The sequence below is a fragment of the Acidovorax sp. GW460-11-11-14-LB4 genome (assembly GCF_059423685.1).
The window spans coordinates 56830-283517 of record NZ_JBWKYJ010000001.1 but is presented as its reverse complement, the minus strand read 5'-3'; the positions used below and the strand labels follow the sequence as shown (position 1 = coordinate 283517).

Annotated in this window: 199 protein-coding genes, 5 tRNA genes and 1 pseudogene (2 of these 205 only partly in view); 117 read left to right on the top strand and 88 right to left on the bottom strand. The window is 64.8% G+C overall.

Annotated elements, in window-relative coordinates; translation table 11 throughout:
* The 5 genes from AC07X4_RS01270 to AC07X4_RS01250 form a co-directional block, all read right to left on the bottom strand.
* Positions 1-95: the start of an ABC transporter ATP-binding protein gene (locus AC07X4_RS01270; protein WP_494738991.1), read on the bottom strand. It extends 619 nt beyond the left edge of the window; only the first 95 of its 714 coding nucleotides appear in the window; it begins with the start codon at positions 93-95; its stop codon lies off the left edge, out of view.
* Between the two features lies 1 nt (position 96).
* Positions 97-870, bottom strand: a complete 774-nt coding sequence (locus tag AC07X4_RS01265) for an ABC transporter ATP-binding protein (RefSeq protein WP_494738990.1) — start codon at positions 868-870, stop codon at positions 97-99.
* On the bottom strand, positions 863-1861 hold the full coding sequence (locus AC07X4_RS01260) for a branched-chain amino acid ABC transporter permease (protein ID WP_494738989.1): 999 nt from the start codon (positions 1859-1861) through the stop codon (positions 863-865). Before AC07X4_RS01260 ends, AC07X4_RS01265 begins: the two co-directional genes overlap by 8 nt.
* A gap of 82 nt (positions 1862-1943) precedes the next feature.
* Positions 1944-2807: a branched-chain amino acid ABC transporter permease gene (locus AC07X4_RS01255; RefSeq protein ID WP_494738988.1), complete on the bottom strand. Its 864-nt coding sequence runs from the start codon at positions 2805-2807 to the stop codon at positions 1944-1946.
* Positions 2808-3020: 213 nt separating this feature from the next.
* Positions 3021-4208, bottom strand: coding sequence for an ABC transporter substrate-binding protein (locus AC07X4_RS01250; RefSeq protein ID WP_494738987.1), 1188 nt, complete (start codon positions 4206-4208; stop codon positions 3021-3023).
* Between the two features lie 543 nt (positions 4209-4751).
* Between AC07X4_RS01250 and AC07X4_RS01245 the strand changes: the two genes are divergently transcribed.
* The 4 genes from AC07X4_RS01245 to AC07X4_RS01230 all read left to right on the top strand — a co-directional run bounded on the left by AC07X4_RS01245 (position 4752) and on the right by AC07X4_RS01230 (position 7787).
* The gene (locus AC07X4_RS01245; RefSeq protein ID WP_494738986.1) at positions 4752-5924 is read left to right on the top strand and encodes an HPP family protein; all 1173 of its coding nucleotides are present in this window, start codon (positions 4752-4754) and stop codon (positions 5922-5924) included.
* A 302-nt stretch (positions 5925-6226) separates the two neighbouring features.
* Positions 6227-6478: a translation initiation factor IF-1 gene (gene infA, locus AC07X4_RS01240; RefSeq protein ID WP_015014402.1), complete on the top strand. Its 252-nt coding sequence runs from the start codon at positions 6227-6229 to the stop codon at positions 6476-6478.
* A 190-nt stretch (positions 6479-6668) separates the two neighbouring features.
* Positions 6669-6745 (top strand) — tRNA-Pro (locus tag AC07X4_RS01235).
* A 226-nt stretch (positions 6746-6971) separates the two neighbouring features.
* Positions 6972-7787, top strand: coding sequence for a heparan-alpha-glucosaminide N-acetyltransferase (locus tag AC07X4_RS01230; protein ID WP_494738985.1), 816 nt, complete (start codon positions 6972-6974; stop codon positions 7785-7787).
* A 101-nt stretch (positions 7788-7888) separates the two neighbouring features.
* On the opposite strand, the gene AC07X4_RS01225 is transcribed toward AC07X4_RS01230, so the two are convergent.
* The 6 genes from AC07X4_RS01225 to AC07X4_RS01200 form a co-directional block, all read right to left on the bottom strand.
* On the bottom strand, positions 7889-8674 hold the full coding sequence (locus AC07X4_RS01225; RefSeq protein ID WP_056063551.1) for a peptidylprolyl isomerase: 786 nt from the start codon (positions 8672-8674) through the stop codon (positions 7889-7891).
* A gap of 66 nt (positions 8675-8740) precedes the next feature.
* Positions 8741-9001: a BolA family protein gene (locus AC07X4_RS01220; protein ID WP_056746271.1), complete on the bottom strand. Its 261-nt coding sequence runs from the start codon at positions 8999-9001 to the stop codon at positions 8741-8743.
* A 15-nt stretch (positions 9002-9016) separates the two neighbouring features.
* Positions 9017-9556 (bottom strand): septation protein A, encoded by a 540-nt coding sequence (locus tag AC07X4_RS01215; protein WP_056063543.1) that lies wholly within the window; start codon positions 9554-9556, stop codon positions 9017-9019.
* 24 nt (positions 9557-9580) lie between these two features.
* Positions 9581-9994: a peptide-methionine (R)-S-oxide reductase MsrB gene (gene msrB / locus AC07X4_RS01210; protein ID WP_494738984.1), complete on the bottom strand. Its 414-nt coding sequence runs from the start codon at positions 9992-9994 to the stop codon at positions 9581-9583.
* Entirely contained in the window at positions 9991-11472 is a 1482-nt protein-coding gene (locus AC07X4_RS01205) for a protein adenylyltransferase SelO (protein WP_494738983.1), read from the bottom strand. Before AC07X4_RS01205 ends, msrB begins: the two co-directional genes overlap by 4 nt.
* A 79-nt stretch (positions 11473-11551) precedes the next feature.
* The gene (locus AC07X4_RS01200; protein WP_056746266.1) at positions 11552-12619 is read right to left on the bottom strand and encodes an AraC family transcriptional regulator; all 1068 of its coding nucleotides are present in this window, start codon (positions 12617-12619) and stop codon (positions 11552-11554) included.
* A gap of 185 nt (positions 12620-12804) precedes the next feature.
* Between AC07X4_RS01200 and AC07X4_RS01195 the strand changes: the two genes are divergently transcribed.
* Entirely contained in the window at positions 12805-14538 is a 1734-nt protein-coding gene (locus tag AC07X4_RS01195; protein ID WP_494738982.1) for a carboxylesterase/lipase family protein, read from the top strand.
* Between the two features lie 46 nt (positions 14539-14584).
* On the opposite strand, the gene AC07X4_RS01190 is transcribed toward AC07X4_RS01195, so the two are convergent.
* Positions 14585-15271: a Crp/Fnr family transcriptional regulator gene (locus tag AC07X4_RS01190; protein ID WP_494738981.1), complete on the bottom strand. Its 687-nt coding sequence runs from the start codon at positions 15269-15271 to the stop codon at positions 14585-14587.
* Positions 15272-15559: 288 nt separating this feature from the next.
* On the opposite strand from AC07X4_RS01190, the gene AC07X4_RS01185 reads away from it, so the two are divergent.
* From AC07X4_RS01185 to AC07X4_RS01095, 19 genes are all read left to right on the top strand, one after another.
* Entirely contained in the window at positions 15560-17203 is a 1644-nt protein-coding gene (locus AC07X4_RS01185) for a 3-(methylthio)propionyl-CoA ligase (RefSeq protein WP_288850563.1), read from the top strand.
* Between the two features lie 187 nt (positions 17204-17390).
* Positions 17391-18623, top strand: a complete 1233-nt coding sequence (locus AC07X4_RS01180; RefSeq protein WP_108499645.1) for a branched-chain amino acid ABC transporter substrate-binding protein — start codon at positions 17391-17393, stop codon at positions 18621-18623.
* 83 nt (positions 18624-18706) lie between these two features.
* Positions 18707-19660 (top strand): branched-chain amino acid ABC transporter permease, encoded by a 954-nt coding sequence (locus tag AC07X4_RS01175; protein ID WP_056063520.1) that lies wholly within the window; start codon positions 18707-18709, stop codon positions 19658-19660.
* A 4-nt stretch (positions 19661-19664) separates the two neighbouring features.
* Positions 19665-20987 carry a branched-chain amino acid ABC transporter permease gene (locus AC07X4_RS01170; RefSeq protein ID WP_056746259.1) on the top strand — a complete coding sequence of 441 codons (1323 nt, stop codon included), beginning with the start codon at positions 19665-19667 and terminating at the stop codon, positions 20985-20987.
* A 2-nt stretch (positions 20988-20989) separates the two neighbouring features.
* Positions 20990-21775, top strand: coding sequence for an ABC transporter ATP-binding protein (locus AC07X4_RS01165; protein WP_015014388.1), 786 nt, complete (start codon positions 20990-20992; stop codon positions 21773-21775).
* 1 nt (position 21776) lies between these two features.
* Entirely contained in the window at positions 21777-22472 is a 696-nt protein-coding gene (locus tag AC07X4_RS01160; RefSeq protein WP_494738980.1) for an ABC transporter ATP-binding protein, read from the top strand.
* 333 nt (positions 22473-22805) lie between these two features.
* Entirely contained in the window at positions 22806-24905 is a 2100-nt protein-coding gene (locus tag AC07X4_RS01155; RefSeq protein ID WP_121942754.1) for a 3-hydroxyacyl-CoA dehydrogenase NAD-binding domain-containing protein, read from the top strand.
* A 40-nt stretch (positions 24906-24945) separates the two neighbouring features.
* The gene (locus tag AC07X4_RS01150) at positions 24946-26121 is read left to right on the top strand and encodes an acetyl-CoA C-acyltransferase (RefSeq protein WP_056063507.1); all 1176 of its coding nucleotides are present in this window, start codon (positions 24946-24948) and stop codon (positions 26119-26121) included.
* A gap of 3 nt (positions 26122-26124) precedes the next feature.
* Entirely contained in the window at positions 26125-26625 is a 501-nt protein-coding gene (locus AC07X4_RS01145) for a PaaI family thioesterase (protein ID WP_494738979.1), read from the top strand.
* 115 nt (positions 26626-26740) lie between these two features.
* Positions 26741-28609 (top strand): acyl-CoA dehydrogenase, encoded by a 1869-nt coding sequence (locus AC07X4_RS01140; RefSeq protein WP_494738978.1) that lies wholly within the window; start codon positions 26741-26743, stop codon positions 28607-28609.
* On the top strand, positions 28609-28818 hold the full coding sequence (locus tag AC07X4_RS01135) for a hypothetical protein (protein WP_494738977.1): 210 nt from the start codon (positions 28609-28611) through the stop codon (positions 28816-28818). The genes AC07X4_RS01140 and AC07X4_RS01135 overlap by 1 nt, the downstream gene beginning before the upstream one ends.
* A 183-nt stretch (positions 28819-29001) precedes the next feature.
* Positions 29002-29793, top strand: a complete 792-nt coding sequence (locus AC07X4_RS01130) for an SDR family oxidoreductase (RefSeq protein WP_056063500.1) — start codon at positions 29002-29004, stop codon at positions 29791-29793.
* A 153-nt stretch (positions 29794-29946) separates the two neighbouring features.
* Positions 29947-30378 carry a PaaI family thioesterase gene (locus AC07X4_RS01125; RefSeq protein ID WP_056063497.1) on the top strand — a complete coding sequence of 144 codons (432 nt, stop codon included), beginning with the start codon at positions 29947-29949 and terminating at the stop codon, positions 30376-30378.
* Positions 30379-30492: 114 nt separating this feature from the next.
* Positions 30493-31509: an NADP-dependent oxidoreductase gene (locus tag AC07X4_RS01120; RefSeq protein WP_494738976.1), complete on the top strand. Its 1017-nt coding sequence runs from the start codon at positions 30493-30495 to the stop codon at positions 31507-31509.
* Positions 31509-31961 (top strand): GNAT family N-acetyltransferase, encoded by a 453-nt coding sequence (locus AC07X4_RS01115; protein WP_494738975.1) that lies wholly within the window; start codon positions 31509-31511, stop codon positions 31959-31961. The genes AC07X4_RS01120 and AC07X4_RS01115 overlap by 1 nt, the downstream gene beginning before the upstream one ends.
* A 53-nt stretch (positions 31962-32014) precedes the next feature.
* Complete coding sequence (locus AC07X4_RS01110) at positions 32015-33691, top strand: isovaleryl-CoA dehydrogenase (protein WP_494738974.1); 1677 nt, start codon at positions 32015-32017, stop codon at positions 33689-33691.
* 30 nt (positions 33692-33721) lie between these two features.
* Positions 33722-34663 carry a glutathione S-transferase family protein gene (locus AC07X4_RS01105; protein WP_494738973.1) on the top strand — a complete coding sequence of 314 codons (942 nt, stop codon included), beginning with the start codon at positions 33722-33724 and terminating at the stop codon, positions 34661-34663.
* Between the two features lie 147 nt (positions 34664-34810).
* Complete coding sequence (locus AC07X4_RS01100) at positions 34811-35716, top strand: SDR family oxidoreductase (protein WP_116750020.1); 906 nt, start codon at positions 34811-34813, stop codon at positions 35714-35716.
* Between the two features lie 50 nt (positions 35717-35766).
* Complete coding sequence (locus AC07X4_RS01095) at positions 35767-36357, top strand: methylated-DNA--[protein]-cysteine S-methyltransferase (protein ID WP_494738972.1); 591 nt, start codon at positions 35767-35769, stop codon at positions 36355-36357.
* 6 nt (positions 36358-36363) lie between these two features.
* On the opposite strand, the gene AC07X4_RS01090 is transcribed toward AC07X4_RS01095, so the two are convergent.
* The gene (locus AC07X4_RS01090) at positions 36364-37146 is read right to left on the bottom strand and encodes an IclR family transcriptional regulator (protein ID WP_056746246.1); all 783 of its coding nucleotides are present in this window, start codon (positions 37144-37146) and stop codon (positions 36364-36366) included.
* Between the two features lie 243 nt (positions 37147-37389).
* Between AC07X4_RS01090 and AC07X4_RS01085 the strand changes: the two genes are divergently transcribed.
* The 3 genes from AC07X4_RS01085 to AC07X4_RS01075 all read left to right on the top strand — a co-directional run bounded on the left by AC07X4_RS01085 (position 37390) and on the right by AC07X4_RS01075 (position 40489).
* Positions 37390-38343 (top strand): TRAP transporter substrate-binding protein, encoded by a 954-nt coding sequence (locus tag AC07X4_RS01085; RefSeq protein WP_494739023.1) that lies wholly within the window; start codon positions 37390-37392, stop codon positions 38341-38343.
* A gap of 129 nt (positions 38344-38472) precedes the next feature.
* Positions 38473-38922: a type II 3-dehydroquinate dehydratase gene (locus AC07X4_RS01080; RefSeq protein WP_494738971.1), complete on the top strand. Its 450-nt coding sequence runs from the start codon at positions 38473-38475 to the stop codon at positions 38920-38922.
* 541 nt (positions 38923-39463) lie between these two features.
* Entirely contained in the window at positions 39464-40489 is a 1026-nt protein-coding gene (locus AC07X4_RS01075; protein WP_494738970.1) for a diguanylate cyclase, read from the top strand.
* An 18-nt stretch (positions 40490-40507) separates the two neighbouring features.
* Here the strand turns inward: AC07X4_RS01075 and AC07X4_RS01070 are convergent, their stop codons facing one another.
* The 3 genes from AC07X4_RS01070 to AC07X4_RS01060 all read right to left on the bottom strand — a co-directional run bounded on the left by AC07X4_RS01070 (position 40508) and on the right by AC07X4_RS01060 (position 42579).
* Entirely contained in the window at positions 40508-41593 is a 1086-nt protein-coding gene (locus tag AC07X4_RS01070; RefSeq protein WP_494738969.1) for a DUF72 domain-containing protein, read from the bottom strand.
* A gap of 46 nt (positions 41594-41639) precedes the next feature.
* Positions 41640-42044, bottom strand: coding sequence for a hypothetical protein (locus AC07X4_RS01065; protein ID WP_494738968.1), 405 nt, complete (start codon positions 42042-42044; stop codon positions 41640-41642).
* 241 nt (positions 42045-42285) lie between these two features.
* Positions 42286-42579 (bottom strand): hypothetical protein, encoded by a 294-nt coding sequence (locus AC07X4_RS01060; protein ID WP_056639501.1) that lies wholly within the window; start codon positions 42577-42579, stop codon positions 42286-42288.
* Positions 42580-42854: 275 nt separating this feature from the next.
* Between AC07X4_RS01060 and AC07X4_RS01055 the strand changes: the two genes are divergently transcribed.
* The 3 genes from AC07X4_RS01055 to AC07X4_RS01045 all read left to right on the top strand — a co-directional run bounded on the left by AC07X4_RS01055 (position 42855) and on the right by AC07X4_RS01045 (position 47414).
* Entirely contained in the window at positions 42855-45224 is a 2370-nt protein-coding gene (locus AC07X4_RS01055; protein WP_436077176.1) for a Tex family protein, read from the top strand.
* A gap of 87 nt (positions 45225-45311) precedes the next feature.
* Complete coding sequence (locus AC07X4_RS01050) at positions 45312-46142, top strand: HDOD domain-containing protein (RefSeq protein WP_056063447.1); 831 nt, start codon at positions 45312-45314, stop codon at positions 46140-46142.
* 99 nt (positions 46143-46241) lie between these two features.
* On the top strand, positions 46242-47414 hold the full coding sequence (locus AC07X4_RS01045) for a patatin-like phospholipase family protein (protein WP_494738967.1): 1173 nt from the start codon (positions 46242-46244) through the stop codon (positions 47412-47414).
* A gap of 60 nt (positions 47415-47474) precedes the next feature.
* Here the strand turns inward: AC07X4_RS01045 and AC07X4_RS01040 are convergent, their stop codons facing one another.
* Entirely contained in the window at positions 47475-50297 is a 2823-nt protein-coding gene (locus AC07X4_RS01040) for an EAL domain-containing protein (protein WP_494738966.1), read from the bottom strand.
* Between the two features lie 267 nt (positions 50298-50564).
* On the bottom strand, positions 50565-51701 hold the full coding sequence (gbd, locus tag AC07X4_RS01035) for a 4-hydroxybutyrate dehydrogenase (RefSeq protein WP_056063438.1): 1137 nt from the start codon (positions 51699-51701) through the stop codon (positions 50565-50567).
* Between the two features lie 96 nt (positions 51702-51797).
* On the opposite strand from gbd, the gene AC07X4_RS01030 reads away from it, so the two are divergent.
* The 3 genes from AC07X4_RS01030 to AC07X4_RS01020 all read left to right on the top strand — a co-directional run bounded on the left by AC07X4_RS01030 (position 51798) and on the right by AC07X4_RS01020 (position 54557).
* Positions 51798-52667, top strand: coding sequence for a 2-keto-4-pentenoate hydratase (locus AC07X4_RS01030; protein WP_494738965.1), 870 nt, complete (start codon positions 51798-51800; stop codon positions 52665-52667).
* A 61-nt stretch (positions 52668-52728) separates the two neighbouring features.
* Entirely contained in the window at positions 52729-53691 is a 963-nt protein-coding gene (locus AC07X4_RS01025) for an alpha/beta hydrolase (RefSeq protein ID WP_494738964.1), read from the top strand.
* 8 nt (positions 53692-53699) lie between these two features.
* The gene (locus AC07X4_RS01020) at positions 53700-54557 is read left to right on the top strand and encodes a YbgC/FadM family acyl-CoA thioesterase (RefSeq protein ID WP_494738963.1); all 858 of its coding nucleotides are present in this window, start codon (positions 53700-53702) and stop codon (positions 54555-54557) included.
* Between the two features lie 63 nt (positions 54558-54620).
* Here the strand turns inward: AC07X4_RS01020 and ygfZ are convergent, their stop codons facing one another.
* Positions 54621-55538 (bottom strand): CAF17-like 4Fe-4S cluster assembly/insertion protein YgfZ, encoded by a 918-nt coding sequence (gene ygfZ, locus AC07X4_RS01015; RefSeq protein WP_494738962.1) that lies wholly within the window; start codon positions 55536-55538, stop codon positions 54621-54623.
* A gap of 45 nt (positions 55539-55583) precedes the next feature.
* Between ygfZ and mltG the strand changes: the two genes are divergently transcribed.
* The 6 genes from mltG to AC07X4_RS00985 all read left to right on the top strand — a co-directional run bounded on the left by mltG (position 55584) and on the right by AC07X4_RS00985 (position 60192).
* Positions 55584-56570 (top strand): endolytic transglycosylase MltG, encoded by a 987-nt coding sequence (mltG, locus tag AC07X4_RS01010; protein ID WP_494738961.1) that lies wholly within the window; start codon positions 55584-55586, stop codon positions 56568-56570.
* A 24-nt stretch (positions 56571-56594) separates the two neighbouring features.
* Entirely contained in the window at positions 56595-57272 is a 678-nt protein-coding gene (gene tmk / locus AC07X4_RS01005; RefSeq protein WP_494738960.1) for a dTMP kinase, read from the top strand.
* Positions 57269-58276: a DNA polymerase III delta subunit-related protein gene (locus AC07X4_RS01000; RefSeq protein ID WP_494738959.1), complete on the top strand. Its 1008-nt coding sequence runs from the start codon at positions 57269-57271 to the stop codon at positions 58274-58276. Before tmk ends, AC07X4_RS01000 begins: the two co-directional genes overlap by 4 nt.
* A 15-nt stretch (positions 58277-58291) precedes the next feature.
* The gene (locus AC07X4_RS00995; protein ID WP_015013859.1) at positions 58292-58651 is read left to right on the top strand and encodes a PilZ domain-containing protein; all 360 of its coding nucleotides are present in this window, start codon (positions 58292-58294) and stop codon (positions 58649-58651) included.
* A 63-nt stretch (positions 58652-58714) separates the two neighbouring features.
* Positions 58715-59521 (top strand): TatD family hydrolase, encoded by an 807-nt coding sequence (locus AC07X4_RS00990; protein WP_494738958.1) that lies wholly within the window; start codon positions 58715-58717, stop codon positions 59519-59521.
* Positions 59518-60192: an ankyrin repeat domain-containing protein gene (locus AC07X4_RS00985; RefSeq protein WP_494738957.1), complete on the top strand. Its 675-nt coding sequence runs from the start codon at positions 59518-59520 to the stop codon at positions 60190-60192. Before AC07X4_RS00990 ends, AC07X4_RS00985 begins: the two co-directional genes overlap by 4 nt.
* 103 nt (positions 60193-60295) lie before the next feature.
* Here the strand turns inward: AC07X4_RS00985 and msbA are convergent, their stop codons facing one another.
* On the bottom strand, positions 60296-62098 hold the full coding sequence (gene msbA, locus AC07X4_RS00980) for a lipid A export permease/ATP-binding protein MsbA (protein ID WP_494738956.1): 1803 nt from the start codon (positions 62096-62098) through the stop codon (positions 60296-60298).
* Positions 62099-62238: 140 nt separating this feature from the next.
* Between msbA and tolB the strand changes: the two genes are divergently transcribed.
* From tolB to AC07X4_RS00955, 5 genes are all read left to right on the top strand, one after another.
* Entirely contained in the window at positions 62239-63558 is a 1320-nt protein-coding gene (tolB, locus tag AC07X4_RS00975; protein WP_494738955.1) for a Tol-Pal system beta propeller repeat protein TolB, read from the top strand.
* A gap of 44 nt (positions 63559-63602) precedes the next feature.
* Positions 63603-64145 carry a peptidoglycan-associated lipoprotein Pal gene (pal, locus tag AC07X4_RS00970; protein WP_494738954.1) on the top strand — a complete coding sequence of 181 codons (543 nt, stop codon included), beginning with the start codon at positions 63603-63605 and terminating at the stop codon, positions 64143-64145.
* Complete coding sequence (ybgF, locus tag AC07X4_RS00965) at positions 64145-64936, top strand: tol-pal system protein YbgF (protein ID WP_494738953.1); 792 nt, start codon at positions 64145-64147, stop codon at positions 64934-64936. The genes pal and ybgF overlap by 1 nt, the downstream gene beginning before the upstream one ends.
* Entirely contained in the window at positions 64936-65763 is an 828-nt protein-coding gene (locus tag AC07X4_RS00960; RefSeq protein ID WP_494738952.1) for a tRNA threonylcarbamoyladenosine dehydratase, read from the top strand. The genes ybgF and AC07X4_RS00960 overlap by 1 nt, the downstream gene beginning before the upstream one ends.
* A gap of 42 nt (positions 65764-65805) precedes the next feature.
* Positions 65806-65881 (top strand) — tRNA-Lys (locus AC07X4_RS00955).
* Between the two features lie 140 nt (positions 65882-66021).
* On the opposite strand, the gene AC07X4_RS00950 is transcribed toward AC07X4_RS00955, so the two are convergent.
* Complete coding sequence (locus tag AC07X4_RS00950) at positions 66022-67086, bottom strand: AI-2E family transporter (protein WP_121942781.1); 1065 nt, start codon at positions 67084-67086, stop codon at positions 66022-66024.
* Between the two features lie 243 nt (positions 67087-67329).
* Here AC07X4_RS00950 and AC07X4_RS00945 point away from each other — a divergent pair, with 243 nt between their 5' ends.
* From AC07X4_RS00945 to AC07X4_RS00925, 5 genes are all read left to right on the top strand, one after another.
* Positions 67330-70209 (top strand): 2-oxoglutarate dehydrogenase E1 component, encoded by a 2880-nt coding sequence (locus AC07X4_RS00945; protein WP_056063390.1) that lies wholly within the window; start codon positions 67330-67332, stop codon positions 70207-70209.
* Positions 70210-70260: 51 nt separating this feature from the next.
* Complete coding sequence (gene odhB, locus AC07X4_RS00940; protein WP_494738951.1) at positions 70261-71526, top strand: 2-oxoglutarate dehydrogenase complex dihydrolipoyllysine-residue succinyltransferase; 1266 nt, start codon at positions 70261-70263, stop codon at positions 71524-71526.
* Positions 71527-71616: 90 nt separating this feature from the next.
* Positions 71617-73044 (top strand): dihydrolipoyl dehydrogenase, encoded by a 1428-nt coding sequence (gene lpdA / locus AC07X4_RS00935; protein ID WP_494738950.1) that lies wholly within the window; start codon positions 71617-71619, stop codon positions 73042-73044.
* An 80-nt stretch (positions 73045-73124) separates the two neighbouring features.
* Positions 73125-74222 carry a cell division protein ZapE gene (zapE, locus tag AC07X4_RS00930; RefSeq protein WP_056063379.1) on the top strand — a complete coding sequence of 366 codons (1098 nt, stop codon included), beginning with the start codon at positions 73125-73127 and terminating at the stop codon, positions 74220-74222.
* On the top strand, positions 74219-74914 hold the full coding sequence (locus AC07X4_RS00925; RefSeq protein WP_494738949.1) for a hypothetical protein: 696 nt from the start codon (positions 74219-74221) through the stop codon (positions 74912-74914). The genes zapE and AC07X4_RS00925 overlap by 4 nt, the downstream gene beginning before the upstream one ends.
* A gap of 134 nt (positions 74915-75048) precedes the next feature.
* Here the strand turns inward: AC07X4_RS00925 and AC07X4_RS00920 are convergent, their stop codons facing one another.
* On the bottom strand, positions 75049-75855 hold the full coding sequence (locus AC07X4_RS00920; RefSeq protein ID WP_056063373.1) for a PP2C family protein-serine/threonine phosphatase: 807 nt from the start codon (positions 75853-75855) through the stop codon (positions 75049-75051).
* Between the two features lie 107 nt (positions 75856-75962).
* On the opposite strand from AC07X4_RS00920, the gene AC07X4_RS00915 reads away from it, so the two are divergent.
* Both AC07X4_RS00915 and yoaA read left to right on the top strand, forming a co-directional pair.
* Positions 75963-76166 (top strand): YdcH family protein, encoded by a 204-nt coding sequence (locus AC07X4_RS00915; protein ID WP_146870768.1) that lies wholly within the window; start codon positions 75963-75965, stop codon positions 76164-76166.
* Entirely contained in the window at positions 76166-78238 is a 2073-nt protein-coding gene (gene yoaA / locus AC07X4_RS00910; protein ID WP_494738948.1) for a DNA repair helicase YoaA, read from the top strand. Before AC07X4_RS00915 ends, yoaA begins: the two co-directional genes overlap by 1 nt.
* On the opposite strand, the gene AC07X4_RS00905 is transcribed toward yoaA, so the two are convergent.
* A complete protein-coding gene (locus AC07X4_RS00905) occupies positions 78201-78998 on the bottom strand; it encodes an outer membrane protein assembly factor BamD (protein ID WP_056744462.1) in 798 nt (265 codons plus the stop codon). The two genes, yoaA and AC07X4_RS00905, sit on opposite strands and share 38 nt — an antisense overlap.
* A gap of 209 nt (positions 78999-79207) precedes the next feature.
* On the opposite strand from AC07X4_RS00905, the gene dnaE reads away from it, so the two are divergent.
* The 3 genes from dnaE to clpA all read left to right on the top strand — a co-directional run bounded on the left by dnaE (position 79208) and on the right by clpA (position 85613).
* A complete protein-coding gene (dnaE, locus tag AC07X4_RS00900) occupies positions 79208-82741 on the top strand; it encodes a DNA polymerase III subunit alpha (RefSeq protein ID WP_494738947.1) in 3534 nt (1177 codons plus the stop codon).
* Positions 82742-82838: 97 nt separating this feature from the next.
* Positions 82839-83207 (top strand): ATP-dependent Clp protease adapter ClpS, encoded by a 369-nt coding sequence (clpS, locus tag AC07X4_RS00895; protein ID WP_494738946.1) that lies wholly within the window; start codon positions 82839-82841, stop codon positions 83205-83207.
* 57 nt (positions 83208-83264) lie between these two features.
* Complete coding sequence (gene clpA / locus AC07X4_RS00890; RefSeq protein WP_108499250.1) at positions 83265-85613, top strand: ATP-dependent Clp protease ATP-binding subunit ClpA; 2349 nt, start codon at positions 83265-83267, stop codon at positions 85611-85613.
* A gap of 111 nt (positions 85614-85724) precedes the next feature.
* On the opposite strand, the gene AC07X4_RS00885 is transcribed toward clpA, so the two are convergent.
* The gene (locus AC07X4_RS00885; RefSeq protein ID WP_494738945.1) at positions 85725-87782 is read right to left on the bottom strand and encodes an AsmA family protein; all 2058 of its coding nucleotides are present in this window, start codon (positions 87780-87782) and stop codon (positions 85725-85727) included.
* 332 nt (positions 87783-88114) lie between these two features.
* Here AC07X4_RS00885 and AC07X4_RS00880 point away from each other — a divergent pair, with 332 nt between their 5' ends.
* Both AC07X4_RS00880 and AC07X4_RS00875 read left to right on the top strand, forming a co-directional pair.
* A complete protein-coding gene (locus AC07X4_RS00880) occupies positions 88115-89023 on the top strand; it encodes a pseudouridine synthase (protein WP_494738944.1) in 909 nt (302 codons plus the stop codon).
* Positions 89024-89309: 286 nt separating this feature from the next.
* Positions 89310-91250 carry a Cache 3/Cache 2 fusion domain-containing protein gene (locus AC07X4_RS00875; protein ID WP_494738943.1) on the top strand — a complete coding sequence of 647 codons (1941 nt, stop codon included), beginning with the start codon at positions 89310-89312 and terminating at the stop codon, positions 91248-91250.
* A 73-nt stretch (positions 91251-91323) separates the two neighbouring features.
* Here the strand turns inward: AC07X4_RS00875 and AC07X4_RS00870 are convergent.
* Positions 91324-91397, bottom strand: a tRNA-Gly gene (locus AC07X4_RS00870).
* Positions 91398-91617: 220 nt separating this feature from the next.
* Between AC07X4_RS00870 and AC07X4_RS00865 the strand changes: the two genes are divergently transcribed.
* Together AC07X4_RS00865 and AC07X4_RS00860 are read left to right on the top strand one after the other, a co-directional pair.
* Entirely contained in the window at positions 91618-92535 is a 918-nt protein-coding gene (locus tag AC07X4_RS00865) for a sulfurtransferase (protein ID WP_108499254.1), read from the top strand.
* A 125-nt stretch (positions 92536-92660) separates the two neighbouring features.
* Positions 92661-93866, top strand: a complete 1206-nt coding sequence (locus AC07X4_RS00860) for a YeeE/YedE family protein (protein ID WP_494738942.1) — start codon at positions 92661-92663, stop codon at positions 93864-93866.
* 100 nt (positions 93867-93966) lie between these two features.
* On the opposite strand, the gene AC07X4_RS00855 is transcribed toward AC07X4_RS00860, so the two are convergent.
* The 6 genes from AC07X4_RS00855 to gabT form a co-directional block, all read right to left on the bottom strand.
* Positions 93967-95457, bottom strand: a complete 1491-nt coding sequence (locus tag AC07X4_RS00855) for an NAD-dependent succinate-semialdehyde dehydrogenase (RefSeq protein WP_494738941.1) — start codon at positions 95455-95457, stop codon at positions 93967-93969.
* A 194-nt stretch (positions 95458-95651) separates the two neighbouring features.
* A complete protein-coding gene (locus AC07X4_RS00850; RefSeq protein WP_108499256.1) occupies positions 95652-96470 on the bottom strand; it encodes an ABC transporter permease in 819 nt (272 codons plus the stop codon).
* A 31-nt stretch (positions 96471-96501) separates the two neighbouring features.
* Entirely contained in the window at positions 96502-97746 is a 1245-nt protein-coding gene (locus tag AC07X4_RS00845; protein ID WP_494739022.1) for an ABC transporter permease, read from the bottom strand.
* A 101-nt stretch (positions 97747-97847) separates the two neighbouring features.
* Complete coding sequence (locus tag AC07X4_RS00840) at positions 97848-98882, bottom strand: ABC transporter substrate-binding protein (protein WP_056063211.1); 1035 nt, start codon at positions 98880-98882, stop codon at positions 97848-97850.
* Between the two features lie 52 nt (positions 98883-98934).
* Positions 98935-100044 carry an ABC transporter ATP-binding protein gene (locus tag AC07X4_RS00835; protein ID WP_260667137.1) on the bottom strand — a complete coding sequence of 370 codons (1110 nt, stop codon included), beginning with the start codon at positions 100042-100044 and terminating at the stop codon, positions 98935-98937.
* A gap of 29 nt (positions 100045-100073) precedes the next feature.
* Complete coding sequence (gene gabT, locus AC07X4_RS00830) at positions 100074-101366, bottom strand: 4-aminobutyrate--2-oxoglutarate transaminase (RefSeq protein WP_494738940.1); 1293 nt, start codon at positions 101364-101366, stop codon at positions 100074-100076.
* Between the two features lie 202 nt (positions 101367-101568).
* Between gabT and AC07X4_RS00825 the strand changes: the two genes are divergently transcribed.
* Positions 101569-103005, top strand: a complete 1437-nt coding sequence (locus tag AC07X4_RS00825; RefSeq protein ID WP_056065047.1) for an aminotransferase-like domain-containing protein — start codon at positions 101569-101571, stop codon at positions 103003-103005.
* 275 nt (positions 103006-103280) lie between these two features.
* On the opposite strand, the gene AC07X4_RS00820 is transcribed toward AC07X4_RS00825, so the two are convergent.
* The 9 genes from AC07X4_RS00820 to AC07X4_RS00780 form a co-directional block, all read right to left on the bottom strand.
* On the bottom strand, positions 103281-103955 hold the full coding sequence (locus AC07X4_RS00820; protein WP_056744569.1) for a GntR family transcriptional regulator: 675 nt from the start codon (positions 103953-103955) through the stop codon (positions 103281-103283).
* A 67-nt stretch (positions 103956-104022) separates the two neighbouring features.
* Entirely contained in the window at positions 104023-105045 is a 1023-nt protein-coding gene (locus AC07X4_RS00815; protein ID WP_494738939.1) for a TRAP transporter substrate-binding protein, read from the bottom strand.
* A 56-nt stretch (positions 105046-105101) separates the two neighbouring features.
* Complete coding sequence (locus AC07X4_RS00810; protein ID WP_121942798.1) at positions 105102-106367, bottom strand: TRAP transporter large permease; 1266 nt, start codon at positions 106365-106367, stop codon at positions 105102-105104.
* A gap of 37 nt (positions 106368-106404) precedes the next feature.
* Complete coding sequence (locus AC07X4_RS00805; RefSeq protein WP_494738938.1) at positions 106405-107040, bottom strand: TRAP transporter small permease; 636 nt, start codon at positions 107038-107040, stop codon at positions 106405-106407.
* Positions 107041-107187: 147 nt separating this feature from the next.
* A complete protein-coding gene (locus AC07X4_RS00800; protein WP_494738937.1) occupies positions 107188-108555 on the bottom strand; it encodes an FAD-dependent oxidoreductase in 1368 nt (455 codons plus the stop codon).
* Positions 108552-108812 (bottom strand): 2Fe-2S iron-sulfur cluster-binding protein, encoded by a 261-nt coding sequence (locus tag AC07X4_RS00795; RefSeq protein WP_207780658.1) that lies wholly within the window; start codon positions 108810-108812, stop codon positions 108552-108554. The genes AC07X4_RS00800 and AC07X4_RS00795 overlap by 4 nt, the downstream gene beginning before the upstream one ends.
* 23 nt (positions 108813-108835) lie before the next feature.
* Positions 108836-109951 (bottom strand): NAD(P)/FAD-dependent oxidoreductase, encoded by a 1116-nt coding sequence (locus tag AC07X4_RS00790; RefSeq protein WP_494738936.1) that lies wholly within the window; start codon positions 109949-109951, stop codon positions 108836-108838.
* 28 nt (positions 109952-109979) lie between these two features.
* Positions 109980-110915, bottom strand: coding sequence for a 4-hydroxyproline epimerase (locus AC07X4_RS00785; RefSeq protein ID WP_494738935.1), 936 nt, complete (start codon positions 110913-110915; stop codon positions 109980-109982).
* A gap of 34 nt (positions 110916-110949) precedes the next feature.
* Positions 110950-111867: a dihydrodipicolinate synthase family protein gene (locus AC07X4_RS00780; RefSeq protein ID WP_055398099.1), complete on the bottom strand. Its 918-nt coding sequence runs from the start codon at positions 111865-111867 to the stop codon at positions 110950-110952.
* A gap of 255 nt (positions 111868-112122) precedes the next feature.
* Between AC07X4_RS00780 and alaS the strand changes: the two genes are divergently transcribed.
* Both alaS and AC07X4_RS00770 read left to right on the top strand, forming a co-directional pair.
* Positions 112123-114750 (top strand): alanine--tRNA ligase, encoded by a 2628-nt coding sequence (alaS, locus tag AC07X4_RS00775; RefSeq protein WP_494738934.1) that lies wholly within the window; start codon positions 112123-112125, stop codon positions 114748-114750.
* A 100-nt stretch (positions 114751-114850) separates the two neighbouring features.
* On the top strand, positions 114851-117832 hold the full coding sequence (locus AC07X4_RS00770) for an HD domain-containing phosphohydrolase (protein WP_494738933.1): 2982 nt from the start codon (positions 114851-114853) through the stop codon (positions 117830-117832).
* A 104-nt stretch (positions 117833-117936) separates the two neighbouring features.
* Here AC07X4_RS00770 and AC07X4_RS00765 read toward each other — a convergent pair whose 3' ends face one another.
* The 5 genes from AC07X4_RS00765 to AC07X4_RS00745 all read right to left on the bottom strand — a co-directional run bounded on the left by AC07X4_RS00765 (position 117937) and on the right by AC07X4_RS00745 (position 123002).
* Positions 117937-118992, bottom strand: a complete 1056-nt coding sequence (locus tag AC07X4_RS00765; protein WP_494738932.1) for a GGDEF domain-containing protein — start codon at positions 118990-118992, stop codon at positions 117937-117939.
* 39 nt (positions 118993-119031) lie between these two features.
* Positions 119032-119805, bottom strand: coding sequence for a tRNA (guanosine(46)-N7)-methyltransferase TrmB (gene trmB, locus AC07X4_RS00760; RefSeq protein ID WP_296340004.1), 774 nt, complete (start codon positions 119803-119805; stop codon positions 119032-119034).
* On the bottom strand, positions 119802-120827 hold the full coding sequence (gluQRS, locus tag AC07X4_RS00755) for a tRNA glutamyl-Q(34) synthetase GluQRS (protein ID WP_494738931.1): 1026 nt from the start codon (positions 120825-120827) through the stop codon (positions 119802-119804). Before gluQRS ends, trmB begins: the two co-directional genes overlap by 4 nt.
* Positions 120824-121828: an NAD(P)/FAD-dependent oxidoreductase gene (locus AC07X4_RS00750; RefSeq protein ID WP_043566421.1), complete on the bottom strand. Its 1005-nt coding sequence runs from the start codon at positions 121826-121828 to the stop codon at positions 120824-120826. The genes gluQRS and AC07X4_RS00750 overlap by 4 nt, the downstream gene beginning before the upstream one ends.
* A gap of 235 nt (positions 121829-122063) precedes the next feature.
* A complete protein-coding gene (locus tag AC07X4_RS00745) occupies positions 122064-123002 on the bottom strand; it encodes a LysR family transcriptional regulator (protein ID WP_015013935.1) in 939 nt (312 codons plus the stop codon).
* Between the two features lie 104 nt (positions 123003-123106).
* Here AC07X4_RS00745 and AC07X4_RS00740 point away from each other — a divergent pair, with 104 nt between their 5' ends.
* The 5 genes from AC07X4_RS00740 to AC07X4_RS00720 all read left to right on the top strand — a co-directional run bounded on the left by AC07X4_RS00740 (position 123107) and on the right by AC07X4_RS00720 (position 126333).
* Positions 123107-123808: a pirin family protein gene (locus AC07X4_RS00740; protein ID WP_494738930.1), complete on the top strand. Its 702-nt coding sequence runs from the start codon at positions 123107-123109 to the stop codon at positions 123806-123808.
* Between the two features lie 40 nt (positions 123809-123848).
* On the top strand, positions 123849-124262 hold the full coding sequence (locus AC07X4_RS00735) for a DoxX family protein (protein WP_015013937.1): 414 nt from the start codon (positions 123849-123851) through the stop codon (positions 124260-124262).
* A 153-nt stretch (positions 124263-124415) separates the two neighbouring features.
* Positions 124416-124970, top strand: coding sequence for a flavodoxin family protein (locus tag AC07X4_RS00730; RefSeq protein ID WP_060987534.1), 555 nt, complete (start codon positions 124416-124418; stop codon positions 124968-124970).
* A 59-nt stretch (positions 124971-125029) separates the two neighbouring features.
* Positions 125030-125437, top strand: a complete 408-nt coding sequence (locus AC07X4_RS00725) for an OsmC family protein (RefSeq protein ID WP_494738929.1) — start codon at positions 125030-125032, stop codon at positions 125435-125437.
* On the top strand, positions 125434-126333 hold the full coding sequence (locus tag AC07X4_RS00720) for a pirin family protein (protein WP_494738928.1): 900 nt from the start codon (positions 125434-125436) through the stop codon (positions 126331-126333). Before AC07X4_RS00725 ends, AC07X4_RS00720 begins: the two co-directional genes overlap by 4 nt.
* 60 nt (positions 126334-126393) lie before the next feature.
* Here AC07X4_RS00720 and AC07X4_RS00715 read toward each other — a convergent pair whose 3' ends face one another.
* The 4 genes from AC07X4_RS00715 to AC07X4_RS00700 form a co-directional block, all read right to left on the bottom strand.
* Positions 126394-127170 carry a sulfurtransferase gene (locus AC07X4_RS00715; RefSeq protein ID WP_494738927.1) on the bottom strand — a complete coding sequence of 259 codons (777 nt, stop codon included), beginning with the start codon at positions 127168-127170 and terminating at the stop codon, positions 126394-126396.
* Positions 127171-127257: 87 nt separating this feature from the next.
* Positions 127258-128112: a MinD/ParA family protein gene (locus AC07X4_RS00710; protein ID WP_015013942.1), complete on the bottom strand. Its 855-nt coding sequence runs from the start codon at positions 128110-128112 to the stop codon at positions 127258-127260.
* 10 nt (positions 128113-128122) lie between these two features.
* Positions 128123-128896, bottom strand: a complete 774-nt coding sequence (locus AC07X4_RS00705) for a GGDEF domain-containing protein (protein ID WP_476016796.1) — start codon at positions 128894-128896, stop codon at positions 128123-128125.
* Between the two features lie 91 nt (positions 128897-128987).
* Positions 128988-130679, bottom strand: coding sequence for a SulP family inorganic anion transporter (locus AC07X4_RS00700; protein ID WP_494738926.1), 1692 nt, complete (start codon positions 130677-130679; stop codon positions 128988-128990).
* Positions 130680-130824: 145 nt separating this feature from the next.
* Here AC07X4_RS00700 and AC07X4_RS00695 point away from each other — a divergent pair, with 145 nt between their 5' ends.
* The 4 genes from AC07X4_RS00695 to AC07X4_RS00680 all read left to right on the top strand — a co-directional run bounded on the left by AC07X4_RS00695 (position 130825) and on the right by AC07X4_RS00680 (position 133856).
* Entirely contained in the window at positions 130825-131316 is a 492-nt protein-coding gene (locus AC07X4_RS00695; RefSeq protein WP_288850431.1) for a BON domain-containing protein, read from the top strand.
* A 100-nt stretch (positions 131317-131416) separates the two neighbouring features.
* Complete coding sequence (locus AC07X4_RS00690) at positions 131417-132655, top strand: PLP-dependent transferase (RefSeq protein WP_494738925.1); 1239 nt, start codon at positions 131417-131419, stop codon at positions 132653-132655.
* A 104-nt stretch (positions 132656-132759) separates the two neighbouring features.
* The gene (locus AC07X4_RS00685; protein WP_244303693.1) at positions 132760-133629 is read left to right on the top strand and encodes a DUF2189 domain-containing protein; all 870 of its coding nucleotides are present in this window, start codon (positions 132760-132762) and stop codon (positions 133627-133629) included.
* A gap of 47 nt (positions 133630-133676) precedes the next feature.
* On the top strand, positions 133677-133856 hold the full coding sequence (locus AC07X4_RS00680) for a hypothetical protein (protein WP_146870797.1): 180 nt from the start codon (positions 133677-133679) through the stop codon (positions 133854-133856).
* A gap of 181 nt (positions 133857-134037) precedes the next feature.
* On the opposite strand, the gene AC07X4_RS00675 is transcribed toward AC07X4_RS00680, so the two are convergent.
* Positions 134038-134718, bottom strand: coding sequence for an arylesterase (locus AC07X4_RS00675; RefSeq protein WP_494738924.1), 681 nt, complete (start codon positions 134716-134718; stop codon positions 134038-134040).
* Positions 134719-134733: 15 nt separating this feature from the next.
* Between AC07X4_RS00675 and AC07X4_RS00670 the strand changes: the two genes are divergently transcribed.
* The 4 genes from AC07X4_RS00670 to AC07X4_RS00655 all read left to right on the top strand — a co-directional run bounded on the left by AC07X4_RS00670 (position 134734) and on the right by AC07X4_RS00655 (position 138412).
* Complete coding sequence (locus AC07X4_RS00670) at positions 134734-135435, top strand: ABC transporter ATP-binding protein (RefSeq protein WP_056063137.1); 702 nt, start codon at positions 134734-134736, stop codon at positions 135433-135435.
* Between the two features lie 117 nt (positions 135436-135552).
* Positions 135553-136299: a 23S rRNA (guanosine(2251)-2'-O)-methyltransferase RlmB gene (rlmB, locus tag AC07X4_RS00665; protein ID WP_056063133.1), complete on the top strand. Its 747-nt coding sequence runs from the start codon at positions 135553-135555 to the stop codon at positions 136297-136299.
* A gap of 34 nt (positions 136300-136333) precedes the next feature.
* A complete protein-coding gene (locus AC07X4_RS00660) occupies positions 136334-137059 on the top strand; it encodes an SIR2 family NAD-dependent protein deacylase (protein ID WP_494738923.1) in 726 nt (241 codons plus the stop codon).
* 186 nt (positions 137060-137245) lie between these two features.
* Entirely contained in the window at positions 137246-138412 is a 1167-nt protein-coding gene (locus AC07X4_RS00655) for an ABC transporter substrate-binding protein (protein ID WP_260667162.1), read from the top strand.
* Between the two features lie 90 nt (positions 138413-138502).
* On the opposite strand, the gene AC07X4_RS00650 is transcribed toward AC07X4_RS00655, so the two are convergent.
* From AC07X4_RS00650 to AC07X4_RS00640, 3 genes are all read right to left on the bottom strand, one after another.
* On the bottom strand, positions 138503-139459 hold the full coding sequence (locus tag AC07X4_RS00650) for an aldo/keto reductase (protein WP_494738922.1): 957 nt from the start codon (positions 139457-139459) through the stop codon (positions 138503-138505).
* 77 nt (positions 139460-139536) lie between these two features.
* Positions 139537-140151, bottom strand: a complete 615-nt coding sequence (locus tag AC07X4_RS00645; RefSeq protein ID WP_199170816.1) for a chromate transporter — start codon at positions 140149-140151, stop codon at positions 139537-139539.
* Entirely contained in the window at positions 140148-140744 is a 597-nt protein-coding gene (locus tag AC07X4_RS00640; protein ID WP_494738921.1) for a chromate transporter, read from the bottom strand. The genes AC07X4_RS00645 and AC07X4_RS00640 overlap by 4 nt, the downstream gene beginning before the upstream one ends.
* 256 nt (positions 140745-141000) lie before the next feature.
* Here AC07X4_RS00640 and AC07X4_RS00635 point away from each other — a divergent pair, with 256 nt between their 5' ends.
* Positions 141001-141846: a fumarylacetoacetate hydrolase family protein gene (locus tag AC07X4_RS00635; protein ID WP_494738920.1), complete on the top strand. Its 846-nt coding sequence runs from the start codon at positions 141001-141003 to the stop codon at positions 141844-141846.
* A gap of 77 nt (positions 141847-141923) precedes the next feature.
* Here AC07X4_RS00635 and AC07X4_RS00630 read toward each other — a convergent pair whose 3' ends face one another.
* The gene (locus AC07X4_RS00630) at positions 141924-142208 is read right to left on the bottom strand and encodes a 7(1) septoil knot domain-containing protein (RefSeq protein ID WP_146870804.1); all 285 of its coding nucleotides are present in this window, start codon (positions 142206-142208) and stop codon (positions 141924-141926) included.
* A 237-nt stretch (positions 142209-142445) separates the two neighbouring features.
* On the opposite strand from AC07X4_RS00630, the gene AC07X4_RS00625 reads away from it, so the two are divergent.
* Positions 142446-143153 carry a VIT1/CCC1 transporter family protein gene (locus AC07X4_RS00625; RefSeq protein ID WP_494738919.1) on the top strand — a complete coding sequence of 236 codons (708 nt, stop codon included), beginning with the start codon at positions 142446-142448 and terminating at the stop codon, positions 143151-143153.
* Between the two features lie 137 nt (positions 143154-143290).
* Here AC07X4_RS00625 and AC07X4_RS00620 read toward each other — a convergent pair whose 3' ends face one another.
* From AC07X4_RS00620 to AC07X4_RS00610, 3 genes are all read right to left on the bottom strand, one after another.
* A complete protein-coding gene (locus AC07X4_RS00620) occupies positions 143291-144667 on the bottom strand; it encodes a type II toxin-antitoxin system HipA family toxin (protein ID WP_494738918.1) in 1377 nt (458 codons plus the stop codon).
* Positions 144668-144711: 44 nt separating this feature from the next.
* Positions 144712-145014 (bottom strand): helix-turn-helix transcriptional regulator, encoded by a 303-nt coding sequence (locus tag AC07X4_RS00615; protein WP_494738917.1) that lies wholly within the window; start codon positions 145012-145014, stop codon positions 144712-144714.
* 69 nt (positions 145015-145083) lie between these two features.
* On the bottom strand, positions 145084-146043 hold the full coding sequence (locus tag AC07X4_RS00610; RefSeq protein ID WP_494738916.1) for a LysR substrate-binding domain-containing protein: 960 nt from the start codon (positions 146041-146043) through the stop codon (positions 145084-145086).
* Positions 146044-146136: 93 nt separating this feature from the next.
* Between AC07X4_RS00610 and dsdA the strand changes: the two genes are divergently transcribed.
* Genes dsdA through AC07X4_RS00590 form a run of 4 tightly spaced genes read left to right on the top strand, consistent with a single transcriptional unit; the run spans position 146137 to position 151302 of the window.
* Positions 146137-147501, top strand: coding sequence for a D-serine ammonia-lyase (gene dsdA / locus AC07X4_RS00605; RefSeq protein WP_494738915.1), 1365 nt, complete (start codon positions 146137-146139; stop codon positions 147499-147501).
* Between the two features lie 58 nt (positions 147502-147559).
* The gene (locus tag AC07X4_RS00600) at positions 147560-148546 is read left to right on the top strand and encodes a Bug family tripartite tricarboxylate transporter substrate binding protein (protein WP_494738914.1); all 987 of its coding nucleotides are present in this window, start codon (positions 147560-147562) and stop codon (positions 148544-148546) included.
* A 34-nt stretch (positions 148547-148580) separates the two neighbouring features.
* Positions 148581-150143 carry an amidase gene (locus AC07X4_RS00595; RefSeq protein ID WP_494738913.1) on the top strand — a complete coding sequence of 521 codons (1563 nt, stop codon included), beginning with the start codon at positions 148581-148583 and terminating at the stop codon, positions 150141-150143.
* 13 nt (positions 150144-150156) lie between these two features.
* The gene (locus AC07X4_RS00590; RefSeq protein ID WP_494738912.1) at positions 150157-151302 is read left to right on the top strand and encodes an NAD(P)/FAD-dependent oxidoreductase; all 1146 of its coding nucleotides are present in this window, start codon (positions 150157-150159) and stop codon (positions 151300-151302) included.
* 28 nt (positions 151303-151330) lie between these two features.
* Here the strand turns inward: AC07X4_RS00590 and AC07X4_RS00585 are convergent, their stop codons facing one another.
* The 3 genes from AC07X4_RS00585 to AC07X4_RS00575 all read right to left on the bottom strand — a co-directional run bounded on the left by AC07X4_RS00585 (position 151331) and on the right by AC07X4_RS00575 (position 153810).
* Positions 151331-151546, bottom strand: coding sequence for a YjfB family protein (locus tag AC07X4_RS00585; protein WP_056744641.1), 216 nt, complete (start codon positions 151544-151546; stop codon positions 151331-151333).
* Positions 151547-151646: 100 nt separating this feature from the next.
* On the bottom strand, positions 151647-153062 hold the full coding sequence (locus AC07X4_RS00580; RefSeq protein WP_494738911.1) for a dihydrolipoyl dehydrogenase: 1416 nt from the start codon (positions 153060-153062) through the stop codon (positions 151647-151649).
* A gap of 154 nt (positions 153063-153216) precedes the next feature.
* Positions 153217-153810 carry an IMPACT family protein gene (locus tag AC07X4_RS00575; RefSeq protein ID WP_288850397.1) on the bottom strand — a complete coding sequence of 198 codons (594 nt, stop codon included), beginning with the start codon at positions 153808-153810 and terminating at the stop codon, positions 153217-153219.
* A gap of 226 nt (positions 153811-154036) precedes the next feature.
* Between AC07X4_RS00575 and AC07X4_RS00570 the strand changes: the two genes are divergently transcribed.
* The gene (locus tag AC07X4_RS00570) at positions 154037-154237 is read left to right on the top strand and encodes a hypothetical protein (protein WP_260667181.1); all 201 of its coding nucleotides are present in this window, start codon (positions 154037-154039) and stop codon (positions 154235-154237) included.
* 41 nt (positions 154238-154278) lie between these two features.
* On the opposite strand, the gene AC07X4_RS00565 is transcribed toward AC07X4_RS00570, so the two are convergent.
* Together AC07X4_RS00565 and AC07X4_RS00560 are read right to left on the bottom strand one after the other, a co-directional pair.
* Positions 154279-154824, bottom strand: coding sequence for a GNAT family N-acetyltransferase (locus AC07X4_RS00565; RefSeq protein ID WP_494738910.1), 546 nt, complete (start codon positions 154822-154824; stop codon positions 154279-154281).
* A 51-nt stretch (positions 154825-154875) separates the two neighbouring features.
* A complete protein-coding gene (locus tag AC07X4_RS00560) occupies positions 154876-155838 on the bottom strand; it encodes a bifunctional helix-turn-helix transcriptional regulator/GNAT family N-acetyltransferase (protein WP_494738909.1) in 963 nt (320 codons plus the stop codon).
* A gap of 191 nt (positions 155839-156029) precedes the next feature.
* Here AC07X4_RS00560 and AC07X4_RS00555 point away from each other — a divergent pair, with 191 nt between their 5' ends.
* Positions 156030-158444 (top strand): YgiQ family radical SAM protein, encoded by a 2415-nt coding sequence (locus tag AC07X4_RS00555; RefSeq protein ID WP_494738908.1) that lies wholly within the window; start codon positions 156030-156032, stop codon positions 158442-158444.
* Between the two features lie 148 nt (positions 158445-158592).
* Here AC07X4_RS00555 and AC07X4_RS00550 read toward each other — a convergent pair whose 3' ends face one another.
* From AC07X4_RS00550 to AC07X4_RS00535, 4 genes are all read right to left on the bottom strand, one after another.
* A complete protein-coding gene (locus AC07X4_RS00550; protein WP_494738907.1) occupies positions 158593-161025 on the bottom strand; it encodes an EAL domain-containing protein in 2433 nt (810 codons plus the stop codon).
* Between the two features lie 320 nt (positions 161026-161345).
* Positions 161346-161807: a hypothetical protein gene (locus tag AC07X4_RS00545; RefSeq protein WP_494738906.1), complete on the bottom strand. Its 462-nt coding sequence runs from the start codon at positions 161805-161807 to the stop codon at positions 161346-161348.
* 200 nt (positions 161808-162007) lie between these two features.
* Positions 162008-162712, bottom strand: coding sequence for a DUF1294 domain-containing protein (locus tag AC07X4_RS00540; RefSeq protein WP_099730356.1), 705 nt, complete (start codon positions 162710-162712; stop codon positions 162008-162010).
* Positions 162713-162728: 16 nt separating this feature from the next.
* Positions 162729-163619 (bottom strand): CoA transferase, encoded by an 891-nt coding sequence (locus AC07X4_RS00535; RefSeq protein ID WP_494738905.1) that lies wholly within the window; start codon positions 163617-163619, stop codon positions 162729-162731.
* A gap of 176 nt (positions 163620-163795) precedes the next feature.
* On the opposite strand from AC07X4_RS00535, the gene ygiD reads away from it, so the two are divergent.
* Complete coding sequence (gene ygiD, locus AC07X4_RS00530; protein WP_494739021.1) at positions 163796-164659, top strand: 4,5-DOPA-extradiol-dioxygenase; 864 nt, start codon at positions 163796-163798, stop codon at positions 164657-164659.
* A 116-nt stretch (positions 164660-164775) separates the two neighbouring features.
* Here the strand turns inward: ygiD and AC07X4_RS00525 are convergent, their stop codons facing one another.
* Together AC07X4_RS00525 and AC07X4_RS00520 are read right to left on the bottom strand one after the other, a co-directional pair.
* Positions 164776-165348 (bottom strand): nucleotidyltransferase family protein, encoded by a 573-nt coding sequence (locus tag AC07X4_RS00525; protein WP_494738904.1) that lies wholly within the window; start codon positions 165346-165348, stop codon positions 164776-164778.
* A 34-nt stretch (positions 165349-165382) separates the two neighbouring features.
* Positions 165383-166579 (bottom strand): amino acid aminotransferase, encoded by a 1197-nt coding sequence (locus AC07X4_RS00520; RefSeq protein WP_056063053.1) that lies wholly within the window; start codon positions 166577-166579, stop codon positions 165383-165385.
* A gap of 105 nt (positions 166580-166684) precedes the next feature.
* On the opposite strand from AC07X4_RS00520, the gene uvrB reads away from it, so the two are divergent.
* The 16 genes from uvrB to AC07X4_RS00440 all read left to right on the top strand — a co-directional run bounded on the left by uvrB (position 166685) and on the right by AC07X4_RS00440 (position 179128).
* Positions 166685-168775, top strand: coding sequence for an excinuclease ABC subunit UvrB (gene uvrB / locus AC07X4_RS00515; RefSeq protein ID WP_436077230.1), 2091 nt, complete (start codon positions 166685-166687; stop codon positions 168773-168775).
* A 251-nt stretch (positions 168776-169026) separates the two neighbouring features.
* Positions 169027-169563: a Fe-S cluster assembly transcriptional regulator IscR gene (gene iscR, locus AC07X4_RS00510; RefSeq protein WP_015013980.1), complete on the top strand. Its 537-nt coding sequence runs from the start codon at positions 169027-169029 to the stop codon at positions 169561-169563.
* 115 nt (positions 169564-169678) lie between these two features.
* A complete protein-coding gene (locus AC07X4_RS00505) occupies positions 169679-170899 on the top strand; it encodes an IscS subfamily cysteine desulfurase (RefSeq protein WP_056063047.1) in 1221 nt (406 codons plus the stop codon).
* 39 nt (positions 170900-170938) lie between these two features.
* Complete coding sequence (gene iscU, locus AC07X4_RS00500; protein WP_056063045.1) at positions 170939-171340, top strand: Fe-S cluster assembly scaffold IscU; 402 nt, start codon at positions 170939-170941, stop codon at positions 171338-171340.
* A gap of 25 nt (positions 171341-171365) precedes the next feature.
* Positions 171366-171689: an iron-sulfur cluster assembly protein IscA gene (gene iscA / locus AC07X4_RS00495; protein ID WP_056644311.1), complete on the top strand. Its 324-nt coding sequence runs from the start codon at positions 171366-171368 to the stop codon at positions 171687-171689.
* 85 nt (positions 171690-171774) lie between these two features.
* The gene (gene hscB, locus AC07X4_RS00490) at positions 171775-172293 is read left to right on the top strand and encodes a Fe-S protein assembly co-chaperone HscB (protein ID WP_494738903.1); all 519 of its coding nucleotides are present in this window, start codon (positions 171775-171777) and stop codon (positions 172291-172293) included.
* A gap of 80 nt (positions 172294-172373) precedes the next feature.
* Complete coding sequence (gene hscA, locus AC07X4_RS00485; protein WP_494738902.1) at positions 172374-174245, top strand: Fe-S protein assembly chaperone HscA; 1872 nt, start codon at positions 172374-172376, stop codon at positions 174243-174245.
* A 41-nt stretch (positions 174246-174286) separates the two neighbouring features.
* On the top strand, positions 174287-174625 hold the full coding sequence (gene fdx / locus AC07X4_RS00480; protein WP_494738901.1) for an ISC system 2Fe-2S type ferredoxin: 339 nt from the start codon (positions 174287-174289) through the stop codon (positions 174623-174625).
* Positions 174625-175338, top strand: coding sequence for a DNA polymerase III subunit epsilon (gene dnaQ, locus AC07X4_RS00475; RefSeq protein ID WP_056063030.1), 714 nt, complete (start codon positions 174625-174627; stop codon positions 175336-175338). The genes fdx and dnaQ overlap by 1 nt, the downstream gene beginning before the upstream one ends.
* A 37-nt stretch (positions 175339-175375) precedes the next feature.
* Positions 175376-175450: transfer RNA gene (locus tag AC07X4_RS00470), tRNA-Val, on the top strand.
* A 51-nt stretch (positions 175451-175501) separates the two neighbouring features.
* Positions 175502-175576, top strand: a tRNA-Val gene (locus tag AC07X4_RS00465).
* Positions 175577-175731: 155 nt separating this feature from the next.
* Positions 175732-176769: a histone deacetylase family protein gene (locus AC07X4_RS00460; protein ID WP_494738900.1), complete on the top strand. Its 1038-nt coding sequence runs from the start codon at positions 175732-175734 to the stop codon at positions 176767-176769.
* 35 nt (positions 176770-176804) lie between these two features.
* The gene (locus AC07X4_RS00455; protein WP_494738899.1) at positions 176805-177902 is read left to right on the top strand and encodes an NAD(P)/FAD-dependent oxidoreductase; all 1098 of its coding nucleotides are present in this window, start codon (positions 176805-176807) and stop codon (positions 177900-177902) included.
* Between the two features lie 144 nt (positions 177903-178046).
* Positions 178047-178349: a DUF883 family protein gene (locus AC07X4_RS00450; RefSeq protein WP_008904788.1), complete on the top strand. Its 303-nt coding sequence runs from the start codon at positions 178047-178049 to the stop codon at positions 178347-178349.
* A gap of 45 nt (positions 178350-178394) precedes the next feature.
* A complete protein-coding gene (locus tag AC07X4_RS00445) occupies positions 178395-178790 on the top strand; it encodes a phage holin family protein (protein ID WP_099730347.1) in 396 nt (131 codons plus the stop codon).
* Positions 178787-179128, top strand: coding sequence for a hypothetical protein (locus AC07X4_RS00440; RefSeq protein ID WP_369882137.1), 342 nt, complete (start codon positions 178787-178789; stop codon positions 179126-179128). Before AC07X4_RS00445 ends, AC07X4_RS00440 begins: the two co-directional genes overlap by 4 nt.
* Positions 179129-179257: 129 nt before the next feature.
* On the opposite strand, the gene AC07X4_RS00435 is transcribed toward AC07X4_RS00440, so the two are convergent.
* Positions 179258-180310 carry a quinone-dependent dihydroorotate dehydrogenase gene (locus AC07X4_RS00435; RefSeq protein ID WP_494738898.1) on the bottom strand — a complete coding sequence of 351 codons (1053 nt, stop codon included), beginning with the start codon at positions 180308-180310 and terminating at the stop codon, positions 179258-179260.
* Between the two features lie 36 nt (positions 180311-180346).
* On the opposite strand from AC07X4_RS00435, the gene rpiA reads away from it, so the two are divergent.
* Entirely contained in the window at positions 180347-181036 is a 690-nt protein-coding gene (rpiA, locus tag AC07X4_RS00430; RefSeq protein ID WP_494738897.1) for a ribose-5-phosphate isomerase RpiA, read from the top strand.
* Positions 181037-181170: 134 nt separating this feature from the next.
* On the opposite strand, the gene AC07X4_RS00425 is transcribed toward rpiA, so the two are convergent.
* The 5 genes from AC07X4_RS00425 to AC07X4_RS00405 form a co-directional block, all read right to left on the bottom strand.
* Positions 181171-181827, bottom strand: a complete 657-nt coding sequence (locus AC07X4_RS00425; RefSeq protein ID WP_494738896.1) for a glutaredoxin family protein — start codon at positions 181825-181827, stop codon at positions 181171-181173.
* A 59-nt stretch (positions 181828-181886) separates the two neighbouring features.
* A complete protein-coding gene (locus AC07X4_RS00420) occupies positions 181887-183932 on the bottom strand; it encodes a M3 family metallopeptidase (protein ID WP_494738895.1) in 2046 nt (681 codons plus the stop codon).
* A gap of 69 nt (positions 183933-184001) precedes the next feature.
* On the bottom strand, positions 184002-184856 hold the full coding sequence (folD, locus tag AC07X4_RS00415) for a bifunctional methylenetetrahydrofolate dehydrogenase/methenyltetrahydrofolate cyclohydrolase FolD (RefSeq protein ID WP_056062998.1): 855 nt from the start codon (positions 184854-184856) through the stop codon (positions 184002-184004).
* Between the two features lie 73 nt (positions 184857-184929).
* On the bottom strand, positions 184930-185556 hold the full coding sequence (locus AC07X4_RS00410) for a response regulator transcription factor (RefSeq protein WP_007848524.1): 627 nt from the start codon (positions 185554-185556) through the stop codon (positions 184930-184932).
* Positions 185553-188105: a PAS domain-containing sensor histidine kinase gene (locus tag AC07X4_RS00405; protein ID WP_369882136.1), complete on the bottom strand. Its 2553-nt coding sequence runs from the start codon at positions 188103-188105 to the stop codon at positions 185553-185555. Before AC07X4_RS00405 ends, AC07X4_RS00410 begins: the two co-directional genes overlap by 4 nt.
* Positions 188106-188281: 176 nt before the next feature.
* Here AC07X4_RS00405 and aceE point away from each other — a divergent pair, with 176 nt between their 5' ends.
* The 6 genes and pseudogenes from aceE to AC07X4_RS00375 all read left to right on the top strand — a co-directional run bounded on the left by aceE (position 188282) and on the right by AC07X4_RS00375 (position 198547).
* Entirely contained in the window at positions 188282-190990 is a 2709-nt protein-coding gene (gene aceE, locus AC07X4_RS00400; protein ID WP_146870831.1) for a pyruvate dehydrogenase (acetyl-transferring), homodimeric type, read from the top strand.
* A gap of 19 nt (positions 190991-191009) precedes the next feature.
* Positions 191010-192698 carry a dihydrolipoyllysine-residue acetyltransferase gene (gene aceF, locus AC07X4_RS00395; protein ID WP_494738894.1) on the top strand — a complete coding sequence of 563 codons (1689 nt, stop codon included), beginning with the start codon at positions 191010-191012 and terminating at the stop codon, positions 192696-192698.
* Positions 192699-192717: 19 nt separating this feature from the next.
* Positions 192718-194568 carry a dihydrolipoyl dehydrogenase gene (gene lpdA / locus AC07X4_RS00390; RefSeq protein WP_436077237.1) on the top strand — a complete coding sequence of 617 codons (1851 nt, stop codon included), beginning with the start codon at positions 192718-192720 and terminating at the stop codon, positions 194566-194568.
* Between the two features lie 251 nt (positions 194569-194819).
* Positions 194820-195779: pseudogene (locus tag AC07X4_RS00385) on the top strand (methyl-accepting chemotaxis protein); the annotation flags it as partial.
* Positions 195756-196814 (top strand): substrate-binding periplasmic protein, encoded by a 1059-nt coding sequence (locus tag AC07X4_RS00380; protein ID WP_494739020.1) that lies wholly within the window; start codon positions 195756-195758, stop codon positions 196812-196814. The pseudogene AC07X4_RS00385 and the gene AC07X4_RS00380, both read left to right, overlap by 24 nt.
* Before the next feature lie 311 nt (positions 196815-197125).
* A complete protein-coding gene (locus tag AC07X4_RS00375) occupies positions 197126-198547 on the top strand; it encodes an aspartate kinase (RefSeq protein ID WP_494738893.1) in 1422 nt (473 codons plus the stop codon).
* A gap of 93 nt (positions 198548-198640) precedes the next feature.
* Here the strand turns inward: AC07X4_RS00375 and AC07X4_RS00370 are convergent, their stop codons facing one another.
* Positions 198641-199606, bottom strand: a complete 966-nt coding sequence (locus AC07X4_RS00370; protein ID WP_494738892.1) for a DMT family transporter — start codon at positions 199604-199606, stop codon at positions 198641-198643.
* 148 nt (positions 199607-199754) lie between these two features.
* Here AC07X4_RS00370 and AC07X4_RS00365 point away from each other — a divergent pair, with 148 nt between their 5' ends.
* Positions 199755-200660: a LysR family transcriptional regulator gene (locus tag AC07X4_RS00365; RefSeq protein WP_436077239.1), complete on the top strand. Its 906-nt coding sequence runs from the start codon at positions 199755-199757 to the stop codon at positions 200658-200660.
* 8 nt (positions 200661-200668) lie between these two features.
* On the opposite strand, the gene AC07X4_RS00360 is transcribed toward AC07X4_RS00365, so the two are convergent.
* Positions 200669-201430: a DeoR/GlpR family DNA-binding transcription regulator gene (locus AC07X4_RS00360; RefSeq protein WP_494738891.1), complete on the bottom strand. Its 762-nt coding sequence runs from the start codon at positions 201428-201430 to the stop codon at positions 200669-200671.
* A 158-nt stretch (positions 201431-201588) separates the two neighbouring features.
* Between AC07X4_RS00360 and AC07X4_RS00355 the strand changes: the two genes are divergently transcribed.
* A complete protein-coding gene (locus AC07X4_RS00355; protein WP_494738890.1) occupies positions 201589-202221 on the top strand; it encodes an NUDIX domain-containing protein in 633 nt (210 codons plus the stop codon).
* Between the two features lie 24 nt (positions 202222-202245).
* Here the strand turns inward: AC07X4_RS00355 and AC07X4_RS00350 are convergent, their stop codons facing one another.
* Positions 202246-204618: a penicillin acylase family protein gene (locus AC07X4_RS00350; RefSeq protein ID WP_494738889.1), complete on the bottom strand. Its 2373-nt coding sequence runs from the start codon at positions 204616-204618 to the stop codon at positions 202246-202248.
* 138 nt (positions 204619-204756) lie between these two features.
* Between AC07X4_RS00350 and AC07X4_RS00345 the strand changes: the two genes are divergently transcribed.
* Together AC07X4_RS00345 and AC07X4_RS00340 are read left to right on the top strand one after the other, a co-directional pair.
* Entirely contained in the window at positions 204757-205854 is a 1098-nt protein-coding gene (locus tag AC07X4_RS00345; RefSeq protein ID WP_494738888.1) for a GlxA family transcriptional regulator, read from the top strand.
* Between the two features lie 158 nt (positions 205855-206012).
* Complete coding sequence (locus AC07X4_RS00340; RefSeq protein WP_494738887.1) at positions 206013-206978, top strand: class I SAM-dependent methyltransferase; 966 nt, start codon at positions 206013-206015, stop codon at positions 206976-206978.
* Positions 206979-206987: 9 nt separating this feature from the next.
* Here AC07X4_RS00340 and AC07X4_RS00335 read toward each other — a convergent pair whose 3' ends face one another.
* Positions 206988-207491 carry a flavodoxin family protein gene (locus tag AC07X4_RS00335; protein ID WP_440596013.1) on the bottom strand — a complete coding sequence of 168 codons (504 nt, stop codon included), beginning with the start codon at positions 207489-207491 and terminating at the stop codon, positions 206988-206990.
* 152 nt (positions 207492-207643) lie between these two features.
* On the opposite strand from AC07X4_RS00335, the gene AC07X4_RS00330 reads away from it, so the two are divergent.
* Positions 207644-210448 carry a PAS domain S-box protein gene (locus tag AC07X4_RS00330; RefSeq protein ID WP_494738886.1) on the top strand — a complete coding sequence of 935 codons (2805 nt, stop codon included), beginning with the start codon at positions 207644-207646 and terminating at the stop codon, positions 210446-210448.
* A 38-nt stretch (positions 210449-210486) separates the two neighbouring features.
* Here AC07X4_RS00330 and AC07X4_RS00325 read toward each other — a convergent pair whose 3' ends face one another.
* Positions 210487-211008 carry an EVE domain-containing protein gene (locus AC07X4_RS00325; RefSeq protein WP_494738885.1) on the bottom strand — a complete coding sequence of 174 codons (522 nt, stop codon included), beginning with the start codon at positions 211006-211008 and terminating at the stop codon, positions 210487-210489.
* A gap of 308 nt (positions 211009-211316) precedes the next feature.
* Between AC07X4_RS00325 and AC07X4_RS00320 the strand changes: the two genes are divergently transcribed.
* On the top strand, positions 211317-212429 hold the full coding sequence (locus tag AC07X4_RS00320) for a DUF3592 domain-containing protein (RefSeq protein ID WP_494738884.1): 1113 nt from the start codon (positions 211317-211319) through the stop codon (positions 212427-212429).
* Positions 212430-212454: 25 nt separating this feature from the next.
* Here the strand turns inward: AC07X4_RS00320 and alkB are convergent, their stop codons facing one another.
* The 5 genes from alkB to AC07X4_RS00295 all read right to left on the bottom strand — a co-directional run bounded on the left by alkB (position 212455) and on the right by AC07X4_RS00295 (position 219082).
* Positions 212455-213108, bottom strand: a complete 654-nt coding sequence (alkB, locus tag AC07X4_RS00315) for a DNA oxidative demethylase AlkB (protein WP_494738883.1) — start codon at positions 213106-213108, stop codon at positions 212455-212457.
* 55 nt (positions 213109-213163) lie between these two features.
* On the bottom strand, positions 213164-213919 hold the full coding sequence (locus AC07X4_RS00310) for a 2OG-Fe(II) oxygenase (RefSeq protein ID WP_494738882.1): 756 nt from the start codon (positions 213917-213919) through the stop codon (positions 213164-213166).
* The gene (gene ada, locus AC07X4_RS00305; RefSeq protein WP_494738881.1) at positions 213916-215049 is read right to left on the bottom strand and encodes a bifunctional DNA-binding transcriptional regulator/O6-methylguanine-DNA methyltransferase Ada; all 1134 of its coding nucleotides are present in this window, start codon (positions 215047-215049) and stop codon (positions 213916-213918) included. Before ada ends, AC07X4_RS00310 begins: the two co-directional genes overlap by 4 nt.
* Positions 215050-215276: 227 nt before the next feature.
* Positions 215277-218171 (bottom strand): DEAD/DEAH box helicase, encoded by a 2895-nt coding sequence (locus AC07X4_RS00300; protein ID WP_494738880.1) that lies wholly within the window; start codon positions 218169-218171, stop codon positions 215277-215279.
* Between the two features lie 38 nt (positions 218172-218209).
* Positions 218210-219082: a helix-turn-helix transcriptional regulator gene (locus AC07X4_RS00295; protein ID WP_494738879.1), complete on the bottom strand. Its 873-nt coding sequence runs from the start codon at positions 219080-219082 to the stop codon at positions 218210-218212.
* A 162-nt stretch (positions 219083-219244) separates the two neighbouring features.
* On the opposite strand from AC07X4_RS00295, the gene AC07X4_RS00290 reads away from it, so the two are divergent.
* The 3 genes from AC07X4_RS00290 to AC07X4_RS00280 all read left to right on the top strand — a co-directional run bounded on the left by AC07X4_RS00290 (position 219245) and on the right by AC07X4_RS00280 (position 222701).
* Positions 219245-219721, top strand: a complete 477-nt coding sequence (locus tag AC07X4_RS00290) for a DUF3237 domain-containing protein (protein WP_056062938.1) — start codon at positions 219245-219247, stop codon at positions 219719-219721.
* A 71-nt stretch (positions 219722-219792) separates the two neighbouring features.
* A complete protein-coding gene (locus AC07X4_RS00285) occupies positions 219793-220830 on the top strand; it encodes a Bug family tripartite tricarboxylate transporter substrate binding protein (RefSeq protein ID WP_494738878.1) in 1038 nt (345 codons plus the stop codon).
* Between the two features lie 191 nt (positions 220831-221021).
* The gene (locus AC07X4_RS00280) at positions 221022-222701 is read left to right on the top strand and encodes a DUF6351 family protein (RefSeq protein WP_494738877.1); all 1680 of its coding nucleotides are present in this window, start codon (positions 221022-221024) and stop codon (positions 222699-222701) included.
* An 81-nt stretch (positions 222702-222782) separates the two neighbouring features.
* Here the strand turns inward: AC07X4_RS00280 and AC07X4_RS00275 are convergent, their stop codons facing one another.
* The 3 genes from AC07X4_RS00275 to AC07X4_RS00265 form a co-directional block, all read right to left on the bottom strand.
* Entirely contained in the window at positions 222783-223298 is a 516-nt protein-coding gene (locus AC07X4_RS00275; RefSeq protein ID WP_056065019.1) for a hypothetical protein, read from the bottom strand.
* Between the two features lie 95 nt (positions 223299-223393).
* Positions 223394-223645: a GlsB/YeaQ/YmgE family stress response membrane protein gene (locus AC07X4_RS00270; protein ID WP_056062936.1), complete on the bottom strand. Its 252-nt coding sequence runs from the start codon at positions 223643-223645 to the stop codon at positions 223394-223396.
* Between the two features lie 83 nt (positions 223646-223728).
* On the bottom strand, positions 223729-224436 hold the full coding sequence (locus tag AC07X4_RS00265) for an adenylate/guanylate cyclase domain-containing protein (protein WP_494738876.1): 708 nt from the start codon (positions 224434-224436) through the stop codon (positions 223729-223731).
* Positions 224437-224605: 169 nt separating this feature from the next.
* Between AC07X4_RS00265 and AC07X4_RS00260 the strand changes: the two genes are divergently transcribed.
* On the top strand, positions 224606-225046 hold the full coding sequence (locus tag AC07X4_RS00260) for a hypothetical protein (protein ID WP_436077255.1): 441 nt from the start codon (positions 224606-224608) through the stop codon (positions 225044-225046).
* 44 nt (positions 225047-225090) lie between these two features.
* Here the strand turns inward: AC07X4_RS00260 and AC07X4_RS00255 are convergent, their stop codons facing one another.
* Positions 225091-225678, bottom strand: coding sequence for a C40 family peptidase (locus tag AC07X4_RS00255; protein ID WP_056062930.1), 588 nt, complete (start codon positions 225676-225678; stop codon positions 225091-225093).
* Positions 225679-225873: 195 nt separating this feature from the next.
* Here AC07X4_RS00255 and AC07X4_RS00250 point away from each other — a divergent pair, with 195 nt between their 5' ends.
* Positions 225874-226688: the 5' portion of a PQQ-dependent sugar dehydrogenase gene (locus tag AC07X4_RS00250; protein ID WP_494738875.1), read on the top strand. 358 nt of this gene lie beyond the right edge of the window; only the first 815 of its 1173 coding nucleotides appear in the window; the start codon lies at positions 225874-225876; its stop codon lies off the right edge, out of view.

Genomic DNA, 226688 nt, shown 5'->3' with positions numbered 1-226688 from the left:
TCGCCCCGGCCCACGGTGAAATCAATGCCGTGCAGGATGTGGCTGCTGCCGTAGAAGGTGTGGATGCCCTTGGCATCGATCCATGGAGTGGTCATCTCAGTGGTCCTCCCCCAGGTAGGCGGCCTGCACAGTGGCATCGGCGCGCACCTCGGGCGGTGTGCCATGCGCAATCACCTCGCCGTTGACCATCACCGTCAGGCGGTCGGCCAGCGCAAACACGGCATCCATGTCGTGCTCGACCAGCATCATGGCGTGGGCAGGCTTGAGTCGTTGCAGCAGCTCCACCATGCGTTCGGCCTCGGCCACGCCCATGCCGGCCAGGGGCTCGTCGAGCAGCAGCACCTGTGGCTCGGTGGCCAGGGTCATCGCAATTTCCAGCTGGCGCTGCTCGCCGTGGCTCATGGCTCCCGCGATGGCTGTGCGCCGGTCTTTGAGGCCTGACAGCTCGATAGCGCTTTCAAGACGTGCGCTGGTTGCTCTGTTTTTGATAGTGTCCGAGCGGGTGTCCTGGCACCAGCGCAACGGGTTCCAGGGCTGCTGCGCATCGCGCGATTGAGCCGCCAGGCGCACGTTTTCGTGCACGGTGAGAGGCAGGAAGATGTTGGTCTTCTGGTAGCTGCGGCCCAGGCCCTGGCGCGAAATGCGCTCGGGCGCCCAGCCGGTCACATTGGTGCCGCCCAGCAGCACCTGGCCTGAGGTGGGGGGCAGGTCGCCCGAGAGCAGGTTGGTCAGCGTGGACTTGCCCGCGCCGTTGGGGCCGATCACCGCGTGGATCTTGCCCCGCCACAGGTCCACCGAAACACCATTGACGGCGGCCAGGCCGCCAAAGCGTTTGGTGACCTTCTGTGCAGACAACAGGACTTCAGCCATGGTGCGATCCCTCCAAAGCCTTGGCTGCGCTCCGCTGCGCAAACATGCCCAGCAGCCCGCGCGGCGCGGCCACCACCACCAGCACGATGAAGCCTCCCATCAGAAGCTGCCAGTGTTTGCTGATGTCCTTGAAGACGTGCAGCAGGTACTCGAAGGCAAACGCACCCACGATGGCGCCTGCAAAGTTGCCCATGCCGCCCAGAATGACCATCATGATGGCGTGCGCGCTCATGTGAAAGCCCATGAGCTCAGGATTCACATAGCCGGTCTGCGCGCCCCACAGGTAACCCGCCAGGCCCGCCAGCGCCCCCGCGATGGTGAAGGCGGTGAGTTTGTAGCCCCGTGTGCCAAAGCCCGTGGCGCGCATGCGGTGCTCGTTGATTCGGATGCCCGCCAGCGCGCGGCCCAGCGGGCTCCACAGCAGGCGACGCAGCAGCACGTACACCAGCACTACCAGCGCCAGCGTGAAGTAGTAGAAGGTCTTGCGTCCCTCCAGATCGAACGGCAGCCAGCCGAAGAGCGACGCATCGGGCCGGAAGTTGATGTACAGCCCGTCCGATCCACCCAGCACCTTGTTGTCGAAGAACAGGTAGAAGACCATCTGCGCAAAAGCCATGGTGACCATGATGAAGTAGATGCCGTGGGTGCGCACCACAAAGAACCCGATCACCAGTGCCACCAGGCCGGACACAGCCACGGCCAGCGGCAGCGACCACCACAGGCTGACCGGCATGTCCGCCGGCGTGAGAAACGCGAGAGCGTAGCCCGCCACGCCAAAGTACGCCGCGTGGCCCAGTGATACCAGTCCGGTCACGCCCTGCAGCAGATCCAGGCTCATGGCAAAGATGGCCATGATCATCATGCGGGTGACCATCTGTACGTAAAAGTCGCTGCCCACCACAGGGAACAGCAGCAACGCAGCCAGCCCCAGTGCCAGGGCGAACTGCACGCTGCGCGGCAGCACTTCGATATTGGCGCGCGGGGTGCTCATGAGCGGCCGCCGGGCCGCCCCAAGGCAGCGAAGGCCCCCTTGGGGGGCAGCGAGATACACGAAGTGACGAGCGTGGGGGTAGTCATTGTTTAAACAGGCCTTCGGGTTTCCACAGCAGCACGGCCGCCATCAGCATATAGACCAGCATGCCCGCGGCCTGCGGCAGCAGCACCTTGCCAAACGTATCGACCAGGCCCACCAGCAGCGCCGCAATCAGCGCTCCCCGCACGGAGCCTATGCCACCAATCACCACCACCACAAAGCACATGATGAGGACCGACGAGCCCATGTTCGGGTACACGCTGGATACCGGTGCAGCCACCATGCCAGCAACCGCCGCCAGGCCTACACCCAGCGCGAAGACGATGGCATGGATGAGCTTGATGTTCACGCCCAGCGACTCGGCCATGTCGCGGTTGAAGGCGCCCGCGCGGATCTTCATGCCCAAACGCGTCTTGGAGATCAGCAGGTACAGCGCCACAGCCAGCGCGATGCACACGCCCGATATGAACAGCCGGTAGACCGGGTAGGAGAGGGTGTCGGTGAGCGGGATCGACCAGTCAAGCATTTGGGGGATGGGCACTCCGTGCACATCGTCGCCCCACAGGATGGAGCGCAGTTCTTCAAACATGTAGATCAGCCCGAAGGTCAGCAACACCTGGTCCAGGTGGTCGCGGTGGTAGAAGTGGCGAAAGAGCAGCCATTCAAGCGCCAGCCCAAAGACCACCGACAGCAGCGCGCCACCCACGATGGCCAACGCCAGGCTGCCGAAATGCCCTGAGAGTGAATACGCGAGGTAAGCACCCAGCATGTAAAAGCTGCCGTGCGCCAGGTTCACCACGCCCATGATTCCGAAGATCAGCGTGAGCCCGGCCGCCAACATGAACAGCAGCAGGCCGTATTGAACGCTGTTGAGCAGCTGGATCAGGAAGGTGGCGAAGTCCATGAATGTGGTGATGTTGGCGGCCTGCCGATGTGGCTGGCAGCCACTGGTGAAAGAGGCTTTGTGCGGGCGATGTACCCGTGGAGTTGGTAACTGGCGCGGCGCCATGGAGGGCAGCCGAGCAAGGGCCGCCTCGCAGCGAGGGCTGCGTCCCCCTGCCCGCTGCGCGCAACGCTGCGAGAACGGGGGGAAGGCGCGCAGCGCCTCAGGGGGGTGTTATCCCATCCTGCAACCGGCGCCGCTGTCGGCCAGCGCCTTGGCGGCTACGCCGATCACCTTGTTTTCCTTGTTCTCGACGCGGCGCAGGTAGATGTCCTGCACAGGGTTGTGCGACTTGCTCATCGTCCACTTGCCGCGTGGGCTGTCGATGACTGCGCTTTCCATCGCCTTGATGACGGCCGGTTTGGCAGAAAGGTCGCCCTTGACCGCGTTGGCGCCCTGCACCAGCAGCAGGCCGGTGTCGTAGCCTTGCACGGCATACACGTCGGGCTGACTGCGAAAGGCCTTGGCGTATTCCAAGCGGAACTGCTTGTTGCGCGGCGTGTCCAGCGAATCGCTGTAGTGCATGGTGGTGATGATGCCGTCGGCCGCGGGGCCGGCAGCGTCCAGCACGCCCTCGGTAAGGAAGCCCGAGCCGTACAGCGGAATCTTGTCCTTGAGGCCGGCCGCCGCATAGTCCTTGATGAACTTGGCCGCGCCGCCACCGGCGAAGAAGCAGGCCACGGCATCAGGCTTGAGGGCCGCGATCTCGGTCAGAAGCGCCTGGAATTCGACGTTGGGGAAGGGCAGGCCCAGCTCCTTGACGATGGTGCCGCCGGCCTTGGTGTAGCTTTCCTTGAAGCCCTCAAACGCCTCGTCACCAGCAGCGTACTTCCAGGTGATCCACACGGCCTTTTTGTGGCCCTTTTCGACCATGGCCTTGCCCAGTGCCAGCGTGGGCTGGGAGTTGCTGAACGAAGTGCGGAATACATTGGGCGCGCACAGCGCGCGGGTGGCGGCGTGCACGCCCGCGTTGGGGATGAGGTTGATCACACCGGTGTCGCGCGCCACCTTCTGGATGCCCATCTGCACGCCCGAGTGCACGGTGCCAATCAGCACATCGACCTTGTCGCGCTGGACCAGCTTGCTGGCGTTTTCCACGCCCTTGCTGGGCTCGGACTCGTCATCGACCTTGAACCACTCGATCTCGCGGCCGCCGAGCTTGCCTCCCTGCTGGTCGATGGCCAGGCGCACGCCGTTTTCGATGGCCACACCCAGTTGAGCAAAGGTGCCGGTGTAGGGCAACATGAACCCCACGCGCACCTTGCCGCTTTGAGCACGCACGATGGAGGGCAGCAGCAGGCCCGTGGATGCTGCGCCAACGAGGGCGGCACTGCGGCTGATGACGAGGCGGCGGGTGGTCATGGGGCTTGTCTCCTTTGTTTAGGCTTAAAGTAATTTACTGCAAGCGTTCGGTGGTGAATACCTATGGGTTACCCGTACCGGCGCTGGCGTGCGGTTCCGCGTGCATGGGTCGTTGCTTCCATGCCTTCTTTGTCTTCGCTGCTTGAAGCTCGCCGGATCCAGGCGACATGGCTGCGAACGTTGATGGCTACCGCAGCCAGGGGGTAAATTTGAAACATGAATTAAAATGCATGTATTGAATTTTTGTGCAGTATAGATCGTGTTTTTTGGATTCGGGTGGCCGATTTGAGCCTGCGTTGTAGGTAGTTTCCAGCAGGGAGGCGGCAGCGGCACCGACCGGTGCCAGGTGTTCCATCGAACCAATGACCTCCCGCGCTCCTGCAGCGTGGCTCTGCCTGCACAATCGCGGGCTGATCATCGGACCCGTCGCATATGGAAGGACGTCTTGCCGGGGTGATAGCGTGTTGACTGCACGGCGCCCGCCACCATCCAGTCTGCGCCGAGTTGATGCAGCTTGCGGTTGCATCCGCATTTTTATTCTGTATGCCTCCTTCTTCCCCCTCCGACCTTTCTCCTTCTGTACCGTCCCGGCCGCCATTGGCGGCGCGCCTGGCCGAATGGCTGCGGCATTTCTGGCCCGCCCCGCTGGGTATTGATGGCAAAGAGCGCCTGCGCTTTGTGGTGGGCGCGGTGATCGGTGTGCTGCTCACGGCATGGCTCAGCCGCTGGTGGGCCCAGGGGAATGGCACTGGACCGTGGATGGTGGCTTCTCTGGGTGCCAGTGCCGTACTGGTGTTTGGCATGCCCTCCAGCCCGCTGGCGCAGCCCTGGCCTGTGTTGGGTGGCAGCACCTTGTCAGCGCTGGTGGGGGCGGTCTGCTCTGCGTTGATTCCGGACAAGGCCCTGGCGGGGGCGGTGGCAGTGGGGCTGGCCATCGCGCTCATGGTGCCATTGCGTTGTCTGCATCCTCCGGGTGGGGCCATGGCGTTGTACGTGGTGTTGACCTCTGGCGATGGGTGGCACCTTGCGGCGTTCCCGGTGTTGTTCAACGTCGTCCTCCTGTTGATCGCCGCCGTGGTCTACAACGGTTTGACAGGCCGTCGCTACCCGCATCCTCAGCGTGTCACGCCGCGGGCGGCAACAAGCCAGGGCGCTTTCACTGCGTCGGATGTCGATGCGGCGCTGGCCCACTACAACCAGGTGCTCGATGTGAGCCGTGCGGATTTAGAGGGGTTGTTGCACCTGGCGGGCCGTGCAGCTTTTCAGAGAACCCTGGGAGAGTTGCGCTGCGCGGACATCATGTCCAGTCCGCCTCACGCTGTGGAGGCCGGCGTGTCGCTGAAGGAGGCGTGGGCTCTGATGCGTTTGCAGCAAATCAAGGCGCTGCCGGTGGTGGATGCGCAGCGCCAGGTGATCGGTATCGTGACGGTGGCCGACTTCATGCGGCTAGCCAACCTGGACACCCATGAAGGGCTTGGGCAGCGGTTGCGCACACTGGTCATGGGGCGTGGTGGGCAACCCCAGGCAGTGGGCGAGATCATGTCCCACCCGGTCCAGGTGGCGCGCTCGGCCCAGCATACGATGGACCTTGTGCCGCTCTTTTCGCAGGGCGGACACCATCACATTCCCATCGTGGATGATGTAGATCACCTCGTTGGCATCATCACCCAGACCGACCTCGTGCGCACCCTGGCCTCGGCAGTGCAAGGCCGATAGCGGATGGTTTTCGAGGTTCTGGCTGGGAGCGCTGCGCCCGCACCACAGGGCAGACCGGGTGTCCCATAGGCAAAACACGGCTTGTCGCGGTACAATTGACAGGCTTTGCACAGCGCTGACGCCTGTTCATTGAAGCCGTCTCCCGGCCCTCTGCCTGATCTGCGCCCTGGGTGCAGCGACTCCCACCGCCCGCCATGCACCGTGTGTCGAGTTTCGACAACGCTGCAGCTGCCGTGGTGAATGCAATAAAACCGCTCAGGCGCCGACCACAGAACATTTGCTTTGAAGAGATAGAGAAACACATGGCCAAAGAAGAACTCATTGAAATGCAGGGCTCCGTCACGGAAGTCTTGCCCGACTCGCGATTTCGCGTCACGCTGGACAACGGCCACCAACTGATTGCCTACACCGGCGGCAAGATGCGCAAGCACCACATCCGTATCCTGGCTGGTGACAAAGTGTCCCTGGAGATGTCGCCTTACGACCTGACCAAGGGCCGCATCACGTTCCGCCACCTCGCCGGTCGCGGTCCTGGCCCTTCCTCCAGCCGCTGATCTTTCCGTTTTCGGTCCGTGGCAGACCGAGGCGGTTTTGTAGTTTTTTTCTGGTTCGTCTCTTGCCACGTCGCGTTCGCGCGACCGCTCCCCCCTGCGATCTCTTCGCCCTGCTACTTTCTAAAAAAAAGTCAAAAAAGCAGGCGATGAGCCAAAAACAGGAGAATTGGCGGGTTAGAATACGAGCTGTCGGAGCGTAGCGCAGCCTGGTAGCGCATCTGCTTTGGGAGCAGAGGGTCGCGAGTTCGAATCCCGCCGCTCCGACCAATGTTTGAAGGCCTTGCAGCAAATGCTGCAAGGCCTTTTTTCTTGCCAGCCTGGTGCCTTTCAACGCAGAGGCGATCGGGGTCTCGGTGGCGAGCGGAAATGGGCTATTCACCGCCTTCGTTTCCAGCAGGCTCGCGGAATCTACGTACCATTGTGGCCATCGCCGGTTGGCTCCCATTCGCACCGCCCCTGCCGTTTACCGCGCACTGTGCTTGCTGGTATGTCCATGACCTTCTCTGTGCTCTCTAAAGCCGCTGCCGTACCGTTGCCCCAGTCCGAAGCGCTTGCCCTGCCTGCAGTGCAGCGATACGACGCGGTCGATGCTCTGAGGGGAGTCGCCATGGTGTGGATGACGGTGTTCCACTTCTGTTTTGATCTGAGCCACTTCGGCTTGTGGTCACAGAACTTTCGTGTGGATCCGTTCTGGACCACGCAGCGCACCTTCATCGTGAGTCTTTTCCTGTTTTGCGCGGGACTGGGCCAGGCCATTGCGTTGCATCAGGGGCAGGGCTGGCACCGGTTTGGGCGCCGCTGGGTGCAGATCGCCGGGTGTGCGCTGCTGGTGTCCGCGGGGTCGTTTGTGATGTTTCCGGCCAGCTTCATCTATTTCGGTGTGCTGCATGGCATGGCGGTGATGTTGCTCATTGCGCGCTGTACGGCAGGGTGGGGGCGCTGGCTGTGGCTGGCCGGACTGGTGGCGGTGGCCTTGCCGTGGGCTGCGCAGCAGCTTCTGGCGGGGCTATGGGCCGATGCCGCACCCTGGTTCAATGGGCGAGCCCTGAATTGGCTGGGGTTGGTGTCCCGCAAACCGTTCACGGAAGACTATGTGCCCGTGTTGCCATGGTTGGGTGTGCTCTGGTGGGGGCTCGCTGCAGGTCAATGGGCCATGCGCGCGCGCAGGGGCTGGTTGCAATGGCCGCTACCCGTGGTGGTGCGGCCTCTGGCGACACTGGGGCGATGGAGCCTGAGCTATTACATGCTCCACCAACCGGTGATGATCGGCCTGCTGATGGCTGTGGTGTGGCTGATGGGGCGGACCTGAGCCTCGTCGAACTGTCTGGCCTTGCCAAACAGGCCGAGCCATAAAAAAACGCGACCGAGGTCGCGTTTTTTGTGGCCATGACGGCTGGGGGGCCGAGTGGCTTATTCCACCTTGGCCTTGGCGCGCAGGTCTTCCTGGAACTTGGCCAGCTTTTGCTGCTGCAGTTGCTGCGCCACTTGGGGCTTGACTTCTTCGAGCTTGGGCAGCTCTGCCTGGCGCACATCGTCCAGGCGGATGATGTGCCAGCCAAACTGGCTCTTCACGGGCGTTTCGGTCATCTTGCCCTTTTCGAGCTTGACCAGCGCTTCGGTGAACTCGCTCACGTAGCTCGATGGGTTGGCCCAGTCGAGGTCGCCGCCCTTGGCGCCGGAGCCTGGGTCCTTGGATTGCTTCTTGGCGATGTCTTCAAACTTGGCGCCCTTCTTGATGGACGCGATGATGGCCTTGGCGTCGGCTTCCTTTTCCACCAGGATGTGGCGGGCCTTGTATTCCTTGCCGCTGTTGGCTGCCACGAACTTGTCGTATTCGGCCTGGATTTCAGCGTCGGTGACGGGGTTCGTCTTCTGGAAGTCGGCGAACAGTTCGCGGATCAGGATGGCCTGGCGTGCCAGGTCCAGCTGGGCCTTGTAGTCTGCCGAGGTTTCCAGGCCGCGCTTTTGAGCTTCCTGCATGAAGATTTCACGGGCAATGACTTCTTCCTTGATCTGGCCTTCGATGTCGGGCGTCACGGGGCGGCCCGAGCGTTCGACCTGCTGCTTGAGCGCTTCGACGCGCTCCTTGGGAACTGCCTTGCCGTTAACAATGGCGACATTCTGGGCGGAAACGGGCAGGGCCAACGTGCCCAGCACGGCAGCGGCAACGAGGCCGGACAGGAGCTGTTTCTTCATGCGGAATCCAAAAAATGAGGGGTTGTTTGCCGACTGAAATCCGGCAGATGTTGACTTGAGGCCGGCTCAGAGAACTTCAATGGCGAGGGCGTGAACGCCTTGGTCAATAAATTCTTGCAGCGCATCATACACAAGGCGGTGTTGGGCCACGCGGGAGCGTCCTGTAAAGAAAGGTGACGAAATTCGCACCCGAAAATGGGTGCCGAATCCCGTGCCGTTGGCACCCGCATGGCCTGCGTGGGCGGCACTTTCGTCCAGCACCTCCAGGTGGCTGGGGGTGAGGCGGTCGGCCAGTGTCTGGTGCATCTGGTCTGCGATGGAGTTCATGGGCTTCACACTCGTTCAGGTGGTGGGCTCGTCGCCCTTGAGGTGGGGCGCAATGTAGATACCCTGGGCCACCAGGAAGACCAGCGGAAACGCATAGCCCCACAACTTGAAGTCCACCCAGGCTTCGGTGCTGAAGTTCATCACCACGTACGCGTTGATGGCAGACATGAAGGCGCAGTAGATGATCCAGGCCACGTTCAGCCGCTGCCAGACGGCGTCGGGCAAGTCCAGCTGGCTGCCCAGCAGCATCTTGAGGAAATTCTTCTTGAGCGCCCAGAGCGCTACCGCCAGGGCCACCGACATAGCGCCATAGAGCACTGTGGGTTTCCATTTGATGAACCGGTCGTCCTGCAGCACCAGCGTGAGCGTGCCAAACAGCAGGATCAGCACCAGGGTGACCTTGTGCATGGTCTGCAGGCGCCGGTCGATGGCGTAGATGATGGCCATCTGCAAGGCCGTGGCCGCCATGAGCACGGCGGTGCCTACGTAGATGCCGTAGAACTTGTAGGCCCCGAAGAACAGCAGGATGGGAAAAAAGTCGATCAGAATTTTCATGGAGTCAGCAAGAAGTCCCGGGCTTCAGCGGTCGCCGGACTCGAAGTCCAGCGAAGCCGAGTTCATGCAATACCGCAACCCGGTGGGCGCTGGGCCATCTTCAAACACATGGCCCAGGTGCGCCCCGCATTGTGCACACACCGTTTCGGTGCGGACCATGCCATGGCTGCGGTCCACGATTTCGGTGATGGCCCCTGGAACTGCTTCCGAGAAGCTGGGCCAGCCGCAGCCCGCATCGAATTTGGTGACTGAGTCGAACAGCTTGGCGCCGCAGCAGACGCAGTGGTAGCTGCCGTCGGCCCAGTGGGCTTCGTACTTGCCAGTGAAAGGGCGCTCGGTGGCGGCATGGCGCGTGACCTGGAAGGCCACGGGTTCTGCGCCTTTTTCGCGCAGCACGGCTTGCCATTCGGCGTCAGTCTTCTGGATGGGATGGGTCATGATGAACAGCTGATCTCGATGGAAGACGCCCAGTCGGGCGGGAAGGCGGCGTAGGCGTCATGCCCCGGGTGCTCGTCAAACGGGCGCTCCAGCAGCCGCTGCAGGGTTTGGAGTTCACCGAAGTCGCCAAGTTTCGCCGCACGAATGGCCTGTTCGCCCAGGTGGTTGCGCAGCACGAACTTGGGATTGGTTTTGAGCATCAAATCGGCTTGATGCGCTACATCCATATGCCTTGAGTGCTCTGAATATAGTAGCATCCATTGGTCCAGGCCAGCACGGTCCGCAAACAGGTCGCGCACGGGCTCCATGTCTTGGGTGCCCACGGCCTGCGACAGGCGGCGCCAGAAGATGGGGTAGTCCACCCGGTTCTGGGCCAGCAGCAGCAAGATGCCGTCGATGAGAGCGCCATCGCCGTCGCTGGCCTCCCGCAGCCCCAGCTTGGCGCGCATGCGGGCCATGAAGGCCTCGGGGAAAACCGTCTTGTAAGACTCCAGGGCCTGCTTGGCCAGTTCCTGGTCGCCGATCAACGGCAGCAGCGCCTGTGCCAGGCAAAACAGGTTCCAGTACGCCACATTGGGCTGGCGGTTGTAGGCGTAACGGCCTTGCGAGTCGCTGTGGTTGCACACGTGGCCGGGCACAAACGCGTCGAGAAACTGGAACGGCCCGTAGTCAATCGTCAGGCCCAGGATGCTCATGTTGTCGGTGTTCATCACGCCATGGCAAAAGCCGACCGCCTGCCACTGCGCCATGAGGCGTGCGGTGCGCTCGCTCACGGCCTGCAGCAGGGCGGCGTACGGGTTGCCTGCCAGGTCGGTGCTGTCCCGGCATTCGGGGTAGTAGCGGTCAATGACGTAGTCGGCCAGCGTTTGCAGCGCGGCCTCCTGGCCGTTGGCAGCAAAGTGCTCGAAATGACCAAAACGCACAAAGCTGCGTGCCACGCGGGTGACGACGGCAGCGGTCTCGATTTCTTCGCGGCGGACGTGCGCGGGCGAGCCGGTGATGCACAGCGCGCGCGATGTCGGCACACCCAGTCCGTGCATGGCTTCGCTGCACAAAAACTCGCGGATGCTGGAGCGCAACACCGCACGGCCATCGCCCATGCGAGAGTAGGGCGTGCGGCCTGCACCCTTGAGCTGGACTTCCCACCCCGTAGCCGTCTCCCCGAGCATGATGGCGCGCCCATCGCCCAGCTGACCGGCCCAGACGCCAAACTGGTGTCCGCTGTACACGCTGGCCAGGGGGCGCGAGCCTGCCAGCAGGCGGTTGCCGGTGAAGGCCTGCAGGGCCTCATCGCTGCGCAAGGCGGCTTCATCCAGCCCTAGCAGTTGCGCTACGGCGGGGCTGGTGCCTACCCAATGGGGCGTGGGCAGAGGGGTGGGGCGCAGTTCGGTGAAAAAGTCGGTGCCCAGCGCGGCAAAGCGGTGGTCCCAGGCGAGGCCGAGGTCGGTGTGGGCGTCGCTGTCGGCAGTCAGGGTCATGGGCTGGATTGTCTCGCAGGCCGGATGCCCCGGCGCCCACAGGGCCATGGCAGGGCGGGGATAGCCTGCACCGCGACCGCTACAACAACGCTGCCGCCGTCAGGCAGGCCGGGCCTGACGCAGGCTGCAGCAGCTGCTGGCGGTATTGGCCTGGGGGCATGCCAAACCAGCGCTTGCAGGCCCGAAACAGGTTGCTCTGGTCGCTGAAGCCCAGCTGGTCCGCCACCTCGGCCAGGCTGCGGCGCGGGTCGGCCAGGTATTGGCGTGCCAGCTCGCTGCGGGTGTCGTCCAGCAGTTGCTGAAAACTCACCGACTCTGCCTGCAGCCGGCGCTGCAAAGTGCGATCGGTGAGGTGCAGGCGCGCAGCCACGTCCTCGCGGCGGGGTTCGCCGAGGTGCAGCATGCGCGATATTTCGGTGCGCACCTTGGCGCTGACCAGCGATTGGCCCAACGGGCCCAGTTGTCCCAGCTCGGCCTCCACCAGTTGTTCGTGCAGCGCCCACAGGCTGGGGTTGTGGGTGGGAATGGGTTGCAGCAGGTCGGCTTCGGCCATCAGAAAGCGGTTCACTGGCTGGCCAAAGCGCGGTGGCACGCCGAATGCCGCGCGATGCCGCGTGTCGTCGGCCGGCGCTGGGGTGACCAGCTCCACGGCCAGGGGCGTGAGGTCGCGCCGGGTGAGCCAATCGCACAGCGTCAGCAGGGTCAGCACCGCAAACTCCACCCGCTGTCGCGGTATGGGGCGCGAGGCGCCGATGTGGTTGAGCACCATCCAGTAACCGCGTGGGTCTCGCTCCATCGAGAACGTGGTGGCGTCCGAGATCAGCGCCATGTGCCGGTCCAGGTGCCTGAAGCCTTCGAGAAGGTTGGGCCCCGAGGCCAGTGCGTGGCCGACCAGATCCAGCTTGCCGTAGCGCGCGGCCAGCTGGCGGTCCAGGCCCAGCCCCGGGCGGTCGTAGTGCTGGGCTGCGGCCTCCCACAAGCGGCTGACGCGGTCCACATCCACGCGGGTGTGGGGGTGCTGCAGGCTCTCCAGGTCGATGTCGGCCTGCGCGCACAGGGCTTGCACCGGCAGTCCTTCGGCTGCAAACAGCTCCGCAATGCCGCGCACCCAGGCGGCAGAGCTGGTGCGCTGCGGCAGTGGGTTCATGGGCAGGCCCCTGTCTCAGGGTTTACGCGCGGGTGGTGTTCTGAAGTCACTGTTTTGGTGTGGTTGCGATAGTGGGTTGTGGGCCGGGCGTTTCCACAATCGGCGCCGAGGTCGGTTCCAGGCGCGAGTGTGATGCGTTCTGCAGGCCCGCCCCATTCCTGAAAACCCCGAAGGAGACAAACAACATGGCCTATTTTGCAAAGAGCCTGCGCTGGGGCGCAGCCTGTCTCGCCGCTGTGATGACCACGGCGTGTGGTGGTTCTGGCGGTACGCCGCCCGAACTGCGCGAAACCCGCTATGGCATGGTGCGCGGCACGGATGACAGCGCCACCAGCGGCACTTATGCCTGGAAGGGCGTTCCCTACGCACAACCCCCTGTAGGGGCCCTGCGCTGGCAGCCGCCCGCGGAGCCCACCGCCTGGACGGGCGAGCGCAGCGCCACCCGGTTTGGCAATGCGTGCCTGCAGATGGGCCGCATTTACGGCCCGGGCGCCAACAACCGCTTTGACGACACGATTGGCCAGACGCTCAACACCCCACTGGGCAGCGAAGACTGCCTGACCCTCAACATCTGGCGTCCGGCCACCGCGCAGGATAACCTGCCAGTGCTGGTCTTTATCCACGGTGGTAGTGCCATCTCGGGCTACACCGCCGACCCGGTGTACGACGGCGCCGCGCTGGCCAAGTCGGCCAATGCCATCGTGGTCACAGCCAACTACCGGCTGGATGTGCTGGGGTATCTGCAGTTGCCCGCCCTGCATGCCGGCAACAACGGCAATGGAAGCAGCGGAGGCAGCAGCACCTATACCGGCAACTACGCGCTGCTGGACGTCGTGCAGGCGCTGCGGTTTGTCCAGGGCAACATCGCCCGGTTTGGCGGCAATGCGGGCAACGTCACGTTGATGGGGCAGTCGGCGGGGGCCATCAATGCCTTGGCGCTGCTGGCCGCACCGCAGGCCGCCGGGCTCTTCCACAAATTGGTACCGATCAGCGGCGGGATCTCCTTGGCGTCGAACCTGCCCGCCGGGTCCATCCCCACACTCAACCCGGTCTCCCGCTACGCCACACAGGCCAGCCAGTTGCTGGCGCATCTGGCCGTGGCCGATGGCCTGGCACCTGGCCTGCCCGAAGCCCAGGCCCTGGTGGCCAGCTGGCCCCCGGCGCAGGTGGCCAGTTACCTGCGTGGCAAGGATGCGCGGGTCGTTTTGCAGACGGTGCTGGCAAAGGGGCTGACTGGTTCTGGCCCGATCCCGGACGGTGTGGTGGTTCCGGCCGATCCGATCACGGAGATTTCTGCGGGCCGCTATCAGAAGGTGCCTGTGTTGTCCGGCTACACGGCCGAGGAGGGCAAGCTGTTTGCCCCGTTCCTGGTGCTGCTGGGCGGCAAGCCCGGCATGAAGATCGGCGATGCCGAGCGCTTTGCGATGATGCAGCGCTTTGACCCTGATGTCCCCACCACCCTCACTGCGGCGGACATTCTGGATGCGTCCTACCTGCCGGTGACAGCCCCGGGCACGGGCTACAACGCACGCACCCAGCTGCTGGGCAATGTGTTCATTGGCGCCAGCCGCGACAACCTGCTGAACGCACTGCGCAGCCAGCAGAGCAATGTGTGGAACTACCAGTTCAACTGGGCTCAGCAGCCCGCACCGTGGAACGATGTGTATGGCGCGGCCCATGCGTTCGACCTGCCCTTTGTGTTTGGCAACTTCGGTCCCTCGGTGTTTGCGAAGGCGACCAACAGCGCTGCCAACCAGCCGGGGCGCGTGGCCCTGTCGCGGGCCATGATGGACAGCCTGCGCGCCTTTGTGCACACCGGCGATCCCAACAACGCCACGCTGGGCCAGACCTGGCAGCCGTGGCCCCGCAAGTTCATCTTTGATGCAGACCAGAAGGCGGTACGCCTGAGCGTGCAATGACCCTCGTGCTGCAGATGTCGAACAGACCTCGGCCGAATGCGGGGGGTCAGTGCGCGGCCGTGGCGGCGAGGTATGCGTTCAGCGCCTCGTCGTCCACGATGGCCACGCGCCCGAAGTCCAGCGACACAATGCCCATGCCCTCCAGCGACTGCAGCACCTTGTTCACGGTCTGCCGCGACAGGCCCACGAGCTGGCCCAGCTCTTCCTGCGTGAGGTTGAGCCGCCGGGTGCTGCGCCAGAACAGGCGGCTGAGGTACAGCGCCACGCGGTGCTCGGTGGACTGGGTGCGACCGGCTTCGATGATCGTCATGGCCTGGCCCAGGCGCATGTTCAGATGCAGCACCAGGAACTGGTTGAACGCCAGGCTGGTATCGCGCAGCGTGGCAAACAGCGGCAGGGGCAGGCACAGCAGGGTGGTGGGGCGCAGTGCCACCACGTGGTACCGGCGGGGCTCGGGCTTCATGGCCGAGCCCTCGCCAAACCATTCACCGTCAGGCACGCCGATGAAGGCTGACGACCGGCCCTTGCTGGTGGGGCTCTGCAGCATCACCAGGCCCGACAGCACGGCATGCCAGCCCCGCACGGCGCTGCCGGCGGGCATCATCACCGCGCCCTTGTCGGCCTGCTCGGCAAACACCTCTTCGCGCAGCCGCTCCTGCATGGCAGCAGGCAGGCCCGCGAACCAGGGCTGGGCGGCAATGAATCGTTGGGCAGAAGGGGTAGCGCAAAGCATGGGCCCGATTGTCGCTGCAGCGGTGCCGGCGGTTCAGGGTATTCCCTTGCCCTTTGTCAGTGGGACGACAAGTGTTGGCAGCCATGCCCGCCGGGCGCACACTCCGCTGCGGTTCACGGAGGCCAGCGATAGCGCAACCATGTCGCCGCCGATGCCATGCCAGTGTGGTGGTGCGGCGTGTGCGGGTTCATCCCAGCGGCGTGCGGGGGCACGACGCGGGCGACACCCGGACGCCGATACGCGCGCTACGATGACCGTTCCATTCACTACAACATCCAAGGAGTATTCATGCTGGGCTTGATGCAGAGTCAACCGTTGCTGATTTCGTCGCTGATCGAATTCGCAGAGCGCCACCACGGCGACGCCGAAATCGTGTCCCGACGGGTGGAGGGGGACATCCATCGCTACACGTACCGCGACCTCGCCGCACGTGCCCGCCGCCTGGCCAACGCGCTGGATGACCTGAAGCTCCAGTTCAGCGACCGGGTGGCCACGCTGGCCTGGAACGGCTATCGCCACATGGAGATGTATTTCGGTGTGAGCGGATCGGGCCGTGTGCTGCACACCGTCAATCCACGCCTGCACCCCGACCAGATCGCCTGGATCATCAACCACGCAGAAGACCAGGTGATGTGCTTTGACACCACCTTCCTGCCCCTGGTGCAGGCGGTGCACGCCAAATGCCCCACCGTCAAGAAATGGGTCGCCCTGTGCGATGCCGACAAGCTGCCGGCCGACACTGGCATCCCCGGCCTGACCAGCTACGAAGCCTGGATTGGTGCGCAGTCTTCGGACTACGCGTGGCCTGAGTTCGATGAGAACTCTGCATCGAGCATGTGCTACACCAGCGGCACCACGGGCAACCCCAAGGCCGCGCTGTACAGCCACCGTTCCACCACGCTGCACGCTTATGCTGCAGCGCTGCCCGATGTGATGTGCCTCTCGGCCCGCGACTCGGTGCTGCCGGTGGTGCCCATGTTCCACGTCAACGCCTGGGGCATTCCGTACTCGGCTGCACTCACAGGCTGCAAGCTGGTGTTCCCCGGCCCGGCGATGGACGGCAAGTCCATCTACGAACTCATCGAAGCGGAGAAGGTGAGCTATGCCGCAGGCGTGCCCACCGTGTGGCAGATGATGTTGGGCCACATGAAGCCTGCAGGCCTCAAGTTCTCCACCCTGCGCCGCACGGTCATCGGTGGCTCGGCCTGTCCGCCCGCCATGATCCACGCGTTCAAGGAGGACTACGGCGTGGAGGTGTTGCACGCCTGGGGCATGACCGAGATGAGCCCGCTGGGCACGCTGTGCACGCTCAAGAACAAACACCTCGCCATGTCCAAGGACGAGCAGATGAAGATCCTGCAAAAGCAGGGCCGTGCGATCTATGGTGTGGACATGAAGATCGTGGGTGGCGACGGCAACGAGCTGCCCTGGGACGGCAAGACCTATGGCGACCTGCTGGTCAAGGGCCCCTGGATCGTGGGCAGCTACTTCAAGGGCGAGGGCGGTGACCCGCTGGTGCGCGACGCGCAGGGCAGGGGCTGGTTCCCCACGGGTGACGTGGCCACCATCGACGCCGACGGCTTCATGCAGATCACCGACCGCAGCAAGGACGTGATCAAGTCCGGTGGCGAATGGATCAGCTCCATCGACATCGAGAACATTGCGATGGCCCATCCCGCCATTGCCATGGCAGCGTGTGTGGGTATGCCTCATCCCAAGTGGGACGAGCGCCCCATTGTGGCCGTGGTCAAGCGGCCTGGCGCAGAGGTGACGCGCGAAGCGCTGCTGGCCTTCTACGAAGGCAAGACGGCCAAGTGGCAGATCCCTGACGACGTGGTGTTTGTCGATGCCATTCCGCTCGGTGCCACCGGCAAGATGCTCAAGACCAAGCTGCGTGAGCAGCTCAAGGATTACAAGCTTCCCGGCCTGTGATCAGGGTGGGGCAATGCATGTGCGCGCATCGCTCGCGAGCGCCATTTTTTGCACTGCCCCAGGCTGGTGCGCGCTCGGGGGAGCGCAGCGCCAGTCACGTGTGCGACGCTGGTAGGGGCAATCCCTGAGCATCGCTTTGTTGCAACGCGGTACGCTGCGTTGTGTCGATTTACAAGGAGACAAAAGCATGAAGTTCGCTATTAAGGCTGTAGCAGCCTCGGTAATCTTGGCAAGCGCTGGCGGGGCCTTCGCTCAAAAGGGCGAGACGGTCAAAATCGCCTGGCTCGACCCCCTGTCTGGCCTGATGGCGGCCGTGGGAACGAACCAGCTCAAGAGCTTCCAGTTCATCGCTGAAGAGTTCAACAAGAAGAACCCTGCCGGCGTCAAATTTGAAATCATCGGCATCGACAACAAACTCAGCCCGCAGGAAACCACCAGCGCCCTGCGCTCGGCCATGGACCAGGGTGCGCGCTACGTGGTGCAGGGCAACGGCTCTGGCCCCGCACTGGCCATCATGGACGCGCTCGAAAAGCACAACGCACGCAATCCCGGCAAGGAAGTCCTGTTCCTGAACTACGCTGCCGTGGACCCAGACCTCACCAACAGCAAGTGCAGCTACTGGCACTTCCGTCTGGATGCAGACACCTCCATGAAGATGGAAGCGCTGACGACCTACATGAAGGACCTGCCAGAGGTCAAGAAGGTCTACCTGATCAACCAGAACTACTCCCACGGCCACCAGGTCTCCAAGTTTGCCAAGGAGATGATGCAGCGTAAGCGCCCCGACGTGCAGTTTGTGGGTGACGACCTGCACCCCCTGGCCCAGGTGCGCGACTTCTCGCCCTACATCGCCAAGATCAAGGCGTCGGGCGCTGACAGCGTGATCACCGGCAACTGGGGTTCTGACCTGGCACTGCTGATCAAGGCCGCCAACGACGCGGGCCTGAACAACGTCAACTTCTACACCTACTACGGCTCTGTCACCGGCAGCCCCACTGCCATGGGCTCTGCCGCTGCAGGCCGCGTGTACATGGTGGCTTACGCCCACATGAACCTGCCTGGCCCGCTGAACCAGATCGTTGTGGACTACAAGAAGAAGTTCAACGACGACATGTACACCGGTGCCGTGTACCACGCCTTCACCATGCTGTCCGAAGGTTTCGTGAAGGCCAAGTCCACCGACCCCGTCAAGGTGGCTGCAGCGTTTGAAGGCATGAAGTTCAAGAGCTTCAACGGTGAAGTCGAAATGCGCAAGACCGACCACCAGCTGCAACAGGGCCTGTTCATTTCCAAGTGGGAAAAGGCCGGCGGCAAGTACCCCATCGACTCGGAAAACACCGGCTACACCTTCGTGCCACTGAAGTACTACGAACCCTACGTGGCCAGCACGCCCACGTCGTGCCAGATGAAGCGCCCCTAAATCCGGCGCTGGCGTTTCGGCGCCAGAACTTCGAGGCCCGACGTACTCGGGCCTTTTTTTTCCCTCCGTGATGAAAAATTCCAATGAATCCTGAGTTTTTCGTGATCTCTTTGCTGAACGGCGTGAGCTACGGGCTCCTGCTGTTCATGCTGAGTTCCGGCCTCACGCTGATCTTCAGCATGATGGGCGTGCTCAACTTCGCACACACCAGCTTCTACATGCTGGGTGCCTATTTCGCGTTCACCATCTCCGGGGTGGTGGGCTTTTGGCCTGCGCTGGTGCTGGCACCGCTTGTGGTGTTTGTGCTGGGGGCTGCGTTCGAGCGCTACGCCCTGCGCCGGGTGCACAAGTTTGGCCATGTGCCCGAGCTGCTGGTCACGTTCGGGCTGTCGTACCTGATTCTGGAGGTCGTGCAGCTGGTCTGGGGTCGCTCCACGGTGCCTTACGGCCTGCCAGAGCAATTGCAGGGCCCGCTGTTCTCGCTGTACGGCACGCAGTTTCCCAAGTCGCGTTCGTTTGTGATGCTGGTGGCGCTGCTGATGCTGCTGTCGGTGTGGCTGCTGCTCACACGCACCCGCATCGGGCTGGTGATCCAGGCGGCTCTCAAGTACCCCGAAATGGTGGAAGCGCTGGGCCACAACGTGCCGCGTGTCTTCATGCTGGTGTTTGGTGGCGGTGCCGCGCTGGCGGGCCTGGCGGGCGTGATCGGTGGCAACACCTATGTGACCGAGCCTGCGATGGCGGCGTCTGTAGGCTCCATCATCTTCGTGGTGGTGGTGGTGGGCGGCATGGGCTCGCTCGCCGGTGCTTTCATCGCTTCGCTGTTGATTGGCGTGGTACAGACCTTTGCCGTGGCGCTGGACTACTCGCTGATCCACGTCTTCAAGGCCGTGGGTGTGGCGGTGACCGACCAGACCTTTGGCTATCCCTTGCTCAAGCTCACGATTTCCCAGGTGGCGCCCATCCTGCCGTACCTGTTCCTCGTGCTGATCCTGATCTTCCGCCCCAAGGGCCTTCTGGGCACGCGGGAGGACTGATGCCATGAATTCAACCACTCATCCTGTCTCCAGTGCCACGTCGCACTACCGGTTCAAGCCCTGGAACGTCGGGCGCTTTGTGATCTGGACGCTGTTTGCCGCAGCACTGATCGTGGCGCCCATGCTGTTTCGCAGCAGCCTGGCGCTGACCATGCTCTCGCAGATCGGCTACCTCATCATCATCTGCCTGTCCTACAACATGTTGTTGGGGCAGGGCGGCATGCTGAGCTTCGGCCATGCCGTGTACACCGGTTTGGGTTCGTTCATAGCCATCCACGCCATGAACATGGCAAGCAAAGGCAGCTTCAGCATTCCGCTAGTGCTGATCCCCATCGTGGGCGGGCTGGCCGGGGCCTTCTTTGCCATCTTGCTGGGCTTTGTCACGACCAAGAAGTCGGGCACCACGTTCGCCATGATCACGCTGGGCATTGGCGAGCTGGTGGCTTCGATGGCGCTGATGTTCCCCGAGTTCTTCGGGGGCGAAGGCGGCATCACCACCGACCGCGTGTATGGCCAGTCGTTCTTCGGCATCACCTTCGGTCCTGCCATTCAGGTGTACTACCTGATCGCCGTGTACTGCTTCGTGTGCACTGCGGCGATGTTTGCCTTCACCGGCACACCGCTGGGCCGCATCCTGAACGCAGTGCGCGACAACCCCGAGCGTGTGGAGTTCATTGGCTACAACACGCAGCGGGTGCGCTACTTCGCCTTCATCATTGCGGGCTTCTTTGCCGGCATTGGTGGTGGTCTGGCCACCATCAACTTCGAGATCGTGACGGGTGCTGACAGCCTGAACGTGGTGCGTTCGGGTGGCTACCTGCTGTTCACCTTCCTGGGCGGTGCCACCTTCTTCTTCGGCCCCATCATTGGTGCCGTGCTGCTGGTGCTGGCGTCGGTGCTGCTGTCCGAGCTGTCCAAGGCCTGGCTGCTGTATCTGGGCCTGGTGTTCCTGTTCATGGTGATGTATGCGCCCGGTGGCGTGGCCAGCCTGATCATGATGAACCTGCGCCTGGCCAAGTTCGGCAAGCTCCGCCAGCTGTGGACCTCTTACCTTGCGCTGGGCGGTACTGCCCTGGTGGGTGTGATGGGCGCGGCCTGCATGATCGAGATGACCTACCACCTGCAGCTCAATGCCGCACTGGGGCCAGAGTTGACCTTCCTCGGCGCCACGCTCAACGCCAAGGGCTTTACCAGCTGGTTTGGCGCGGTGTTTGTGATGGTGACGGGCTTTGCCCTGTTTGAACTCTGCCGCCGCCAATTTGTGCGCCAGTGGAGCAGGATCCAGGAAGAAATAGAACATGAAATCAAGCGCGGGGAGGCTTTGTAACCATGGCGGCTGACAACGCAACCTATGCGCTCGAACTGCGCGACCTGCGCAAGAGTTTTGGCAAGACCGAGATCATCCGCGGCGCCAACTTGGCCGTCGCGCCCGGTGAGCGCGTGGCCATCATCGGCCCCAACGGCGCGGGCAAGTCCACGCTGTTCAATCTGATCAGCGGGCGCTTTGCGCCCACCAGCGGCGATGTGATCCTGAATGGCCAGCGCATCAACGGCATGGCACCGTACGAGATCAACCGGCGCGGGCTCTCGCGCAGCTTCCAGATCACCAACATCTTTCCCAAGCTGTCGGTGTTCGAAAACCTGCGGTGCGGCGTGCTGTGGAGCATGGGCTACAAGTACACGTTCCTGCGCTTCCTGTCGAACCTGCACGATGCCAACGAGCGCGCCAAGCAGCTCATGGAGATGATCAAGCTCGACAAGAAGCGCGACACGCTGGCGATGAACCTGACCTACGCTGAGCAGCGCGCGCTGGAGATTGGCATCACCATCGCGGGCGGTGCCAATGTGATCCTGCTGGACGAACCGACGGCCGGCATGAGCAAGACCGAGACCTCACGCTTCATCCACCTCATCAAGGAAGTGACCGAAGGCCGCACGCTGTTGACGGTGGAGCACGACATGGGCGTGGTGTTCGGCCTGGCCGACAAGATCGCTGTGGTGGTGTATGGCGAGGTGATTGCCTTTGACACGCCTGACAAGGTGCGCGCCAACCAGCGCGTGCAAGAGGCCTATCTGGGCTCGGTCGTTGCGGACGAGCAAGGGGCGGGACACTGACATGCTGAAAATCGAAAATCTCCACGCCTATTACGGCAAGAGCCATGTGCTGCATGGCGTGACCTTTGATGTGCAACCCGGTGAAATCGTGGCCCTGCTGGGGCGCAACGGTTCGGGCCGCTCCACCACCGCCAAGGCCATCATGGGTCTGGTGGACTGGGAGGGCACACTCAACTGGAAGGGGCAGGACCTCAATGGCAGGAAGGCCTACGAGATCGCCCACCTGGGGGTGGGTTATGTGCCCGAAAGCCGCGATGTGTTCCCCAACCTCACCGTGCACCAGAACCTGATGCTCGGCCAAAAGGGCAGTGGCAAGAACAGCCGCTGGTCGTTTGACGATATGTACGAGATGTTCCCCCGACTCAAGGAGCGCCAGCACACCGAGGCGGGCGTGATGTCGGGCGGCGAGCAGCAGATGTTGACCCTGTGCCGCACGCTCATGGGTGACCCGGACCTCGTCATCATCGACGAGCCCACCGAGGGTCTGGCACCCAAGATCGTCGAGCTGGTGGGGCAGTACCTGCAGACCATCAAGTCGCGCGGCATCTCGGTGCTGTTGATCGAGCAGAAGCTGACCATTGCCATGAAGATCTCGGACCGCGCGCTGGTCATGGGGCATGGCTCGATCGTGTTCCAGGGCACACCGGACAGCCTGCGGGCCGACAACTACATCCGCAAGGAATGGCTTGAGGTGTGAAGCCCCCTGAGTCGCCTGGCGGCGCCTTCCCCCCATTGGGGGGACGCCCCCAGCGCGGCGGGGCGGCCCTTGCGCGGGGGCGCTGGCCTGCGACGCGCCAGTTTCACCGACTGAGGTCATGGTGAAGCCTGAGAAGCTGCTCCCATGTCGATCTGCAGAGGTGCCCTGTCTTCGGTGGTGCCTCTTTTTTTTGCCTGTCGGAGTGTGCTCTTCAGGGAATGTCTGAAACCCCCTTGTCCCGCCCGGGACAAATTGACACGCCAAATGGGTTTGAAGTCTCTACAATAAAAACGCACGATCGTTCTTTTTCACTTTCCAAGGAACAACAGCACCATGACCGCTGAATACAAAGTCCACGGCTCCGTTGCCGTGATCACCATGGCCAACCCTCCCGTCAACGGACTCGGTCTGGCGACCCGCCAGGGCATCGTGGACGGCCTTGGCCGTGCCAATGCCGATGCAGCGGTCACGTCCATCGTGATCACCGGTGCCGGTGGTGCGTTCTCTGGCGGCGCCGACATCAAGGAGTTCGGCACCGACAAGTCCCTGCAAGAACCCAACCTGCTGTCGGTGATTGCCGCCATTGAAAACTCGGCCAAGCCCGTCGTGGCTGCCATGCACAGCGTGGCCATGGGCGGCGGGCTGGAGCTGGCCCTGGGTTGCCACTACCGCATTGCGGCGCCTGGCTGCTCGATTGCACTGCCAGAAGTCAAGCTGGGCCTGATCCCCGGCGCAGGCGGTACGCAGCGCCTGCCACGCGTGATTGGTGTTGAAGCGGCGCTCAACCTCATCGTGAGCGGCGAGCCCGTCAAGAGTGAAATGATTGGCGCCGTGCCCGGCCAGAAGCTGTTTGACAAGATGGCCGCGTCGGCCGAGTCGCTGGCGGCAGAAGCCCTGGCATTCGCGCAAAGCGTGGCCGATGCCCGCCCGCTGCCCCTGGTGCGCAATTTCCCCTGCAAGCACCCCGAAGGCGATGCGTACTTCCAGTTCGCGCGCAACATGGTCAAGGGCATGGCCAAGAACTTCCCCGCACCCGCCAAGTGCGTGGACGCTGTTGAAGCCGCCACCAAGAAGAAGTTCGCCGAAGGCATGCTGGTCGAGCGCGAGATCTTCATCAACCTGATGTGGACGCCCGAGTCGCGTGCACTGCGCCATTTGTTCATGGCTGAGCGTGCGGCGAGCAAGATCCCTGATGTGGCCTCCGACACCCCCAAGCGCGACATCAAGCTGGTGGGCGTGATTGGCGCGGGCACCATGGGTGGCGGCATTTCCATGAACTTCCTGAACGCGGGCATCCCCGTCAAGATCCTGGAGATGAAGCAGGAAGCCCTGGACCGTGGCGTGGCCACGATCAAGAAGAACTACGAAGCCCAGGTCAAGAAGGGCAAGCTTAAGCAGGACAAGTACGAGCAGCGCATGGCCCTGCTGAGCACCACGCTGAGCTACGACGACTTCAAGGACTGCGACCTCATCATCGAAGCCGTGTTCGAGGAGATGGGCGTCAAGGAAGCTGTGTTCAAGCAACTCGACGCTGTGGCCAAGCCCGGCGCCATCCTGGCCTCCAACACCTCCACGCTTGACGTGGACAAGATCGCAGCGTTTACCAAGCGTCCGCAGGACGTGGTGGGCATGCACTTCTTCAGCCCTGCCAACGTGATGAAGCTGCTGGAAGTGGTGCGTGGCAAGGAGACCGCCAAGGATGTGCTGGCCACCGTGATGGCCATCGGCAAGAAGATCAAGAAGACTTCCGTGGTCTCGGGCGTGTGCGATGGTTTCATCGGCAACCGCATGATCGAGCAGTACAGCCGCCAGGCTGGCTTCCTGCTGGACGAAGGCTGCACTCCCCAGCAGGTGGACAAGGCCATCGAAAAGTTTGGCTTTGCCATGGGCCCGTTCCGCATGGGCGACTTGGCGGGTAACGACATTGGCTGGGCCATCCGCAAGCGCCGCTCCGTCGAGCGCGCCGACATGAAGTACAGCCGCACGGCCGACAAGCTGTGTGAACTGGGCCGCTTCGGCCAGAAGACCGGCGCAGGCTGGTACGACTACCAGGCCGGCAAGCGCGACGCGATCCCGAGCGACCTGGTCAACAAGATGATCGAAGACCACCGCAAGGAGCTGGGCATCACGCCGCGCAAGATTTCGGACGAAGAAATCGTGCAGCGCCTGGTGTTCGCACTGGTCAACGAAGGCGCGCACATCCTGGAAGACGGCATTGCCAGCAAGTCCGGCGACATCGACATGGTGTACCTGACCGGCTACGGCTTCCCCATCCACCGTGGCGGCCCCATGCACTACGCCAGCGAAGTGGGTCTGTTCAACGTGGTGCAGGCCATGGACCGTTTTGCCAAGAACCCGCTGGATGACGCAGCGTTCTGGAAGCCCGCTCCGCTGCTGGCCAAGCTGGCCGCCGAAGGCAAGGCCTTCCAGTAAATAGCCGCGTGCACCCATCTACAGAATCAAAGGAATTCACATGACCTCCGCAGTGATTGTTTCCACCGCCCGCACGCCGCTCGCCAAGAGCTGGAAGGGTTCGTTCAACATGACGCATGGCGCCACCCTGGGCGGCCATGCCGTGCAGCACGCCGTGTTGCGCGCCGGCATTGATGGCGCTGACGTGGACGACGTCATCATGGGTTGCGCCACGCCTGAAGGCGCCACCGGCAGCAACATCGCGCGCCAGATCGCCTTGAAGGCCGGTCTGCCCATCACCGCTTCCGGCGTCACGGTCAACCGCTTTTGCTCTTCGGGCCTGCAGACCATTGCCATGGCCGCCCAGCGCATCATCGCAGGCGAAGCCGATGTGTTCGTGGCCGGTGGTGTTGAAAGCATCTCCTGCGTGCAGCAGGAGATGAACCTGCACATGATCCAGGACCTGGCTCTGGCCAAGCAAAAGCCCGAGATCTACTGGAGCATGCTGCAGACCGCCGAGCAGGTGGCCAAGCGCTACAACATCGGCCGCGAAGCCATGGACGAGTACGGTGCAGGCAGCCAGCAAAAGGCCTGCGCCGCTCAGGCCAACGGCTTGTTTGATGCAGAAATCGCCCCCATCACCGTGACGGCCGGTGTGGCTGACAAGACGCTGGGCCTGATCACCAAGCAAGTGACGGTGAGCAAGGACGAAGGCACACGCGAAGGCACGACGGTGGAGGCCATCAGTGGCCTGCGGTCGGCACTGCCCGGTGGCCTGATCTCGGCCGGCAATGCCAGCCAATTCTCTGACGGCGCCGGTGCCTGCGTGATCACCAGCGAAGAGTACGCCAGCAAGAAGGGCCTCAAGCCCTTGGGCCGGTTCCTCGGCTTTGCGGTGGCCGGTTGCGAGCCTGACGAAATGGGCATCGGCCCTGTGTTTGCCGTGCCCAAGGTGCTGAAGAAGCTGGGCCTCACGGTGCAGGACATTGACCTGTGGGAGCTGAACGAAGCCTTCGCCGTGCAGGTGCTGTACTGCCGCGACAAGCTGGGCATCCCGGCGGACCGTCTGAACGTGAACGGCGGCGCCATCGCCCTGGGCCACCCCTACGGTGTGTCGGGCCAGCGCCTCACAGGCCACGCCCTCATCGAAGGCAAGCGCCGTGGCGCCAAGAAAGTGTGCGTGACGATGTGCATCGGCGGCGGCATGGGCGCTGCGGGCATTTTCGAGGTGCTGTAAACCATGTCCGGGCAGGCCTCCTCGCCACCGCGCACCGGCATCCCCGATGTCGTGGTGTCGCCCGAGGTCTTCCTGGCCATGGGGCGTGAGGTACTGGCATCGCAGCCGTTCAGCATCCTGGTGGGGGCGCGGCTGCATGCCTTGTCGCCCGGGCAGTGCGAGCTGCACCTGCCCGTCACGCCCCAGCTGCTGCAACAGCATGGTTTTGTGCACGGGGGCGTGCTGAGTTATGTGGCCGACAACGCCCTCACGTACGCCGGGGGCACCGCCATGCGGGTGCCCGTGGTGACGTCCGAGTTCAAGATCAACTACCTGCGGCCTGCGGTGGGCGAACTGCTCATCGCCCGTGCGCAGGCGGTGCACCATGGCCGCGCGCAGGCCGTGTGCCGCTGCGATGTGTTTGTGGTGCAGGCGGGCACCGAAAAGCTGTGCGCCGTGGCGCAAGGCACCATTGCCGCACTGCCACCGCGCGATGGCGCAGCGCCGGCCCCTGCGGGCGCCTGATGGTGGCAAGGGATGGGAGCATGTTTCTCCTCACTCCTGGGCCGTTTACTCCTTATTTGATAGCTGCGGGCGCATGATTTATCTGCGCCTGCGGCCGTTTTAATCCTGAAATGCCATGAGCCTACGTCCCACCGTCGATTTCCTGCTCTACCAGTGGCTGGACGCCGAGAAGCTGCAAGCCCGCGAGCGCTTTGCAGACCATTCCCGCGAAACCTTCGATGCCGTGCTCGACACCTCCGAGCGCATCGCACGCGAGAAGTACGCGCCCTTCAACCGCGTGGTGGACACTGAAGAGCCCCGCACCGAGACCGAGCCCGACGGCACGCTGCGTGTGGTGCTGCCGCAGGCCACCTACGAAGCACGGCGCGCCTATGCAGAATCGGGCCTGCTGAGCGCTGCGCAGGACTACGACATTGGCGGCATGCAGCTGCCCTACACGGTGGAGGCGGCGGCCAACAGCTTTTTTGCGGCCGCGTCGATCAGCATTGGCTCCAACCTGCTGACCTCGGGCAACGCCAACCTGCTCATGGTGCATGGCACCGACCTGCAAAAGCAGGTGTTTGCGCTCAACGAATTCAACGGCCGCTGGTCGGGCACCATGTGCCTGTCGGAGCCGCAGGCGGGCTCGTCCTTGTCGGATGTCGCCACGCGCGCCGTGCCGGATGGGGAGGGTTTTGAAAGCGACCCGCTGGGCCCGCGCTACCGCCTCAAGGGCAACAAGATGTGGATCAGCTCGGGCGACCATGAGCTGACCGAAAACATCGTGCACCTGGTGCTGGCCAAGATCCCGGGGCCAGACGGCAAGCTGGTGCCGGGCACCAAGGGCATCTCGCTGTTCATCGTGCCCAAGAAGCTCGTGGATACCAATGGCCAGTTGACCGGCGTGCGCAACGACGTGGCGCTGGCGGGCCTGAACCACAAGCTGGGCTGGCGCGGCACCACCAACACGCTGCTGAACTTTGGCGAGGGCAAGTACCCCGTGGATGGCCAGGCAGGCGCGGTGGGTTACCTGGTCGGCCAGCCCGGCAAGGGCCTGCACTGCATGTTCCACATGATGAACGAGGCGCGCATTGGCATCGGCATGGCCGCCACCATGCTGGGCCTGGCCGGCTACTACGCCAGCCTGGACTACGCCAAGAACCGACCCCAGGGCCGGCCCGTGCAGGGCCCCAAGGACGGCGCGGCTGCCGTGGTCAAGGACGCAGCCCAGCCCCAGGTGCGCATCGTGGAGCACGCGGACGTCAAACGCATGCTGCTGGCGCAAAAGTCGTATGGCGAGGGCGCGCTCGCGCTCAACCTGTTCTGCGCGCGGCTGGTGGACGAGCAACACACGGGCGATGCCGCTGCGGCCGACGAAGCCCGCCTGCTGCTGGAGGTGCTTACCCCCATCGCCAAGAGCTGGCCCAGCGAATGGTGCCTGGAGGCCAACAGCCTGGCCATCCAGATCCACGGCGGCTACGGCTACACGCGCGACTTTCCGGTGGAGCAGTACTGGCGCGACAACCGCCTGAACATGATCCACGAAGGCACCCACGGCATCCAGGCCATGGACCTGCTGGGCCGCAAGGTGCTGATGGAAGGCGGCCGGGGCCTGCAGCTGCTGGCCGGGCGCATCAACGCCACCATCGAGCGCGCCATCCAGGTGCCTGCACTCGCTGCCCACGCCAACGCGCTGGGCAAGGCGCTGCAGGACGTGGGCACCGCCACCAAAGCCGCCTGGGCCACGGGGCAACCGGCCGATGCGCTGGCCAACGCCGTACCGTACATGCAGGCCTTCGGCCACACGGTGCTGGCCTGGGTGTGGCTGGACGTGGCACTGGCCACGCTGGCGGCCGATGCCGCGCTGGCGCAGCCCGCCAGCGTGGGCCGCATGGGCGCCATGCGCTTCTTCTTCCATTACGAGCTGCCCAAGATCGGCGCCTGGCTGCAAGTGGTCAGCACACGCGACGCGAGCTGCGCCAGCTTTCCCGAAGAGGCGTTCTGATGGCGGCTCCGAGCACGTTGCAGCGCTTGCAAAAGCTCATCTGGGTGCTGATCTACGGCGGCCTGCTCACGCTGGTGCTGGGCATTGCCACTGCGCGCACCGACGCATCCACCGGCTGGGTACTGATGGTGGGTGGGGGCGTGGTGGCGGCAGTGGGCGTGGTGCTGATCGCCGTGCGTGCGCGGCTCAAGCCCGACCCCCAGGGCTGACGCTGCGGCACCGCGGCAGCCACCTGGCTGGCCCACTGCGGAGCGGACGCGGCGGCGACACAATGCAGCCTTCTGGCGCCGCACAATGGCTGCCTGTATTCCACCCCCTGGCTGGCGCATTCCAGCGCCGGGCTGTGGTCCGAGAACATCCATCGACTGGCAAAAATCCAAGGAGACATTCACATGACACGCACCATCCAACAACTGTTTGACCTGACGGGCAAGACCGCCCTGGTGACCGGCGGCTCGCGCGGCCTGGGCTTGCAACTGGCCCACGCGCTGGGCGAGGCGGGCGCCAAGATCGTGCTCAGCTCGCGCAAGGCATCTGACCTGGAAGAAGCCACGGCCGACCTGCAAGCCGCAGGCATCGACGCGCGCTGGATTGCCGCCGACTGCGCCAAGGAAGAGGACATCCGCCGCCTTGCCGACGAGACCTTGCAGCGCCTGGGCCATGTGGACATCCTGGTCAACAACGCAGGCGCGGCCTGGGGCTCTCCGGCTGAAGACCACCCTGTGGAGGCCTGGGACAAGGTGATGAACCTCAACGTGCGTGGGTACTTCATCCTGAGCCAGCACATCGCCAAGCACAGCATGATCGGCCGCCGCAGCGGCAGCATCATCAACGTCGCGTCCATCGCGGGCCTGGGCGGCAACCCCAAGGGCATGAACACCATCGCTTACAACACCTCCAAGGGCGCGGTGATCAACTTCACGCGGGCGCTGGCGGCCGAATGGGGCGCGTACAACATCCGCGTCAACGCGATCTGCCCGGGCTTCTTCCCGAGCAAGATGACGGTGGGCACGCTCAAGGCCATGGGCGAAGAGGCGCTGGCCGCGCACGCCCCGCTGGGCCGCCTGGGCGATGATGAAGACCTGAAGGGCCTGTGCGCGCTGTATGCGTCGGATGCGGGCAAGCACATCACCGGCCAGTGGCTGGCGGTGGATGGCGGGGTGAGTATCGTTACTGGAGGGTGAGCATCCCCCTGAGCGGTTGCGCCGCTTTCCCCTTCTCTCGAATCACTGCGCGGTCGGGAAAGGGGACGACGCAATCGCTGCGGGGCGGCCCTTGCTCTGCGTCCCTCGCCTGTGCCGCGCCAGTTGCGACCTACGTTTCCAAAGGAAAAAAACTTGATCAGTTTCGGTGTCGAAATCCCTTTTGTCAGCCACCTCGGCTTCACGCTGCACCGCATGGAGGACGGCGAGTCCGAGCTGCGTTACGAAGCCAAGCCTGAGCACCTGAACTCGTTTGCCGTCACCCACGGTGGCGCGTCGATGACGCTGCTGGACGTGACCATGGCCACGGCCGCGCGCAGCGTGACGCCGGACATGGGTGTGGTCACCATCGAAATGAAGACCAGCTTCATGCAGCCCGCACGCGGGCCGCTGGTGGCCAAGGGGCGGCTGATTCACCGCACGGCCACCATGGCGTTCACTGAGGGCACGGTGTACGACGCCCAGGGCAAGGTGTGCTGCCATGCCACCGGCACGTTCAAGTACGTCAAGCGCCTGCCGGTGGACGGGCGCAATGTGAATGACCTCAAGGTCATCTCCACCGACTGAGTGGGTGGGCGAGGTCGTCAGCAGGTTTTGAAGCCTTTTTGCCTGCAAGCGCAATGAATAAATGCGCTGGCAGCTATCAAAAACATAGTATTGAATTTTCTGAAGGAGCTTTCCATGCCACGCAACCAACAAATCGTTCTCGACAACCGCCCCCAGGGCGAAGCGGTGGCCAGCAACTTCAAGCTGGTCGCCACCGACACGCCCCCGCTGCAGGACGGCCAGGTGCTGGTGCGCCACCACTACCTGAGCCTGGACCCCTACATGCGCGGCCGTATGAACGAGAGCAAGAGCTACGCCGCATCGCAGGCGCTGGGCGAAGTGATGATCGGCGGCACCGTGGGCGAGGTGGCCGAGAGTAAGCACCCCAAGTACGCCGTGGGCGACAAGGTGGTGGGCATGGGCGGCTGGCAGGAATACAGCGTGGTCAATGCCGACCAGCCAGGCGCGCTGCGCAAGGTGGACACCACCCATGTGCCGCTGTCGCACTACCTGGGCGCGGTGGGCATGCCCGGCGTGACGGCCTGGTACGGCCTGGTCAAGATCATTGCGCCCAAGGAAGGCGACACCGTGGTGGTGAGTGCCGCTACGGGCGCCGTGGGCAGCGCCTTTGCCGCATTGGCCAAGGCCCGCGGCTGCCGCGCGGTGGGCATTGCAGGTGGTGCCGACAAGTGCAAGTACGCGGTGGAAGAGCTGGGCTTTGACGCCTGCATCGACTACAAGGAACACAGCGACGTGCGCGCCATGTCCAAGGCGCTGAAAGAAGCCTGCCCCAACGGTATCGACGGCTACTTCGAGAACGTGGGCGGCTGGATCATGGACGCCGTCATGCTGCGCATGAACGCCTTCAGCCGCATCGCCCTGTGCGGCATGATCGCCGGCTACGACGGCGCACCGCTGCCCATGGCCAACCCCGCGCTCATGCTCATCAACCGCATGAAGGTCGAAGGTTTCATCGTCAGCGAGCACATGGAAGTCTGGCCTGATGCCCTCAAGGAGCTGGGCACGCTGGTCGGCACCGGCAAGCTGCGCCCGCGCGAAACCATTGCCCAAGGCATTGCCGCCGCGCCCGAGGCCTTCCTGGGCCTGCTCAAGGGCAAGAACTTTGGCAAGCAACTGGTCAAGCTGATCTGATGATGCTGAAGTGGACCTGGGCCCGCTTCGATGGCCTGGGCGTGCATGCGCTGCATGACGCCCTGGCCCTGCGCTGCAAGGTGTTCATCCTGGAGCAGGGCCCCTACCAGGACCCGGACGAAGCGGACAAAAAGTCCTACCACCTGCTGGGCTACGACGAGGCGGGTGCGCTGCAAGCCTGTCTGCGCGTGGTGGACCCGGGCGTGAACTACCCCGAGCCCTCCATTGGCCGCGTGGTCATCGCCAAGGAGGCGCGCGGCAACGGCACAGGCCGGGCGCTGATGCAAGAGGGCATTGCCCGCTGCAGCCAGGCGTGGCCGGACCGGGGCATCCGCATCAGTGCGCAGGCGCACCTGCGGGGCTTCTACGGCAGCCTGGGTTTTGAGGCGGTCTCCGATGAATACCTGGAAGACGATATCCCGCACATTGAAATGCTGCGAAAGGCGGGCTGACACAGCCGCAGCCCCTTCGACCATTCACACAGCCCACCCGTGAAGGAGCCGACATGACCTTGCCCACCGCCACCCTGGCGCGTACCCATGACGTCTTCAACCAGAGCACGCCGTGGGCGGATGTGAACCTGTTCACCACCAACCAGCCGCTGCAGGACGCGCTGAGCTTGCATGCACCTGGCCTGGGTGTGGAGGGCCTCACCGCGCTGGGCGCCGAGATGGGCTCGGCCGAGATGCTGACCCACGCGCGCCTGGCCAACACCCACAAGCCCCAGCTGCGCACGCACGACCGCTTTGGCCACCGCACGGATGTGGTGGAGTTCCACCCCAGCTACCACGCGCTGATGGGCGCCGCGCTGCGCCACGGCCTGCATGCCACGCCCTGGTCGCGCCAGGACACGGGTCATGCGCATGTGGAGCGCGCGGCGGGCTTCATGCTGTTCACCGAGGCCGAGCCCTCGGTGCTGTGCCCCGTGTCGATGAGCTACGCCGTGACCCCGGCACTGCGAGGCAATTCAGCCGTATGGGCGGACTGGAGCAAGGGTTTGGCAAGCACGCAGTACGACCCGCGCCTGGCGCTGTTCTCGCAGAAATCCGCGCTCACCATGGGCATGGGCATGACCGAGAAGCAGGGCGGATCGGACGTGCGTGCCAACACCACACAGGCTGTCCACGACGGCGACGATGCCTGGGGCGCGCGCTACCGCATCACCGGCCACAAATGGTTTTTCTCGGCGCCCATGTGCGATGCCTTCCTGATCCTGGCGCAGGCGCCCGGCGGGCTCACCTGCTTCTTCCTGCCGCGTGTGTTGCCCGATGGCGGCGAAGGTGCGGTCAACACCATTCGCATCCAGCGCCTGAAAGACAAGCTGGGCAACCACGCCAATGCCAGCTCCGAGGTCGAGTTCATCGGCGCGATGGCCTGGCGCGTGGGCGAAGAGGGCCGGGGTGTGGCGCAGATCCTGGAGATGGGCACCATGACGCGGCTGGACTGCGCGCTGGGCACCAGCGGCCTCATGCGGCAGGCGCTCAGCATTGCGCTGCACCACACGCGCCAGCGCTCGGCCTTTGGCAAGAAGCTGATTGAACAGCCACTGATGCGCAATGTGCTGGCCGATTTGGCGCTGGAGAGCGAAGCCGCCACCGCACTGTCAATCCGCCTGGCCAGCGCCTTCGACAAGAAGGCCACCAGTGAGCACGAAGCCGTGATGGCCCGCCTGCTCACGCCCGTCGCCAAGTTCTGGGTGTGCAAGCGCGGCAGCGTGTTTGCGCAAGAGGCCATGGAATGCCTGGGCGGCAACGGCTATGTGGAGGAGGGCGGCGAGGGCGTGATGGCTCGTATCTACCGCGAGATGCCGCTCAACTCCATCTGGGAAGGCGCGGGCAACATCATGGCGCTGGATTTGATGCGCGCCGTGCGCCGCGCCGACACCGCTGCCGCGCTGGACGCCGAACTGGCACCCGCACGCGGCGCCCACCCGGCGCTGGACCGTCTGGCCGGTGCACTGCCCCTGCGTGTAGACGCCATGACCACCGAGGCCGAGGCCCGGCGACTCGCCCAGGATGTAGCGTTGGCAGTGCAGGCGGCCCTGTTGCTGCGCAGTGCGCCCGGCACAGTGTTCCGCGCGTTTTGCGACTCGCGCCTCTCCGGTGACTGGGGCTACAGCTTTGGCACGCTGGGCGCGGGTGTCAACCTTGACGCCATCTTGGACCGTGCACTTCCAGCCTGAGCCATCCCACAGAATTTTGCGGAGAAACCCATGTCCCACCTCATCCTGCACCACTACCCCTCGTCCCCGTTTTCCGAAAAGATCCGTGCGGTGCTCGGCTTCAAGCAGCTGGCCTGGAAGTCCGTCATCATCCCCAGCGTCATGCCCAAGCCCGATGTGGTGGCGCTGACCGGCGGGTATCGCAAGACGCCGTTCTTGCAGATCGGCGCCGATATCTATTGCGACTCGGCCCTGATCTGCGATGTGCTGGAGCATGAGCATCCCGAACCCGTGCTGTATCCGCCGCACCTCAAAGGCGTGTCGCGCGTGTTTGCGCAGTGGGCCGACACCACGCTGTTCTGGGCTGCCATGGCCTACAACCTGCAGCCCAAGGGCGCCGCCGTGTTGTTTGCCAACCTGCCGCCGGCGGCCGCGCAAGTGTTTGGCGAAGACCGCCGCGAGATGAGCGCGGGCATGCAGCGCCTGCGACCGGCCGATGCCACGGCCGCCTACCGCTCGTACCTGCGGCGCATTGCGCACATGGCCGAGGAACACGACTTCCTGTTCGGCGCCGAGCCTTGCCTGGCCGACTTTGCGGCCTACCACCCGCTGTGGTTCACGCGCCAGTGTGTGCCCGTGATGGCCGACATCTTTGCCGCCACACCCGCCGTGCTGGAGTGGATGGACCGCATCGCTGCGCTGGGCCACGGCCGCATGGAGAAGTTCAGTGCTGCCGACGCCATCACCGTGGCCGCGGGCATGGAGCCGCTGCCGCTGACCGACGATGTGTTCCAGGACGAGCACGGCATCCCGCTCGGCAGCCAGGTCACGATTGCCGCCGAGAGCTTTGGCACCGAGCCCACGGAAGGTGAGCTGATTGCCGCGACCCGCACCCGTTACACGCTGCGCCGTACCGATCCGCGCGCGGGCACGGTGCACGTTCACTTCCCCCGCATCGGCTACGTGCTGCGGCCGGTGACGTCGGCGTCCTGAAAAACGGCAGCCTTTTGATCGCATTGCGCCCGATGCGCTCTGCGCGTTCGGGCGGCGTTGGTCGAAGCTATGTGTCGGCATCAGAGCCGCCCCGTGTTTCACGACCGCACCCCATCATCCATCGATAACCCCTAGGAGACAAAAAACATGATCGACAACTTTGCTGGCAAAACCGCCGTCCTCACCGGCGCAGGCTCGGGCTTTGGCCTGGAATGCGCGCGCATTGGCGCCCGCCTGGGCATGAACCTGGTGCTGGTCGATGTGCAGCAGGACGCGCTCGACGCTGCAACGGCCGAGATGCAGGCCGCAGGCGCCCAGGTGCTGGCGCGCAAGGTGGACGTGTCGAACGCCGCCCAAATGGAGCAACTCGCCGCCGACGTGCAGCAACGCTTTGGCGCACCGCACCTGGTGTTCAACAACGCAGGCGTGGGCGCGGGCGGCCTGGTGTGGGAAAACTCGGTCAAGGACTGGGAGTGGGTGCTGGGCGTGAACCTGTGGGGTGTGGTGCACGGCGTGCGCCTGTTCACCCCCATGATGTTGGCAGCGGCCAAGGCCGACCCCACTTGGCGCGGGCACATCATCAACACCGCCAGCATGGCGGGCCTGCTGGCAGCGCCCAACATGGGCATCTACAACGTGAGCAAGCACGCAGTGGTCAGCCTGTCGGAGACGCTGTACCAGGATTTGTCGCTGGTCACTGACCAGATCGGCGCCAGCGTGTTGTGCCCGTTCTTCGTGCCCACCGGCATCAATCAAAGCCACCGCAACCGCCCCGGCGACCTGCCTGCCGAAAAGCCCACCAAGAGCCAGCTCATCGGCCAGGCCATGAGCGACAAGGCCGTGGGCAGTGGCAAGGTGACTGCTTCCGAGGTCGCGCAAAAGGTCTTCGACGCCGCCGCCCAGGGCCAGTTCTACATCTACAGCCACCCCAAGGCCCTGGCCTCGGTGCAGACGCGCATGGAAGACGTGATGATGGGCCGCAACCCCACCGACCCGTTTGCCGCCAAGCCCGAGTTGGGTGCACAGTTGCGGGCAGCGCTGAGGGCTGATTAAGCCAGAGGCGCTTGATTTACATGTCCTGAATGCTATTCAAAGAGTAGCAAATGGCCGCAGAGCTGCACGCCAACGACACGGCGCACCGCCCCACAGGCGGCTATGCGCTGTTCCCCACGGCCATTGGCCACTGCGGCATTGCATGGCGGGGGGCGCTGCTGGTGGGGGTGCAGTTGCCGGAAGACGCGGGCGAGGTGGCAACGCGTGCCCGCATGCAGCGCCGGTTTCCGCAGCTTGCCGAAGGTGCGATGCCACCCGATGTGGCAGCCTGGGCAGCACGCGTGGTGGCCCTGCTTGAAGGTGCGCAGGACGACCTGCGTGACGTGCCCCTGGCGCTCGACCCCGTGCCTCCCTTCCACGCCCGCGTGTACGAGCTGGCCCGCCACATTCCACCCGGCAAAACCATGACCTATGGCGAGATGGCTGCCGCATTGGGCGAGCCGGGTGCTGCGCGTGCCGTGGGTCAGGCGTTGGGCCACAACCCGTTTGCGCCTGTGGTGCCGTGCCACCGTATCCTGGCTGCAAACGGCAAGACAGGCGGTTTTTCGGCCGGTGGCGGCGCCACCACCAAGATGCGCATGCTGGAGATCGAGGGCGCGTTTGCGCACGAGACCCTGGCGCTGTTTGCACCCAGGGGCTGAAGGGGTTCAGCCGCGCTTTTTGAGCAGGGGCGACCCCGCGCTGGCCATGGCCAGCTCGTGCGTGGTGTTCAGCAGGGCAGGGCCCAGGGCCTGCATGCGCTCGGGCGTCAGGCGCACCAGTGGGCCCGCAATGGTCACCACCCCGATCACCGGGCCATTGCCTTGCCGGATGGGTGCGGCCATGGCCGTCATGGCCGGAGCAAACACCTCGACGATGGTGCTGAAGCCCTGCTGCCGTGCGGTGCGCAGGTAGGCCAGCAGGGCCTTCACGGTGGTGGGGGCGTTGGGGCCGTAGTCCTCGGGTTTGCCAAAGCCCTGGCGCGCTACCAGGGCCAGGGCCTCTTCATCGCTCATCGTGGACAGCCAGGCATGGCCGGCCGAGCTGCACGACAGGTTGACCGACAGGCCCATGTCCGGGTCGTAGCGCAGGCCGCGCACGGCCCCTTGCGCCTTGGCCACAAAGGTCAGCGCGTCGCCATCCACCACGGCCAGACGCACCAGCTCGCCAGATTCGGCGGCCAGCCGGTCCAGCAGGGGCTGGGCAATGTCCACCACGCCCGTGGCGCTCAGATAGCCCAGGCCCAGCGACACCAGCTTGATGGTGAGCATGTAGTTGCCCTGGCTCTGGTCCTGCCGCACGTAGCCGCAACGGATCAACTCGGCCAACAGGCGGTGCGTGGCGCTCAGTGGCATGTCCAGTTCGGAGGCCAGGCTCGACAGGGCCTTGCCTTCCGGGTGCGGTGCAAGATGCTCCAGGACTTTGAAACTGCGTTCAAGGATGCTGCTCATGGCGGGGGCTCTTCGTGATCGTGAACCGGTTTTTCCAGGATACCCAAGCGCTGGTTCTTCGGGCGCAATGTATCAAAAATTGTTAAAGGGTTTCTACTGTGGAAACAGTTTCCACTTTATTCATACGATGCAGTTCCCGATGCACTCCGGGCCTGGTGTGCCCATTGCTGGTCTCTTTTTGTTGGAGAAGTCCCTGTGAAAAAAACTGCTTGCCTTCTGGCGGCCGCTGGCCTGTCCTTCTTGATGGCGCTGCCCGCCGCCGCGCAGCAGGAGCGCGTGATCCGCTTCGGGCACCTGAACAATGCCGACCACCCCGTGAGCTTTGGCGTCAAGCGTTTTGGCGAACTGCTGGCGGCCAAGAGCGGCGGCAAGATGAAGGTGATGGAGTTCCCCGCCTCGCAGCTGGGCAACGAGATGCAGCAGCAGTCGGCGCTGCAGGGCGGTGTGCAGCAGATGTCGGCCCCGGCGACCACCTCGCTGGCCGGCATCGTCAAGGAATTCGGGTTGGTGGACTTTCCCTTTTCTGTGGCCAACTTTGCGCAGGCCGATGCGCTGCTCGATGGCCCCCTGGGCCAGGCGCTGATCGCCCGATTGCCCGAGAAGGGCCTGGTGGCCCTGGGCTACTGGGACCTCGGTTTTCGCAACGTGACCAACAGCAGGCGCCCCATCACCAAGGCCGATGATTTTGATGGACTCAAGCTGCGCGTGATCCCCAACCCGGTGTTCCTGGAGACCTTCAAGGCCTTCAAGGCCAACCCCGTGCCCATGCCGTTTGCCGAGCTGTACGGCGCGCTGGAAGCCAAGGCCGTGGACGGCCAGGAGAACCCCTATGCCGTGATCCTGTCGAACAAGATGTTCGAGGTGCAGAAGTACGTGAGCGCCACCAACCACGTGTACGCCGCCAACATCGTGCTGGTGAGCAAGAAGTTCTGGGACCAGCTCACGCCCGCTGAGCAGAAGATGATGCACGACGCCGCCAACGAGTCGCGTGGCTACCAGCGCCAGGTGAGCCGCGCTGCAGCGCAGCGTTCGGTGGGTGACCTGCAGGCCAAAGGCATGGCGTACAACGAGATCACGCCTTCCGAGCTGGCCCGCATGCAACAGATCGCCAAGCCCGTGATCGAGAAGTTCGCGGCCACCTATGACCCGGCGATCGTGAAGCTCTACAACGACGAACTCGCCCGCATCCGCAAGTAAGAGCGCCTGGCAAAACTCTTCTGGCGTCGTTGCTGCGTCTTGTCGTGCTATTCGCACTGCCTGCAACGCAGCGCCTAGCCAGAACCGCTTCGCTGAGCTTTGTCAGCCGCTCCCAACCCTCAACACCCCATGAAAATCCTCATCCTCCACGGCCCCAACCTCAACCTGTTCGGGCGCCGCGAACCCCATATCTACGGCACCACCACGCTGGCCCAGATCAACGATCGTTTGCTCAAGCTCGCTGCAGAGCTGGGTGTGGAGCTCGACATCGTGCAGTCCAACCATGAGGGCGCGCTCATCGACTTTCTGCACGCGAACATCGATGCAGCGCAGGGCGCACTCGTGAATCCTGCGGGCCTCACGCAGCACGGCGTGCCGCTGCACGACGCCATCAAGGCCATGCCTTTCCCGGTGATCGAAGTGCACATGTCCAACATCGCCGCGCGCGAGGCCTGGCGCGCGCATTCCATCATCTCGCCCGCCGTCAAGGCCACGGTGCAGGGCTTCGGTCCCCACTCCTACCTGGCCGGGCTGCGGGCGCTGGTGGACAGCCTGCGCGAGGCCGCCCAGGTTGCCTGAGCGGTGTGCGCGCATGGTGATGGGCGTTCAGCGTGTCCTCTGAAAAGTTGTAGTCCAGTGATGGACCGGCGCTGACTTTTGCCACGCTGGTACCGAGCGGCGGTTGCCCGGCGGTTTTTAGGCAAATCGGCCGCTGGCGATTGCTTGGATTGCTTTATTCAACTGCGCCCGTGGGCCCCGATGCTGCCCAGACCTTGCCCTGCGCGAACGGTCTTTGCTTGCGGCCCATATGCGCCGCCAGATGGCGACACCGCGCGGCGCGGGGCGAGCACCTCTCAGCACTGGCGCCGCGCCGGTGTGTCTGCCAAAGACCGCAAAAGCATGGCGCCAGCTTTTGCAGGGTGGACAGGACAGTGCCCCAGTCTGGACGCAGCACCTCTCCATCACCGTCTGGCAGCGCATAAAGACCTGTCAGGTGCAGCGCTAGCAGGCCTCAAGGTGGCGGTTGCGAGTGTTACATTTGTCCGTAGTATCCGCTGCAGTGAGCTCCATTTGCTGGACTGTTTTCCGAACGTCACTGTCTTCGCTGAGGAACCGTCGCATGTCACCAGAACGCCAACGGCTCATCCGCATGCTGTTCGACGAGTACATCGAGATGTATGCCGGGCGCGATGCCCGGCTTGTGGATCGCTTCAGCGAGAACTTCAGCGGCTTTGCGGGCAGCAGCGACAAGCTCATCAAAACCCGCAGCGAATGGGTGGACATCACGCAGACCGACTTTGCGCAGGTGCCCGGGCGCATCGGCATCGAGGTGCTGGACCTGTTCCCGCAGGAACTGGGCGCCGATGTGCTGGCCGTGACCGCGTTTTTCCACATCCACCTGCCCAACCCCGACCCGCTGTTTGCCAGCGAGACCGCCCGTTTGGTGCTCGTCTTCCGGCAAGAGGGCGATGACTGGAAGATTGCGCACAGCAGCATCTCCATCCCGTATGGACTGGCCCGAGACGGCGAGGTGTACCCCGTCAGCCGCCTGCAGCAGCGCAACCAGGAGCTGCAGACATTGGTGGATGAGCGCACCCAGGCACTGGCCCAGGCCAACAACCAGCTGCAGCTGCTCAGCAACACCGACGGCCTGACCGGTATCGCCAACCGCCGCCATTTTGACCAGGCCTTGGCCCATGAATGGGCTCGCGCACAACGGGCCCACGGACCGCTGTCGCTGATCATGCTGGACGTTGACGTGTTCAAGCACTTCAATGACCACTACGGCCATCTGGCGGGCGATGCCTGCCTGAAATCCCTGGCCCTGACGCTGGCACAGACCGGGGGACGGCGCGACGGTGACCTGGTGGCGCGCTTTGGCGGCGAGGAGTTTGTGGTGCTGCTGCCCGGCGCCGATGCCCGGGTCGCCCTGGAGATGGCCCAGCACATCCAGCAAGCCATCCAGGCGCTGGCCTTGCCGCACGAGGGTGCGCCGTGGGGCATCGTGACGGTGAGCTTCGGCGTGGCCACCATGGCGCCACAGCGCGAGCAGTTGGCCGAAGAGCTGGTACGCCGCGCGGACCGCGCGATGTACCGTGCCAAGCAAGGCGGCCGCAACCGCATCGAGCAGGCGCCGGAGCAATAAAGCGGGGTGGGTCGGGTTTTACCTGGCCGCCAGCCGAGCGAATTCTTCCGCCACGCCCCGCACCGTGAGCGGTGCACAGCCTTCGGCATGGTTGCTGATGGTCACGAAGGCGTTCTGTCCACGGCCGGTGATGCCTGCGATCACTGCGGCCAGTGCCGCCCGGGTGTCCAGGTCGGGGTGGTGCAGGCGGTCGTAGGGTTCGTACATCCGCTCGGCCTCTTCGTAGCCGTAGGGGCCGTGCACAGGGTTCAGGTTCCAGCGGCACACCAGCGGGCCAGGCCACAGAGCACGCAGCAGGGGCAGTTGGTCGTGGAGCTGCGGCATCTTGGCATGCAGCCCCAGGCAATAGGTGGCGCCCGCTTCACGCAGCACGGCCGCAAAGTCGGGCGTCAGCCACTCGGGGTCGCGCACCTCCACGGCAATCACCCCATCGGGCGCCAGTGGTGCCAGCGGGGGCAGGGCCAGCAGCATGGCACGCAGGCGATCCAGCAAGGCGGGCATGCGATCGAGCTGCGCCAGCGGCAGGGGGCTGAGCTGGAATACCAGCGCGCCCAGCTTGTGGCCCAGGCCCTGGAGCGCCGGCTCCACACATTCGCTGCGGGCCAGCTCGGGGCTGAGGAACGCCGGGTTGGGCTGGCGGCCGCTTCCGTCTTCGCTGCGTACCAGTGCATCCGTCACCACGCTGGGCGCCTTGACCACAAACCGGAAGTCGTCGGGCACTTGCGACGCATAGCGCTCGTATTGGCTCACCGTGAGTGGCCGGTAGAAGCTGCGGTCGATGCTCACCGTGCGCATTAGCGGGTGCTGGGCGTACACGGCCAGCCCCTGTTTGGACAGCTGCGTGTCGGAATGCTCGCCCTCCCACACCAGGCCTTTCCAGCCAGGGTAGGTCCATGACGAAGTGCCCAGGCGCAACTGGCGGGGCAGGGCGGCGGCGAGGGCCGTCAGCGCATCGTCGGGAACGATCGGAGCGACTGTGCTGGACCGGGTACGCCGTGCAGTGGACTCAGCGCCTTGCGTGGTGGATGGATTGGATGGCCCGTTGGCCGGCACGTCTGCCGACGGGGGCTTGGGCAGCGTGTCGCCAAAAAGATCGTCTTGCATGCGCTGCGGTGGTGCGGCTTGGTGCGGTACGGCGGGGTAGGTTGCGCTACGAGCTGCCAAACAGCCCGCTCTCGTCCAGCAGGTCAAACGTGATCTGGGGATGGGTGTCCATGCTTTTCTTGATGGCAGCCGGGATGGCCTGCCGTGTCTTGCGGCACAGGCCCGGCTGTTCGTGCACCAGGATCGCAATGCCCCGCAGGCTGCGCACCTCGTTCGGGCTTTGGGTGATGGACAGGCAGATGCCCAGTTGCTGCTCCATGCGCTCCTGCATCCTGCGCAGGTCGGCAAGACTGCCCAGGTTCTCCAGGCGCTCCAGCATCTTCTTTTCTTCGCTGCGCGTGAGCATCAGGATGCGCAGATCTCCCCCCGGTGCTTGCAGCAACGCCTCCCGGTCGCACACGCAGGTGCCAGGGGGGCATTCGGTACGGATGGGGAAAGGTGGGAGGGACATGAAGCGGCGTGCGAACAGTCCTTCATTCTATGAAGGGCTGACCGTGCCGAGCCTGTGGCCACCCGCAAGTCCATGCGGCCCAACAACAAAAAGGGCTCCCAAAAGGAGCCCTTTTTGCCTGCCCGCCCCTGCGGTTCAGTTAACACTCCCCATGGCAGCAGCACCCGCACCGCGCGAAGTGCCACCACCCTGGGAAGTCCCGCAACTGCTTCAAACCAATCTCAGCAGTTGGTCTGCCAAATTACATGGCGCTGAATTCGCCCGAAGGGATCTGGCCGGTGCGCACGGCTTCGGCAGCCTGTGCACGCACGGCAGCGCGGTCAGCGGTGGACTTGTAGGTCACCACACGCGAGCCTGCGGGTTCCATGTTGTGGGTGCGGGCTTCGACAACAGCTTCTGCAGCCACTTCAGCGCGGGTGCGGTTCGTGTCGAACTTCAGGGCAAATTGCGAGCCATCGGCTTCGTCGGCATGGGCGCCAAAAGCGGCGAAAGCGGCAACAGCGGCGACGGAGAGGAAACGGGCAGTCTTGTTCATGATGAAAATCCTTCAAAGCTAAAAAAAGCGTCTCAAAAAAGCCGGGTCAAAAACCATTTCTGAACCGGGTTCGGTGAGTCGCCTTGCGGGTTCGGCTCATCGATGGGATGAACTGTACGCCGATGGTGTTCAGGGAAAAACCACCCAGTCGCAAACTAACTGTTCCAGTATTGAGAACAATCCGCCCACCCGTCGCCGGGCTGCCAAACCGCCTGTGGCAAACTCGCGCGCTTCGCTTTTTTGTTTGACCGAGTCTCAGAGAGTCCGCCCCACCCATGCAGCAGATCGTTCGGCAGTTGGCCGCAGAAATCAAAGTCAGTGAACAACAGGTGCGCGCAGCGGTGGAGCTGCTGGATGGCGGTGCCACGGTGCCCTTCATTGCGCGCTATCGCAAGGAAGTGACGGGCGGGCTGGACGACATTCAGCTGCGCGAACTGGAGGCGCGCCTGTCCTATCTGCGCGAGCTGGAAGACCGCCGTGTGGCCGTGCTCAAGGCGATTGACGAGCAGGGCAAACTCACCGATGCACTGCGTGCCGCCATTGCGGCCGCCCCGACCAAGCAGGAGCTGGAAGACATCTACCTGCCGTTCAAGCAAAAGCGCCGCACCAAGGGCCAGATCGCCCGCGAGTTCGGCATCGAACCGCTGGCCGACAAGCTGTTTGCTGACCCCACACTGGACCCCGCCGTCGAAGCTGCGGCGTTCACCAAGCCACCCGAAGTGCTGGATGACGGCAAGCCCGGTGCCGATTTCTCTACCGTGCCCGCTGTGCTCGATGGTGTGCGCGACATCCTCAGCGAGCGCTGGGCCGAAGACCCGGCGCTGGTGCAGAACCTGCGTGAGTGGCTGTGGGCCGAAGGCCTGCTGCGCAGCAAGAAGGTGGACAGCAAGAACGAGAACGACCCCGAGGTCTCCAAGTTCCGCGACTACTTCGACTACGACGAACCCATCGGCCGCGTGCCCTCGCACCGCGCGCTGGCTGTGTTTCGCGGGCGCGGACTCGAAATTCTGGAAGCCAAGCTGGTATTGCCGGTGGAGCCCGAACCCGGCAAGCCCAGCATCGCCGAAGGCAAGATCGCCCTGCACCTGGGCTGGAGCCACCAGGGCCGCAAGGCCGATGACTTGATCCGCAAGTGCGTGGCTTGGACCTGGCGCGTGAAGCTCAGCCTCTCGACCGAACGCGACCTGTTCGCCCGCCTGCGCGATGAGGCCGAGAAGGTCGCCATCAAGGTGTTTGCCGACAACCTGCGTGACCTGCTGCTGGCCGCACCGGCCGGCCCGCGCGTGGTGATGGGGCTGGACCCAGGCATCCGTACAGGCGTGAAGGTGGCCGTGGTGGATGCCACGGGCAAGCTGGTGGAGACGGCCACCGTGTACCCGCATGAGCCCAAGCGCGACTGGGATGGCTCGCTGTTCACCCTGGCCAAGCTAGTGGAAAAACACGGCGTGAACCTGATCGCCATTGGCAACGGCACAGCCAGCCGCGAGACCGACAAGCTGGCCGCTGACCTCATCAAGATGGCCGCCAAGGCCGACCGCGCCATCGAGAAGGTGGTGGTGAGCGAGGCGGGGGCTTCGGTGTATTCCGCCAGCGAATATGCGTCGCAAGAAATGCCCGATGTGGACGTGAGCCTGCGCGGTGCGGCCTCCATCGCCCGACGCCTGCAAGACCCGCTGGCCGAGCTGGTGAAGATCGACCCCAAGAGCATCGGCGTGGGCCAGTACCAGCACGACGTGAACCAGAGCGAGCTGGCCCGCACCTTGGGCACGGTGGTGGAGGACTGCGTGAACTCGGTGGGTGTGGACCTGAACACGGCCAGCGTGCCGCTGCTCAGCCGCGTGTCGGGCTTGTCGGGCAGTGTGGCCAAGGCCGTGGTGCGCTGGCGCGAGGCCAATGGCGCGTTCAAGAGCCGCAAGCAGCTCATGGATGTGGCCGGTCTGGGTGCCAAGACCTTTGAGCAGAGCGCGGGCTTCTTGCGCATTCGCGGTGGTGACAACCCGCTGGACATGACGGGGGTGCACCCCGAGACCTACCCGGTGGTCGAGCAGATCATGGAAAAGACTGGCAAGCCGGTGGCCGAGATCATGGGCCGTGCCGACATGCTCAAGACCCTCAAGCCCGAGCTGTTTGCCAACGAGAAGTTTGGCGTGATCACTGTCAAGGACATCCTGGCCGAGCTGGAGAAGCCCGGCCGCGACCCGCGCCCCGACTTCAAGGTGGCGCGCTTCAACGACGGCGTGGAAGACATCAAGGACCTCAAGGAAGGCATGATCTTGGAGGGCACGGTGAGCAACGTGGCCCAGTTTGGCGCTTTCATCGACCTGGGCGTGCACCAGGACGGCCTGGTGCATGTGAGCCAGCTGGCGCACAAGTTTGTGAACGATGCGCGCGAGGTGGTCAAGACCGGCGACATCGTCAAGGTCAAGGTCATGGAGGTGGACGTGGAGCGCAAGCGCATCGGCCTGTCGATGAAGCTGGACGCCGCGCCACCGCGCCAGGGCGGCGACCGGGGCGCACCCCGTGACAACCGCTTTGAGGGCGCAGGCCGTGGCTACGCGCAACCCCAGCGCCGTGGGCCCGAGCCTGTGCAGCAGTCGGCCATGGCGTCCGCATTTGCGAAGTTGCAACAGGCCAAAGGCCGCTGACGCAGCCGGCTGTGCCGCCGGTGGTTTTTTGGCCGTGCAGGGGCCCATAATCGCCAGCACCTGAACCAACCACCGGCGCCGTACCCCATGGAGTTGAACGCACTGCTGGCCCAACCTGTGGCACTGCCCAGCCTTCCGCGCGCCGTGGCGCTGCTGATGAGCGAGCTGGCCCAGAACGAACCCAGCTTGCGGCGCCTGAACCAGTTGTTTGGCACCGATCCGGCCCTCGCGGCGCGTTTGCTGGAACTGGCCAATTCCCCCACCTTCCAGCTGCCCGGGCAGATCGCGGGCATCCCCGAGGCGCTGGCGCTGCTGGGCACCGCACAGCTGCGCACGTTGGTCACGTCGGCGCCGCTGGGCACCACGTCGCGCTCGGTGCCCGGGGTGAACATGCAGCAGTTCTGGCGCTACAGCCTCAACACGGCCAAGCTCGCGCGGTCGCTCGCTGGCATCGTCCACCACAACCAGATCGCGGCCTATACCGCCGGTTTGCTGCACGCCTTGGGCGAGCTGGTGATCCATCTGGCGGACCCCGAGAAGGCCCAGTCGGTCAACACCCTGGTAGCCCCGTTTGACCTGCGCCGCGACAAGATCGAGCAACGCATCTTTGGCTACAGCTACGGCCAGGTCACGGCGGGCTGCGCGCGCCGCTGGCAACTGCCCGAGGTGGTGATTGACGCCCTGCAGCACCAACACGCACCGTTTGACAACAAGGTCTACGAACCCCTGGCGGGCGTCATCCACCTGGCTGCCTGGCGCGCCCGCGCCCGCGAGGCGGAGCTGAACGAAAAAGAGCTGGCCGTGTCCTTCCCTGGCGAAGTGGGGCTGGCCCTGGGGCTCGACATCGACATGGTGCTGCAGCAAGACCCCATCGACTGGACCGCCCGACCGGATGCGGCGGCGGACTTCATCGTCTAGTTGCCCTGCGCCAGCGTAGCGGGGGTGGCATGGAGGGGCAGCCACCGGCCGATGTCCATGGGGGCCGTCTCACCGCAGCGGTTTGCGACAATCAGCGCCATGAAAGCACTGCGCATCCATGCTGGCCCCCGCGCCCGCCAACACCTGGAACAACAGGGCCTGCGGCCCGCTGACGTGGGCGTAATCCCGGCAGCAGCTGGCGGTCCCAAGGGACTGATCCTGGGACCGATGGACCGGTTCATTTTTGGGGAGTGGCTGCCGCGCTCCGATCAGCCCGTGCACCTGGTGGGCGCCTCAATTGGCGCGTGGCGCATGGCCACGGCCTGCCTGCAGCAATCGGTGGCGGCTTTTGAGCGGCTGGAGCACGACTACATCCACCAGGACTACGAGCTGCCACCCGGAAAAAAGCGCCCCACGGCCGCCCATGTGAGCGAGCGGTTCGGCCAGAACCTGGAGGCCTTCTACGGCGGGCGGGTGCAGGAAGTGCTCAGCCACCCCCGCTACCGCCTGCACATCGTCACGTCCCGGGGCCGCCATGTGCTGGGGCGTGAGCATGCGCTGGGCACGCCGCTGGGGTATCTGGGGGCGTTTGTGACCAACACCGTGCACCGCAAGGCGATGGGGGCCTGGCTGGAGCGGGTGGTGTTTTCCTCGTCGGGTGCGGCACTGCCTTTTGCCACGACCGACTACCGCACCCGGCAGGTGGGGCTGAACGCAGACAATTTCATGCAGGCGCTGCAGGCCAGCTGCTCGATCCCGTTTGTCTTGCAGGCCGTTCACAACATCCCGGGCGCCCCGCGGGGCGCGTACTGGGACGGCGGCATCACCGACTACCACCTGCATCTTGCCTATGGCCTGCCGAGCGGTGGTGCTTCTGAATTGATAGCTGCTCAGGCAATAAGCACTAGCGCTCCCAGCGGAAAAGGCTCAAAAACTGCGGCCGAGCCGCTGCGCGCGGGTGCTGGCGGCCTCGTGCTCTACCCCCACTTCCAGCACCGCGTGGTGCCGGGCTGGCTGGACAAGGGGCTGAAGTGGCGCCACAAGGCCACGTCGGCGCTTGACAACATGGTGGTGCTGTCGCCCGACCCGGACTGGGTGCGGCGCTTGCCCAATGCCAAGCTGCCCGACCGCAACGACTTCACCCACTACGGCACGGACAGCCGTGCCCGGGCCCAGGCGTGGCTCGCGGCCACGCGTGCCAGCCAGCAGCTGGTGGACGAGTGGCGCGAGTGGCTGGAGCGGCCTGACATGGGTGCGGTGCAGCCGCTGTAGGCCGCCAGGGCAGACGCGCCTCTGGGGCTCATTGGGTCTCCTGCGCTGGCCGCAGGTTTCTCAGGTCGAAGCAGGGCGACGTGCCGCCTCTTGCACCGCCCGGGCAGCATGGCGTGCAGCGTGGTCCCGGGCCCAAGGCAGCACGTCGGCCGCAGGCATGGGCCGGGCAATGCCATAACCTTGCGCGCGCTCGCAGCCCAGCTCCAGCAGCTTGGCGCAGTGCTCGGCGGTTTCGACGCCTTCGGCCACCACATGGCGGTGGAATGCAGCCGCCAGCGCCACGATGGCTTTGACCAGGGTAAGGTCGTCGCCGTCCTCCAGGATGCCGCGCACGAAGGACTGGTCGATCTTGATCGTCTCGGCGGGCAGGCGCTTGAGGTAGGACAGGGACGAAAAGCCGGTGCCGAAGTCGTCCAGCGCAAAACGCACGCCCAGGGCCTGGCAGCTTTGCATCATGCGGCGCATGTACTGCATGTCTTCGAGCGCGGCGGATTCCAGGATCTCCAGCTCCAGCCGCGAGGGAGACACCTCGGGGCAGGTGTGCAGGATGTCCTTGAGTCGCTGTACAAAGTTGGGCCGGTGAAAGTGGGGCGCTGCGATGTTGACGCTGACCTCCCAACCCATGCCCGCATCGCTCCACACCCGCATCTGCGCCAGGGCCTGGCGCAGCACCCATTCGCCCAGTTCGACCTGCAGGTCCGTGTCCTCCACCAGCGGCAGCACGTGCTGCGGGCCCAGCAGCCCCTCCTGCGGGTGTTGCCAGCGCAACAGGGCTTCGAGCCCGATGATCTCTCCCGTGCGCAGGTTGACCTTGGGCTGGTAGTGCAGCACCAGTTCGCCCGCGTGCAGTGCGCGGGCCACCCGGGTCTGGCGGGTGTGCTGGGTCTGTACGGCGTGGTCGTGCTGCACGTCGAACACGTGCAGCTGGTTGCGCCCGAAGCTCTTGGCCTGGCACATGGCCTGGTCGGCATGGCGCAGCAGGGTGTCGGGGTTGGCGTCGTCTTGCGGAAACACGGCCACGCCAATGCTGACGGTGATGTTCACCAGGCGGTCGTCAATCGCATAGGGCGCGGCCAGTTGCTGCATCAGCACGGCCAGGCGCGCCTCGATGGCAGGCACATCAGGCTGTTCGCCCAGCAGCAGCACAAACTCGTCGCCGCCCATGCGGGCTACGGCTTCGTGGGCCGTGATGAACGCGCCCAGGCGCCGCGCCACTTCCTTGAGCAGACGGTCGCCCACGCGCTGGCCAAAGGTGTCGTTCACGGCCTGAAAGTGGTCCAGGTCCAGCATGCACACCGCCAGCAGCAGCTGCTTGTTGCGGGCCACAAACAGGGCGTGTGTGAGCTTTTCGGCGAGGGCCGCACGGTTGTACAGACCGGTGAGCGCGTCGTGGCGGGCGTGCCACGAGATCTGGTGGCGCAGGTTGCGTGTTTCGGTCACGTCGCGGAACACCAGCACGCAGCCCGCCGCGTGGCCGCTGCCTTCGCGGATGGCGGCTGCCGTGTATTCGATAGCGTAGCGCTCGCCCGAGCGGTGGATCAGCACCTCGTAGGTCGCCTGCTGCAGCCCACCCGGCTGGGTGTCGCGTTCGGCGGCCGCGCTGGCGGTGCGGCTGGCGGGCTCTTCGTACAGACGAAACACGTCGTCCAGCTGCCGGCCCAGCGCCTGGTCGGCCGTGAACCCGGTCATGAGCTGTGCGGCCTCATTGATGGTCTCGATGCGCCCGCCCAGGTCGGTGGTGATGACCCCGTCGCCGATGGAGGCGAGGGTGACCTCGGCACGTTCCTTTTCAGCGCGCAGGGCTTCCTGGGCGCGCTTGCGCTCGGTCACGTCCACCAGCGTGCCGATGGTGCCAGCCAGTTCGCCGTTGGTGCTGGTGAAGGGCGCTTCGTAGTAGGCCATGTCCAGCGGGGGCTGGTGGGGGGGGCGGATGCGGATCTCGTTGTCGTGCGCGCTGGCGATGCGGGCCGACCGTTCCGGGGCCAGTTCGGCCGGCAGGCTGGCCCCTGAAACGCCGTCAGCACCTGGCTGCGACTGGAACAGGCGCTGCCATGCGCGGTTGGCGTCCAGGTAGGTGCCGTCGGCATGGCGCACAAACACGGGCAGGGGCAGGGCATCGATCAGCTGGCGGGTGAAGTGCAGTTGCTCGCTTTGCTGGCGCTGTGTTTCATGCAAGGACAGCACCAGGGACTGCACCTTGCCCGCCATGTCGTTGAAGGTCTCGGCCATGGCACGGGACTCCAGCGTGCCGGTGACCTCCATGCGCGTGCTCAGATAGCCTTGGCGAAACGCGTCGGTGGCCTGGGCCAGGCGCTGCAGCATGCGGGCATTGGCCCGCAGCAGCAGCGTCAGCAGAAAGAAGATGGTGAAGATGTTGAGTGCCGAGATGCGTGCCTGTACCAGCACCGTGGCCCACACCTGGTCCGCCAGGGGCTGCGGGTGGGCCGTCACCGTCAGTCGGCCCGATGTGCCGTCTGCCAGCGCGAGGCCGGACTGCTGCACAGGGGCGGAGAGGTCCAGCCAATCGGTAAACCATTTCGGAGCATTGGCGGGGTAGGGGAGGGCGGTGACCTCAATGGCGGGCTGGTCGGCGGCCTGCCATTTGATGGACGCCACTGCCGGCGCTGCCTGCGCCAACCCCTCGGTCAGGATACGGGTCACGGTGTCGGCATCGGGCGCGGGCAAGGCGGCCAGGCGCAGCTGCAAAGGATCGCTGGCGCGCCGCAGTTCGGTAGAGCCTTGCTGCAGGGCTTCGTCGATTTCTGCGGTCAGCAGGTAGTGGTAGCGCACCCCAGTGACCAGCAGGATGATCGCCACGATGGACACATACAGCCGGGGGTAGGTGCCCCGCAGAAGCCAGGTGGTGAGATTTCCGGTGCGCATTGACGGTGGTCCTCCCCCACAACCCCAGTGGTAATGAATGGTTAATTAATTGTTGACAGCGGCGAGTCTATCTTGTGAGAAGTTGTGAGCGCGGTTTTGCATCGCGCTACCGGCGCGGTGTTGCTGATGTGTGACGTTTTGTAAAACTGCGGAGCTGCCCGCACGCGCAATGCGCGCCTGACAAGTGCACGGGCACGCGCTGGCTCCCCTCCATGTGCCGCCGCGCTCAGGTGCGCGGCGGTGGTACCGCGGGTGAGGCGGCTGGGTTCAGAGCGACTGGGCCAGCATGTCGCGGTATTCCTCGGGGGTGGCGATGCGCGGGTTGGTCTTGTGGCAATGGTCGGCCATCGCGCCCTTGATGATGTCGTCGAACATCGCCTCGTTCACGCCCATGGCGGCCAGGCCCGTCGGCAGGCCCAGGCGGGCGTTCATGTCGCGGATGGCCTCGGGAATGTCGCCTGCGCTGGCCAGGCCCATGGCGTGGGCCATGCGCTCCAGGCGCTTTTCCTTCTGCACCGATTCGGCCTGTGCGTTGAAGCGCACTACGGCGGGCAAAAACATGGCATTGAGCGTGCCGTGGTGCAGGCGTGGGTTCACTCCGCCCAGGCTGTGGCTGAGCGAGTGCACGGCGCCCAGGCCCTTCTGGAAGGCCATGGCGCCCTGCATGCTGGCGCTCATCATGTGCAGGCGCGCATCGCGGTCGCTGCCATTCTTGGTGGCCTGCTCGATGTTCGCCCAGCCGCGCGTGAGGCCGTCCAGCGCAATGCCGTCAGCGGGCGGGTTGAACGCGGCGGACATGAAGGTTTCCATGCAGTGCGCAATCGCGTCCATGCCCGTGGCTGCTGTGAGCATGGGGGGCAGGCCGAGGGTGAGTTCGGGGTCGCAGATGGCGGTCTTGGGCACCAGGTTCCATGAGTGGAAGCCGAGCTTGCGGTGGTCGTCCACGATGATGATGGCGCCGCGCGCCACCTCGCTGCCCGTGCCGCTGGTGGTGGGCACGGCGATCAGCGGCGCGGCGCGGTCGGTGATGCGCGGCGAGCCGCCTTCGATGGTGGCGTAGTGCGTCAGCGGCCCCTCGTGCGTGGCCGCAATCGCGATGCCCTTGGCGCAGTCGATGGCGGAGCCCCCGCCCACGGCGATCAGCCCGTCGCAGCCCTGGGCCTTGTACATGTCCACGGCGGCGCGCACAGCGGCTTCGGTGGGGTTGGAAGGGGTCTGGTCAAACACGGCCACCGTCATGCCGGGCAGCGCGTCCAGCGCCTTTTGCAGCACGCCGGCGGCCTTCACGCCGGGGTCCGTCACGATCAGAGGGCGGGTGATGCCCACGCGCTCGCATTCCTGCTTCAGCAGTTGGACGGCGCCGAATTCAAACTGGATCTGGGTGACGTAGTAGATGAAAGCCATGGTGCAACAGAATGTGTGAATGGAGGTGCCAGCGATTACGATAGCTCGCCAGCCTTTGAAAAGGTTCTGAGCCCACTTTATAAGGAGGAGACAGCCTTGAAAACGAAGCAAACCCTGATGGCGGCCCTGGTGGCCGTCGCATCTGTGACAAGCGCCCAGGCCCAGTGCCTCACGGACGCGCAGGCCGCCGACCTGGTGGCCAACTATGTGGCCAAGACCCCGGCGGCCAACCCCGAGAACCTGACGGACGCCGACGGCGCCTGCACACGCGGCAAGGTCAACGCCTTGCTGGCCCAGCGCATGGGCAAGGTGATTGGCTACAAGGCGGGCCTGACCAACCCCGCCGTGCAAAAGCGCTTCAACACCGACAAGCCCGTGTGGGGCAAGCTCTACGAGGGCATGGTGCTGCCCAGTGGCGCCACGGTGGATGCAGCCTTCGGTGCCCGCCCCCTGTACGAGGCCGACATGCTGGTGCGCGTGAAAAGCGCCGCCATCAACCAGGCCAAGACCCCCATGGACGTGCTGGACGCCGTGGACCAGATCATCCCCTTCATCGAGCTGCCCGACCTGATGGTGCAGGCGCCGCCCAAGCTCAACGGCGCGGGCGTGACCGCCATCAACGTGGGCGCGCGCCTGGGTGTGGCGGGTGCCCCGATTGCCGTGCCGGCGTACCGGGGCGAGCGTTTTGCCATGCTCCAGGCCCTGGCCGACATGAACGTGTCGCTGACCGATGGCGCAGGTGCGCGACTGGGTGGCGGCAAAGGCAGCGACATCCTGGACCACCCGCTCAACGCGGTGGTGTGGCTGGCCGGTGCGCTCGCGCAGGAAGGCCTGGCCATGCAGCCGGGCGATCTGATCAGCCTGGGCTCGTTCTCTGCATTGCTGCCGCCCAAGGCTGGCTTGTCGGTGACGGCTACCTACGACGGCTTGCCCGGCGCAGCACCCGTGCGACTGAGCTTCAAGTAACCCACCCCTGATCGGCCCGCCGCCTTGCGGGCCGTTGTCTTTTCTGCCGAGACCCCGACCGTTGATCGACCTGCACATCCATCACACCCGCCTGACCCCCCAGATGCGCAGCGTGCTCGAACGCATGGCCCGCGCCGGGCACCCGCCGCTGCACACACGCACGCCGCAGGAGGCACGCATCGCCTACCAGGCGGGCGCCGACGTGCTGGAGGTGCCCAAGGCCGCGATGGCGCGGGTGGAAGACCTGCAGATCCCCGCCCGCGACGGTGCCATGCTGCCCGCACGGCTGTACGCGCCCAGCACCGACAAGGGCTTGCCCGTGCTGCTGTACACGCACGGCGGCGGCTTCACCATCGGCAACATCGCCACGCACGACATCCTGTGCCGCGAGCTGGCGCGTCTGGCGGGTTGCATGGTGGTGTCGCTGGACTACCGGCTGGCGCCGGAGCACCGCTTTCCCACCGCCAGCAACGATGCGTGGGATGCCTTGCAATGGCTCGCTGCCAACGCCGATGGCCTGGGCGCAGACCCGCAGCGCCTGGCCGTTGGCGGTGACAGCGCAGGCGGCACCCTGGCTGCCGTCAACGCCATCCTGGCGCGCGATGCAGGCCTGCCTCTGGCGCTGCAGCTGCTGATCTACCCCGGCTGCGCCGCGCACCAGGACACGCCTTCGCACGCCACCTTTGCACGTGGCCTGGTGCTGGAGGAGCCTGCCATCAGCTGGTTCTTTGGCCACTATGTGACGACGCGCGAGGAGCGCGAGGACTGGCGTTTTGCACCGTTGCTGGCGCCGGATGTGGAAGGCGTTGCGCCCGCCTGGATCGGCCTGGCCGAATGCGACCCGCTGGTGGACGAAGGCGTTGACTATGCTGACAAGCTGCGCCTGGCGGGCGTGCCCGTGGACCTGGACATCTACCGGGGCGTGACCCACGAATTCATCAAGATGGGCCGCGCCATCCCCGAGGCGCGCAAGGCCCATGCCGACGCGGCCCGTGCGCTGCGGCTGGCTTTTCACCTGGAGTAAACGAACCCATGCAACGCAGTGATTTCCGTTGTTTCCACCGCCTGCGCGTGCGCTGGGCCGAGGTGGACATGCAAAAGATCGTGTTCAACGCGCACTACCTCATGTACGTGGATACCGCCATGTCCGAGTACTGGCGCGCGCTGGCGCTGCCGTACGAGGCGAGCATGCTGGCGCTGGGCGGAGAGATGTATGTCAAGAAGGCCACGGTGGAGTACCACGCCTCGGCGCGGCTGGATGACACGCTGGATGTGGGCCTGCAATGCGCGCGCATCGGCAATTCGTCGTGCCTGTTCAAGGCGGGCATTTTCTGTGGTGACCGCTTGCTGATCTCTGCCGAGCTGGTCTATGTGTTTGCCGACCCAGCCACGCAGACCTCGCGCCCGGTGCCACCCGCACTGCGTGCGATCTTTGAAGGTTTTGAAGCGGGCGCCGAGATGGCCGAGGTGCGCACCGGCGACTGGAACACTCTGGGCCGTGATGCCGGCCGCGTACGCACCGATGTATTTGTGCATGAGCAGGGCATTCCGGCCGAGGTCGAGGCCGATAGGCACGACATTTCGGCGCGCCACGCTGTGCTGTACAACCGGCTGGGCATGCCCGTCGCTGCGGGCCGCCTGCTGCAGCATGCACCCGGAGTGGGCCGCATCGGCCGCATGGCGGTGGACCGGTCGGTGCGCGGTGCGCAGTGGGGCCGCCAATTGCTGGATGCGCTGGTGGACGCGGCGCGTGCCCGGGGCGATGCCGAAGTGCAATTGCACGCCCAGCGCAGCGCCGAGGGCTTTTACCGCCGCGCGGGGTTCACGGTGGTGGGCGAGCCGTACGAAGAGGCGGGCATTGCGCACATCGCCATGGCCCGCAAGCTTTGATGGTTTGCTATTAAAAGGAGAGCTACTCGGGCATGTTGGACTAGCGCCTGTGCCCGATTTGGCTCAAATATCGTCCAGCAGCGGGTAGGGCAGGGGCAGCAGCGACAGCGCCACGCCGCCTTCTGCGCCCACTTGCAGCGAGCCCTCTTGGGCAGCGCTGATCTGCAGCGACACGATGGTGTCAAACCCGCCGCCCGGCGCGGCGGCCACCTGCACCACGGTGCCGCAGGGCTGCTCCAGGTCGCTGGTGCTGAACACCTCGGCGCCCACCGCCACCTCGGCTGCTGCGTGGGCAATGTAGGCGCGGCGCTTGAGCGTGCCACGGAACTGGCTGCGCGCCACCACTTCCTGGCCGGGATAGCAGCCCTTCTTGAAGTTCACGCCGCCCACCGATTCGTAGTTGAGCATCTGGGGCACAAAGGCTTCGACCACCGGCGTGGTCAGCGTGGCGACACCGCTGATGACTTCGCTCCAGAGCCACAGCGTGGCATCCAGCGCAGGGCCTGCGGGCGCGGGCTCTGTGGCGGGGGCTACCCAGAGGGCGCGCGGGGTGCCGTCGGCGGGGTACAGGTGCACCACGGTGGCGGCACCCACATCGGCCTTGGTCCAGGCGGGCTGGGCGCCGCCAGCTACGGAGTTGATAGCGTCTCCGGCAACGCCATAGAGGGCGATGTCGGCGGTGGCATCGGTCAGCTTGGCCTTGGCGCGCAGCACAAACATCGACAGGCGCTTGAGCGTGGCGGGCAGCAGGTCGCGGCTGCAGACCAGCAGCACCTCGCTGGCGCTGCGCTTGAAGCCGATGAAGCTGGCCTGCATGCGGCCCTTGGCCGACAAGAAGGCCGCAAGGCGGGCCTGGTCCATGCCCAGCAGGGCGAAATCCTGGGTGAGCTGGCCGTGCAGAAACTTGGCGGCGTCTTCGCCTTCCACGCGAATCACGCCGAGGTGGGATAAGGGGGCTATGCCATTCAAGGGGTAGGTCATCGCTGAATTATGATGCCCTGATTCATACATATTGGTAGCAGGGTTGTGCGACGTTTACTGGCTTTGATCGTGTTGGTGGGGATCGCACTGGGCGGCGCTGCGTATTGGTGGCTGCACCAGCCGCTGGACCTGGGCCCCGAGCCGCTGGAGCTGGCCATCGAGCCCGGCACCACGCCGCGCGGCGTGGCCCGCGATGTGGTGGCGGCCGGGGTGAAGACGGACGCGCGCCTGCTCTACGCCTGGTTCCGTGTCTCGGGGCAAGACCGCGCCATCAAGGCGGGCAACTACGAAATCCCGCCCGGCACCACGCCCATCAGCCTGCTGCAAAAGCTGGCCCGGGGCGAAGAGGCCTTGCGCGCACTCACCTTGGTTGAAGGCTGGAACTGGCGCCAGGTGCGCCAAGCGCTGGCCAAGGAAGAGCAGATCAAACACGATGCTGCCGCCTTGACCGACGAGGCGCTGATGGCCCAGCTGGGCCGCCCCGGCGTGGCGCCCGAGGGGCGGTTCTTCCCGGACACCTACACCTACGCCAAAGGCTCCAGCGACATCGCCTTGCTGCGCCGGGCGATGCACGCCATGGACCGCCATCTGGAGGCTGCCTGGGCCCAGCGCGCGGCCGACACCCCGCTCAAGTCGGCGGACGAGGCGCTGACGCTGGCCAGCATCGTGGAAAAGGAAACTGGCAAGGCCAGCGACCGGGGCCAGATTGCGGGCGTGTTCGTCAACCGCCTGCGGGTGGGCATGCTGCTGCAGACCGACCCCACGGTGATCTATGGCCTGGGTGAGAAGTTTGACGGCAACCTGCGCAAGCGCGACCTGCAGACCGATACCCCCTGGAACACCTACACCCGCCCCGGCTTGCCGCCCACGCCCATCGCCATGCCCGGCAAGGCCTCGCTGCTGGCCGCCGTGCAGCCCCAGGCCACGCGCGCGCTCTACTTTGTGGCCAAGGGCGACGGCACCAGCCACTTCAGTGCCTCGCTGGAGGAACACAACCGCGCCGTCAACCGCTACCAGCGCGGGCAGCAGTAAACCGTTTCTTGAACCAAGGTGCCCATGTCACGACCCGGTCTGTTCATTTCGTTTGAAGGCATCGACGGTGCAGGCAAGTCCTCGCACATCGAGGGCCTTGCCGCCGCGTTCCGCACCCAGGGCCGCAACGTCACAGTGAGCCGCGAGCCCGGTGGCACGCCACTGGCCGAAAAGCTGCGCGAGATGGTCCTGAACGACCCGATGGATGCGCTCACCGAGTCGCTGCTGATATTTGCCGCCCGCCGTGACCACCTGCGCAATGTGATCGAGCCCGCTTTGGCCCGGGGCGACGTGGTGCTGTGCGACCGGTTCACCGATGCCACGTTTGCCTACCAGGGCGCGGGGCGGGGATTTGATCTGGGCGTGCTATCAACTTTGGAGCATCTCGCGCAGACGGGACTAGCGCCTCAGGCCAATTTGATGCGTGAGCCCGATCTGACGGTGTGGTTTGACCTGGCCCCCGAGGTGGCGGCCGAGCGGCTGGCGGGTGCGCGGGTACCCGACCGCTTCGAGGCCCAGCCGGTCGAGTTTTTCCGCCGCGTGGCCCAGGGTTATGCCGACCGCGCCGCTGCGGCGCCCCAGCGTTTTGCGCGCCTGGATGCTGCGCAAGACCGCCACCGCGTGTGGCAGCAGCTCACCAGCGTGTTTGTGCGCAAGGGTTGGCTGGCCATCATGGTGGCGACACAGGGAGGGCCGCAATGAGCGAAGCCGCCGTGGCGCTGGCGCCCTGGATCGCCGCACAGCGCACCAGCCTGCTGGCCCAGCGCGGCCATGCCTGGCTGTTGCAGGGGCCGTCGGGCCTGGGGCAGTACGCCCTGGGGTTGGAGCTGGTCCGCGCCTGGCTGTGCGATGCGCCGACAGAGCAGGGCGCCTGCGGCCACTGCGGCAGCTGCCACGCCATCGATGTACGCACCCATGCCGACCTGTGCGTGCTGATGCCCGAGGTGCAGATGATGGCGCTGGGCTGGCCCCTGTCGGAAAAGGCCCAGGCCGACATCGACGACAAAAAGCGCAAGCCCAGCCGCGAGATCCGCGTGGAGGCCATGCGCGATGCGGTGGAGTTCTCACAGCGCACCTCGGCGCGTGGCAAAGGCAAGGCCGTGCTGGTCTACCCGGCCGAGCAGATGAACCACGTGACGGCCAACGCATTGCTCAAGACGCTGGAAGAACCGCCCGGCGACGTGCGTTTTGTGCTGGCCAGCGAGGCTGCGCACCAGCTGCTGCCCACCATCCGCAGCCGCTGCCTCGGTCACACCATGGTCTGGCCGGCTGAGGCCGATAGCCTGGCGTGGTTGCAGGCCCAGGGCCTGGCCCGGGATGCGGCAGCGTCGTTTTTGCGCGCGGCAGGCGGGCGGCCTGAGGACGCCCTGGCGCTGGCCCAGTCGGGCCGCAGCCCGCAGGCCTGGTCTGCCTTGCCGCAGGCGGTGGCGCGGGGCGATGTGACGGCGCTGGGCGACTGGGCCCCGGCCCAGGTGATCGACGCACTGCAAAAGCTCTGCCACGACCTGCTGGCCGCCAGCGTGGGCGCCGCGCCACGCTACTTTGCTCCGGCCGACTTGCCCAAGACGCCGCCGCTGGGTGCGCTCACACGCTGGTCTCGTGCACTGTCCAAGGCGGCGCGCACGGCAGACCACCCGTTCAATGGTGGGCTCATGCTGGAGGCGCTTGTCGCCCAGGCGCGAAACACCCTACACTCCAGACACTAAGCCGCACACCCACCCATGAGCAGTCCATCCACCGCGCCCCGTCCCAGCGTCATGCAGCTGGCCATCAAGGAAAAGGCCGCGCTCTATGCCGCCTACATTCCTTTTTTTGCCGAAGGGGGCATCTTTGTGCCCACCCAGCGCGACTACAAGCTGGGCGACGATGTGTATGTGCTGCTGACCTTGCCAGACGACACCCAGCGCTACCCCGTGGCAGGCCGCGTGGCCTGGGTCACACCCGCCCGTGCCGCAGGCAACCGCACTCAGGGCGTGGGCATCCAGTTCCCCAAGGACGAAAAATCCCGCCAACTCAAGGCCAAGATCGAGGAGTTGCTGGGAACTGCGCTGGGCTCCGACCGTCCTACCCAGACGATCTGACCGCGCCACCGCCGCCCCCGTGCCGACCCGCGCTGGCTGGTCGGCTTTTTTGTTTTTCATCACATGTTCACTGATTCGCACTGCCACCTCAACTTCCCGGAACTGGTCAGCCAGCTGCCCGCCATCCGCCAGGCCATGGCCGAGGCGCAGGTCACCCGGGCCCTGTGCATTTGCACCACCATGGAAGAGTTCGAGGGCGTGCACGCCCTGGCCCTGGCCCATGACAACTTTTGGAGCACGGTGGGCGTGCACCCCGACAACGAGGGCGTGACGGAGCCCAGCGTGCAGGATCTGCTGGACCGCGCGGCGCTGCCCCGCGTGGTGGCGATTGGCGAGACCGGCCTGGACTACTACGGCATGGAAGATCGCAAGGGCGGGCGCAGCATTGCCGACCTGGAGTGGCAACGCGACCGCTTCCGCACCCACATCCGCGCGGCGCGCGCCTGTGGCAAGCCCCTCATCATCCACACGCGCAGTGCCTCTGACGACACGCTGGCCATCCTGCAGGAAGAGGGCGAGGATGGCGCAGGCAATCTGGCGGGCGGCGTTTTCCACTGCTTTACCGAATCGATGCAGGTCGCGCGCGCTGCGCTGGATCGGGGCTACTACATCTCGTTCTCGGGCATCGTCACCTTCAAGAGCGCGCAGGAGCTGCGCGACGTGGTGGCCTTTGTGCCGCTGGACCGCATGCTCATCGAGACCGACAGCCCCTACCTGGCCCCGGTGCCCTACCGTGGCAAGACCAACAATCCGTCGTATGTGCCCCATGTGGCCCGGCAGGTGGCCGAGACCAAGGGCCTCACGCTGGAGGAGGTGGCGGAGGCCACCAGCCGCAATTTCGACCGCTTGTTCCCTGAGGTGATGGCATGAGCCTGCAACGACGTTCTGCTTTGGCCGCCGTGGCGTTGGGCCTGGTGTCAGTCCGGGCCTGGGCAGGTGCCTATGAAGACTTTTTTGTGGCTGTCCTGCGCGATGACGGTGATGCAATCACTGCGCTGCTGCGCCGGGGGTTTGATCCGAACACCCGTGATCCCAAGGGGCAGGTGGGGCTCATGATTGCCCTGCAAAACGGCGCGAACAAGGCCGTTGCTGCGTTGCTGGCATCCCGTCGGCTGAATGTGGAGGCCCGCAATGCCAAGGACGAAAGCCCGTTGATGATGGCTGCCATCAAGGGCAACGTGGAGGCCGTCAAGGCGCTCATCGCGCGCGATGCCGATGTCAACAAGACGGGCTGGACCCCGCTGCACTACGCCGCGTCGGCAGGTTCGCCGCAGCATGCCGTGATCATTTCATTGCTGCTCGAAAACCACGCCTACATTGACGCAACATCGCCCAACGGCACCACGCCGCTGATGATGGCGGCGCACTACGGCTCTACCGAGGCCGTGCAATTGCTGCTGGACGAAGGGGCCGACCCCACGCTCAAGAACCAGCTGGGTTTGACCGCCGCCGATTTCGCCTTGCGTGTGAGCCGTACCGAGTCTGCAGACAGAATCGCCGCGGCCATCCGGCGGCGCCAGCCCAACCGGGGCAAGTGGTAGCCAAGGCTGGCGACAGCAGCAGATTGGGGGCTGGTGCAAAGAGGGCCGTCGGGACTGGTCAGAAGTCAGCGAAGGCCAGCGCCGCCGGTCGTGCCGCGCCAAATTACTCGGCGATGGCCCCTGTGCCCGACGCGGCGCGTGTCTGCAGCCGCGCATACAACCCACCCTGCGCCATCAGCTCGCTGTGGGTGCCTTGCTCGGCGATGCGCCCGCGCTCCATCACCACGACGCGGTCGGCATGCTCGATGGTGGACAGCCGGTGTGCAATGACCAGGGTCGTGCGGCCCTGCATCAGGCGTTGTAGGGCCTCTTGCACCAGGCGTTCCGATTCGGTGTCCAGGGCAGACGTCGCCTCGTCCAGGATGAGGATGGGGGCGTCCTTGTACAGGGCCCGCGCAATGGCCAGCCGCTGACGCTGCCCACCTGACAACTGCGTGGCGTTGTGTCCCACCACTGTGTGGATGCCCTGCGGCAGACCTGCTACATGCTCCGCCAGGTTGGCGGCAGCGAGGCATTCCCGCACCCGGGTTTCGTTCACGGCCTGGCCCAGCGCCACATTGGTGGCAATGGTGTCATTGAACATCACCACATCCTGGCTCACCATGGCAAATTGCGACCGGAGCGAGGGCAGGTCCCAGTCCGGCAAGGCATGCCCGTCGACCGCGATGGTGCCCGCCGACGGCATGACAAAACGCGGGAGCAGGTTGACCAGCGTGGTCTTGCCGGCGCCAGAGGGCCCCACCAGTGCCACGATCTCGCCCGGGGCCACCTGCAGGTTGACCTCGTCCAGGGCGGGGGCGTGGTCGGCGCCAAACGATACAGTGACATTGCTCAGCGTGAGTGCGCCTTGCACGCGGTCCTTGCGGTAGCTGCCACCAGTTTCTGCACCCGTGTCGCCCAGCAGCCCAAGGCCGCGTTCCAAAGCTGCTACACCCCTGGTCACGGGGCTGGCCACATCAGCCAGGCGCCGAATGGGCGCGATCAGCATCAGCATGGCCGTAATAAAGGACACAAACCCGCCCACGGTCACGTCCTTCGTATCGACCGCACCCCGGCTCTGCCAGAGCGCAATGCAGATCACCACCGACAGCGCAGCGGCGGCCAGCAGCTGGGTCAGCGGTGTCATGGCTGCGGAGGCGATGGTGGACTTGATGGCCAGGCGGCGCAGGCTGCGGCTCAGGTCGGCAAAACGCTGCGCCTGCCCGCCTTGCGCGCCATGCAGGCGCACCATACGATGCGCCAGCACGTTTTCTTCGACCACATAGGCCAGCTCATCCGTGGCCTGCTGGCTGCTTTTGGTCAAGTGGTACAGCCGCCGCGACAGGGTCTTCATGATCCAGGCGACCCCCGGAACGACGACGGCAACAATCAGTGTGAGCTGCCAGTTGAGGTACAGCAAATAGACCAGCAGCGCGACCAGCGTGAAGCCATCGCGCGACAGGCCGAGCAGGGCCTGCACCAGCAACGTGGCACCGGTCTGCACTTCATAGACCACGGTGTTGGAGAGGGCGCTGGCCGACTGGCGCGCAAACAATCCCATCTCTGCGGCCAGAACACGATCAAACAGCGCCTGGCGCAGTGTCAGCATGCCTTCGTTTGCGATGCGCGCCAGTGCATATTGACCCACAAACTGGGCTACGCCGCGGACGAAGAAAACCCCCAGAATCGCCAGGGGCACCATCCACAGCTGCAAGGTCCCTTGGGTAAAGCCCTTGTCCAGCAGCGGCTGCAGCAGGGCAGGGATCAGGGGTTCGGTGATTGCACCCACCAAGGTTGCAACAATGGCCAGACTCCAGGCCATTCGCTGGTCGCCAAAGTACACCGACAGCCGCCTCAGGCGCGCCATCAAGGTCGTGGGGGGAGTAGGGGCTGTGGCGGGCTTGGTGCCCGTGTCGGTGGCTTGCATGTCGCCCGGATTCTACGTTTGTGCCATACGCAGCCTGTCCGGCACGGTGCGTCGCGCACAGTTTGTCACAGGGGGCTCGCCGCTGTGTGTAACATTCGGGTTTGCCCTTTCGGCACTTGTTCGGCCACTGCTGGATGCCAATGACCACAGATCGAATCTCCCAACACCCATCTTCCGCAGCTCCGCTGCTTCCCCTGCGCCGCCAGTTGCTGGCCGCACTCATCGCCTCACCATCCATTCCAGCGCTTGCTCAGTTCCGTGTGGAAGTCACCGGCGTTGGGTTGACCCAATTGCCCATCGCCATTGCGCCGTTCCGGGGCGAGGCGCAATCGCCCCAAAAAATTGCGGCCATCGTCCAGGCCGACCTGGAGCGAAGCGGGCAGTTCCGCGCCATTGATGCCTCCGGCGCCGCGCTGGACGAAACCGCGCGGCCAGACGTCGCACTGTGGCGCCAGAAAAGTGCGGATTCGCTGGCCACTGGCAGCGTCACGCGTTTGGCCGATGGGCGTTTTGATGTGCGTTTTCGCTTGTGGGATGTGGTCAAGGGCCAAGACCTGGGCGGACAGAGTTTTGTGGTCACGCAGGGCGACCTGCGCCTGGTGTCGCACCGCATTGCCGACTTCATCTACGAAAAGCTCACGGGCGAGCGCGGTATCTTCTCGACGCGCATCGCCTATGTGACCAAAACCGGCCCCCGTTACAGCCTTTGGGTCGCGGATGCCGACGGCGAGAACGCTCAGTCCGCACTGTCCAGCCCCGAACCCATCATCTCGCCTGCGTGGTCGCCCAACGGGGGGCAACTGGCCTACGTGTCGTTCGAGTCGCGCAAGCCGGTGGTCTATGTGCACGATGTGGCCACAGGTCGCAGGCGCCTGATCGCGAACTTCCGTGGCTCCAACAGTGCGCCAGCCTGGGCGCCGGATGGCCGTACGCTGGCGGTCACGTTGAGCCGCGATGGCGGCTCGCAGCTGTACACCATTGATGCCAACGGCGGCGAGCCGCGCCGCCTGATGCAAAGCGCTGGCATCGATACCGAACCCGTGTTCTCTGGCGACGGCCGCAGCATTTTCTTTGTGAGCGACCGGGGCGGTGCCCCGCAAATCTACAAGGTGGGTGCGTCCGGTGGCAATGCGGAGCGCGTGACCTTTACCGGCACCTACAACATCTCACCCAGCGTGAGTCCCGACGGTCGCTGGCTGGCCTACATCTCCCGCGTGGGTGGTGCATTCAAGCTGCACGTGATGGACCTGTCCACGGGCACTGTCAATGCAGTGACCGACACGACGTCCGACGAAAATCCCAGCTTTGCACCCAACAGCCGGCTCATTGTTTACGCCACCCAACAGCAGGGCCGTGAAGCCCTCATGACCACCACCCTGGACGGCAAGATCAAGGCGCGTCTCGCCGGTCAGGCGGGCGACATTCGCGAGCCGGACTGGGGCCCATTCCAAAAGCAATGAACTTATCTGCACTTTCAGTTATCAAGCCTTCAGGAGAAATTTGGATGATGAAACGTATTACCCTTGCCCTCACCGTTGCCGCTCTCGTGGCGGGCTGCAGCTCTGGCGTGAAGCTGGACGATGTGCCGGTCGAAGACAAAAATGCCACCTCCACCATGGGTGGAGCCAACAACGGTGCCAACTCCGGCAATACATCGCAAAGCGGCGTGGCGGGCGTGGACCTCGGCCAGTCCGGCCGCGACGGTGTAGGCCCCGTGGGGGTCGCGCGCGTCGTGTACTTTGATTACGACAGCTACGTGATCAAACCCGAGTTCCAGTCGCTGATCGAAGCGCATTCCCGCTTCATCAAAGCGGCCCCCAACCGCAAGGTCATGATCGAAGGCCACACGGATGACCGTGGTGGCCGCGAGTACAACCTGGCACTGGGCCAGAAGCGCGCAGAAGCAGTGCGCCGTTCGCTGGGCTTGCTGGGCGTGCCTGACAGCCAGGTCGAGGCCGTGAGTTTTGGCAAGGAAAAGCCTGCAGCCCAAGGCGCTACCGAAGATGCACGCGCCCAGAACCGCCGCGCTGAACTGTCGTACCGTTAATGACATCCGCTGCACCGGTTTTCTCGTTGCGGGCGCTGGCCACGGCGGCATTGCTCGCCGTGTCGCTGTCTTCTGCCCATGCCGCCATCTTCGAAGACGGCGAAGCGCGACGGGCTATCCTGGAGATGCGACAGCGCGTTGATGGTCTGCAGTTGTCTCAGCAGCGTTCTGCCGAAGAGGTGCGCAAGCTGGGCGAGGAAAACGCTCAGCTTCGCCGCAGTCTGCTGGATTTGCAGACGCAGATCGAGACCTTGCGTGCCGAGCAGGCCAAACTCAATGGCCAGAACGAGCAGCTGTTGCGCGATGTCGGTGAACTGCAGCGTCGGCAGAAAGACATCGCGCAGGGTGTGGATGAGCGATTGCGGCAGTTTGAGCCCATCAAGGTCAATGTGGATGGCCGCGATTTCCAGGCAGATCCTGCCGAAAAGCGGGATTTTGAGGCGGCTCTGGCTGTCTTTCGCTCCGGCAAATTCCCTGATGCAAGTGTCGCTTTCGCTGGCTTTGTGCGGCAGTATCCGCGCAGCGGCTACGTGCCCTCTGCGCGTTTCTGGTTGGGAAATGCCCAGTACGCTACGCGTGACTACAAGGAAGCCATCGGCAATTTCAAGCAAATGCTGACCGACGCCCCCACGCACGCCCGTGCGCCCGAGGCAGCGCTGTCCATCGCCAATTGCCAGATTGAGCTCAAAGACACACGCACCGCGCGCAAGACACTGGAAGACCTCATCCGGGCTTATCCGCAGTCTGAGGCCGCTGTGGCCGCTAAAGAACGCCTGTCGCGGCTCAAGTGATGGCGGGTGATGTGGCTTTTGCCTGGCAGGCTGCGCCAGATGGTGGTGCGGAGCACGCTTCGGAGCGCCGCTTTGGTGGGCTTCAGCGGCTCTACGGAGTGCAGGGCGCAGCCAGAATTCGCTCCGCGCACGTGGCCGTGGTTGGTATTGGTGGAGTCGGGTCGTGGGCCGCAGAGGCCCTGGCGCGCAGCGGCGTCGCGCAAATTACCCTGATCGACTTGGACCATGTGGCTGAATCCAACATCAACCGACAGATCCATGCGCTCACCGATACGGTGGGACAGGCCAAGGTTTTGGCAATGCGTGATCGCATCGCACAAATCCACCCGGACTGCATCGTTCATTGCGTGGAGGAGTTTGTGGAGCCTGGAAACTGGCCGGCCTTGCTGCAAACGCCCGTAGACGCTCTCATTGATGCCTGTGACCAGATCAAAGCCAAAACTGCACTGTCCATATGGGCGCAGGCCCATGGGGTGCTGCACATCACCGTGGGTGCAGCAGGGGGCAAGCGGCATGCGCACAAGGTGGATGTGGATGATCTCGCACTGACCACCCATGACCCACTGTTGGCCCAAATGCGCTATCAGCTGCGCAAACACCACGGCGCACCGCGGGAGGGCAAGAAGATCGGGGTCACCTGCGTTTTCAGCCGTGAGGCCGTAGCCCCGCCAGATGCTTCCTGCAATATCGATGGCGATGGTTCTTTGAACTGCCACGGCTACGGCTCGGTGGTCGCTGTGACCGCGACCTTCGGCCAATGTGCCGCAGGCTGGGTGCTCGATAAACTTGCAACCAATTCCCAATCGGCTGGAAAAAAGACGCTATAATTCAAGGCTTTGCAGCAATCGACACGATAGCTGCAATCGGTCGGGACGTTAGCTCAGTTGGTAGAGCAGCGGACTTTTAATCCGTTGGTCACAAGTTCGAATCTTGTACGTCCTACCACCCGATTCAAAGCGCATCATTGAATGTGTGTTCATCCAAAAGCCTCCCTTGGGAGGCTTTTGTTTTTGGCGGCCATTTAAAGCGCCAGTCAAAGGCCATCGATGCCCCTGACTGGTAAATGTGGCCGAGGCTGGAGGGGATCACCGGGTGGGTGCGTCCGTCTCCGGCGGTGGTGAAAAAAGGTCCCAGCTGGCCATGAACAGTGCAGCTATCACTGGACCGATCACAAACCCCGTGAGTCCGAACAAGGCCATGCCGCCCAGTGTAGAGATCAGCACGATGTAGTCGGGCATCTTGGTGTCTTTGCCCACCAAGATGGGGCGTAGGATGTTGTCCACGAGTCCGATCACGCAGATGCCGAATGCAGTCAGCACCACGCCTTGCCACACAGCGCCGGTTGCCAGAAAGTAGATGGCCACAGGCACCCAGATCAGCCCGGCGCCCACGGCTGGCAAAAGGGACAGGAAGGCCATGAGCACCCCCCACAGCACCGGTCCCTGGATGCCCAAGATCCAGAAAATCATGCCGCCCAGCGCGCCCTGAGAAGCCGCCACCACAATGTTTCCTTTGACCGTGGCCCGGATCACGGTCGTGAATTTACCGACCAGCTGGCGCTTGTGCGCTTCTTCGAGGGGGGTGGCCTGCCCGATACGCTGTGCCAGACTGGCTCCGTCTCGCAGCAGGAAGAACAACAGGTACAACATGATGCCGAAGCTGACAATGAACTCCAGGGTGTTTTGACCGATGCTCAGCGCCTGTGTCGCAACGAATTGACTGGCCTGTACCGCGAAGGACGAGAGCTTTTGCTGCAACTCGCCTACGCTGGTAAGTTGGAGGCGGTCAAGCAGGCCGACGGCCCAAGCTGGCAGTGCAGCAATGACCTGCTGCAGGTACAGCCCAAAATTGATTTGACCTGAGCGCACCCGTTCGTAGATTGCAGTGGCCTCCTGAATGAGCGACACCGTGATGGCCGTCATCGGCAAGATCACCACCACAAGGCACAAACCGAGTGTGCATAAAGCCGCAAGCGTGGGCCGCTTGGGCATTTTTCGCAGCAGTTTGCGGTGCAGTGGGGCAAAAAGAATGGCGAGGATGACGCCCCAGAAAACGGCTCCGTGAAACTGCCACAGGATTGCTCCAAACGCGACGGTGACGAGGGTGAGCAGCAGCAAAAAGGCTTTGTCCTGGAGATGTTGATGCGGCATGGAGTGGGGTTTGCAATGGGATACCCGGAATGTACGCGAGGCGCTGATCGGCGCAGCTTCTTGCGCTGTGCGGCGATGGTCTGGATCCACTTTTTGGGGGTGGACTTCGGTTCGGTGGCACAATGGCGCCCGTACCAAGGCCCTTCCCCAGCCACAGTCGCATCCGCCAACCGGTTCAGCCGTGTCGCGGAAGGTTTCTCAACCAGCTAATGCTTTCCCAAGGAAAGCGGAGGTCAGCGGAATATGAGCGATACGACATCCGTCTATCAAGCCTACCAAGGCAACACCTACCTCTTCGGCGGCAATGCGCCCTATGTCGAAGAGATGTACGAGAACTATCTCGCCAATCCCGGTAGCGTGCCAGATACGTGGCGCGAGTACTTTGACGCGCTGCAGCATGTCCCCGCCGTGGATGGCAGCAACGCCAAAGACGTTCCCCATCTGCCTGTCATCAATGCCTTTGCCGAGCGTGCCAAGCAAGGCGGCACCAAGGTCGTGGTTGCGACGGGCGCCGACTCTGAACTGGGCCGCAAGCGTACCGCCGTTCAGCAGCTGATCGCCGCTTACCGCAATGTGGGTCAGCGCTGGGCCGACCTGGATCCGCTCAAGCGCACAGAGCGTCCCGCAATTCCTGAACTGGAGCCTTCGTTCTACGGTTTCAGCGACGCCGATCAGGAAACTGTGTTCAACACCAGCAACACGTTCTTCGGCAAAGAGTCGATGACGTTGCGTGAACTCATCAACGCGCTGCGTGAGACCTATTGTGGCTCCATCGGCGCTGAATACATGTACGCCACCGACCAGAACCAGAAGCGCTGGTGGCAGGAGAAGCTGGAAAAGATCCGCAGCAAGCCCAGCTTTGGTGCTGACAAGAAAAAACAAATCCTTGACCGCCTGACGGCTGCCGAAGGGCTGGAGCGCTTCCTGCACACCAAGTACGTGGGTCAGAAGCGCTTTTCGTTGGAAGGCGGCGAAAGCTTTATTGCTGCGATGGATGAACTCATCCAGTCTGCAGGCGCCAAGGGCGTACAAGAAATCGTGATCGGCATGGCCCACCGGGGCCGCCTGAACGTGCTGGTCAACTCGCTGGGCAAGATGCCCAAGGACCTGTTCGCTGAGTTCGATCACACCGCTCCCGAAGACCTGCCTGCGGGTGACGTGAAGTACCACCAGGGCTTCAGCTCGGATGTGACGACCCCCGGCGGTCCGGTTCACCTGTCGCTGGCATTCAACCCCTCGCACCTGGAAATCGTGAACCCCGTGGTCGAAGGCTCTGTGCGTGCTCGCATGGACCGCCGTGCCGATCCACACGGCAAGCAGGTTTTGCCAGTGCTGGTGCATGGTGACGCGGCCTTTGCAGGCCAAGGTGTCAATCAGGAAACTCTGGCGCTGGCCCAGACCCGTGGCTACTACACGGGTGGCACGGTGCACATCATCATCAACAACCAGATCGGCTTCACCACGTCCGATCCACGTGACACCCGCTCCACGCTGTACTGCACCGACATCGTCAAGATGATCGAGTCGCCCGTACTGCACGTGAACGGTGATGATCCGGAAGCTGTGGTTTTGGCCACTCAGCTCGCGCTTGAGTTCCGCATGGAGTTCAAGAAAGACGTGGTTGTGGACATCATCTGCTTCCGCAAGCTGGGCCACAACGAGCAGGACACCCCGGCTCTGACGCAGCCGCTGATGTACAAGAAGATCGGCGCACACCCCGGCACACGCAAGCTGTACGCCGATAAGCTGGCGGCGCAGGGTCTGGGCGAGTCACTGGGCGATGACATGGTCAAGGCCTACCGCGCTGCTATGGATGCGGGCAAGCACACGGTCGATCCCGTGCTGACCAACTTCAAGAGCAAGTACGCGGTGGACTGGAGCCCGTTCCTGGGCAAAAAGTGGACTGATGCTGGAGACACGGCTATTCCTCTGGCCGAGTGGAAGCGCCTGGCTGAGAAGATCACCACCATCCCCGAGAGCGTGACGCCGCATCAGTTGGTGAAGAAGGTGTATGACGACCGCGCGGCCATGGGCCGTGGTGACATCCCTGTGGACTGGGGCATGGGTGAGCACATGGCATTTGCCTCGCTGGTGGCCAGCGGCTATCCCGTGCGCCTGTCCGGTGAAGACTGCGGCCGCGGCACGTTCACGCACCGCCACGCCGTGATCCATGACCAAAAGCGCGAGAAGTGGGACATTGGTACCTACGTGCCGCTGCAGAACGTGGCCGACAACCAGGCCCCGTTTGTTGTGATCGACTCCATCCTGTCCGAAGAGGCCGTCCTGGGCTTCGAGTACGGCTATGCGTCGAACGACCCCAACACACTGGTGATCTGGGAAGCGCAGTTCGGCGACTTCGCCAATGGCGCCCAAGTGGTGATCGACCAGTTCATCGCCTCCGGCGAAGTGAAGTGGGGCCGGGTAAACGGCATCACCCTGATGCTGCCCCACGGCTACGAAGGCCAGGGCCCAGAGCACAGCTCTGCCCGCCTGGAGCGCTTCATGCAATTGGCTGCCGACGCCAACATGCAGATCGTGCAGCCCACTACGGCCAGCCAGATCTTCCACGTGCTGCGTCGCCAGATGGTGCGTGATCTGCGCAAGCCGCTGATCATCATGACGCCCAAGTCGCTGCTGCGTAACAAGGATGCGACCTCGCCGCTGTCCGAGTTCACCAAGGGCAGCTTCCAGACGGTGATTCCTGAGCAGGATGAAGCCATCGTCAAGAAGGCTGCCAAGGTCAAGCGCGTGATCGCATGCTCTGGCAAGGTTTACTACGACCTCGTGAAGAAGCGCGCAGAGAAGGAGGCCGACGATGTGGTGATCCTGCGCGTCGAGCAGTTGTACCCCTTCCCGCACAAGGCGTTTGCCGCTGAACTGAAGAAGTACCCCAACGCTACCGACGTGGTGTGGTGCCAGGACGAGCCGCAAAACCAGGGTGCCTGGTTCTTCGTGCAGCACTACATCCACGAGAACATGCTCGAAGGCCAGAAGCTGGGCTACTCCGGCCGCGCTGCTTCGGCATCGCCAGCCGTGGGTTACTCGCACCTGCACCAGGAACAACAAAAGGCGCTGGTGGACGGCGCGTTTGCCAAGCTCAAGGGTTTTGTCCTGACCAAGTAAGGCCAGCTGCGACCCGACAACAGAACAAAACCCCATTCCGAAAGAATTGATATGGCTATCGTAGAAGTCAAAGTCCCCCAGCTGTCCGAATCCGTGGCCGAAGCCACCATGCTGACCTGGAAGAAAAAGGCCGGTGAGGCCGTGGCCGTGGACGAGATCCTGATCGAGATCGAAACCGACAAGGTTGTGCTCGAAGTGCCCGCACCGTCCGCTGGCGTGCTGGCTGAAATCATCCAGGGCGACGGCGCCACGGTGGTTGCCGACCAGCTCATCGCCAAGATCGACACCGAAGGCAAGGCTGGTGCCGCGGCTCCTGCTCCGGCAGCAGCAGCTCCTGTTGCCGCCGCAGCGCCTGTTGCTGCTCCTGCCGCTGCCGGTGGCTCCAAGGGCGATGTGGCCATGCCTGCCGCCGCCAAGCTGCTCGCCGACAACAACCTGTCTGTGTCGGCCGTGGCCGGTTCGGGCAAGGATGGCCGTGTGACCAAGGGTGACGTGCTGGCCGCTGTGGCCGGTAGCGCCAAGGCTGCCGTGGCAGCCCCCAGCGTGATCCCCACCGGTGTGCCCTCCAAGACACTGCCCCAGGTGGCAGCGCCCGCTGGCAAGGAAGACCTGAGCGGCCGCCCCGAGCAGCGCGTGCCCATGAGCCGCCTGCGTGCCCGCGTGGCCGAGCGTCTGCTGCAGTCGCAATCGACCAACGCCATCCTGACCACGTTCAACGAAGTGAACATGGCTCCTGTGATGGACCTGCGCAAGAAGTTCCAGGACAGCTTCACCAAGGAGCACGGCACCAAGCTGGGCTTCATGTCCTTCTTCGTGAAGGCTGCTGTGCATGCCCTCAAGAAGTACCCTGTGCTGAATGCATCGGTGGACGGCAACGACATCGTCTACCACGGCTACTTCGACATTGGTATCGCTGTGGGCTCGCCCCGTGGCCTGGTGGTGCCCATCCTGCGCAATGCAGACCAGATGAGCTTCGCCGACATCGAGAAGAAGATTGCCGAGTTCGGCAAGAAGGCTGCGGAAGGCAAGCTGGGCATTGAGGAAATGACCGGTGGAACGTTCTCCATCTCCAATGGCGGCACGTTCGGTTCCATGCTGTCCACCCCCATCATCAACCCGCCCCAGTCGGCTATTCTGGGCGTGCACGCCACCAAGGATCGCGCCGTGGTCGAAAACGGCCAGATCGTGATCCGCCCGATGAACTACCTGGCCATGTCCTATGACCACCGCATCATCGACGGCCGCGAAGCCGTGCTGGGCTTGGTGGCGATGAAGGACGCGCTGGAAGACCCATCGCGCCTGCTGTTCGACATCTGATCCCCTGACTGTATCGACCCACCCGCGTGGCCCGGCCTCTGGTCCTGCCCGCCGGTGGGTCTTTCTCCAACTGACTGAACGAGATTTCCCATGAGCAAACAATTTGATGTGATCGTCATCGGTGGCGGCCCCGGCGGCTACATCGCCGCCATCCGCGCCGCCCAGCTGGGCTTCAATGTCGCGTGCATCGACGAATGGAAGAACGAAAAGGGTGGCCCCGCACCGGGCGGCACTTGCACCAACGTGGGCTGCATTCCCTCCAAGGCCCTGCTGCAGTCGTCCGAGCATTTCGAGCATGCCAACAAACACTTTGCCGAGCATGGCATCACCGCCACTGGCGTCAAGATGGACGTGGCCAAGATGATCGCCCGCAAGGACACCGTCGTGAAGCAGAACAACGATGGCATCATGTACCTGTTCAAGAAGAACAAGGTCAGCTTCTTCCACGGCCGTGGCTCGTTCGTGAAGGCTGCCGAAGGCGGTTACGAGATCAAGGTGGCAGGTGCCGCTGAAGAGACGCTGACCGGTAAGCAGATCATCATCGCCACCGGCTCCAACGCCCGTGCGCTGCCCGGCACGCCGTTCGACGAAGAACTGGTGCTGTCCAACGACGGTGCGCTGCGCGTTGGCGCCGTACCCAAGAAGCTCGGCCTCATCGGCTCGGGCGTGATCGGCCTGGAAATGGGCTCGGTCTGGCGCCGCCTGGGCGCTGAAGTCATCATCCTCGAAGGTCTGCCCACTTTCCTGGGCGCGGTGGATGAGCAGATCGCCAAGGAAGCCAAGAAGGCCTTCGACAAGCAGGGCCTGAAGATCGAGCTGGGCGTGAAGGTCGGCGAGATCAAGACCGGCAAAAAGGGTGTGAGCATTGCCTACACCAACGCCAAGGGCGAAGCCCAGTCGCTGGACGTGGACAAGCTCATCGTCTCCATCGGCCGCGTGCCCAACACCATCGGCCTGAACACCGAAGCGGTGGGCCTGCAGCTCGACGAGCGCGGCGCCATCGTGGTGGATGCCGACTGCAAGACCAATCTGCCTGGCGTCTGGGCGGTGGGCGACGTGGTGCGCGGCCCCATGCTTGCCCACAAGGCCGAGGAAGAGGGCGTTGCCGTGGCCGAGCGCATTGCCGGCCAGCATGGCCATGTCAACTTCAACACCATCCCCTGGGTCATCTACACCAGCCCCGAGATCGCCTGGGTGGGCCGCACTGAGCAGCAGCTCAAGGCCGAGGGGGTCAAGTACAAGGCGGGCAGCTTCCCGTTCCTGGCCAATGGCCGCGCACGTGCGCTGGGCGACACCACCGGCATGGTCAAGATGTTGGCGGATGCCGAGACCGACGAGATCCTGGGCGTGCACATCGTGGGCCCACAGGCCAGCGAGCTGATCTCCGAGGCCGTGGTCGCCATGGAGTTCAAGGCCAGCAGCGAAGACATCGCACGCATTTGCCATGCGCACCCCAGCTTGAGCGAAGCCACCAAGGAAGCAGCGCTGGCGGTGGACAAGCGCACGCTGAACTTCTGATTTAGGCCTCAATCAGCTACAGGTGCATGATCTACATGCGCCTGTAGCTATTATTTTTGTAGTATCAGAGCATCCGCAAAGTGACCGTCAAACAGGCTTACCTGGCCGAGCTGGCCGCCAAAGGCTATCAAAGCGACCCCGCCCAGCTGCGAGCAGTGGAGGCCCTGCAGCGCTGTGCGGACGAGTGGGCCCAGTACAAGGCTCGGCGCTCTAACGCGATCAAAAAGCTGATCAACCGCCCGGAGATTCCCCGCGGTGTCTACATGTATGGCGGGGTGGGGCGCGGCAAGAGCTTTTTGATGGAGTGCTTTTTTGACGCTGTACCCCTGAAGCGAAAGGTGCGCCTGCACTTTCACGAATTCATGCGTGAGGTGCATCGCGAACTGGCGGCCCTTCAGGGCACGGTCAATCCGCTGGATGTGTTGGGCGAGCGCATTGCCAAACGCTACAAGCTCATCTGTTTTGATGAGTTCCATGTGGCGGACATCACGGACGCGATGATCCTGCACCGATTGCTGGTGGCGTTGTTCGACAACGGCGTTGGCTTCGTGACCACTTCCAATTTCAAGCCTGACGACCTTTACCCCGGTGGCTTGCATCGCGACCGTATCTTGCCCGCCATTGCACTGCTCAACGAGCGGCTGGAGGTGGTCAATGTGGACAACGGCACCGACTACCGCCGGCGTACGCTGGAGCACGTAAAGCTGTATCACACGCCACTGGGCGCAGAGGCGGATGCCGAGATGAACCAGGCGTTCGACCAACTCGCTGAAGTGCACGATGAAGACCCCGTGCTGCATATCGAGGCGCGCGAAATTCGCGCCCGTCGCAAGGCTGGCGGGGTGGTGTGGTTTGACTTCAAGACACTGTGTGGTGGTCCTCGATCGCAAAACGACTACCTGGAAATTGCAACGCAGTTCCACACGGTGTTGTTGTCCGATGTTCCTTACATGCCTGTGAGCATGGCGTCGCCTGCGCGGCGCTTTACCTGGCTGGTGGATGTGCTGTACGACCGCCGGGTCAAACTCATCCTGTCGGCGGCTGTACCGCCCGAGCAGTTGTATACCGAAGGGCCTTTGGCTCACGAGTTTCCGCGCACTGTGTCCCGGCTCAACGAGATGCAGTCCAAGGAGTTTCTGGCGCTGGAGCGCCGCATGGTGGATACGGGATTGACATGAACAAGACCGGTGGTCGCTTTTTGGCGGTAGTGCTGGCGCTGGCTTGCTCAATACTGCCTGTGCTGGTCGCCCCGGCCTGGGCCGCGACGGGGGTAGAAGTAGATCCCGCATCGGCGTCGACCGCTGCACATCGCAAAGTGGAGCGTGACCGAATCAAAATGGAGCGCGAGGCACTGACGGCCCGGCGGCAGCAGGATGAGGCGGTGTGCTACCAACGCTTTGCTGTGGAGGATTGCTTGCGCAGCGTGCGTGCCAAGGCACGGGAGTCCCACGACCGATTGCGGGCGCAGGAAATTGAACTCAACGATGCCGAGCGCAGGGAGAAAGCGGTGGAGCGCCTGCGGGCCATTGAAGACAAGCAAATGGCCGTACCGCCAGCGAGCAAACGCGCTGACGCGCAGGTTCGCAAGCCATCCGCCGATCCGGATGTTGCCAAGGCACAGCGGGACCAGGACGCACACCAACGCGCGCAGCAACAAAATATCCGTGCCCAGGTTCAGGCCAGTGAACAGGCGGCTCGCGCTGCGGGGACTGCTGAGCGCGCTGCCCAATCGCGTGCCAAACATACCCAGGCGCTCCAAGCGGCGGAGGAGCGCCGCGCGCGGGTCGAAAAATCTCGAGCTGATGCCCTGGCTCAGGGCCGCAAGCCTGCAGCGCCCTTGCCAGCGCCTGCTACTTCTGCGCCTCGCTGAGTTTGGAAGGGCCGCTGAGCCACGCAATCATTGGCCGAGTGGCTGACGATAGGGTAGCGGCGACTACCGGCTGGTTGCTCGATGGGGTTTGCGTTCACCCGTCGATACACCGACGGGTGGTGCAGACAAGGCCCTCAGGGCCGACCCGTGTCCAGCGGCGTCAGGCGCGCAATCTTTTTCTCTTCGGCCAGGGCTTCGATCTTGACGACCACCAGCGACAGGTTGTCGCCGCCTCCGCGGGCCCGGGAGCGGGCTTTTTCAATCAGGAACTCCGTCGCTTCGCGGGGCGACAGCGAATCGACCACCGATGCCAGTTCGGTGGGGGAAAAGTAGTGCCAAACCCCGTCGCTGCAGGCCAGCAAGACATCGCCCGGCTGAAGTTGGGGAATGACGTGGGTAGTGATGGGCGGGTCACTCTCTGTGCCCAGGCAACCCACCAGAATGTTGGAATGAGGATGGTTGTTGGCCTCGGCTTCCGTCAGCTCACCCCGGTCCACCAGTGCTTGCACATAGGAGTGGTCGCTGGTGCGGAATGCCAGCCGTGAGCCTTGAAAGTGGTAGATGCGCGAGTCGCCCGCATGCACCCAATGGCAGTCGCCCCGGGGATTGATGAGAAACGCAGCGATGGTGCTGTGGGGTTCCTGCTCTGCCGATATGGCCGTCAACCGGATAACGATGTGGGCCTCTTCAACCATGTTCTTGAGCATTGCCACCGGGTCATCGGTGTCGGGCGAGTACCGCTCGAACAATTGCCGTGCTGTCATCATGACCTGGTCTGATGCCTTGCGCCCCCCGCTGCGGCCGCCCATCCCGTCGGCAACCACACCCAGAACGCAGCCGTTGTGCCGCTCGTGGGAGATCAGGGCCACCTGGTCTTGCTGGTATTCGCGGTCACCCTTGTGGATGCCGGTGGAGGCGATGAGGCGAAACGCTTTGGTCATGCTGCAGATTGTGGGGGCGCCTACGCGAACGCCTGTCGTGGAAAGCGGGCCAAGCGCGTATTATCCGCCCGCCTGTGGCATTTTTGCCATGCCCATGGCCTCCTGCCTTGAAACCCAGTCTGCACTCTCCCCACCGTCAGTTGATCGAGCTGCGCATGGAACATGCCGATCTCGACGCACTCATCGACCGGTGTACGCCCGAAGCGGCACCCGACGAACTCACCCTGCGCCGTCTCAAAAAGCGCCGACTCGTGTTGCGTGACGCGATGGAACGGCTGGAGCGGCAACTTCAACCGCAAGAGCCCGCCTGATGTCACTGGAGGCCATGGTGCCCGAGGTGTTTGCCTCCGATGGTGTGCTGGCGAGGGCGGATGGGCATTTTCAACCGCGTGACGGTCAGACCCAGATGGCCATTGCGGTGGCCCAGACCATTACAGAGGGAGGGGCGCTGGTGGTGGAGGCAGGCACCGGAGTGGGCAAGACCTTTGCCTACCTGGTGCCGGCCTTGCTGAGTGGCGAGCGGGTGCTGTTGTCTACGGCCACCAAGGCCTTGCAAGACCAGTTGTTCGCCCGCGATCTGCCCCGCTTGGCGCAAATCCTGGGGCTGCCCGTTCGCATGGCCCTGCTCAAGGGGCGCGCCAGTTACTTGTGCCTGCACCGCATGGAGCAGGCACGGCAGGATGCTCAGGCTCTGGACCGTGGCGTCGCCCGTGTGCTGGCCAAGGTGGAGGACTGGTCGCGCCAGACCGTATCCGGCGATCTGGCCGAGCTGACAGGGTTGGACGAGCGATCGCCCGTGATCCCCCTGGTCACCTCGACGCGTGAGAACTGCCTGGGGTCTTCCTGCCCGCGTTTTCGGGATTGCCATGTTCATCGGGCGCGGCGCGAGGCGTTGGCGGCGGACATCGTGGTCATCAATCACCATCTGTTCTTTGCGGATGTGGCGGTACGCGAGTCAGGCATGGCCGAGTTGCTGCCGACGGTGCGTGTGGTCGTTTTTGATGAGGCCCACCAGATCAATGAGACTGGCGTGCAGTTTTTGGGTACGCAGATTTCCACGGGGCAATGGATGGACTTTGCCCGTGACCTTTTGATAGCCGGGCTGCAGCATGCGCGCGGTCTGGCTGACTGGACAGGCCTGGCGCAGCTTCTGGAGTTGTCTGCACGGGACCTCCGTCTGGCCGTGGGCACCGCTGCTTTCCAGGGACTGAATGGCATTTCGGGAGGGGGCAGATTGCGCTGGACGGAGGAGGCTCCCGAAGGTGTCTCGGGCGCCGTATGGCAGTCCGCGCTGCGCGCACTGGCCTTGGCGTGTGCACAGGCGCTGGAGGCCCTGGACACCGTGAGCGAAATGTCCCCCGATCTGGAGCGCCTGTACGAACGGGGCGGTGCACTATTGGCCCGGCTGGCCAGGTTTTCAGGCCCGTGCCAGGCCGATGCGGTGCGTTGGCTCGATGTGGGCAACCAGTTGCGCCTGATCGAGTCCCCGTTGGACATTGCAGACGCCATGCGCACCCGGATTCTGGCGTCGCCCGCTGAAACCTCGGGCGGCGAAGCTTGGCCCGAGGAGCCTGGCGCAAACGCCGGCAGGGCGTGGATTTTCACTTCTGCGACCCTCGGTGCGGACGAGGCGTTGACCTGGTTCACCGAACGAGCTGGGCTCACGGATGCTCGCATCCTTCGGGTGGCCAGCCCCTTCGACTATGCGCGACAGGCGGCTTTGTATGTGCCGCGCCAGTTGCCGTCGCCTGCAGATCCGTCCCACAGCCGTAGTGTGGCGGACTGGGTTGCACTGGCCGCCGAGCCGCTGGGCGGGCGCACGCTGGTGCTGACCACCACGCTCAAGGCCTTGCGCACCATTGGCGACGCACTCAAAGCACGTTGGCAGGCTTCAGGCACGTTGGAGGTGCTGGTGCAGGGCGAGCGGCCCAAGCGGCGCCTGATGGAGCGTTTTCGCGAGGGGGCATCGCACGGGCGGCCGGGTTGTGTGCTGGTGGCTTCGGCTTCCTTCTGGGAGGGGTTTGATGTGCCAGGCGATGCTCTGCAACTGGTGGTTATCGACAAGCTGCCTTTTCCGCCCCCGGGAGATCCATTGGTGGAGGCTCGCACCCAACACATCGAAATGGCTGGTGGCAAAGCGTTCACTGCCTACGCTCTGCCAGAGGCGGCGGTGGCACTCAAGCAAGGTGCCGGGCGTTTGATCCGGCATGAAGCGGATCGGGGTATTTTGGTAGTGGGCGACACGCGCCTCATCACGATGGGCTATGGCAAGCGCTTGCTGGCGGCTTTGCCCCCCATGCGCAGGCTGGAATCGCCAGAAGAGTTTCAGTCTGCGCTGATGGCGCTTACCAAACCTTCCACCACGGATCCGACTTGCCTTTGACGCCGCCATTCAGATAGGCGCTTTGAGGGTAGGACTTGTCCATCACGCGGCGTGCATCGTCCCGCAGCTGGGTCATTCCGAGCGCGTCGTACGACTGGATCAGGATGTACAACGCCTCTTCCAGCGCGGGCACGCCCTGGTAGTCTGCCAATGCGACCTGCGCGCGACTGATGGCAGCCACATAGGCGCCGCGCTGGAAGTAGTACCGCGCCACATGCACTTCGTATTGGGCCAGCGAGTTGACGATGTAGGTCATGCGCTGGCGCGAGTCCTGCGCATAACGGGACTCAGGAAAGCGTGTGACCAGTTCGCTGAATGCTTCAAAGGAGTCTTTGGCCGCCTTTTGGTCACGCTCTGATAGATCCTGGCGCGAGATAAATGAGAACAGACCCAAGTTGTCGTTGAAGTTGACCAGGCCTTTCAGGTACAGCGCATAGTCCAATGCAGGGCTGGCAGGGTGCAGCTTCATGAAGCGGTCCAGCGTTGCGACGGCTTGCGCCTTTTCGCCCGCCTTGTAGTGGGCATAGGCTTTGTCAATCTGGGCCTGCTGTGCCAGTGGCGTGCCTGCCGCGCGGCCTTCCAGCTTTTCCAGCAGAGGAACGGCCTTGTCATACGCCCCGCTGTTCATTTCGTCCTGGGCTTCCGAGTGGATGCGATTGGGACTCCAGCCTGCCGTTTTATCAACTGTGGTGCTGGAGCAGCCAACCAGCAAACCAGCCAGCAGCAGGGCGGAAACAAGGGGCAGTGGGGCACGCAGCATCGCAAGCAGCTTTCAGCAAAGAAGGAAAAAGGTGCACAAAGAATGGCGCGAGGGTTCAGTCATAGGGGAGTGCGTTTGGCGTACTCGTCACGGAAGCCTTCGGCGCCATTTCAGGCACGAAAAAGCATTGTACTGGTGGCGCCAGCAGCGCCAAGGCGCTGCCGACGCAAGTCCTGTTGGAGAGTCGCAGGGGTTTCTACAATGCCTGCATGTTTGTTCATTTGCGCCTGCACACCGAGTTCTCCGTCGTTGACGGTACCAATCGCATCGACGAGGTGGCCAAAGCGGCCGCCAAGGACGGCCAGCCCGCTCTGGCCATCACCGATCTCAATAACCTCTTCGGGGCGATCAAGTTCTACAAGGAAGCGCGAGGTAAAGGTGTCAAGCCCATCTTGGGTGCAGAAATCTTTCTTGAAGGCGAGGCGGGCGGTGTCCCATCGCGCCTTATCCTCCTGGTGCAGAGTCGCCAGGGGTATCTGAATCTGTCGGAGCTGCTGGCCCGGGCCTGGACGCGCAATATCGTCAAGAACCTGGCGCTGAGCACTTGGACGTGGCTGGAAGAGCTGTCAGAGGGATTGATTGCCCTGTCTGGCGCGCAGGCGGGCCCGGTAGGGCAAGCGCTAATGAAGGGGGATGAGTCAGGTGCCGCTGAGGTTGCGTTGCGCTTGGCGGGCATTTTTCCGCACCGGTTTTACGTCGAGCTGCAACGGGCCGGCCGAAATGACGATGAAGCCCATGTGGTGGCAGCCGCTCAGCTTGCTGCACGGTTGAACCTGCCGGTGGTGGCGACCCACCCCGTTCAGTTTGCCGAGCCCGATGATTACGAGGCCCACGAGGCGCGCATCTGTATCGCCGAGGGGGAAATCCTGGCAAACCCGCGTCGTGTCCGCAAGTTCACCCGCGACCAGTATTTCAAGTCCTCGGCGGAGATGGAGGCCTTGTTTGCCGACCTGCCATCGGCCATCGCCAATACGGTCGAGATTGCACAACGCTGCAACCTGACCCTGGTGCTGGGCAAGCCGCAGCTCCCGGATTTTCCGACGCCCAACGGCATGCCCATCGACGAGTATTTCCGCTACGCGTCTTTCGAAGGGCTGGAGGAGCGCCTGAAACATCTTTTTCCTAACGAAGCTGAGAGGGACAAGGAGCGCCCGCGCTATGTCGAGCGCCTGGAGTTCGAGCTGGGCACCATCCTCAAGATGGGGTTCCCGGGCTACTTTCTGATCGTGGGTGATTTCATCCAGTGGGCGAAGCAGAACGGCTGCCCAGTGGGGCCTGGCCGTGGCTCCGGCGCCGGTTCGCTGGTCGCTTATGCGCTAAGAATCACTGACCTAGACCCGCTGCAATACAACCTGCTGTTCGAGCGATTCCTGAACCCGGAGCGCGTGTCGATGCCCGACTTCGACATCGACTTCTGCCAATCCAACCGCGACCGTGTGATTGACTACGTCAAGGACAAGTACGGCAAGAACGCCGTGAGCCAGATCGCTACCTTCGGCACGATGGCGGCCAAGGCGGCAATCCGCGACGTGGGCCGGGTCATGGACATGAGCTACACATTTTGTGATGGCATCTCCAAGTTGGTGCCCGGCAAGCCTGGCATGTCTTACACCCTGGCCTATCCGCCTGAGGTGAAAAAGGAAGGCGACAAGAACAACTATGCGCTGGAACTGGAGCCCATGCTCTACGAGCGCGTGCGCAAGGAAGAAGACGTCAAGACCGTCATCGAGATGGCACAAAAGCTTGAGGGTATGACGCGGAACATCGGCATGCATGCCGGTGGCGTTCTGATCGCGCCTGGCAAGCTCACCGATTTTTGTCCGCTGTACCAGCAGCCGGGCAGCGAGTCCGCTGTAAGCCAGTATGACAAGGACGACGTGGAAGCCATCGGCTTGGTGAAGTTCGACTTCTTGGGGCTTGCCACGCTCACCATTCTGGAAATTGCGCGCGAGTTCATCATGAGGCGGCACAAGGGCCAGGAGAATTTCGCGTTCGAAAATATTCCCCTCGACGACGGGCCCACTTATCGGCTGTTCTCCGAGGGTAAGACCGAAGCAGTGTTCCAGTTTGAAAGCCGCGGCATGCAGGGCATGTTGAAAGAGGCGCGGCCCAGTCGGCTGGAAGACCTCATTGCCTTGAATGCGTTGTACCGGCCGGGGCCTATGGACCTGATTCCCAGCTTTGTGAACCGCAAGCATGGCAAGGAAGAGGTCATCTACCCCCACCCGCTGGTAGAGCCGGTGCTGGCCGAAACCTACGGCATCATGGTGTACCAGGAGCAGGTGATGCAGACCGCCCAGGTGCTGGGCGGATATAGCTTGGGCGGCGCCGACATGCTTCGGCGTGCCATGGGGAAAAAGAAGGCCGAGGAAATGGCCGAACACCGCGCCATTTTCCGCAAGGGTGCAGCGGAGAAAGGCATCAGCCAGGAGAAGGCCGACGAGGTGTTCGACCTGATGGAGAAGTTCGCGGGCTATGGCTTCAACAAGTCACACGCGGCTGCTTACTCCCTGCTGGCGTACCACACTGGCTGGCTCAAGGTGCACTACACGGCCGAGTTTTTCTGCGCCAACATGACCGTGGAAATGGACGACACCGACAAGCTCAAGGTGCTGTTCGAGGATGCACACAAGATGGGGCTGTCGTTCGAGCCGCCGGACGTGAATCGGGGCTTTTATCGGTTTGAACCAGTCACCGACAAGATCATCCGTTACGGTCTGGGGGCGGTGAAAGGCACTGGACAGCAGGCGATCGAAGCTATCGTCGCGGCCCGTGAAGGGCGCGGTGAAGGCACCCAGGGTTCGACCAAAGGGCCCTTCAAAAGTCTGTTTGACTTCTGCGTGCGAGTGGACAAGGCCCGCATGAACAAGCGCACGGTCGAGGCCCTGATCAAGGCGGGTGCCTTTGATTCGATCCATCTCAATCGGGCGGCCCTGGTGGCCTCTATTGATCGGGCCTTTGACTTTGCTGCCGCAACGCTGGCCAACGTCAACCAGGGCGGGTTGTTTGACATGATGGGTGACGATGCCCATGGCTCCAGCACCCAGGAGCCCGATCTGGTGGACGCAACGCCCTGGGGTATCAAGGAACGGCTTACGCTGGAAAAAACCGCCGTTGGGTTCTACCTGTCTGGCCATCTATTTGACGAAGTGGCCACCGAGGTGCGCCGCTTTGTGCGCACCCAGATCGATGAGCTGCTTGACAGCCGCGAGCCCCAGATACTTGCCGGCATCATCAGCGACTTTCGGGTCATCAACGGGCAACGCGGGAGGCTGGGACTCTTCAAGCTGGACGACAAGTCTGGCGTGATTGAGGCTTCTGCCGATGAGGCGTTGCTCAATACCTACCGCAATCAGCTCAAGGAAGATGAGTTTGTAGTGATGATGGGCCGGCTGCAGCTGGACCACTTCAGTGGCGGTCTGCGCGTCAAGGTGCAGCAGGTGTGGGACCTGGCGGGCGCGCGCTGCCGGTTTGGCAAATACCTGCATGTGACCGTGGGTGATAAGGCGCCAGATGTGCCGCGCTTGGTGCGCGAGTTTCCGCCGTTGCGCGAAGAGGTCGCTGAAGGGGAGTTGGTGCACGGGTTGCGCGTGCGAATGGGCGTGCGCTGCCAGTCGGACGATGCTGTTGCAGTGGCAGAGTTGCAACTGGGCGAAAACGCGCGTTTCTACCCCAGCGATGCGGCGTTGGCGGCATGGACTGCCCAAGTGGGTGCTGGTGCCGCCAATGTGGTGTACGAGTGATTGAGTTCCCTGCAGAAGTTTCTGTAAGCCGTGGGTTGAAAAATACCTGGTCAACAACCAGCTTCTCCTGCAGCAGCACCCTGTTCGGGTCGCTAGAATGATTTTCATGGCAACAAAACCACCTTCACCCCCCACCGCGCCGCCCGTGATCCGGCCTGCGCGGGATGATGGCGGTTCGGTCGTGCTCGAGAGGCGCACCCAAAAGACCCAGCCGCCGCAGATGTACCAGGTGGTCATGCTGAACGACGACTACACGCCCATGGAGTTCGTCATCGTGGTTCTGCAGGAGTTTTTCAGTAAAGACCGCGAAACTGCCACCCAGATCATGTTGAAGATCCACCTCGATGGCAAAGGCGTCTGCGGCGTTTATTCGCGCGATGTGGCAGCCACCAAGGTAGAGCAAGTGCTTGACGCCGCCCTCAAGGCGGGCCACCCACTGCAATGTGTCAGTGAGCCTGTTGAATAACAGGTCTTTTGTCCCGATCTAAAGTTATCCCTTCCACGCAAGCACAAAGGAGTTCACATGATTGCCCAGGAACTGGAAGTCAGCTTGCACATGGCCTTTGTTGAGGCCCGTCAGCAGCGCCACGAGTTCATCACCGTGGAGCATCTGTTGCTTGCATTGCTCGATAACCCCAGCGCAGCGGAGGTGCTGCGCGCATGTTCGGCCAATATCGATGATCTGCGTTCATCGTTGGCGAATTTCATCAAAGACAACACCCCCCAGGTCGCAGGTACCGACGAGGTGGACACCCAGCCTACGCTGGGATTCCAGCGCGTGATCCAGCGCGCCATCATGCACGTGCAGTCCACGGGCAACGGCAAAAAAGAGGTGACGGGTGCCAATGTGCTCGTGGCAATTTTTGGCGAAAAGGATTCGCACGCCGTGTACTACCTGCACCAGCAAGGTGTCACGCGCCTGGATGTGGTGAATTTCATCGCCCACGGTATCAAGAAGGGCGAGCCGCCCGAGCCTGCTAAGGCCGAGAATCAGGCCGAGGGCGAAGAGGGCGGAGGTGGCGAGCGTAACGAAAAGGCGTCGCCGCTGGAGCAATTCACCCAGAACCTGAACCAAGCCGCCAAGGATGGCAAGATCGATCCATTGATCGGCCGCCATTATGAGGTCGAGCGCACGATCCAGATTTTGTGCCGTCGCCGCAAAAACAATCCTCTGCTGGTGGGCGAGGCAGGGGTGGGCAAGACTGCGATTGCCGAGGGCCTGGCTTGGCGGATCACGCAAAACGATGTGCCCGAGATCCTGGCCGAGGCAACGGTGTACTCCCTGGACATGGGTGCTTTGCTTGCGGGCACCAAGTACCGTGGCGACTTCGAGCAGCGCCTCAAGGGCGTGCTCAAGTCGCTCAAGGACAAGCCCAACGCCATCCTTTTCATCGACGAGATCCACACCTTGATCGGTGCGGGTGCGGCCTCTGGAGGAACGCTCGATGCTTCCAACCTGCTGAAGCCGGCGCTGTCCAGTGGCCAGCTCAAGTGCATCGGTGCGACCACTTTCACGGAGTACCGGGGGATCTTCGAGAAAGATGCTGCCTTGTCGCGCCGCTTCCAGAAAGTGGACGTGGTGGAGCCCAGTGTGGCCGAAACCATCGACATCCTGAAGGGGCTGAAGTCTCGTTTTGAAGAGCATCACAGCGTGAAGTACGCTGCAGCTGCCCTGCAGGCTGCGGCAGAACTGAGCGCCAAGTACATCAACGACCGCCACCTGCCCGACAAGGCAATCGACGTCATCGATGAAGCCGGTGCGGCCCAGCGCATCATGGTGCCGAGCAAGCGCAAGAAGACCATCGGCAAGGCCGAGATCGAAGAGATCGTGGCCAAGATCGCACGCATTCCGCCTGCCAACGTGTCCAATGACGACCGCGGCAAGTTGCAGACGCTGGAGCGCGACCTGAAAAGCGTGGTGTTCGGCCAGGACAAGGCATTGGAAGTGCTTGCCAGTGCCGTCAAGATGGCACGCTCGGGTCTGGGCAAGGGCGACAAGCCGATCGGCTCGTTCCTGTTCAGCGGTCCCACCGGCGTCGGCAAGACTGAAGCGGCCAAGCAGCTTGCCTACATCATGGGCATCGAGCTGATCCGTTTTGACATGTCCGAGTACATGGAGCGCCATGCTGTGAGCCGCCTGATTGGCGCGCCTCCAGGTTATGTCGGTTTCGACCAAGGTGGTCTGCTGACGGAAGCCATCACGAAGAAGCCGCACGCGGTGCTGCTGCTCGATGAGATCGAGAAAGCACATCCGGACATCTTCAACGTGCTGCTGCAGGTCATGGACCACGGCACGCTGACGGATAACAACGGCCGCAAGGCCGACTTCCGTAACGTGCTCATCATCATGACCACGAATGCTGGCGCCGAGACCATGAACAAGGCGACCATTGGCTTTACCAACCCGCGGCAGGCGGGCGATGAAATGGGTGATATCAAGCGCCTGTTCACGCCTGAGTTCCGCAACCGGCTGGATGCCATCGTCAACTTCAAGGCACTCGATGAACAGATCATCCTGCGCGTAGTGGACAAGTTCCTGCTGCAGCTGGAGACGCAGTTGGCCGAGAAGAAGGTGGAGGTCACCTTCACCGATGCCCTGCGCAAGCACCTGGCCAAGAAGGGTTTCGACCCGCTGATGGGCGCGCGCCCTATGCAGCGCCTGATCCAGGACACCATCCGCCGCGCCTTGGCTGACGAGTTGCTGTTTGGCCGCCTGACAGAAGGGGGACGCCTGACCGTGGATATCGAGATGAAGAAGGACGACAAGGGTGTGGAAACACCCGACGTGCTGCTGGATATCCAGCCTTTGCCGAAGAAGGAGCGTTCGGCGAAGTCCGAGCCTGCAGAGCCTGAAGAGGCGACGGCCGACTGACCTCGGGTTCCTCGCAGATCCACGAAAAGCCCACGGTTCACGCCGTGGGCTTTTTCATTGGCGATGGCCGCTGGGGCCCACACACCCGCAGAGGCGGTGTAGAAGTATTTTTTAGCGTGACGGCGTGGTGCGCGCGACCGGCGCGCCAGCGCGCCCTGCCTTGACCGGTTGTGTAGCTTGAGCAAGCAAGGGCGCACACTGCGCGTCGTCGTCAGCTCCGGGTACCGTTACAGGTAACAATGCCAAGGCTGCAGGCGCGGCCACCGCAGCGGCAATGGCTGCCCCGGCGCGCAACAGCAGCGGGCCTGGTTCTGCGCCCACATCGGGTTTGCCCAGCGTGCCGCGCACGTACAGCGGAGTGCGCAGCGAGAAGAACTTCCACTCCAGCGACGCTGGTTTCACGCTCAGGTTCAGGCGTTCCTCTGCCATGTCGATGGTGCCCGTGACATCCACCACCGCCTCGTTGGTGCTCAGCTTGGCGGTGCGGACCGTGGCAAGGCCTTCGCGCACCGCCAGATCTGCCACCGCGCAATGCAGTTGCACTTCTTTGTTGTCGCCAAACAGCTTGCCCACCACGATGCTGCCCACGTTGAGTGCAGCGCGGTCCAGTAGTTCGCGGCTCAGAGTGCCATCGCGCACATACAGGCGGGCCTCGCCGCTGCTGCTGCCAAGCCACTGCGCTACAGAATTCCCCTGGCCATTCAGCGCCATGGCGCCATCGAGTCGCCCCAGGCTTTTTTGGGTCAGTTCCACCTCGGGAAACAGTGCAGCGAGCCGCAGGTTTTGCACGCGGGTGTCCATGTGTACCGTCAGCGGTCGTTTGCGGCTGTCCAGCACCAGTTTGGATTCAATCTGGCCTTTGGCCACACCAAAATGCAAGGGTTCCAGGCGCAGCACGGCATCGTCCAATACGGCATGCACGCTAAGGTCCTCCAGCGGCAGGCTGTTGGGTCGGATCACACGCTGCCCCGCGAACTTGAGATCCATATCCATGGTGCTCCAGCGATCGGTTGCAAACGCAGCGTTGGGCAGCACCTTGCCATTGCGGCCAGGCTGGGCAGTCGCCGTGGTGGCTGTACCGAGCACTGGTCCCAGGTCCACCAGGCGCAACTGATTGGATGTGATGGCGCCTGAAAGTTTGCCGCGCGGCGCACCCGACACGAAGCGCAGATTGCCGTGCAGATCGCTCTGGCCTACCGTACCAGTGAAGTCACGGTAGTCCCATACAGCACGGCCTGGTTGCAGACTGCCCTGCAATCGCCCCTGGGTCTGAAATGCGGGCGTATTGGGCAGGACAAGACCCGTGAGTGCATACAGGTCTGCCATGCTGGCGCCTTTGAGCATGACTTGGAAATCCAACCCTGACAGCGCACCCGGATTTGCCAGAATGCCCCGAACGGCTGTTTCTACGCTGCCCGCCTTGGCGGTGAATTGCAGGGGGTAGTTCACCTCTTTGTCGCGCAGCGAGAGCACAGAGCCGGCCTGACCCTGACCCTCGATACGCGCCTTGCCCAGCGTGCCCTTGAGGTCGAAGCGCACGCCATAGACTGGGGTGCTAGAGGCACTCGCCGTGCCGGACGCAGGCGATGCAGCATTCCCCGATGCAACGACTGTCTGCCCTTCGCTCAGGGTGTCGACGCGGGCGGTCAGATCAAGGTCTTGCTTGGCGTCGTTATATGCCAAATGCCCCCCGCGGACTGCTAGCTGATGAATGCTGAACGCCCAGCGCGGCGTAGCGTCATCGGGATCCCTCTTTGGGAGCAGCGTCCAATTGTTGCTGCCGTCGCGCAGGCGGGCGAGGGAGATGTCCGGGCCAGACAGCTCCAGGGCATCAATGACCACTTGCCGCCCCAGTAGTGGCCAAAGCTTGAGCGATGCGCGCGCCATCTCGGCGCGTGCCGTGGTTTGGGGCGTTGCGGCTTTGCCAGGACGGGCAAATCCTGGCGGGTCTTGCAAAACCAGCTGGGTTCCCTGCACAGTGATGCCGGGAACCCAGCGGTGCCAACCTTCTTCAAGGGGTTGTGGCCAGTGCCAGGATGCGGATAAATCGCCCTCCACCGCAAACTGTCTTCCGGCTGCCTCGCTGAGGGTTTGGTTGATCCAAGGTTTGGAGCGGTTCCAATCCCACTGGCTCAGCGTCACAGCGCCTATCAGCAGCAGTCCTACCATGACTCCCGCTACGCCACAGGCAATGCGGACCCTGCTCTGGCCCTGCCTCAGGCGAGGCGTTAAAGTCACTCCCGCTGGTGCCATTGCCGTCGCCGTTGCGCGTGCAGATGTGGTGTGCTGGTCCGTTTGGGGTCTTGTCATAGAGCAGCCATGCTAGCCCGCAGAACGCAAATTTGCGTCGATTGCGTTGGTCAACAGGCCTTTTGGCGTGCTTGTCCTACAGCGCTGCTCTGCATGGGCTTTGTGCTCCACCTGTATGCGCGGGTGAAGCGCTATCCCCGGTCGGGACTGGCGTATCTTGACGCCGACCAACCCCCTAGAATTTGCACGCCATGCACAACCCTCGCCATCCCCATGTATTGCCCGTGCGCGATGGGGTGAGCCCCAGCTGCGTGGTACTGCCAGTGCGAGGGCAGGGCAGCATGCTGGATTTTTTGACAGAGCGGCTGCCGGCCGTGTCCCGTGAAGGGTGGCACGAGCGCATGGAGGCGGGTGTCGTGGTGGATGAACGCGGGCAGGCCGTGTTGCCTGATCGGGCTTTTGAGGGAGGGCTGCGCCTTTACTACTATCGCAGCCTTCCGGCCGAGCCCGCCTTGCCGTTCAGTGAAGCGGTGGTGTATCAGGACGAGCATCTGGTGGTGGCAGATAAGCCGCACTTCATGCCGGTAACGCCCTCAGGCCGGTATCTGCATAACACCTTGCTGGTACGCCTCAAACGCCGGTTGGGGCTGCCCGAGCTTTCGCCATTGCACCGCATTGACCGTGATACGGCTGGGTTGGTGATGCTGTCAGTGCATCAGGCAACGCGCGGGGCGTATCAGGCGCTGTTCCGCGATCGGCAGATCATCAAGCATTACGAGGCCGTTGCACCGTGGCGCGCTGACCTGACCTTCCCGCGTGACCACCGCAGCCGGTTGGAGGAGAGTCCGCAGTTCTTTCGTATGCAAGAGGTGTCGGGCGAGCCCAATAGCTACACCCATATCCAGGTGCTAGAGGTCGCAGGCGACTGGGCTCGGTACCTGCTGTCGCCCGTCACTGGCAAGCGCCACCAGTTGCGCGTGCATATGGCTGCCCTGGGGCTGCCACTGCGCAACGACCCTTTTTATCCCGTCGTCAACGACCCGCCCGAAGGCGACTACTCGCGGCCTCTGCAGCTGCTGGCGCGGTCTCTGGAGTTTGTGGATCCCGTCACTGGGGTGCAAAGGGTTTTTGAAAGCAGACAGGCGCTGAGCCTGCCTTGAACACGCTGGGACCTCGACGCAGACCTGCATGACGACTTCTGTGTCTGCAGCAGCGGGTTGTTGTGGTGGTGAGTTTTTGCAAGGGTTTTCCCTATGCCTAAAAAGGCCATTGCACTGGCGATGGTTTTGTTTTTGCGCGACTTCGGGTACTTTGGTTCTCCGTATGCAAGTCGATGCATAAATTACCCAAACGCACCAGATGATTCCCTCAAGCTCCCGCCATTCCGTCGCCTTCAAGCTGTCCTTGACGGCTTTGCTCAGTCTGTTGGCGGTTTTGTTGGCCACGATGGGCGTCGTCAGTACCCTGCTCTGGAAAGACTTCGGTCGCCTCGCGCGTGGTGATGCCATGCAATACGCCGCCCAGGTACGCACTTTGGTCCAGACCTTTGATGAAACGGCGCAAGAGCAGGCCAAGCGCGACTTCACCCTGTTCAAGGCGAATTTCCCAGGTCAATTCACCGTCGCAGAGTCGCCCGGGGCCGATGGAAAGCCCGAGGCGGTGCTGTCTTTCCAGGGGGCCTCCGTCAACGGCGACTTTGAAGTGGTGGACCGATTCTCCAAGGACAGCACGGGAGCAGTGGCCACGATTTTCGCGCGCACCGGCGACGATTTCATTCGTGTGACCACATCCCTCAAAAAGCAGGATGGTGAGCGTGCTTACAAGACCCTGCTGGACCGTAAGCACCCGGCCTATGCCCTCATGAATGAGGGCAAAACCTATATCGGCCGTGCCAGCCTGTTTGGCCGTGAGTACATGACCGTGTATGAGCCCATCCGCGACGGGACTCGCACCATCGGCATCCTGTTCATTGGCTCCGACATGGGTGCCATTCTGGGCAAGCTCGACACCGTGATGGCGGGACAAAAATTGTTTACCTCGGGTGCTGTGTATGCCGTCAATCTCTCATCAGGCCCCGCACGGGGCAGTGTTTTCGGGTTGCCCGGCGCTGGCAAGTCCCTGAAGTTGGATGACAAGGACGACAACGCCAAGGCTTGGCTGGCGTCGTTGGCTGCGGTCCAGTCCTCTGGCGATCTGGAGTCCGGTTGGTCGCCCCGTCGCAGCGGTGAGAGTGATACCGCCACCCGCTACGTGGCGGTTGAGCACTACAAACCCTGGAGCTGGGCCATCGTTGCCGAGGCACCTTTGACAGAGATGATGAGTGAGGCGCGCGGCGTGCTCACCTGGCTTTGGCTGGGTGTGGCGGTGGCACTCGCGTTGCTCACTGTGGTGCTGTTGGTGGCTACGCGCAGGCTGGTGGGTGCCCCTGTGCAGCAGCTAAGCACAGCCCTTGGCTATCTGGCGCAGGGGGATCTCACGCACGCGGTGTCCGTCCGGTCGCGCGATGAAATCGGCTCTCTGGCCCAGGCCATGGAAGGCTTTCGCGTCCGGTTGGTGGAAAGTTTGGGCACGGTGCGTACCAGTGCCGTCAGCGTATCCGCTGCCAGTACGGAGATTGCACAGGGCAACCAGGACCTGTCGGGGCGCACCGAAAGTCAAGCCAGTGCGTTGGAGCAGACGGCGGCCAGTATGGAGCAACTGGGCGCCACCATACGCCACAACGCCGACAGCGCAAGCCAAGCCAACCAACTGGCCGTGGGGGCCAGCCGGATTGCCCAGCAGGGTGGTGAGGTGGTGTCCAAAGTGGTCCGCACGATGCAGGACATCAACAACAGCAGCCAGAGGATCGCCGACATCATTGGTGTGATCGACGGCATTGCTTTTCAGACCAACATCCTGGCGCTCAACGCGGCGGTCGAGGCGGCACGCGCGGGTGAACAAGGTCGCGGCTTCGCGGTGGTGGCCGCCGAGGTGCGTAACCTGGCCCAGCGCACGGCAGCCGAAGCCAAGGCCATCAAGGAGCTGATTGGCGCCAGCAGCGCCATGGTGCAACAGGGCTCGGTGCTGGCCGATCAGGCGGGCACCACGATGCAGGAAGTCGTCAGCTCTATCCAGCGCGTGGCCGATATGGTCTCTGAAATCAGCGCGGCCAGTAACGAGCAGACCGCCGGAGTTGGCCAGGTGGGTGAGGCTGTCACACAGCTCGACCAGACCACGCAGCAGAATGCGGCGCTGGTGGAGGAAATGGCTGCGGCTGCCAGCAGCCTGCGCACGCAGGCACAGCAGATGGTTGAGGCCATTGCGCGGTTCAACCTGGGCCAGGATGCAACAACGGCGCGTATGCATGTGCCCGCGTCGGACCGTGCCGTGCCAAAGCTCGGCGGCTAGAGAGCATCGACAGAAAGACATCAGCCCATGAAAAAACCTGCCAGGCATTGCTGCCTGGCAGGTTTTATTGATTTGGAGCGGGTGAAGGGAATCGAACCCTCGTATGAAGCTTGGGAAGCTGCCGTTCTACCATTGAACTACACCCGCGACGCTCCGGATTATAGGCAGCATCCGCCAGCCGTCTGGCAATCGCTTTGTGCAAGCGTGCAAAACGCATATCCATAGCCGAACATGTTGGTTGGTTGTGATCGCGTCGGGCTCTAAATTCCTTCTACCTGCTGCACTGCGCAGGCACTTCAAAGAAAAGGAAAGGATGCCAATGACAACCCAACGCACTCTCTCATCGCTATGGTCTGGACGCCGCTGGATGCGTGCCTCCTTGGCATCCTGCATGGCGTTGTTCGGTGGAACTTTGCTCGCTGCCACCCCCATCCCCGCGGGCCCTCTGGTCACCACCGAATGGCTGGCGCAGAACCTGGACAACCAGCAGGTGCGCATTGTGGAGGTGAGCGTGAACCCCGGCCTGTACGAGCGCGGCCATGTGCCGGGTGCGGTCAACTTCTCGTGGCACCAGGACCTGAACGACCGGGTGCGCCGTGACATCGTGAGCAAGGAGGCGTTTGAGGCCCTGTTGTCCAAGGCGGGTGTGTCGCAAGACACCACGGTGGTGCTGTACGGCGACACCAACAACTGGTTTGCAGCCTGGGGCGCGTGGGTGTTTGACATCTATGGTGTCAAGAACGTGAAGCTGCTCGACGGCGGCCGCAAGAAGTGGGAGGCGGAGAACCAGCCGCTGAACAACCGCGTGCCCGAGTTTGCAACCACCAGCTACCGGGTGGCCAAGGTGAACACCGACCTGCGTGCCCGCCTGTCCGATGCATTGGCTGCGGCAGAGGGCAAGAGCAATGCAAAGCTGGTGGACATCCGGTCGGCCGACGAATACGCGGGCAAGATTTTTGCCCCGGCCGGTGTGCCCGAGCTGAGCATCCGTGCTGGCCACATCCCCGGCGCGGCCAACGTGCCCTGGGGCCAGGCGGTCAAGGAGGATGGCACCTTCAAGTCCGCCGAGGACCTCAAAAAGCTCTACGCCAGCGCGGGCGTGGATGGCAGCAAGCCCATCATCACCTACTGCCGCATTGGCGAACGCTCCAGCCACACCTGGTTTGCGCTGTCCAAGATCCTGGGCTACAGCGTCAAGAACTATGACGGTTCGTGGACGGAATACGGCAATGCGGTGGGCGTGCCCATCACCAACCCGGCGGGCACCATCTGGGCCGCGAAGTGAATGGGCTGACCGACAGAACCTTTTGGGAAGAAGGTGCAATGCAAAACAAAGAGATCTTTTGAGTTTTGGTAGGGGGTCTCCTTTACAGCCCGCCTGGTGCGGGCTTTTTTTATGGGTGCGGTGCAATGACATACAAGATCAATTTCTCTGGCGCAGGAGCCCTGGCGTCGCTTGCAGCGCTGGTGGCATTGGGTTGGGCGGCCCAGGCGGTTCAGGGCTTGCCAGGCGGGCGCACGCTCGTTTTTGCTTTGGTCACGGGCGCGGTGCTGGGGCTCGTGCTGCAGCGCTCGCGCTTTTGCTTTTACTGCCACGCGCGCGACTGGTTTGAAGACCGCAATCCGCGCGGGCTGCTGGCCATCGTGCTGGCGCTGGCGGTGGGGGTGGTGGGCTACACCGTGGTGCTGGGCAGCTGGCTGCCGGTGCCCCAGCCGGGTAAGCTGCCGCCCGACATGCACATCGGCCCCGTGAGCTGGGTGCTGGTAGCGGCTGGGCTGTCGTTTGGCACCGGCATGGTGGTGTCGGGCTCGTGCATCAGCGCGCACTGGTACCGGCTGGCCGAGGGGGCCACGGTATCGCCGTTCGCGCTGGCCGGGTCGGCACTGGGCTTCATCCTGGGTTTCAAGACCTGGAACCCCTTGTACAGCCAGAGTGTGGCCGATGCGCCCGTGGTGTGGCTGCCTGCCCACCTGGGGTATGGCGGCGCCTTGCTGGTGCAACTGGTCGGGTTGGCCCTGGTGGCTGCCTGGCTTTGGCGGGGCTTTGCGCAGGAGGCCGCCGCATCATCAGCGCCGGGCGCAGTCCCTGCCGTACCAGGACTTCGTGCCGTGTGGCGCAACCTGTGGACCGGGCGCTGGCACTACTGGGTAGGCGGGTTGGTCGTGGGGCTGATTGGCGCATTTGCCATCGTGCGCATGCGACCCCTGGGCGTGACGGCCACGCTGGGCAGCGCCGCACGCCAGTGGGCACAGGGGCAGGGCTGGATTCCAGACCGGCTCGATGGACTCGATGGATTTGCGGGTTGCGCTACCGTGCCGCAGGCCACCTGGTTTACCCCCAATGCCGTGCTGTTGGTGGGCCTGGTGGCGGGAGCGTTCGTGGCAGCTACAGCCAGCCGCCAGTTTGTGCCGCGCTGGCCCACGTGGCGCGATGCTGTACGGGGCCTGTCGGGTGGCGTGTTCCTGGGCTGGGGGGCGATGACCGGGCTGGGCTGCACCATTGGCACGTTGCTGTCCGGCGGCATGGCGGGCGCGCTGTCGGGTTGGGTGTTTGGTGCCGCGGTGTTCTTCGCAGTGTGGGCCGGCCTGCGCGTGAAGGCGATGTTGCGTCGCTGACGAGGCCCTAAATTTTGAAGCTTTTTTGGCTGCTAGCGCTTATAAATTAGGCGCTAGCAGCTATTAAAAGCATATCAACGGGAAGCCGTTCTGGCGCTGGTCACTTCTGGATGTCGCCCAGGCACAGGTACTTGATCTCCACATAGTCGTCCATGCCGTAGTGCGAGCCTTCGCGGCCCAGGCCCGACTGCTTGACGCCGCCAAAGGGTACGTGCTCTGTGGCCAGAATGCCCACGTTGGCACCAACCATGCCGTATTCCAGCGCCTCGGTCACGCGGAAGATGCGACCCACGTCGCGGCTGTAGAAGTAGCTGGCCAGGCCGAATTCGGTGTTGTTGGCTGCGTCGATGGCTTCCTGCTCGGTCTTGAACTTGAACACGGGCGCAAACGGGCCAAAGGTTTCTTCGCGGGCACACAGCATGTCGGCCGACGCATTGGCCACCACCGTGGGCTCGAAGAACTGCCCGGAGCCCAGACTCTTGAGCCGCTGGCCGCCAGCCACCACCTGGCCGCCCTTGGCCAGCGCGTCGTCCACGTGGCGCTGCACCTTGGCCAGCGCGGCTTCCTCGATCAGCGGGCCCTGGTTCACACCGGCTTCAAAGCCATTGCCCACCTTGGCCGTCTTGACCTTGGCGGCGAACTTGGCCACGAACTCGTCGTACACACCTTCCTGCACGTAAAAGCGGTTGGTGCATACGCAGGTCTGGCCCGCGTTGCGGTACTTGCTGGCAAAGGCGCCTTCCACGGCGCTGTCGATGTCGGCATCGTCAAACACCAGGAAGGGCGCATTGCCGCCCAGCTCCAGCGACATCTTCTTGACCGTGGGGGCCGATTGCGCCATCAGGATGCGGCCCACTTCGGTGCTGCCTGTGAAGCTGATGTGGCGCACCACGTCGCTCGCACACAGCACCTTGCCGATGGCAATGGAGTTGTCGCTGTCGGCGGACAGGATGTTGAAAACACCGGCCGGAATGCCCGCGCGGATGGCCAGCTCGGCGGCGGCCAGGGCGGTGAGTGGTGTCAGCTCGGCCGGCTTGATGACCACGGGGCAGCCCGCAGCAAGCGCAGGTGCGACCTTGCGGGTGATCATGGCCAGCGGGAAGTTCCATGGCGTGATTGCCGCGCACACGCCGATGGGTTGCTTGAGCACCAGCAGGCGGCGGTTGTTGTCAAATTGGGGCAGGGTCTCGCCGTTGATGCGTTTGGCCTCCTCGGCAAACCATTCCACAAAGCTCGCGCCGTAGGCGACCTCGCCCTTGGCTTCTGGCAGGGGCTTGCCCTGTTCGGCGGTCATGATGCGGCCCAGGTCGTCCTGATTGGCCATGAGCAGGTCAAACCACTTGCGCAGGATGATGCTGCGCTCCTTGGCGGTCTTGGTCTTCCAAGGGCCCCAGGCGGCGTTGGCGGCGGCAATGGCGGCCTCGGCATCCTGCGGGCCCAGATTGGCCACGTCGGCCAGCTTCAGTCCCGTGGCTGGGTCGTTCACGTCAAAGCGGCTGCTGCCCGCCACCCACTGGCCGTTGATGAGGCCGTCAGTCTTGAGCAGCGTGGGGTCGTTCAGCAGTGTGAGGGGAGATGTCTTCATGTCCATGGGAATACTTCCGGGAGAGGTGACGAAACAGAGGGCGAGCAGAAAAGAGAAGGGGCGCAGAGCGGGTAGCCAACGACCCGCGTACATCTAGCCAAAGGCTAGCATGGGCGGGGCTGCGCCATGCGTCGCCAAAGTGGCACGGGCAACAGGGGCATGGGTGTGGATGCGTGCATGGTTGAACACGGCTTGCGCCGTCATGCGCGCCGGCCCCGCAGCCACTCCAGCGCCAGCAAGAGGCTGGTGGTGAAGAGGATGAGCAGTGTGGCCACGGCGGCAATGGTGGGCGAAATGTTCTCGCGGATGCCATTGAACATCTGGCGCGGCAGCGTGGACTGGTCGGCCCCGGCCAGGAAGAGGGTGACCACCACTTCGTCAAAGGAGGTGGCAAACGCAAACAGCGCGCCGGAGATCACGCCCGGCGCAATCACCGGCAGCGTGACGCGGAAGAAAGTGTTGAGCGGTGTCTCACCCAGGCTCAGCGAGGCGCGCACCAGGTTGTGGTTGAAGCCCGCCAGCGTGGCCAGCACGGTGGTCAGCACAAAGGGTGCGCCCAGGGCTGCGTGCACGATGATGAGGCCGAAGTAGCTGTCGGCCAGGCCCAGCGGCGCGAAGTACAGGTAGGTGGCCACGCCCACCACGATGATGGGCACCACCATGGGGGCAATCAGGATGGCCATGAGCAGTCCCTTGAACCGGAAGTCCGCCCGCGACAGGCCCACGGCGGCCAGGGTGCCCAGCACAGTGGCAATCAGCGTGGCTGCGGGCGCCACGATGAAGCTGTTGCGCGTGGCACGGGCCCATTCGGCCGACTCGAACAGGTTGCGGTACCACTTGAGCGACCAGCCGTGGATGGGGTAGGCGAGGAACGAGCTTTCGGAGAACGACAGCGGCACCATCACCAGGATGGGGGCCAGCAGGAACACCAGCACGGACACGCACAGCGCGCGCACGGCCCACCAGCCGAGCTTGTCGGCCAACGTGGCGTACAGGGGGAATTGGGGCAGGCGAAACATGGTCAGCGACTTTCAGCTTTGGAGGGAGTGATCAGCCCAGACTCAATTCGGCTTTGCCAATGCGGCGGTACACGCCGTACAGCAGCAGCGTGGCAGCCAGCAGCAGGGCACCCAGCGCGCAGGCCATGCCCCAGTTCACTTCCACATTGGTGTAGCGGGCGATGTAGTAGCTCAGCATCTGGTCATCGGCTCCGCCCAGCAGTGCGGGCGTGACGTAGTAGCCAATGGCCAGGATGAACACCAGCAGGGCACCCGCGCCAATGCCGGGGTAGGTTTGCGGCACATACACCCGAAAGAACGCGGCAATCGGCGAGCTGCCCAGCGACACCGCCGCGCGCAGGTAGGTGGGCGGCACGCTTTTCATCACGCTGTACAGCGGCAGGATCATGAACGGCAGCAGGATGTGCACCATGGCAATCACCACGCCCGTGCGGTTGAACAGCAGCGCCAGCGGCTGTTCGATCAGGCCCAGGCCCATCAGGCCCCGGTTGACCAGGCCTTCGGATTGCAGCAGCACGATCCAAGCGGCCACACGCACCAGGATCGAGGTCCAGAAAGGCACCAGCACCAGGATCATCAGCACGTTGGCCGAACGCGCAGGCAATGAGGCGAGCCACCAGGCCAGCGGGTAGCCCACCAGCAGGCACACCAGTGTGACCACCAGGCTGATGTGGAACGTGCGCAGCAGGATGCCGCCGAAGGCGCGCTGCTCCTCGGGCATGCGCTCGACCTGGCCGAGTGCATCGCGCTGCAGGTCCACCGATGCAAGCAGGTAGTCGGGCGTCCAGCGGGCGCCGTTCTTGGCGATGGCGCGCCAGAACGGTGCCTCGCCCCAGCGGGGGTCGGCGCCCAGCAGGCGCTCCCTGATGGCGTCGGCAGAACCTTCAAAAGGCAGGTCGCGGTAGGCCCCCATCACCATGGAGCGTGCGCCCGGCACCTCGGAGTTGAGCCGGCGCGCCAGGGCGCCAGCGTCCGAACGGTCGGGCAGGCGGGCGAGATCGCCCACCAGCGCGGCGTAGGCCGCCGCAGGTGGTGCGTCGCGCCGGTCCCAGCCGTCCAGGGCACGCATGGTGCCGGGCAGCGCGTTGGCCACTTCGGGGTTCTCCACCGCGCGCTGCAGCAGCGCGGCAATGGGCACCAGCAGCGTGAGCAGCAGAAACACCAGCAAGGGCAGCGTGAGGCTGAACGCCCGCCATTTGCGCCGCACTTCGGCGCGGGCCAGGGCTTTGCGCAGCGCGCCGGGGGCGTGGCTGTCCTGTGTGCGGTGCGGGGCCATATCAGGGGCGTTCATGGCGATCACGCCGGAGTGGGCTTGCATGGTGGTGGGCTCTGTCTGCTGCTGGTGTGGGCTCATGGCTCAGGCGGTCGGGCGCAGGCTTACTGCGTGGCCCAGGCGGCAAAGCGCTTTTCCAGCGCCTCGCCCTGGTCGGCCCAGAAGCCCACGCTGAACTGCAGGGCCTCCTTGGCGTTGGTGGCCGAGGTGGGCAGGTCGTCCAGCACCTTCTTGTCCAGCGACGCCAGGGCCTTGGTGTTGGCCGGGCCATAGGCAATGTTCTGTGCATAGGCGGCTTGCTGTGGGGTCTGCATCGTGAAGGCGATGAACTTCACAGCAGCATCCTTATTGGGTGTGCCCTTGGGGATGGCCCAGTAGTCCAGGTCGTAGATGCCGCCGGGCCAGTAGATCTTGAGGTTGCGGCCTTCGCGGTTGGCGGCGTCGATGCGGCCGTTGAACACCGTGGTCAGAGTCACATCGCCTGCGACCAGGAACTGGGGCGCCTGGGCACCGGCCTCCCACCACTGGATGTTGGGCTTGAGTTCGGTCAGCTTCTTGAATGCGCGGTCGGCGCCGTCCTTGGTGGCCAGCACCTTGTACACGTCGGCGGGCTTCACGCCATCGGCCAGCAGCGCAAATTCGAGGTTGTAGCGCGCGCCTTTGCGCATGCCGCGCTTGCCAGGGATCTTCTTGGTGTCCCAGAAGTCAGCCCAGCTGGTGGGTGGGGTCTTGAGCTTGTCGCCGTTGTAGGCCATGACGGTGGACCACACGAAGATGCCCACAGCGCATTCGTTCACCGCAGCGGGCAGCAGGTCGGCCTTGGGCACGATCTTGCTGTAGTCCAGCTTTTCGTACAGGCCTTCATCGCAGCCGCGCGCGGCGTCGGGCGATTCCACCTCGACCACGTCCCAGGTCACCTTCTTGGCCTCGACCATGGCCTTGACCTTTGCCTGCTCGCCGTTGTACTCCACGGCCACGATCTTGTTGCCGGCCTTTTCGTAGGGCTCGTAGAAGGCCTTCTTTTGTGCATTGGCGTTGGCACCGCCGAAGTTGACGACGGTGAGTTGCTGCTGCGCCAGGCTGGGCAGGGCCAGGCAGGCAGACAGGGCAGCGCAGGCGATCAGGCTCTTGTTTTTCATGGTGCGGTTTCCTAGGGGTTGAGGGAAGGGGACGGGGAACAAAAAATGCGGTTCAGTGAACGGTGGGCGGGGCGTAGATGCGCACGGACTCCGTGGGGAACTCCAGCAGCACCGCATCGCCAGGTTCGGGGTGCGGGTTGGCGTCGGCGCGGGTCAGCGGCAGCTTGACGGTGGCTTGCGCCTGGCCGGCGCCGATGTCGCACATCAGGCGCAGGTGGTCGCCGTAATAGATGGCACGGGCCACCGTGGCGCGCAGGGCGGGGGCCTGGGGCGCGGCGCTGGCGGCATGCAGCGCAATTCGCTCGGGGCGGATGCAGGCCTCGGCCAGGGCGCCGGGTGCCAGGTGGTTCACATTGAGGCCGGGCAGGCGCTGGCCATCAGGCAACTGCAGTGCCCACGCCGTACCACTGCCTTGCAGCGTACCGGTGATGACCGTGCTGTCGCCCACAAAACCTGCCACAAAGCGGTTGGACGGGGTCTCGTACAGTGACTCCACATCGGCCAACTGCTGAATGACACCTTCGTTGAACACCGCCACGCGGTCGCTCATGGTCAGGGCTTCGCCCTGGTCATGGGTCACGTACACGAAGGTCACGCCCAGCTGGCGGTGCAGCTCTTTCAGCTCGATCTGCATGTGCTCGCGCAGCTGCTTGTCCAGTGCGCCCAGGGGCTCGTCCATCAGCACCAGCTGGGGGTTGAACACCAGGGCGCGGGCTAGCGCCACGCGCTGCTGCTGGCCGCCCGACAGGCGTGCGGGCAGGCGGTCGGCCATGCCCGACAGGCGGACCATGTCCAGCGCCTTCTTCACGCGTTCGGCCTGCTCGGCCTTGGGCACCTTGCGCACGGTGAGCGGGTAGGCCACGTTCTGCCCCACGGTGAGGTGTGGGAACAGCGCGTAGTTCTGGAACACCATGCCAAAGTTGCGCTTGTGCGGCGGCGTGCGCGTGATCTGCTTGCCATCGAGCAGGATGTCGCCCGCGGTGGGCGACTCGAAGCCGGCCAGCATCATCAGCGTGGTGGTCTTGCCAGAGCCCGAAGGCCCCAGCAGGCTCAGGAACTCGCCGCGCTGGATGTCCAGGTCCAGCGCACGCACCACAAGCTGTTCGCCGTCGTAGGTTTTTTGCACGCCGCTGAAGCGGACCAGGGGTTCTGCGTGGTTCATGGTGTTGGGGCAATCAAGGGAGAAGGGATTCAGCCCACAGCTGCGAAGCTGTCGGCCAGGATGGCCAGGCCATCGTGCAGCAGTTCGTCCGATGCCGTCAGGGGCACCAGGATGCGGATCACGTTGCCGTAGGTGCCGCAGGACAGCAGGATGAGCCCGCGCCGCGCGGCTTCGGCCACGACCTTTTTGGTCAGTGCGGCGTCGGGGCGGTGTACATCGCCGTTTTCAAACAGCTCGATCGCCACCATGGCACCCAGGCCGCGCACGTCGCCGATGGCGGGTACTTTGGCGGCCATTGCTTTCAGTGCACTGACCAGCAGCGCGCCCATGTCCTGGCTGCGGGCCAGCAGGTTTTCCTGCTCGAACGCATCGATCACCGCCAGGGCTGCCGCGCAGGCCACCGGGCTGCCCGCATAGGTGCCGCCCAGGCCGCCAGCTGCAGGCGCGTCGATGACATCAGCGCGGCCCACCACGCCCGACAGGGGGAAGCCGCCCGCCAGCGACTTGGCGGTAGTGATGAGGTCGGGGGCCACCGGCCATTGTTCGCAGGCGAACCACGTGCCCGTGCGGCCCGCGCCGGTCTGCACTTCGTCGGCAATCAGCAGGATGCCGTACCGGTCTGCGAGGGCCTTGAGGCCGGTGATGAACTCGGGCGGGGCCACATAGAAGCCGCCTTCGCCCTGCACGGGCTCGACGATGAAGGCGGCCACGCGCTCGGGCTCGATGTCGTTCTTGAAGATCAGCTCCACCGAATGCAGGGCCTGCTCCACGCTCACGCCATGCAGTGCGTTGGGGAACAGCGCGTGGTAGGTCTCACCCGGGAACGGACCAAAACCCACCTTGTATGGAACGACCTTGCCGGTGAGGCCCAGCGTGAGGTTGGTGCGGCCGTGGTAGCCGCCCGTGAAGGCGATCACGCCAGGGCGCTTGGTGTAGGCGCGGGCGATCTTGATGGCGTTTTCCACGGCCTCGGCGCCAGTGGTGAGCAGCAGGCTCTTTTTGGCAAACGCGCCGGGGGCCAGCGTGTTCAGGCGCTCACACACTTCCACGTAGGGTTCGTACGCCACCACCTGAAAGCAGGTGTGGGTGTACAGGTCCAGCTGGGCCTTGACGGCGGCGATCACGCCAGCGTGCAGGTGGCCGGTGTTGAGCACCGCGATGCCACCGGCAAAGTCGATGAAGCGGCGGCCCTCCACATCCCACAGCTCGGCGTTGCGGGCCTTGTGGATGAAGAGTTCATGGGCCTGGCCCACGCCCCGGGCCACGGCGGCGTGGCGGCGGGTGAGGAGGGCGGCGTTGGTGAAATGGCGGTCTTGCTGCATGGTGTGGGCGGTGGCTGTGAAGGACAAAAAAGGGAATGAAAACCAGGAATGGGGCGAATTCTGGAATCCACGCCACGGCCCGTCCATGTACAGCGCAGCGCTGTTTGGCGCGCACTGTGCAGGTCTAGAATCCTGTACAGGCAATCCCTGATTTGGTGTGCGCCAACCCAGTGCACAATTCGCCCCCTTTTTTGCTCCCCTGATGCTCACTCTCAGCCCCGACCTCCAGACACCTCTGGTCAGCCAGATCGTCGATGGTCTGCGGGGGCTCATCGCCGGGCAGGTGCTCAAACCCGGCAGCAAACTCCCGTCCATCCGCGCTTTTGCTGCTGCGCACGGGGTGAGCGTGTTCACCGTGGTCGAGGCCTACGACCGCCTGGTGGCGCAGGGCTGGCTGGTGTCGCGGGCCAACGCAGGCTTTTTTGTGAAGCGGCGGGGCGACGAGGGCGCTGCGCCCGGCACTGGTGCGCCCGAGCGGGCCGTGCCCCGTTTTGATGCGCGCTGGTATCTCAAACAAATTTTTGAAAACCGCAACCTGCCCATGAAACCGGGCTGCGGCTGGCTGCCGCACGACTGGCTGTTTGGCGATGCGGTCAAACGCAGCATGCGCCAGCTGTCGTCCGATGGGCCCGAGCTGGACGGCTATGGCCTGCCGCACGGCCACATGGCGCTGCGCATGGTGGTGGCCGAGTCGCTGGCCGAGCACCATCTGGCGGTGGACGCCGACCAGGTGCTGCTCACGCAGGGTTCCAGCCAGGCGCTGGACCTGGTGGCGCGTCGTCTCGTCAAGCCTGGCGATGTGGTGCTGGTGGACGACCCCGGCTACCCCAACCTGCTGTTCATGTTGCGCTTTGCGGGAGCGCAAGTGGTGGGTGTGCCGCGCACCGCCACCGGCTACGACCTGCCCGCCCTGGAGGCCCTGCTGGCCGAGCGCCAGCCCACGGTGTTCTTCACGCAGCCGCGCCTGCAAAGCCCCACCTGCTCGGTGGCATCGGTGGCGCACCTGCACCGGCTGCTGCAATTGGCCGAGCAGCACAACTTCATGCTGGTGGAGAACGACATCTACGCCGACATGGACCCCGGTGTGCGCCCCTCGCTGGCCAGCCTGGACCAGCTCAACCGCGTGATCTACCTGGGCAGCTTCTCCAAGACGATTTCGCCCAACCTGCGCACCGGCTTTCTGGCGGCGCGGCGTGACCTGCTCGACGAGCTGGTGCAGCTCAAGATGATCTCGGGCCTGACCTCGTCAGAGATCACCGAGCGCATCACGTTTGGTGTGGTGACGGATGGGCGCTGGCGCAAGCACCTCAAGTCGCTGCGCGAGCGCCTGGCCGAGGCGCACCGCACGGTGGGGCGGCGCTTGCTGAACCTGGGGTTCGAGCTGTTCCACGAGCCCGAGGCGGGCATGTACCTGTGGGCCCGGCACCCAGACCTGCCCGACAGTGCCGAGCTGTCGAAAGAGGCCACCGGTGCGGGCATCATGCTCGGGCCGGGTCAGCTGTTTCTGGTGGAGCCCCGGCCTACGGGCTGGCTGCGGTTTAACGTGGCGTTCAGCCAGGACGAGCGGATGTGGCGCTTTCTGGAGCAGCGCATCGAGATGGGCCAGCAGGTGGCGGAACAGGGCAGTTCCCTGGCCTGAGCACGCGGTTTGAAGCGTTTTGGGGCGGATGCGCTAGTGCAATATGCCTGGATTGCTATCAAATAGATAGTGATTGACGCAACTGCCCGTGGCCCGGGGGGCTGGTCCATAGGGACCCTCTGCACGAATCACCGCGTCGTGTGCATCAGCGGGCTCGGGCGGTCTGCTGCGTTGCAAATACTCGCAATAGCTACGGCTATTGCTGCGTTTTGCGCCTTGCAACCCCTCCCGCTCCGCTGCGCTCACTTGGCCAGCGAGATTCGTGCAGAGGGTCCCTAGCGGTCGATGATGCGCCGCGCAAAGCGCTCCAGGTACTCCATCAGCTGCTCCGCGCCCGCCACGGCCTGGGCCTCGTCGCCACTGGCAATGCCCTGGGCCAGTTGCATGTGCGCGCGGGCGCCCTCTGACACCTCACCTTCGTGCTGGTAGGCATACCAGAAACGGCGGCACTGCACGATGAGCGGTTGCACGCATTTGACGGCCGAGTGGTTCTGGCTGGCCTGGTGGGTGACGAGGTCCAGCTCATGGTCGGCCAGCATGTAGTCGTCGAGGTGGCCGCGCGCTGCGGCCTGCACCATGTTCTCCGCACAGCGCACGATGGCCTGGCGCTGCGGCGCGGTGGCGCGGCGTGCGGCGTTGGAGGCCAGCAGGCGCTCCAGTACGCGGCGGGTCTGGATCACGTCCAGGTGGTCGGCCAGGTCGATGTGCGACACCAGCAGCCCGCGCCGGGGCTGCTGCACGATGAGCCCGATGGACACCATGCGCAGCAGCGCCTCGCGCACCGGTGTGCGGCCCAGGCCCGTGCTTTCGGCGATCTCGGCCTCCACCACGGGGCTGCCGGGCTGCAGCTGCAGCGTGGAGATCATGGTCTCGATGGCGTCGTAGGCCACGTCCGCCGCGCGCCGCTTGGGCGCGGGGTCTTGCTGGGGGGAGGGGCGGCGGAGTGTCATCGGGCGTGAAGGACGTTGCGAGAGGCCGCATCTTATGGGATGCGGCCCCGGTGACCCTTGCGGACTGTCAGAGGCTTGCGCCCGCCTTGCGCAGCTCGGCAATCTGCGGCGCCTTGGGCAGCCACAGCTTGTCGAACTCCTGGATGATGCCGTCGGGGTTGAACGACGATGCCGTCTTGAAGGCGATGGATGTGCCCTTGAACTTCTCGATCAGCCCGGCCTCGGTGGTCACGATGTCATTGATCTGCGCATCCAGCGACTGGGCCACCAGTTTGCGGATGATGTCCTTGTCCTTGGCATCCAGCCCTTGCCAGATACGGCCGGACACCAGCGGCGCGAACGGCATGAACAAGGCGTTCATCTGCAGCAGGGTCTTGGCCACCTTGTCGAAGCGCTGGTTCCAGGAGAACTCGATGTCCGCCTCCAGCCCGTCGACCTGGCCGTTGCTCATCGCGTCGAACACCTGGGGCGTGGGGATGGGCGTGGGCGCGGCGCCGAGCATTTGGTAGAAGTCGCGGTACACCGGCGTGGGGTTGATGCGCAGCTTCATGCCCTTGATGTCGGTGGGGACGGCGATGTCCTTGGTGGAGAACACGGCGCGCATGCCGGTGATGCCCCAGCCCAGGCCGATGGTGCCCGTCTCGCGCGGCAGCGCCTCCAGCAGCTTGGTAGCAGCGGGGTGCTTGACCAGTTTGGCCACGGCGGGGGTGGATCGCACGAGGTACGGTGCATTGATGGCTGCAATGCTGGACACGCGCGAGCCCAGCTCGGCCGCCTGGATCCAGCCCATGTCGAGCGCGCCGGACTGCAGCTGCTGCATCATCGCGGCCTCGTTGCCAAGCTGGCCCGAGTGGAAGACCGTGACGCTCAGTCGGCCGTCGGTTTCCTTCTTCAGCGCCTCGCCAAACTGCAGTGCGGCGCGGTTCCACGAGTGGCCAGCGGGTGTGATGAGGCCCAGGCGGAACTCCTTTGCATCGGCTGCACGCACCAGCGACGGGAACCCCAGAGGAACCGCCACTGCGGCGGCGGCAGCTGCGTTGCGCTGGATGAAATGGCGGCGGGAGACAGTGTGGGCGGGCTGGGTCGTCATGGTGAACTCCGTGTGAAAGAACTTTGGGAGGGGGACGGGATTTGTCTGGCAGCGGCCTACTTGAGCAGGCCGAGCGACAGGCTGGGGAACAGCGACAACATCACCAGCGCCACGCAGCTGATGATGAAAAACGGCAACGTGACGATGAACATCTTTCCGGGCTTGGCCCCGGTGACGGCTGACGCGACAAAAAAGCTCAGGCCCACGGGTGGGGTCATCAGCCCCAGCACCAGGTTGACGACGATCACCACACCAAAATGGCGCGGGTCGATGTGATAGACCTCGGTGGCAATTGGCAGCAGGATGGGGGCGGTCATGATGAGACCGGGGATGCCGTCGATCACCGTGCCGATGACCAGCAGGATCACGTTGGTGAGCAGCAAAAAGGTGACCGGATCGTGTGCCACGGTCTGCACCCAGGCGGCCACCATCTGCGGCACCTTGCCGTAGATCAGCAACCACGAGAACACGGCCGCCGCCGCCACCAGAAACAGCACGATGGCGGAGTAAATGGCCGAGCGCAGCAGGATGGCGGGCATCGCGCTGAACCGGAACTCCTTGGTCACATAGCGACCCACCAGCGCCGATACCAGCGCACCCACGGCGGCAGATTCGGTCGGGTTGGCCAGGCCACTGAGGATGGAGCCCACGATGATGATAGGGATCAGCAGCGTGGGGCTGGCCTGCACCACGGTGCGCGCGCGCTGGGCCAGCGTGCGCTTTTCGCTGCGCGGGTAGTTGTAGACAAAGCCCATGAGCGCGATCACGACAAAGAACAGCACGGTGAGCAGCACGCCGGGCAGGATGCCTGCAATCAGCATGTCGCCCACGGCCACCTGGGCCAGCACGCTGTAGACCACAAACATCACCGAGGGCGGGATGATGGGCCCCAGCATGCCGCCGTACACCGTGAGGCCGGCCGCAAAGGTCTTGTCGTAGCCCTGCTTTTCCATTTCGGGCACCATGACCTGCGACATGATGGCCACCTGCGCGGTGGCCGAGCCAATGATGGATGACACCAGCATGTTGGCCAGGATGTTCACGTAGGCCAGCCCTCCTTTGACCGACCCGATGAAGGCCATGGACAGGTCCACCAGCCGCCGCGTGATGCCGCCGCTGTTCATGATCTCGCCGATCAGGATGAACAGCGGGATGGCGATGAGGCCATAGCTGTCCACCCCGCCGAACATCTGCATGGGGAACGACTGGAACAGCACCGGGCTGCCGATGCTGAGGATGTACACCGCGCCTGACAGGCACAGGCATACGCCGATGGGCACACCCACCATCAAGGCGGCGAGGAAGAACAGGGTGGTGATCATGGTCGGGCTCTGATGGGTTTTGCGGGCGCAGGGGCGCTCAGTTCACGGCGTCGGCGTTGACTACGTCGAAGCCCGTGTGCTGCACACGCTCTGCGGCGCCCATGTCTTCGAACAGGTTGGCCAGTGCATGCACGCTGAAGGTGGCCGAGAAGATCGGCAGGATGAGTTGCAGCACCCAGGTGGGCCAGTTCAGCGTCTGGGTGCGCTCGGTGTAGATGAAGTTGAAGCTCTCGGCCGCAAACTCCCTGGCGTCAAAGCCGTAGCGCGCAATACCGATGGGGTCCATCCACACCCAGCACATCACCAGCATGGCCAGGCCAAACAGCAGCACGCCGGACGTGGCCACCACCTTGAATGCCTTGGCGCCCCGCGCGCCGAGGTGGTCGGTCAGCATGGTCACGGCAAAGTCCATACGCAGCCGCGTCATGACCGAGGCGCCCACAAAGGTCAGCCAGACCACCGTGTAGACCGCCGCCTCGTCCACCCAGTAGATGGGCATGCCGGTGTAGCGCGTGACCACGTTGAGCAGGATCAGCAGCACCAGCAACGTCATGAGGGCGGTGAGCAGATGCCGCTCCATGCGCAGAACCTGCGTGGACAACGCCAGCACCCAGCGGACGGGAGCGCGCGGCGCCGGAGATTGCGGGGCGGGTGGACTGTGGGGTGTGGGCATGATGGGATTCCTGGGGAGGAGGGCGGCGATGAAAGATAAGCCTTGTGCTTTTTAATATCTAACAAATATATTTAAAAGCAAGATGGATGCCTGCTGGGTGCGGGTAAGCCCTGAAAGGAAGGACGGGGGAAAACGGCTGCGCGCGCGTCAGCCCGAGGGAGTTGCGGGCTCGCGCTGAGCGCTGGTGGTGGGCGCGGGCGTGCAGGCGGCCAGCGTGCCAATGCGTGTGGGCGCCAGCAGATGCCGTGGGGGCGCAGGCGTCCAGCCAAACAGGTGCTGTGCGGCAGCGCCGCAAATGCGGCCCTGGCACGCGCCCATGCCGCAGCGGGTGTGGAGCTTGGCATCGATCCAGCCGTTGCGATCGGCCAGTGCAGCGTAGGGCACGTCTTCGCAGCGGCACACCAGGGTGCCAGGCTGCGCCAGGGTTTTGAGTGCTTCGTTCAGTGGAAAAGAAGCCTGCAACGCCTGCGCAAAGCCCTCCCAGCGTGCCAGTTGCGGGCGCAGCGCCTGGGCCTGTTGCGCCTGTCCCGCCGCCACATGCCCTGCCGTGGCGCCCTGAACCAGTGCACGTTCGCTGCCGCCAAAGCCGGTGGCTTCACCCGCGGCGAATACACCGGGCACGCTGGTGCGCATCTGTGCATCGACAGCCAAGCCCTGGCCACCGCTCAGCGGCCCGCCCAGTGCGCAGCCCAGCATCTGCCCCAGGTAGGTGTTGGGCACCAGCCCGAACCCGCAGGCCACGCGGTCGCAGGCCATGGTTTCTTCGGCGTGTTGGCCTTTGCGCAGCCTCACTGTTTGCACCTGCGTGGTGCCTTGGACTTCCAGCACATGGCAGCTGGCGCGCAACTGCGGGTGAAGCAGCGTGAGGGCTTGCAACGCCTTGGCAGGCCAGCGCGGCAGATGCGCTGCAAATCCAGCGAGCGCGCTCCACGGCGCCTGCTCCGCCACGCGCACCACGGTGGCACCCGCTTTGTTGGCGGTGGCGGCAGCGGCCAGCAGCAGAGGGCCTGTGCCTGCAATGACGATGCGCTGGCCGCGCACGTCGAGCCCTGCCTTGATGAGGGCCTGCAAGGCGCCTGCACCCGTCACACCGGGCAACGTCCAGCCCGGGAAGGGCAGCAACAGCTCGCGGGCTCCGGTGCACAGCACGATGCGGTGGCTGTGCTGGGTCCAGCCCCGGTCAGCGTCTTCCAGCAGCAGGGCCGGGGCCTTGTCGCCAGGTTGCGGGTCACCCAGACCCACCACGCGGGTGCCCGGCAGCAGGCAGATGTTGGTGTGCCGGGCCAGCGCCGCGCGGTGCTGTTGCGCCAGGGCGGGCAAGACCACCTGGGGGCCATCGCGCCAGATTTGCCCGCCGGGCTGCGGGTTGTCATCCACGATGGTGATCGCGGCCCCGCTGGGTGCGGCAGCGAGGGCCGCCGCCAAACCTGCAGGGCCTGCGCCGATGATGAGGATGTCGCAGCGCTCGTGCGCCGAGTGTTGCTCGGTCATGGGAGGGGTCACGGGCTGGTTCATGGCGTGGCGCTCCCGGGTGCTGTGCCGACATCGGTGTGAATCGACATGCCCTCGGTGCAGACCGTCTGGCACGCCAGGCGGGTGCGGCCGTGGATGCGGACCCTGCATTCGTGGCACACCCCCATGCCACACAGCGGTGCCCGCGCCGCGCCGGTGACAGAGGTGCGTGTGGTGCCTGGAGTTTGCTGCGCCAGCGCGGCGGCGACGCTGGTCCCTGCGGGCACCTGCAGTGGTGTGCCATTCACCACGATGTGCACCAGGGCGGGTGTTCTGGAGGCGGTCATGGTGTGCTCAGGCCTGCAAAGCGTGCAGGGGCATAGGGCGTGGGGTCGATCGCCGGGGTGCCCCCTGCGATCTGGGCCGCCAGCAACTGCGCGGTGGCCGGGGCGGTGGTCACCCCCAGTCCTTCATGTCCCACGGCCAGCCACAGGTGCGGGTGTTCGGGGTGCGCGCCAATCAGCGGCAGGCTGTCTGGCGTGGCGGCGCGAAAGCCGGTCCAGGTGCGGATGGCGTTGAGGTCGGCCAGGCCTGGCAGGTAGTCGAGTGCCCGTTGCAGCATGCGCGCCATCACGGCGTTGTTGACGGCGGGGTCGGTGGTGTCGAACTCGCGCGACGAGCCGATCAGCAACTGCCCTGTGGGCCGGGGCTGCACGTTGAAGGCTACCGAGGTACCGTCGCTGTGGTGCGCGCTGGTGATGTAGCCCAGCTCCACCAACTGGTGGTGCACGGTGCCCGGGTAGCGGTCGGTGATGACGAGGTGGCCCTTTTTGGGGCGCAGCGGCAGGCCGGGGCACAGCTGTGGGGCGTGGATGCCGCTGGCCAGCACAATGGCGCCTGCGCTGCGCTGGCTTCCATCGCGCAGGGTGACGGTGTGGCCGTCGATCTGCATCGCTTCAGCCTGCTCCAACACAAGGTGTCCGTGGGCTGCGGCCTGGTCCAGCAGCCACTGGGCTGCGCGCGGGGCGTAGACCACGCTATCCCCCTGCACCTTGAGCGCACCCGCCAGACCGGGGCGCAGTGCGGGTTCTGCGCGGGACAGGGCGGCCGCGTCGAGCATGTCGCAGGCGATTCCGTGTGCTTGCAGGGTGCTGCGTTTGTCATGGGCCGCCTGCAGCTCTGCATCGTTGGCGGCCAGCCAGAGCGTGCCGCAGGGCGTGAACGCACAGCCCGCATCCATGTGGGGTGCCCAGGTGTGCCAGAGGTCCAGCGATGTCTGGCTCAGCGCCAGTTCTGCCGGGTTGTCATCCATCACCACCAGATGGCCCATGCCCGCCGCCGTGGCACCGCCGAGGCGCGCATCGATGACACGTACCGACAGCCCGACCGACACCAGCGCATGGGCGCAAGCGGCACCCACGATGCCAGCGCCAATCACAAGGACATCGGTGTGTTGCATGGGGCGCGGGTGCAGCAGCAGGGCTGGGTTAAAGCCGAATGCCCCAGCCAAAGGGGTCCTTGTCTTCAATCAGCAAAGTAGCGTCGGCGCTCATGTGCGCGCGGCCCCGCAAGGTGGGGATGACCTTGCCATCGTCCTGCAGTGTGTAGCTGGCCTCGAACTGGCTTCCGATGATGCTGGCCTGGCGCCAGAGGGCGCCTGGTGCCAGCTTGCCGTCGGCCGCCAGGCAGGCCACCTTGGCGCTGGTGCCCGTGCCACAGGGCGAGCGGTCATAGGCCTTGCCGGGACACAGCACATAGTTACGGCTGTCGGCTTGGTCGTCGTCGGCAAACAGCTCGATGTGGTCAATCTCACCGCCGTTGTCGCCCCGAATGCCCTGGTCTTTGAGGGCTTGCTGCACGGCGCAGCTGTAGGCCATCAACGCCTCCAGGTTGTCGCTGGCTACGCGCTGGCCGTGATCGGAGATCAAGAAGAACCAGTTGCCGCCCCAGGCCACATCGCCTACCACGCGGCCATAGCCGGGCACGTCCACCGCCAGCTGATGATGCAGGCGGTAGGCCGGCACGTTGCGCACGCTGACCGAACCATCAGCGTGCAGGGTGGTGGTGACGGTGCCCACCGGGGTTTCGATGCGGTGCTCGCCAGGGGTGATGCGGCCCAGGTAGGCGAGCGATGCGATCAGCCCGATGGTGCCGTGGCCACACATGCCCAGGTAACCGCTGTTGTTGAAGAAGATCACGCCCGCTGCGTTGGCCGGGTCTTGCGGCGCGCAGAGCAGCGCCCCCACCACCACATCGCTGCCACGCGGTTCCAGCACGGTGGCGGCCCGCCAGGCATCGTGGCGCTCGGCCAGCAGCGCACGCCGTTCGGCCATGGTGCCGGTGCCCAGGTCTGGAAAACCGTCGATGACAAGCCGGGTCGGCTCGCCGCCCGTGTGGGAGTCGATCACGTGGATGCGTTGCATGGTGCTGTGGTGGTGGAGTAGGGCGCTCAGTGTCTCAGGCGACAGACTGGTATTTTGTAGGGCGCGTGGCCAGGGCCTTGCGCACCACACTCTCGACAAATGCGCGTTCGTCGCCCACCAGGGGCAGGCGGGGGCGGCGCATGTGTTCGGTGCCCACACCCACCAGCGCATCGATGAGCTTGAGGTTCTGCACGAGCTTGTTGGACACATCCAGGTGCAGCATGGGCGTCATCCACTGGTAGAGTGGCAGCGCCTCGGCAAATTTGCCCGCTTTCATCAGGTCGTACAGCGCCACGGTTTCGCGCGGGAAGGCGCAGCCCACGCCGGCCAGCAGGCCGTCGCAGCCCAGGGCCAGGCCTTCGTAAGCCAGGTCATCCACGCCCAGGAAGAGCTGGTAGCGGTCACCCACAGTGTTGCGCAGGTCGGTGATGCGGCGGATGTCGCCGGTGCTTTCCTTGATGGCGGCGATCCACTCGCAGTCGGCCAGCTCCACCATGTGCTCGGGTTTCAGGTCCACGCGGTAGGCCACAGGGTTGTTGTAGACCATCAGGGGGCGCTGGGCGGCGCCCGCCATGGCGCGCACATTGGCCATGGCCTCGCGGGCGTCGGCCACGTAGATCACCGAGGGCATGACCATGTAGCCGGCCACGCCGAGCTTGTTGCCGCCGTCGATGTAGCGCAGGGCCTCGCGGGTGCTGGTTTCGGACACGTTGGCGAGCACTGGTACGCGGCCGTCAGCGGCTTCGAGGGCGATCTTGGCGACCTGGAGTTTTTCTTCCAGCGTGAGGGTGCTGGCCTCGCCGAGAGAACCGCAGGTGACCAGCCCGTGGATGCCGTTGCGGATCTGGAAGTCGATGTGACGGGCTGTGCCCTCGGCGTCGATGGACTCGTCGGCGTGGAACTTGGTGGTGATGGCAGGGAAGATGCCTTGCCAACGGGGTTGTGGGTTCACGAGGGACTCCTTGGATCGGTGGTCGGGTTGAAGTTATTAATATATTAACAAGATATTTAAAGCGCGCAAGCGGATTTTTCCGCACCCGTTGGCGCATGGAGTGGAGGCGTCTGTCCTCGCCTTGTCGCCCTCCCGCCACGGACCGCCAGACTGCAAACCTATAATGAAAGGTTGGTCCCCATAGGGGCAGCGACAGGCAGCGCGCAGGCGCGGGTCCTGCGGCCTGCCTGCTGCGTGCAACCACTCCACAACACCATGAGCACTCCCACTTTTTCTGTCGCTGACATCCGCAAGTCCTTCCTGGACTTCTTCGTCTCCAAGGGCCACACCGTGGTGGCATCAAGCCCCCTGGTGCCCGGCAACGACCCCACGCTGATGTTCACCAACTCGGGCATGGTGCAGTTCAAGGACGTGTTCCTGGGCACCGACAAGCGCTCGTACAACCGCGCGGTGTCGGTTCAGGCCTGCCTGCGTGCGGGCGGTAAGCACAACGACCTGGAAAACGTGGGCTACACAGCGCGCCACCACACCTTCTTTGAAATGCTGGGCAACTGGTCGTTTGGCGACTACTTCAAGCGCGAATCGCTCAAGTGGGCCTGGGAGCTGCTGACCGAGGTCTACAAGCTGCCGCCAGAGCGCCTGCTGGCCACGGTCTACCAGGAAGACGACGAGGCCTACGACATCTGGACCAAGGAAATCGGCTTGCCACCCGAGCGCGTGATCCGCATCGGCGACAACAAGGGCGGCCGCTACAAGTCCGACAACTTCTGGATGATGGCCGACACCGGCCCCTGCGGCCCCTGCAGCGAAATCTTCTATGACCACGGCCCGCACATTGCAGGCGGCCCTCCCGGCAGCCCCGATGAAGACGGCGACCGCTTCATCGAGATCTGGAACAACGTGTTCATGCAGTTCAACATGGACGAGACGGGTGCCGTGACCCCGCTGCCCGCACCCTGCGTGGACACCGGCATGGGCCTGGAGCGCCTCGCTGCCATCCTGCAGCACGTGCACAGCAACTACGAGATCGACCTGTTCGACGCGCTCATCAAGGCCGCCGGCCGCGAGACCGGCGTGACGGACCTCAACAACAAAAGCCTGCGCGTGATCGCTGACCATATCCGCGCCACCGCGTTTTTGGTGAGCGACGGTGTGATCCCCAGCAACGAAGGCCGTGGCTACGTGCAGCGCCGCATCGTGCGCCGTGCCATCCGCCACGGGTACAAGCTGGGCAAGAAGACCCCGTTCTTCCACAAGCTGGTGGCCGACCTGGTGCGCCTGATGGGCGATGCCTACCCATCCCTGCGCGAGCAGGAACAGCGCATCACCGAGGTGCTCAAGGTGGAAGAAGAGCGCTTCTTCGAGACGCTGGCCAACGGCATGGAAATCCTGGACGCTACCCTGGACGGCGGTGCCAAGGTGCTGCCCGGCGACGTGGCGTTCAAGCTGCACGACACCTACGGCTTCCCGCTTGACCTGACCAACGACGTCTGCCGCGAGCGCGACGTGGAAGTGGACGAGGCAGGCTTCAAGACCGCCATGGAAAAGCAGAAGGCCCAGGCCCGCGCGGCCGGCAAGTTCAAGATGGACAAGGCGCTGGAGTACACCGGTGCCGCCAACCAGTTCACCGGCTACGAGCACCTGGCAGAGACTGCAAAAATCGTAGCAATCTATGTAGATGGAACAAGCGCTGCGGCCCTGAAAGCCGGCCAAAACGGTGTGGTGGTGCTGGACACCACCCCGTTCTATGCCGAAAGCGGCGGCCAGGTGGGTGACGAAGGTGTCATCACCAGCGGCTCGGCACGCTTTGCGGTGGGTGACACGCTCAAGATCAAGGCCGATGTGTTTGGCCACCACGGCACGCTCGAAGAGGGCACGCTGAACGTGGGCGACACCGTGCAGGCCCAGGTCAACACCGCCGTGCGCGCTGCCACCATGCGTAACCACTCGGTCACGCACATCATGCACAAGGCCCTGCGCGAAGTGCTGGGCAGCCATGTGCAGCAAAAGGGCAGCCTGGTCAATGCTGACCGCACGCGTTTCGACTTCACGCACAACGGCGCTGTGACTGCTGCGGAGATCCGCGAGATCGAGCGCCGCGTCAACGAAGAAATCCTGGCCAACCAGCCCACCCAGGCCCGTGTGATGGACATCGAGTCGGCCCAGAAGACTGGCGCCATGATGCTGTTTGGCGAGAAGTACGGCGAAACCGTGCGCGTGCTGGACATCGGCACCAGCCGCGAGCTGTGTGGCGGCACCCACGTGCAGCGCACGGGCGACATCGGCCTGTTCAAGGTGGTGGGCGAGGGTGGCGTGGCTGCGGGCATCCGCCGCATTGAGGCCGTGACGGGCGCCAACGCGCTGACATATCTGCAAAACCTGGAAGACACCGTGAACCAGGCCGCCAGCACTCTCAAGGCGCCGGTGGCCGAGCTCAACGGCCGCATCAGCCAGGCACTGGACAACGCCCGCGCGCTCGAAAAGGAAGTGGCTGCCTTGAAGGGCAAGCTGGCCTCCAGCCAGGGCGACGAACTGGTGAATCAGGCCGTGGATGTGAAGGGCCTCAAGGTTCTGGCTGCCGCGCTGCCGGGTGCCGACGCCAAGACCCTGCGCGACACCATGGACAAGCTCAAGGACAAGCTCAAGACCGCTGCCATCGTGCTGGCCGCCGTGGATGGCGACAAGGTGCAGATCGCTGCAGGCGTTACCGCCGACAGCGTGGGCAAGGTCAAGGCCGGCGAACTGGTCAACTTTGTGGCCCAGCAAGTCGGCGGCAAGGGCGGCGGCAAGCCCGACATGGCCATGGCTGGCGGCACGGACGCGTCCAAGCTGCCCGCAGCACTGGCTTCGGTGACAGGCTGGGTCACGCAGCAACTGGGCTGATGTACCGGTCACCACGGCGGCACCAGCCGCTGTGGTGTGGCAGCCATGGCTGCCAAAAAGAGGGTGACGGAACGCCAGCTTTCACCCTAAAGTGCAGCGCATGGACACCCTGCGCGACAGCCCCCAAGACCCGCCGCCGTCCGCTGTGCTTCGCGGTACGGGCGCTGCTTCGGTGGGCCAAGGCGGCCACCTGCCGTGGTGGCGCCGCATCACCATCCCCTTTGAGGTCCTGATCGCCACCGTGGTGGTCACCGCCATGCTGTTGTTGACAGCGTTGCTGGTGTACCAGGTCAGCACCAGCGCGCGCCAGGCCATCATTGCGGCGTCGGACGAGAGTGCGCAGCGCATCAGCCAGCTCATTGCAGAACGGGTACACCGCATCGTGGACCCGGCCGATGCCACCATCCGCCTGCTGGCGTTCGACCCGGTGGCCTCTGCGTCCACCCTGCCAGCGCGGCTGCGGCGCCTGCCTGTACTGGCGCGGCTGCTGGAGCAGAACCCGCTGCTGTCGGCGGTGTTCATCGGTTACCCGGACGGGCAGTTTTTGCTGGTGCGACCGGTGCGAAACGAAGCCTTACGGGTGCGGCTGGATGCACCGCCCAAAACGGCGTACCTGGTGCAGTCCATGGCGCGCGAGCGCGGCTTGGCGGGCATGGTGGGGCGCTGGAGTTATTACGACGCGGACCTGCGGCTGATCGATTCGGCCGTGCGCCCGGAATACCGCTACGACCCCCGCACCCGGCCTTGGTACGCCGAGGCGCTGGAGCAGAACACCCAGATCCTCACGGCACCCTATGTGTTCTTCACCACGCAGGAGGTGGGCATCACGCTGAGCCAGCCCAGCGAGGACGGGCGTGCGGTGATTGGCCTGGACGTTGCCCTGACCGACCTGGGACATGAGATCAGTGGCCTGCGCCTGATGCCCCGCACCGAGATCGCGGTGGTGGACAAGGACCGCCGCGTGCTGGCCTATCCCGACATGTCACGCGTGCTACTGCGTGATGGCAACACGCCGGGCCTGCGGCTGCGTGCCCTGGACGATCTGGGTGTACCCAGCCTGCATGCGCTGCAGGCGCTGGGCCTGAAAGATGGCGAGTCACGCCGCCTGCAGGCCGACGGCGAGGAATGGCTGGGCCGTTCGCTGCCGCTGGCATCGATGCGCTGGCAGGGGCTGCAGATCCTGATGGCGATTCCTACCAAAGAGCTGCTGGCCGACGTGAATAACAACCTGCGCCAGCAGGTGTGGCTGTCGGTGTCGCTCATCGGTCTGATGCTGCCGTTGGGCTGGCTGGCTGGCCGGCGCGTGGGGCGCAGTCTGTTTGGGCTGGCCTTGCAGGCCAGGGCGCTGGCACGGTTTGATTTCCGGCGGCCCGAACGGCGGGTGTCGCCGGTGCGCGAGGTGCGCGACCTGGGGCAGGTGATGGACCGCATGTCCGACACCATCCAGGAGTTCTTGCACATCACCCACCACATCAGCGCCGAGTCGCGCACCGACCTGATGCTGTCGAGCGTACTGTACGAGCTGGTGCGCGCCACCAGTTGCACCGGCGGTGCGGTATACCTCGTGGACCCGCAACGCACCGGCTTGCTGCGCGCGGCCCGCCATTGCGAAGACCCGGAGCAGCAGTCGCGCTACCCCGAGCACCTGGCCATGGTGCATTTCATCAACCATACCGAGCCCCAACCTGGCGACCAGCACGAAGACGACGGCGACACCGAGCCCGCGCGCGTGCTGCGGGTGCAGCTGCGTACCCGTGACGGGCAGCCCCTGGGCCTGCTGGTGCTGCGCTACATCGCGGACCAGACGCAGGATGACGCGCATTTCCGGGCGTTTGTCGAGAAGTTGTCGGGCACGCTGTCGGTGGCCATCGAGACGCGCAGCCTGATCGAAGGCCAGAAGAAGCTGCTCGATGCTGTCATCCGCCTGCTGGCCGACGCGATCGACGCCAAGAGCCCCTACACCGGTGGCCATTGCGAGCGCGTGCCGGAGCTGGCCGAGGAGCTGATGGACCGCATGTGTGCGGCCAAGGACGGTCCGTTTGCCCAGGTGGCCATGACCGATGCCGAGCGCTACGAATTCCGCCTGGGGGCCTGGTTGCATGACTGCGGTAAGGTCACCAGCCCCGAGCACATCATCGACAAGGCCACCAAGCTGGAGACGCTCTACAACCGCATTCACGAGGTGCGCATGCGCTTTGAGGTGTTGTGGCGGGACGCTGAGCTGGACTACTGGAAGCAGCATGTGTCTGGCGTGGACCCGGTGCGCCTGCAGCGTGAGCTGCTGCAGCGGCGCGAACAACTGCAGGAAGACTTTGCCTTTGTAGCCCGCTGCAACGTGGGGGGCGAATTCATGGCCGAGGCGGACATTGCCCGCCTCAAGACCGTCGGCCGCCAGATATGGCAACGGCATTTTGACGACCGCCTGGGCCTGTCGGCCGCCGAGATGCTGCGACTTTCCAGCGTGCCGGTGCGCCCCTTGCCCGCCAACGAGCCGCTGCTGGCCGACCGGCCCGAGCACATCGTGCCCTGGGGCACACGCAAGCCGCCGGTGGAGGCGGGCAACCCCGCCAATCGCTGGGGCTTTGACATGGTGTTGCCGCCCTACGAGGCGCACCTGGGCGAATTGCACAACCTGTCCATACAGCGGGGCACGCTCACCGCCGAAGACCGCTTCAAGATCAACGACCACATCGTGCAGACCATCATCATGCTCAGTGGTCTGCCGTTTCCGCCGCACCTGGCGCGCGTGCCGGCGATTGCCGGGTCCCACCACGAAAAGCTGGACGGCACTGGCTATCCACGGCGCCTGAAGGCGCCAGAGCTGACCTTGGCCGACCGTGTGATGACCCTGGCCGATATCTTTGAGGCGCTGACTGCGGCCGACCGGCCCTACAAGCCACCCAAGACGCTGTCCGAGTCGCTCAAGATCATGACCCACATGGTGCGCGAGCGTCACATCGATGCCGAGGTGTTTCGCTTCTTCCTGACCAGCGGCGTGTGGCGCGACTACGCAGAGCGCTTTCTGACACCTGCGCAGCGCGACGAGGTCAATGTGGAGGCCATTCTGGTGTCGCTGGGCTGAGAGGGGAAAGGCGCCCTACGGTGGACGATGGGGCAATGCGTTCTTGCGCGGGCCAGCCTTGTCGAAGCGGACAGCGGGCCATATGGCCATGGGGCCCGGCCCGGTCAGAACAGCTCGACGTCGTCGTTGGCGACCTTGGTTGCCAGCTGACCGCTGGCCACCAGATCGTCATAGAAGCAAACCTGGTTGCGGCCATGTTCCTTGGCGTAGTAAAGCGCCTGGTCGGCCTGGCCCAGAATCTCTACGGGCGAGCCGCGCGTGGTGCTCACAAAGCCCAGGCTCACCGTGACCTGGCCCACCTGCGGGAAGTGGTACTCCTGCACGGCCAGCCGGAAGCGGTTGAACACCTTGTGGGCGGTGCTCAGCGTGGTGGAGCGCAGCAGCACCACAAACTCCTCGCCGCCAAAGCGGAAGATGCGGTCATGGCTGCGGAAAGAGCTGCGCAGGATGTTGGCGATCAGGATCAGCACCTCGTCACCATACAGGTGGCCGAACCGGTCGTTGACCTGCTTGAAGTGGTCGATGTCCACCACCGCCAGCCATTGCTGCACGGGCTCGTTGTCGCTGGCCACTGCGGTTTCCTCGGCCGCAAAGGACTCGGTAACTGCGCCCGTCCGGCTGGCCAGCCCACTCATGGTGTAGCGGGAGAACTGCTCGTCAAACGTCTTGCGGTTGAACAGGCCGGTGAGCGCATCACGCTCGCTGTAGTCGAGCAGGCTCTGGTAGTTCTGGTACACCTGAAACACGCCCATGAGCACGTCGAGCTTGTGGGCCGAGAACGGGCGCGACTGCGTGATCTCCAGGCAGGTGCTGACCTTGTCGTGCATCCACACCGGCAGCCACAGCACATGGCGGCCCCGGCGGGGTGAGGCCAGGGCGCGCTCGCCCCGGTTGTCCACGCAGTCCCGCAGGGCGGGGTACTGGTCCAGCGGTTCCCGGCGGGGATCGGCTGCGGCTTCGGAGTCGGTGGATACCAGTTGGCCATCGTCTACCCAGGTACGGGGGCGCACGTGGGGCACGCCACCGTCCGTGAACAACTCCAAGGCCCTTATCTCAATGATGCTGCTGAGCTTTTGCAGCGTAGACAGCACCGACACCTCCAGCCGCAGGTGGTCGCGGTGGCCAGTCATCTCCACCAGGTTTTGCAGGATGGGTTTCATAGGCGGTGTGCTGCGGGCCGATCGGGGCATGTCGTTGGGTCAGTTACGGCGCACAAACACCACGTCCCACACCCCATGGCCCAGTCGCAGGCCTCGGTTTTCGAACTTGGTCAGCGGGCGGTAGTCGGGTTGCGGTGCAAAGCCGTCTGCGGTGTTTTGCAGCAGGGGCTCGGCGCTCAGCACCTGCAGCATCTGCTCTGCGTAGGGTTGCCAGTCGGTGGCGCAATGCAGGTAGCCGCCGGGCTTGAGGCGTGCAGCCAGCTTGGCCACCAGCGGGGGCTGGATCAGGCGGCGCTTGTTGTGCTTTTTCTTGTGCCAGGGGTCGGGGAAGAAGATGTGCACGCCGTCGAGGACGCCGGGCGGCAGCATGTGGTCGATCACCTCCACAGCGTCGTGCTGCAGGATGCGGATGTTGGTCAGCCCTTGTTCGCCAATGCGCTTGAGCAGGGCGCCCACGCCGGGCTCATGCACCTCGCAGCACAGAAAGTTGTCGTCTGGCCGCACGCGGGCGATATGGGCCGTGGCCTCGCCCATGCCGAAACCGATCTCCAGCACCAGCGGCGCGCTGCGGCCAAAGGCGGCGGTGGCGTCCAGTGGGGCGGGGGTGTAGGGCAGCACAAAACGCGGGCCAAAGTCTTCAAAGGCCTTGGCCTGGCCCGTGGTGGTGCGGCCGGCGCGGCGCACAAAGCTCTTGATGGTTTTGGGGTGGGTCACACCGGCAGGGGCAGAGCCCTGTGCAGTGGGCGCTGTGGGGGCGGTGGAGGCTGCGGGCGCAGCACTGGCGGGGGCGGAGGCTGTGGTCAATTCGGTCACGGTGGGCCATTGTAGTTTCGTCGCCACGCCACCACCCACTGTGCCAGTGCGTCGGCTATGCAAATGTTGTGCAGATTTGCCACAGCGGGCAAGCCCAGGGCCAGCGCGGCGTGCGACAAGGCCCGTAAAGGGTTGTCCAGGTTCAGCGCCTGCGCGCCGTTTTGTTTGGAGAGCTTTTCGCCGTTGTCACCGCACACCAGCGGGGTGTGCAGATAGCGCGGCGTGGGCAGTCCCAGCGTCTGCTGCAGCAGCATTTGGCGCGGCGTGTTGTCTGCGAGGTCTTCCCCCCGGACCACGTCGGTGATGCCCTGGTCGGCATCGTCCACCACCACGGCCAGCTGGTAAGCCCACAGCCCGTCTGCGCGGCGCAGCACAAAGTCGCCTACTGCGGTCGCCACCTGTTGCTGCTGGCGCCCCAGGCGGCGGTCGTACCATTGCAGCACGCCATCTGCTATTGAATATGTAGCGCTGCAGGCATGATCCACTAGCGCAATAGGCTGTTTTGGCTTGAAATCGGTCACATTGAATCGCCAGGAGCGCCCCGTGCGGCCGTGCAGCCCCTGCCGGCAGGTGCCGGGGTAGGGCAGTGCCGCATGCCGCTCGCGGGCATGGCCCTGCGCGGCATGGGCGTCTTCGACGTCCTTGCGTGAACAGGCGCAGGGATAGGCATCGCCCTGCGCCACCAGCTGGTCCAGGGCACGCTGGTACAGACTGCTGCGCGCTGACTGCCACTGGGGCGGGGCATCGGGGTGCAGGCCGCAGGTGGCCAGTTGCTGCAGGATGAAGGTGTCAGCCCCCGGCACGCAGCGGGGCTGGTCGACATCCTCGATGCGCACCAGCCACCGGCCGTTGTGCGCGCGTGCATCCAGCCAGCTGGCCAGCGCGGCCACCAGAGAGCCCGCGTGCAGCGGGCCCGTGGGGGAGGGGGCAAACCGCCCCACATAGCGCCCCACATTGCGCTCCTCTGGGCGTGCTGCGGGGCTGCCCCCGTTGTGCGGCGTTGCTCCTACGCCCCCCGTCATGCCACGGCAAGTGCCAGTTCCAGGCCCGACACAAAGGCATCTTCCAGCCGGTGCCCCAGGCACCAGTCTCCGCAGGCGCCCAGGCCGGCCTTGGCATCCCACAGGTGGCTCTTGCCCAGCGGGTGGGTGGTTTGCGCATAGCGCCAGCGGCGGGTGTCGGCATGCGCGGGCTCGGCCCGGATGCCGGTGACCTCGGCAAATGCCTTGAGCAGCTTGGCCTGCACGCGGGCTTCGTCGTCTTCGAGGTGTTCTGCCGACCAGGCGGGGCTGGCCTGCACCGTCCAGCGCTCCACCACGTTGCGGCCCGGCTTGGACGACTCGCGCGCCAGCCAGGCAATGCGGTGGTGGGTGCTGCGCGCGGCGTTCCATTGCGGGCCGAGCGTGGTGAGGCCGGGGCGTACGGCCTGGGGGTAGGCCAGCATCAGGGTCCAGCAGGGCGCGATGGCCACCTTGGACATGGCGTCGGCCAGCGAGGAGTCGAGTCCGGAGCCGGAAATCAAGGCCTGTGCGGGCACCGAGGGCTGGGCCAGCAGTACCGCGTCAAAGCCCGCATACACATGCTGCTCGCCGCCAGCGCCTTCGGTGCGCAGTTGCCACCCGGGTGCGTTCACGGCGTCGGGTTCGATGCGGGTGACGCGGGTGTGGGTGACCAGCTGGCCTGCCTGGGCCAAGGGTTCCGCCCAGGTGGTCACCAGCGACTGCATGCCCGGGGTGGCGACCCAGTGGGCTTCGCGGTGGGGCAGTCCCACGGCGGCCACCCGGCCTGCGGCGTCCAGCACCTGGACCGAATTGGCGCTCCAGCGCTTGCAGATGCCGGGCACGGTGTCGATGGCTCGGGCAAAGCGCGGGTCGCGCACGGTGAAATATTGGGCGCCGGCATCAAAGTTGCCAAAGGGGCTGTCGATGGTGGCGGTGCGGCCGCCGGCCTGGTGGGACTTTTCGAACACTGTCACCCGGTGGCCGGCCTGGACCAGGGTGCGGGCACAGACAATGCCCGCCATGCCCGCGCCAATGATCGCGAAGTGGCGCTGCGGTTTGCCGGACGGGGTGATGGGGGCGGCCGGCGCTGCGGAGGCCGCAGGGGCAGGGGCGCTGGTGCGTCGGAGCCGTTTGGCGGGGAGAGGATCAGGTTTGCTCATGGGAGGCCTTTCGGTGACGGTCGGCAAAAGAAATGCGATGCAAAACCAACAGCAACCACTCTACACGCGGTGCCGGCCTGTGCGCACTTGATCAGGGTCACAAATGATGGTGGTTTTCCAGCAGAGCGCGGCGTGTGGCGGGGCTTTGCAGCTGGTTCAGCCACCACTGCAGCGCGCGGCCGGGGGCAGTGAAGCCAGGGCCGCCCCAGGCGTAGTGCACGCGCACGTTGCGCTCCGGCCGGGCCACGCGGCGCGCCACCAGGCGACCGGCCTCCAGGTAGGGGCGCACCATGGGTTCGGGCAGAAAACCGCCACCCAGGCCGCGCAACTGCACGCGCACCTTGGCCTGCATGGTGTCCACCGTCAGCACGTCCTGCCCGCCCAGGAGGCCCATGGTGGCACCACCGCGCGTGGCCGAATCGGCCACGGCCACGGCGCGGTGCTCCAGCAGCGTGCCGTCGGAGATCGGCTCGGGCGCGGTGGCCAGCGGGTGGTGGGGCGCCACCACGTAGATGAAGAGAACATCGCCCAGCAGCCCTTGCTGCAGGCCGGCCACGTTGTTGCTGGCGACCGATACGCCAATGGCCAGATCGGCGCGGCCGGAGGTCAGCGCCTCCAGCGTGCCGGTCATGATGCCGTCGCGCAGCTTGAGGCGCGTGGGGGGCTTCATGGCGTAGAACGCGTCCACCAGCTCCAGCAGGGTGTGGGGCGAGATGATGCCGTCCACCGACAGCGTGAGCTGCGGCTCCCAGCCCGTGGCCACGCGGCGCACGCGGTGGGCCACGGCATCGATGTCCTGCAGCAGGCGCGCGCCTTCGCGCAGCAGCTCTACCCCGGCCTCGGTGGGGCGGGCCTGGCGGGCGCTGCGGTCGAACAGCAGCACGTCCAGTGCGTCTTCGATCTGGCGCACGCGGTAGGTGAGGGCGCTGGGCACCAGGCCCAGTTGCCGTGCGGCGGCGGCAAAGCTGCCAGCCTCGGCAATCACCTGCAGCATGGTCAACGCATCGGGGGTGAGGACATCGCGGGCGTTTTGCATGGTGGTGCCATGTTAATTCAGATTATTTGAACATTGCCATCAATCCGCCTGTGCCCGCAGCGGGTGTGGCAGTCCTACATTCGAGTCTTGAAAGGAGCACTCACATGCTGACTGTTCGTAAATCGCAAGACCGGGGCCACGCCGACCATGGCTGGCTCAATTCCTTCCACAGCTTCTCGTTCGCCGGGTACTACGACCCTGCCCACATGGGCTTTGGCAACCTGCGCGTCATCAACGAAGACCGCATCGCGCCCGGCACCGGGTTTGGCACCCATGGCCACCGCGACATGGAAATCATCAGCTACGTGCTGTCGGGCGAGCTGGCCCACAAGGACAGCATGGGCAACGTCAAGGGCATCCCGCCCGGCGATGTGCAGCGCATGAGTGCAGGCACCGGCGTGCAGCACAGCGAGTTCAACCACGCTGCTGGCCAGACCACGCATTTTCTGCAGATCTGGATCGAGCCGAACGTGCGCGGCATCCCGCCCAGCTACGAGCAAAAGACCTTTGCCGAGTCGGAAAAGCGCGGCGCCCTGCGCCTGGTGGCATCGCCCGACGGCGCCCAGGGCTCGGTGAGGATCCATGCTGACGCAGCCTTGTATGCGGGCTTGCTGGATGGTGACGAATCCGCCACCCTGGCGCTGAACCCCGCCCGCAAGACCTATGTGCACCTGGTGCGCGGCGCGCTGAGCGCCAACGGCCAGGCCCTGTCGGGCGGCGATGCGCTGCTGATGGAAAAGGAAACCACCTTGTCGTTGACCCATGGCCACGACGCCGAGGTGCTGGTGTTTGACCTGGCCGCCTGATTTTTACTTCGTAACCACTTTCACTCAGGAGTTCTTCACCATGTTCACATCCCTGCAAAACCCCCTGGCCCTGGCGTCGCGCCTGCTGCTGGCCGCCCTGTTCCTGCCTGCGGGCATTGGCAAGCTCACCGGCTTTGCCGGTACCGTGGGCTATATCACGTCGGTGGGCCTGCCCATGCCCACGGTGGCCGCAGCCATTGCGGCGGCGGTTGAAGTGCTGGGCAGCCTGGCGCTGATCTTTGGCGTGGGCACCCGGTTCGCCGCGCTGGCGCTGGCCTTCTTCACGCTGGTGGCCAGCTTCTTCTTCCATGCCTACTGGAACCTGCCCGCTGACAAGCAAATGATGCAGCAGCTCATGTTCTTCAAGAACGTGGGCGTGACCGGCGGCCTGCTGGCCCTGGCAGCCTTTGGCGCCGGCGCCTGGAGCCTGGACGCACGCCGCTCGGACCGCTGATCCGGTTGGCATGGAAAGGGCCTGCAACCCGCAGGGGTGCAGGTTCTGGCATTCAATCGCGTGGTTGTTTGTTGTTCTGTCGATAGTTCGTCGGTCGTTTTTTTGGTTTTTCCCCTGGTCTCGTTCCTTCATCGTTTCAACAGGAGTTATCTCATGGCACACATCGCAGTTGTTTACCACTCGGGTTATGGTCACACGCAGCGTCTGGCGCAGGCGGTGGCGGAGGGCGCAGGCGCCCAGCTGGTCGCCATTGACGCAGAAGGCAATCTGCCCGAAGGTGGCTGGGAAACGCTGGCCGCAGCCAGTGCCATCATTTTTGGCTCGCCCACGTACATGGCTGGCCCGAGCTGGCAGTTCAAGAAGTTTGCCGACGCCTCGTCCAAGCCCTGGTTCAGCCAGGCCTGGAAGGACAAGCTGTTCGCTGGCTTTACCAACAGCGCTAGCACCAACGGCGACAAGCAGATCACGCTGGACTACATGTTCCACCTGGCCATGCAGCACGGTGGCATCTGGGTGGGCAACGGCATGATGCCCGCCAACTCCAAGGCGGCCACGCGCAACGATGTGAACTGGATTGGCTCGTTCAGCGGCGCCATGTCCCAGTCGCCGTCCGACGCCTCTGCTGCCGAGATGTTCCCTGGCGACCTGGAGACGGGCAAGCAGTTTGGCCAGCGTGTGGCCGACGTGGCCCGCCGCCTCTCTCGTTAAGGCGCAGCCGCCTTTTGGCGCTACAGTGGCGCGCCCCAATACAACCAGGAGAACACCCCATGGCAGTTGAATTGCGGCGCGTCCCCGGCGCGCTCATGGCCCAGACCGTGCACATCCGTGCGCACGACCTCGTGGCCGATGGCAGTGTGGAAGAGGGCGGCACCGACAGCGGCCCCAGCCCGCACGACCTGTATGACGCTGCCCTGGGGGCCTGCAAGGCGCTCACGGTGTTGTGGTACGCACGCCGCAAGGGCCTGCCGGTGGACGATGTGCAGACCGTGGTCGAGCGCGACGCCTCGGCCGAGCGTGCGGGCGTCTACCGCCTCGCGACCCGGCTGCAAGTCAGCGGTGACCTCACCGATGCCCAAATCGCCGAGCTGGAAACCGTGGCGCAGAAATGCCCGGTGCACAAGTTGATGACCACAGTGACGACCGAGATCAGCACGGTTGTGGGGCGTGCGGCATGAGCGATACCTCCAGCACTTCTTTTCTGCCCCTCACGGGCCATGCCAAGGACCTGGGCGGCGGCTTCACCGTGCGCCGCCTGCTGCCCGCTGTGCAGCGCAAGGCCGTGGGGCCCTTCCTGTTTTTCGACCACTTCGGTCCGGTGACGGTGGCACCGGGCGACAGCCACGACGTGCGGCCCCATCCGCACATTGGCCTGGCGACGGTGACCTACCTGTTCTCGGGCGCCATCATGCACCGCGACAGCCTGGGCTATGTGCAGCAGATCGAACCCGGCGCCATCAACTGGATGACGGCAGGGCGAGGCATCGTGCACTCCGAGCGGCGCCCGGAGAGCCTGGCAAACCAGCCCTATGTGAACCACGGCATCCAGCTGTGGGCTGCTCTGCCACTGGCCCACGAAGAAGCCGACCCCTCGTTTGTGCACACGCCTGCTGCGGCCATCTCGCAGGTGCAGGTGGATGGGGCCAGCGTGCGGGTGCTGATCGGCGAGGCGTTTGGTCAGGCCTCACCGGTGGCCACGTATTCGCGCACCTTGTACCTGGACGTGCAGCTGCCTGCGGGCGCCACCCTGGAGATCCCGGCCCTGGTGCCTGAGCTGGCGGTGTACACCGTGGATGCACCGGTGTCGCTGAACGGTGGTGAGGTGCCTGCGCACATCCTGGCCGTGGTGGAGCCCGGCCAGCCTTTGCGTCTGTCGGCAGGTGACAGTGCCGTGCGCCTGATGGTGATCGGCGGCGAGCCGCTGGATGCGCCGCGCCACATGTGGTGGAACTTTGTCTCCAGCCGCAAGGAGCACATCGTGCAGGCCGCCAGCGACTGGGAAGCACAAGCGATGGGCCAGGTGCCGGGCGAGGTGGAATGGATTCCCCTGCCGGAACACCGCTTCAAAGCCTGATCAAAGCACGATATTGAGATGAAAATGGGCTGTAGCGCTAGTACAGCAAGCGCTGGCAGCTCATGATTTGATAGCGTTTTCTGCGGCCGCTGCAGGAGTGTCGGTGGCAAGCCCGATGTCCAGCACGCGGCGCTCGTCAAACACAAAGCACCCGCCGTGGTAGTGCGCGCCATCCGTCAGTTCAAAGTACTTCAGGATGCCGCCCTCCAGCTGGTAGACATGGGGCAGGCCTTCCTCGCGCATGAGGATGGCGGCCTTTTCGCAGCGGATGCCGCCGGTGCAGAAGCTCACCACGGTCTTGTCCTGCAGTTCGGCCTTGTGGGCGCGCAGCGCAGGCGGAAACTCGGTGAACTTATCGATGCGCCAGTCGATGGCGTTGTCGAACGTGCCTGCGTCCACCTCAAAGGCGTTGCGGGTGTCTAGCGTGACCACTTCGCGGCCTTCGTCGTCGTGCCCCTGGTCCAGCCAGCGGCGCAGCGTGGCCGGGTCTACCGAGGGCGCGCGGCCTGCGGCAGGGCGGATAGTGGGGTGGTCCATGCGGATGATCTCGCGCTTGACCTTGACCAGCATCTTGCGAAACGGCACCGTGGCCGACCAGCTCTCCTTGGGCTCCAGGTCGGCAAAGCGGGCATCGGTGCGCAGCTGCGCGACAAACCCCCGCACGGCATCGGCCGGGCCCGCCAGAAAGAAGTTGATACCTTCCTCCGCCAGCAGGATGGTGCCCTTGAGCTGGGCGGCCACCGCACGCTCATGCAGCACATCGCGCAGCGCGGCGGCATCTGGCAGCGGCACAAACTTGTAGCAGGAGATGTTGAGGACGGTGTCGGTAGGGTTCACGGCAGTAAAAAAGCACAAAGGCCCGCTGGCGGGCCTGTGGGTCACAGTGGCCAAGCTGCGCCTCAAGCGCCGCTCGGCGTATCCGGGTCAGGCCGCTGGTGACAGCAGCGTGGACTCGATCTTGTTGGCCAGCTGCGCAATGGCCAGCGCCGCTGGGCAGCCGGGGGTCTGCAGCAGCAACAACTGGCGGCGCATCACGGCATCGCGCACCGAGGGGTCGGCCGGGATGTCGCCCATGTGGATCAGGCGCATGGGGCGGCCGGATTCGGTGCTCACAAAGCGGTCGAGCACCTGCTGCAGCTGGCTGGTGATGGCGCGGCCATCGCCCGGGCGTGCGGCCTGGTTGATGACCATACGCACATGTTGGCGCTTTTGCTGCATGGCCAGTACCTTGATGGCGGCGTAGGCATCGGTGAGCGAGGTGGGTTCGGGCGTGGCCACGATCAGCACCTCGGAGGCCAGCGACACCGAGAACAGCACCACATCGGAGATGCCGGCGCCGGTATCGAGCAGCACCACGTCGTAGCGCGGCGTGAGCGCCTGGATCACATTCAGGAACTGGTTGCGCACCTCGGGCGTGAGGCGCGAATACTCCACCATGCCCGAGCCGGCCAGCAGCACATCAAAGCCACCAGGCGCGGCGATCACGGCGTCGTCCAGCGCGGCTTTGCCGGTGAACACGTCATGCAGGGTGATCTTAGGGTGCAGGTTCAGCACCACGTCCAGGTTGGCCAGGCCCAGGTCGGCGTCAAGCACCAGCACGCGCTGGCCTCGGCGGGTGAGGGCTGCGGCCAGGTTGGCCGATACGAAAGTCTTGCCCACACCCCCTTTGCCGCTGGTCACCGCAATGATGCGGGCACCAGAAGCGGCCGAGGCCAGGGGGGCGGCAGGGCCTGCAGGGGCTGCAGGCGTGGTGGGTTGGGGGGACAGCGCGTCGCTCATCATCTAACTTTCAGTAGGCGCTGCCTGTTGGGTTGGGGTCCAGTGGAGGCAGATCGCCCCAACCCGAGGGGGTGTAGAGCGGGCCAAACAACAGGCTTTTCTCTTCGGCACTGACGGTGCTGTCGGGTTGTTCCTCGATGCTGACACGGTTGCGGCCCGACGCCTTGGCCTGGTAGAGCTGGTGGTCGGCACGGTCGGTCCACAGCAGGGTGGTGGAGCGGATCCACTGCATGGCAAACGCGCCGCCGATGCTCACGGTGACGTTCAGCTCCACCGTGGGGGAAATGCGGATGGGCGTGTTGGCCACTGCGCGCCGGATGCGTTCTGCCACCACGCGGCCAAAGGCGGCCTGGCAGGCGGGCAGCACCACCGCAAATTCTTCGCCGCCGTAGCGGGCCAGGGTGTCCATGGGGCGCACACAGGCGCTGAGCGTGCGAGCTACCGACTGGAGCACCACATCGCCAGCCAGATGGCCGTGGGTGTCATTCACCCTTTTGAAGTGGTCGATATCCAGCATCAGCAGCAGGGCCGCCTCGCCTGAACGTGTGACGCGGTCGATCTCGCGCTCGAGCACGGCACGGAAATGTCTGCGGTTCGCCAGTCCCGTGAGCGGGTCTTTGAGCGACAGCTCGCACAGGCCATCGATAAGGCCCTGCAAATAAAGGGAAGGCACCTCGCGGTGCAATGCTGCCTCGCTGCCGCCGACCTGAGCCACCAGTGCGTGGGCAGTATCCAGGCGAAGGTCGCGCAGATCTACCAGATGAGAGGCCGCAGAGTCAGACACAAATTGGAACAAAAAGAGTTAGGCAAGTGTACCAGTGCGCCAGCAAGAACAGGGCCAACGCAACGCCGGCGCGGCGTAGGTGAAACCCGGTCTACGCACGGGCCACGACGGACTCGGGCAGCTGCTGCAGCGCCACCAGCGCCTCGGCATCGGTGCGGTACATGGCCAGCCCTGGGCCCGGCTTCAGCAACCCCGCCTGCCGCAAGACCCGCTCTGCCGGCAGCTTCAGTCCGCTCAGATGCAATGTTCCACCCCGCAGTTCCATTTGCGCCAGCAACTGGGCGAAGGTTTCCACGCCGGTCACATCGATGCGGTTGATGGGCTGCGCCAGCAGACACAGGTGCAGCACCTCGGGGTGGGCGGCCAGGTGTTCGGTCACGCGCCGCTCCAGAGCGCTGGCAGAGGCAAAGTCCAGCTCCGCGTCCATGCGGAGCGCCAGCAGCCGGGGTGCCAGTGGCGGCAAGTGCCACAGGTGCCGGTCGCGCAGGCTCCCATCAGGGTGCAGGCCCACTTCAATGATGCGCGGGTGCAGTCGCTGGTAGAGAAAGTGGCTCAGATTCATCAGCAAGCCCACCAGCACGCCCCAGTACATGCGCGGCGCCGTGGCCAGGGTCAGGGCAAAGGTGACGCCGCCGATCACTGCCTCTACCCGCGACACCCGCCACAGCCTCATCAGGGTGCCCGGTTTGATGAGGCTGGTGACAGCCGTGACCACGACCGCCGCCAGCACCGACTGTGGCACGTGGTACAGCGCGGGCGTCAGCCACAGCAGCACGACCAGCACCAGGCTGATCGCAAACAGTGTGGCCCAGCCCGTCTTGGCACCTGCGTAGAGGTTGATGGCCGAGCGCGAAAACGACGCACTCGTGGCAAAACTGCCGCACAGGCCACTGCTGATCTTGGCCAAGCCCTGGCCAATCAGGTCCTGGTTTTCGTTCCACTGCTCCTTGGAGCGCTGACTTTCCACCTTGGCGCTCGATGCCGTCTCCAGAAAGCTCACCAGCGTCACCACCAGCACGGGCATGACCAATGCACTGAAGCTGGACCAGGGCAGGGCGCCGGGCCAATAGGGCGCTGGCAAGCCCGATGGCAAGGCGCCCACCACTGCGCCACCTGCATCGGCATAACCCAGGGCCCAGCTCAGAGCACCCGCAGCACCCACCACCACGATGGCCGCCGGGAACTGGGGCAACACGCGGCGCGCCAGCATCAGCAAAGCGAGGCTTCCCAGGCCGAAGCCCGCTGCAGTCAGGTCGAACAGCCCCAGTGATGGCGTAGACAGCAGGGCGCCCCAGTCGGCAGCCCGCAACCCGGTCAGTGCACCCAACTGCGACCCCAGGATCAGCAAGGCCGCCGCCTGCGTAAAACCATTGAGTACGGGTGAGGTCACGAGGTTGAGCAACCAGCCAAAGCGCGCCATGCCCATCACCATCTGCAGCAGACCCGACAGCAGGGCCATCCATGCCGCCAGGGCCACCCACTGCGCACTGCCTGGCTCGGCCAGGCCGGTGAGCGAGGCGCCGATCAGCAAACTGGTGAGCGCCGTGGGCCCCACCCCCAGCCGGGTGGATGAACTGAACAGCACGGCGACCAACGCCGGAATCAGCGATGCGTAAATGCCCGTGACCAGCGGCATGCCCGCCAGCGCCGCATAGGCCACACCCTGCGGCACAAGCATCAGCCCTACCGTCATGCCCGCCCAGAACTCTCCTTTGAGCAGTTGTCGGTCAGGGCGGGGCCATTTCAAAAAAGGAAGCCAACGGGCGAGCGAAGACACGGTCATGCCCCGATTGTCACCCGCTCAGCAGGGACTGCGGTCGATGCGCGGCTGGCGTTGCCGTCCTACAAGCACTTCGGCGATGTCCGACCCGCAAGCCGCGGCCCGCTGCCTACAGTGAGGTCATGTTTCAACCGCAAGGAGTCATTGCATGAACCCCAAGAATCTGATCGACCGTCCCGCCCATCGCGTTGCGAGCATTCTGGCCGTGAGTGCCCTGGCCTTGGGCCTGGCCGCCTGCAACAAGACCGAAGAGCCCACCGTGGGCCAGCGCCTGGACTCTGCCGTCGAAAAGACCGAACAAGCCGCAGCTGACGCACGTGTGAAGGCCGAGGGCGCGATGCAGAACGCAGAGAACAAGATGGAACAGGGCGCGGCCAATGCGGAAGCCACGGCCAAACAGGCAGCCAACTCTGCCAAGGGCGTGATCGACGATGCCACCATCACCGCCCAGGTGAGCGCGGGCTTGGCCAAGGACCCCGACCTGAGCGCCGTCAAGATCAATGTAGACACTGTCAACGGCAAGGTCACGCTGAACGGGCCCGCACCCTCCACGGTGGCCCGTGACCGCGCCGAGACCATCGCCAAGGGCGTGAGTGGCGTGACCTCGGTGAACAACCAGCTGGTCGTAACGGCTGGTTAATGCCAACCTGCAGGGCTTGTGGTGCATGCATCCCAAGCCCTGCGGTGTGATCGCCAATCGATCTAAGCGCCGCCCGGGTCACTCCGGGCGGCGCGCTACCATGGCTGGCATGAAAGACCACGACATTGATCTTGCCACCCATATCGTCCACCACGACTACCAGCCTCCCGCCGGGTTTGTAGCCCCCCAACCAGGGGTTTTCAAGGCCTCCACCGTCATCTTTCCCAGCGTTGCGGCCATGCGCTCGCGCGAGTGGAAAGACAAAAGCGGCTACACCTACGGGCTGCACGGCACGCCCACGACCTTCATCCTCGAAGAGCGCCTGTGTGCGCTGGAGGGCGGTCTGCAGTGTGTGCTGGTGCCCAGTGGCTTGGCGGCCATTGCCAACGTGGGGTTGGCGCTCCTCAAGCCCGGCGATGAGGTGCTGATTCCCGACAACGCCTACGGGCCCGGCAAGGATCTGGCCAATGGCGAACTCGCCCGGTTCGGGATCACCCATGTGTTTTACGACCCGTTGGATCCGGCCGACCTGGCTGCCCGCATCACGCCGGCCACCCGTCTGGTCTGGCTGGAGGCGCCGGGCTCTGTCAGCATGGAGTTTCCGGACCTGTGCGAGCAGGTGCGCATTTGCCGCGATAGGGGCGTGACAACCGCGCTGGACAACACCTGGGGCGCGGGCCTGGCGTTTGCGCCCTTTGACCTGACGGGCGACGGCAGCCTGGGGGTGGACATCTCGGCCCATGCGCTCACCAAGTATCCGAGCGGTGGAGGTGATGTGCTCATGGGCAGCGTGATCACGCGCGACCCGGGCCTGCACATGAAGATCAAGCTGACGCACATGCGGCTGGGACTGGGCGTGGGGGCCAACGACGCCGAGGCCGTGCTGCGTGCGCTGCCCAGCATCGGACTGCGCTATCGCGCCCACGATGACGCTGCCCGCCAGCTGGCGCGGTGGTTTCAGCAGCAACCCGTCATTGCGCAAGTGCTGCACCCCGCGCTGGAAGGCGCGCCCGGCCATGCGCACTGGAAGGCCCTGTGTGGTGCCGCTCACGGCGGGCAGGGGCTGGCAGCTGGCCTGTTCAGCGTGATGATCGACGCCCGGTACACGCAACAGCAGGTGGATGCCTTCTGCGACGGCTTGCGCTTGTTCAAGCTGGGCTACAGCTGGGGCGGCCCCATGAGCCTGGTCGTCCCTTACAACATTGCCAGTATGCGCAGTCGGCCGCCCGCCCATTTGAAGCCTGGCACGCTGGTGCGGTTTTCGATCGGCCTGGAGGCTGTGGAGGACCTGCGGCGCGACCTGCAACAGGCGATGGAACGCGCCTTAACCCAGGGCTGAGCGGCCTCGGCAAGGGTCCGGCGCGGCCCACTGCCGCTGGATTTCGTGTGGGATACGGGCTTTCCTCAGTGGCGCAGCCGAACGGGCGGGCTTAGTGTGGCGGCATGAACGCGACATCCTCCAAGCCTGCGCCGGACACCCTTGGCACCCCAGACACCTCCGAGGCCCGGCAGGCTGAGGCCATTGCCGACCGCGTGAAGGCCCAGACCGCCCAGCCCGTGCAGCTGCAGCCGTTGCGCGTGGCCGACCCCTTCCGGTGGCTGCGGCGCGGCCTGGACGATGTGCGCGCCGCGCCGGGCATTGCTGTTTTCTATGGCGTGTGCTTCTGGGTCATGGCGGGGGTGCTGGGCTGGGTGTTCCGCACGCGGCCTGAATACACCATGTCGCTCGCCAGTGGCTGTCTGCTGGTGGGGCCTTTTCTGGCCATGGGGCTTTACGACACCAGCCGTCGGCGCGAGGCGGGCCTGAAGCCGCAGCTGAGCGAATCCCTTACCTGCTGGGACAGCCACATGGGCAGCATGGGCATGCTGGTGCTGGTGCTGGTGGTGCTGGAGCTGCTTTGGGGCAGGGCCTCGCTGGTGGTGTTTGCCGTGTTCTTCAACACCGGCATGCCCTCGACCACCGGTGTGCTGCAGGCGGTGTTCAACCCGCAGAACTGGAGCTTTGTGGCGGTGTACACGGTGGTGGGCGGTGTGTTTGCGGCGCTGGTGTTTTCCACCTCCGTGGTGTCCATCCCCATGATTCTGGACCGCGACACCGACGCGCTGACTGCGGGCATCACCAGCATGCGTGTGGTGATTGAAAACCCCGGCGTGATGCTGCTGTGGGGCGCATTGATCACCCTCATCGTGGCCGTCTCGCTGTGGTTTTGGGGGGTGGGCCTGGTGCTGGCGGGGCCTGTGCTGGGCTTTGCCAGCTGGCATGCGTACCGAGCTGCCGTCATTCCGCTGCAGCGCACCCCGGCAGGGGCCTGAAAACCCCGTCCTGTTACAGTGAGTCTCAACTTCAGGAAGCAACTACCTTGGCAACACCCAACTACGGATACGAAAAACGCCAGCGCGAACTCGCCAAAAAACAAAAAAAGGAAGAGAAGCTGAGGGCCAAAACACAGCGCAGGCCGAACGATCCGCATGGGGATGACCAGCCCGCTGACGACCAGCCAGCGGGCGCTGCAGGCCATCCCGAGCAGCCTGCAGGCTGAGTGACCTGGCTGCGTCACAGGGGTCCGCTGCACCAATCGCCGCGCCCTGTGCATCTGCGGTCTCTGGCGGTCTGCAGCGTTGCAAATACTCTCAATAGCTACGGCTATTGCTGCGTTTTGCGCCTGGCAGCCCCTCCCGATCTGCAGCGCACACTGACCGCTCGATTCGCGCAGCGAATCCCTAACGCAGCAGCTTTTTGAGTTCTGGCCACACGTTGGCCAGCATTTGCGGATGCGCTTCGGCGCGAGGGTGAATGCGGTCGGGCTGGAACAGGCGGGTCGGGTCCGGTCCGTCAGCCACACCCTTCAAGAAAAATGGCACCACAGCCGCCTTGTGGGCCTGCGCCACGGTGGTGAACAGGCCCGCAAACTTGTTCGCGTAGTCGGTGCCATAGTTGGGCGGCACCTGTATACCCACCAGCAAGACCTTGGCCCCGGCCTTTTGCGCCGCCTGGGTCATCCAGGCCAGGTTCTCTTCGGTGTTCTTGAGCGGCAGGCCGCGCAGGGCATCGTTGCCCCCCAGTTCAATCACCACATGGCTGGGCTTGTGCTGCGCGAGCAGTGCAGCCAGGCGCGAGCGGCCGCCCGAGGTGGTCTCGCCGCTCACGCTGGCATTGACCACGGTGGCAGCAAGCTTGTCTTGCGCCAGTTGTTTTTCCAGCAGTGCCACCCAGCCCGTGCCCCGCGCCAGGCCGTATTCGGCGCTGAGCGAATCCCCCAGCACCAGAATCACGGAAGGGTGTCCGGCAGTCCCTGCCTTGGCGGCGGCCTGCGCAAAGGCTATGGGCGCACAAAGCCCCACCACCAGGCCGATAGATGCGCTCAGGATAAAGTGGCGCCGTTGCTGCAGATTGCGAATCAAAGTAAAGAGCCTTTCATGTCCGAACCCTCCCCACTGCCCAAGACACCCCCAGCCACCCCCATCATTGCCGTGGAGCATGTGTTCAAGTCGGTGACGGATTCCACCGGAACCCTCGACATTCTGCGGGATATCGATTTCCGCCTGGCAGCCAGGGAAACGGCGGCCATCGTTGGCGCCTCGGGGTCGGGCAAGAGCACGCTGCTGTCCATCATCGCGGGTCTCGATACCCCCACGCGCGGAACGGTGCGGCTGGACGGCCACGACCTGTTTGCCATCGATGAAGATGCGCGGGCTGCATTGCGGGCCCAGAAGGTGGGTTTTGTGTTCCAGAGCTTCCAGCTCATGGGCAACCTCACAGCGCTGGAGAACGTCATGCTGCCGCTGGAGCTGGCCGACCGCCGCGATGCACGCAAAGCCGCCACCGAGATGCTGGCGCGCGTGGGGCTGGGGCAGCGCCTGTCACACTACCCCAAGGTGCTGTCGGGCGGCGAGCAGCAGCGCGTGGCCCTGGCCCGGGCGTTTGTGGTGCAGCCTGCCGTGCTACTGGCCGATGAGCCCACGGGCAGCCTGGACTTTGCGACCGGCGAAACCATCATGAAGCTCATGTTCGAGCTCAATCGCGAGTTGGGCACAACGCTGGTGCTGGTGACCCACGACCGCGCGATCGCCGCGCAGTGCGAGCGGCGCATCACGATCGATGCAGGGCGCGTGGTGTGAGTGGTGGGCGGGGTTTTTGAGTGTTTTGGGCCGCAGGCGCTAGTGAAACATGCGCAAGCAGCTATGAATTTGATAGTGGTCTGAGGGAGTGGGCTGCGCCCAGCGGATAATCCCCCCATGTCCAGCCCCAAAGTTCTCTTCGGCTTTCACGCCGTGGGCGTGCGTCTGAAGACCGCGCCGCAATCCATCATCGAGATTTACTACGAAGCCACGCGCCGCGATGCACGCATGCGCCAGTTTCTCGACCGTGCCCGCGAGGCCGGTGCCCGCCTCATCGAAGCCGACAGCGTGCGCATTGCCAAGCTGGCGGGCAGCCATGGCCACCAGGGGGTGGCCGCGCGCGTGGAGCCCGTGGCGCAGGTCACCTCGCTCGATGAGCTGCTGGAAAACCTCGAAGCCGCAGGCATCGAGCAGCCCCTGCTGCTGGTGCTGGACGGCGTGACCGACCCGCACAACCTGGGCGCCTGCCTGCGCGTGGCCGACGGCGCGGGTGCCCATGCCGTCATCGCCCCCAAGGACCACGCCGTGGGCATCAACGCCACTGTGGCCAAGGTGGCCAGCGGTGCGGCGGAGACCATGCCGTATTTCATGGTCACCAACCTCTCGCGCACCCTGAACGAACTCAAGGAGCGCAACATCTGGTGCATCGGCACCAGCGACGATGCGCCCAAGACCATTTATCAGGTGGACCTGAAAGGCCCCGTGGCCCTGGTGCTGGGCGCCGAGGGCGACGGCATGCGCCAGCTCACGCGCAAGACCTGCGATGAGCTGGTCAGCATCCCCATGAAGGGCGCGGTCGAGAGCCTGAACGTGTCCGTGGCCAGCGGCGTGTGCCTGTACGAGGCGCTGCGCCAGAGGACTTGATCCTCGGCCCGCTGGCTCCACCGGGGAAGGCACCATGCTGGACACCGTGAAAGCCTGGGTCCGGCAAAGCCAGCGCATCGCCGTGCTGACGGGCGCCGGGGTCAGCGCCGAATCTGGCGTGCCCACCTTCCGCGATGCGCAGACGGGGTACTGGGCGCAGTTTCGCCCCGAAGACATGGCGACCGAGGCAGGCTTTCGCGCCCACCCACAGCGGGTGTGGGACTGGTACCAGTACCGGCGCGACCTGCTGGCTGGCGTGTCGCCCAACGCAGGGCATCTGGCGCTGGCCGACTTTCAGCGCCGCCACCCCGACTGCATCACCCTCATCACCCAGAACGTGGACGGGCTGCACCAGCGCGCGGGCAGCACCGGCGTGCTGTGCCTGCACGGCGACATTTTTCAGGACCGCTGGCTCGACACCCCGCGCAACTGCTGCTTCATCGACCACGCAGTGGCCGGCCACCCGCCGTACTGCGACCGCTGCGGCAACCTGCTGCGTCCGGGCGTGGTGTGGTTTGGAGAGCCTTTGCCGCTGGCGACGTTGGAGGCCGCCGAACAGGCGGCCAACCAGTGCGACCTGATGCTGGTGGTGGGCACGGCCGGTGCGGTGTATCCCGCAGCCAGTCTGGCCCACCAGGCTCGGGCCGCCGGTGCCAGGGTGGTGGTGCTCAACCCCGCGCCCAGTGCGTTGGACGATGCAGCGCACGCGGTGCTGCGCGGCACGGCGGCGACGGTGCTGCCGCAGTTGCTGGGCGATTGAGCGGGTGTGCGTGGCGCAGGCGCTCAGTCCCGGGTTGCGCGGTGCTGCAGGGGCTCACACGCTGTCGAATCCCGGTAGAAACCCTGATTTGACGTACTCCTGCCACCCTTTGTCGCACAGCTGACAGGCGGGGAGGCGCTCTGGCCGGTAGCCTGCCCCACCTTTGTTTTATCTGCCCTGCACACCATGAGCCGTCGCCACTTTCTTTTGCGTGCCACCCAGGCCGTTGCCGCCACTGGCCTGCCCGCATGGGCCCACACCGCGATGGCGGCCGAGGAGGCGTTGACTGCGCGCTCCATCACCCTGGGCTGTTCCATTGCCCTGACGGGCCCGCTCGGCCAGGCAGGCATTGAGCAGGTGGCGGGCATGAAGGCCGCGTTTGCCGAGGTGAATGCCGCTGGCGGCGTGTTGGGCCGCGAAATCCGCATGGAGGTCAAGGACGACGGCTACGTGGCTGCGCGCACGCTCAAGAACGTGACCGACATGGTCGATGCTCAGTCGGTGTTCGCGCTCATCTCGCCGCTGGGCACGGCCAACACCGCGTCCATCCTGCCGCTCATCGAGTCCAAGGGAATCCCCACCGTGGGCCCGGTGACCGGCGCCACATCGCTGCGTGCGGCGGCCAACAAGCACGTGTTCTTCCTGCGCCCCAGCTACCGCGAAGAAACCCAGCGCCTGGTCAAGCAGATCGTGGAGATGGGCCTCAAGCGCATTGCGGTGGTGTATCTGGACAACCCGTTTGGCAAAGAGGTGCTCAAGGACATGTCCACCGCGCTGGACGAGATCAAGGTCGAGCGCGGCGGCGAGTTTGCGCTGGCCGTGGACGGCAAGAACGGCGCCGAGCTGGCCGATAAGGTGGCGGCCGAGCGCCCCGGCGCCGTGCTGCTGGCCACCACGGGCACGGCCAACACCGCGTTTGTGCAGGCCTTCCGCGCCAAGGCGCAAGGTGTGCCGCTGGCAGGCCTGTCCGTCACGGTGATCTCGTCGGAGCTGCCCAAGCTGGCTGCCTCCACGCGTGGCCTGGCGCTGGTGCAAGTGTTCCCCGACGCCAATTCGCAAAAATCGGTGGCGGTGCGCAAGTTCCAGGCCACGATGAAGGCGACTGGCGGCGACCCGGCATTCCTGAACAGCAACAGCGCGCTGGAGGGCTGGCTCAACGCCCAGATCATGATCGAAGGCCTGAAGAACGCAGGCAAGGAGCCCACGCGCGAACGCCTGCGCGCCGGGCTGATGGCCATCCGGTCTCTGTCGTTTGGCGACTTCAACGTGGGCTTTGGCAACAAGGCGCCCTACATCGGCTCGGACGCCATCTACCTGGCGATCTACGCGGAGAACGGTCGCCGGATCAGCTGATGGGCCGAGGGGGCGTCATTCCATTCAGCCCGCAACCCGTCAAGCCATACGCCTAGGGCCTGCGCACGCGCGGGCCCTTTTTTGTTGGGTTCAGCCTTGGGTGCTGGCAGCGTCCAGCTGGGACAGTGCATCGCTGTCCAGTTGCAGCTGGGTGGCCTTGACCAACTCGTGCAGCTGGGCCACCGACGTGGCGCTGGCAATGGGTGCGGTGATGCCCGGTTGCACCATCTGCCAGGCCACGGCCACTTGGCCGGGCGTGGCGTTGTAGCGGTGTGCGACGGCGTCCAGCGCCGCCAGAATGCGCAGCCCCCGGTCGTTGAGGTACTTGGCCGTGGTGTTGGCGCCGCGTGCGCTCTTGGTGGCGTCGGCTGCCGTGCGGTATTTGCCGGTGAGGAACCCGGCTGCCAGCGCGTAGAAGTTGATCACGCCGACCTGCTGCTGCACACACAGCGGCTGCAGCGCGTCTTCAAACACGGCACGGTCATACAGGTTGAACAGCGGCTGCAGGCTTTCGTAGCGCGGCAGGCCCAGGCGTTCGCTGGTCTGCAGCGCCTCCTGCAAGCGCGCGGCGCTGTAGTTGGAGGCGCCAATGGCACGCACTTTGCCGGCGCGGATGAGGTCGGCATACGCGCCCAGTGTGTCGGCCAGCGGCACGGTGGTGTCGTCGTCGTGTGACTGGTACAGGTCGATGTGGTCGGTCTGCAGCCGCTGCAGCGATGCCTCCACCGCCTGGCGGATGTAGGCGGGGCGCAGGCCCACCTTGCCATCCCCCATGCCCTTGCCCACCTTGGTGGCCAGCACGATGCGATGGCGCTTGCCGCTGCGCTTGAGCCAGCGGCCGATCGCCGATTCGGATTCACCCCCTGTGTGCCCTGGCGCCCAGCGCGAGTACACATCGGCGGTGTCGATGAAGTTGAAGCCTGCGTCCACCCACGCGTCGAGCAGTGCGAACGAGGTGGCTTCATCGGCCGTCCAGCCAAACACATTGCCGCCAAAACACAAGGGCGAGACCTGCAGGCCCGAGCGGCCGAGGGAACGGAGTTGCATGGATGTGCCTTTCAAAAAAGAGAAAGAAATCGTGCCAGTTGCCGGGGTTGCGCAGCGCACCCCGGCCTTCCAAACCGTCAGACCAGCCCCAGCGCACCCAGCAGTGCACCGGCGCCCAGCATCCACAGCAGGTGCAGCTTGGTGCGCCACACCAGCACCGTGGCCGTGGCGGTCAGCAGCCACAGGGGCCAGTCGGTGGTCCATTCGCCATGAGCGCGCGCCAGCACCCAGGACGTAGCCACCAGCAGGCCGATCACCACCGGGGCCATGCCTTGCTTGAACGCGCGCACGCCGCGCCGCTCGCGGTTGCGGTGGCCCCAGCGCGTGGCCGTCCAGGTCAGCAGGCTGCTGGGCAGCATCACGCCCAGCATGCACACCGCCATGCCCAGCGCGCCCAGCAGCCAGCCAGCCACACCGGGGCCGCCTGCGTTGATGCCCACGTTCCAGCCCAGCAGGGCGATGAACAGCACATTGGGGCCCGGTGCGGCCTGGGCGATGGCGATGGAGGCGTTGAACTGCGGGTCGGTCAGCCACGCCTGGCGTTCGACCAGAAAGCGGTGCATGTCGGGCGCGGTGGCAATGGCGCCACCCACCGCCAGCAGCGACAGCGACAGGTAGTACAGGAACAGGTTGAACCAGTCGCCGATGCTCAGGGCCATCAGCGGCGCGGTGAGGGGGGCGGTGCTGCTCATGGTGCGAGCTTTCTCCAGGTCAGCAGGCAGGCGGCCCCGCCGATCACCGGCAGGATCCAGAACAGCGGCCAGCGCAGCCAGGCCATGGCCACGATGGTCAGCGCCGTGATGGCCAGGCACAGGGGGCGGCCGAGCGGATGGTTGCGGATGGAGACAAACAGCTTGATACCCACCCCGGCAATCAGGCCTGCCGCCACGGCCCCCATGCCACGCAACGCGCCTGCCACGGCCGGTTGGGCAGAGAACTGCGCATACACCAGCGCCAGCGCCAGCACCAGCATCAGCGGAAACGTCAGCATGCCCGCCAGCGCGGCAAACGCGCCGCGCAGGCCAAAGTAGCGGTCCCCGATCATGATGCTGAGGTTGACCACGTTGGGGCCCGGCATGATCTGCGCCACGGCCCAGTCTTCGACAAACTCCTCATTCGTCATCCAGCGTTTTTTCTCCACCAGTTCGCGCTGCACGACCGCCAGAACACCGCCAAAACCCTGCAGCGCCAGCCAGGTGAAGGACCAAAACAGATCGGTCGGGTTGCGGGGCTGCGGGCGCGCAGGCGTCTCGGTGGGGGGGGGTGAGGCGGTGGCGGGTGCCATGGGTGCAAGATTCAGTGAAAAGTGGCTGATGCGCCGGTAATTCATTCCTTGATAGCTATCATTGTGATAGCTGTTCGGTGATGCGGCGGCCCCCGTGATGTTACGCGCGCATGGGGCGGTGCGCTGGCGTCGGGGCGTCGTCATCGGGCAAGCCCGGGGCGGCCATTGGTGCACGCGCGCAAGTCGGTGTGCCGCTATGCTGCCGAGTGGTACGCCCTCTGGGCCCTGGATTCATCCATAGAGACAAGGACACCCCATGAAACTCATTCGATACGGCCAGCCTGGTGCAGAACGCCCCGGTCTGGTGGACGCCCAAGGCACGCTGCGCGACCTGTCCATGCTGTTGCCCGATATCGGCCCCGCGCAGCTCAGCCCGCGCGCCCTGTCGGCGCTGGCCGCCATTGACGCGCGCCGCCTGCCTGCCGTCTACGGCTCGCCCCGCCTGGGCAGTCCGGTGGGCGGTGTGGGCAAGATCGTGTGCGTGGGCCTCAACTATGCCGACCACGCCAAGGAGGCGGGCATGCAGCCACCCGCCGAGCCGGTGCTGTTCATGAAGGCCGTGACCGCGCTGAGCGGCCCCAACGATGATGTGCGGATACCGCCCGGCGCCACCAAGACCGACTGGGAGGTGGAGCTGGGCATCGTCATCGGCACCCGCGCCCGCCATGTGTCCGAGGCCGACGCGCTGGCCCATGTCGCCGGTTATGTGCTGGCCAACGATGTGTCCGAGCGCGCCTGGCAGTTGGAGCGTGGCGGGCAGTGGGACAAGGGCAAAAGCTACGACACCTTCGCGCCCATCGGCCCCTGGCTGGTGACGGCCGATGAGGTGGCCGACCCCCACGCCATCGACCTGTGGCTGGAGGTGAATGGCCAACGTGTGCAAAACGGCAGCACGCACAATTTCATTTTTGGCGTGCCCACCGTGGTGTCGTACATCAGCCAGTTCATGACCCTGGAGCCGGGTGACCTCATCCTGAGCGGCACGCCTGCAGGCGTGGGCCTGGGGCAAAAGCCCGCGCCGTGGTTCCTCAAGCCTGGTGATGTGGTGCGCCTGGGCGCCACGGGGCTGGGCGAGCAGCTGCAAAAGTGCGTGGGTGGGTGAGACTGGCTGAGACCAACACAGGGCGTAGTGTGGTCACGCATACCCGAGGGGCTTTGTGGTAGGCCCATCGGGCTTCGTCAGGCCAGCTTGCCCTTGAGCGCATGCCCCTGGGTGCGCCAGCCCGCTTGGTCTGCATGTGCCACTTTGAAGACCTTGAGGTCCGCCTGGCTCTCGCGCTTGACCTTGAATATTTTGAAGCTGGCCTGGTTCTCGTAGTTCACAAAGAACCAGGACGCATCGCCTGTGGCTTGTGTGGCGTAGGCGACCTCGTGCCAGCACAGGTCGGCCTGGCTCTCGTAGGCCACTTCGCACACGCGTGCATCGGCCTGGTTCTCGTATTTCACTTCCAGAATTTTGGCCACGGGCGTCCTTTGGGTTGTAGGTCTGCTAGCGCTGGGAGCCTGCAAACGGCAGCCCTTTGCAGGTTTCAGCCGAGAGGTGGGCGGCAGCGCGGCCCACCAAGATAATCCAAAACCGCTGGCATCGTGTTGGCGGCGGTGCAAGAGGATGTAAGAGCCCGCTGCGGCTACCTGTTGGTTTGTCTTGTCGGGAGTGTGCATGTATGGTGCTGGCTTGTACCTTTGACTTTGGAAGCCCCCATGCCCCATACCGCGCGCCGTGCTCACACCGAGGGCCACCGCTCCGACCGCATTGGCTGGCTACGCGCCGCTGTGCTGGGGGCCAATGACGGCATCGTGTCCACCGCCAGCCTGGTGTTGGGCGTGGCGGCTGCGCAATCGAGCCACTCCACCATCGTGGTGACGGCGGTCGCTGGGCTGGTGGCGGGCGCCATGTCGATGGCTGCGGGCGAATATGTGTCGGTGCATTCGCAGGCCGACACCGAAAAGGCAGACCTTGACCGCGAGCGCGCGGAGCTGGCCACAGACCCTGCTGCTGAGGCGCGCGAACTGACCGCCATCTACGTCGGCCGGGGCCTGACCCCCGAGCTGGCCCAGCAGGTGTCAGCGCAGCTGATGGCGCACGACGCGCTGGGCGCACACGCGCGAGACGAGTTGAATGTGTCCCCGGCGCTGGCTGCCCGTCCGGTGCAAGCGGCCCTTACATCAGCCGCCAGCTTTGCGGTAGGAGCAGCACTGCCGCTGGCTGTTGCCGTGGTGGCGCCCGCCAGCAGTCTGCTGTACGCGGTGGCGGGCTCGGCGCTGATCTTTTTGGCGCTGCTGGGGGCTGTGGCAGCCCGCACAGGTGGCGCAAGCATGGCCGTGGGGGCCTGGCGCGTGACCTTCTGGGGGGCTCTGGCCATGGCCATCACGGCGGGGGTGGGGGCGTGGTTTGGGGCGCCGGTGTGAAGACTACCAGCGCGCCCGCCGAACCACGGGCTGAGCGTGCACCCTATGAGGCGCTGGAGACGAAAATCGGAACCTGACAGGCCTGTAGCGCAAGTGAAATATGCGTTAACGGCTATCAAAGTAAGAGCATTTTGACGTCAATTCATGGCGCTGCGGCTGGCGATTTGCCCCAGCACCGTAGCCCCCGTCAGCCGTTGCTGCACGGTGGCCTGCACGGCCGGTGGTGCATCACGCAACAATGCGGGCCAGTCGGCCTGCGCCTGTTTCACCACATCCCGCAGCAGCGCCAGGTGCCGGGGCACGCGCAGCAGCCCGGCGGATTTCATCAGGCCTTCCATGTCATCCCAGGTGAGCGCCCGCAGGGTTTTGTCGATGGCTCGGTTCACGGCGTACTGCTGGTCTGGCACGCCATCAAAAAACGCGGCCACGCACACCGGGTCATACAGCGGGGCCAGTTGGGGCACGCGGCCGTCGGGGTAGATCAGGGCCCAGTTTTTCAGGTGGGCGTCGGTGTTGCCCATCAGGATGAAGGCCACCATGCGCGCGAGAAATTCTCGCGTGTCCTGCACCGGCTGCCGGCTCAGGCGGTTGAGCACACGCAGCATGGTGGCCCAGTCGTGCAATACCCCCTTGCCGTGCGACTTGCCGTATTTTTGGCGGGGCGTGTAGCCCAGCACCTGGTTGAACTCCTCCATGTGCACACGGGCGCCGCCGGGCAGGTGGTCAAAGCGCTGCACGGCCAGGATGTCGTTGAAGGGCACGGTGTCGGGCAGGTCGGCCTCGGCGCGGGTGATGACGCGCACATCGGCCACGTTCAGCCCCAGTGCCTTGCACAGCTGGTAGCCGGTGTACTCGTTTGCCACCAGGTCCGGGTGCGCGCTGGTAGGCAGCTTCAAAATCACGCTGCCCGCCGCGCCCTGGCGGTGCACGGTGTAGCGTCGGCCGTCCTGTACCGCGCTGAACTTGGTCCCCACGCCGGGGAGCGAGGCTGCGTCTTCCACCGGGAACTCCACAAACCCCGGCTCCAGCACATCCAGCCCCTGTGTGGTGTGCCAGTAGCGCACCACGTCCGGGATGCCGTCTTGCGCGGGCACGGGCTCCACCTCCAGCGCGCCCATCAGGTCATGGCCTGCAGCGGCCAGCAGCTCGAACTCGTCGTCGGGGCTGCAGCCGCGCTCGCGCGCCAGCCGCTCGCGGTTGTGGCCTTCGGGCAGCAGGTTCTGGAAGTACACGGGCCAGCGCCCATCGGTGCGCACCAGCCGCGCATCGCGTGCTGATGCCAGGATCTGCTGCGTGGCGGCCTCGTCCGCACCCTGGTAGCTGAGCGACAGGGTGGGGCGCTGCGGGTTGCGGATGTAGCTCTCGTCAAACGACACACGCAGGATGTCGCCGTATTGCGAGAGGTAGCCGATGGCCTCACGACGGTTGGCTGTTGTACCTGACTCGCCCGCACTGCCGTCCGCCTGCGGGGGGCGGTGCAGGTACAGGCGCAGGTAACGGATGGAGGTGCTCATGGGGCTTGGGCTGGGCAGTGCGGTAGGGTGGTGCGTCGTCAGGGTCAGCGGCGCAGGCTGTCCACCACCGAGGGCGGCGCATCCACCCCCTCGGGCTGGCCCAGAAACTTGCCACCGGCCTGAATGAATGCCTCCAGGCTGGGCCGCAGGCTGCTGGGTACGGCAATGATGTCCATGCCCAGCACCCGCGCCATTTCGGCCAGGGTGGAATAGCGGGGGTCCAGATCGCCGCCTTCGGTGCGCTGCACCGTCATGCGGGAGAGACCTGCACTTTCGGCCAACTGGGCCTGGGTCATCTGGTGGGCTTTGCGGGCGGCGGCGAGAGCGGGGATGAGATCGTTTGACATGATGATATTTATACTCTTTTTCAGAACAAAGAGTATATAAATATACAAATTGTCGCCGCCATGCTCGGTTTAGAGCGAAGCCAACGGAGGCAATACCTCGCTGCGCTCTGTGCAAAACCGCTGCGCCTCCTCCAGCAGCCACTCTTTCACCAGCTCCATTGCCGGGCTAGGGTGCGTGGTGGTCACAAACGAATAGGCCGCGCGCGATGTCACGCTGCGCCCCAGCAGCGGCACCAGGCGCCCGGCCTTCACATCCTGCAGCACCAGCGCGGCGCGGCCCATGGCAATGCCCTGGCCGGCCAGCGCGGCGCCCAGGGCGAGTTGAGACAGGTTGAACTGCTGGCCGCCCGCCCAGGGCGGTGGCGTGGCGCCCATCTGCGCATACCAGTGTTGCCATTCTTCATAGGTGTCTGCGCCGTCCCAGGCGCTACCGTCGTGCAGCAGCCATTCGCCGTGCAGATCGTCGGGCGCGCTGATGGGCGAGTGCCGGGCGAGAAACTCGGGGCTGGCCACAGGGATTAGCCATTCGTCCAGGAACACGGTGGCATTCAGGTCGCGGTAACCACCCAGGTCAAAGCGCACGGCGGCTTCCACGCCGTCGCGCACCATGCGGGTGCGGTCCAGGGTGTGGAACTCGCCAAATACGCGCAGCCCGGTATGGGGGTGCTGGCGAAAGAAGTCGCCCAGCCGGGGGGTGAGCCAGCTCATGGCAAACGAGGGCGAGCAGCTCAGCGTGGCGGTGGCGGCCTCTGCGGGCTGGCGCATCTGGGCCAGGGTGCTTTCGATGGCGTCAAAGCTCTCGCGCAGCACCACGGCCAGCCATTTGCCCTCGGGCGTAGGCACCAGGGCGCGAGGCGTGCGCAAGAACAGCGGGCGGCGCAGCCAGTCTTCGAGCTGCTTGACCTGCTGGCTCACGGCGCCCTGGGTGATGCACAGCTCGGCCGCCGCCTTGGTGAAGCTGCCGTGGCGGGCGGCTGCATCAAAACTGCGCAGCCAGGCGAGCAGGGAGGGGGAGAGGCGAATATCCATTATTAATACTAATGATGTGCTCAATATAAATGGTTTGTGACGGGGGCGTGACCGGCAAAGAATGGGGGCAACACTCTTCGAGACATAGCTGCCATGACGACTGCCGAAACCCAACCTGCCTTGGATGCCTTACTGACTGCCCGTTTGCGCAATGCCCAGCCTGCTTTGTGGACCAACTCGGCGCGGCAGGCACAGCCCTCCGCCGCGCTGTCTGCACTGGGCAGAACCATTAGTCTGGATGATACGCAAGGAGCGGCTGCCCGCCTGGCCCGTTTTGCCGGGCTGCTGGCGCAGGTGTTCCCCGAGCTCGCCGCCACCGGGGGCGTGGTGGAGTCGCCCTTGCTGCCTGCTGCGGCGCTGGCGCCTGCACTGGGCTTGGCCGAGGCGCAAGGGAGCCTTTTCATCAAGGCCGATCACAGCCTGCCCGTCGCTGGCTCCATCAAGGCGCGCGGCGGCATGCACGAGGTGCTGGAGTTTGCCGAGGGGCTGGCGCTGCAGCATGGTTTGGTAGAGCCCGGGGGCGACTACCGAGCGCTGGCGACGCCGCAGGCGCGCGAGCTGCTGGGTCGTTACCAGGTGGCGGTGGGTTCTACCGGCAACCTGGGCATGAGCATTGGTGTGGTGGCATCGGCCCTGGGCTTCCAGGCCACGGTGCACATGTCGGCCGATGCCAAGGAATGGAAGAAAGACCGCCTGCGCCAGCGTGGCGTGCAGGTGGTGGAGCACGCGGGCGACTACGAACGCGCCGTGGCCGCAGGCCGTGCCGAGGCGGCCAGCAACCCGCAGTGCCACTTTGTGGACGACGAGCAATCGTTCTCGCTGCTGCTGGGCTACAGCGCAGCGGCGCTGCACCTGCAAAAGCAACTGGCCGAGCAGGGCGTGGCGGTGGATGCCGAGCACCCGCTCATCGTCTACCTGCCCTGCGGTGTGGGCGGTGCGCCTGCAGGCATCACCTTTGGCCTGCGGCAGGTGCTGGGGCCGCATGTGCACTGTTTTTTTGCCGAGCCGGTGCAGTCGCCGTGCTTCATGGTGCAGATGACGGCCGATGCAACGCAAGGTGGGGGGCAGCACCCCTCGGTCTACGACTGGGGCCTGACCAATCGCACCGAGGCCGATGGCCTGGCCGTGCCGCGTGCGTCGCTGCTGGCCGCCGAACTGATGCGTCCGCTGCTGTCGGGTGTGTTCACCGTGGCCGACGACACTTTGTTTGGGCAGCTGGTGCGGGTGCTGGACGCCTTGGGCGAGCGCATCGAGCCCTCGGCTGCCGCAGGCTTCAGCGGCCCGGCCATGTTGACGGGTACCACGGCCGGGCAGGCCTGGCTGCGCAGCGCGGGCATTGAGGCCGTGCTGCACCAGGCCACCCACCTGGTGTGGACCACGGGCGGCCTGCTGGTGCCCGATGCGCAGTACCAGGGCTTTGTGCAGCGCGGGCGGGCCGTGCTGGCTGCGCAGGTCTGATGGGCCGCCACCTTTTTTCCTCCTTTTTTCTTTTCACTTTTTTATCTGGAGCCACGCCATGAACCGCAAGCAACTGCTTTTGTCTGCCGTCCTCTGTGCCGCCCTGGGGGCCACTGCGTGGACTCCGGCCATGGCGCAGGAGGCTGCGTTCCCCACCAAGCCGATCACGCTGGTGATTCCGTTCCCGCCCGGTGGCGCCACCGATGTGCTGGGGCGGCTGATTGGCAAGAAGCTGGGTGACAAGTTGGGCCAGAGCGTGGTGATCGACAACCGCGCGGGGGCGGGCACGGTGATCGGTGCTACGTCGGTGGCGCGGGCGGCGCCGGATGGCTACACGCTGCTCATGAGCTCGGGCACCACCTTCACCGTCAACCCCGCCGTGCGCGCCAAGCTGCCGTACGACCCGGTCAAGAGCTTTGACCCCATTGGCATCACGGGCCGCACGGGGTTGATTCTGCTGGCCAACAAGGATGTGCCAGCCAGCGACCTGAAGCAGTTCGTGGCCCTGGTGAAGGCGGCGCCCGACAAGTATTCGTATGGCTCGTTCGGCACGGGCACCACCTCGCAGTTTGCAGGCGAGATGTTCTTCCACGCGGCGGGTCTCAAGATCCAGCATGTGCCCTACAAGGGCAGCGCGCCTGCGATGACCGACCTGCTCGGCGGGCAAATCCCGTTCACGGTGGACACCGTATCGGCCGCGCTGCCGCAGCTCAAGGACGGCAAGATCAAGGCCATTGCGGTGACATCCGGCAAACGCTCGGCCCTGCTGCCCAAGGTGCCCACGCTGGCCGAGAGTGGCTACCCCGGCCTGGAGATGGACACCTGGCTGGCCATGGTGGCGCCGCGTGGCCTGCCACCGGCCGTGAAGTCACGCCTGGAGCTGGCGCTGGCCCAGGTGGTGTCGGACCCCGAAACGCGTGACAAGATGATCGCGGTGGGGTTCGAGCCGTCCTATGCTTCGTCCAAGGTGTTGGCCGAGCTGATCGACAAGGAGCTGCCGCTGATGCGCGCCATTGCTCAGCGCGCAGCCATCACCGCAGACTGAACCCGTGTGACCAGAACAAGGAGACAAGCCCGAGATGACCACAACAAGCGCCCAAGCCCTGGTTGAGCTGACCGCCAACGAACTGCTCCATCACATCGGTACGCGTGAGATTTCGCCGGTGGAGCTGCTCGACGCCTGCATCGCCCGCATCGAGGCGGTGAACCCGCATGTGAATGCCGTCACCGCCACCTGCTACGACCGCGCCCGCACCGAGGCCAAAGCGGCCGAGCAAGCCGCGCTGCGCGGCGAACCACTGGGCCTGCTGCATGGCCTGCCCATGGGCGTGAAGGACCTGGAGGCCACGGCGGGCTTGCTGACCACCTATGGATCGCAGATCTACCGTGAGCACATTCCGGCCGAGGACAACGTGCTGGTGGCGCGCTTGCGCGCGGCGGGCGCCATCGTCACGGGCAAGACCAACATCCCCGAGATGGGGGCGGGCGCCAATTCGCGCAACACCGTGTGGGGCGCTACGGGCAATCCGTTCAACCCCAACCTGAACGCTGGGGGCTCATCGGGCGGCTCGGCCGCTGCGCTGGCGTGCGACATGCTGCCGGTGTGTACGGGCTCGGACACGGGTGGGTCGCTGCGCATTCCTGCATCCATCTGCGGGGTGGTGGGCTTCCGGCCCTCGCCCGGCGTGGTGCCCAGCTCGCGCAAGCTGCTGGGCTGGACGCCGATTTCGGTGGTCGGCCCCATGGGCCGCACGGTGGAAGAGGCCTGTCTGCAGTTGGCGGCATCGGCGGGCATGTCGGCGGGCGACCCGCTGAGCTACCCGCTGGACCCGATGAGCTTCCTTCTGCCCGAAGCCGTGGACCTGAGTCGCCTGCGCGTGGCTTATACCGAGGACTTTGGTGCCTGCGCTGTGGACAACGGTATCCGTGCCGTGTTCCGCCGCAAGGTACAGGCCATGAAGCACCTGTTTGCGCGTTGCGACGCCATCGACATCGACCTGGGCGATGTGCACCGCTGCTTTGACGTGCTGCGCGCCGAAGCCTTTGTGGCCAGCACGCGCGAGGCCTACGAGCGCGACCCCGCCTCCCTGGGCCCCAACACCCGCGCCAACTACGAAATGGGCGCCGCCATGACGCTGCTCGACAGCGCCTGGGCGCAGGCCGAGCAGACACGCATCCTGGCGCGGTTCCAGGGGCTGTACGAAGAGTACGACGTGATCCTGGCGCCCACTACGCCGGTGTCGCCGTTTGCGTGGACCGAGCTGTTTGCCAGCCATATCAACGGCGAGCCGCAGGCCAACTACTACCGATGGCTGGCGTTGACTTATGTGACCACGCTCACCACCCACCCTGCGCTGAGCTTGCCGTGTGGGCTGGACGACGTCGGGATGCCGTTTGGCCTGCAGATCGTGGGCCGCTTCCGTGCCGACCGGCACACGCTGGGCGTGGGGCATGCGCTGGAGCAGGCGTTCAAGGGCATTGCAGGGCTGGCACGGCCCCGGCCCGACATCGCCAAGCTGATGCAAACCAATGCCGAACCCGCGCTGACCTCCATCGTGACCGTGGCACCCGACCCCCGCGACGCCCGCAGCCTGCCGCGCGACGACCGTGCGGCATCGGCCGCACAGGTGTCGGCCGTTTGAGCAGGAGGAGCAGATGCAAACCGTAGACACCATCGTCATCGGCGCAGGCATTGCCGGGGCCTCCGTGGCCTGGCAACTGGTGCAGTCCGGCGCGGCAGGGCAGGGCGCCAGCGTGCTGCTGCTGGAGCGCGAATCGCAGCCCGGCTATCACACCACCGGCCGCTCGGCCGCGCTGTACATGGCGACCTATGGCACGCCCAACATCCAGGCGCTGACGCGGGCGAGCCGCGCGTTTTACGACGCGCCGCCGGCGGAGTTTGGCGCTGACCCCATCCTCTCACCCCGGGGCGTGGTCTATGTGGCCGGGCCGGACCAGCTGGACCTGCTCAAGCAGACCTACGACGAAGCGCACGCCACCTCGCCCAATGTGCAATGGGTGGACAAGGCTGAGCTGCTGGCGATGCTGCCCTGCCTCAAACCCGAGGCTGTGGCAGCCGGCATGAGCGAGCCCGAGGCGGCCGACATTGATGTGAACGCCCTGCACCAGGGCTACCTGCGCGGCCTGCGCCAGCGCGGCGGCCAGGTGCTGACGAACGCCGAGGTCATGGCTGTGCGCCGCGAGGGTGATGTATGGCAAGTGACGCTGGCCGATGGGCGGGTGTTTGCTGCCCCCACCATCGTCAATGCTGCGGGCGCCTGGGCCGATGTGGTGGCGGGCCTGGCCGGTGTGCCACCCATCGGGCTGGAGCCGCGCCGCCGCACGGCATTCACCTTCCCGGTGCCCGAGGGCATGGATGCCACCCACTGGCCAGCCGTGATTGGCATCGACGAGAGCTTTTACTTCAAGCCCGACGCGGGGCAACTACTGGGCTCGCCGGCCAATGCCGACCCTACACATCCGCACGATGTGGTGCCGGAAGAGCTCGACGTGGCCACCGGGATTTATCACATCGAGGAAATGACCCGCTTCCAGATCCGCCGGCCGTCGCACACCTGGGCCGGGCTGCGCTCCTTCGTGTCGGATGGCGACATGGTGATCGGCTGGGACAACCACGTGCCCGGCTTCTTCTGGCTGGCCGGGCAGGGCGGATACGGGATTCAGAGCGCGGCGGGCGCCTCGTTGCTGGCGCGGCAACTGTTGCGGGGCGAGCCGCTGGCCGACGAGCTGGTGCGCGAGGGCCTGGGTGTGGAAGGGCTGTCGCCTGCGCGTTTGCGCTGAGGTGCCCAGACGGGAGGGGCTCAGCCTCTCAGGCGAAGGTGTTGACGTTGGTGCCCAGCGTGCCGCTGGTGGCCAGCTGGGGCTGGGGCATGGACTGCTGCATGGCGTCGATCATGGTGGCGGCCGATACGGCCTGCATGTCCAGCGCCTTTTTCAGTACCACCATGTTCAAGGCGTCCGACGTCTTGGCGCTGGCCAGATTGGTAGCGGTGTTGACGATGCTGTTGGTCAGGGCGACGTCCATGGTGACTCCTCGGGGCAATGGAGGGTTATCGGCGCGGCAGAACGCGGCTTGAGCGTTGTTACATGTTCAGCGGTCGTGGACCTGCTCTGTAGTGCTCCGCCTAGTCCAGCGCGGGTACCCCAAGGGCTGGGCAGGCGGCCAGGTCGGAGGCGTGGGTGTGTGGCAGCTGGCGGGCTGCGTCGCGCAAGGCGGTGCGCAGGCCTTCTTCCAGCGTGGGGTGATAGAAGGGCATGCCCAAGAGGTCGTGCACTGTCAGTTGCTGCTGCACGGCCAAGGCCAGCAGGTGCGCCAGGTGCTCGCCGTCAGGGGTGCACAGCTCGGCGCCCAGCAGGCGACCACTGGCATGGTCCGCATAGACGCACAGGCGTCCATGGTTGCGCTGGGCGGTGCGGGCACGGCCCTGGTTTGTGTAGCTGGCGGTGCCGGTGACGGTGCTGTGCGCGTCCATGTCGGCCACGCGCGGTCCCACCACGGCCACGTTGGGGTCGGCGAACACGATGGACAGCAAGGTGCGCCGCCGAAAGCGCGTGGGAGTGGTGGCCAGGGCGTTCAGGCCTGCAATATGGCCTTCATCGGCCGCCTCGTGCAGCAACGGGGCGTGGGTGTTGGCGTCACCCGCCAGAAACACCGGCAAATTGCCAATTTGCTGGGTTTGTGGGTCTACGGTGGGCAGGCCGCGCGCATCCAGCGGTACGCCCAGTGTCTCCAGTCCCAGGTGTTCAATATTGGGCACCCGGCCCATGGCGGCGATGACCTGGTCCACTACCACGCGGTTGGCGCCGCTGGCGACTTCAATGCCTCCAGGCACTTCGCGCAGCTGCGCCTCGGCGCCCATGTGCAGCACCATGTCCTGCTTGAGCAGGGCCGCCAGCTCGGCATTCAGCGTTGGGTCGCTCAAGCCAGCCAGCGTGTGGCCAGTGGTGAACGCAGCCACCTGCAGGCCCAACCGCGCGAGCGCTTGCGACAGCTCCACTCCAATCGGGCCCATGCCGATCACTGCAATGCGGGGGCCTAGGGTTGGTTGTTCGAACAAGGTGTCGGTGGTGAGCATGCGGTCGCCAAACGCCAGCCATGCCTCGGGCACACGGGGGCGTGATCCCGTGGCGATGATGATGCTGCGCGTGGCGTAAGCCGTGCCATCAATGTCCACCAAACGCGGCCCCAGCAGCGTGGCGCGCCCTGGCACCTGGTTGCTGCCCAGTTCATTGGTGGCTTTGAGGGCGCCCGCCACGAAGTCGTCGCGCAGTGCGCGCACGCGCTGGAGCACGGAAGGCAGGTCGGCGGTCAATGCACTGGCGCCCCGAAGGCCAAATGCTTCAAAGGTGTGGCGACGGTGAAAAGCGTTGGCCGCCTCGATCAGCGCTTTGGACGGCATGCAGCCCACGCGGGCGCAGGTAGTGCCCCAGGGGCCTTCATTGACAATGAGGTAGCGGTCGGTGCGCTTGCGCACTTCACGCAGCGCGGCCAGGCCCGCCGTGCCTGCGCCAATGATGATGGTGTCGAGCGGTTGGGCCATGGGGCTTTCTCGGAGTCTGAAAACCCGGAGTGTGACGCGCGAGCCGCCGCAACGTTGTAGGCGCACAGGCCGTTTCAGTGAGGCCGATGAGGGCGCTTGCGCGCATGTGAAAACCGAGCTTGTTGCCCTTTGGGGGCCGGGTCTCGGCGTCCGGTCAGGCCTCGGGGTCCGTCCAGCCCACTCGGCCTTGCCCGTGGTCGTTGATGCGTTGGACAAAAGGGGCGGCTTGCGTCTGGGGCAGGCGCAGCTGCAAGGTGACCAGCGTGCCATGCTGCACGTCCACCAATTCGGCGCCAGCAGCTTCAATTTCGCGGCGCAGCAGGCCTTCCAGGGCATAGGGCACCTGGCACTGCAGCAGGGCCATGCGCTGCAGCGTGACCTTGGGGGCCGTCAGCAGTGCCTGGGCAACGGTGTCGGTGTAGGCACGCACCAGGCCGCCCGCGCCCAGCTTGACGCCGCCAAAGTAGCGCACCACCGTGGCCAGCACGCCTTCCAGATCCTGGTGGCGCAACACGTCCAGCATAGGGCGGCCGGCGGTGCCGCCGGGCTCGCCGTCGTCCACTGCAGCCGACTGTCCGCCCGCCAGTAGCGCCCAGCAGATATGGGCTGCGCCAGGGTGTTGCTTCCACAGCGCATCCACTGCCGCCTGCGCGCTGGCGCGGTCGGCCATAGGCTGCACGCAGCCGATGAAGCGGCTTTTCTTGATGATGAGTTCGCTGTGCGCCGGGGCAGCCAGAGTCTGGGGCATGGGGCAGCGAGTGTACGGCGAGCGCTTTGGGTGCCAGCAGGGGGCCGTGTGTGACGGAAGTCACAGCCCGGACCCTGAAGGGTGTGGATCGGCACAAATCGCGGTGGGAATGTGCGTTCTGTCACACGTGCCATAGGCGTGCGTTCCTACACTGCGAACTTGTTGCTGTGGCCTACGCTGTTGCTACGCATTTGAAAGCACCCGGGCCATCAGAAAAGGAACCGCCATGTTTGCCACTTCGCTCTCTGCACCTTTGCCTACCTCCCTCGCCAGCCATCTGTTCGGCCGTTTCATCTCTCCCTCGGTATCCCAGGCATCGGGTGCCAGCACGGTGGCATCGACCGGCGCGATGCCAAACGCAATGGAAGAGCACGACGACGAGATGCCGGACCTGGCGCAGCGCGTGCGGGAAATCGGTGAGTGGTGATACGGCGTACTGCGTGACGTAACAAGCCACGCAGCGTCCCTTCAGCCGGTGTTGCCCACGCAATCGTCTACTGCGCCCAGGTCGCGTGCCATGAGCACGCTGGTGTAGTTGGTCAAAGGGCGCCAGTCGCACTCGCCGACCACCCGGTAACCCCAGGATTCATACATCGCTATCAAGGCCGTTGCCGGTTGCGCAGTGTCCAGCGCCATCACCCGGGCGCCCGCTCTGCGGGCATAGTCCAGGGCATAAGCGTGCAGCTGTGTGCCGTAACCCCGGCCTTTGGCGTCAGGGGTGATGCAGAACTGGCACAAAGACCACACCGAAGGGTCGCGGTACAGCGGCACTGAGGATTCGGGTTGAGGCGGTCGCAGCGTGGCGGTGCCCACATAGTCTTCGCCGTCCAGCATCACCAACCCCGTGCCTGAAGCAAACCGCTTCGCCGTATCTTCCACAGACTGGTGGGTGCCCCAGTAGCGCAGACCCCGCAGCGCGTGGGGTGCATAGGCGCAGTGGATGAGGGTGGTCAGGCGTGCGAGGTCATCGTCGGCCGTGACCGGGCGAATCAAAAGCGAATCGGACAAAGTCATCGAGATACTCCGTGGCCTCGCGTTGAAGGCCGCTGGTCGTGTTGCCTCATTTCAAAGCTTCAGCTCCCAGGTCTCTCCCACCAATTGCTGACCAAAGCCTTCGTAGGGCTCGGTCTTGACCAGCCGAAAACCGCGCTGACCGTAGATGCCGCGCGCAGCCGTGAGGCAGCTGTTGGTCCATAAAACCATCTTTTTGTAACCTTTTGCACGCGCAAAGGCAATGCATTCGTCGGTGAGGCGGGCGCCCAGGCCGAGGCCCCTGGCTTTGGGGCTGAGGATGAGCATGCGCAGCTGCGCCGTTGTGGCAGATTTGCGCACCACAAACACCGAGCCCACGCGCTCGCCGTCCAGCTCGGCGATCCAGGCTTTCTCCCATGCAGGCTGGAACTTGCGCAAGAACTGCGCTGCGATGTCTGCCACCAAGGCCTCAAAACGGTTGTCCCAGCCGTACTCGCGCCCATAGATCTCGCCATGCTGCTGCACTACCCAGCCCATGTCGCCGGGCAAAGGGTCGCGCAGGACGGCGATTCGGGTGCCATCCGCCGCGTTGGAGGGGGAGGACAGCAGGGCTTCGATCCGTTCCATGGCCTCCACGACCTCCTGGCGCCGAGCCGGGGGCAAGGGGGCCAGCAGTGCGGCAGCTTCGTCGCGCGAACGCTGCTGCAGCGGCTCGAACGCCTCGCGTCCGGCAGCGGTGAGCGTGACCAGGCTTTGCCGCGCGTCCTTGGTGTTGGCATGCCGTTCTATCCACCCGGCCTGCTCAAAACGCCGCAATATCCTGCTCATGTACCCGCCGTCCAGCCCCAGCTCCCGCGCGAGTTCGCTGGCCACAGGGGCTTCGCGATGGGCCAGTTCGTAGAGCACGCGCACGTCGGTCAGCGACAGCTTGCTGCCCAGGTACGGGTCCAGCACGCCAATGCGGCGGGTGATGAAGCGGTTGAACCGGCGCACGGCTTTCACCGTACTCGCAGGCACCGGGACGGACTCGGGAAGGGTAGAGGTGTTGTCGCTCATAAATGCCTCTGTCAGTTAATTAATTGACAAAAGCAAGTATATGTCTGACGGCCATCAAGCCTGTAACAGTGAGGGGCAAGGGCCGCCAAGGCGACAAAAACCGTCCGCCAACGTAAAATCACGGGTTATCCACCACAGACGCGCCCCACGAAGGCCCCCATCGCACCGGGGGCGGCCGCGACCCCCTTTGCATGAACGCCCCCGTTGACGTCTCCTTTTTTGCGCGCGCCGCAAAGCCCTTGACCAGCTACCGTCCGTACTGGGCCAAGCGCTTTGGCACGGCACCGTTCCTGCCGATGAGCCGCGCCGAGATGGAGAAACTGGGCTGGGACAGCTGCGACATCATCCTGGTGACGGGCGACGCGTATGTGGACCACCCGAGCTTTGGCATGGCCGTGATCGGCCGCACGCTGGAGGCGCAGGGCTTTCGCGTGGGCATCATCGCCCAGCCCGACTGGCAGAGCGCCGAGCCGTTCAAAGCACTGGGCAAGCCCAACCTGTTTTGGGGCGTGACGGCGGGCAACATGGATTCGATGATCAACCGGTATACCGCCGACCGGAAGATCCGCAGCGATGACGCCTACACCCCCGGCGACGTGGGCGGCAAGCGCCCCGATCGTGCGGCCATCGTCTACAGCCAGCGCTGCCGCGAGGCCTACAAGGACGTGCCCATCATCCTGGGCGGCATTGAAGGCAGCCTGCGCCGTATCGCCCACTACGACTACTGGAGCGACAAGGTGCGCCGCTCCATCGTGGTGGACAGCAAGTGCGATCTGCTGCTGTACGGGAACGCCGAGCGTGCGCTTGTTGAAGTAGCCCACCGCATCGCAGCGCGTGAACCGGTGGAGCAGATCACCGATGTGCGCGGCACGGCCTTTGTGCGCCGACCGGACGACGAGAGCGGCAAGGGCTGGTTCGAGATCGACTCCACCACGGTGGACGAGCCCGGCCGCGTAGAGGCGCACATCAACCCGTACATGACCACCAGCGAGCAGGCTGCGGCCCAAGGCAGCACCTGCAGCAAAGAGGATGGGAATGCTACTGATTCTGTAGCGGGCACCGCAAATAACACCGGCGCTACCGGCCAAAACAGCCCCAACCCTGCCATTCAGCCGATCCAGTTCGTTGCCAATCCGGCGCTCAAGGCCAAGCTCAAGGTGCCCCCACGCGAGAAGAGCGTGATCCGCCTGCCCAGCTACGAGCAGGTCAAAAGCGACCCCGTGCTCTACGCCCACGCCAACCGCGTGCTGCACCTGGAGACCAACCCTGGCAACGCGCGTGCACTGGTGCAGGCCCATGGCGAGGGTGTGACGGCGCGTGATGTGTGGATCAACCCGCCCCCCATCCCGCTGACCACGGCCGAGATGGACTACGTGTTCGACCTGCCTTACGCGCGTGGCCCGCACCCTAGCTACGCCGACGAAAACGGCAGCCATGACGGCGCGACCAAGATCCCCGCGTGGGAGATGATCCGGTTCTCCATCAACATCATGCGCGGCTGCTTTGGCGGCTGCACCTTTTGCTCCATCACCGAGCACGAGGGCCGCATCATCCAGAGCCGATCGGAAGATTCGATCATCCAGGAGATCGAGGACATCCGCGACAAGGTCAAGGGCTTCACAGGCACCATCAGCGACCTGGGTGGCCCCACGGCCAACATGTACCGCCTGGGCTGCCGCAGCCCCGAGATCGAGGCCGCCTGCCGCAAGCCCAGCTGCGTGTACCCCGGCATCTGCCAGAACCTCACCACCGATCACGGCCCGCTGATCAAGATCTACCGCCGTGGCCGCGCGCTCAAGGGCATCAAGAAGATACTCATCGGATCGGGCCTGCGCTACGACCTGGCGGTGAAATCGCCCGAGTACGTGAAGGAGCTGGTACAGCACCACGTGGGCGGCTACCTCAAGATCGCGCCCGAACACACCGAGCAGGGCCCGCTCACCAAGATGATGAAGCCGGGCATCGGCAGCTATGACAAGTTCAAGCAGATGTTCGAGAAGTTCAGCGAAGAGGCGGGCAAGAAGCAGTTCCTGATCCCGTACTTCATCGCCGCGCACCCGGGCACCAGTGACGAGGACATGATGAACCTCGCCATCTGGCTGAAGAAGAACGGCTTCCGCGCCGACCAGGTGCAGACCTTCTATCCCAGCCCCATGGCCACGGCCACGGCCATGTACCACTCGGGCCGCAACACGCTGACCCGCGTGCGCCGCGAAATGCGCGATGTGGATGAAGAGTCTGTGGACATCGTGCGCGGCGAAAAGCGCCGCCGCCTGCACAAGGCCTTCCTGCGCTACCATGACCCGAACAACTGGCCGCTGCTGCGCGATGCGCTCAAGGCCATGGGCCGGGCGGACCTGATCGGCAACGGCAAGCACCACCTGATCCCGACCTTCCAGCCGCTCACCGACGGTGGTTACCAGAGCGCGCGGCGCAAGAACTCGACCCCGACAGGGGCCAAGCCCGCCGTGGCAGCTGCGTCGCGCACGGTGCAGCAGCCCACCAAGGGGCGCATCCTGACCCAGCACACGGGCCTGCCACCGCGCGTAACCGGGGGCGCGGCCAAGCCAGCTGCGGGCGGCAAACCGTTCAAGAAAGCGCGATAGTCCGCTGCCTGCTTGCCTGCTTGCGTGGCGGGGCGGGCAGGGCGTCCATCTGCCCATTGCATCTGCAGGCTGAAACGGGGCGCTGGCATGCCGCACCAACCGCATCGGCGGGGTGGCGGAACTCAGGCGCGCCAGGCCCGCGCGGTTGTCAGGCGGTCGTGTAGTCCCTTGCCAGACATTCCGACAGCGGCACGGGCTTTGCCACCGCATAGCCTTGGGCGTAGTTCACGCCGATGAGTCGCAACGCATCCACGGTGGCTTCGGACTCGGAGAACTCGGCAATCGTCTGCTTGCCCATCACGTGGCCGATGCGGTGGATCATTTCCACCATGGCACGGTTGGTGGGGTCTTGCAGAAGGTCCTTCACGAAAGCGCCGTCGATCTTGAGGTAGTTCACCGGCAGGTGCTTGAGGTAGGTGAAGGACGACATGCCCGCGCCGAAGTCATCGAGCGCGAACCTGCAGCCCAGTTGCTGCAGCTCCTTCATCAGGCGCACCGCGTTGGGCAGGTGCGATATCGCGCTGGTCTCGGTGATCTCGAAGCACAGCAGCGCGGGGTCCAGCCCGGATTCGGTGAGCGTGGTGCGGATGTACTTGAGCAGGCTGTCGTCGCCCAGGCTGGTGCCCGAGAGGTTGATGGCGCAGGTGTGTAGCGGCTGGGCGCCCGGGGTGCGCTGGTGCTGCGCCAGCGCCTGCAGTGTGTGGCGGATCACCCAGCGGTCGATGGACGGCATCATCCCGTAGTGCTCGGCGGCCGGGATGAAGGTGCCTGGCGCCACCAGCTGGCCGTTTTCCTCCTCGCGCAGGCGCAGCAGCACCTCCATGTGCAGGCCTTCATCACCGGTGCCTTGCAGCGCGCGGATGGTCTGCGCATACAGCTGGAAACGGTTGTGCTCCAGCGCCAGGCGCAGGCGCCGCACCCAGTCCATGTCGCCTTCGCGCCGGGTCATCTCGATGTCTTCGGGCTGGTAGATGAACACCCTGTTGCGCCCGCCTTCCTTGGCACGGTAGCAGGCCATGTCGGCCACGCGCATGGCCTCCTGGATGGAGGTGAGCGCTGGGATGAGCTGCACCATGCCGATGGAGAGGCCCGTACTGAGCTGCTGGCCTTCCCAGGCCAGGCGCAGGTCCTGGCCAGCCTGGCGCAATTGCTCTGCAATACGCGCCGAGGGGCCAACGGGGCAGTCCTTGAGCAGGATGCCGAATTCGTCGCCGCCCAGTCGTGCCAGCGTGTCGCCTTCGCGCAGGTGGCTTTGCAGCATGCGGCAGACCTCCCGCAGCATCTCGTCGCCGGCCTGGTGGCCGCAGGTGTCGTTGATGAGCTTGAACTGGTCCATGTCCACGTAGAGCAGCGAGCCCTCGCGGCCCGGCTGGCGCGGGTGGCTGAGCAGGGCTTCAAGCCGGTGCTCGAACTCGCGCCGGTTCACCAGGCCCGTCAGCGCATCATGGCTGGCCTGCCACGAGAGCTGCTCTACATAGTGCTGCTCGCGCGTGACGTCGTGCAGCGCCAGCACCGCCCCGGTCAGCACACCCCGGTGCCGGATGGGAGAGCCCACCAGCCTCACTGGAACGATGCTCTGGTCCGGTCGCACCAGGGTGCGGTGGATGTTGCCCTTGGCAGCACCATCGCTGCGCAGCAGCGTCTGCACCAGGGCGTCGGCCGACAGGGGTGGTGCATCACCTTCGAAGACCAGCAACTGCGCCAGAGGTTGCCCGGTGGCCTGGGCGGCCGGGCGGGCCAGCAAGGTTTCTGCGGCAGGATTCATGTAGGTGACCTCGCCGTGGATGTTGGTCGTCACCACGGCATCGCCAATGGCGGCCAGCGTGGTGCGCGCCTGTTCCCGCTCGACCTCCAGGGCGCGCTCTGCATTCTGGCGCTGGGCCAGCAACTTGTGCGTGTGCCACAGGGTCAGAAGAATCAGCACCAGGGCCATGCCCATGTTGGTCCACATCAGCAGGAGCACGATGTGGCGCGAGCTTTCGCCCAGGGCCTCGCTGAAGTTCCGGGCCGCCGGGGTCACGCCCGCGTTGATCTCGCGGATGGTGTTCTGCCACCGTTCGCGGGTGGGGGCGTCCGCCGTGCCGGCGGTGTTGCGCTGGTGGATCTCGTGCGACAGCTCGCGCAGCGCACGGATGTACTCGTCGCCCACCAGCCATTGGTCTACCGGCTTCTTCACCAGATCAAAGCCGTCAAAGTAGCGCAACAGCCAGATCAGGCCGTCAATGTCATCGGGGTGGTTGCCACCGCGCAGAAAGCCGTCGCGCGCCACATCCGTCTGCACCTGGCCTGGCTCCAGGGCCAGCCGGGCCGCCCGGTCGCCCAGCGGGATCTCCATGGCGCGGGTGAACCCTTCAAAGGCCTGGGGGGAGCCGGTGATGGCGTACTGGTTGAGAAAATAGATGGCGTCCTTCTGGCCTTTGGTCCATAGGCTTTCGCCAGCGACGAAGGCACGCACCGAGGACAAAACATGCAGGCTGGCCGTGGCGCACACCGCCAGCAGCAACACCATGGTGATGAAAGGCCAGGTCACCCGCAACGTCAACGACACAGGCCTTCGCTCGACCGGCTGCAATACATCCATGGATGGCTCCCTCGCCTCGTGCCAAGCGGCTTGCGCCAGTGATGCCTGGTGGCCCCATCCGGCGCGCCCTCATCAGTGTGTCCGCATGCTCCGTCAATGCCTGCGGTCCAGGGTTGTCCTGGAACGGGTGGCTGATTCGGCGGTGCGGTGCTTCCGACCCACTATATAGAGATCAACTTGCCAGCGCATGCAAAGTTTGGCAACCCCTTGTGCCTGCGGGGAATGGTCGCCATGCCGATGCGCACCCGCACCTGAACCTGCGCGCGGCGGGCCATCGCTGGCTCCGCCCAGGTGTTGCCCGGCCTGGCAGAAGCCGGTGTTTACGGCGCCGCAGCGTGGGTGCCCACCAGCACGGACTGCGGGCCATCGTTTGCGGGCTGCGAGATCAGGTCTTCGATGATGAAGGTGCGGTAATAGAACGCCGTGACCGCGCCTTCGGGGGCAATGGCTGCCACCAGCGTGTCGGTGTCGTCCTTGTCGTTCATTGCGATCAGAATGCCGTGGTGGCCGGAGCCCGCCAGGTCGGCAATGCGCCGCACCATGTCGCCTTCGGCGCCCACAGATGGCAGCGGCGCATCTGCAGTGCCCAGGGTGTGCACAATTTCTTGCAGGATGACTTCGGGGCTGGCGTAGGCGACATCGCCCTGATGGCCTGCTGCCTGCAATGCGAGTGCGGCCTGGCGGGCGCAGTCCTCGTCGGGGAACAGCGCAAACACCTGGCCGGTGGGGTAGAAAACGCCGCCCATGGTGGTCATGGTGGAATCAAGGACGAGGGGTTTCATGGGCATCTCCCGAAGTGTTTCAGACCTTTGGGATTGAAACCGGGCCTCCCAGCGTGCTGTGTAGGCCAGCGGGCCATCTGTGCGTCAGCCCGCTTTGCGTTGCAGGGGGCTGGGTCAAGAGAATATGTGCCAAAAGCGCTTGGTGCGCTAGTGTTTCATGGGGTGGTTGCTATCAATTTGTTATTTTTTGACCGCATCTGCTAGCCCAGCCATCCGCCCAGCCAGGCCCCCAGCGCCGCGCAATGCAGCACCACCGTCGCCCAATACACCGCGCGAAACTCCGCCTTGCGGGATTTGTGCCGCAGCCACTGCTGGGCCCACCATGCGCCGGGCCAGCCGCCTGCAAGGCTCAGCAGGTGCAGGTGGCTTTCCTTGGTGCGCCACCGGCCGTTTTGCGCGGCGCTTTTGTCGATGGCGTAGACCAGAAAGGTCAGGAGGTTGACGGCGACCGCCGCGCCCAGCACCCACCACGGTAGTCGGCCTGCCCAGAGGCCCCAGGCCAGCAGCCCCGCCCAGCCGAGCATGAGTAGCCGTATCAGCGCCGAGCCGGTGGGAGTGGTCGGTTCGATGGCCGTCACAGGGCGCCTGCGCCTGGGTGCTTGAGGTTGCCCCGCCCGTTGCACCGGCGCGCGCCGCGTGGGGTGCGCAGGGGGCGGCTGCGTCGGTGCCGTGCTGCGGGGCTGGAACGCGCCACCCGCGTGTGCAGTGGGCAACACTGCCATGGCCCGGGGCCCTTTTCCGCCGACATGAATCTCCTCGTACACCACGGCGAGCCCTTCGCGGGGCGGGGTGGTACCCCGGTAGTCCCGCACATGAAAGAACACATCGGCGGACGTGTCAGGGCTGCGGATAAAGCCGAAGGCGCGGCTGGCGTCCCAGCGGACGACGGTGCCTTGTTTCTGCATCGGTCAGGAAGTGCTTTCAGGCCAGGGTGTGCAAAGGAATGTCTTGCGCCACCGCCAAAGCATCAAGCTGCGCGCGGGTCTGTGTGTGCAAGAACGCCGCCACGGCCGCGTGGGTGGCGGGGGCGCGCAGCACCTGCGGGTCGCCCGTGGCGGGCAAGCCTGCGGCAGCACACAGGCTGGCGGCGAAGTGGGGTTCCAACGCGGCCACGGCCACGCGGCCGTCGGCGCAGGGGTAGATGCGGTAGCCTGCGTGGTTGCCCCCCACGTCGCCCTCGGGGGTGGTCAGGCCCCAGTCGCGTGGCTGGGCCAGCCAGGCAGCGGCGTCGGCCAGGGCGACTTCGATGCACACGCCGTTGCCTGTGTGGGCGCGCTCCAGCAGGGCCTGCAGCACGGCTTCGCTGGCCATCAGGGCGCCGCCCATGTCGGCGTACAGGGTGGGTGGCATCTCGGTGCCGGTCACCAGGCCCGCATCAGCCAGGTAGGTGAGGTCATGGCCGGGCTCCTCGGCCCGCTCGGCCGCCGCGCCCACGATGCGTACCAGCGAGAGGTGTGGATACTTTGATTGAAGCGCCTCCCAGGAGAGGCCCAGCTTGGCCAGGGCCGACGGACGGAACGAGGTGATCAGCACATCGGTGCTTGCCAGCTCTGCATGCAGCGTGGCCTGGCCTTCGGGCGTTTTGAGGTGGGCATGCACCACGCGCACGCCTTGGTGCAGCGTGGCGTAGGCCGCCGGGCTGTAGATGCCCATGGGGTCCGCGCTGGGGTAGCCGGGGACTGGAGGCGGTTCGAGCTTGGTGCATTGGGCTCCCATGCGGGCGCAGCGCATCAGGGCGGCGGGGCCGGGCAGGTTCAGCGCGAGGCTCAAGACGCGGACATTGCGCAGGGGCTGGGGCAGGGCGTTTGTCATGGGTGGGGGCTTGTCTCGGTGTTGTGGTTTTGAAAGGAAGGCGCGGCGCCGGAACTTCAGGGGCGTGCGCGGGCTCACTCCCTGCGTTATACATAATTTGTTACGCTCCTTGACCCATGCAACGCAGAACCTCTTTGGCCGCCCTCACGGGCCTGGCCGCCTTTCCGGGAGCTTTCATGACCACGTCCCTGAGCAGCGCCGCTACGGCATCTGCATTGCAGGCGCTCAAGCCCTCGCCCCGCATGCCCGTGCTGTTTGTGGGCCACGGCAGCCCCATGAACGCCATCGAGGACAACGCCTGGCGCCGCAGCTGGCAGGCCATGGGTGCGGAACTGATGGCGCGCGCCGTGCAGCCGCAGCTCATCCTGTGTGTGTCGGCCCACTGGCTCACGCGTGGTGGCTGGCAGCTCACCGGCATGGCCAACCCCAAAACCATCCACGACTTTGGCGGCTTCCCCCAGGCGCTGTTCGACCAGCAGTACCCCGTGCCGGGCGCACCGGCCGTGGCGCGCAGCCTGGCCAAGGAGCTGAAATCTCCTGCCACGGGCGCCGCCCTCGGTGTGGACGAGGGCGAGTGGGGGCTGGACCACGGCACCTGGTCGGTGCTCAAGCCCATGTTTCCCCAGGCGCGCATTCCGGTGATGCAGCTCAGCATGGACTACAGCCGAGCACCGGCTGAGCACTACGCACTGGGCCAGCAACTCAAGGCCTTGCGCGAGCGGGGCGTGCTCATCGTGGGCAGCGGCAACATCGTGCACAACCTGCGCGCATCCCGCCGTGGCTCGGCTGCCAACGAAGCCTACGACTGGGCCACGGAGTTCGACACCGTGGTGCAGGAGCAGATCAAGAAGGGCCAGCTGGGCGCCTTGCAGGACTTTCAGAAGCTGGGCGCCGTGGCCCAGCAGGCGCACCCCACTTACGAGCACTACCTGCCGCTGCTTTACGCAGTGGGAGCCGTGCTGCCCAGCGAGATGCCCCGCTTTTTCAACACGGGCTATCAGTCGGCATCGATCTCGATGCGGTCGGTGCTGTGGGGCTGATGAATGCTTTCTGAAGCCGATTGAGTGCTTCATTTTTGATAGCTATTGGCGCATGTACATCTAGCGCTTGAGGCCAAAAATGCCTGAAATCGCCGCGCCGCAGCGGTGGGGCGTCTTCAGGCCGTCGCGTGACCTGCGGTCTGGATCGTCAGCCACGGCCAGCGTTCGCGGTAGCTTTGCGCTTTGGCCTCAAACAACGGCAGGTGCGGGCAGGCGGGGTTGGGTTTGAGAAGTCCTGCGTACAGCTCTTCCAGTCCGTACGGCGCGTACAGCGTGGGCTGAGCAACGCCGGGGGTGATGGCAGGTTGCAGGCCCACGCAGGTGCAGGGCACCAGAAAACGCTCGATCCCGTTGCGGGCGGACTGCAGCGGCGCATACGGGTAACCAAACCAGCGTTCGTACCAGAGGTGCACGCGGGCCTGGTTCTTGGCTTCGACGGTGATGGGCAGGTCGGCGAAGAGGGCGGTGACTTGGGCTTGCACCTGCTGCTCCGCCGATTCGGACAAGTCGTTGCCGTCGAAGTAGAACAGGTCGTAGTCCTTGATGTTCGCGGTGGGCTCAAGGCCAGAGTGCAGGTTCCACACCGTCTGGAACAGGCAGCCCGCCACCAGCCACCCGTCGGGCAGGCCCAGAAACGGCAAACGCTCCAGAAGGGCCGCGTTGTGCGGGTTCTGGAGCGTTTCGCTCACAAAGCGGCGCGCGAGCGCCGCTTCCTTATCGTGCTCAGACGACCTTTGCAATGGCCTGGCAGACGTAGTCGATGTTCTTGCTGTTCAGGGCGGCCACGCACATGCGGCCGGTGTCAGTACCGTACACGCCGAACTCGTTGCGCAGGCGCACCATCTGGTCCTTGGACAGGCCGGAGTAGCTGAACATGCCGATCTGCGTGGTGATGAAGCTCATGTCCTGCTTCACACCGGCGGCCTTCAGGCCATCGACCAGCTTCTGGCGCATAGCCTTGATGCGCACGCGCATTTCGGCCAGTTCTTGTTCCCACATGGCGCGCAGCTCGGGGTTGTTCAGCACGGCGGCCACCACCGCGCCACCGTGGATGGGTGGGTTGGAGTAGTTGGTGCGAATCACGATCTTCAGTTGGCTCAGCACGCGGCTGGCTTCTTCTTTGTCGGCGCACAGCACCGACAGGCCGCCCACGCGTTCGCCGTACAGGCTGAAGCTCTTGCTGAAAGATGTGGACACAAAGAAGTTCAGGCCGGCAGCCACAAACTTGCCGATCACGGCGCCGTCTTCGGCGATGCCGTGGCCAAAGCCCTGGTAGGCCATGTCCAGGAAGGGCGTCAGGCCCTTGGCCTTGACGACGGCGATGACCTGGTCCCACTGCGCGGCGGTGATGTCGTAGCCGGTGGGGTTGTGGCAGCAGGCGTGCAGCACGACGATGGTGCCGGGGGCGGCTGCATTCAGGCTGGCCAGGAAACCTTCGAAGTTCACGCCGCGCTTTTCAGCGTCGTAGTACGCGTAGGTGTCCACTTCAAAACCGGCGTTGGTGAACAGCGCGCGGTGGTTTTCCCAGCTGGGGTCGGAGATCAGCACCTTGGCGTTGGGGCTGACCTTCTTCAGGAAATCGGCACCGATCTTGAGGCCGCCGGTGCCGCCGATGGCCTGCACGGTGGCTACGCGGCCAGACTTCACGGGTTCGCTCTCAGCGCCGAACACCAGGCTCTTGACGGCGTTGTCGTACGCCACGATGCCGTCGATGGGCAGGTAGCCACGGGCCGTGGGGGTGGACATCATGGTCTTTTCTGCGGCCTGCACACATTGCAGCAGGGGCAGCTTGCCGTTGTCGTCGAAATAAACGCCGACGCCCAGGTTGACCTTGTTGGGGTTGGTGTCGGCGTTGAATTGCTCGTTGAGGCCCAGGATGGGGTCGCGGGGGGCCATTTCGACGGCGGTGAACAGAGACATGAAAATCCTTGAAAGGTTGTCAGTAGCGAAGAATCCGGGCGTGGTGTACTGTGCCGGGTTCGGCCGATTTTAACGGCCCGCCTTCACCACCCGTTGACCGCCCCCATGCCGGATATCACAGAAGTCATAACTGAAAAGCAAGACGGCGAGTTCGTCCGCTTCCCCGATTCCCCGTTTGAACTGTTCCAGCCGTATCCACCGGCAGGCGACCAGCCCGAGGCCATCAACAAGCTGGTGGAGGGACTGAATGATGGGGAAACCTTCCAGACGCTGCTGGGTGTGACGGGATCGGGCAAGACCTTCACCATGGCCAACGTGATCGCGCGCATGGGACGCCCGGCCATTATCTTTGCGCCCAACAAGACACTGGCCGCGCAGCTGTACAGCGAGTTCCGCGAGTTCTTTCCCAAGAACGCCGTGGAATATTTCGTCAGCTACTACGACTACTACCAGCCAGAGGCCTACGTGCCGCAGCGCGATCTGTTCATCGAGAAGGACAGCGCGATCAACGAGCACATCGAGCAGATGCGGCTGTCTTGCACCAAGAGCCTGATGGAGCGGCGCGATGTGGTGATCGTGGCCACTGTGTCGGCCATCTACGGCATTGGCGAGCCCGAGAGCTATCACCGCATGGTGATGACGCTGCGGGTGGGGGACAAGCTGGGGCAGCGGGACGTGATCGCTCAGTTGATCCGCATGCAGTACCAGCGCAATGAGGCGGATTTCAGCCGAGGCAAGTTCCGTGTGCGGGGCGACACCATCGATGTGTTCCCGGCCGAACACTCCGAGCTGGCGATTCGCATTGAGCTGTTTGACGACGAGATTGAGAGCCTGCAGCTGTTCGACCCGCTCACGGGCCGCGTCAAGCAGAAGATTCCGCGTTTTACCGTGTACCCCAGCAGCCACTACGTGACGCCGCGCGACAAGGTGCTGGCGGCGGTCGAGACCATCAAGCTGGAACTGGCCGAGCGCCTGCAGCAGCTGGTGGCTGACGGCAAGCTGGTCGAAGCGCAGCGGCTGGAGCAGCGCACGCGATTTGATCTGGAAATGCTGAGCGAAGTGGGCCACTGCAAAGGCATCGAGAACTACACGCGCCACCTGTCGGGCGCGGCGCCGGGCGATCCGCCCAGCACGCTGACCGACTACATGCCCAAGGACGCGATCATGTTTCTGGACGAAAGCCACCAGATGATCGGCCAGCTCAACGCGATGTACAGCGGCGACCGCTCGCGCAAGACCACGCTGGTCGAATATGGTTTTCGCCTGCCTTCGGCCCTGGACAACCGACCGCTCAAGTTCGAGGAGTTTGAGCAACGCATGCGGCAGGTGATCTTTGTATCGGCCACGCCAGCCGACTACGAAAAGACCCATGCGGGCCAGGTGGTGGATCAGGTAGTGCGCCCCACGGGCTTGGTGGACCCGGTGGTGGAGGTACGCCCCGCCACCCATCAGGTGGATGACGTGCTGCAAGAAATACGCATTCGTGTAGAAAAGCATGAGCGCGTACTCATTACCACGTTGACCAAGCGCATGGCCGAGCAGTTGACCGACTATCTCACCGACAACGGTGTCAAGGTGCGCTACCTGCACAGCGATGTGGACACCGTGGAGCGGGTGGAGATCATCCGCGACCTGCGCCTGGGGGCGTTTGACGTGCTGGTGGGCATCAACCTGCTGCGCGAGGGGCTGGACATTCCTGAGGTGTCACTCGTGGCGATCCTCGATGCGGACAAGGAGGGCTTCTTGCGCGCCGAGCGCAGCCTGATACAGACCATTGGCCGTGCAGCGCGCAACTTGAACGGCCATGCCATCCTGTACGCCGACCGCATGACCGATTCCATGAAAAAAGCCATGGGTGAGACGGAACGCCGGCGCATCAAGCAGATCGCATACAACGAGGCCAACGGGATCACGCCGCGCAGCATTGTCAAGCGGGTAAGAGACCTGATTGACGGCGTGTACAGCGAAAAAGCCGGCAAGGACGCCGAGCGCCTGGAGCAGGAAGCATTGCAGCGCGCGCAGGTGGAGGACATGTCCGAGAAAGACGTGGCACGCGAGATCAAGCGCCTGGAAAAGCTCATGCTGGAACATGCTCGCAATCTGGAGTTCGAGCAGGCGGCCCGGGTGCGCGACCAGCTCACTCGGCTCAAGGACCAGGCCTTTGGTGCGCACGGCAGCGATTCCGTGGCCTTGTAAAAGGGATTGCGATTGGGAATACGATGAGAAAATACTATTGAGTCGATTAATAACTATTTGGTTTTTTAACCCGACAGAATCAATAGGGATTTGTGCTATACTCGCACAAAACACTCAACAAAACAGCCCAACGATGAAGGGCTCCGCAGCAGGTGACTGTGCGGAGTAAGGGGCGGAGACGGTGCCTCGCTGGCAAACAGTCAGCGCAGGCGGTTTCTTCAACGAACAAGCCTTAGCACAAGGAGCTTGCGATGCGTCTCACAACCAAAGGCCGTTTTGCGGTCACCGCCATGATTGACTTGGCCCTGCGCCAGAACAACGGCCCCGTCACGCTGGCTGCCATCAGCCAGCGCCAGCAGATTTCGCTGTCGTACCTGGAGCAACTCTTTGGCAAGCTGCGCCGCCATGAACTGGTGGAATCCACCCGTGGCCCCGGCGGCGGTTATACGCTGGCCCGCAAGGCAGGCGACATCACAGTGGCCGACATCATTGTGTCGGTGGATGAACCCATCGACGCCACGCAGTGTGGTGGCAAGGAAAACTGCCTGGGTGAAGCCGGCCGTTGCATGACGCATGAACTGTGGGCCTCGCTGAACCAGCGCATGGTGGAGTTTCTGGACTCGGTCACCCTGCAAAAGCTGGTGGACGAGCAGCTCGCCAAGGGCGTGCAGATCGAAGACAAACCCGTGGTTCGCCGCGCCATCTCCACGACACCGGTGGTCAAGCCCATCCGCGTGAACGCCCCCAATTCGGTGTTTGCGCTGGGTAACGTCTTCGCCAAATCCTGATGCTTGGTGCGCCGTGCTGGCCCTGGGGTCGGCACTGCCCTGACCGCGTTGTAATCGTTTTCTTGTTTGTTCTGCCTCTTCTGTTTGCCAGCCAGAACCTTTTACTGAGCCAGCCATGGACATGACCCCGCACTTTCCCATCTATCTCGACTACGGCGCCACGACCCCGGTGGACCCCCGCGTGGTGGACGCCATGATTCCCTGGTTGCGTGAGCACTTTGGCAACCCGGCGTCGCGCAGCCACGCATGGGGCTGGGAGGCCGAGGAGGCGGTGGAAAAAGCGCGTGTGCAAGTGGCCGACCTGATCGGTGCCGACCCCCGCGAAATCGTCTGGACCAGTGGTGCGACCGAGTCCATCAACCTGGCCTTGAAGGGCGCTGCGCATTTCTACAAAGGCAAGGGCAAACACCTCATCACGCTCAAGACCGAGCACAAGGCCGTGCTGGACACCATGCGCGAGCTGGAGCGCCAAGGCTTTGAAGCCACCTATCTGGACGTGCAGGAAGACGGCTTGGTCAACATGGATGCCCTGAAGGCTGCCATCCGTCCAGACACCGTGCTGATCAGCATCCTCTTCGTGAACAACGAAATCGGTGTGATCCAGGACATCCCCGCCATTGGCGCCCTGTGCCGTGAGAAGGGCATCCTGCTGCATGTGGATGCCGCCCAGGCGACGGGCCGTGTCGAGATCGACATGAACGTGCTGCCCATCGATCTGATGAGCATGACCGCCCACAAGACCTACGGCCCCAAAGGCATCGGTGCGCTGTACGTACGCCGCAAGCCCCGCGTGCGCCTGGAAGCACAGATGCACGGTGGTGGCCATGAGCGCGGCATGCGTTCGGGCACTTTGCCCACGCACCAGATCGTGGGCATGGGCGAGGCTTTCCGCATTGCCAAGGAAGAAATGGCCGAGAGCAATGCCAAGGCGAAGGCCCTGCAGCAGCGTTTGCTCGACGGCCTCAAGGACATCGAGCAGGTCTACATCAACGGCAGCCTGGAGCGCCGTGTGCCGCAGAACCTGAACATGAGCTTCAACTTCGTCGAAGGCGAATCGCTCATCATGGGTATCAAGGGCCTAGCGGTGTCTTCGGGCTCGGCCTGCACCTCTGCCAGCCTGGAGCCCAGCTATGTGCTGCGCGCTTTGGGCCGCAGCGACGAGCTGGCCCACAGCAGCCTGCGCATGACCATCGGCCGTTTCACGACCGAGGAAGAGATTGACTACGCCATCTCCACCATTCGCGAGAACGTGGCCCGCCTGCGCGAGCTGAGCCCGCTGTGGGAGATGTACAAGGACGGCATCGACATTAGCACCATCCAGTGGGCTGCTCACTGATTCCGCGCAAATTCTGGACGTATTGAAGAGGTACACATCATGGCTTATTCGGACAAAGTGGTTGACCATTACGAAAACCCCCGCAACGTGGGTTCGTTCGACAAGGGTGACGATTCGGTGGGCACCGGTATGGTGGGCGCGCCTGCCTGCGGTGACGTGATGAAGCTGCAGATCAAGGTGAACCCTGAAACCGGCGTGATCGAAGACGCCCGCTTCAAGACCTACGGCTGTGGCTCGGCGATTGCCTCCTCGTCGCTGGTGACCGAGTGGGTCAAGGGCAAGACGCTGGACGAAGCCGCAGCGCTCAAGAACAGCGAGATCGCCGAAGAGCTGGCCTTGCCGCCCGTCAAGATCCACTGTTCCATCCTGGCGGAAGATGCCATCAAGGCAGCTGTGCTGGACTACAAGACCAAGCACGCCACCACGGCCACTGCCGCCTGATTGTTTGACAGATAGATCGAGAGACATGGCCATTACGCTGACAGAAGCTGCAGCCCGGCACGTCAACCGTTACCTTGCCCGCCGTGGCAAGGGGCTGGGCGTGCGTCTGGGGGTCAAGACGACCGGCTGCTCGGGGCTTGCCTACAAGCTGGAGTATGTGGACACGAGCGAGCCCGAGGACATCGTGTTTGAAAACCACGGCGTCAAGGTGCTGATCGACCCCAAGAGCCTAGCCTACATCGATGGCACCGAGCTGGACTTTGTCCGTGAGGGGCTGAACGAAGGCTTCAAGTTCAATAACCCCAACGAGCGTGATCGCTGCGGTTGCGGGGAGAGCTTCCGCGTCTGAACGTCTTCAGCTGATGTAACGCCAAACCGCCAACGCGCTCTGTGCTGGCGGTTTTTTCTTGGATTTTCTTCACGTCCCCTTGCGCATGAATCTGCAATCTGACGACTTCGAACTGTTTGGCCTGGCTTGCCGCTTTGCACAAGAACGCAGCGCCATCGACGCGCGCTGGAAGGAACTGCAGCGCGAAGCCCACCCCGACAAGTTTGCTGCGCAAGGCGCTGCGGCGCAGCGCGTAGCGATGCAGTGGTCCGTGCGCATCAACGAGGCTTACCAACGCCTGAAGGACCCCATGCGCCGGGCGGCCTATCTGTGCGAACTGCACGGAGCGCCTATCCGTGCCGAAGACAACACCGCCATGCCCGCTGCATTTTTGATGCAGCAGATGGAATGGCGCGAGGCACTGGAAGATGCCCGCGCAGACAGCGAGCTGGACGCACTGGACGATCAGGTGGAACAAGCCCGGCGTGCCGCTCTGTCGCAGTGCGAGCAACTCATCGACCAGCAGCAGGACTATGCCGGCGCGGCCCGCCAGGTCAGAGCCCTCATGTTCATTGCGCGATTTGCGGACGACATAGAACGTCGCCGAGAGCAGCTGGGACAATAGAGCGGTTTTGCTTTCCCCCTGGGGCCCCTGTCGCTTGCTGAGGTGATGGCGTCCCCCACCACGTTGAGACCCGAAATTTCATGGCGCTTTTGCAGATCTCCGAACCCGGCCAGTCCCCCGACCCGCACCAGCGGCGCATCGCGGTGGGCATTGACCTGGGCACCACCCATTCTCTGGTTGCCGCTGTGCGCAATGGTGTGTCCGAATGCCTGCCCGATGCACAGGGCAGGGTGCTGCTGCCCTCGGTGGTGCGCTACCTGGCCAACGGCGGTCGCCAGATCGGATATGACGCCGTGGCGGCGCAGGCCCAGGATGCACGCAACACCATCGCCTCGGCCAAACGCTTCATGGGGCGTGGCCTCAAGGACGTGGCGGAAGCGGGCAAGCTGCCATACGACTTCGTGGCTGCTGCTGATGGCGGCGAGGGCGGTATGGTCAGCCTGTCCACGGTGGATGGCAACAAGTCGCCCGTCGAGATCAGTGCCGAGATTCTGGCCACGCTGCGCTACCGCGCCGAAGACACCTTCAATGATGATCTGTATGGCGCAGTGATTACCGTGCCTGCGTACTTCGACGACGCCCAGCGCCAGGCCACCAAGGATGCGGCCAAGCTCGCTGGCATCAACCTGCTGCGCCTGATCAACGAGCCCACTGCGGCGGCGATTGCCTATGGCCTAGACAACGCCAGCGAGGGCGTCTACGCTGTCTATGACCTGGGTGGGGGTACGTTTGATATTTCCATCCTGCGCCTGACGCAGGGCGTGTTCGAAGTGATCGCCACGGGCGGCGACTCTGCCCTTGGTGGCGACGACTACGACGCGGCGCTGGCGGACTGGGTTCTGCAGCAGGTGGGGCAACAGGCGGTCACACCAGCCGACAAGTCGGCCGTGCGCATGGCGGCACGCGCCTGCAAAGAGGCCTTGACTGCTACTGATTTGGTAGCATTCAAGGCAGAGCTATCTAGCGCTTCTGTGCAATTTGACGTCAAACGGTCGGATTTTGACGCGGTGACGGCCGATTTGACCGCCCGCTCCACGGCGGCTGTGCGCCGTGCCCTTCGCGATGCGCATCTGGCGCGCGATGAAGTGCAGGGCGTGGTCATGGTGGGCGGCTCCACCCGCATGCCGCAGGTGCAGCGGGCCGTGGCTGAGTTCTTTGGCAAGGAGCCCCTGACCAACCTGAATCCCGACGAAGTGGTCGCGCTGGGTGCCGCCATCCAGGCCAACCAGCTGGCCGGTAACAACACGGCTGGCGACCTGCTGCTGTTGGACGTGATTCCGCTGTCCCTGGGCATCGAAACCATGGGCGGGCTGGTGGAGCGCATTGTTGCGCGCAACGAGACCATACCTACCGCCAAGGCGCAGGACTTCACGACCTACAAGGACGGACAGACCGCGCTGGCCATCCATGTGGTGCAAGGCGAGCGTGACCTGGTGCAGGACTGCCGCAGCCTGGCGCGCTTTGAGTTGCGCGGTATTCCCCCGATGGCGGCAGGCGCTGCGCGCATCCGTGTGACCTTCACCGTCGATGCCGATGGCCTGCTGAGCGTGGCCGCGAAAGAGCAGGGCAGTGGGGTGGAGGCCCGCATTGACGTGAAACCATCGTACGGCCTCACGGACGACCAGATCGCGCGCATGCTGCAGGATGGCTTTGCCACGGCCGCGCAGGACATGAAAGCCCGTGCAGTGGTCGAGGCCCGCGTGGACGCAGACCGCATGCTGATTGCCACGCAAAGCGCGCTTGACGCGGATGGCGACGTGCTCAGCCCCAAGGAGCGGGCTGCCATCGACGCCCTGATGGTGGCCTTGCGCCACCAGCGCGACGCCGACGATGCTGCGGCCATCGAGGCCGCCACGGAAGCCCTGGCCAAGGGCACCGAGGCGTTTGCAGCCCAGCGCATGAACCGCGGTATCCAGCAGGCCCTGGCCGGCAAGAACGTCGCGAGCCTGTGATACGAGCCAGCGCATCCCTCTGAACAAGAAAAGACCACCCCATGCCTGTCATAAAGATCCTTCCCCATCCCGAATACTGCCCCACTGGCACTGAGATCACGGCGCCCGCAGGCACCTCGATCTGCGAAGCCCTGCTGGACAACCACATCAACATCGAGCATGCCTGCGACATGAGCTGTGCCTGCACCACCTGCCACGTCATCGTGCGCCAGGGGCTGAATTCGCTGAATGCGGCAGAAGAAGAGGAAGAAGACCTGCTGGACCGCGCCTGGGGCCTGGAGCCGCAGTCGCGCCTGTCGTGCCAGGCCATCCTGGCGCAGACCGACCTCATCGTGGAAATTCCGAAGTACACGATCAACCACGCCAAGGAAAACCACTGATGTCCCGGCAAATTGTTCTGGACACTGAGACCACCGGCCTCTCGGCCGAAGGTGGTGACCGCATCATTGAACTGGGTTGTGTGGAGCTGCTCAACCGCAAGCTGACCGGCAACAACCTGCACCTGTACTTCAACCCCGGCCGTGACAGCCATGAAGATGCGCTGAAGGTGCACGGCATCAGCAACGAGTTCCTGAAGGACAAGCCCAAATTTGCCGACGTGGTGGACGACATCCTGCAGTACCTGCAGGGCGCCGAGATCATCATCCACAACGCTGCGTTCGACGTAGGCTTTCTCAACAAGGAACTGGAGCTGGTGGGGCGCCCGGCGTTTGGCACCTATGTGCAAAGCGTGACTGACACGCTGGCCATGGCCAAGGAGATGTACCCGGGCAAGCGCAACTCGCTGGACGCCCTGTGCGACCGTCTGGGCGTGGACAACTCGGGCCGTACGCTGCACGGCGCCTTGCTCGATGCCGAGCTGCTGGCCGACGTCTACATCAATCTCACGCGCGGGCAGGATGCCTTGCTGATCGCCGACGATGGCCATGACAGCGCTGACGGCGTGAAGGTGGCAGCCATCGATTTGCGTGGCCTTGCGCTGCCGGTGCTGCGGGCGAGCGAACAAGAGCAGGCGGCCCATGCCGAGGTGCTCACGCAGATCGACAAGGCCAGCGGTGGCAAAACAATTTGGCGAACTCTCCAGTCGGCCTAAAAAGCTGTGCCATAATAGAAGGCTGTCGCAGCGACAAGGGTGATTAGCTCAGCGGTAGAGCACTGCCTTCACACGGCAGGGGTCACATGTTCGATCCATGTATCACCCACCATGTTGCTGCCAGACTTTTCGCAGCGGTATCTTTCTCCAAGGTGCTTGCGACGGGTGATTAGCTCAGCGGTAGAGCACTGCCTTCACACGGCAGGGGTCACATGTTCGATCCATGTATCACCCACCAATTCAAAAACCCCTGCAGGTTCCTGACCTGCAGGGGTTTTTTCTTGGCTCGTCCGCCTGTCGGCAAGCTGCAAAGTGCAGCGACCATTCGCCAAAGCGGCATACAACGCAGGCTTGCGCGCTACATTTGTCGCACGTACCTGCAACGCTGCATCCATGATCACCTTTCACAATCCCTTGCACCAGGGGCATGCACCGGCCCACGAATTCTTCCGGGGTGAGCGTGTGCCCTGTTTTGAAAAGCCCGAGCGCGTGGACTATGTGGAAGACGCCCTGCGCACACGCGGCCACGCCCTGGTGTTGCCCGATGTGGACTGCAATGCCGTGCTGGCGCAGGTGCATGCGCCGCGCTATCTGGCCTTTCTGCAGACCGCCTGGCAACAGTGGCTGGCACTGGACCCAGCCAATGCGTCAGTGCAGCCTTTTCCGTCTGTCTGGCCGGTGCGCACGCTGCGCAGTGATGTGGAACCCGATAACTTTGTCGCACGGCTGGGGCTGTACTCCATGGACAACGGTACACCCATGGCGGCAGGAACCTGGGCCGCAGCCAAGGCGGGGTCCGATGCGGCTGCCAGCGCGGCGGCACGCGTTGCGCTGGGGACGCGCGCCGCGTTTTGCTGCACACGGCCGCCAGGGCATCATGCGGGCCCGGACTTCATGGGGGGCTATTGCTTCTTGAACAACGCCGCCGTGGCAGCGCAAACCCTGCGCAACCAGGGCGCCCAGCGTGTGGCGGTGCTGGATGTGGACTACCACCACGGCAACGGCACGCAGAGCATCTTTTACGACCGCAGCGATGTGCTGTTCATCAGCATGCACGGTGACCCGCGCACGGAGTACCCCTTCTACCTGGGCCACGCCGACGAGACGGGCGAGGGGGCTGGCGTTGGTTTTAACCTGAACCTGCCCTTGCCTGCGGGCACCAGCGCGGCAACCTGGTTCGATGCACTTGAGCAAGCGTGCCTGCGCATCACGGATTACCACGCCGACGGGCTGGTGATTTCTCTGGGGCTGGATGCCTTTGAGGGCGATCCCATCTCGCGGTTTGCACTGGCATCGTCAGATTTCACCCGCCTGGGCGAGCGGCTGGCACGGCTGGGGTTGCCCACAGTGTTCGTGCTGGAAGGCGGCTATGCGGCGGCCGAGCTGGGCACCAATGCCGTCCACGTGCTCGATGGCTTTGAGCAGGCCTGACGCGGCACCCGGCAGGTGATGCAGGAGACGCACTGATGATCGATACGGTGGATTGTGTGGTGGTAGGCGCGGGCGTGGTGGGTCTGGCGGTGGCCCGCGCACTGGCGCTCCAGGGGCGGGAGGTGATGGTGCTGGAGGCAGCGGACGCCATCGGCACTGGCACCAGTTCGCGCAACAGCGAGGTGATTCATGCCGGGCTGTATTACCCCGCAGGTTCGCTCAAGGCCCGGCTGTGCGTGCGGGGCAAGGAATTGCTTTACGCCTACTGCACGGAGCGCGGTGTGCCCCACCGCCGCTGCGGCAAGCTGCTGGTGGCCACCTCTGCCGCCCAGCTGGACAGCCTGGAAGGTATCCAGGTGCGGGCCCGTGCCAACGGAGTGCTGGACCTGCAACGCCTCAGCCGCGAAGAAGCCCTGGCGATGGAGCCCGCGCTGGCCTGCGTTGGTGCCTTGCACTCGCCCAGCACCGGCATCGTCGATAGCCATGCGCTCATGCTGGCGTTGCAGGGCGATCTGGAGCATGCGGGTGGTGTTGTAGCGCTGAATTCGCCACTAGCGCTAGCATCTATTGGCTCTGATGCTATTGATTTGGAAGCGGTGGATGGCACGCGTCTCCGCGCGCGCACCCTGGTCAACGCCGCCGGGTTGCACGCCCCCGCGCTGGCTGCGCGATTCGCCGGGCTGGCCCTGCAGCATGTGTCCACCGCTTACTACGCCAAGGGCAACTATTTCACGTTGACGGGCAAGGCGCCGTTCAGCCGACTGATTTACCCGGTGCCCGAGGCGGCTGGGCTGGGTGTACACCTCACGCTGGACCTGGGCGGCCAGGCCAAGTTTGGCCCGGACGTGCAATGGGTGGACTCGCCCGACGATCTGCAGGTGGACCCCGCGCGCGGCGATGCCTTTTATGCCGAGGTGCGCAAATATTGGCCGGGCTTGCCAGACGGCGCTCTGGCGGCGGGCTACGCGGGCATGCGCCCCAAGATCCACGGGCCCAGTGCACCCGCTGCCGACTTCGTCATTCAAGGGCCTGCTGCCCATGGGGTGGCGGGGCTGGTCAACCTCTTTGGCATCGAGTCGCCTGGCTTGACAAGTGCCCTGGCCATTGCGGAGCATGTGGCTGCGCTGGTTTGATCTGCAGCAAGCCATTTGCAATCAGTAACCTCTTGCGTCCCCGTCCTACGAGGGGTTTCTGCGCGGATGGCTAAGATGAACTTCAGTCCCAACGTTCGCGTGCGGGGTTTTTCATCACTTTTGGCACTACACAGAAAGGCTTGTATGACTGCTTCTGACACCACGACCACCCAGGGCGAACTGGAAAAGCTGGTTTCCGATCTGCGGGGGCTGTTGGCCAACAAGGACCTGGACGCAGTGCCTGAAATCAAGCTGTTGCGCCAGCGCCTGGACGATGGCATGCACAACGTGCGTGAATCTGCTGTGCGCGCCGCTCAGGACGCCGCCCGCCAAGCGAAGGAAGCCGCTTTGGCAGCCGACCGCTACGCCCATGACGAACCTTGGCGTGTGGCGGGTGCCGCATTGGCTGTGGGTGCGTTGGTTGGCTTTCTGCTTGCACGCCGCTGATCGTCGCTGTCCCACCATGACGGCACGCCACAGAGGCAACAAGACATGAATTGGCTCTCGCTGCTGGGTCTGGAAGGGTTGGCCGCCCGCTGGCGTGCCAACCTGATCGAGGGCGCCATCGCCGCCGAAGACCGGATGGATCTGGCCCGCCTGGAATGGGCGGACCTCAAGCAGCGGCTGCAACAACTGCTGGTGCTGACCATTCTGGTCGTTGGGCTCACGGTGGTGGCCCTGATCATGGTGTCGCTGGCGGTGCTGGTGCACTTTTGGGACTCCCCGCAACGCACGCTGGTGGCGTGGCTGGTGGCTGCCGTATGGGCTGCAGGCTGGGCCGCCGCCACGGTGTCGTTGGTGTCTGTGGCGCAGCGCGCGGGCAGCGGCTTTGCGCTGACGCGGCGAGAGTTGGCCCAGGACTGGCGTGACATCAAGGAGCGCTTGTGAGCACCCCCCACCCAACCATTGGTACACCGCAGACTGCGCCCACGGTAAGGCTGGTAGCTACGCCGGAGCAGCAGCGTGTGCTTGACCGAATTGAACTGCAGCGCGAGCGGCTGCGTGCCCGCCGCGTGGCCCGGGCCCAGGCCCGCGCGCTCGCGGAGCAAGCCGGAGGCGCCACGGGCGGTGGAGATGCCTCGCTGGCGCTGCGCGCCGCCGGGTTCGCACGCGAACACCCGCTGGCGGTGGCGGCCATGGCCGGTGTCGCTCTGGTGGCCGGCCCGCGCAGGTTGATCCGGTGGGCGGGCATTGTCCTGCCGATGCTGATGCGCTTGCGGCGCTGACCACTGGCGGGGTTGCGGAGGGCGGCGTCCCGCTGCTCAAACCCACCCCGAAAACTGAAACGGAGCCCTGTTGCCAGAGGCTCCGTTTTCTTATGGGGTCGTGTGGTCGAGCGTCTGTGGCCCGAGGGTTTAGCGCAAGGCCTTGATCGCCTTGGCCGCCTTCACGACCAGCGCAGGGCCTTCATAAATCAGGCCGGTGTAGATCTGCACCACGTCTGCCCCTGCGCGAATCTTGCTCACTGCGTCGTCGGCGCTTATGACGCCGCCGACACCAATGATGGGGAATCCGCTGCCCAAGGTTGCGCGCAGCTGCCGAATGACTTGGTTGCTGGCTTCCAGCACCGGAGTGCCACTCAACCCCCCCGTCTCTTCCGCGTGTCGCATGCCCTGCACTGCAGCGCGGCTGATGGTCGTGTTGGTGGCAATCACACCGTCCATGTCGTGGCGCTGCAGCGTGGCAGCGATCACTGCCACCTGGGCTTCATCCAGGTCTGGAGCAATCTTCACAAAAACCGGCACGCGCCGCTGGTGCTGGGCGGCCAGCGTCTCACGGCGCTCGGCAATCGCTCCCAGCAGTGCGTCCAGTGCGGCATCGCTTTGCAATGCGCGCAGGTTCTGGGTGTTGGGTGAGCTGATGTTGACCGTCACATAGTCGGCATGGGGGTATACGCCCTCCAGGCAGATCAGGTAGTCGCTGGTGGCGTTCTCGATGGGGGTGGTGGCGTTCTTGCCGATGTTGAGACCGAGCAGCATGGGGTGCTGACGGTTCTGCTTGCGAAACTGCGCCTGCTGCACATTGCGCAGGAAGGCATCCAGGCCTTCGTTGTTGAAGCCCAGGCGGTTGATGAGTGCGCGGGCCTCGGGCAGGCGAAACATGCGCGGCTTGGGGTTGCCCGGCTGCGCTTTGGGGGTCACAGTGCCAACTTCTACAAAACCGAAACCCATGGCGCCCAGCGCGTCAATGCAGCGCGCATTCTTGTCCAGGCCCGCCGCCATGCCCACGCGGTTGGGAAACGTCAGCCCCGCCAGGGTGATGGGGTCGTTCACAGTTTCGTTGCACCAGGCCCATTGCAGCGGCGTGCGCTGCCCGCGCGCCAGCATGTCCATGGTGAGTTCGTGAGCGGCCTCGGCATCCATGCCGAAGAGAAAGGGGCGGGTGAGGGCGTAGGGGATCAGGGACATGGGGAGATAATTCAGGATTACCCCTGATTTTCTCCCATGACGACCACCACTCCCCTGACCCAAGACGAACTCAAGACCCTGGTAGGCCAAGCCGCGCTGCAATACGTGGTGCCTGGCGAGATTGTGGGGGTGGGCACCGGCTCCACCGTCAACAAGTTCATTGACGCCCTGGCGGGCATGAAGGATCAGATCAAGGGCGCTGTATCCAGCTCCGTAGCCAGCACTGAACGCCTGAAGGCACTGGGCATCGCCGTGTTCGATGCCAATGAGGTGCCATCGCTCTCCGTCTACATCGACGGCGCGGACGAGATCGACGGCCAGGGTTACATGGTCAAGGGTGGCGGCGCTGCACTGACACGCGAGAAGATCGTGGCAGCATTGGCCGAACGCTTTGTGTGTATTGCCGACGAATCCAAGTTGGTGCAGGCCCTGGGCCAGTTTCCGTTGCCGGTGGAGGTGATCCCGATGGCTGCCAATCACATTGCGCGCCGTTTTGCCGCCATGGGTGGACAGGCCAGCTTGCGACTCAAGGACGGACAGCCACTGGTGACTGACAACGGCCAGCACATTTTGGACGTGAAGGGCTTGTCCATCACCGACCCGCTGGCGTTCGAGTCAGAGATCAACCAATGGCCCGGCGTGGTGACCGTGGGTGTGTTTGCCCACCAGAAGGCATCCGTGTGCCTGCTGGGTACGGCGCAGGGCGTGAAGACCATCACCTATTGAGGAATGGTGGTGGGGTGGGTGATAAGCCTACTCGCATAGTTCACCAATACAAAAGGGGCCTCTGGAGGCCCCTTTTCTGTTGTGTTGAGGTGAATGGAAGGACGTAGCCGCCTGGAGGCGGCTACGTCACAGTGTCAGAACCGAATACCGGCGGGATTGCTTGGTGTTGGGCCGTCATTGACCGGTGGTGGAAGCGCGGGCCGTGCAGGCGGTTTCGGCTCAGAGGCGGGTGCGGATTCCACCGGCTTGGCCGCAACCAGGGGGGTGGGCGCTGGCTGGCGGTAGTTGCTGGGCAACTGGGATTGTTTGGGGTAACCCGCTGCGTCGAGGTATTGGATCCACTCCGCGTCCGAAAAGCCCACCAGTTGCTGGCCGCCAATGGTGCCAAAAGGCAGGCTGGTGCTGCCACTCAGGCGTTGCAGTGCGGCAATGTCCTCATTGCTGGCCACTGTGCGCTCGGTGTACGGCACACCGCGTGATGTCAGCATGTTGCGCAAGCTTCCGCAGGGTGCGCAGTCATTGCCGGTGTAGATGGTCACCGGGTACCGGTTGGCCACCTGGCGCAGTTCGTAAGGCAACGCTCCATTGGCCGTTGCTGGGCTTGCGGTCGCGGCAGCCGGGGCTGCAGGGCTGCGCGCGGGCGGTGCTGTGGTTTCGGCCGGAGGGCGGTCTGAAAAAGTCACCTTGCCGTCGGGCCCGACAATGCGATAGACATTCTGCGCCTGGGCCCCCACAGAGGCCAGGGCCATCAACAAGGAGGCAGCGGCAGGAGCGAACGTTGTACGGGGCATGCGGGTTCTCCTCATTCTTGTGGGGCTGGGGTTTTTAGAGGCCAGGCGATAGACCGCACTCAGGCGGTCAGTTCTTCCGCCATGCCGTGGTGGCGCAGCAGGGCATCCAGACTGGGCTCGCGGCCACGGAAGGCCTTGAAGGACTCCATGGCGGGGCGGCTGCCACCCGCTTCCAGAATGGCCTCACGGTAGCGTCTCCCGGTTTCGGTGCTGGGCAAGCCGTCGGTACCGGCGGTTTCTTCAAAGGCGGCGTAGGCGTCGGCGCTGAGGACCTCGGCCCATTTGTAGCTGTAGTACCCCGCTGCATAGCCGCCGGCAAAAATGTGGCTGAAGGTGTGGGCCGTGCGGCTGAACGCGGGCGGCTGCAGCACGGCCACTTCCTGGCGCACCTGAGTCAGCAGGGGCATGAAGTCCTGGGCCGGGTCGTGTTCGGTGTGCAGCAGCATGTCGAACAAGGCAAACTCGATCTGGCGCAGGGTCTGCATGCCGCTCTGGAAGTTCTTGGCGGCAATCATCTTGTCAAACAGCGTGCGCGGCAGCGGCGCGCCGGTGTCCACGTGGGCCGTCATGTGTCTGAGCACATCCCATTCCCAGCAGAAGTTTTCCATGAACTGGCTGGGCAGCTCCACGGCGTCCCATTCGACGCCGCCAATGCCGGAAACATCGCGTTCGTTCACCTGGGTCAGCATGTGATGCAGTCCATGGCCAAATTCATGGAACAGCGTGATCACGTCGTCATGGGTCAACAGTGGCGGCTTACCGTCCACGCCGTCCGCGAAGTTGCAGACGAGGTGGGCAATCGGCGTTTGCAGCACTCCGGTGTCGGGGCGCTGCCAGCGCGTGCGCACGTCATCCATCCAGGCGCCGCCCCGCTTGCCGGTGCGCGCGGGCTGATCGAGGTAGAACTGGCCCACCAGTTGGCCGTTGCGTTCGATGCGATAGAACTCCACCGCAGGGTGCCACACCGGTGCCGTGTCGCGGCGGATGGACACTTCAAACAGCGTCTCAATGATCTTGAACAGGCCTGCCAACACCTTGGGTGCCGTGAAGTACGCCTTGAGCTCCTGCTCGCTGAAGGCGTAGCGGGCTTCCTTGAGCTTTTCAGAGATGTAGGGCCAGTCCCAGGGCTGCGGATCGGTCAGCCCCAGGTGTTCGGCCGCAAAGGCGCGCAGGTCGGCCACGTCCTTTTCGGCATAGGGCCGGGCGCGGCGGGCGAGATCACGCAAGAACTGGACAACCTCGGCGGGCGACTGGGCCATCTTGGGCACCACGGACACTTCACCAAAGTTGGCGTAGCCCAGCAGCTGGGCTTCTTCTCGGCGCAAGGCCAGGATTTCGCCAATCAGCGCGGTGTTGTCGAATTTCTGGCCTTCGCCTTCGGCCTGGTCCGAGGCACGGGTGACATAGGCGCGGTATAGCTTGGCGCGCAGGTCGCTGCGGGTGGCAAACTGCATCACCGGCAGGTAGCAAGGCATTTTCAGGGTGAGCTTGTAGCCTGGTTTCCCGTCCGCCTGTGCGGCCGCCAAAGCGGCTTGCTGCACATCGGCCGGTACACCGTCCAGTTCCTCCGCGGTGGCGTAGTGGGCAAAGGCATCGGTCGCGTCCAGCGCGTTTTCGCTGAACTTCTGGCTCAACTCGGCCTGGCGTTCCTGGATCTGGGCGAAGCGCTCCTTGGCGGCCCCGGTCAGCTCAGCGCCGCTGAGCACGAAGTTGCGCACTGCATTGCGGTGGGCTTGGCGCTGCTCGGGCGTCAGGGTGGCGGGGTCGATGGCCTTGTACTTGGCATAGAGGCGTTCGTCTGCGCCCAGGCGGGTCCAGAACTCCGTAACGCGGGGCAGGGCGGCGTTGTAGGCCGCGCGCAGTTCCGGCGTGTCGGCAACGCTGTTGAGGTGGCTGACAGCCCCCCAGGCGCGGCCGAGCTGTTCGGTGGCTACATCCAGCACCTTGGCGATGGCATCCCAGCGGGCAGGGAAGTCGGGCGCCGTGACGGTCTCCAGAGCCTGATTGGCACGCTCCAGCAGCACATCAACCGCAGGGGCTACGTCCTGTGGGGTGATGCGGTCAAAGGCGGGGAGGTCGGAGAAGTCGAGAAGGGCGTTGCTCATGCGGGATTAGATGGCGCCAGGCGGCGCAGGTTCAAGTTGCAAAGCGGCTGGCGTCTCCCCCGGGCGCGGTCAGCGCGCGGCAGCCCGCTCGGCGGCTTCGATGGTGTTCACCAGCAGCATGGTAATGGTCATGGGTCCAACCCCGCCAGGGACGGGGGTGATCCAGCCCGCCACCTCTTTGACGCCCTCAAAGTCCACATCGCCACACAGTTTGCCGTCGGCCTTGCGGTTGATGCCCACGTCGATCACGATGGCACCGGGCTTGACCATGTCGGCGGTGAGCGTGTTGGCGCGGCCGACCGCAGCCACCACGATGTCTGCCTGGCGGGTGTGGTAGCCCAGGTCGGGGGTGCCGCTGTGGGTGACGGTGACCGTGGCATTGGCCTGCAGCAGCAGCAGGGCCATGGGCTTGCCCACGGTATTGCTGCGCCCGATGACCACGGCATGTTTGCCCTTGATCGACTGGCCCGTGGACTCGATGAGCTTCATGCTGCCGTAGGGCGTGCAGGGGCGGAAACCGTCCAGCCCCGCCATGAGTTCGCCAGCCGACAGCACCGAGTAGCCATCCACATCCTTGGAGGTGGCAATGGCCTCGATGACCTTGTGCGGGTCAATGTGCTTGGGCAGGGGCATCTGCACCAGGATGCCGTGCACCGTGGGGTCGGCATTGAGGGCTTCGATGCGTGCCAGCAGCGCAGCCTCGCTGAGATCGGCGTCGTACTTTTCAAAGATGGAGCGCACGCCGCTGTCCTCGCAGGCCTTGACCTTGTTGCGCACATACACGGCCGAGGCTGGGTCTTCGCCCACCAGAATCACCGCCAGGCCAGGCTGGTGGCCACGGGCGGTGAGGGCGGCAGCGCGTTGCGCCACCTCGCTGCGAAGTTGGCGGGAAAGGGCGTTGCCGTCGATGAGTTGGGCTGTCATGTCAGAAAATACAAGTCAAAATGGCTGGTAGCGCTAGTGCAATATGCGCTGGTAGCTATCAAAATGGGAGCGATCAGCCCTTGGGCGCGTTCTGCCCCAGAGCGATCTTGAGCAGATCGGCCACCGTGTTGGCGTTGAGCTTTTCCATGATGTTGGCGCGGTGTGCCTCCACCGTCTTGATGCTGATGCCCAGGTCGTCAGCGATCTGCTTGTTCAGGCGACCGGCCACGATGCGTTCGAGCACCTGCGCCTCGCGGCTGGTGAGCTTGGACAGCAGGGCGTCGCGGCTGGCGGCCTGCTGGTAGCCCGCGAAGGCTTCGCGGGCGTGGTCTAGCATGCGCTCTACCAGGCCCACCAGCTCTTCTTCGTCAAAAGGCTTCTGGATGAAGTCCAGCGCACCTTTCTTCATGGTGTTCACTGCCATAGGCACGTCGCCGTGGCCAGTGATGAACACGATGGGAAGCGGCGATTTGCGCTCAATGAGGCGGTCCTGCAGTTCCAGGCCGGTCATGCCGCCCATGCGGATGTCCACGATCAGGCAGGCCACCTCGCGCGGATCGTAGCGTGAGAGAAACGTCTCGGCCGAATCAAAGCAACGCACCCGGTAGTCCTTGCCTTCCAGCAGCCACTGCAGGGAATCGCGAACTGCTTCGTCGTCGTCCACAACGTAAACAGTGCCTTTTTTCGGAATCAAGCTCATGCAACAGTCCTTGGGTTTTGTTCGTTTGCTACAGAATTTGTAGTGGCATCAGCAGGCTTGGCAAGCGGCAGCCAGAAGGAGAACCTGCAGCCTGTAACCTCCGAGCCATTGTAGAGGTTCTCCGCCTGCATCCGGCCCTGGTGGGACTCGACGATGCTGCGGCACAGATTGAGGCCCATGCCCATGCCTTCCTGCTTGGTGGAGAAGAAGGCCTCAAACAGGCGCTCCAGCACTTCGGGGGCCAGCCCCTTGCCGGTGTCCTGCACCGAGAACTCGACCACCTGGCGGTCATCGATCTGCTTGGGCACCACGCGCAGCTCCACGCTGCGGTTGGGGGCGGGGCGGTCGGCGTGCTGGATGGCCTCGGCGCCGTTCTTCATCAGGTTGACGAGCACCTGCTCGATCAGGATGGTGTCGGCCATCACTTGCGGCAGGCGCGCGGCGACGTAGTGCGTCAGGCGCACGTTGTGCCGGCGCAGTTCGATATCGGCCAGCTCGACGGCTTCGTTGACCATCGAATGCACATCGGCCAGCGTGCGGTTGGGCTCGCTCTTTTTCACGAACGAGCGGATCCGCTGGATGATCTGGCCTGCGCGCTGCGCCTGGTGCGCTGTCTTTTGCAGGGCGGTGAGCAGGGCCTCTTCGGTGAGCTGGCCGCTCTGGATGCGCGAAACCATGCCGCTGCAGTAGTTGTTGATGGCGGTGAGCGGCTGGTTCAGTTCGTGCGCCACGCTGGACGCCATCTCGCCCATGGTGATGAGGCGGCTGACCGACTGCGCGCGCTCGGCCTGCCGCTGGGCCTGCTCTTCAGCCAGGCGGCGGGGGGTGATGTCCGTGGCAATCACCATCTGGGCCAGGCGGCCGTCCACCCAGTTCAGATAGCGCGAGCGCACTTCCAGCCACTTGCCCAGGTCGGGCAGGTAGATTTCGGCGTTTTCACTGCGGGCGCTGGTCAGCGTGTCGGTGGGCAGGCCCATCAGGCCGTCCTCATCGTCCATGCCACTTTGCTCCTTGCCCGCAATCGGCACCACGCCTGCCTGCGCCACCAGTTGCAGGTGCCCGCCGGTTTGCGACCCGAACCACTGGCGGTAGAGCTTGTTGGCAAACAGCAGCTCTTCGCTGCCCAGGGGGGCCACCGACACCGAGGCGTCCAGCGACTCCAGCACGATGGTGAAGCGTTCATGCGACGCCGACAGCTGTTCACGAATGCGGTTGGGCTCGGTGATGTCAGTCATCGACGTCATCCAGCCTGTCTGCTGGCCATGGGCGTCGATCAGCGGAGACACATAGAGCCGGGCGTCGAACAGCGTCCCGCTCTTGCGCTTGACGCGCACCTGAAAGCCGCCTGCCATGGTGTTGCCGCGCAGTTCGTCGCGCAGCTTGGCCTGCAGGGTTTCGTGATCGGCCTCGGGCCAGTAGGGGAAGGGGGCTTTCAGGCCCACCAGCTCTTCGGCACTCCAGCCCGTCATCTGGCAAAAGGCGGCATTCACATAGCTGATGCGGCCTTCCATGTCCAGGGCGCGCATGCCGGTGAGGATGGAGTTTTCCATCGCCCGGCGAAAGTTGGTCTCGGCCACGAGGGCCTCTTGCGCCTGCATGCGGCGACGGGTGTGGCGCCAGGTGGCGATCAGCATCCAGGCCGTCATCGCGCTCAGCGTGCCCACCAGCCAGAACAGCCCGCTGCCCACCACGCCAAGCGACGTGCGGTATGCCTGTGCGCGCAGCACCAGACCGTTGCCGACGGGGGAGACCGGTACCTCGTACTCGTTGGCCTTGGGCGTCCAGGGGAGCAACTGCGTGGCCTTGTTGCGCGGGCCCAGCGGCGTGCCCGCCAGCACCTGGTTCTTGCTGTCGAGCAGCGTCACCGCGTAGCGCGCCAGCACTTCGGTGGGAGTGCCGTAGCGCAGCAGGCTGTCGATGGAATATTCACCCAGCACCACGCCGCTGAACTTGCCCTGATTGTTGAGCGGTACCTGCAACTGCAGCAATGGGGTCGCATCGCCCGACGTGGCGGCCGGCTGCGCGTACACCGGTTGCTGCAGGTCCCGAGCCAGGCCAAAGGTGTCGGCGGTGTCCCCGGGCTTGAGGACTTCGCCTGCGATGCGCAGTTCACCACTCGCTAGTGTCGGGGCGGCCTGGCTTGCGCGGATGCGTCGGCGGTCGTCAATCCAGGTGATGGCCTGCAGCTCCGGGTACTGGCTGATCAGTGCCTCCGCGCGGCTGATGAACTCTGCCTTGCCCAGGTCCTGGTTGGACACATCGCGTGCGATGCGCATGAGTTGCTCTTGCCGCTCCAGCAGGCGCAGGCGTACGCGCTGCTGGGCGTATTCCACGTCGCGCCGTAGGGCTTCTTGTTCGCGCTCGGCTTCTTCGGCGCGCAGGTACCAGAACGCCGCAACGATGGCGGCCAGGAACATCAGCACTGCCGCGAGGGGGGCGAGTGCGGCAAAACGGTCTTGCCGGGTGGGCGACAAGCCGCGCCACCACTTGCGCCACCAGCGTATCGGCGCTGCCACGGTCGTGGCCGTGGGGGAGGAGGTGGTGGGCATCGAATCCATGTAGGGAGTGTAGAGGAGCCCCGGGAGTGCTCAGGCCTTCCGCATCATGTGCGCTTGCAGCAAATTATTGCAATATGAAATGAATAGGCACCATTTGAAATTGCGAAAAAATATGCGAAACTAGAGCCAACGTACTAAATTGCTGCCACACCTACAGGAGACAAAGCATGTCAGCTCAGCCCGACCCTCAGGCCGGTTTCGGCATCGGTTCCGATACCGACCAGCAAGAAACCCGTGAATGGATGGACGCGCTGTCCGCCGTGATCGACAAGGAGGGCCCAGAGCGCGCCCACTTCCTGTTGGAACAACTTCTTGAACACGCCCGTCAGAGCAGCATCGACCTGCCGTTTTCTGCCAACACGGGTTACGTCAACACCATCGAGCCGGAAAAAGAGGCGCACTGCCCTGGCAACATCGCCATCGAAAAGCGCCTGCGCGCCTACATGCGCTGGAACGCCATGGCCATGGTGGTGCGTGCCAACCGCCTGAACCCTGCCGACGGCGGCGACCTGGGCGGTCACATTGGTTCATTTGCCTCGGTGGCCAGCATGTTCGGTGCGGGCTTCAACCACTTCTGGCATGCCGCCAGCGAAGACCACGGCGGTGACCTGCTGTACATCCAGGGCCACAGCGCCCCCGGCATCTATGCGCGCGCTTACCTTGAGGGCCGCCTGAGCGAAGAGCAGCTCGACAGCTTCCGCCAGGAAGTGGACGGCAAGGGCCTGTCCAGCTACCCGCACCCCAAGCTGATGCCCGAGTTCTGGCAGTTCCCTACGGTGTCCATGGGCCTGGGGCCATTGATGGCCATCTATCAGGCCCGCTTCCTCAAGTACCTGCACGCCCGTGGCATTGCCAACACCGAAAACCGCAAAGTGTGGGTGTTCTGCGGCGACGGTGAAATGGACGAACCCGAATCCCTGGGCGCCATCGGCCTGGCCGCGCGCGAAAATCTCGACAACCTGGTCTTCGTGATCAACTGCAACCTGCAGCGCCTGGACGGCCCGGTGCGGGGCAACGGCAAGATCGTGCAAGAACTCGAAGGCGAGTTCCGCGGCGCGGGCTGGAACGTGATCAAGCTGCTGTGGGGCAATGGCTGGGATGCCTTGCTGGCCCGCGACAAGACCGGCAAGCTCAAGCAGCTGATGATGGAAACGCTGGACGGCGACTACCAGGCCATGAAGGCCAACGACGGCGCCTTCGTGCGCAAGAACTTCTTCGGCAAGTACCCCGAGACGCTCAAGCTCGTCGAGCACATGACCGACGAAGAGGTTTTCGAGCTGCGCCGTGGCGGCCACGAGCCCGCCAAGGTGTATGCCGCCTTCCACGCTGCCAATGAGCACAAGAACCAGCCCACCGTGCTGCTGGTCAAGACCGTCAAGGGTTATGGCATGGGCAAGGCCGGTGAAGGCAAGAACACCGTGCACCAGACCAAGAAGCTGTCGGACGAGGACATCAAGTACATCCGCGACCGCTTCAACATCCCGATCCCGGACAGCCAGCTGGCTGACATTCCGTACTACAAACCGGCCGATGACACCCCGGAGATGCAGTACCTGCACGAGCGCCGCAAGGCCTTGGGTGGCTACCTCCCCAAGCGTCGTCCCAAGGCGGACGAGCACTTCACCGTGCCCGCCATCGAGACCTTCAAGGCCATCCTGGAGCCCACGGCCGAAGGCCGTGAAATCTCCACCACCCAGGCCTACGTGCGCTTCATCACGCAACTGCTGCGCGACCAGGCCCTGGGGCCGCGTGTGGTGCCCATCCTGGTGGATGAGGCCCGCACCTTCGGCATGGAAGGCCTGTTCCGCCAGATCGGCATCTACAACCCCAAGGGCCAGCTGTACACCCCGGTCGATCGCGACCAGGTGATGTACTACAAGGAAGACAAGGCCGGCCAGATCCTGCAGGAAGGCATCAACGAAGCCGGCGGCATGGCCAGCTGGATCGCTGCCGCCACCAGCTACAGCACCAACAACCGCATCATGGTGCCGTTCTACGTGTACTACTCGATGTTCGGCTTCCAGCGCATTGGCGACCTGGCCTGGGCTGCGGGTGACATGCAGGCCCGTGGCTTCTTGCTGGGTGGCACCTCGGGCCGTACCACGCTCAACGGTGAAGGCCTGCAGCACGAAGATGGTCACAGCCACATCCTGGCCAACACCATTCCCAACTGCGTGAGCTACGACCCCACCTTTGCCCACGAAGTGGCGGTGATCATGCACCGTGGTCTCAAGCGCATGGTCGAGCAGCAGGAAAACGTCTTCTACTACATCACGCTGCTTAACGAGAACTACCCGATGCCGGGCCTCGTGGAAGGCACGGAAGAGCAGATCATCAAGGGCATGTACCTGTGCAAGCCCGGCGCCGAGGGTGACAAGCGCGTGCAACTGCTGGGTTCGGGCACCATCCTGCGCGAGTCGCTGGCCGCCCAAACCCTGCTGGCCGCCGACTGGGGCGTGCAGGCCGATGTTTGGAGCTGCCCGAGCTTCAACGAACTCACCCGCGAAGGCCAGGACGTGGACCGCTGGAACCTGCTGCACCCGCTGGAAACCCCGCGTGTGCCGTTCGTGGCGCAGCAACTGGGCAGCAGCACGGGCCCCGTGGTCGCATCCACGGACTACATGAAGGCCTATGCAGAGCAGATCCGTCCCTTTGTGCCCAAGGGCCGCAACTACAAGGTGCTGGGCACCGACGGTTTTGGCCGCAGCGACTTCCGCAGCAAGCTGCGCGAGCACTTCGAGGTGAACCGCCACTACATCGTCGTGGCCGCCCTCAAGGCGCTGAGCGAAGACGGCGTGCTGCCCGCCACCAAGGTGGCCGAGGCGATCGCCAAGTACGGCATCAATGCTGACAAGATCAACCCGCTCTACGCATAAAACGAACGGAGACAGAACAATGGCATTGGTCAACATTCAAGTCCCGGACATCGGGGACTTCGACGAAGTGGGCGTGATCGAGTTGCTGGTCAAGGTGGGTGACACCGTGAAGGCCGAGCAGTCGCTCATCACGGTCGAATCGGACAAGGCATCGATGGAAATCCCATCCAGCCACGCAGGCGTGGTCAAGGAACTCAAGATTGCATTGGGCGACAAGGTCAAACAAGGCTCGGTGATTGCCGTGGTGGAGTCCGCTGACGCGGGCGCAGCCGCAGCCCCGGCCGCTGCGCTGGCTCCTGCAGCGGCGGCTCCCGCCTCGGTGGCGGCACCTGCGCCAGCTCCTGCTGCTGCTGCTGCCCCCGCAGCCTCTGCGGCCACTGGCCCGGTCGAAGTGCGCGTGCCCGACATCGGCGACTTCAAGGACGTGGCCGTCATCGAGATGCTGGTCAAGGTCGGCGACACCATCAAGGTCGAGCAGTCCCTGTTCACCGTCGAATCCGACAAGGCCTCCATGGAGATCCCGTCGCCTGCCGCTGGCGTGCTCAAGGAACTCAAGGTCAAGATTGGCGACACCGTCAACATTGGTGATCTGGTGGCTCTGCTTGAAGGTACGGCAGCTGCTGCAGCGCCTGTAGCAGCACCCGTTGCGGCCGCTGCGCCGGCACCAGCCCCAGTGGCTGCGGCTGCTCCTGCGGTGGCAGCCGCAGCACCCGCCGCTGCCACCGCCTCGGTGGCTGTCCCTGTCCACCAGCCCGGCACTCCCACGGCAGGCCTGCCCCATGCATCGCCTTCGGTGCGCAAGTTCGCCCGCGAACTGGGCGTGCCCATCGACGAAGTCAAGGGCACCGGCCCCAAGGGCCGCATCACCCAGGACGACGTGGCCGCCTTCACCAAGCAGGTGATGGCAGGTGCGGTGCAGACCAAGGCCCAGGCCGCCAAGGCGCCCGCTGCTGCATCTGGCGGCTCCGGCGTGGGGCTGGACCTGCTGCCCTGGCCCAAGGTGGACTTCACCAAGTTTGGCCCGGTGGAGCGCAAGGACCTCTCGCGCATCAAGAAGATCAGCGGCGCCAACCTGCACCGCAACTGGGTCGTCATCCCGCACGTCACCAACCACGACGACGCGGACATCACCGACCTCGAAGCCTTCCGCGTGCAGTTCAACAAAGAGAACGAGAAGAGTGGCGTCAAGGTCACCATGCTCGCCTTCATGATCAAGGCCGCCGTGGCCGCGCTCAAGAAGTTCCCCGAGTTCAACAGCTCGCTCGACGGCGACCAGTTGGTGATGAAGAACTACTTCCACATCGGCTTTGCGGCCGACACGCCCAACGGTCTCGTTGTGCCGGTCATCCGCGACGCTGACAAGAAGGGCATCGTCCAGATCTCGCAAGAGATGGGCGACCTGGCCAAGAAGGCGCGCGACGGCAAGCTCGGCCCGGCCGACATGACCGGCGGCTGCTTCTCCATCAGCTCCCTTGGCGGCATTGGCGGGCGTTACTTCACGCCCATCATCAACGCTCCCGAAGTCGCCATCATGGGCGTGTGCAAGAGCAGCCTGGAGCCCCAGTGGGACGGCAAGCAATTTGCACCGCGCCTCATGCTGCCCCTGAGCCTGAGCTGGGACCACCGCGTGATCGACGGCGCCGCTGCTGCGCGCTTCAACGTGTACTTTGCCTCGCTGCTGGCGGACTTCCGCCGCATCGTGATGTAACGAAAGGGCAAGACACACCATGGCAATCATCGACATCAAGGTGCCCGACATCGGCGACTTCGCCGAGGTGGCCATCATCGAAGTGCTGGTCAAACCCGGCGACACCATCAAGGCCGAGCAAAGCCTGATCACCGTGGAGTCCGACAAGGCCTCCATGGAGATCCCGTCCAGCCATGCTGGGGTTGTGAAGGAGCTGAAAGTGAAGCTGGGCGACAAGATCGCCGAAGGCTCGGTGGTGTTGACGCTGGAAGTGCAGGGTGCAGGCGCAGCCGCTCCAGCGCCTGCCGCATCTCCAGCGCCTGCAGTTTCAGAGCAGAAACCGGCTGAAGCGCAGGTAAATAATGCGCCGGCAGCTATCAATCCAGTAGCATCCAGCTTTGCTGGCTCCGCTGATCTGGACTGCGACGTGCTCGTGCTCGGCGGCGGTCCCGGCGGCTACAGCGCCGCCTTCCGTGCGGCCGACCTGGGCCTCAAGGTCGTCATCGTCGAACGCTACGCCACCCTGGGCGGCGTGTGCCTGAACGTGGGCTGCATCCCCTCCAAGGCGCTGTTGCACGTTGCGGCCGTCATGGACGAAGTCAGCCACATGGCCGACTTGGGTGTGGACTTTGGCGCGCCCACCGTCAACATCGACAAGCTGCGTGGCCACAAAGAGAAAGTCATCGGCAAGCTCACCGGCGGCCTGGCCGCCATGGCCAAGATGCGCAAGGTGACCACCGTGCGTGGCTACGGTGCCTTTGTCGGTGCCAACCACCTCGAAGTGGAAGAAACCACCGGCACCGCGCAGGAGAAGACGGGCACCAAGAAAGTCATCGCTTTCAAGAAGGCCATCATCGCCGCTGGTAGCCAAGCCGTGCGCCTGCCCTTCATGCCCGATGATCCACGCGTGGTCGACTCCACCGGCGCCCTGGCGTTGAAGGAAGTGCCCAAGCGCATGCTCATTCTGGGCGGGGGCATCATCGGCCTCGAAATGGGCACCGTGTACAGCACGCTGGGCGCGCGCCTCGATGTGGTCGAAATGATGGACGGCCTGATGCAGGGCGCCGACCGCGACCTCGTCAAGATCTGGCAGAAGATGAACGCCAAGCGTTTTGACAACATCATGCTCAAGACCAAGACGGTGGGTGCCAAGGCCACACCCGAAGGCATCGAGGTGACGTTTGCCGCGGCGGAAGAGGGCGGCACTGCCCCGGCACCCCAGGTGTACGACCTCGTGCTGCAGGCCGTGGGCCGCACGCCCAACGGCAAGAAGATCGCTGCCGAAAAGGCCGGCGTGGCCGTGACGGACCGTGGCTTCATCAACGTCGACATCCAGATGCGCACCAACGTGCCGCACATCTTCGCCATCGGCGACATCGTGGGCCAGCCCATGCTGGCGCACAAGGCGGTGCATGAAGCGCACGTGGCGGCTGAAGTCATCGCCGGTGAACTGCAAGGCAACAAGGAGCTGGCCGCGGCCGCCTTCAACGCCCGAGTGATCCCGAGCGTTGCCTACACCGACCCCGAAGTGGCTTGGGTGGGCCTGACCGAAGACCAGGCCAAGGCCCAGGGCATCAAGGTCAAGAAGGGCCTGTTCCCCTGGACGGCCTCCGGCCGCGCCATCGCCAACGGCCGCGACGAGGGCGTGACCAAGCTGCTGTTCGACGACTCGCCCGAAGCCCATGGCCACGGCAAGATCCTGGGCGGCGGCATGGTTGGCACCCATGCGGGCGACATGATTGGCGAGATTGCCCTGGCCATCGAGATGGGAGCCGACGCGGTGGACATCGGCAAGACCATCCACCCGCACCCCACGCTGGGCGAAAGCATCGGCATGGCGGCGGAGATTGCCCACGGGTCTTGCACGGACGTGCCACCACAGAAGAAGTGATCCGATGATTCGCTGAGAACGCTGCCGGTTCGGTCGCTGGCCGCGCAAGCCCAGAGGGGGTTGCGCGGCCTTTTCATTTTCTGGCGTGCATGCGGGCAAGCACGAGCCCACAGTGGCTGCGTGCTCTGGAGTGGTTGCGCTAAGTCTGCACAGGGTCTGCATGGGCATCTTAGAGCCTGTGACTTTTTGTTACTGTGGGCATCAAGTTTGCTAAGGGGTCACTACGAATCACTCTTTTGGTGAGACCCTGCATGAAACAAAATGCCTCGTTAGGTTCACATTTCTTCGTCTGGGGCCTTGTCTGCGCGTCCAGCTTTGTGGTGCTGGCTGCCAGCGCCTGGAGCTTGCACAGTGATCTGCAAGTTGCGCCCAGCGCGTCTGATGCCGCCTGGCAACGCTTGATGTGGCTTCTGTTGGCTGCGGCGGTGCTTGTCGGCGTCGCCTTGGTTCGTCTCCATCGGTCCGTAGCTCGCCAGTTGGGTGGCAGTCCCGACGCGTTGAACGAACACATCGCCCATTTGAGCGCCGGCCAATTAATGGCCTCCACCGCAACGCAGAGAACCGAATCCAGCAGTGCCCTAGCGGCAATTCATGCGCTGCGCGACTCGCTGGCTGAAAAAATCGGGCTATTACGGCAAGAGGCCGAAACGGTGGCTGTGGAATCGGTCACTTTTTCGTCCAATAACCTGGATCTGGCCACCAATATGTCGCAGCAGACCGAGTTGCTGCAGCAAAGCAGATCCCACATTGGTAGCCTGATCGACACAGTCAAACAAGCGGGCAGCAGGACCGCAGACTCTCAAAAGTCGGTGCGTTTCGCCTCCGATATTGCGACCCGAGGTAATGAGGTGGTCAGCAAGATGACCAACACCATGGATGCCCTGAGTGAATCCTCGGGAAAGATCGAGGAGATCATTGGTGTCATTGATGGCATTGCATTCCAGACCAACATCCTGGCGCTCAATGCAGCGGTGGAGGCTGCACGCGCGGGCGAACAGGGCAAGGGTTTCGCGGTGGTGGCTTCAGAGGTGCGCACGCTGGCCCAGCGCTCCGCGAGTGCGGCGAAGGAGATCAAGACCCTGATTGCGGGCTCTGTGGAGAAGATTGCGCAGTCTGCCAAGCTGGCCGACCAGGTGGCGAACTCCATGGACGAGATCAACGCCAGCTCGCAGCAAGTCACCCAGATCATGGAAGAGTTAGCTGCGGTCACCCAGCAGCAGGAGCGCGATATTTCCCAACTGAGCGGCTCGCTGGACCACCTGGATGTCGTGACCGAACGTTATGCCGAGCTCCTGCACGATGCCAGCGTGCATGCGGAAACCCTGCAGACCCGGGCTGCCGGGCTGCGCTACGCGGCAGCTGCATTCCGCGTGGCCGGCCTTCCTCCGGCCAATGCGCTGCCAGAGCTGCCCATCGCACGGGCCAGCGAGCGGCAAGTAGCCCGTCCCGCAGCGGCACTGCGCATTCGGCAAGAGTCCAAGGAATTGGCTGGGCAGCTCTCGCGCGGCGTGCAGCTCATCGTCGGCACGGCGCACGAACCCCCGCTGAACTACACCGATGCCGCCAACAAGCAGGACGCGAGCGGTGCGGATGTCAAAGGTTTTTCCCCTGATGTAGTGCGCGAGATTCTGGCTCGCACCGGGCATCAGGCAGAAGTGCGCATCACCTCCTGGGAGCGCAGTTACGCCGCGCTGCAGACCGAGCCCAATGCCGTACTGTTCACCATGGCGCGCACACCCAGCCGCGAAAACCAGTTCCACTGGGTCGGCCCGCTGGTTCACAGCAACGCTGTGCTGTTTGTCAAGAAGGGGAGCGGCGTCACCGTCAAGAGCTTGTACGAGGCGCGCAAGCTCCCCAGCATCGCGGTCATCAAGGGGGATTCCAAAGAGGAGTTCCTCAGGGGCAAGGATTTTCGCAACCTGGACTACTCGCCAGACTGGGCTACCGCATTCCGCAAGCTGCTCGAAGGCAAGGTCACCGCATTGGTCATGACCGACATGGATCTGCCCACCACCGCTCGCGATGCAGGTCTGGACCCGGCCGACTTCGAGCCGGTCTACGAACTCTTTGTGAATCGCCTGTACATAGGCATGTCCAAACGCACAGACCAGGCTGTGGTGCGCAGCTGGCAAGACGCGCTGGACGCCATGAAGCGTGATGGCAGCTTCCTCCGTCTGGCAGAACAGTGGTCAAGACATTGGGGCGCCCAATGGGTGGTGCGCGACGGAGCGGTGCAAGCGCAGTGAGTCGCCCCGGCTTCACTTGACGCCTTCGATCGAACTGGCGGTACAGCAGCGGCGCTGGCCGCATGGGAGCCCGGTGGCTTGGCTTTGCGAGGGAACGAGGGCGTGGTGTGACCCTGGGCCGGCGGCCGACGATCGGGCGCACTTCCAGCTTGGCTTTGCGAGGGAACGAGGGCGTGGTGTGACCCTGGGCCGGCGGCCGACGATCGGGCGCACTTCCAATATGGGCGAAAATAGGGGGGTTTCCGTCGTCAGTCCCCGCCGGTCATCGGTTCGGCCCGGCCTGTTTTTTCACTGCTCCTTTTTGCTTGTCCATGCAAGACGTAACTTCCTCCAAGATCTCTGTCGAGAAGATCGGCGGCACTTCCATGACCGCCTTTGGCGATGTGCTGCGCCACATCGTGCTGCACGACCCCAAGCGCATTAACGGCCGGATCTACGTGGTGTCCGCCTATTCGGGTGTGACGAACCAGCTGCTGGAGCACAAGAAGACGGGCGAGCGCGGCATCTATGCCCTGTTTGCCGAAGGCAAGGGTTACCAAGATGCGTTGACCCAACTGGCGGTCAGCCTCAAAAAGCTGAACGCCGGCTACGCTGACCTGGGATTGCCGCTGGATGTGGCCGATGCCTTCATCGACCAGCGCATTGGCCAGGCGCGCGAATATCTGAACGCCATGCAGCACGTGCTGGCCAGCGGCTATCTCAGCCGCAAGGATGTGTTGCTCGCGGCGCGCGAAGTGCTGGCCTCGATTGGCGAGTCGCACAGCGCGTTCAACTCGGTCGAAATCCTCAAGGTCAACGGCGTCAACGCCATGCTGATGGATCTGGCCGGTTTTGACGACAACGAAGCCTGGACCATTGACGAGCGCATTGCCAACAGCTTCAAGGGCCTGGACCTGAGCGACAAGGTGGTGGTGGCCACCGGCTACACCAAGGGCACCGAAGGCATCATGCGCGAGTTTGACCGGGGCTACTCCGAAGTCACTTTCAGCAAGATCGCCGTGGAAGTGCGCCCGGCAGAGGCCGTGATCCACAAGGAATTCCACCTGTCTTCTGCCGACCCCAACCTCGTGGGCCTGGAAAACGCCATCGTGGTGGGCGCCACCAACTACGACGTGGCCGACCAGCTGGCCGACGTGGGCATGGAAGCCATCCACCCCAAGGCCGCCAAGCCCATGGAGCTGGCCGGCATCCCGATCCGCCTGAAAAACACCTTTGAGCCCGACCACCCCGGCACGCTGATCACCAAGGACTTCGTGGGTGAGCGCGCGCGTGTGGAGATCGTCACGGGCACCGACAAAGTCACGCTGATCGAGATCCACGACCCCAGCATGGTGGGCACGGTGGGCTTTGATGCGGGCCTGATGAACGTGTTCTGCAAGCACGATGTGAGCTACATCCTCAAGGCCACCAACGCCAACTCCATCGCCCATCTGGTGTGGGACAACCAGGTCACGCCCGAGCTGGTGGCCGAGCTGCAGAAGGACTACCAGGTCGTGACGATCAAGCCCAGCGCCATTGTCTGCACCATCGGCTCCAACATCGGCATCCCCGGCGTGCTGGCCAAGGCCGCGCAGGCGCTGGCCGATGCGCAGGTCAACGTGAACTGCGTGTCGCAGACCCTGCGGCAGGTGAACATGCAGTTCGTGATCGAACGCGAGGACTATAAGACCGCCATCAAGGCACTGAACATGGCGCTGTGCGTGAACTCCGGCGCACCCGTTCCGCGCGCCTGAGAAAAAGGCTTCTGCACTCGGCCCACAGCCCGCCCCGTGCGGGCTTTTTTGCGCCCTTGCGTGCCTGGGGGATTGGGTGCGGGGATATGTTTGCTATTTTTTGTATAGCAATAAAGTCTTATCCATCAGGCGCAGAAGGCCTGTTTGAATGCTGATTTTGCTAATCAGCAGGACCCCTGCCAGCACCAGGGCCGCGCCCCCCAGTTGCCAGGCGGACAAGGGCTCGCCCAGCAGCCAGGCGCCAAAAAAGATGGTGAGGATGGGGCCCAGCGTGCCGATGAGCGCTGTCTTGGAGGCGCCGATGCGGCGGATGGCGGCCGAGGTCATGAACACCGGCAGCACGGTGGCCAACACGGCCATGCCCAGGGCATGCAGGTACACCGGGGCAGGCTGCACCAGCGCCCCCATGGGCTGCGACACCACAAAATGCAGCAGTGTGGCGCCGGTCGAGACCAGCATCGCCAGCGCCGTGAAGCGGGCTGCACCCATGCGCCGGATGGCAGGCTCGCTGCCCGCCTGGTAGAACGCATACGAGATGGCTGAGCCAAACACAAAGCCCGCGCCGATCAGCACCGACCGCGTGTCGCCCGCCACATGCAGGTCGTGCGCAAAGGCCAGGCCAATGCCCGCATAGGACAGCAGCAGAGCACCCAGCTCGCGCCGGGAGGCGCGTTTTCCCATGAACAGCACACCGATCAGGATGGTGAGCGTGGGGTAGGTGAACAGGATCAGCCGCTCCAGGCTGGCGGTGATGTACTGCAGGCCGATGAAGTCCAGGATGCTGGCGCCGTAGTAGCCCAGCAGGCCCAGGGCTGTGATGGCCAGCCAGTCGCGCCCGCTCAGCGGGGCCAGGTGGCGGCTGGCGCGCCAGCCCACCCAGGCGAACACCGGCACGGAAAACGCCATGCGCAGGCACAGCAGGGTGACGGAATCCACGGGCACGGCCTGGGGCACGGCATAGGCCAGCTTCACAAAAATGGCTTTGAAGGAAAAGCCCAGCGCCGCCAGGATGGCGAGGGCAAGACCAAGGCGTTCGGAGGACCAGTTTTTCCAGGGCATGTGTCAGGTCAAGCATCTTGTACGGCAGCACCGAACGATTTGCATGCTTTTTATCGGGATGGCTGGCATCCTGCCTTTGTATGTTGCAAGGCACAATTGTTGATCCAGCAACCATGCGTTCGGTTTTCACGAAGGCAAGGAGACCGCTTTGAGCTACGACCTCACCGACCTGCGCCTTTTTGTCGCCATTGCCGAAGAGCGCAACCTCACACGCGGCGCCGCGCGTGCCTACCTGGCGCCGTCGTCGGCCAGCCACCGGCTGCGCCGGCTGGAGGAGGCGCTGAACACCTCGCTGTTCGAGCGCCAGACCCGGGGCGTGGCGCTGACCCGGGCGGGCGAGGCCCTGCTGCGCAATGCGCGCCAGGTGCTGGCCAGCGTCGAGCAGATGCATGCCAACCTCTCGCCCTTTGCCAGCGGCATCCGGGGCCATGTGAGCCTGTGGGCCAATACCCATGCCACGCACACCTTTCTGCCCGACGACCTGGCGGGTTTCCTGAGGCAGCACCCGCAGGTCAGCGTGAGCCTGGAGGAGCGCACCAGCGCAGAGATCGTGGTCGCAGTGGCCAGCGGCGAGATCGAGGTGGGTGTGCTGGCCGACAGTGGCACGGGCGCGGGTGTGGAGTTGTCACCCTACCGGCAGGACCGCCTGGTGCTCATCGTGCCCGCAGGCCATGCGTTGGCAGGGCGTGGCCGCGTGGGTTTTGCCGAGGTGCTGGACCAGGCCTTTGTGATGCTGCACGCGGGATCGGCCATCCACACCTTCACGACCAACGCCGCTGCCGCGCTGGGGCGGCATCTGGACGTGCGCATTCAGGTGCGCAGCTTTGAAGCCGTGTGCCGCATGGTGGGGGCGGGCGTGGGCATTGGCCTAGTGCCCCGGGGAGCGGCCCTGCAGGTGGCGGGCCTGAGCGAGCCACCGGTGCTGGTCGAGCTGGACGAGCCCTGGGCGCAGCGCGACCTGCAGATCTGCGTGCGCAAGGGGGCGGTGCTGACGGGCTTTGCTGCGGCGCTGGTCGCACATCTGCGCCAGGGCGCTGGCGCCGCTACTGTCTGATGGCCTGATCAGGCCGCTGCGATCTCCACCTTGGCGCCACCGGCCTGCAGCTTTTTGCGCAGTGCCTGCGGTGTGGCGGCAGGCACCACCAGCGCGGCCAGTTCGTGCAAGGGGGCCACGCTGAACGGCGATGCCGTGCCCAGCTTGTCGATCGAGGCCAGCACCACCGTTTCTGCCGCCCGCTGGTGCAGGGCACGTTTGACGGCGGCTTCTTCAAAATCTCCCGTGGTCAGACCGGCCTCGGCATGCACGCCGGTCACGCCCATCAGGTACAGGTCGGCCCGCAACTGGGCTGCGGCCTCGACCACGCTGGCACCCACATTCACCATGGAGTGGCGGAACAACCTGCCTCCCAGCATCAGCACCTCCACCTGCGTGTGCCCAGCCAGCGCCACCGCTACGGTGGGGCTGTGCGTGACCACAGTGGCGCGCAAGTCCAGCGGCAGGTGCTGCACCACCTGCAACGACGTGGTACCCCCATCCAGGATCACCACCTGGCCGGGCAACACCAGCGCGGCCCCGGCGCGGCCCAGGGCGCGTTTGTCTTCGGGGGCCAGTTGCTCACGCACCTGCAAGCTGCCCACTGCGGCCGAGGCGGGCAGGGCGCCGCCGTGCACGCGCTGCAAGCGGCCCTCCGCAGCCAGTTCGCGCAGGTCGCGCCGCACGGTGTCTTCCGAGATGCCCAGCTCCTCGCTGAAGGCCTTGGCCACGATCTGTCCGTCCCGACGCAGGCGGTCGAGCAGAAACTGTTTGCGTTGGGTGGTCAGCATGAAGGGTTAGACGAACTGATTGCACGAATTTGCATGTTTGTGCATGATATTGCGTAAATCAATCTTGTCAAAACCATGCATTCATCACTTGACCACACTGCCTTCGCGCTGTCGCTTGCCGTGCGTCGCTACCCAAGCCCGCCGGCGGGGGGCATTGCATGAGCCGCCCTGTGCCTGAAGTCCCCATCCCTGAGCTGAACGCCCGCACCGAGCATGTGAAGCTGCTGAATGTGCAGGTGCTCTCCGACAACTGGTACGTGCTGCGCAAGGTCACCTGCTCGCTGCGCCGGCGCGACGGCCAATGGCAGACGATGAGCCGCGAGGCCTACGACCGGGGCAATGGCGCCGCACTGCTGTTGTTCGACCCGCGTCGCAGCACCGTGGTGCTGACGCGCCAGTTCCGGCTGCCCGCCTTTCTCAACGGTTGCGCTGACGGCCTGCTGATCGAGACCTGCGCGGGCCTGCTCGACGGGGACGACCCCGAAACCTGCATCCGCCGCGAGGCCGAGGAAGAAACCGGCTACCGTGTGCGCCAGCCGCGCAAGGTGTTCGAGGCCTACATGAGCCCTGGCTCGGTGACGGAAAAGCTGCACTTTTTCGTGGCCGAGTACGAACCCGGCGACCGCATCCGCAGCGGCGGCGGCCTGGAGGGAGAGGGCGAGGACATCGAGGTGATCGAGATGCCGCTGGCCGACGCCTTGGCGGGCATTGCCAACGGCACGATCCAGGACGGCAAGACCATCATGCTGCTGCAGCATGTGGCCTTGCACCTGCGAGGCACCGCCCTGTAAAAAAGGCGCAGTGCTCGCAGGCGCTCAAGGCCGCACCAGCCGCAGCGGCTCGCCCACGCGCGCCTTCACCACGTCGTCGCGGTGGAAGGGCAGGGTGTGCCAGCGCTTGGCCGAGAACTCACGCATCTGGTCGTTGGCGTGGGGCGATGCGGGGTTGGTGGACTGGCCATAGGTCAGGATGGCCTGGGCCACTGGGCCCTTGGCGTCGAAGGTCACGGTCTGCACATAGCTGGTGCCGTAGTCGATGCGCAAGCCTGCCTTGTTGATGGGTGCGGGCTCCTGGCGGCCCAGGTTGTTGAGCACGCCTTCAAACTCCTCGCCGCCGTGTAGCGCAATCGCTTCTTCGGTGATGGCGGGGCGCTGCACGCTGCCCAGCGTGGCGTCGAGCGTGTAGCCGCTGGTGCGGATGGCCTTGACGGCTCCGTCCAGCGCCTCCCACACCTTGGCGGCGGTGGCGGCGTCTTCCATCTTCAGGCCTGCAGGGGTGGCCACGGGCTGTTGCGCATCGAAGGGCACGCGGTGCACGCCGGGGATGTTGCGCGCGGTGCGCCAGAACTCGCGGAACACATGGGCGCCGCGTGACTCAACGTTATTGCGGCGGTCCCAGCCTTTGAGGGCCGCGCAGCCGTCACGGGATTCGGCCGTGGGGGCCTTGTCACACGCGGCCAGCAGGTCGGGTACCACCACCTGGGCCATGAAGTTGCGGTTCTCGAACAACTGGCCCTGAATGGCCTGCAGCGTGACCTTGCCCCGGCCGAGCATTTCAGGAATCTCGGCCAGCCCGGCGCGGGTGCGTGGCCGGGTCAGGCTGGCGTCGCCCACCAGGGGCGAGATGCCCTCAAACTTTTGGCCGGGGTGGGTGTAGACAAAGCTGTCGTTGCTGTTGTGCACCCAGTCCGTGCGGAAGGCCACGGGCATGCGGCCGATGGGGATGAGCCCCGGCACGGGCGATGCGCTGTCGCGGCGCCAGTCACAGTCGGCGCGTGATCCGTTCAGCACCACCAGGCCGGCAGCGGCGCGCAGCGCGGCGGCGGGCTGGCTGGGTGCGCAGCGGGCGAGCTGGGCGGCATCCACATCGGGCACCACGCTCACGTCGGCATACATGGCCTGGCCGCTGCGGTCGGCGGCCAGCGTGTTCACCCAGGGCAGGCCCAGGTTGGCGTGCGCCTTGTGCAGGTCCTGCACCGAGCGGGCGCGGGCAAAGGCCAGGGCTGCGTCCATCATGCGGGTGTTGCCAGTGTTGGCGTCGCGCAGGGCGTAGGCGGTCTTGGCGTTCCAGGTCAGGCCCGCGCGGGGCACTACCACCAGCGGGCCCCAGCGGGTGGACCACACCGTGTGCTCTTGCGTCTGCAGCTTGCCGTCCGGGCCCGGGATCTGGGCGCTGACCTTGCGGGCGGTCATCTTCTCGGGCTTGCCGTCTACCAAGTACGTGGTGGGGTCGCCCTCGGCCAGCGTCACTTCGTAGAAGGTGAAACGCTTGCCGGTGGACACCGTGTGCGACCAGGCCACGTCCTTGTTGAAGCCGATGGAGACCATGGGGTAGGTGCCAATGCCAACGCCCATCACGTCCATCTGGCCTGGCATGGTCAGGTGCACTTCATAGAAACGGTTGGGGCCGCTCCACGGGAAGTGCGGGTTGCCCAGCAACATGCCGCTGCCGTTGGCCGTCACATCCTTGCCAAAGGCCCAGGCGTTGGAGCCCAGGGGCGAGTCGAGCAGGCCCACGTCGCGCAGCGCCTGCGCGGCATCGGCCAGGTTCACTGCAGAGGCGGGCGCCTGCGCGGCCTTGGCCGCGGGCGGCTGGGCGCCCAGCATGCCATCGGCCAGCGCGGCAATACCGGCCTGCACGGCCACCACCTCGGCCATGCGGCGGTATTGGGCCAGGGTCATGGGCTGCACCCAGGGCTTGCCCCGGCAGGCATCGGGCAGGGTGGCGGCGTTGTCGGCCAGGAAGCGGTTGTAGCCCGCCACATAACCACGCGCCAGGGCCTGCGTTTCGGCACTGGTCTTGGCCCAGGCGCGCTCCAGCATGGCGTCGTCCATGTGGGCTGCCATGAACAGGTCGATCTGCGCATTGGGGATGTAGCGGCGGCCCAGCAGCCCGATGGTCTGGGCGCCGAAGGTGCTGCTGCGCTGGCCGCGCGCGGTCACGAGCTGGTCGGCCGTCATGCAGACGTTGTCCTGCGCATAGGCATAGGCCACGCCGTAGGCCAGCGATTCGGGGTCGTTCGCGGTGATGTGCGGAATGCCGTAGGTGGTGCGCTCAATGGTCACGCTGCGATCTGCGCGTGCAGCGCCTGGCTGGCTGGCGCAGCCCGCCAGAAAGAGGGCGGTGCAGGCCGCGCCCAGGGTGGTCAGGGCCATCGAGAGGCCGCGATGGGTTGAGGGTTCGTGCATGGGTGGGTGTCTCCGTTTGTGTGGGCCCGCAGCGCAGGGCAATGGCTGCGGGGCGCTGTCGTCGCACGGTCATGCTACTGCCCGGTAACACCGCGAAGCGGTGGCGCTTTGGCCACAAAGGGTGGCAAGATCGCCACCATGCCCTCTGCCAAAACTGCACTGCCGTCCTGCCTGAACGTGGGCATCCTCTGGGGGCACGGCAGCATTGCCAGCACCGCCGCCGCTGCGGTGGACGCCCTGCGCGCCATGAACATGCTGGCGGCTATGCGCCCCGGGGGCGCGCAGCCCGTGGTGCGCTGGTTGTGGCTGCAGATGCCGCACGAGCGCGACGCCACCCCACCACCAGTGCCCGGCGCGGAACTGGGCTCGGAGCCGCTGGATGTGGTCGTCATCCCCGGCTGGCTGGTCCCCACGGGGCCGCAGTTGCGTGAGATCAGTCGGCGCTACAGCGAGCACTTTGGCGCCATGCTGCAGGGCCACCTGCAGCGGGGCGGGCTGGTGGCTGCGCTGTTCAACGGGTCCAGCCTGCTGGCGCACTGTGGCTTGCTGGCTGGGCGCAAGGCGGCGCTGCCGTGGGTGTTTGCGCCGTCCATCGTGCTGCAGTCCAGCGAGAGTGGGGCAAGGACGGCCGATGTGCCCGAGGTGGCCTGGCAGCGGGAACGAACCTGGCAGCGTGACGGTGCCCTGTGGACCACCGCATCCCTGCAGGACACCCTGGCAGCCATGCTGGACCTGCTGGCCCAGACACCGGCGGCCGAGCTGGCGCAGGCCGCATCGCACGCGCTGCTGTTCGACCCGCAGCGCCAGCTGACCGCCACCACTGCCATGGAAACCCCCACGGGCCACCCCCTGGCTGCGGGCGCGCTGGAGCAGGCGCGGCGCTGGCTGCAGGACCACCGCAACGAGCCCTACAGCCTGCAGGCCACGGCCCGCGCCGCCGCCACCAGCCCGCGCACCTTGCTGCGCTGGTTTGCCCAGGTGCATGGCGAAACACCGCAGGACTACCTGCACCGGCTGCGCATTGCCCAGGCCCAGGCGCTGCTGCAGACCACCTACCTCACGGTGGACGATGTGGCGCAGCAATGCGGCTACAACGACACAGGCAGTTTTCGCAAAGTGTTCACCCGCGTGGCCGGGGTGACGCCAGGGGCGTACCGCCAGCGCTTCAAGCTGCGCACATCGCGCAAACAGTGGCTGGGGCGGCAGGGGCTGCCTGGCACCGACGGGCGGGTGTAGCCGGGCCCACGGCCATTCGCTGTCGCTGGTGGGTGTCTGCGCCAGTGCTGGCGGCGATAATGCTCAATTGCTATTGAATCAATAGCTGCCCAGGCATGCTGGACTAGCACATCATGCCGTTTTGATTCTGAAATTGTTTTTTGCCAGCCCTTTTCTCCATGCAAGCCCTGCTCGACGCCATTGCCTCCATGCCCCTGCCCACCGACGCCCAGCGCGTCTTCCACGGCCGGGGTGGGCTGTTTCCGGGCTGCGAGCAGTGGGTGCTGGATGCGTATCCGCCAGTGTTCGTGCTGACGAGCTTTGCGCCAGCCAGCGACGCTGAACTGGCGAACGTCGGCGAGGCGCTGCAGGCACGCTGGTCCCAGATTGCGCCGGAAGGCCAGCCGCTGAACTGGGTCTTCCAGCACCGGGGCGAGGCCCTGCGCATCGAGGGGCGCAGTGAAACCCGCCTGATGGCAGGTGCGGTGCCCGACCCCCATGTGGTCACCGAAGCGGGCGTGCGCTACCGCGCGCATGTGCTGCGCGGCCAGAACCACGGCCTGTTTCTGGACATGGCCGCAGGCCGCCAATGGGTGCGCAACTACGCCGCAGCGCGCAGTGCAGACCGCTATGGCCTCAAGGTGCTGAACCTGTTTGCCTACACCTGCGCGTTTTCGGTGGTGGCACTGCAGGCGGGCGCCAAACAGGTGGTCAACGTGGACATGAGCCACGGCGCCATCGGCATCGGGCAGCAGAACCACCAGCTCAACGGCAACACCACGGGCGCCGCCTTCTTGCCGCACGACATCTTCAGCAGCTGGGGCAAGATCAACCGCAGCGGCCCTTACGGCCTGGTCATCGTGGACCCGCCCAGCTACCAGAAGGGCAGCTTTGTCGCCACCAAGGACTACGCCCGCCTTATGCGCCGCCTGCCCGACCTGCTGGCCCCCGGCGGCCACGCGCTGCTGTGCCTCAATGCGCCCGAGTTGGGCTTGGCCTTCTTGCAGGACCAGATGCAGGAGCTGGCGCCCGATCTGCGGTTTGTGGAGCGCGTGGCCAATCCACCCGTGTTTGCGGATGTGGAGCCGGAGCGGGCGCTGAAGGTGCTGGTGTACCAGGCGCCCGAGCTGGCGGCGCCGGCCTGAGAGCCTGTTCTAGAACACCCCCATCCCCAGCCCTGCCGCCATGGCTTCGCCCAGCGCGCGGCAGCGCTCCAGGTCGGTCGATGCAATCTGTTTGGGGGCCAGGATGGCTTCGGGCGTTTGCGCGTGGGTGCAGACGATCAGTGGGTCCGCCACCTGCCTGAGGCGCCAGCCCGTGGCGATGCGTGCGATCTGGCGGGCGGCATTGGTTCCGTCGCTGCCAGCGCAGACCAGGGTGGCGTAGGGGCGGCCATTGATCTGGTCGAGCGCCGCGTAATAGGTGCGGTCAAAAAAGTCCTTGAGCAGTCCGCTGACAGCTGCAAGGTTTTCTGGGGTGGCAAACAGATAGCCGTCCGCCGCCAGCACATCGGCGGCCTGGGCCTGGGGCGCGGCCAGCAGCCGCACCTCCACGCCACTGTCGGCTGCCACCGCTCCCGCGCAGGCCGCGTCCACCATCTGCCGGGTGCCGCCGGTGTGGGAGTGGTAGACGATCAGCAGGGTTTTGGCAGCGGTCATGGGGGCAGCATAGAGGCAGCGGTACTCGCAGCGAAGCAGGGTGCGTCACCGAACGGGTTTCTACCACCCTGCAGCGTTGCCTGGCGGCGACTTGCACAGCGCTTTCGATGCCAGAATCGGCGGCTGTCAAACACTGAAATGCCCGCTGCCTCATGACCCTGATGCCTGCTGTGTCTTCATGGCTGCAGACCACACGCTCGCGGCTGACCTTGCTGTTTGGCGGTACGGCAGTCCTGGCGGGGTTGGCGATTGGCTTGGTGGCCGACCAGGTGCTGACGCGGCACCTGACCGAGCTGAGTGGCCAATCACTGGTCAGTGCCAGCCAGCCCATCGCGCTGGCGCTGGCCCAGGGCATGCAAGAGCGTGAGCGCGAGATCGCGTTGCTCAGCTACCTGCCCATGCTGACCCGTGACGACGGCTACGCACCCCAACTACAAGCGCACCTGGAGCAAATCCGCCAGTCCTACCCGTTTTACTCCTGGATTGGCGTGACCGACGCGCAGGGCGTGGTGCAGGTGTCCACCGGGAACCTGCTGCGGGGCCAAAACGTGTCGCAGCGCCCCTGGTTCAGCGCGGGCCAGCAAGGGCCCTATGTGGGCGATGCCCACGATGCGGTGTTGCTGGACAAACTGCTGCGCGCACCCGGCAGCCCGGTGCCCCTGCGCTTCATGGACTATGCGTCGCCCGTTCGGGGGCAGGACTCGGTACTCAAAGGCGTGGTGTCGGCCCATGTGAACTGGGCCTGGGTGCAGGACATCATTCGCCGCGCCACACCGCAGTCTCCGATGACAGGCGGGCTGGAGGTTCTGCTGGTGAACAAGGACGGCGTCATCAACACCGCAGGCGCGGTCGAACAGCCCCGTGCGGCGCTTCCCATCCTTCCGTCGCAGGGTACGTTCCAGGTCATGTCCTGGGGCGATGACCCCAAGGAGACCTACCTGACTGCCGTGGTGCCGGTGCGTGCGCAGACGGTCACGGACCTGGGCTGGATGCTGGTCACGCGGCAGCCGCTGGAGATGGCGCTTGCGCCCATCAACCGCTTGCACACGCTGCTCGCGCTGCTGCTGGGACTGATGGCGGCCCTGCTGGTGGCTCTGGCCTACTGGGCGGCGCGGCGCTTTAGCCAGCCGGTGGAGCGGCTGGCCGAGGCGGCACGCCAGGTGCAGGCCTCGGGCCAGGTCGCGGCGCTTGATTTTGAAATGGACACGGTGGAGTTTCAGCATCTGCGCTCCGCCCTGCAGAACATGACCCAGGGCCTGATAGATGGCAAGGCCGCGCTGGAGCAGGCCAACGCCGAGCTGGAGCATCGCGTGATCGAGCGCACCCGGGCCCTGCAGCAAAGCGAGCAGCGCTACCTGTCGATTCTCGAAGACCAGACCGAGATCATCTGCCGCTTTGACGCTAACAACCGCATGACGTTTGTGAACGATGCGTTCTGCAGGCTCTTTCATCTGCGCCGCGAGGATGTGCTGGGGCGGGTATGGTCGCCCATCGTGTACCCTGACGATTTGCCCTTGGTCACACAGAAGCTCGCCGCCATCCACCCTCGCAATCCGCTGGTGGTGATCGAAAACCGCGTGGTGTCGGGCGATGGTTCCATCCGCTGGTGCCAGTTCAGCAACCGTGCGCTGTTTGACGATGCGGGACAGCTGGTGGAATGGCAGTCTGTGGGGCGCGACATCACCGAGCGCCGCCAGCTGGAGGCCGAGCTGGGACAGGCCTCAGAACAATTCCAGGACCTGTATGACCACGCGCCCTGCGGGTACTACGCGCTGGACCGCCAGGGCAAATATGTGCACCTGAACCTGCTCACCCTGCAGTGGCTGGGCCTGCCGCGCGAGGAGGTCATCGGCAAGCTGGGCCCCGCAGACTTTTTTGATGACGAGGGCAAGGCGCTGTTCACCGCGTGTTTTCCGGTGTTCTTGCAGACGGGCAAGATCGGACCGCTGGAGTTCAACCTGTGTGGCCGTGGCGGCGTCCAGCGGCGGGTGAGCGTGTCGTCCACCGCCATCCTCAATGCGCAGGGCGACTATGTGATGAGCCGCTCCATCATGTACGACGTGAGCGAGCTGCACGCCGCGCGCCAGCAACTGCACACGCTGAACCTGGAGCAGCAGGCGATGCTGGACAACGACCTGATCGGCATCGCCAAGGTCAAGGACCGTGTCATCGTCTGGCGCAACCCGGCGCTGGAGCGCATCTTTGGTTATGCGCCCGGCACGCTACAGGGGCGAACGACCGAAGAGATGTACGTGGACCAGGAGGACTTTCTGGCTTTTGGCCGCGATGCCTACGCGGTGCTGGCCTCTGGCCAGCACTACCGGCAGCAGCGCCGCATGCGCAAGGTGACGGGCGAGATGGTGTGGATCGACGTCAATGGGGTATTGCTGGAGGGGCAGGGCGAGTCGCTCTGGCTCATGCAGGACATCACCGCCATGAAGCAGTACCAGGAGCAGGTGGAGCACATCGCCTTCCACGATGGGCTCACCCACCTGCCCAACCGGCTGCTGCTGGCCGACCGCATGGCCCAGGCTTTTGCCCTGAGCGACCGCACCCAGACCCAGGCGGCAGTGAGTTATCTCGATCTCAACGGCTTCAAGCCCATCAACGACCGCTACGGGCACGACATGGGCGACGAGGTGCTCAAGGTTACCGCCCGCCGCCTTCTGAAGCAGGTGCGGGGCAACGACACAGCGGCCCGCATCGGTGGTGACGAATTTGTGCTGGTGCTCACCGCCGTGAAGGACCCGGCCGAGGTGGACCAGGCGCTGCGCCGGGTGATGGCGGCCATCGAGCAGCCCATCGATCTGGGTGAGGGCCGCGTGGTGAGCGTGTCGGCCGCCGTCGGCACCGCTCTTTACCCCCGCGATGGCACCACCACGTTCGAGCTGCTGCGTGCGGCGGACCAGGCCATGTACGCCGACAAGGGGCATGTGTCGGCCGAGCGCAGCTTGTGACTGCCATTGTCAGGCGCTAGGCAGGCCAGCGACGCGCGTCAGCCGCCCTGCATCAGCACTTCGGTGATGTAACCCCACTCAGACGCCTCTACCGGCGTGATGGACAGGCGACTGCCCTTTTGCAACACCCGCATGTCCGCCAGCTCCGGGTGGGCGCGCAGCTCGGCCAGGCTGATCAGCCGCGTCTTGCGCAGCGCCTGCACATCCAGCAGCAGCCAGCGGGGGTTGTCTGCCGGGGATTTGGGGTCGTGGTAGGGCGATGTGGGGTCGAACTGCGTGGGGTCGGGGCGGGTGCCGCTGGCCACGCGGGCCAGGCCGGCGATGCCGGGCTCGGGGCAGCTGGAGTGGTAGAACAGCACGCCGTCTCCCACCTGCATCGCATCGCGCATGAAGTTGCGGGCCTGGTAGTTGCGCACGCCGGTCCAGGGGACGGTGGCTTTGGGCGCGGCCAGAGCGTCGTCGATGGAGCACTCGTCCGGCTCGGACTTCATGAGCCAGAACTGGGCCGGGCGGCCCGCGGCGGCGTGCGAGGGGTGTGAAGGGGGGGGAGCAGTGACCATGGACGCATTCTGTCAAAGATGCCGAGGGTGGTGGCGGGCGCCGCAGCCCAAGTCGCAGCTAGTGAAATGCTATCTATATGATAGCTATCCAGGCATGTTTCACTAGCGCTTGTGGCCAAAAACACCATAAATCGGCTGCCAACGCGTTGAAATGGCCTGCTGTCCGCATGGCAGATTGCGCAGCCCGGGGACGCGCCGCAGAATCTGACAGTGCAAGGCTAGTCGCACCGGTCCAGGCCGCATGTGGCGGCACTCACCAGGGCCATCACCGCGTCGGTTTGTTGTCTTATTTGCCCTGTACTTTGTCCATGATCAAACGCTCCCCCTCAACCCATGCGCAGGGTGCACGCGACGCGGCTGCCCGTGGCGGCAAGCGCGCTGGGGGCTGGCTGCTGGGCCTGTTTGCCCTGCCATTTGCAGCCGTGGGTGTGGGCATGCTGCTGCTCAGTGTGCTGCCCACGCTGTACGACTGGGCACGCATGCAGTGGTGGCAACCCGTTCCTGCCACGGTGGTGGCTGCGCGGCTGGAAACCAGCCGCAGCAGCAAATCCAGCTCCTACACCGTCAAGGCCACCTACCGCTATCAGGTGGCGGGCCGTGAGTACCAGGGCGAGCGCGTGGCAATCAGCGGTGGTGGCGACAACGTGGGCGATTTTCAGGAAGCGCTGGGTGTGCGGCTGGAGCAGGCACTGCGCGACGGCGCGCCCGTTCAGGTCTGGGTCAGTCCGTCCGATCCTGCGGACGCCGTCATTGACCGCAGCCTGCGGCCCGGCCTGCTGGCCCTGAAGATGGTGTTTGTGATGGTGTTTGGCGGCGTGGGCGTCGGTCTGCTGGTGTATGTGCTGCGCCCCACCCGCGCCCCGCAGGGCCGTGCGGGCAGTGGCGCCCAGTCGCTGGCGGCAGGCGTGCCCGGGCGGGTGGAGCGCACGCCCGGCGGGGTGGCCATGTACTTTCCGGCGGGCCGTTGGTGGGGACTCAAGCTAGCGCTGGCCTTGGTGGGGGCTGTGTTTTTGACCGTCGGGGCGCTGGTGCCCTGGGAGCAGGAATCATCGGGCGATGTGGCGCCGTGGCTGTTCCGCCTGCTGTTTGGCGGTGTGGGCGGTGTGCTGCTGCTGGCCAGCTTCTACGCCCTGGCCAACAGCCTGCGCGTGCAGCTGGACCACACCGGCCTGCGCACCGAGCGGCGCCTGCTGGGCCTGATGCTGCGCTGGCACCAGGTGCCCCCGCACGACATTGCCCGGCTGCGGGTGGTGGAGAGCTACACGGTCGAAAGCAACGGCAACCGCCAGGTGTATTTCCGCATCGTGGCCGAGCTGCGGGGCGGGCGGCAGATCACCATCGCCCAGGACCTGAAGGGGCGCGCCCAGGCCGACAAGCTGCTGGCATCCATCGGCGGCTGGACCGGCTACGCCACGCGCTGAGTTCAACAGGGTGGGTCCGGCGACTTCAACCGGCCTTTCTGAAGGTGAGGTTGATGCGGTGTGCACCCGTCAGCGGGTGGTGTGCTTCGGGCAAGGGCAGCACCCCATGAAACCGCAAGCGCGCAGGCCCGCCCCAGACCACCACATCGCCGTGCAGCAGCGCAATACGGCGGGTCTTGTCCGCCCGCTGCGCACCACCCCACAGAAACATCGCCGAAACACCCAGCGACACCGACACGATGGGGTGGGCGTAGTTGCCTTCGTCGCGGTCCTGGTGCAGTGACAGGCGTGTGCCGGGGGCATAGCGGTTGATGAGGCAGGCGTCGGGCGCAAAGTGGGCAAAGCCTGCGGCCTGCGCTGCATCGAGCGCCAGCTGGCGAAACAGCGGCGGCATGGCGGGCCAGCGCTGGCCGGTCTGTGGGTCAGTGGGGTCATAGCGGTAACCGCTGCGGTCACTCACCCAGCCCAGCGCGCCGCAGTTGGTCATGGCCACCGACATGGTCAGGCCGCCGGGAGTGACGAGGTGCCTGAAGGGCGCCTGGGCGGTGATCTGCTGCACCGCAGCCAGCAAGTCCGCCGCCTGCGCCAGCGCAAAGCCGCGCAGTACCAGGGCGCCGGGCTCCAGCACCTCGGGTGGCCGGGCGGGCTGGGGTGGGTCGTCGAACAGGCTGGCGGTCATGGCATCTGTCATCTTTGGCGAGGGGCTGCCTGCAACGGCTTTGGCGGTGACAACCTCATTCAGCATCATGAAAGATGATGCCCAGCGTGTGCCGCTGCCCGCTGCGCAAGCGGCTCACGCCATGGCGCATCTGCACCCGGTAGGGCCCGCGCGTGCCCTGCACGGGGCGGTGGTGCACGGCAAACACCACGGCGTCGCCGCGCGAGAGCGGCACCACCTCGGCCCGCGACTGCATGCGCGGGCGTTGTTCGGTCAGCACGAACTCGCCGCCGGTGAAGTCTCGCCCCGGCTCCGACAGCAGGATGGCCACCTGCAGCGGAAACACATGCTCGCCGTACAGGTCCTGGTGCAGGCAGTTGTAGTCGCCAGCGGCGTACTGCAGCAGCAGCGGGGTAGGGCGCACCTGGCCTGCGGCGTGGCAACGGGCGATGAAGTCGGCATGCTGCGCGGGGTTGCGCACGTCGATGCCCATCGCGGTGTTCCATTGGTTGGCGATGGGGGCCAGATGCGGATACAGCGCCCCGCGCAGACCCGCCACCAGATCGGGCAGCGGGTAGCTGAAGTACCGGTATTCACCCTGGCCAAACCCGTGACGCTGCATCACCACGCGGCTGCGAAAGGTGCCCTCTTGCGCGTGGCCGTACAACTGCGCCAGGGCGGCGCACTCGGCAGTAGTCAGCAACTGGGGCAGCACGGCATTGCCTTGCTGGTGCAGGGCCTCGCTGGCGGTTTGCCAGTCGATGGTGGCCGCGCGCTGGTGCCACACGCTATCCGCCAGCGTGCCCGGGCTGGAAAGAGCCGCCACGCTCATGCCACCTTTTCCGCCGTCAGCGGGGCCGCTTCAGCATCGCACTCGCGCGCCAGCAGGGCGCGTTTGCGCTCCACGCCCCAGCGGTAGCCCGACAGCGCGCCATCGCTCTTCACCACCCGGTGGCACGGGATGGCCACTGCCAGCCCATTGGCTGCACAAGCCTGGGCCACGGCCCGCACGGCCTTGGGGCTGCCAATGCGCTGGGCCACCTCGGCATAGCTGGCCGTCTGCCCGGCCGGGATGGCCTGCAGCACCCGCCACACCCGCTGCTGGAACGCGGTGCCGCGCACATCCAGCGGCAGGTTCAGCCCCAGGCCCGGGGCTTCGACAAACGCCACCACCTGCGCCACCAGGGCTTCAAACGCGGCGTCGCCGCCAATCAGTCGGGCCTGCGCAAACCGGTCCTGCAGCTCGCGCAGCAGCGCGTCGGGGTCGTCGCCCAGCAAGATCGCGCAGATGCCCCGGTCGCTCTGCGCCACCAGAATGGCCCCCAGCGAGCACTGGCCGACGGCAAAGCGGATGTCTTGCGATGCGCCCCGCGCGCGGTAGTGGCTGGGCCGCATGCCCAGCACCTGGGCCGACTGTTCGTAAAACCGGCTGCTGGACTGGTAGCCCGCGCCATAGATGGCGTCCGTCACCGAGTCCGTGGTCGGGCTGTCGAGCGCACTGCGCAGCCGCTGCGCGCGCTGGGCTACCGCATAGGCCTTGGGGGTGAGGCCCGTGGCCTGCTTGAAGATGCGGTGCAGGTGCGAGGCACTCAGCCCCACGCGGATTGCCAGTGCATCGAGGGTGGGGGCCTCACCGGGCGCAGCGCTTTCGATGATGCGGCAGGCTTCCGTCACCAGCGCCGCGTGGTGAGACAGCGCGGTAGCCTGGCGCGGCTTGCAGCGCTGGCAGGGGCGGAACCCGGCGCGCTCCGCATCGTCGCAACTGGCATGGAACAGCACGTTCTCTGGCCGGGGTGTGCGTGACGCGCAGCTGGGGCGGCAGTACACGCCCGTGGTCTGCACCGAGTACCAGAACGTTCCATCGGCCTCAGTGCTGCGCGCCACCACTGCCGCCCAGCGCGGGTCGGCCTGGGTGGCGGCTGCCTGCGCGGCTTTGGTGTTGGGACGGTGGCGGGTGGGCATGGGGGTGCTGCGGGGAAGAAGGGCGGTCACATTCATCATGGTGCAGGGCTCACAAGGTGGGTTGCAATGCCATGCACTCTAGGGACAGGGGCTGTGGGGCGCACTCCGAAGCTTGCTTTCGAATTCTGCGCTTTTGCGCAATGCTCCCCGCACGGGTGAGTGCGCTCACTTATTGATAGCTGCCGGCGCATGATTTACTAGCGCTACAAGGTAAAAGTGCCCAAAACTCAGGTTTCAGGTGGCTGCAGCGGCCGGGGCCGCCGTTTGCCCGTGCCACCCCAGCGCAGCGCGTCTTCGCCGGGTATACCCAACGGGTTGTTGGCCGGTTCGGTCAGGGGCGCCAGCAGGGCGTGCAGGTCGGCCTCGCTGAACTTGACTGCGCCTTCGGCATCGTGCCCCAGCACGCCCTGGGCCAGCGCGCCCTTGCGGGCCTGCAGCTCCAGCATGCGCTCTTCGATGCTGCCTTCGACCACCAGCTTGTAGACAAACACGGGCTGGTCCTGCCCGATGCGGTGGGCGCGCGCGGTGGCCTGTTCTTCCACGGCGGGGTTCCACCAGGGGTCCAGGTGGATCACGGTGTCGGCGGCCGTGAGGTTCAGGCCCAGGCCCCCGGCCTTGAGGCTGACCAGCAGGATGGGGACGCTGGTTGCGTCCTGCGACTGGAACTGCCGCACCACCGCGCCACGCTGGCGGGGTGGCGTCTGGCCGGTGAGGGTGAGGTAGGGCAGGGCCAGGGTGCCGAGCAGCTCGGCTGCCAGGCCCAGCATTTCGGTGAACTGCGAGAACACGAGCACGCGGCGGCCTTCATCGACCAGGGCGGGCAACAGGTCGGCCAGCAGTTCGAGCTTGGCGCGCTCCATCGAGTGCGCCGTCCTTTTTGCCGCCGGGCCGCCCCAAGACAAAAAAGCGTCCCCCTCGGGGGGCAGCGACCCGCGCAGCGGCGGAGCGTGGGGGCTTTGTTGTATGCCTTTGACCAATCGTGGGTCGCAGCAGACTTGGCGCAGCTTGAGCAACGCGTCCAGGATGGCGATTTGCGAGCCTTCAAAACCCTGCCGCTCCAGTGCGCGGCGCACCTGCTTGTCGGCGGTCGTGCGCACGGCCTCGTACAGCTCGCGCTGTTTGCCTTGCAGCTGCACGCGCAGGATGGTTTCGGTGCGCGGCGGCAGTTCGGTGGCCACGTCCTGCTTGCGGCGGCGCAGGATGAAGGGGCGCACACGCTGCGACAGCAGTTGGGCGCGCAGGGTTTCGCCGTTTTCCTCGATGGGCTTGCGCCAGCGGGCGTTGAAGTTGCGCACATCGCCCAGAAAGCCGGGCATCAAAAAGTCGAACTGCGCCCACAGCTCGCCCAGGTGGTTCTCCAGCGGCGTGCCGGTCAGGCACAGCAGGTGCGGCGCCTGCAGCTTGCGCAGTGCGCGGGCGCTGCGGCTGCCGGCGTTTTTCACCATCTGGGCCTCGTCCAGGATCAGCAAGTGAAAGGGCTCGGCGGCCAGCGCGTCCACATCGCGCCAGAGCAGCGGATAGGTGGTCAGCACCAGGTCGTGGTCAGCGATGCGCAGGTAACGTTTGCCACGGTCGGCGCCATGCAGGGCCAGCACGCGCAGGCTGGGTGCCATGCGCGCGGCCTCGGCCTGCCAGTTGAAGAGCAGCGAGGTGGGTAGCACCACCAGCGCCGGGCGCTTCAGCCGCCCGGCCTCCTTTTCGGTCAGCACATGGGCCAGCGCCTGTGCGGTTTTGCCCAGGCCCATGTCGTCGGCCAGGATGCCGCCCAGGCCCTGGGCGCGCAGGTACTGTAGCCAGGCCAGGCCTTCAAGCTGGTAGGGGCGCAGCTGCACCTGCAGGCCCTGCGGTGCGGCCACCGGCTGGGGCGCACCGATGGAGCGCAGGCGCTTGGCGAGCTGCGCCAGGCCCACGTCGCCTTGCAACTGCCAGTCGTTGTTCCAGCCGTTCACCGTGCCCACGCGGTGCACCTGCACGAGCCCGGCACGCAGGGCCTCAATGCGGCGGGCCTCCCAGGCGCCCAGGCGCAGCGGGTCGCCGTCCTTCAGCTGTTTGCGGGTGGGGTCGGTCAGCAAGTCCACCATGGCGCCCACGATGGCCTTGAGTGGCCCGGCAGGCGCCTCGATGCGCTTGCCGCCGGGCGCACGCAGCGAAATGATGGCGATGTCGTCAATGGCGGCCATCTGCCGCGCGTTGAGCCAGCGGGCGTCGCGGCGCAGCAGGTCGGCCAGCATGGGGGCCAGGTCCAGCGTTTCACCGTTGATCTCGATGCCCAGGCTGAGCAGCCAGGCGCCCTCGCGCTCGGGCAGCATGAGCTTTTGCACGGGGCGCTGGCGTGTGCCCAGCGGGCCATCGACTTCCTTGGCCAGCAGCTCGCCAGTGTCGGGGGCAATGACCAGCTTCCAGCGCGACACAGGCACGCTTTCGTGCGCAAAGCCGGGGTGTACCACCACGCTCCAGCCCTCGGTGCGCAACTGGGGAACCACGTCGGCCCAGAAGTCGCCAAAGTGCGCCTCCTGCGCCAGCGTCCACACAGGGCCCAGCGTGGTGGCGGCTGCCCGGTGGCGCCACTGCAGGCTTTTGGGGTCTACAGGGGTCAGGCCCAGGTCCCACACGCGGTCCATGGCGTCGGCTTCAGCCGCCAGGTTGCGCTGCATGCGCACCACCGGGCCACCGGTGTCGAACAGGTCTTGCACCGGGGCCGGGCGCGCGTTGAGGATGGAGGTGGGGGCCGGCGTCTGCCAGGTGGCGCCATCGTCGGTGCGGTAGGTCCAGTCAATCTGCACCAGCGTCACGCTGTCACCACGCGGGCCCAGTTTGCCCTGGGGCGCCATGCCCAGCAGACCATCGCCCCGACCCAGCGTCATGAGGGTGATGCGCGGGCGAAAGTGGCCGGGGACGACGCCATCGGGTGTGTTGGGCACCGGGCCGTGGCCCGGGGGGTGGCTGCCATCGCCCCGCAGCTGCGCCATGACCTGCGCGGCCTCGGCGTCGGTCAGCGGGGGCAGCTGCTGCAGGGCGGCACTGTCAGCCCGGTTGCGCAGGGCCTGGGCCCATTGCGCGACCACATGGGCCCGACCTGCAGGGGGCGTGGGTGGAACGGGTGACTGCGGCAGGCTGGGCATGAGCTGGCATTGTGCCCATGCGTGGCGTGCCCTTTCGTCTAAACGCTGCGTTGGGTGCCCAGCGCCAGTGCAAACAGCTCGTTGCGAAAGTGGATGCCCAGGCGGCTGAATGCGCGGTTGCGGTAGGTTTTGACAGTGGGAAGGCTCAGGCCCAGGTCGCAGGCAATGCCCTCCTGCGTCATGCCTTGCAGCAGGCGGGCGCACACGTCCAGCTCGCGCTCGGTCAGCCCCGCGTGGGCGCGCAGCAGGCGTTCGCGCAGCGCGGGCAGGCTGTGGGACAGCGCGGGCGCGGTGGCCTGCGCCGGGGGCTGCAGTGCGGGTTGCAACACCCCGGGGCGCTGGGCCAGGGCGATGTGCTTGCGGGTCAGCGCCAGCAGCACCGGGGCCATGCCCTCAAAGTCGCTGATCTGCCGGTCCTGGAACGGCTTTTGGTGCTGGTGGCGGTAGAAGTTGACGGCAAAGACCGAGCCATCGCTCTCGTGTTCGACCACCGACACCCGCTCGGCCACGCCATGGGCCTCGTATACGCGGGCGCGGTGTTCTGCGTCCACCTCGGGCGCCGTCAGGTGGCACAACTGGGTGGGCGCTTCGGCCGGGGCGGCTTCGTCCAGCGAGCGGCCCCAGGTGCGGTCGGTGCGGTAGGGGCCTGACAGGTAGGCCCACCAGCAGTCCTGCGTGGTGTCGGGAATCCCGTAACTGGCCGACATGAACAAGGTGGGTTTGCAATGGCGCCCGGTGCGGTACACCGACCACGACGCTGCGGGCAGCACGGGTGCCAGCTCCTGCAGCATGCCGCAGGCAAACCCGTCATCGCCCAGCTGGTGAACCATGGCGCCCAGGGCCGAGCCCGTGAGGTTGGGCGGGGGCGTGATGCCGCCGCCGGATGTGCTTGCAGGGAGCCAGTGCCTCATGGGTTGCGCGGGGTATGCCGGGTGGGCTTTGTCATTGCTGTCATCTTCAGGGATGACAGGGGTCAAGCGCCACGGGATTTACGCTAGGTGCAACCCCGCAAGCAGGCTGGGTGCACGCCGCCCCTGGCCGCTTGCCTGCCAGACACCCGAAAGATGGAGCCCATGACCGAACCCGTGCCCTTTGTGGAACCCCGTTTGCGATTTTTTGCCGACCTGCGCGTGGAGGTGGGCGTGCCCCAGGAGGTGGGCCGCACCGTGCACGGCCTGCGTCGGCTCATCCCCATCCTGGGCGGTAAGGCCCAGGGCGATGGCTGGCAGGCCCGGGTGATGCCCGGCGGGGCGGATTTTCAGCTCATCGTGAGCGACACCCTGGCCGAGCTGGACGCGCGCTACACGCTGGAGGCGGATGGCGGCGACTTGATCTATGTGCAAAACCGCGCCGTGCGGTCCGGCCCGCCCGAGCTGATGGCGCGCCTGGTGCGTGGCGAGGTGGTGGACCCGGCGCAGATCTACTTTCGCTGCAGCCCCCAGTTCGAGACCGCGTCTCCCGCACTGCGATGGATTGGGGAGCGCATGTTCACGGGCACCGGTGCGCGGTTTCCCGATGCAGTAGCCATGCGGTTCTGGGAGCTGATGTAGCCGCACAGCAGTCACACATTTCAATTTTTTTGATGACCGACAGCACACAACAACACCCTGGAGACCTTGTCATGACCTCTTTTTCCACGCTCACCCGCACCCTGTCCCGCAGCTTCTCCCGTCGGCATGCCCTGCGCAGCGTCTGCCTGGCAGCCACGGTGGTGGCGGGCCTGGCCCCCGCCACTGGCGCCCTGGCGCAGACGGCCAGTTACCCCAACAAGCCGGTGCGCATCATCGTGGGCTTTCCGGCAGGCACCGGGCCGGACATCGTGGCGCGGCTGCTGGCGCAGAAGCTGTCGGAAGGCTGGGGCAACCTGGGCGTGATCGTGGACAACAAGCCCGGCGCCGGGGGCCTGATCGCTGCGACCGAGGCCGCACGCGCCACCCCTGATGGCTACACGCTGATGCTGGGCGAAACCGGACAGCTCAGCATTGCGCCCAGCAGCTACAACAAGCTGCCCTACGACCCGCAAAAGGACTTCGCGCCCGTGAGCCAGGTGGTCACCGCCGACTTCGCGCTGCTCGTCAATCCGCAAAAGGTGCCGTCGCGCAATGTGAAGGACTTCGTGGCCTGGACCCAGCAGCAAAAGGGCCTGTTCCTGGCCACCTTTGGCGCGGGTACCCCGGGGCACTTTGGCGCCTTCATGTTTGGCGAGGCCGTGAAGCTCAAGCCCGAACCGGTGCACTACAAGAACACCACCGACGCGCTGGGTGGCCTGTTCAGCGGTGACGTGCAGGGCGTGTTTGCCAGCGTGGGCCTGGCAGCGCCCAACGTGAAGGCCGGCAAGCTGGTGGCGCTGGGCACCACAGGCGGCACCCGGTCCAACGCACTGCCCGATGTGCCCACCATCAAGGAGCAGGGCTACCCCAGCCTGGAGTTCAACTCCTGGTTTGGCATCGTGGCCCCGGCCAAGACGCCCCCCGAGATCGTCGCCAAGCTGAGCGCCGACATCATCAAGGCCGTGCAGTCGCCCGAGGGCAAGGCCAAGATGGAAGAGGCTGGTTTCCGCGTGACGGGCACCAACCGCGACGAGTTCGCACGCATCATCGCGGCCGACACGGTGACCTGGGGCAAGGCCGTGGCCGCCACGGGATTCAAGGCCGACTGAGTCGGCACTGCCCAGTGATTGCCGGGCGCTACGCATTCCGCTCGCAGGGCGGCGCCAGGCGATAGGGGCAACGCCCTTCGATTTCCCAAAAAAATCAGCGCACCTCCCTCAGCGACGCCCTGACGGCCGTCGCCGGGCGTTCCTGCGCCAATGGTTCAACCCCACAAGACCGATCAACCGAGGAGACCACCATGCCATCCCTTTCGCTGGATACCCCCATCGCGCAACGCGTCGCGCTGCCCGCCGCCGTGCTGCTGCCGTTATTGCTCAGTGCCTGCGGCGGCGGCAACGCTGTGCTGGTGACCGAGAGCGCCAACCCGGCCGCCGCTTGCGCCGCATTGAGCACCAACGCGCAGCTCAGCAACACCAACTTGTCCACCAGCTATGTGCCACTGGGCACGCGCCGCCCCGGTGGCGCTGCCACGGGCGACTTTTTGCCCGGGCACTGTGTGGTCACGGGGGCCATCAACCCGCGTGTGGGTGTGGATGGCAAGAACTATGCGATCGGCTTTCAGTTGAGCCTGCCCGACCGCTGGAACGGACGCTTTCTGTTCATCGGCGGGGGCGGCAACGACGGCATCCTGCGCGACACCTCGCTCAGTTCCAGCATTTCGGGCGGCACGCCATCGCCACTGGGGCAGGGCTTTGCGGTGGTGTCCACCGATGCGGGCCATACCGGCACCAGCGCCAGCTTTGGCGCCGACCCGCAGGCGCGCACCGACCATGCCTACAACTCTTACGACAAGACGGCTGTGGCCTCCAAGTCGCTCATCAGCACGCGCTACGGCCGCAAGCCCGACTACTCCTACTTCTCTGGCTGCTCCGGCGGCGGGCGCCAGGGCATGATGTTCTCGCAGCGATTCCCGGACTACTTTGACGGCATCACCGCCGGAGCGCCCGCCATGCGCGTGTCCAGCGGTGCCACGGTGGCCGCCATGTGGAACACCATCCAGTTCAACGCCATTGCGCCCCAAGACGCCAGCGGCAACCGCATCCTGTCGCGCGCCTTCAGCAACACCGACCTGAAACTGGTGGCCAATGCGGTCAATGCCCGCTGCGACGCGGCCGACGGCGTGGTGGACGGCCTGGCCCAGAACGTCAACGCTTGCAAGGCGTTTGACCCCAGCGTGCTGCAATGCGCGGGAGGCAAGACCGACAGCTGCCTGTCGTCCGCCCAGGTGGGTGCGCTCAAGAGCGTGTTTGCCGGGCCCCGCAACTCCGTGGGCAAGGCGCTGTACACCGGCCAACCGTGGGACGCCGGGCTGGCGGCTCCCGGCTGGCGGTCCTGGACGCTGGGTAACTCGACCACGGCCACACCCGACGCACGCTACATCACGCTGATGGTGGATGCCCTGGTCAACGAGTTCTTCACACCGCCGGATCTCTCGTTCAACCCGCTGGCCTTCAACTTTGATACCGACCCCGCACGCATGGCCGCGTACTCTGCCGTCTACGACACCTATGCCGACGACAAACTGGCGGCCTACAAGCAGCGCGGCGGCAAGCTGCTGTTCATCCACGGCATGTCCGACCCGATCTTCTCGGCGTTTGACACGGTGGACTACTACGAACGTCTGGCCGCGAACAACGGCGGCATCGCGGCCACGCAGAACTTTGCGCGGACCTTCCTGGTGCCGGGCATGAACCACTGCTCGGGCGGTCCGGCCACCGACAACTTCGACTCGATCCAGACGATGGTGGACTGGGTAGAGAAGGGCATTGCCCCACAAAGCATTGCGGCCAAGGCGCTGCCCACCAACGCAGACTTTCCCAACCGCACGCGTCCGCTGTGCCCCTACCCGCAGTTTGCCAAGTACAAGGGCTCGGGCAGTGTGGAAGACGCCAGCAGCTTTGTCTGCTCGGCCAGCTGACGCGCGGCCTGAGCGACGCTGCAATAAAGCGGAAAGGGCCCTCGGGCCCTTTTTTTGGGTCTGTACACCCGGGTCCTGGGGTCAGCGCTTGACCGTTGAGGACTCCACGGGCGGCGGCAACCGCAGTTGGGCTTGTTGCACCACGCGGATGCAGTCGCGCAAATGCTGCTCGCCCAGGTAGCGCAGGGTGGCGTAGCCAAGGGTGGCCGCGATGGCCTGTCCCGCCAGGGGCACGTACTTGGCCGCCTGCTTGGTGCTCAGGCGCAAGCCCACCGTCTGGGTGGCACGGATGACCAGTTCGCGGGTGATGAGCTTGCCGATCAGCACCGAACCCACCAAGCCCACCGCCTTTTGCACTTGCTCCCGCTTTTTCGGATCCAGCTGGTCGATCTGCTCGGCCGACAGGCCGAACTCGGTATTGATCTGTGGGATCAGGCGGGAAAGCAGGGCCGCATCGACCGCCCAGTCCAGCCCCGGCACCGGGACCACGCTGGCCGCTGCCGCCACCATGGCGCGGCGGTGCAGCAGCTTGCGGGCGCGGCGTACAACCGCGGCCAGTTCAGGGTCTCCAGCGGCCATTTGCAATGAGGTGGGCATGGGTGACAACGTGATGGAGGGTGGTAGGACGAAAGTGCGTGATTCAAAGCGCAGATGGCGGGCAGCTCAGCGAGCGGGGCAAGATCCAGGATCTCTCAGGACTTGCCCTTGACCAGGCCGTACACCACCAGCAGAGCGACGGCGCCCAGCACTGATGCAATCCAGCCAGCGCTGTCGCCTTGCGCATACCAGCCCATGGCCATGCCCACGTAGCTGGCCAGAAACGAGCCCGCTACACCGAGCAGCGCCGTCATGATCCAGCCCAGCTTGTCGTCCCCGGGTTTGACGGCACGGGCAATCAAGCCCACCACCAAACCAATCAGCAACATCCCCAGAAGTGACAGCATGTTTTTCCCCTTGATAGTTGGTTCAGACGATAGAGTCACTTTACAGATGGGGCAGTCAAAGCGCTGTCGGACAATGCCCCCTGTCAGCGTCCCCCAGGCAAGGTGGTGCTGTGCCGTGTGGAGTCCCACGGATGCAGGGGGCGTTCAAAAAGGCAGCGCTCAAAGCGGTGCGCATGCAGGTCCATGCCCGATATCTGGTGGTCGGTGCGCGAGCACACGTAGCGCCCGTTCTGCAGGCTGGCCCAAGCCGCCTCGGTGAGCAGGATCTCGTTGGCCGTGGCAATGTCTTCGCCCAATTTGCAGGCGCAGTTCATCTCGGGGCCAAACAGGTCCTCGCGTGCAATCACCAGGGTGGGCCCAAAGCCAATGCCTGCGCTCACGTTCAGCGTCCGCTCGGGCGGCAGCACGGTGTTCATGGCGCCCAGGGCGCGCAGGGTGTCCAGCGCGGCCTCCAGGGCTTGCTCGGGCGTGGCGAACACCGCAAACAGGTTATCGGCCTCCTGCTTGATGACCTCACCGCCGTTACCTTCGATCGCAGGGCGCGCTGCCTGCTCCATCTGGTGGATCATCGCCAGGAAGTGAATGATGCCGTGGCGCTGGGTGATGCGGGAGAAGCCGCACATGTCCAGCACCAGGATGGCGACACTGCGCACAAACGCCTGTTCAATGGCGGCGTCAATCGCCCCGGTGCCGGCGGTTGGGGTCTGGTTGCGCTCTGACAGCAGGCGCCGGAGATAGCCCTTGTCGTGTGCAGTCGCAGCATCGGGGGGCAGCGCGGGGGTGTGGTGCATGGCAACGCCCTGTGGGTGGTGTCCGACATGGTAGCGCGGCCGGTGCTGGCGCCGCGCAGGTTGTGCCCGGGGCTACAGTGAGGTTCGCAAAGGGTGGTGGGGTGCTTGTCGTACCCACAACTGCCGCAGACTTCTCTCAAGACAGAAAGGTGTACCCACCATGTTCACTATGTCATCCACCCCATTCATTTCATACTCCGTTGCACCGGCTGGGGCCCAGCGCTCGTCATGGAGCCGGTTGGTGGCTCGCCCGGCCGCCGTATTGGTGGCCGCCATGGCCTTGGGCGGTGCGCTGTCGTTTCCCACTGCCGCCCAGGCGCAAAGCGACGAGGCATCCCTGGCGCGCGGTGCCGTGCCTGACACCACGCCGCAGCAGCGCTACCAGTCGGCCATTCGTGAAGCGGGGGGCGGGCTCAAGGTGAGCCTGGAAGAGTGCCGGGCCATGCCGACGGCGGAGCGCAAGCGGTGTGAGTCCGAGGCCCGGGCGCGTTATCAGGCTGACATGGCAGCAGCCAAGGCGCTGCTGCGGGGCGATCCGTCTGCCGGGCCGGTCAATGTGACCGGCGGCCCGATCCGCAGCACCGAGACGGTGTACGTGGTCAAGCCCTGATCACCGCGGCCCGCAAATGAAGGAAGCCGGGAGCGTTTTACGATTTATTTCTGCGCCTGGGGTGCTTGGGCGCTCTCGACACCTTCGCCCGGCGTCACACGGCGCGCGCCGTTGAAGCGGCGTGCCCAGTAGGCGACGCCCATGTCTTCCACCCGGATCTCCGAGCCGCTGCGGGGCGAGTGGATGAACTTGCCGTCCCCCACATAAATGCCCACATGGCTGAAGTTGCGGCGCATGGTGTTGAAGAACACCAGGTCGCCGGGTTGCAGCTCTTTCTTGTCGATGACCTGGGTGGCGGCTGCCTGCTGATCAGCACGGCGGGGCAGCAAAAGCCCCACCGTCTGCTCATAGATAGCGCGCACAAAGCCGCTGCAGTCAAAGCCGGTCTCGGCACTGTTGCCGCCACGCTTGTAGGGCACGCCCAAAAAACCCATGGCGTTGACCACCAGGTCACCCGCGCGGCCTGCTACGGTCTGGGCCTTGTCAGCCACCTTGTGGCTCACGTCTTCGAGTCGGGTAAACAGCCCTTTGTCCGCGAGCAAGCGGTCCATATCGTCAGAATTGGTGCCCTGGGGCGCCGCATGCGCAGCGGTGGCGCAGGCAAGGATGAGGATGCAAAACCATCTGGACATGGGGGCGAAGGGTAACACGGTATGGTTATTTATCAAAAATAAGCATTTTTGCAAGCTGTTGATTTGATTCAGATAAATCGATGGGCGCAGTGTTTTCACAGGCAAAAGTCGCTTGCAAGATGCGCGCCAGACCGGCTTGCCTCCGCCCCAGGTGCGGTCGGTGGCAAGGCCATGGGCCAAAAGGAGCTTGAGAGCATGGGTTGGACTCTAAATCGGCGGGTAGTGCCAGTGAACAAAGCGCAGGTAGCTATATGTTTGATAGCGGCCAGTGCGTACGCAGGCAGCCAGGCCCAAGGCGTCCCCGAGCCGCGGCCGGCGGTGTCGCTGGTGCCGGTGGCCACCGGCCTGGTCCACCCCTGGGCGGTGGCCTTTTTGCCGGGCGGGCAGTTCTTGGTGACCGAGCGGCCGGGGCGCCTCCGCGTTGTCAGCGCGACGGGACAGGTGGGGCCTGCGCTGGCGGGAGTGCCGCAAGTGGCGGCAGGCGGACAGGGCGGCCTGCTGGACGTGGTGACCGACAACGACTTTGCCCGCAACCGCCGCATCTACTTCTGTTTTGCCGAGCCCGCAGCGGGTGGCGCGGCAGGCAACAGCACGGCGGTGGCGCGCGCCACCTTGTCGGCCGACGCCAGCAGCCTTCAGGAGGTGCGCGTCATCTTCAGCCAGCGGCCCAAGGTGGAGAGCGCGCTGCACTTTGGCTGCCGCATTGCCCAGGCCAGCGACGGCAACCTGTTTGTGGCGCTGGGCGAGCGCTACCACCGCAAGGACGATGCCCAAAAGCTCGACAATCACCACGGCAAGGTCATCCGTATCACGCCCGACGGAGCAGCGCCGCCCGACAACCCTTACGTGAAGCAGCCCGGCGCCTTGCCCGAGATCTGGAGCTACGGCCACCGCAACCCCCAGGGCGCCACGATGGGCCCCGACGGCAAGCTGTGGATGCACGAACATGGCCCGCAGGGCGGCGACGAAATCAATCTGCCCCAGCCCGGGCGCAACTACGGCTGGCCTGT

What these genes read in the sequence shown, in the direction of transcription:
- AC07X4_RS00725 (WP_494738929.1), top strand. Translation starts at nt 125,030, where the DNA reads ATGGCAGTTGAATTGCGGCGCGTCCCCGGCGCGCTCATGGCCCAGACC.
- AC07X4_RS00765 (WP_494738932.1), bottom strand. Translation starts at nt 118,992, where the DNA reads ATGAAACCCATCCTGCAAAACCTGGTGGAGATGACTGGCCACCGCGAC.
- clpS (WP_494738946.1), top strand. Translation starts at nt 82,839, where the DNA reads ATGATTTTCATGGCAACAAAACCACCTTCACCCCCCACCGCGCCGCCC.
- AC07X4_RS00635 (WP_494738920.1), top strand. Translation starts at nt 141,001, where the DNA reads ATGAAACTCATTCGATACGGCCAGCCTGGTGCAGAACGCCCCGGTCTG.
- hscB (WP_494738903.1), top strand. Translation starts at nt 171,775, where the DNA reads ATGAATCTGCAATCTGACGACTTCGAACTGTTTGGCCTGGCTTGCCGC.
- AC07X4_RS00370 (WP_494738892.1), bottom strand. Translation starts at nt 199,606, where the DNA reads ATGCCCTGGAAAAACTGGTCCTCCGAACGCCTTGGTCTTGCCCTCGCC.
- AC07X4_RS00735 (WP_015013937.1), top strand. Translation starts at nt 123,849, where the DNA reads ATGTTCACATCCCTGCAAAACCCCCTGGCCCTGGCGTCGCGCCTGCTG.
- AC07X4_RS00575 (WP_288850397.1), bottom strand. Translation starts at nt 153,810, where the DNA reads ATGCCCCAGACTCTGGCTGCCCCGGCGCACAGCGAACTCATCATCAAG.
- AC07X4_RS01175 (WP_056063520.1), top strand. Translation starts at nt 18,707, where the DNA reads ATGAATCCTGAGTTTTTCGTGATCTCTTTGCTGAACGGCGTGAGCTAC.
- AC07X4_RS01075 (WP_494738970.1), top strand. Translation starts at nt 39,464, where the DNA reads ATGTCACCAGAACGCCAACGGCTCATCCGCATGCTGTTCGACGAGTAC.
- AC07X4_RS00270 (WP_056062936.1), bottom strand. Translation starts at nt 223,645, where the DNA reads ATGCTGTCACTTCTGGGGATGTTGCTGATTGGTTTGGTGGTGGGCTTG.
- AC07X4_RS00580 (WP_494738911.1), bottom strand. Translation starts at nt 153,062, where the DNA reads ATGGCCCAACCGCTCGACACCATCATCATTGGCGCAGGCACGGCGGGC.
- AC07X4_RS01140 (WP_494738978.1), top strand. Translation starts at nt 26,741, where the DNA reads ATGAGCCTACGTCCCACCGTCGATTTCCTGCTCTACCAGTGGCTGGAC.
- AC07X4_RS01090 (WP_056746246.1), bottom strand. Translation starts at nt 37,146, where the DNA reads ATGAGCAGCATCCTTGAACGCAGTTTCAAAGTCCTGGAGCATCTTGCA.
- ygiD (WP_494739021.1), top strand. Translation starts at nt 163,796, where the DNA reads ATGACCACGTCCCTGAGCAGCGCCGCTACGGCATCTGCATTGCAGGCG.
- AC07X4_RS00850 (WP_108499256.1), bottom strand. Translation starts at nt 96,470, where the DNA reads ATGTTTCGCCTGCCCCAATTCCCCCTGTACGCCACGTTGGCCGACAAG.
- AC07X4_RS01130 (WP_056063500.1), top strand. Translation starts at nt 29,002, where the DNA reads ATGACACGCACCATCCAACAACTGTTTGACCTGACGGGCAAGACCGCC.
- AC07X4_RS00460 (WP_494738900.1), top strand. Translation starts at nt 175,732, where the DNA reads ATGATCACCTTTCACAATCCCTTGCACCAGGGGCATGCACCGGCCCAC.
- iscA (WP_056644311.1), top strand. Translation starts at nt 171,366, where the DNA reads ATGGCCATTACGCTGACAGAAGCTGCAGCCCGGCACGTCAACCGTTAC.
- AC07X4_RS00650 (WP_494738922.1), bottom strand. Translation starts at nt 139,459, where the DNA reads ATGCAACTCCGTTCCCTCGGCCGCTCGGGCCTGCAGGTCTCGCCCTTG.
- dsdA (WP_494738915.1), top strand. Translation starts at nt 146,137, where the DNA reads ATGACGACTGCCGAAACCCAACCTGCCTTGGATGCCTTACTGACTGCC.
- AC07X4_RS00445 (WP_099730347.1), top strand. Translation starts at nt 178,395, where the DNA reads ATGAATTGGCTCTCGCTGCTGGGTCTGGAAGGGTTGGCCGCCCGCTGG.
- AC07X4_RS00420 (WP_494738895.1), bottom strand. Translation starts at nt 183,932, where the DNA reads ATGAGCAACGCCCTTCTCGACTTCTCCGACCTCCCCGCCTTTGACCGC.
- AC07X4_RS00380 (WP_494739020.1), top strand. Translation starts at nt 195,756, where the DNA reads ATGGAAGAGTTAGCTGCGGTCACCCAGCAGCAGGAGCGCGATATTTCC.
- AC07X4_RS00545 (WP_494738906.1), bottom strand. Translation starts at nt 161,807, where the DNA reads ATGAAACCCCTCGTCCTTGATTCCACCATGACCACCATGGGCGGCGTT.
- uvrB (WP_436077230.1), top strand. Translation starts at nt 166,685, where the DNA reads ATGCCGGATATCACAGAAGTCATAACTGAAAAGCAAGACGGCGAGTTC.
- tmk (WP_494738960.1), top strand. Translation starts at nt 56,595, where the DNA reads ATGTCACGACCCGGTCTGTTCATTTCGTTTGAAGGCATCGACGGTGCA.
- AC07X4_RS00290 (WP_056062938.1), top strand. Translation starts at nt 219,245, where the DNA reads ATGACCGAACCCGTGCCCTTTGTGGAACCCCGTTTGCGATTTTTTGCC.
- AC07X4_RS01150 (WP_056063507.1), top strand. Translation starts at nt 24,946, where the DNA reads ATGACCTCCGCAGTGATTGTTTCCACCGCCCGCACGCCGCTCGCCAAG.
- infA (WP_015014402.1), top strand. Translation starts at nt 6,227, where the DNA reads ATGGCCAAAGAAGAACTCATTGAAATGCAGGGCTCCGTCACGGAAGTC.
- AC07X4_RS00450 (WP_008904788.1), top strand. Translation starts at nt 178,047, where the DNA reads ATGACTGCTTCTGACACCACGACCACCCAGGGCGAACTGGAAAAGCTG.
- AC07X4_RS00285 (WP_494738878.1), top strand. Translation starts at nt 219,793, where the DNA reads ATGACCTCTTTTTCCACGCTCACCCGCACCCTGTCCCGCAGCTTCTCC.
- AC07X4_RS01100 (WP_116750020.1), top strand. Translation starts at nt 34,811, where the DNA reads ATGATCGACAACTTTGCTGGCAAAACCGCCGTCCTCACCGGCGCAGGC.
- AC07X4_RS01185 (WP_288850563.1), top strand. Translation starts at nt 15,560, where the DNA reads ATGCTGGGCTTGATGCAGAGTCAACCGTTGCTGATTTCGTCGCTGATC.
- gluQRS (WP_494738931.1), bottom strand. Translation starts at nt 120,827, where the DNA reads ATGACGGGGGGCGTAGGAGCAACGCCGCACAACGGGGGCAGCCCCGCA.
- rlmB (WP_056063133.1), top strand. Translation starts at nt 135,553, where the DNA reads ATGTCCAGCCCCAAAGTTCTCTTCGGCTTTCACGCCGTGGGCGTGCGT.
- AC07X4_RS00655 (WP_260667162.1), top strand. Translation starts at nt 137,246, where the DNA reads ATGAGCCGTCGCCACTTTCTTTTGCGTGCCACCCAGGCCGTTGCCGCC.
- AC07X4_RS00920 (WP_056063373.1), bottom strand. Translation starts at nt 75,855, where the DNA reads ATGACCAAAGCGTTTCGCCTCATCGCCTCCACCGGCATCCACAAGGGT.
- AC07X4_RS00800 (WP_494738937.1), bottom strand. Translation starts at nt 108,555, where the DNA reads ATGAACCAGCCCGTGACCCCTCCCATGACCGAGCAACACTCGGCGCAC.
- AC07X4_RS00840 (WP_056063211.1), bottom strand. Translation starts at nt 98,882, where the DNA reads ATGAAAAACAAGAGCCTGATCGCCTGCGCTGCCCTGTCTGCCTGCCTG.
- AC07X4_RS00590 (WP_494738912.1), top strand. Translation starts at nt 150,157, where the DNA reads ATGCAAACCGTAGACACCATCGTCATCGGCGCAGGCATTGCCGGGGCC.
- AC07X4_RS01205 (WP_494738983.1), bottom strand. Translation starts at nt 11,472, where the DNA reads ATGACCCTGACTGCCGACAGCGACGCCCACACCGACCTCGGCCTCGCC.
- clpA (WP_108499250.1), top strand. Translation starts at nt 83,265, where the DNA reads ATGATTGCCCAGGAACTGGAAGTCAGCTTGCACATGGCCTTTGTTGAG.
- AC07X4_RS00985 (WP_494738957.1), top strand. Translation starts at nt 59,518, where the DNA reads ATGAGCCTGCAACGACGTTCTGCTTTGGCCGCCGTGGCGTTGGGCCTG.
- AC07X4_RS00505 (WP_056063047.1), top strand. Translation starts at nt 169,679, where the DNA reads ATGGACATGACCCCGCACTTTCCCATCTATCTCGACTACGGCGCCACG.
- AC07X4_RS00695 (WP_288850431.1), top strand. Translation starts at nt 130,825, where the DNA reads ATGAACCCCAAGAATCTGATCGACCGTCCCGCCCATCGCGTTGCGAGC.
- AC07X4_RS00375 (WP_494738893.1), top strand. Translation starts at nt 197,126, where the DNA reads ATGCAAGACGTAACTTCCTCCAAGATCTCTGTCGAGAAGATCGGCGGC.
- AC07X4_RS00905 (WP_056744462.1), bottom strand. Translation starts at nt 78,998, where the DNA reads ATGCTGCGTGCCCCACTGCCCCTTGTTTCCGCCCTGCTGCTGGCTGGT.
- AC07X4_RS00435 (WP_494738898.1), bottom strand. Translation starts at nt 180,310, where the DNA reads ATGTCCCTGATCCCCTACGCCCTCACCCGCCCCTTTCTCTTCGGCATG.
- AC07X4_RS01135 (WP_494738977.1), top strand. Translation starts at nt 28,609, where the DNA reads ATGGCGGCTCCGAGCACGTTGCAGCGCTTGCAAAAGCTCATCTGGGTG.
- AC07X4_RS01115 (WP_494738975.1), top strand. Translation starts at nt 31,509, where the DNA reads ATGATGCTGAAGTGGACCTGGGCCCGCTTCGATGGCCTGGGCGTGCAT.
- AC07X4_RS00425 (WP_494738896.1), bottom strand. Translation starts at nt 181,827, where the DNA reads ATGCCCCGTACAACGTTCGCTCCTGCCGCTGCCTCCTTGTTGATGGCC.
- AC07X4_RS01255 (WP_494738988.1), bottom strand. Translation starts at nt 2,807, where the DNA reads ATGGACTTCGCCACCTTCCTGATCCAGCTGCTCAACAGCGTTCAATAC.
- AC07X4_RS00310 (WP_494738882.1), bottom strand. Translation starts at nt 213,919, where the DNA reads ATGAGCGTGGCGGCTCTTTCCAGCCCGGGCACGCTGGCGGATAGCGTG.
- aceE (WP_146870831.1), top strand. Translation starts at nt 188,282, where the DNA reads ATGTCAGCTCAGCCCGACCCTCAGGCCGGTTTCGGCATCGGTTCCGAT.
- AC07X4_RS01080 (WP_494738971.1), top strand. Translation starts at nt 38,473, where the DNA reads ATGAAAATCCTCATCCTCCACGGCCCCAACCTCAACCTGTTCGGGCGC.
- AC07X4_RS00560 (WP_494738909.1), bottom strand. Translation starts at nt 155,838, where the DNA reads ATGAGCGACAACACCTCTACCCTTCCCGAGTCCGTCCCGGTGCCTGCG.
- AC07X4_RS00770 (WP_494738933.1), top strand. Translation starts at nt 114,851, where the DNA reads ATGGACACCCTGCGCGACAGCCCCCAAGACCCGCCGCCGTCCGCTGTG.
- AC07X4_RS00405 (WP_369882136.1), bottom strand. Translation starts at nt 188,105, where the DNA reads ATGCCCACCACCTCCTCCCCCACGGCCACGACCGTGGCAGCGCCGATA.
- AC07X4_RS00295 (WP_494738879.1), bottom strand. Translation starts at nt 219,082, where the DNA reads ATGAGGCACTGGCTCCCTGCAAGCACATCCGGCGGCGGCATCACGCCC.
- AC07X4_RS01110 (WP_494738974.1), top strand. Translation starts at nt 32,015, where the DNA reads ATGACCTTGCCCACCGCCACCCTGGCGCGTACCCATGACGTCTTCAAC.
- AC07X4_RS01045 (WP_494738967.1), top strand. Translation starts at nt 46,242, where the DNA reads ATGAAAGCACTGCGCATCCATGCTGGCCCCCGCGCCCGCCAACACCTG.
- AC07X4_RS00710 (WP_015013942.1), bottom strand. Translation starts at nt 128,112, where the DNA reads ATGAGCGACGCGCTGTCCCCCCAACCCACCACGCCTGCAGCCCCTGCA.
- AC07X4_RS00595 (WP_494738913.1), top strand. Translation starts at nt 148,581, where the DNA reads ATGACCACAACAAGCGCCCAAGCCCTGGTTGAGCTGACCGCCAACGAA.
- AC07X4_RS01165 (WP_015014388.1), top strand. Translation starts at nt 20,990, where the DNA reads ATGGCGGCTGACAACGCAACCTATGCGCTCGAACTGCGCGACCTGCGC.
- fdx (WP_494738901.1), top strand. Translation starts at nt 174,287, where the DNA reads ATGCCTGTCATAAAGATCCTTCCCCATCCCGAATACTGCCCCACTGGC.
- AC07X4_RS01105 (WP_494738973.1), top strand. Translation starts at nt 33,722, where the DNA reads ATGTCCCACCTCATCCTGCACCACTACCCCTCGTCCCCGTTTTCCGAA.
- AC07X4_RS00360 (WP_494738891.1), bottom strand. Translation starts at nt 201,430, where the DNA reads ATGCTGACCACCCAACGCAAACAGTTTCTGCTCGACCGCCTGCGTCGG.
- AC07X4_RS00825 (WP_056065047.1), top strand. Translation starts at nt 101,569, where the DNA reads ATGCTCACTCTCAGCCCCGACCTCCAGACACCTCTGGTCAGCCAGATC.
- dnaQ (WP_056063030.1), top strand. Translation starts at nt 174,625, where the DNA reads ATGTCCCGGCAAATTGTTCTGGACACTGAGACCACCGGCCTCTCGGCC.
- AC07X4_RS00280 (WP_494738877.1), top strand. Translation starts at nt 221,022, where the DNA reads ATGCCATCCCTTTCGCTGGATACCCCCATCGCGCAACGCGTCGCGCTG.
- AC07X4_RS00355 (WP_494738890.1), top strand. Translation starts at nt 201,589, where the DNA reads ATGAGCCGCCCTGTGCCTGAAGTCCCCATCCCTGAGCTGAACGCCCGC.
- AC07X4_RS01160 (WP_494738980.1), top strand. Translation starts at nt 21,777, where the DNA reads ATGCTGAAAATCGAAAATCTCCACGCCTATTACGGCAAGAGCCATGTG.
- AC07X4_RS00875 (WP_494738943.1), top strand. Translation starts at nt 89,310, where the DNA reads ATGGGCGTCGTCAGTACCCTGCTCTGGAAAGACTTCGGTCGCCTCGCG.
- AC07X4_RS01190 (WP_494738981.1), bottom strand. Translation starts at nt 15,271, where the DNA reads ATGCTTTGCGCTACCCCTTCTGCCCAACGATTCATTGCCGCCCAGCCC.
- AC07X4_RS00620 (WP_494738918.1), bottom strand. Translation starts at nt 144,667, where the DNA reads ATGAGCACCTCCATCCGTTACCTGCGCCTGTACCTGCACCGCCCCCCG.
- aceF (WP_494738894.1), top strand. Translation starts at nt 191,010, where the DNA reads ATGGCATTGGTCAACATTCAAGTCCCGGACATCGGGGACTTCGACGAA.
- iscR (WP_015013980.1), top strand. Translation starts at nt 169,027, where the DNA reads ATGCGTCTCACAACCAAAGGCCGTTTTGCGGTCACCGCCATGATTGAC.
- AC07X4_RS00645 (WP_199170816.1), bottom strand. Translation starts at nt 140,151, where the DNA reads ATGAGCAGCACCGCCCCCCTCACCGCGCCGCTGATGGCCCTGAGCATC.
- AC07X4_RS01040 (WP_494738966.1), bottom strand. Translation starts at nt 50,297, where the DNA reads ATGCGCACCGGAAATCTCACCACCTGGCTTCTGCGGGGCACCTACCCC.
- AC07X4_RS00990 (WP_494738958.1), top strand. Translation starts at nt 58,715, where the DNA reads ATGTTCACTGATTCGCACTGCCACCTCAACTTCCCGGAACTGGTCAGC.
- dnaE (WP_494738947.1), top strand. Translation starts at nt 79,208, where the DNA reads ATGTTTGTTCATTTGCGCCTGCACACCGAGTTCTCCGTCGTTGACGGT.
- AC07X4_RS01050 (WP_056063447.1), top strand. Translation starts at nt 45,312, where the DNA reads ATGGAGTTGAACGCACTGCTGGCCCAACCTGTGGCACTGCCCAGCCTT.
- AC07X4_RS00455 (WP_494738899.1), top strand. Translation starts at nt 176,805, where the DNA reads ATGATCGATACGGTGGATTGTGTGGTGGTAGGCGCGGGCGTGGTGGGT.
- AC07X4_RS00660 (WP_494738923.1), top strand. Translation starts at nt 136,334, where the DNA reads ATGCTGGACACCGTGAAAGCCTGGGTCCGGCAAAGCCAGCGCATCGCC.
- AC07X4_RS01170 (WP_056746259.1), top strand. Translation starts at nt 19,665, where the DNA reads ATGAATTCAACCACTCATCCTGTCTCCAGTGCCACGTCGCACTACCGG.
- AC07X4_RS00865 (WP_108499254.1), top strand. Translation starts at nt 91,618, where the DNA reads ATGCGTGCCTCCTTGGCATCCTGCATGGCGTTGTTCGGTGGAACTTTG.
- AC07X4_RS00810 (WP_121942798.1), bottom strand. Translation starts at nt 106,367, where the DNA reads ATGATCACCACCCTGTTCTTCCTCGCCGCCTTGATGGTGGGTGTGCCC.
- msbA (WP_494738956.1), bottom strand. Translation starts at nt 62,098, where the DNA reads ATGCAAGCCACCGACACGGGCACCAAGCCCGCCACAGCCCCTACTCCC.
- AC07X4_RS01145 (WP_494738979.1), top strand. Translation starts at nt 26,125, where the DNA reads ATGTCCGGGCAGGCCTCCTCGCCACCGCGCACCGGCATCCCCGATGTC.
- AC07X4_RS00845 (WP_494739022.1), bottom strand. Translation starts at nt 97,746, where the DNA reads ATGGCCCCGCACCGCACACAGGACAGCCACGCCCCCGGCGCGCTGCGC.
- AC07X4_RS00685 (WP_244303693.1), top strand. Translation starts at nt 132,760, where the DNA reads ATGAACGCGACATCCTCCAAGCCTGCGCCGGACACCCTTGGCACCCCA.
- AC07X4_RS00350 (WP_494738889.1), bottom strand. Translation starts at nt 204,618, where the DNA reads ATGCACGAACCCTCAACCCATCGCGGCCTCTCGATGGCCCTGACCACC.
- AC07X4_RS01220 (WP_056746271.1), bottom strand. Translation starts at nt 9,001, where the DNA reads ATGAACTCCATCGCAGACCAGATGCACCAGACACTGGCCGACCGCCTC.
- AC07X4_RS01155 (WP_121942754.1), top strand. Translation starts at nt 22,806, where the DNA reads ATGACCGCTGAATACAAAGTCCACGGCTCCGTTGCCGTGATCACCATG.
- AC07X4_RS00585 (WP_056744641.1), bottom strand. Translation starts at nt 151,546, where the DNA reads ATGGACGTCGCCCTGACCAACAGCATCGTCAACACCGCTACCAATCTG.
- AC07X4_RS01200 (WP_056746266.1), bottom strand. Translation starts at nt 12,619, where the DNA reads ATGAACCCACTGCCGCAGCGCACCAGCTCTGCCGCCTGGGTGCGCGGC.
- alaS (WP_494738934.1), top strand. Translation starts at nt 112,123, where the DNA reads ATGAGCACTCCCACTTTTTCTGTCGCTGACATCCGCAAGTCCTTCCTG.
- AC07X4_RS01085 (WP_494739023.1), top strand. Translation starts at nt 37,390, where the DNA reads ATGGCGCTGCCCGCCGCCGCGCAGCAGGAGCGCGTGATCCGCTTCGGG.
- AC07X4_RS00995 (WP_015013859.1), top strand. Translation starts at nt 58,292, where the DNA reads ATGAGCAGTCCATCCACCGCGCCCCGTCCCAGCGTCATGCAGCTGGCC.
- AC07X4_RS00335 (WP_440596013.1), bottom strand. Translation starts at nt 207,491, where the DNA reads ATGACCGCTGCCAAAACCCTGCTGATCGTCTACCACTCCCACACCGGC.
- AC07X4_RS01060 (WP_056639501.1), bottom strand. Translation starts at nt 42,579, where the DNA reads ATGAACAAGACTGCCCGTTTCCTCTCCGTCGCCGCTGTTGCCGCTTTC.
- ygfZ (WP_494738962.1), bottom strand. Translation starts at nt 55,538, where the DNA reads ATGACCTACCCCTTGAATGGCATAGCCCCCTTATCCCACCTCGGCGTG.
- AC07X4_RS00535 (WP_494738905.1), bottom strand. Translation starts at nt 163,619, where the DNA reads ATGACAAACGCCCTGCCCCAGCCCCTGCGCAATGTCCGCGTCTTGAGC.
- AC07X4_RS00690 (WP_494738925.1), top strand. Translation starts at nt 131,417, where the DNA reads ATGGCTGGCATGAAAGACCACGACATTGATCTTGCCACCCATATCGTC.
- AC07X4_RS00945 (WP_056063390.1), top strand. Translation starts at nt 67,330, where the DNA reads ATGAGCGATACGACATCCGTCTATCAAGCCTACCAAGGCAACACCTAC.
- AC07X4_RS00265 (WP_494738876.1), bottom strand. Translation starts at nt 224,436, where the DNA reads ATGCACCACACCCCCGCGCTGCCCCCCGATGCTGCGACTGCACACGAC.
- yoaA (WP_494738948.1), top strand. Translation starts at nt 76,166, where the DNA reads ATGTCACTGGAGGCCATGGTGCCCGAGGTGTTTGCCTCCGATGGTGTG.
- AC07X4_RS01180 (WP_108499645.1), top strand. Translation starts at nt 17,391, where the DNA reads ATGAAGTTCGCTATTAAGGCTGTAGCAGCCTCGGTAATCTTGGCAAGC.
- AC07X4_RS01120 (WP_494738976.1), top strand. Translation starts at nt 30,493, where the DNA reads ATGCCACGCAACCAACAAATCGTTCTCGACAACCGCCCCCAGGGCGAA.
- AC07X4_RS01260 (WP_494738989.1), bottom strand. Translation starts at nt 1,861, where the DNA reads ATGAGCACCCCGCGCGCCAATATCGAAGTGCTGCCGCGCAGCGTGCAG.
- AC07X4_RS00880 (WP_494738944.1), top strand. Translation starts at nt 88,115, where the DNA reads ATGCACAACCCTCGCCATCCCCATGTATTGCCCGTGCGCGATGGGGTG.
- pal (WP_494738954.1), top strand. Translation starts at nt 63,603, where the DNA reads ATGATGAAACGTATTACCCTTGCCCTCACCGTTGCCGCTCTCGTGGCG.
- msrB (WP_494738984.1), bottom strand. Translation starts at nt 9,994, where the DNA reads ATGACCCATCCCATCCAGAAGACTGACGCCGAATGGCAAGCCGTGCTG.
- AC07X4_RS00860 (WP_494738942.1), top strand. Translation starts at nt 92,661, where the DNA reads ATGACATACAAGATCAATTTCTCTGGCGCAGGAGCCCTGGCGTCGCTT.
- AC07X4_RS00555 (WP_494738908.1), top strand. Translation starts at nt 156,030, where the DNA reads ATGAACGCCCCCGTTGACGTCTCCTTTTTTGCGCGCGCCGCAAAGCCC.
- alkB (WP_494738883.1), bottom strand. Translation starts at nt 213,108, where the DNA reads ATGACCGCCAGCCTGTTCGACGACCCACCCCAGCCCGCCCGGCCACCC.
- AC07X4_RS01215 (WP_056063543.1), bottom strand. Translation starts at nt 9,556, where the DNA reads ATGAAAATTCTGATCGACTTTTTTCCCATCCTGCTGTTCTTCGGGGCC.
- lpdA (WP_494738950.1), top strand. Translation starts at nt 71,617, where the DNA reads ATGAGCAAACAATTTGATGTGATCGTCATCGGTGGCGGCCCCGGCGGC.
- AC07X4_RS00625 (WP_494738919.1), top strand. Translation starts at nt 142,446, where the DNA reads ATGCCCCATACCGCGCGCCGTGCTCACACCGAGGGCCACCGCTCCGAC.
- AC07X4_RS01095 (WP_494738972.1), top strand. Translation starts at nt 35,767, where the DNA reads ATGGCCGCAGAGCTGCACGCCAACGACACGGCGCACCGCCCCACAGGC.
- AC07X4_RS00740 (WP_494738930.1), top strand. Translation starts at nt 123,107, where the DNA reads ATGCTGACTGTTCGTAAATCGCAAGACCGGGGCCACGCCGACCATGGC.
- AC07X4_RS00855 (WP_494738941.1), bottom strand. Translation starts at nt 95,457, where the DNA reads ATGGACATGAAGACATCTCCCCTCACACTGCTGAACGACCCCACGCTG.
- AC07X4_RS01265 (WP_494738990.1), bottom strand. Translation starts at nt 870, where the DNA reads ATGGCTGAAGTCCTGTTGTCTGCACAGAAGGTCACCAAACGCTTTGGC.
- AC07X4_RS00745 (WP_015013935.1), bottom strand. Translation starts at nt 123,002, where the DNA reads ATGCAAAACGCCCGCGATGTCCTCACCCCCGATGCGTTGACCATGCTG.
- AC07X4_RS01020 (WP_494738963.1), top strand. Translation starts at nt 53,700, where the DNA reads ATGCAACGCAGTGATTTCCGTTGTTTCCACCGCCTGCGCGTGCGCTGG.
- AC07X4_RS00260 (WP_436077255.1), top strand. Translation starts at nt 224,606, where the DNA reads ATGTCATCCACCCCATTCATTTCATACTCCGTTGCACCGGCTGGGGCC.
- AC07X4_RS01065 (WP_494738968.1), bottom strand. Translation starts at nt 42,044, where the DNA reads ATGTCCCTCCCACCTTTCCCCATCCGTACCGAATGCCCCCCTGGCACC.
- AC07X4_RS00325 (WP_494738885.1), bottom strand. Translation starts at nt 211,008, where the DNA reads ATGGTCACTGCTCCCCCCCCTTCACACCCCTCGCACGCCGCCGCGGGC.
- AC07X4_RS00565 (WP_494738910.1), bottom strand. Translation starts at nt 154,824, where the DNA reads ATGACTTTGTCCGATTCGCTTTTGATTCGCCCGGTCACGGCCGACGAT.
- AC07X4_RS00410 (WP_007848524.1), bottom strand. Translation starts at nt 185,556, where the DNA reads ATGAGCTTGATTCCGAAAAAAGGCACTGTTTACGTTGTGGACGACGAC.
- AC07X4_RS00615 (WP_494738917.1), bottom strand. Translation starts at nt 145,014, where the DNA reads ATGTCAAACGATCTCATCCCCGCTCTCGCCGCCGCCCGCAAAGCCCAC.
- gabT (WP_494738940.1), bottom strand. Translation starts at nt 101,366, where the DNA reads ATGCAGCAAGACCGCCATTTCACCAACGCCGCCCTCCTCACCCGCCGC.
- AC07X4_RS01250 (WP_494738987.1), bottom strand. Translation starts at nt 4,208, where the DNA reads ATGACCACCCGCCGCCTCGTCATCAGCCGCAGTGCCGCCCTCGTTGGC.
- AC07X4_RS00320 (WP_494738884.1), top strand. Translation starts at nt 211,317, where the DNA reads ATGATCAAACGCTCCCCCTCAACCCATGCGCAGGGTGCACGCGACGCG.
- AC07X4_RS01230 (WP_494738985.1), top strand. Translation starts at nt 6,972, where the DNA reads ATGACCTTCTCTGTGCTCTCTAAAGCCGCTGCCGTACCGTTGCCCCAG.
- folD (WP_056062998.1), bottom strand. Translation starts at nt 184,856, where the DNA reads ATGACAGCCCAACTCATCGACGGCAACGCCCTTTCCCGCCAACTTCGC.
- AC07X4_RS00700 (WP_494738926.1), bottom strand. Translation starts at nt 130,679, where the DNA reads ATGACCGTGTCTTCGCTCGCCCGTTGGCTTCCTTTTTTGAAATGGCCC.
- AC07X4_RS00345 (WP_494738888.1), top strand. Translation starts at nt 204,757, where the DNA reads ATGCCCTCTGCCAAAACTGCACTGCCGTCCTGCCTGAACGTGGGCATC.
- AC07X4_RS00790 (WP_494738936.1), bottom strand. Translation starts at nt 109,951, where the DNA reads ATGCAACACACCGATGTCCTTGTGATTGGCGCTGGCATCGTGGGTGCC.
- AC07X4_RS00730 (WP_060987534.1), top strand. Translation starts at nt 124,416, where the DNA reads ATGGCACACATCGCAGTTGTTTACCACTCGGGTTATGGTCACACGCAG.
- lpdA (WP_436077237.1), top strand. Translation starts at nt 192,718, where the DNA reads ATGGCAATCATCGACATCAAGGTGCCCGACATCGGCGACTTCGCCGAG.
- iscU (WP_056063045.1), top strand. Translation starts at nt 170,939, where the DNA reads ATGGCTTATTCGGACAAAGTGGTTGACCATTACGAAAACCCCCGCAAC.
- rpiA (WP_494738897.1), top strand. Translation starts at nt 180,347, where the DNA reads ATGACGACCACCACTCCCCTGACCCAAGACGAACTCAAGACCCTGGTA.
- AC07X4_RS00805 (WP_494738938.1), bottom strand. Translation starts at nt 107,040, where the DNA reads ATGCCCACACCCCACAGTCCACCCGCCCCGCAATCTCCGGCGCCGCGC.
- AC07X4_RS00550 (WP_494738907.1), bottom strand. Translation starts at nt 161,025, where the DNA reads ATGGATGTATTGCAGCCGGTCGAGCGAAGGCCTGTGTCGTTGACGTTG.
- AC07X4_RS01055 (WP_436077176.1), top strand. Translation starts at nt 42,855, where the DNA reads ATGCAGCAGATCGTTCGGCAGTTGGCCGCAGAAATCAAAGTCAGTGAA.
- AC07X4_RS01195 (WP_494738982.1), top strand. Translation starts at nt 12,805, where the DNA reads ATGGCCTATTTTGCAAAGAGCCTGCGCTGGGGCGCAGCCTGTCTCGCC.
- AC07X4_RS00670 (WP_056063137.1), top strand. Translation starts at nt 134,734, where the DNA reads ATGTCCGAACCCTCCCCACTGCCCAAGACACCCCCAGCCACCCCCATC.
- AC07X4_RS01225 (WP_056063551.1), bottom strand. Translation starts at nt 8,674, where the DNA reads ATGAAGAAACAGCTCCTGTCCGGCCTCGTTGCCGCTGCCGTGCTGGGC.
- AC07X4_RS00275 (WP_056065019.1), bottom strand. Translation starts at nt 223,298, where the DNA reads ATGCCCACCTCATTGCAAATGGCCGCTGGAGACCCTGAACTGGCCGCG.
- AC07X4_RS00255 (WP_056062930.1), bottom strand. Translation starts at nt 225,678, where the DNA reads ATGTCCAGATGGTTTTGCATCCTCATCCTTGCCTGCGCCACCGCTGCG.
- AC07X4_RS01000 (WP_494738959.1), top strand. Translation starts at nt 57,269, where the DNA reads ATGAGCGAAGCCGCCGTGGCGCTGGCGCCCTGGATCGCCGCACAGCGC.
- AC07X4_RS00600 (WP_494738914.1), top strand. Translation starts at nt 147,560, where the DNA reads ATGAACCGCAAGCAACTGCTTTTGTCTGCCGTCCTCTGTGCCGCCCTG.
- ybgF (WP_494738953.1), top strand. Translation starts at nt 64,145, where the DNA reads ATGACATCCGCTGCACCGGTTTTCTCGTTGCGGGCGCTGGCCACGGCG.
- AC07X4_RS00330 (WP_494738886.1), top strand. Translation starts at nt 207,644, where the DNA reads ATGACCCTGATGCCTGCTGTGTCTTCATGGCTGCAGACCACACGCTCG.
- hscA (WP_494738902.1), top strand. Translation starts at nt 172,374, where the DNA reads ATGGCGCTTTTGCAGATCTCCGAACCCGGCCAGTCCCCCGACCCGCAC.
- AC07X4_RS00340 (WP_494738887.1), top strand. Translation starts at nt 206,013, where the DNA reads ATGCAAGCCCTGCTCGACGCCATTGCCTCCATGCCCCTGCCCACCGAC.
- AC07X4_RS01245 (WP_494738986.1), top strand. Translation starts at nt 4,752, where the DNA reads ATGCCTCCTTCTTCCCCCTCCGACCTTTCTCCTTCTGTACCGTCCCGG.
- AC07X4_RS00640 (WP_494738921.1), bottom strand. Translation starts at nt 140,744, where the DNA reads ATGGCACCCGCCACCGCCTCACCCCCCCCCACCGAGACGCCTGCGCGC.
- AC07X4_RS00960 (WP_494738952.1), top strand. Translation starts at nt 64,936, where the DNA reads ATGGCGGGTGATGTGGCTTTTGCCTGGCAGGCTGCGCCAGATGGTGGT.
- tolB (WP_494738955.1), top strand. Translation starts at nt 62,239, where the DNA reads ATGACCACAGATCGAATCTCCCAACACCCATCTTCCGCAGCTCCGCTG.
- AC07X4_RS00785 (WP_494738935.1), bottom strand. Translation starts at nt 110,915, where the DNA reads ATGCAACGCATCCACGTGATCGACTCCCACACGGGCGGCGAGCCGACC.
- AC07X4_RS00835 (WP_260667137.1), bottom strand. Translation starts at nt 100,044, where the DNA reads ATGAACCACGCAGAACCCCTGGTCCGCTTCAGCGGCGTGCAAAAAACC.
- AC07X4_RS01070 (WP_494738969.1), bottom strand. Translation starts at nt 41,593, where the DNA reads ATGCAAGACGATCTTTTTGGCGACACGCTGCCCAAGCCCCCGTCGGCA.
- AC07X4_RS00815 (WP_494738939.1), bottom strand. Translation starts at nt 105,045, where the DNA reads ATGACGACCCAGCCCGCCCACACTGTCTCCCGCCGCCATTTCATCCAG.
- AC07X4_RS00925 (WP_494738949.1), top strand. Translation starts at nt 74,219, where the DNA reads ATGAACAAGACCGGTGGTCGCTTTTTGGCGGTAGTGCTGGCGCTGGCT.
- ada (WP_494738881.1), bottom strand. Translation starts at nt 215,049, where the DNA reads ATGCCCACCCGCCACCGTCCCAACACCAAAGCCGCGCAGGCAGCCGCC.
- AC07X4_RS00950 (WP_121942781.1), bottom strand. Translation starts at nt 67,086, where the DNA reads ATGCCGCATCAACATCTCCAGGACAAAGCCTTTTTGCTGCTGCTCACC.
- AC07X4_RS00610 (WP_494738916.1), bottom strand. Translation starts at nt 146,043, where the DNA reads ATGGATATTCGCCTCTCCCCCTCCCTGCTCGCCTGGCTGCGCAGTTTT.
- odhB (WP_494738951.1), top strand. Translation starts at nt 70,261, where the DNA reads ATGGCTATCGTAGAAGTCAAAGTCCCCCAGCTGTCCGAATCCGTGGCC.
- AC07X4_RS00300 (WP_494738880.1), bottom strand. Translation starts at nt 218,171, where the DNA reads ATGCCCAGCCTGCCGCAGTCACCCGTTCCACCCACGCCCCCTGCAGGT.
- AC07X4_RS00820 (WP_056744569.1), bottom strand. Translation starts at nt 103,955, where the DNA reads ATGACACTCCGCCGCCCCTCCCCCCAGCAAGACCCCGCGCCCAAGCGG.
- AC07X4_RS00570 (WP_260667181.1), top strand. Translation starts at nt 154,037, where the DNA reads ATGTTTGCCACTTCGCTCTCTGCACCTTTGCCTACCTCCCTCGCCAGC.
- AC07X4_RS00540 (WP_099730356.1), bottom strand. Translation starts at nt 162,712, where the DNA reads ATGCAGAAACAAGGCACCGTCGTCCGCTGGGACGCCAGCCGCGCCTTC.
- gbd (WP_056063438.1), bottom strand. Translation starts at nt 51,701, where the DNA reads ATGGCTTTCATCTACTACGTCACCCAGATCCAGTTTGAATTCGGCGCC.
- AC07X4_RS00885 (WP_494738945.1), bottom strand. Translation starts at nt 87,782, where the DNA reads ATGGTAGGACTGCTGCTGATAGGCGCTGTGACGCTGAGCCAGTGGGAT.
- AC07X4_RS00720 (WP_494738928.1), top strand. Translation starts at nt 125,434, where the DNA reads ATGAGCGATACCTCCAGCACTTCTTTTCTGCCCCTCACGGGCCATGCC.
- AC07X4_RS00520 (WP_056063053.1), bottom strand. Translation starts at nt 166,579, where the DNA reads ATGTCTCTGTTCACCGCCGTCGAAATGGCCCCCCGCGACCCCATCCTG.
- AC07X4_RS00750 (WP_043566421.1), bottom strand. Translation starts at nt 121,828, where the DNA reads ATGGCGGGCATTGTCTGTGCCCGCACCCTGGTCCAGGCCGGCCACCGG.